195 protein-coding genes, 3 pseudogenes and 2 riboswitches (2 of these 200 only partly in view) are annotated in these 230,686 nt (G+C 71.8%); of the genes and pseudogenes, 85 read left to right on the top strand and 113 right to left on the bottom strand.

What is annotated here, in order from left to right; all coding sequences use genetic code 11:
- On the top strand, positions 1-28 hold the final stretch of the coding sequence (gene ybaK, locus OG299_RS28470; RefSeq protein WP_266630140.1) for a Cys-tRNA(Pro) deacylase. 464 nt of this gene lie to the left of the window's left edge; the window shows 28 of its 492 coding nt (coding positions 465-492); the start codon falls outside the window, past its left edge; it ends in the stop codon at positions 26-28.
- Between the two features lie 37 nt (positions 29-65).
- Here ybaK and OG299_RS28465 read toward each other — a convergent pair whose 3' ends face one another.
- The 4 genes from OG299_RS28465 to OG299_RS28450 are packed head-to-tail and all read right to left on the bottom strand — an operon-like array spanning position 66 to position 3,932.
- Entirely contained in the window at positions 66-728 is a 663-nt protein-coding gene (locus tag OG299_RS28465; protein WP_266630138.1) for a hypothetical protein, read from the bottom strand.
- A 48-nt stretch (positions 729-776) separates the two neighbouring features.
- On the bottom strand, positions 777-1,568 hold the full coding sequence (locus OG299_RS28460) for an ABC transporter permease (RefSeq protein WP_266630136.1): 792 nt from the start codon (positions 1,566-1,568) through the stop codon (positions 777-779).
- On the bottom strand, positions 1,565-2,605 hold the full coding sequence (locus OG299_RS28455) for an ABC transporter ATP-binding protein (RefSeq protein WP_389871187.1): 1,041 nt from the start codon (positions 2,603-2,605) through the stop codon (positions 1,565-1,567). Before OG299_RS28455 ends, OG299_RS28460 begins: the two co-directional genes overlap by 4 nt.
- Positions 2,606-2,633: 28 nt before the next feature.
- On the bottom strand, positions 2,634-3,932 hold the full coding sequence (locus OG299_RS28450; RefSeq protein WP_399848020.1) for an NYN domain-containing protein: 1,299 nt from the start codon (positions 3,930-3,932) through the stop codon (positions 2,634-2,636).
- Positions 3,933-4,164: 232 nt separating this feature from the next.
- Here OG299_RS28450 and OG299_RS28445 point away from each other — a divergent pair, with 232 nt between their 5' ends.
- Positions 4,165-4,332: a hypothetical protein gene (locus tag OG299_RS28445; protein WP_266630132.1), complete on the top strand. Its 168-nt coding sequence runs from the start codon at positions 4,165-4,167 to the stop codon at positions 4,330-4,332.
- A gap of 93 nt (positions 4,333-4,425) precedes the next feature.
- On the opposite strand, the gene dnaE is transcribed toward OG299_RS28445, so the two are convergent.
- On the bottom strand, positions 4,426-7,968 hold the full coding sequence (gene dnaE, locus OG299_RS28440; protein ID WP_266630130.1) for a DNA polymerase III subunit alpha: 3,543 nt from the start codon (positions 7,966-7,968) through the stop codon (positions 4,426-4,428).
- 170 nt (positions 7,969-8,138) lie between these two features.
- Between dnaE and OG299_RS28435 the strand changes: the two genes are divergently transcribed.
- From OG299_RS28435 to OG299_RS28415, 5 genes are all read left to right on the top strand, one after another.
- The gene (locus OG299_RS28435; RefSeq protein WP_266630128.1) at positions 8,139-9,464 is read left to right on the top strand and encodes a DUF2252 domain-containing protein; all 1,326 of its coding nucleotides are present in this window, start codon (positions 8,139-8,141) and stop codon (positions 9,462-9,464) included.
- Positions 9,465-9,609: 145 nt separating this feature from the next.
- On the top strand, positions 9,610-10,299 hold the full coding sequence (locus OG299_RS28430) for a hypothetical protein (RefSeq protein WP_327363017.1): 690 nt from the start codon (positions 9,610-9,612) through the stop codon (positions 10,297-10,299).
- 51 nt (positions 10,300-10,350) lie between these two features.
- Complete coding sequence (locus OG299_RS28425; RefSeq protein WP_266630124.1) at positions 10,351-11,145, top strand: thioredoxin domain-containing protein; 795 nt, start codon at positions 10,351-10,353, stop codon at positions 11,143-11,145.
- A 105-nt stretch (positions 11,146-11,250) separates the two neighbouring features.
- Positions 11,251-12,915, top strand: a complete 1,665-nt coding sequence (locus tag OG299_RS28420; RefSeq protein ID WP_327363016.1) for an alkaline phosphatase D family protein — start codon at positions 11,251-11,253, stop codon at positions 12,913-12,915.
- A gap of 233 nt (positions 12,916-13,148) precedes the next feature.
- The gene (locus OG299_RS28415; protein ID WP_327364606.1) at positions 13,149-14,090 is read left to right on the top strand and encodes a zinc metalloprotease; all 942 of its coding nucleotides are present in this window, start codon (positions 13,149-13,151) and stop codon (positions 14,088-14,090) included.
- 85 nt (positions 14,091-14,175) lie between these two features.
- Here OG299_RS28415 and OG299_RS28410 read toward each other — a convergent pair whose 3' ends face one another.
- Entirely contained in the window at positions 14,176-14,754 is a 579-nt protein-coding gene (locus OG299_RS28410; RefSeq protein WP_266630118.1) for a dienelactone hydrolase family protein, read from the bottom strand.
- A 57-nt stretch (positions 14,755-14,811) separates the two neighbouring features.
- Between OG299_RS28410 and OG299_RS28405 the strand changes: the two genes are divergently transcribed.
- Positions 14,812-15,861 carry a mechanosensitive ion channel family protein gene (locus tag OG299_RS28405; protein ID WP_266630116.1) on the top strand — a complete coding sequence of 350 codons (1,050 nt, stop codon included), beginning with the start codon at positions 14,812-14,814 and terminating at the stop codon, positions 15,859-15,861.
- A 37-nt stretch (positions 15,862-15,898) separates the two neighbouring features.
- On the opposite strand, the gene OG299_RS28400 is transcribed toward OG299_RS28405, so the two are convergent.
- On the bottom strand, positions 15,899-17,311 hold the full coding sequence (locus OG299_RS28400; RefSeq protein ID WP_327363015.1) for a sensor histidine kinase: 1,413 nt from the start codon (positions 17,309-17,311) through the stop codon (positions 15,899-15,901).
- Positions 17,308-18,015 (bottom strand): response regulator transcription factor, encoded by a 708-nt coding sequence (locus OG299_RS28395; RefSeq protein WP_266630112.1) that lies wholly within the window; start codon positions 18,013-18,015, stop codon positions 17,308-17,310. Before OG299_RS28395 ends, OG299_RS28400 begins: the two co-directional genes overlap by 4 nt.
- 73 nt (positions 18,016-18,088) lie before the next feature.
- Here OG299_RS28395 and OG299_RS28390 point away from each other — a divergent pair, with 73 nt between their 5' ends.
- Entirely contained in the window at positions 18,089-19,273 is a 1,185-nt protein-coding gene (locus OG299_RS28390) for a UDP-N-acetylglucosamine--N-acetylmuramyl-(pentapeptide) pyrophosphoryl-undecaprenol N-acetylglucosamine transferase (RefSeq protein WP_327363014.1), read from the top strand.
- Complete coding sequence (locus OG299_RS28385) at positions 19,270-20,286, top strand: SDR family NAD(P)-dependent oxidoreductase (RefSeq protein ID WP_266630108.1); 1,017 nt, start codon at positions 19,270-19,272, stop codon at positions 20,284-20,286. The genes OG299_RS28390 and OG299_RS28385 overlap by 4 nt, the downstream gene beginning before the upstream one ends.
- Before the next feature lie 125 nt (positions 20,287-20,411).
- On the opposite strand, the gene OG299_RS28380 is transcribed toward OG299_RS28385, so the two are convergent.
- From OG299_RS28380 to OG299_RS28360, 5 genes are all read right to left on the bottom strand, one after another.
- Positions 20,412-22,004 carry a Na+/H+ antiporter gene (locus tag OG299_RS28380; RefSeq protein ID WP_327363013.1) on the bottom strand — a complete coding sequence of 531 codons (1,593 nt, stop codon included), beginning with the start codon at positions 22,002-22,004 and terminating at the stop codon, positions 20,412-20,414.
- A 198-nt stretch (positions 22,005-22,202) separates the two neighbouring features.
- Complete coding sequence (locus tag OG299_RS28375; protein WP_327363012.1) at positions 22,203-22,679, bottom strand: GNAT family N-acetyltransferase; 477 nt, start codon at positions 22,677-22,679, stop codon at positions 22,203-22,205.
- Entirely contained in the window at positions 22,676-23,617 is a 942-nt protein-coding gene (locus OG299_RS28370) for an RluA family pseudouridine synthase (RefSeq protein ID WP_266630102.1), read from the bottom strand. The genes OG299_RS28375 and OG299_RS28370 overlap by 4 nt, the downstream gene beginning before the upstream one ends.
- A 63-nt stretch (positions 23,618-23,680) precedes the next feature.
- Complete coding sequence (gene lspA / locus OG299_RS28365) at positions 23,681-24,241, bottom strand: signal peptidase II (RefSeq protein WP_266630100.1); 561 nt, start codon at positions 24,239-24,241, stop codon at positions 23,681-23,683.
- A 142-nt stretch (positions 24,242-24,383) separates the two neighbouring features.
- Positions 24,384-25,298, bottom strand: coding sequence for a TraR/DksA family transcriptional regulator (locus tag OG299_RS28360; RefSeq protein ID WP_327363011.1), 915 nt, complete (start codon positions 25,296-25,298; stop codon positions 24,384-24,386).
- Positions 25,299-25,904: 606 nt separating this feature from the next.
- Between OG299_RS28360 and ileS the strand changes: the two genes are divergently transcribed.
- Entirely contained in the window at positions 25,905-29,051 is a 3,147-nt protein-coding gene (ileS, locus tag OG299_RS28355; RefSeq protein WP_327363010.1) for an isoleucine--tRNA ligase, read from the top strand.
- Positions 29,052-29,247: 196 nt separating this feature from the next.
- On the opposite strand, the gene OG299_RS28350 is transcribed toward ileS, so the two are convergent.
- From OG299_RS28350 to rsmH, 16 genes are all read right to left on the bottom strand, one after another.
- Complete coding sequence (locus OG299_RS28350; protein WP_327363009.1) at positions 29,248-30,525, bottom strand: DivIVA domain-containing protein; 1,278 nt, start codon at positions 30,523-30,525, stop codon at positions 29,248-29,250.
- 82 nt (positions 30,526-30,607) lie between these two features.
- Complete coding sequence (locus OG299_RS28345; protein WP_030155988.1) at positions 30,608-30,904, bottom strand: YggT family protein; 297 nt, start codon at positions 30,902-30,904, stop codon at positions 30,608-30,610.
- A gap of 60 nt (positions 30,905-30,964) precedes the next feature.
- A complete protein-coding gene (locus tag OG299_RS28340) occupies positions 30,965-31,573 on the bottom strand; it encodes a cell division protein SepF (protein ID WP_266630095.1) in 609 nt (202 codons plus the stop codon).
- 151 nt (positions 31,574-31,724) lie between these two features.
- A complete protein-coding gene (locus tag OG299_RS28335; RefSeq protein ID WP_266630094.1) occupies positions 31,725-32,444 on the bottom strand; it encodes a YggS family pyridoxal phosphate-dependent enzyme in 720 nt (239 codons plus the stop codon).
- Entirely contained in the window at positions 32,431-33,219 is a 789-nt protein-coding gene (pgeF, locus tag OG299_RS28330; protein ID WP_327363008.1) for a peptidoglycan editing factor PgeF, read from the bottom strand. Before pgeF ends, OG299_RS28335 begins: the two co-directional genes overlap by 14 nt.
- Positions 33,216-34,421, bottom strand: coding sequence for a cell division protein FtsZ (gene ftsZ, locus OG299_RS28325; RefSeq protein ID WP_266630090.1), 1,206 nt, complete (start codon positions 34,419-34,421; stop codon positions 33,216-33,218). The genes pgeF and ftsZ overlap by 4 nt, the downstream gene beginning before the upstream one ends.
- Positions 34,422-34,701: 280 nt before the next feature.
- On the bottom strand, positions 34,702-35,562 hold the full coding sequence (locus OG299_RS28320) for a cell division protein FtsQ/DivIB (protein WP_442817539.1): 861 nt from the start codon (positions 35,560-35,562) through the stop codon (positions 34,702-34,704).
- 16 nt (positions 35,563-35,578) lie between these two features.
- Entirely contained in the window at positions 35,579-36,673 is a 1,095-nt protein-coding gene (gene murG / locus OG299_RS28315; protein ID WP_030863673.1) for an undecaprenyldiphospho-muramoylpentapeptide beta-N-acetylglucosaminyltransferase, read from the bottom strand.
- Positions 36,674-36,679: 6 nt separating this feature from the next.
- Positions 36,680-38,095, bottom strand: coding sequence for a putative lipid II flippase FtsW (gene ftsW / locus OG299_RS28310; protein ID WP_327363006.1), 1,416 nt, complete (start codon positions 38,093-38,095; stop codon positions 36,680-36,682).
- 78 nt (positions 38,096-38,173) lie between these two features.
- A complete protein-coding gene (gene murD / locus OG299_RS28305; protein WP_327363005.1) occupies positions 38,174-39,622 on the bottom strand; it encodes a UDP-N-acetylmuramoyl-L-alanine--D-glutamate ligase in 1,449 nt (482 codons plus the stop codon).
- Positions 39,604-40,674, bottom strand: a complete 1,071-nt coding sequence (mraY, locus tag OG299_RS28300; protein ID WP_266630082.1) for a phospho-N-acetylmuramoyl-pentapeptide-transferase — start codon at positions 40,672-40,674, stop codon at positions 39,604-39,606. Before mraY ends, murD begins: the two co-directional genes overlap by 19 nt.
- Positions 40,671-42,095 carry a UDP-N-acetylmuramoyl-tripeptide--D-alanyl-D-alanine ligase gene (locus tag OG299_RS28295; protein WP_266630080.1) on the bottom strand — a complete coding sequence of 475 codons (1,425 nt, stop codon included), beginning with the start codon at positions 42,093-42,095 and terminating at the stop codon, positions 40,671-40,673. The genes mraY and OG299_RS28295 overlap by 4 nt, the downstream gene beginning before the upstream one ends.
- On the bottom strand, positions 42,092-43,798 hold the full coding sequence (locus OG299_RS28290; RefSeq protein ID WP_266630078.1) for a UDP-N-acetylmuramoyl-L-alanyl-D-glutamate--2,6-diaminopimelate ligase: 1,707 nt from the start codon (positions 43,796-43,798) through the stop codon (positions 42,092-42,094). The genes OG299_RS28295 and OG299_RS28290 overlap by 4 nt, the downstream gene beginning before the upstream one ends.
- A 46-nt stretch (positions 43,799-43,844) precedes the next feature.
- A complete protein-coding gene (locus OG299_RS28285; RefSeq protein ID WP_327363004.1) occupies positions 43,845-45,827 on the bottom strand; it encodes a peptidoglycan D,D-transpeptidase FtsI family protein in 1,983 nt (660 codons plus the stop codon).
- 231 nt (positions 45,828-46,058) lie between these two features.
- Positions 46,059-46,685, bottom strand: a complete 627-nt coding sequence (locus OG299_RS28280) for a cell division protein FtsL (RefSeq protein WP_327363003.1) — start codon at positions 46,683-46,685, stop codon at positions 46,059-46,061.
- Positions 46,682-47,611: a 16S rRNA (cytosine(1402)-N(4))-methyltransferase RsmH gene (gene rsmH / locus OG299_RS28275; protein ID WP_389871141.1), complete on the bottom strand. Its 930-nt coding sequence runs from the start codon at positions 47,609-47,611 to the stop codon at positions 46,682-46,684. Before rsmH ends, OG299_RS28280 begins: the two co-directional genes overlap by 4 nt.
- 305 nt (positions 47,612-47,916) lie before the next feature.
- Between rsmH and OG299_RS28270 the strand changes: the two genes are divergently transcribed.
- The 4 genes from OG299_RS28270 to OG299_RS28255 all read left to right on the top strand — a co-directional run bounded on the left by OG299_RS28270 (position 47,917) and on the right by OG299_RS28255 (position 53,446).
- The gene (locus OG299_RS28270) at positions 47,917-48,504 is read left to right on the top strand and encodes a beta-class carbonic anhydrase (protein ID WP_406511966.1); all 588 of its coding nucleotides are present in this window, start codon (positions 47,917-47,919) and stop codon (positions 48,502-48,504) included.
- Between the two features lie 135 nt (positions 48,505-48,639).
- On the top strand, positions 48,640-49,650 hold the full coding sequence (locus tag OG299_RS28265) for an AAA family ATPase (protein ID WP_266630069.1): 1,011 nt from the start codon (positions 48,640-48,642) through the stop codon (positions 49,648-49,650).
- Positions 49,650-51,014 (top strand): DUF58 domain-containing protein, encoded by a 1,365-nt coding sequence (locus tag OG299_RS28260; protein ID WP_327363002.1) that lies wholly within the window; start codon positions 49,650-49,652, stop codon positions 51,012-51,014. Before OG299_RS28265 ends, OG299_RS28260 begins: the two co-directional genes overlap by 1 nt.
- Positions 51,011-53,446 carry a transglutaminase TgpA family protein gene (locus tag OG299_RS28255; RefSeq protein WP_327363001.1) on the top strand — a complete coding sequence of 812 codons (2,436 nt, stop codon included), beginning with the start codon at positions 51,011-51,013 and terminating at the stop codon, positions 53,444-53,446. Before OG299_RS28260 ends, OG299_RS28255 begins: the two co-directional genes overlap by 4 nt.
- 384 nt (positions 53,447-53,830) lie before the next feature.
- Here the strand turns inward: OG299_RS28255 and OG299_RS28250 are convergent, their stop codons facing one another.
- Genes OG299_RS28250 through OG299_RS28240 form a run of 3 tightly spaced genes read right to left on the bottom strand, consistent with a single transcriptional unit; the run spans position 53,831 to position 57,328 of the window.
- Entirely contained in the window at positions 53,831-54,457 is a 627-nt protein-coding gene (locus OG299_RS28250; RefSeq protein WP_266630063.1) for a TetR/AcrR family transcriptional regulator, read from the bottom strand.
- A gap of 29 nt (positions 54,458-54,486) precedes the next feature.
- Complete coding sequence (locus OG299_RS28245; RefSeq protein WP_327363000.1) at positions 54,487-56,574, bottom strand: YhgE/Pip family protein; 2,088 nt, start codon at positions 56,572-56,574, stop codon at positions 54,487-54,489.
- Positions 56,546-57,328 carry an ATP-binding cassette domain-containing protein gene (locus OG299_RS28240; protein WP_327362999.1) on the bottom strand — a complete coding sequence of 261 codons (783 nt, stop codon included), beginning with the start codon at positions 57,326-57,328 and terminating at the stop codon, positions 56,546-56,548. The genes OG299_RS28245 and OG299_RS28240 overlap by 29 nt, the downstream gene beginning before the upstream one ends.
- Positions 57,329-57,521: 193 nt before the next feature.
- On the opposite strand from OG299_RS28240, the gene OG299_RS28235 reads away from it, so the two are divergent.
- The 5 genes from OG299_RS28235 to OG299_RS28215 all read left to right on the top strand — a co-directional run bounded on the left by OG299_RS28235 (position 57,522) and on the right by OG299_RS28215 (position 61,778).
- Positions 57,522-58,004, top strand: a complete 483-nt coding sequence (locus tag OG299_RS28235; protein ID WP_266630057.1) for an SAV_6107 family HEPN domain-containing protein — start codon at positions 57,522-57,524, stop codon at positions 58,002-58,004.
- A gap of 87 nt (positions 58,005-58,091) precedes the next feature.
- A complete protein-coding gene (locus OG299_RS28230; protein ID WP_266630055.1) occupies positions 58,092-58,850 on the top strand; it encodes a class I SAM-dependent methyltransferase in 759 nt (252 codons plus the stop codon).
- A 308-nt stretch (positions 58,851-59,158) separates the two neighbouring features.
- Positions 59,159-59,560 carry an SCO2097 family morphological protein gene (locus OG299_RS28225; RefSeq protein ID WP_030156028.1) on the top strand — a complete coding sequence of 134 codons (402 nt, stop codon included), beginning with the start codon at positions 59,159-59,161 and terminating at the stop codon, positions 59,558-59,560.
- 136 nt (positions 59,561-59,696) lie between these two features.
- Positions 59,697-60,332, top strand: coding sequence for a DUF4126 domain-containing protein (locus OG299_RS28220; RefSeq protein WP_327362998.1), 636 nt, complete (start codon positions 59,697-59,699; stop codon positions 60,330-60,332).
- Positions 60,333-60,365: 33 nt separating this feature from the next.
- Positions 60,366-61,778 (top strand): phytoene desaturase family protein, encoded by a 1,413-nt coding sequence (locus OG299_RS28215; protein ID WP_327362997.1) that lies wholly within the window; start codon positions 60,366-60,368, stop codon positions 61,776-61,778.
- 87 nt (positions 61,779-61,865) lie between these two features.
- On the opposite strand, the gene OG299_RS28210 is transcribed toward OG299_RS28215, so the two are convergent.
- The 5 genes from OG299_RS28210 to OG299_RS28190 all read right to left on the bottom strand — a co-directional run bounded on the left by OG299_RS28210 (position 61,866) and on the right by OG299_RS28190 (position 66,335).
- The gene (locus OG299_RS28210) at positions 61,866-62,825 is read right to left on the bottom strand and encodes a hypothetical protein (RefSeq protein WP_266630047.1); all 960 of its coding nucleotides are present in this window, start codon (positions 62,823-62,825) and stop codon (positions 61,866-61,868) included.
- 53 nt (positions 62,826-62,878) lie between these two features.
- The gene (gene metF, locus OG299_RS28205; protein ID WP_266630045.1) at positions 62,879-63,796 is read right to left on the bottom strand and encodes a methylenetetrahydrofolate reductase [NAD(P)H]; all 918 of its coding nucleotides are present in this window, start codon (positions 63,794-63,796) and stop codon (positions 62,879-62,881) included.
- 92 nt (positions 63,797-63,888) lie between these two features.
- A complete protein-coding gene (thiE, locus tag OG299_RS28200; protein WP_327362996.1) occupies positions 63,889-64,551 on the bottom strand; it encodes a thiamine phosphate synthase in 663 nt (220 codons plus the stop codon).
- Between the two features lie 128 nt (positions 64,552-64,679).
- Positions 64,680-65,045 carry an Rv2175c family DNA-binding protein gene (locus OG299_RS28195; protein ID WP_266630041.1) on the bottom strand — a complete coding sequence of 122 codons (366 nt, stop codon included), beginning with the start codon at positions 65,043-65,045 and terminating at the stop codon, positions 64,680-64,682.
- 69 nt (positions 65,046-65,114) lie between these two features.
- Positions 65,115-66,335: an NAD(P)/FAD-dependent oxidoreductase gene (locus tag OG299_RS28190; protein WP_327362995.1), complete on the bottom strand. Its 1,221-nt coding sequence runs from the start codon at positions 66,333-66,335 to the stop codon at positions 65,115-65,117.
- A gap of 103 nt (positions 66,336-66,438) precedes the next feature.
- Positions 66,439-66,551, top strand: a riboswitch (TPP riboswitch).
- On the opposite strand from OG299_RS28190, the gene thiO reads away from it, so the two are divergent.
- From thiO to OG299_RS28160, 6 genes are all read left to right on the top strand, one after another.
- Entirely contained in the window at positions 66,549-67,730 is a 1,182-nt protein-coding gene (gene thiO, locus OG299_RS28185) for a glycine oxidase ThiO (RefSeq protein ID WP_266630037.1), read from the top strand. It overlaps the preceding riboswitch by 3 nt.
- The gene (thiS, locus tag OG299_RS28180) at positions 67,727-67,927 is read left to right on the top strand and encodes a sulfur carrier protein ThiS (protein WP_053785183.1); all 201 of its coding nucleotides are present in this window, start codon (positions 67,727-67,729) and stop codon (positions 67,925-67,927) included. The genes thiO and thiS overlap by 4 nt, the downstream gene beginning before the upstream one ends.
- Positions 67,928-67,932: 5 nt before the next feature.
- Complete coding sequence (locus OG299_RS28175) at positions 67,933-68,727, top strand: thiazole synthase (RefSeq protein ID WP_327362994.1); 795 nt, start codon at positions 67,933-67,935, stop codon at positions 68,725-68,727.
- 233 nt (positions 68,728-68,960) lie between these two features.
- Positions 68,961-70,877, top strand: coding sequence for a Stk1 family PASTA domain-containing Ser/Thr kinase (pknB, locus tag OG299_RS28170; RefSeq protein ID WP_266630031.1), 1,917 nt, complete (start codon positions 68,961-68,963; stop codon positions 70,875-70,877).
- 18 nt (positions 70,878-70,895) lie between these two features.
- Positions 70,896-71,753: a deoxyribonuclease IV gene (locus tag OG299_RS28165; protein ID WP_405706500.1), complete on the top strand. Its 858-nt coding sequence runs from the start codon at positions 70,896-70,898 to the stop codon at positions 71,751-71,753.
- A gap of 78 nt (positions 71,754-71,831) precedes the next feature.
- Positions 71,832-72,374, top strand: coding sequence for a DUF4396 domain-containing protein (locus tag OG299_RS28160; protein WP_327362992.1), 543 nt, complete (start codon positions 71,832-71,834; stop codon positions 72,372-72,374).
- A gap of 64 nt (positions 72,375-72,438) precedes the next feature.
- Here OG299_RS28160 and OG299_RS28155 read toward each other — a convergent pair whose 3' ends face one another.
- Positions 72,439-73,071, bottom strand: coding sequence for a sulfite oxidase-like oxidoreductase (locus OG299_RS28155; RefSeq protein ID WP_327362991.1), 633 nt, complete (start codon positions 73,069-73,071; stop codon positions 72,439-72,441).
- 201 nt (positions 73,072-73,272) lie between these two features.
- Here OG299_RS28155 and bfr point away from each other — a divergent pair, with 201 nt between their 5' ends.
- Positions 73,273-73,752, top strand: coding sequence for a bacterioferritin (bfr, locus tag OG299_RS28150; protein WP_030291847.1), 480 nt, complete (start codon positions 73,273-73,275; stop codon positions 73,750-73,752).
- 30 nt (positions 73,753-73,782) lie between these two features.
- Here the strand turns inward: bfr and OG299_RS28145 are convergent, their stop codons facing one another.
- Positions 73,783-74,022: a (2Fe-2S)-binding protein gene (locus OG299_RS28145; RefSeq protein ID WP_266630022.1), complete on the bottom strand. Its 240-nt coding sequence runs from the start codon at positions 74,020-74,022 to the stop codon at positions 73,783-73,785.
- A 155-nt stretch (positions 74,023-74,177) separates the two neighbouring features.
- A complete protein-coding gene (locus OG299_RS28140) occupies positions 74,178-75,542 on the bottom strand; it encodes a class II 3-deoxy-7-phosphoheptulonate synthase (protein ID WP_405703465.1) in 1,365 nt (454 codons plus the stop codon).
- Between the two features lie 256 nt (positions 75,543-75,798).
- Here OG299_RS28140 and OG299_RS28135 point away from each other — a divergent pair, with 256 nt between their 5' ends.
- On the top strand, positions 75,799-77,694 hold the full coding sequence (locus tag OG299_RS28135; RefSeq protein WP_327362990.1) for an anthranilate synthase family protein: 1,896 nt from the start codon (positions 75,799-75,801) through the stop codon (positions 77,692-77,694).
- Positions 77,695-77,736: 42 nt separating this feature from the next.
- On the opposite strand, the gene OG299_RS28130 is transcribed toward OG299_RS28135, so the two are convergent.
- The 6 genes and pseudogenes from OG299_RS28130 to OG299_RS28105 all read right to left on the bottom strand — a co-directional run bounded on the left by OG299_RS28130 (position 77,737) and on the right by OG299_RS28105 (position 82,979).
- Positions 77,737-78,021, bottom strand: a complete 285-nt coding sequence (locus tag OG299_RS28130) for a hypothetical protein (protein WP_327362989.1) — start codon at positions 78,019-78,021, stop codon at positions 77,737-77,739.
- A gap of 69 nt (positions 78,022-78,090) precedes the next feature.
- Positions 78,091-78,987 (bottom strand): annotated as a pseudogene (locus OG299_RS28125) (2-hydroxyacid dehydrogenase); the annotation flags it as partial.
- Positions 78,988-79,076: 89 nt separating this feature from the next.
- Complete coding sequence (locus tag OG299_RS28120; protein ID WP_327362988.1) at positions 79,077-80,105, bottom strand: 6-phosphofructokinase; 1,029 nt, start codon at positions 80,103-80,105, stop codon at positions 79,077-79,079.
- A 177-nt stretch (positions 80,106-80,282) separates the two neighbouring features.
- Positions 80,283-80,927, bottom strand: a complete 645-nt coding sequence (locus tag OG299_RS28115; RefSeq protein ID WP_048480546.1) for a response regulator — start codon at positions 80,925-80,927, stop codon at positions 80,283-80,285.
- A gap of 50 nt (positions 80,928-80,977) precedes the next feature.
- Positions 80,978-82,189, bottom strand: a complete 1,212-nt coding sequence (gene macS / locus OG299_RS28110) for a MacS family sensor histidine kinase (RefSeq protein ID WP_327362987.1) — start codon at positions 82,187-82,189, stop codon at positions 80,978-80,980.
- 58 nt (positions 82,190-82,247) lie between these two features.
- Positions 82,248-82,979 (bottom strand): lysophospholipid acyltransferase family protein, encoded by a 732-nt coding sequence (locus OG299_RS28105; protein WP_266633600.1) that lies wholly within the window; start codon positions 82,977-82,979, stop codon positions 82,248-82,250.
- A gap of 160 nt (positions 82,980-83,139) precedes the next feature.
- Between OG299_RS28105 and OG299_RS28100 the strand changes: the two genes are divergently transcribed.
- Together OG299_RS28100 and OG299_RS28095 are read left to right on the top strand one after the other, a co-directional pair.
- Positions 83,140-83,919: an alpha/beta hydrolase gene (locus OG299_RS28100; RefSeq protein WP_327362986.1), complete on the top strand. Its 780-nt coding sequence runs from the start codon at positions 83,140-83,142 to the stop codon at positions 83,917-83,919.
- Positions 83,912-84,478, top strand: coding sequence for a hypothetical protein (locus OG299_RS28095; protein WP_266630012.1), 567 nt, complete (start codon positions 83,912-83,914; stop codon positions 84,476-84,478). Before OG299_RS28100 ends, OG299_RS28095 begins: the two co-directional genes overlap by 8 nt.
- A gap of 23 nt (positions 84,479-84,501) precedes the next feature.
- On the opposite strand, the gene OG299_RS28090 is transcribed toward OG299_RS28095, so the two are convergent.
- The 6 genes from OG299_RS28090 to OG299_RS28065 all read right to left on the bottom strand — a co-directional run bounded on the left by OG299_RS28090 (position 84,502) and on the right by OG299_RS28065 (position 89,477).
- The gene (locus OG299_RS28090) at positions 84,502-85,275 is read right to left on the bottom strand and encodes an endonuclease/exonuclease/phosphatase family protein (RefSeq protein ID WP_389873504.1); all 774 of its coding nucleotides are present in this window, start codon (positions 85,273-85,275) and stop codon (positions 84,502-84,504) included.
- Positions 85,276-85,334: 59 nt separating this feature from the next.
- Entirely contained in the window at positions 85,335-86,276 is a 942-nt protein-coding gene (locus OG299_RS28085; RefSeq protein ID WP_266630009.1) for an ROK family glucokinase, read from the bottom strand.
- A gap of 61 nt (positions 86,277-86,337) precedes the next feature.
- Positions 86,338-86,847: a DUF5304 domain-containing protein gene (locus OG299_RS28080; protein ID WP_327362985.1), complete on the bottom strand. Its 510-nt coding sequence runs from the start codon at positions 86,845-86,847 to the stop codon at positions 86,338-86,340.
- Positions 86,848-86,923: 76 nt separating this feature from the next.
- Positions 86,924-88,171, bottom strand: a complete 1,248-nt coding sequence (locus OG299_RS28075; RefSeq protein ID WP_327362984.1) for an ArsA family ATPase — start codon at positions 88,169-88,171, stop codon at positions 86,924-86,926.
- A 3-nt stretch (positions 88,172-88,174) separates the two neighbouring features.
- Entirely contained in the window at positions 88,175-88,615 is a 441-nt protein-coding gene (locus OG299_RS28070; protein WP_266630003.1) for an SRPBCC family protein, read from the bottom strand.
- 79 nt (positions 88,616-88,694) lie between these two features.
- Entirely contained in the window at positions 88,695-89,477 is a 783-nt protein-coding gene (locus OG299_RS28065; RefSeq protein ID WP_266630001.1) for a metallophosphoesterase family protein, read from the bottom strand.
- Between the two features lie 229 nt (positions 89,478-89,706).
- On the opposite strand from OG299_RS28065, the gene OG299_RS28060 reads away from it, so the two are divergent.
- On the top strand, positions 89,707-91,503 hold the full coding sequence (locus OG299_RS28060) for an AMP-dependent synthetase/ligase (RefSeq protein WP_266629999.1): 1,797 nt from the start codon (positions 89,707-89,709) through the stop codon (positions 91,501-91,503).
- A 3-nt stretch (positions 91,504-91,506) separates the two neighbouring features.
- On the opposite strand, the gene OG299_RS28055 is transcribed toward OG299_RS28060, so the two are convergent.
- The 8 genes from OG299_RS28055 to OG299_RS28020 form a co-directional block, all read right to left on the bottom strand.
- Positions 91,507-93,120, bottom strand: coding sequence for a GMC oxidoreductase (locus OG299_RS28055; protein WP_266629997.1), 1,614 nt, complete (start codon positions 93,118-93,120; stop codon positions 91,507-91,509).
- 118 nt (positions 93,121-93,238) lie between these two features.
- On the bottom strand, positions 93,239-94,000 hold the full coding sequence (locus OG299_RS28050) for an SDR family NAD(P)-dependent oxidoreductase (RefSeq protein WP_327362983.1): 762 nt from the start codon (positions 93,998-94,000) through the stop codon (positions 93,239-93,241).
- A 154-nt stretch (positions 94,001-94,154) separates the two neighbouring features.
- Positions 94,155-95,297: a glycosyltransferase family 4 protein gene (locus tag OG299_RS28045; protein ID WP_266629995.1), complete on the bottom strand. Its 1,143-nt coding sequence runs from the start codon at positions 95,295-95,297 to the stop codon at positions 94,155-94,157.
- Positions 95,298-95,382: 85 nt separating this feature from the next.
- Positions 95,383-96,513, bottom strand: coding sequence for a hypothetical protein (locus OG299_RS28040; RefSeq protein ID WP_266629993.1), 1,131 nt, complete (start codon positions 96,511-96,513; stop codon positions 95,383-95,385).
- Positions 96,514-96,549: 36 nt separating this feature from the next.
- The gene (locus OG299_RS28035; RefSeq protein WP_327362982.1) at positions 96,550-97,593 is read right to left on the bottom strand and encodes a C40 family peptidase; all 1,044 of its coding nucleotides are present in this window, start codon (positions 97,591-97,593) and stop codon (positions 96,550-96,552) included.
- A 257-nt stretch (positions 97,594-97,850) separates the two neighbouring features.
- Entirely contained in the window at positions 97,851-98,879 is a 1,029-nt protein-coding gene (locus OG299_RS28030; protein ID WP_266629989.1) for a C40 family peptidase, read from the bottom strand.
- Positions 98,880-99,132: 253 nt separating this feature from the next.
- Positions 99,133-100,497 carry an NYN domain-containing protein gene (locus OG299_RS28025; protein WP_266633596.1) on the bottom strand — a complete coding sequence of 455 codons (1,365 nt, stop codon included), beginning with the start codon at positions 100,495-100,497 and terminating at the stop codon, positions 99,133-99,135.
- 40 nt (positions 100,498-100,537) lie between these two features.
- Positions 100,538-100,777, bottom strand: coding sequence for a hypothetical protein (locus tag OG299_RS28020; protein WP_008738811.1), 240 nt, complete (start codon positions 100,775-100,777; stop codon positions 100,538-100,540).
- Between the two features lie 115 nt (positions 100,778-100,892).
- On the opposite strand from OG299_RS28020, the gene OG299_RS28015 reads away from it, so the two are divergent.
- Both OG299_RS28015 and OG299_RS28010 read left to right on the top strand, forming a co-directional pair.
- Positions 100,893-101,627, top strand: coding sequence for a rhomboid family intramembrane serine protease (locus OG299_RS28015; RefSeq protein ID WP_266629987.1), 735 nt, complete (start codon positions 100,893-100,895; stop codon positions 101,625-101,627).
- The gene (locus tag OG299_RS28010; RefSeq protein WP_030013053.1) at positions 101,624-101,905 is read left to right on the top strand and encodes an Lrp/AsnC family transcriptional regulator; all 282 of its coding nucleotides are present in this window, start codon (positions 101,624-101,626) and stop codon (positions 101,903-101,905) included. The genes OG299_RS28015 and OG299_RS28010 overlap by 4 nt, the downstream gene beginning before the upstream one ends.
- Positions 101,906-101,920: 15 nt before the next feature.
- On the opposite strand, the gene OG299_RS28005 is transcribed toward OG299_RS28010, so the two are convergent.
- The 6 genes from OG299_RS28005 to ctaE all read right to left on the bottom strand — a co-directional run bounded on the left by OG299_RS28005 (position 101,921) and on the right by ctaE (position 109,135).
- Positions 101,921-103,309, bottom strand: a complete 1,389-nt coding sequence (locus OG299_RS28005) for an aminotransferase class V-fold PLP-dependent enzyme (RefSeq protein WP_327362981.1) — start codon at positions 103,307-103,309, stop codon at positions 101,921-101,923.
- A 220-nt stretch (positions 103,310-103,529) separates the two neighbouring features.
- A riboswitch (SAM riboswitch) is annotated at positions 103,530-103,646 on the bottom strand.
- An 86-nt stretch (positions 103,647-103,732) separates the two neighbouring features.
- Complete coding sequence (gene trpD, locus OG299_RS28000) at positions 103,733-104,797, bottom strand: anthranilate phosphoribosyltransferase (RefSeq protein WP_266629983.1); 1,065 nt, start codon at positions 104,795-104,797, stop codon at positions 103,733-103,735.
- Positions 104,798-104,951: 154 nt separating this feature from the next.
- A complete protein-coding gene (gene qcrB / locus OG299_RS27995) occupies positions 104,952-106,577 on the bottom strand; it encodes a cytochrome bc1 complex cytochrome b subunit (protein WP_266629981.1) in 1,626 nt (541 codons plus the stop codon).
- Positions 106,574-107,632 carry a cytochrome bc1 complex Rieske iron-sulfur subunit gene (gene qcrA, locus OG299_RS27990; RefSeq protein ID WP_266629979.1) on the bottom strand — a complete coding sequence of 353 codons (1,059 nt, stop codon included), beginning with the start codon at positions 107,630-107,632 and terminating at the stop codon, positions 106,574-106,576. The genes qcrB and qcrA overlap by 4 nt, the downstream gene beginning before the upstream one ends.
- Positions 107,629-108,438 (bottom strand): cytochrome bc1 complex diheme cytochrome c subunit, encoded by an 810-nt coding sequence (qcrC, locus tag OG299_RS27985; protein ID WP_266629977.1) that lies wholly within the window; start codon positions 108,436-108,438, stop codon positions 107,629-107,631. Before qcrC ends, qcrA begins: the two co-directional genes overlap by 4 nt.
- 76 nt (positions 108,439-108,514) lie before the next feature.
- Complete coding sequence (gene ctaE / locus OG299_RS27980) at positions 108,515-109,135, bottom strand: aa3-type cytochrome oxidase subunit III (protein ID WP_266629975.1); 621 nt, start codon at positions 109,133-109,135, stop codon at positions 108,515-108,517.
- Positions 109,136-109,333: 198 nt separating this feature from the next.
- On the opposite strand from ctaE, the gene OG299_RS27975 reads away from it, so the two are divergent.
- A complete protein-coding gene (locus tag OG299_RS27975) occupies positions 109,334-109,738 on the top strand; it encodes a DNA-binding transcriptional response regulator (protein WP_266629973.1) in 405 nt (134 codons plus the stop codon).
- 240 nt (positions 109,739-109,978) lie between these two features.
- On the opposite strand, the gene OG299_RS27970 is transcribed toward OG299_RS27975, so the two are convergent.
- The 4 genes from OG299_RS27970 to ctaC all read right to left on the bottom strand — a co-directional run bounded on the left by OG299_RS27970 (position 109,979) and on the right by ctaC (position 114,438).
- Positions 109,979-111,226 (bottom strand): L,D-transpeptidase, encoded by a 1,248-nt coding sequence (locus OG299_RS27970; protein WP_327362980.1) that lies wholly within the window; start codon positions 111,224-111,226, stop codon positions 109,979-109,981.
- A gap of 115 nt (positions 111,227-111,341) precedes the next feature.
- Positions 111,342-111,740, bottom strand: coding sequence for a cytochrome c oxidase subunit 4 (locus OG299_RS27965; protein WP_266629969.1), 399 nt, complete (start codon positions 111,738-111,740; stop codon positions 111,342-111,344).
- The gene (gene ctaD, locus OG299_RS27960) at positions 111,737-113,467 is read right to left on the bottom strand and encodes an aa3-type cytochrome oxidase subunit I (protein WP_327362979.1); all 1,731 of its coding nucleotides are present in this window, start codon (positions 113,465-113,467) and stop codon (positions 111,737-111,739) included. Before ctaD ends, OG299_RS27965 begins: the two co-directional genes overlap by 4 nt.
- A complete protein-coding gene (gene ctaC, locus OG299_RS27955) occupies positions 113,464-114,438 on the bottom strand; it encodes an aa3-type cytochrome oxidase subunit II (protein WP_266629965.1) in 975 nt (324 codons plus the stop codon). Before ctaC ends, ctaD begins: the two co-directional genes overlap by 4 nt.
- A 283-nt stretch (positions 114,439-114,721) precedes the next feature.
- Here ctaC and OG299_RS27950 point away from each other — a divergent pair, with 283 nt between their 5' ends.
- On the top strand, positions 114,722-116,101 hold the full coding sequence (locus OG299_RS27950) for a cysteine desulfurase/sulfurtransferase TusA family protein (protein WP_327362978.1): 1,380 nt from the start codon (positions 114,722-114,724) through the stop codon (positions 116,099-116,101).
- 48 nt (positions 116,102-116,149) lie between these two features.
- Here OG299_RS27950 and OG299_RS27945 read toward each other — a convergent pair whose 3' ends face one another.
- Positions 116,150-117,127: a carbohydrate kinase family protein gene (locus OG299_RS27945; RefSeq protein ID WP_266629961.1), complete on the bottom strand. Its 978-nt coding sequence runs from the start codon at positions 117,125-117,127 to the stop codon at positions 116,150-116,152.
- 132 nt (positions 117,128-117,259) lie between these two features.
- Between OG299_RS27945 and OG299_RS27940 the strand changes: the two genes are divergently transcribed.
- Both OG299_RS27940 and OG299_RS27935 read left to right on the top strand, forming a co-directional pair.
- The gene (locus OG299_RS27940; protein WP_327362977.1) at positions 117,260-117,493 is read left to right on the top strand and encodes a hypothetical protein; all 234 of its coding nucleotides are present in this window, start codon (positions 117,260-117,262) and stop codon (positions 117,491-117,493) included.
- Positions 117,494-117,620: 127 nt separating this feature from the next.
- Positions 117,621-119,069, top strand: coding sequence for a hypothetical protein (locus tag OG299_RS27935; RefSeq protein WP_327362976.1), 1,449 nt, complete (start codon positions 117,621-117,623; stop codon positions 119,067-119,069).
- A gap of 90 nt (positions 119,070-119,159) precedes the next feature.
- Here OG299_RS27935 and erpA read toward each other — a convergent pair whose 3' ends face one another.
- Positions 119,160-119,516 carry an iron-sulfur cluster insertion protein ErpA gene (erpA, locus tag OG299_RS27930; protein WP_008738845.1) on the bottom strand — a complete coding sequence of 119 codons (357 nt, stop codon included), beginning with the start codon at positions 119,514-119,516 and terminating at the stop codon, positions 119,160-119,162.
- A 306-nt stretch (positions 119,517-119,822) separates the two neighbouring features.
- On the opposite strand from erpA, the gene nadA reads away from it, so the two are divergent.
- From nadA to OG299_RS27915, 3 genes are all read left to right on the top strand, one after another.
- Positions 119,823-121,010 (top strand): quinolinate synthase NadA, encoded by a 1,188-nt coding sequence (gene nadA / locus OG299_RS27925; RefSeq protein ID WP_266629954.1) that lies wholly within the window; start codon positions 119,823-119,825, stop codon positions 121,008-121,010.
- 37 nt (positions 121,011-121,047) lie between these two features.
- The gene (locus OG299_RS27920; RefSeq protein ID WP_266629953.1) at positions 121,048-121,272 is read left to right on the top strand and encodes a hypothetical protein; all 225 of its coding nucleotides are present in this window, start codon (positions 121,048-121,050) and stop codon (positions 121,270-121,272) included.
- A gap of 68 nt (positions 121,273-121,340) precedes the next feature.
- Positions 121,341-121,715, top strand: a complete 375-nt coding sequence (locus tag OG299_RS27915; RefSeq protein ID WP_327362974.1) for a hypothetical protein — start codon at positions 121,341-121,343, stop codon at positions 121,713-121,715.
- A 54-nt stretch (positions 121,716-121,769) separates the two neighbouring features.
- Here the strand turns inward: OG299_RS27915 and OG299_RS27910 are convergent, their stop codons facing one another.
- From OG299_RS27910 to OG299_RS27900, 3 genes are all read right to left on the bottom strand, one after another.
- Entirely contained in the window at positions 121,770-124,913 is a 3,144-nt protein-coding gene (locus OG299_RS27910; protein ID WP_327362973.1) for an efflux RND transporter permease subunit, read from the bottom strand.
- A 199-nt stretch (positions 124,914-125,112) separates the two neighbouring features.
- Positions 125,113-125,811, bottom strand: a complete 699-nt coding sequence (locus OG299_RS27905) for a response regulator (protein WP_266629950.1) — start codon at positions 125,809-125,811, stop codon at positions 125,113-125,115.
- 39 nt (positions 125,812-125,850) lie between these two features.
- The gene (locus OG299_RS27900; RefSeq protein ID WP_327362972.1) at positions 125,851-126,684 is read right to left on the bottom strand and encodes an adenosylcobinamide-GDP ribazoletransferase; all 834 of its coding nucleotides are present in this window, start codon (positions 126,682-126,684) and stop codon (positions 125,851-125,853) included.
- An 87-nt stretch (positions 126,685-126,771) separates the two neighbouring features.
- On the opposite strand from OG299_RS27900, the gene OG299_RS27895 reads away from it, so the two are divergent.
- Positions 126,772-127,542, top strand: a complete 771-nt coding sequence (locus tag OG299_RS27895) for a hypothetical protein (RefSeq protein WP_266629947.1) — start codon at positions 126,772-126,774, stop codon at positions 127,540-127,542.
- A gap of 88 nt (positions 127,543-127,630) precedes the next feature.
- On the opposite strand, the gene pspAA is transcribed toward OG299_RS27895, so the two are convergent.
- Positions 127,631-127,909, bottom strand: coding sequence for a PspA-associated protein PspAA (gene pspAA, locus OG299_RS27890; RefSeq protein ID WP_266629945.1), 279 nt, complete (start codon positions 127,907-127,909; stop codon positions 127,631-127,633).
- Positions 127,910-127,922: 13 nt separating this feature from the next.
- Complete coding sequence (locus OG299_RS27885; protein WP_266629943.1) at positions 127,923-128,717, bottom strand: PspA/IM30 family protein; 795 nt, start codon at positions 128,715-128,717, stop codon at positions 127,923-127,925.
- Positions 128,718-129,040: 323 nt separating this feature from the next.
- Between OG299_RS27885 and OG299_RS27880 the strand changes: the two genes are divergently transcribed.
- Together OG299_RS27880 and OG299_RS27875 are read left to right on the top strand one after the other, a co-directional pair.
- Complete coding sequence (locus tag OG299_RS27880) at positions 129,041-129,649, top strand: DUF3043 domain-containing protein (protein ID WP_266629941.1); 609 nt, start codon at positions 129,041-129,043, stop codon at positions 129,647-129,649.
- 65 nt (positions 129,650-129,714) lie between these two features.
- A complete protein-coding gene (locus OG299_RS27875; protein WP_266629939.1) occupies positions 129,715-130,458 on the top strand; it encodes a class I SAM-dependent methyltransferase in 744 nt (247 codons plus the stop codon).
- Between the two features lie 76 nt (positions 130,459-130,534).
- Here the strand turns inward: OG299_RS27875 and OG299_RS27870 are convergent, their stop codons facing one another.
- A complete protein-coding gene (locus OG299_RS27870; protein ID WP_266629937.1) occupies positions 130,535-130,747 on the bottom strand; it encodes a hypothetical protein in 213 nt (70 codons plus the stop codon).
- A 115-nt stretch (positions 130,748-130,862) separates the two neighbouring features.
- On the opposite strand from OG299_RS27870, the gene OG299_RS27865 reads away from it, so the two are divergent.
- From OG299_RS27865 to OG299_RS27840, 6 genes are all read left to right on the top strand, one after another.
- Entirely contained in the window at positions 130,863-132,068 is a 1,206-nt protein-coding gene (locus OG299_RS27865; protein WP_266629935.1) for a bifunctional adenosylcobinamide kinase/adenosylcobinamide-phosphate guanylyltransferase, read from the top strand.
- Between the two features lie 71 nt (positions 132,069-132,139).
- The gene (gene cobT / locus OG299_RS27860; RefSeq protein ID WP_327362971.1) at positions 132,140-133,213 is read left to right on the top strand and encodes a nicotinate-nucleotide--dimethylbenzimidazole phosphoribosyltransferase; all 1,074 of its coding nucleotides are present in this window, start codon (positions 132,140-132,142) and stop codon (positions 133,211-133,213) included.
- Positions 133,214-133,249: 36 nt separating this feature from the next.
- On the top strand, positions 133,250-135,136 hold the full coding sequence (locus OG299_RS27855) for a phosphatidylglycerol lysyltransferase domain-containing protein (protein WP_327362970.1): 1,887 nt from the start codon (positions 133,250-133,252) through the stop codon (positions 135,134-135,136).
- Positions 135,133-135,867 carry a hypothetical protein gene (locus OG299_RS27850; protein WP_266629929.1) on the top strand — a complete coding sequence of 245 codons (735 nt, stop codon included), beginning with the start codon at positions 135,133-135,135 and terminating at the stop codon, positions 135,865-135,867. Before OG299_RS27855 ends, OG299_RS27850 begins: the two co-directional genes overlap by 4 nt.
- A gap of 82 nt (positions 135,868-135,949) precedes the next feature.
- A complete protein-coding gene (locus OG299_RS27845) occupies positions 135,950-137,122 on the top strand; it encodes a sensor histidine kinase (RefSeq protein ID WP_327364605.1) in 1,173 nt (390 codons plus the stop codon).
- 139 nt (positions 137,123-137,261) lie between these two features.
- Positions 137,262-137,897 carry a VOC family protein gene (locus OG299_RS27840; RefSeq protein WP_327362969.1) on the top strand — a complete coding sequence of 212 codons (636 nt, stop codon included), beginning with the start codon at positions 137,262-137,264 and terminating at the stop codon, positions 137,895-137,897.
- 111 nt (positions 137,898-138,008) lie between these two features.
- Here the strand turns inward: OG299_RS27840 and OG299_RS27835 are convergent, their stop codons facing one another.
- The 5 genes from OG299_RS27835 to OG299_RS27815 form a co-directional block, all read right to left on the bottom strand.
- Complete coding sequence (locus OG299_RS27835) at positions 138,009-138,872, bottom strand: endo alpha-1,4 polygalactosaminidase (protein ID WP_327362968.1); 864 nt, start codon at positions 138,870-138,872, stop codon at positions 138,009-138,011.
- The gene (locus OG299_RS27830; protein WP_266629923.1) at positions 138,869-139,516 is read right to left on the bottom strand and encodes a spherulation-specific family 4 protein; all 648 of its coding nucleotides are present in this window, start codon (positions 139,514-139,516) and stop codon (positions 138,869-138,871) included. The genes OG299_RS27835 and OG299_RS27830 overlap by 4 nt, the downstream gene beginning before the upstream one ends.
- A 115-nt stretch (positions 139,517-139,631) precedes the next feature.
- Entirely contained in the window at positions 139,632-141,170 is a 1,539-nt protein-coding gene (locus OG299_RS27825) for a hypothetical protein (RefSeq protein ID WP_327362967.1), read from the bottom strand.
- On the bottom strand, positions 141,167-142,687 hold the full coding sequence (gene pelF, locus OG299_RS27820) for a GT4 family glycosyltransferase PelF (protein WP_266629919.1): 1,521 nt from the start codon (positions 142,685-142,687) through the stop codon (positions 141,167-141,169). Before pelF ends, OG299_RS27825 begins: the two co-directional genes overlap by 4 nt.
- Positions 142,688-142,873: 186 nt before the next feature.
- A complete protein-coding gene (locus tag OG299_RS27815) occupies positions 142,874-144,901 on the bottom strand; it encodes a hypothetical protein (protein ID WP_266629917.1) in 2,028 nt (675 codons plus the stop codon).
- Positions 144,902-145,247: 346 nt separating this feature from the next.
- On the opposite strand from OG299_RS27815, the gene OG299_RS27810 reads away from it, so the two are divergent.
- The 7 genes from OG299_RS27810 (at position 145,248) to OG299_RS27780 (ending at position 156,054) form a co-directional block, all read left to right on the top strand.
- Positions 145,248-146,780, top strand: coding sequence for a leucyl aminopeptidase (locus tag OG299_RS27810; protein WP_266629915.1), 1,533 nt, complete (start codon positions 145,248-145,250; stop codon positions 146,778-146,780).
- Positions 146,781-147,077: 297 nt separating this feature from the next.
- A complete protein-coding gene (gene lpdA / locus OG299_RS27805) occupies positions 147,078-148,466 on the top strand; it encodes a dihydrolipoyl dehydrogenase (protein WP_030291706.1) in 1,389 nt (462 codons plus the stop codon).
- A gap of 53 nt (positions 148,467-148,519) precedes the next feature.
- Positions 148,520-150,319 carry a 2-oxoglutarate dehydrogenase, E2 component, dihydrolipoamide succinyltransferase gene (gene sucB, locus OG299_RS27800; protein WP_327362966.1) on the top strand — a complete coding sequence of 600 codons (1,800 nt, stop codon included), beginning with the start codon at positions 148,520-148,522 and terminating at the stop codon, positions 150,317-150,319.
- A 116-nt stretch (positions 150,320-150,435) separates the two neighbouring features.
- Positions 150,436-151,806: a lipase/acyltransferase domain-containing protein gene (locus OG299_RS27795; protein ID WP_327362965.1), complete on the top strand. Its 1,371-nt coding sequence runs from the start codon at positions 150,436-150,438 to the stop codon at positions 151,804-151,806.
- Between the two features lie 84 nt (positions 151,807-151,890).
- Entirely contained in the window at positions 151,891-152,514 is a 624-nt protein-coding gene (locus OG299_RS27790) for a GntR family transcriptional regulator (RefSeq protein WP_266633592.1), read from the top strand.
- A gap of 222 nt (positions 152,515-152,736) precedes the next feature.
- Entirely contained in the window at positions 152,737-155,418 is a 2,682-nt protein-coding gene (gene aceE / locus OG299_RS27785; protein WP_327362964.1) for a pyruvate dehydrogenase (acetyl-transferring), homodimeric type, read from the top strand.
- A gap of 117 nt (positions 155,419-155,535) precedes the next feature.
- Positions 155,536-156,054: a DUF4240 domain-containing protein gene (locus OG299_RS27780; RefSeq protein ID WP_266629905.1), complete on the top strand. Its 519-nt coding sequence runs from the start codon at positions 155,536-155,538 to the stop codon at positions 156,052-156,054.
- Here the strand turns inward: OG299_RS27780 and OG299_RS27775 are convergent.
- The gene (locus OG299_RS27775) at positions 156,051-156,821 is read right to left on the bottom strand and encodes an SDR family NAD(P)-dependent oxidoreductase (RefSeq protein WP_266629903.1); all 771 of its coding nucleotides are present in this window, start codon (positions 156,819-156,821) and stop codon (positions 156,051-156,053) included. The genes OG299_RS27780 and OG299_RS27775 overlap by 4 nt on opposite strands.
- 87 nt (positions 156,822-156,908) lie before the next feature.
- On the opposite strand from OG299_RS27775, the gene OG299_RS27770 reads away from it, so the two are divergent.
- Positions 156,909-157,592: a TetR/AcrR family transcriptional regulator gene (locus tag OG299_RS27770; RefSeq protein ID WP_266629902.1), complete on the top strand. Its 684-nt coding sequence runs from the start codon at positions 156,909-156,911 to the stop codon at positions 157,590-157,592.
- 89 nt (positions 157,593-157,681) lie between these two features.
- Here OG299_RS27770 and glnA read toward each other — a convergent pair whose 3' ends face one another.
- Positions 157,682-159,091 (bottom strand): type I glutamate--ammonia ligase, encoded by a 1,410-nt coding sequence (gene glnA, locus OG299_RS27765; RefSeq protein ID WP_266629900.1) that lies wholly within the window; start codon positions 159,089-159,091, stop codon positions 157,682-157,684.
- Positions 159,092-159,275: 184 nt separating this feature from the next.
- On the opposite strand from glnA, the gene OG299_RS27760 reads away from it, so the two are divergent.
- A complete protein-coding gene (locus tag OG299_RS27760) occupies positions 159,276-159,743 on the top strand; it encodes an RDD family protein (protein WP_327362963.1) in 468 nt (155 codons plus the stop codon).
- A gap of 95 nt (positions 159,744-159,838) precedes the next feature.
- On the opposite strand, the gene OG299_RS27755 is transcribed toward OG299_RS27760, so the two are convergent.
- The 5 genes from OG299_RS27755 to OG299_RS27735 all read right to left on the bottom strand — a co-directional run bounded on the left by OG299_RS27755 (position 159,839) and on the right by OG299_RS27735 (position 163,266).
- Complete coding sequence (locus tag OG299_RS27755; protein WP_266629896.1) at positions 159,839-160,537, bottom strand: DUF4191 domain-containing protein; 699 nt, start codon at positions 160,535-160,537, stop codon at positions 159,839-159,841.
- A gap of 10 nt (positions 160,538-160,547) precedes the next feature.
- Positions 160,548-160,745, bottom strand: a complete 198-nt coding sequence (locus tag OG299_RS27750; RefSeq protein WP_030291684.1) for an SCO2195 family GlnR-regulated protein — start codon at positions 160,743-160,745, stop codon at positions 160,548-160,550.
- Between the two features lie 281 nt (positions 160,746-161,026).
- A complete protein-coding gene (gene lipA / locus OG299_RS27745; RefSeq protein WP_266629894.1) occupies positions 161,027-161,974 on the bottom strand; it encodes a lipoyl synthase in 948 nt (315 codons plus the stop codon).
- Between the two features lie 111 nt (positions 161,975-162,085).
- On the bottom strand, positions 162,086-162,883 hold the full coding sequence (lipB, locus tag OG299_RS27740) for a lipoyl(octanoyl) transferase LipB (RefSeq protein WP_266629892.1): 798 nt from the start codon (positions 162,881-162,883) through the stop codon (positions 162,086-162,088).
- Positions 162,884-162,960: 77 nt separating this feature from the next.
- A complete protein-coding gene (locus tag OG299_RS27735; RefSeq protein ID WP_266629890.1) occupies positions 162,961-163,266 on the bottom strand; it encodes a hypothetical protein in 306 nt (101 codons plus the stop codon).
- A gap of 173 nt (positions 163,267-163,439) precedes the next feature.
- Between OG299_RS27735 and OG299_RS27730 the strand changes: the two genes are divergently transcribed.
- Positions 163,440-164,903: an NsdA family TPR-like regulatory protein gene (locus tag OG299_RS27730; protein ID WP_266629888.1), complete on the top strand. Its 1,464-nt coding sequence runs from the start codon at positions 163,440-163,442 to the stop codon at positions 164,901-164,903.
- A 77-nt stretch (positions 164,904-164,980) separates the two neighbouring features.
- On the opposite strand, the pseudogene OG299_RS27725 reads toward OG299_RS27730, so the two are convergent.
- The 3 genes and pseudogenes from OG299_RS27725 to OG299_RS27715 form a co-directional block, all read right to left on the bottom strand.
- Positions 164,981-166,354 (bottom strand): annotated as a pseudogene (locus OG299_RS27725) (FAD-dependent oxidoreductase); the annotation flags it as partial.
- 64 nt (positions 166,355-166,418) lie between these two features.
- Positions 166,419-167,312 (bottom strand): TIGR01777 family oxidoreductase, encoded by an 894-nt coding sequence (locus tag OG299_RS27720; RefSeq protein ID WP_327362962.1) that lies wholly within the window; start codon positions 167,310-167,312, stop codon positions 166,419-166,421.
- A 201-nt stretch (positions 167,313-167,513) separates the two neighbouring features.
- Entirely contained in the window at positions 167,514-168,215 is a 702-nt protein-coding gene (locus OG299_RS27715; RefSeq protein WP_327362961.1) for a VIT1/CCC1 transporter family protein, read from the bottom strand.
- Between the two features lie 89 nt (positions 168,216-168,304).
- Between OG299_RS27715 and OG299_RS27710 the strand changes: the two genes are divergently transcribed.
- The gene (locus OG299_RS27710; protein ID WP_327362960.1) at positions 168,305-169,510 is read left to right on the top strand and encodes a PP2C family protein-serine/threonine phosphatase; all 1,206 of its coding nucleotides are present in this window, start codon (positions 168,305-168,307) and stop codon (positions 169,508-169,510) included.
- 299 nt (positions 169,511-169,809) lie between these two features.
- On the opposite strand, the gene OG299_RS27705 is transcribed toward OG299_RS27710, so the two are convergent.
- A complete protein-coding gene (locus tag OG299_RS27705; protein ID WP_266629880.1) occupies positions 169,810-170,067 on the bottom strand; it encodes a hypothetical protein in 258 nt (85 codons plus the stop codon).
- Positions 170,068-170,174: 107 nt separating this feature from the next.
- Here OG299_RS27705 and OG299_RS27700 point away from each other — a divergent pair, with 107 nt between their 5' ends.
- The 3 genes from OG299_RS27700 (at position 170,175) to OG299_RS27690 (ending at position 173,093) form a co-directional block, all read left to right on the top strand.
- Positions 170,175-170,540 (top strand): ArsC/Spx/MgsR family protein, encoded by a 366-nt coding sequence (locus tag OG299_RS27700; RefSeq protein ID WP_266629878.1) that lies wholly within the window; start codon positions 170,175-170,177, stop codon positions 170,538-170,540.
- Positions 170,541-170,765: 225 nt separating this feature from the next.
- The gene (pdxR, locus tag OG299_RS27695) at positions 170,766-172,304 is read left to right on the top strand and encodes a MocR-like pyridoxine biosynthesis transcription factor PdxR (RefSeq protein ID WP_327362959.1); all 1,539 of its coding nucleotides are present in this window, start codon (positions 170,766-170,768) and stop codon (positions 172,302-172,304) included.
- Positions 172,305-172,475: 171 nt separating this feature from the next.
- Positions 172,476-173,093 carry a hypothetical protein gene (locus tag OG299_RS27690; RefSeq protein ID WP_327362958.1) on the top strand — a complete coding sequence of 206 codons (618 nt, stop codon included), beginning with the start codon at positions 172,476-172,478 and terminating at the stop codon, positions 173,091-173,093.
- Between the two features lie 71 nt (positions 173,094-173,164).
- Here the strand turns inward: OG299_RS27690 and OG299_RS27685 are convergent, their stop codons facing one another.
- Positions 173,165-174,109: a Gfo/Idh/MocA family protein gene (locus OG299_RS27685; RefSeq protein ID WP_389867108.1), complete on the bottom strand. Its 945-nt coding sequence runs from the start codon at positions 174,107-174,109 to the stop codon at positions 173,165-173,167.
- Positions 174,110-174,345: 236 nt separating this feature from the next.
- On the opposite strand from OG299_RS27685, the gene glnII reads away from it, so the two are divergent.
- The gene (glnII, locus tag OG299_RS27680) at positions 174,346-175,365 is read left to right on the top strand and encodes a glutamine synthetase (protein ID WP_327362957.1); all 1,020 of its coding nucleotides are present in this window, start codon (positions 174,346-174,348) and stop codon (positions 175,363-175,365) included.
- Between the two features lie 528 nt (positions 175,366-175,893).
- Positions 175,894-176,490, top strand: coding sequence for a winged helix-turn-helix domain-containing protein (locus OG299_RS27675; RefSeq protein WP_327362956.1), 597 nt, complete (start codon positions 175,894-175,896; stop codon positions 176,488-176,490).
- Positions 176,491-176,779: 289 nt separating this feature from the next.
- Here the strand turns inward: OG299_RS27675 and OG299_RS27670 are convergent, their stop codons facing one another.
- Positions 176,780-178,309, bottom strand: a complete 1,530-nt coding sequence (locus OG299_RS27670; protein ID WP_327362955.1) for a PepSY-associated TM helix domain-containing protein — start codon at positions 178,307-178,309, stop codon at positions 176,780-176,782.
- 88 nt (positions 178,310-178,397) lie between these two features.
- Positions 178,398-179,087 carry a hypothetical protein gene (locus tag OG299_RS27665; protein ID WP_327362954.1) on the bottom strand — a complete coding sequence of 230 codons (690 nt, stop codon included), beginning with the start codon at positions 179,085-179,087 and terminating at the stop codon, positions 178,398-178,400.
- A 155-nt stretch (positions 179,088-179,242) separates the two neighbouring features.
- Between OG299_RS27665 and OG299_RS27660 the strand changes: the two genes are divergently transcribed.
- From OG299_RS27660 to OG299_RS27625, 8 genes are all read left to right on the top strand, one after another.
- Positions 179,243-179,845, top strand: a complete 603-nt coding sequence (locus OG299_RS27660) for a rhomboid-like protein (RefSeq protein ID WP_327362953.1) — start codon at positions 179,243-179,245, stop codon at positions 179,843-179,845.
- Positions 179,846-179,978: 133 nt separating this feature from the next.
- A complete protein-coding gene (locus OG299_RS27655) occupies positions 179,979-180,776 on the top strand; it encodes a tyrosine-protein phosphatase (RefSeq protein ID WP_327362952.1) in 798 nt (265 codons plus the stop codon).
- Between the two features lie 152 nt (positions 180,777-180,928).
- The gene (locus tag OG299_RS27650) at positions 180,929-182,869 is read left to right on the top strand and encodes a hypothetical protein (RefSeq protein ID WP_405703394.1); all 1,941 of its coding nucleotides are present in this window, start codon (positions 180,929-180,931) and stop codon (positions 182,867-182,869) included.
- Between the two features lie 161 nt (positions 182,870-183,030).
- Positions 183,031-184,479 carry a hypothetical protein gene (locus OG299_RS27645; protein WP_327362951.1) on the top strand — a complete coding sequence of 483 codons (1,449 nt, stop codon included), beginning with the start codon at positions 183,031-183,033 and terminating at the stop codon, positions 184,477-184,479.
- A gap of 121 nt (positions 184,480-184,600) precedes the next feature.
- Positions 184,601-185,497: a metal-dependent hydrolase gene (locus tag OG299_RS27640; RefSeq protein WP_327362950.1), complete on the top strand. Its 897-nt coding sequence runs from the start codon at positions 184,601-184,603 to the stop codon at positions 185,495-185,497.
- Positions 185,494-186,543, top strand: coding sequence for a PDR/VanB family oxidoreductase (locus tag OG299_RS27635; protein ID WP_327362949.1), 1,050 nt, complete (start codon positions 185,494-185,496; stop codon positions 186,541-186,543). Before OG299_RS27640 ends, OG299_RS27635 begins: the two co-directional genes overlap by 4 nt.
- Positions 186,544-186,573: 30 nt before the next feature.
- Positions 186,574-187,311, top strand: a complete 738-nt coding sequence (locus OG299_RS27630; RefSeq protein WP_266629854.1) for a TetR/AcrR family transcriptional regulator — start codon at positions 186,574-186,576, stop codon at positions 187,309-187,311.
- A gap of 41 nt (positions 187,312-187,352) precedes the next feature.
- Positions 187,353-187,889, top strand: coding sequence for a GNAT family N-acetyltransferase (locus OG299_RS27625; protein WP_266629852.1), 537 nt, complete (start codon positions 187,353-187,355; stop codon positions 187,887-187,889).
- Here OG299_RS27625 and pulA read toward each other — a convergent pair.
- Both pulA and OG299_RS27615 read right to left on the bottom strand, forming a co-directional pair.
- The gene (pulA, locus tag OG299_RS27620) at positions 187,876-193,278 is read right to left on the bottom strand and encodes a pullulanase-type alpha-1,6-glucosidase (RefSeq protein WP_442817538.1); all 5,403 of its coding nucleotides are present in this window, start codon (positions 193,276-193,278) and stop codon (positions 187,876-187,878) included. The genes OG299_RS27625 and pulA overlap by 14 nt on opposite strands.
- 34 nt (positions 193,279-193,312) lie before the next feature.
- Positions 193,313-195,022: a carbohydrate-binding module family 20 domain-containing protein gene (locus OG299_RS27615; protein WP_327362947.1), complete on the bottom strand. Its 1,710-nt coding sequence runs from the start codon at positions 195,020-195,022 to the stop codon at positions 193,313-193,315.
- 461 nt (positions 195,023-195,483) lie between these two features.
- Between OG299_RS27615 and OG299_RS27610 the strand changes: the two genes are divergently transcribed.
- Both OG299_RS27610 and OG299_RS27605 read left to right on the top strand, forming a co-directional pair.
- Positions 195,484-196,560 (top strand): gluconolaconase, encoded by a 1,077-nt coding sequence (locus OG299_RS27610; RefSeq protein WP_327362946.1) that lies wholly within the window; start codon positions 195,484-195,486, stop codon positions 196,558-196,560.
- 24 nt (positions 196,561-196,584) lie between these two features.
- A complete protein-coding gene (locus OG299_RS27605) occupies positions 196,585-197,742 on the top strand; it encodes a Vgb family protein (RefSeq protein ID WP_327362945.1) in 1,158 nt (385 codons plus the stop codon).
- 120 nt (positions 197,743-197,862) lie between these two features.
- Here OG299_RS27605 and OG299_RS27600 read toward each other — a convergent pair whose 3' ends face one another.
- From OG299_RS27600 to OG299_RS27580, 5 genes are all read right to left on the bottom strand, one after another.
- Positions 197,863-198,879 (bottom strand): LacI family DNA-binding transcriptional regulator, encoded by a 1,017-nt coding sequence (locus tag OG299_RS27600; protein WP_266629840.1) that lies wholly within the window; start codon positions 198,877-198,879, stop codon positions 197,863-197,865.
- Positions 198,867-200,477, bottom strand: coding sequence for a glycoside hydrolase family 13 protein (locus OG299_RS27595; RefSeq protein ID WP_266629839.1), 1,611 nt, complete (start codon positions 200,475-200,477; stop codon positions 198,867-198,869). The genes OG299_RS27600 and OG299_RS27595 overlap by 13 nt, the downstream gene beginning before the upstream one ends.
- Before the next feature lie 75 nt (positions 200,478-200,552).
- The gene (locus OG299_RS27590; protein WP_389866906.1) at positions 200,553-201,425 is read right to left on the bottom strand and encodes a sugar ABC transporter permease; all 873 of its coding nucleotides are present in this window, start codon (positions 201,423-201,425) and stop codon (positions 200,553-200,555) included.
- Positions 201,422-202,450, bottom strand: a complete 1,029-nt coding sequence (locus OG299_RS27585) for a carbohydrate ABC transporter permease (protein ID WP_266629835.1) — start codon at positions 202,448-202,450, stop codon at positions 201,422-201,424. The genes OG299_RS27590 and OG299_RS27585 overlap by 4 nt, the downstream gene beginning before the upstream one ends.
- 8 nt (positions 202,451-202,458) lie before the next feature.
- Positions 202,459-203,730, bottom strand: a complete 1,272-nt coding sequence (locus OG299_RS27580; RefSeq protein WP_266629833.1) for an extracellular solute-binding protein — start codon at positions 203,728-203,730, stop codon at positions 202,459-202,461.
- A 222-nt stretch (positions 203,731-203,952) separates the two neighbouring features.
- Between OG299_RS27580 and OG299_RS27575 the strand changes: the two genes are divergently transcribed.
- From OG299_RS27575 to OG299_RS27560, 4 genes are all read left to right on the top strand, one after another.
- On the top strand, positions 203,953-205,581 hold the full coding sequence (locus OG299_RS27575) for a glycoside hydrolase family 13 protein (RefSeq protein ID WP_266629831.1): 1,629 nt from the start codon (positions 203,953-203,955) through the stop codon (positions 205,579-205,581).
- Between the two features lie 26 nt (positions 205,582-205,607).
- The gene (locus OG299_RS27570) at positions 205,608-206,654 is read left to right on the top strand and encodes a LacI family DNA-binding transcriptional regulator (protein WP_327362944.1); all 1,047 of its coding nucleotides are present in this window, start codon (positions 205,608-205,610) and stop codon (positions 206,652-206,654) included.
- Positions 206,655-206,722: 68 nt separating this feature from the next.
- A complete protein-coding gene (locus tag OG299_RS27565) occupies positions 206,723-207,616 on the top strand; it encodes a phosphatase PAP2 family protein (protein WP_266629827.1) in 894 nt (297 codons plus the stop codon).
- Between the two features lie 145 nt (positions 207,617-207,761).
- On the top strand, positions 207,762-207,977 hold the full coding sequence (locus OG299_RS27560; RefSeq protein WP_327362943.1) for a hypothetical protein: 216 nt from the start codon (positions 207,762-207,764) through the stop codon (positions 207,975-207,977).
- Between the two features lie 39 nt (positions 207,978-208,016).
- Here OG299_RS27560 and OG299_RS27555 read toward each other — a convergent pair whose 3' ends face one another.
- Both OG299_RS27555 and OG299_RS27550 read right to left on the bottom strand, forming a co-directional pair.
- On the bottom strand, positions 208,017-209,597 hold the full coding sequence (locus OG299_RS27555; protein WP_327362942.1) for an amidohydrolase: 1,581 nt from the start codon (positions 209,595-209,597) through the stop codon (positions 208,017-208,019).
- On the bottom strand, positions 209,519-211,066 hold the full coding sequence (locus OG299_RS27550; RefSeq protein WP_327362941.1) for an APC family permease: 1,548 nt from the start codon (positions 211,064-211,066) through the stop codon (positions 209,519-209,521). Before OG299_RS27550 ends, OG299_RS27555 begins: the two co-directional genes overlap by 79 nt.
- Positions 211,067-211,171: 105 nt before the next feature.
- Between OG299_RS27550 and OG299_RS27545 the strand changes: the two genes are divergently transcribed.
- The gene (locus tag OG299_RS27545; protein ID WP_327362940.1) at positions 211,172-211,777 is read left to right on the top strand and encodes a TetR/AcrR family transcriptional regulator; all 606 of its coding nucleotides are present in this window, start codon (positions 211,172-211,174) and stop codon (positions 211,775-211,777) included.
- Positions 211,778-211,789: 12 nt separating this feature from the next.
- Here the strand turns inward: OG299_RS27545 and OG299_RS27540 are convergent, their stop codons facing one another.
- Genes OG299_RS27540 through OG299_RS27530 form a run of 3 tightly spaced genes read right to left on the bottom strand, consistent with a single transcriptional unit; the run spans position 211,790 to position 214,043 of the window.
- On the bottom strand, positions 211,790-212,944 hold the full coding sequence (locus tag OG299_RS27540) for a hypothetical protein (RefSeq protein WP_327362939.1): 1,155 nt from the start codon (positions 212,942-212,944) through the stop codon (positions 211,790-211,792).
- A complete protein-coding gene (locus OG299_RS27535; protein ID WP_266629815.1) occupies positions 212,941-213,198 on the bottom strand; it encodes a DUF397 domain-containing protein in 258 nt (85 codons plus the stop codon). The genes OG299_RS27540 and OG299_RS27535 overlap by 4 nt, the downstream gene beginning before the upstream one ends.
- Positions 213,195-214,043: a helix-turn-helix domain-containing protein gene (locus tag OG299_RS27530; protein WP_327362938.1), complete on the bottom strand. Its 849-nt coding sequence runs from the start codon at positions 214,041-214,043 to the stop codon at positions 213,195-213,197. Before OG299_RS27530 ends, OG299_RS27535 begins: the two co-directional genes overlap by 4 nt.
- Positions 214,044-214,450: 407 nt before the next feature.
- Here OG299_RS27530 and OG299_RS27525 point away from each other — a divergent pair, with 407 nt between their 5' ends.
- Positions 214,451-215,251 (top strand): helix-turn-helix domain-containing protein, encoded by an 801-nt coding sequence (locus OG299_RS27525; RefSeq protein ID WP_327362937.1) that lies wholly within the window; start codon positions 214,451-214,453, stop codon positions 215,249-215,251.
- 174 nt (positions 215,252-215,425) lie between these two features.
- On the top strand, positions 215,426-216,655 hold the full coding sequence (locus OG299_RS27520; protein WP_327362936.1) for an esterase/lipase family protein: 1,230 nt from the start codon (positions 215,426-215,428) through the stop codon (positions 216,653-216,655).
- A 122-nt stretch (positions 216,656-216,777) separates the two neighbouring features.
- On the opposite strand, the gene OG299_RS27515 is transcribed toward OG299_RS27520, so the two are convergent.
- Positions 216,778-219,774, bottom strand: coding sequence for a bifunctional [glutamine synthetase] adenylyltransferase/[glutamine synthetase]-adenylyl-L-tyrosine phosphorylase (locus tag OG299_RS27515; protein WP_327362935.1), 2,997 nt, complete (start codon positions 219,772-219,774; stop codon positions 216,778-216,780).
- A gap of 706 nt (positions 219,775-220,480) precedes the next feature.
- On the opposite strand from OG299_RS27515, the gene OG299_RS27510 reads away from it, so the two are divergent.
- Positions 220,481-222,520, top strand: a complete 2,040-nt coding sequence (locus OG299_RS27510; protein WP_327362934.1) for a PIG-L family deacetylase — start codon at positions 220,481-220,483, stop codon at positions 222,518-222,520.
- Between the two features lie 225 nt (positions 222,521-222,745).
- The gene (locus OG299_RS27505; protein ID WP_327362933.1) at positions 222,746-224,845 is read left to right on the top strand and encodes a PIG-L family deacetylase; all 2,100 of its coding nucleotides are present in this window, start codon (positions 222,746-222,748) and stop codon (positions 224,843-224,845) included.
- 49 nt (positions 224,846-224,894) lie between these two features.
- Here OG299_RS27505 and OG299_RS27500 read toward each other — a convergent pair whose 3' ends face one another.
- Positions 224,895-225,578, bottom strand: a complete 684-nt coding sequence (locus OG299_RS27500) for a histone deacetylase (RefSeq protein ID WP_327362932.1) — start codon at positions 225,576-225,578, stop codon at positions 224,895-224,897.
- Between the two features lie 86 nt (positions 225,579-225,664).
- A pseudogene (locus OG299_RS27495) lies at positions 225,665-225,751 on the bottom strand (glutamine synthetase); the annotation flags it as partial.
- Between the two features lie 176 nt (positions 225,752-225,927).
- Between OG299_RS27495 and OG299_RS27490 the strand changes: the two are divergent.
- Positions 225,928-228,978: an ATP-dependent helicase gene (locus OG299_RS27490; protein ID WP_327362931.1), complete on the top strand. Its 3,051-nt coding sequence runs from the start codon at positions 225,928-225,930 to the stop codon at positions 228,976-228,978.
- Between the two features lie 312 nt (positions 228,979-229,290).
- On the opposite strand, the gene OG299_RS27485 is transcribed toward OG299_RS27490, so the two are convergent.
- Positions 229,291-230,686, bottom strand: partial view of an ATP-binding protein gene (locus OG299_RS27485; protein WP_327362930.1) — the 3' portion only. Its footprint extends 755 nt past the window's final position; the window shows 1,396 of its 2,151 coding nt (coding positions 756-2,151); its start codon lies off the right edge, out of view — the gene reads right to left on this strand; its stop codon occupies positions 229,291-229,293.

The following is a 230,686-nucleotide window of genomic DNA, read 5'->3' as shown; positions in this document are numbered from 1 at the left end:
CACCCTGGCCCCCATCGCCCGCCCGTAGCCCGCGCAGCGGCCCGGCCCCCCGACCGGTCCGAGGGTCAGCCTCGCGGGGGCTCGGGGGTGGAGGGGTCCGACGGGGTCGGCCCGTGGACGTGGGGCGGGGGGTAGGCCTCCCAGGCCTCGTCCGCGGCCGGGTCCGGGTCCTGGGGGGACCACAGGGCCGTCAGGCCGAGGTGGACGGCCACGGCGACCATCGGCCAGACCAGCAGCACCCCGCGCGCCAGCAACTGCAGGGGCGCATCGAACGGCACTGCCTTCCCCGCCTTCAGCGCAGCCGCGGCCACGTCCGCCGACGGCCCCAGCCACAGCCCCAGCCGCCACCCCACCAGCGCGGCGAAGCCGGACCCGATCGCCAGGCCCACGACCAGCGGGACACCGCCCCGGCGCCGCCACAGGAACACGAGCACCGCGCTCAGCACGCCGAACCCCAGCGACAGCAGGAAGAACGTCCCGTCGGCCCCTATCCGGGCCTCGCTCTCGCTGCTCCGCAGGAAGACGGCCTCGCCGTTCGACACGTACTGCGCCCTCGGCGCCAGCCACATCCACAGCAGTCCGAGCAGCACCCCCGCCACCCCGGTCACCAGGGCCACGGCGGCCCCGTCGCGGATGTCCCCCGGGGTGATGCCCGCGGCGGAGCCGCCCGGCTTCCCGGGCGGCAGCGGCGGTTCGAACGGGGACGGCGTGGTCACGGCTTCGGTCACCCCCACATCGTGCCAGGTGCCCGGCGCGTCGGCGTCAGCGGCTTCGGCTCAGCGGACCGACGCCCGCCGGTACGCCCACGTCGCCGCGGCCAGCGAGAGGACCCCCACCGCCCCGCACACCCCGAGGTCCAGCCCGACCGCCGCCCAGTCCGGATGCGGCGCGAAGGTCCGCGCGAAGGCCTCCACCCCGTACGTCGACGGCAGCAGGTCCCGCGCCCACACGATCACGTCCGGCATCCGCTCCGGCGGCAGCACTCCCAGCAGCAGCGCGGCCGACATGCCGAGCTGCCCGGCCAGCGTGGCCAGCTCCTGCCGCGGTGCCAGCAGCCCGAGCGCCGCGCCCAGCCCGGCCAGCGCGGCCCCGGCCAGCGGCACCACCGCGGCCAGGATCCACAGCCCGCCCATCGGCAGCCCGAACAGCAGGCATCCGAACACCGCCGTCACCAGCGTGCCCGGCAGTGTGAAGGAGGCGTACGCGGCGGCCGCGCCCAGCACCACCGAGGCGGGCGGCACGGGCAGCGTGGCGTAGTGGTCCAGCCCGCCGCTGGCCCGCAGCTGCCCGAAGTACTGCGCGAGCAGGTTCAGCGCGACGAAGGCGACGACCAGCACGGACGAGCCCGCGACCACGGCCCGGGCCTCCGAGCCCCCGTCCACCACGCCCCGCATCAGGATCATGATCCCGACGGACTGGAAGGTGGCGACGAACAGCAGCGGGATCCGGGACACGCGGGCCCGGGAGAGCTGCGCCCGGTACACGGCGGCCAGCGACGGGAAGAGCCGCGCCCGCGGTGCGAGCACCCCGACAGCGGTCCCGACAGCCCCGACAGCAGTGGTGCTCACGACTTCACCAGACCCTTCGTCGTACGCCCGCCCAGCGCGAGGTAGACGTCCTCCAGGCTCGGGGTCGCCAGCGTGAAGTCGTCGAGGGCGGCGAAGGCCGGCCCGCCCGTCACCGCGGCCACCGCGGCGCGCGCCTCGTCGGGCTCCAGCCGCAGCACCCACCGGCGCCCGGCCTCGGCGGCCGCCGGCGCGAGCGCCGCGACCTCCGGTACGTCCAGCGGCGGCGCGGTGCGCCACACCAGCTCGAGCCGGACCTCGCCGGAGACGCGGGCCTTCAGCCCGGCCGGGGTGTCGCAGGCGATGACCCGGCCCTGGTCGATGACGGCGACCCGGTCCAGGACGGTCTCGGCCTCGATGACGTTGTGCGTGACGAGCAGGACGGTGGCCCCGTACTGCGCGCGGCGCCGGTCCACGGCCGCCCACACGGCCCGCCGGGCCACGGGGTCCATGCCGGTGGTGGGCTCGTCGAGGACCAGTACGGGCCGCTCCCCCACCAGTGCGGCGGCGAAGCAGGCGAGACGCCGCTGCCCGCCGGAAAGCTTCTTCAGGGGCCGCCCGGCGATCGGGGTCAGCCCGAGTTCCTCGAGTACGGCGTCCCGCTCGGCCCGCGCCGTCCGTACGTCGAGCCCGCGCAGCCGTCCCGTGGTCTCGGCGGCCAGCGCCACCGTGAGCTCGTCGAGGGCGGTGGACTCCTGCCCCAGGTAGGCGAGCAGCCGGGCCGCCCGCTCGGGGTGGCGTACGAGGTCGTGGCCGAGCAGGGTCACGGCGCCGGAGTCGGGCCGCAGCAGGCCGGTGAGCTGGCGGACCAGGGTGGACTTGCCGGCGCCGTTGGGGCCGAGCAGGCCGAAGATCTCGCCGCGCCGGACGTCCAGGCAGATCCCGTCGGTGGCCCGGGTCTCGGGCAGGGCGGGCGCCCCACGCCGGCCCCGTACCGCGGGATACGTCTTGACCAGGTCACGCACCACGCAGACCACGTCGGAGGCCGCGTCCGCGGCCGCTGCCGTACTCGGTCGTGCTGATGCTGTGCCCGTACTCACGAGGGAGCAGCCTACGCGGCTTCGGCCCCTACTCCGCTGCCGGGGTCGGCGGCCCCGCGGGCACGATGGAGGGTGTGACGGCCACGTGCTCGGCGGCCGCGCGGACGTCGATCTCCCGCCAGAACCCGGCGCGGATGGCGTAGCGGTCGTGCTCGTCGATCTGGTCGTCCTTGTGGGCGAGCAGCCCGAACCGGGCGGCGTAGCGCAGCAGCTCCCCGTCGATGCGGTGCGGGATCCGCGGGTACATCGTCGCGAGTTTCTGCAGGTGGACGGTTTCCGGGAGGCGTTCCATCCAGCGCCGGGCGAAGACCTGGCCGACCTCGAAGGGGTCGCCGCCGACGGTGGTGATGTCCTCCTCGCGGTCGGCCCAGCGCTGCTCGGCGCTGGTGAGCTGGGCGAGGGTGGGCAGCGAGGCGGTCTCGGCGGGTTCGCCGAGCGGCCCGGCCCGGTCGATCCAGCCCTTGTCGGAGGACCAGCGCAGGGCGCTGCCGGCCGGGGGCTGCTGGGCGGCGGCGCCGTGGGCTCCGGCGGGGCCGGGCTGCTGGCCGGGGGCACGCAGCGAGCCGGCGAGGTCCTTGGGCGTGGGGACGGCCTTGCCCCCGGCGGCGGGGGCGGGCACGGGGGCGCCGTTGCCCTCGGGTGCGGCGGCGGGGGCTCCGGCGCCGTTGCCGCCGGCGCTGCGGGCGGCCTCGGCGAGGGCCGCCTCGGGCAGCGGGGCGGAGAGGATCGCGGCGATCTCGGGGCGCGGCGCGGGAGGCGGTGCGCACAGTCCGGCGAGGTCCTTGGCGCGGACGGCCCGGGTGATCCAGGCCCGGTCCAGGACGCGGCGCTCGTCGGCCTCGGCGACGAGGTCCTCGGACTGGTTGTAGTCGCCGTCGGCGGCCTGGACGGCCCACAGGTGGACGGCGACCCCGTGCTCCTTGGCGGACATCAGGCCGGGCAGCAGGTCCCCGTCGCCGGTGACGAGTACGACGTCGGAGCAGGCCCGGTTGCGGGCCAGCTCGGTGAGCTCGGCGTGCATGGCGGCGTCCACGCCCTTCTGCGCCCAGCGGCCGTCGCTGCGGGTCAGGGCACCGAGGCGGACGGTGACGCGGGGCATGACGCGCAGCCGCCGGTGCTCGGGCTGGGGGACCCGGTCGGGTGCCCCGTCGAACCAGTAGATGCGCAGGAGGGGCTGCTCGGTGTCGGCCTCGGCCCGCTCGCGCAGGCCCTGGATGAGGGCGGCATGGTCGACCGTGATGCGGGAGCGGGAGGGCTCTCCGGCGAGAAGACTGGCGGCGGCGCCCAGCAGATAGCCGGCGTCCACCAGGACGACGCAGCGGTCCACGCGTACCACCCTCTTCCCTGGGGATCCTCTGTGTTTGTCGCGGGTTCCCCGAGTCTGCCCGACCGCAAGGGTGTTGACGGCCGGAACTCGATCATCGGCGTGGCGGATCCTCCGGGCGTGCGCGGAACCGGGGTTCCCGGCTACGCGCAGTAAAGATCCAAAATGCGCGGTTTGTGGTGGCGTGTGAGGGTGAAGGCGGTCCTGGCCCCTAGACCCTCACGGAGGCTCCACCATGGCCAAGAACAAGAACCGCCAGCACGAACAGAAGCAGCAGCCCCGCTCGTCGTCGCAGGATCCGTCGAAGAGCTCGACGGAATCCGTGTCGGAGCCGTCCGGCAGCAGCCCTAGTCCGATGGACATGGCCCGCAAGGGCAAGCAGAAGAAGTTCGGCCACAACTGACGCCTCCGCGAGCACCGCGCACGAGGGCGCGCCCAGAGCTCTGGGCGCGCCCTTCTTCCGTGCGGCTGCGTACGCAGGCTCCTGCGGGCGGCGTCAGCCGGCCAGGCAGGACGGCCCGAGGAGCACCTTGAGGTCGCCGAAGAGCGCCGGGTCGGGCTGGACCCGGTGCTTGTCGAGGCGCAGCACGGTGGTGGACCGCGGTCCCTGGAGCTTGATCCGGACCTCGGTGTTGCCCTTGTGGTGGCGAAGGATCTCGCCCAACCGGGTGACCATCGGAGGAGTGACCTTGACCGTCGGGATGGTGAGGACGACGGGCGCGTTCGTCCCGGCCGAGGAGAGGTCGGGGACCATCATCTCCATGGCGACGAGCCGGGGGATGTCCTCGCGCTTGTCGAGGCGGCCCTTGACGAAGACGACGGTGTCCTCGACCAGCTGGGTGGAGACGAGCTGGTAGGTCGCGGGGAAGAACATGCACTCGATGGATCCGGCGAGGTCCTCGACGGTGGCGATGGCCCAGGCGTTGCCCTGCTTGGTCATCTTGCGCTGGAGGCCCGAGATGATGCCGCCGATGGTGACGACGGCGCCGTCGGAGTGCTCGCCGCCGGTCAGCTGGGAGATGCCGGCGTCCGTCTTGTCGGAGAGCACGTGCTCCAGGCCGAAGAGCGGGTGGTCGGAGACGTACAGGCCGAGCATTTCGCGCTCCTGGGCGAGCAGGTAGGACTTCTCCCACTCCACGTCCGAGAACTCGACGTCGAGCCCGAAGCCGGGCTCGTCGCTCGCGCTCTCGTCACCCATTCCGCCGAAGAGGTCGAACTGCCCCTCGGCCTCCTTGCGCTTGACCGCGACGACGTTGTCGATCATCGGTTCGTGGTGGGCGACCAGGCCCTTGCGGGTGTGGCCCATCTCGTCGAAGGCGCCGGCCTTGATCAGCGACTCGACGGTCCGCTTGTTGCAGACGACGGCCTCGACCTTGTCCAGGAAGTCGGGGAAGGAGGAGTACTTCCCCTTGGCCTTCCTGGTCTTGATGATCGACTCGACGACGTTGCTGCCGACGTTGCGCACCGCGGTGAGGCCGAAGAGGATCACGTCGTCGCCCTGGGCCGCGAAGTTCGGCTCGGACTCGTTCACGTTCGGCGGGAGCACCTTGATGCCCATGCGCCGGCACTCGTTCAGGTAGATCGCGGACTTGTCCTTGTCGTCCTTGACCGAGGTGAGCAGGCCCGCCATGTACTCGGCCGGGAAGTTCGCCTTGAGGTAGGCGGTCCAGTAGGAGACCAGGCCGTACGCGGCCGAGTGGGCCTTGTTGAAGGCGTAGCCGGCGAAGGGGACCAGGACGTCCCACAGGGCCTTGATCGCCTGGTCGCTGAAGCCCTTCTTCTTGGCGCCCTCCTCGAAGATGACGAAGTTCTTCGCCAGCTCCTCGGGCTTCTTCTTGCCCATCACGCGGCGCAGGATGTCGGCCTCGCCGAGCGAGTACCCGGCGATGATCTGGGCGGCCTTCTGGACCTGCTCCTGGTAGACGATCAGGCCGTAGGTGACCGCGAGCACCTCTTCGAGCGGCCCCTCCAGCTCCGGGTGGATCGGGGTGATCTCCTGCTGCTTGTTCTTGCGCAGGGCGTAGTTCGTGTGCGAGTTCATGCCCATCGGGCCCGGCCGGTACAGGGCCGAGACGGCGGAGATGTCCTCGAAGTTGTCGGGCTTCATCAGGCGCAGCAGGGAGCGCATGGGCCCGCCGTCGAACTGGAAGACACCGAGAGTGTCGCCGCGGCCGAGCAGTTCGAAGGTCTTGGGGTCGTCGAGCGGGAGGCCCAGGAGATCGATGTCGATCCCCTTGTTGGCCTTCACCATCTTGACGGCGTCGTCCATGATCGTGAGGTTGCGCAGGCCGAGGAAGTCCATCTTCAGCAGGCCGAGCGACTCGCAGCTCGGGTAGTCCCACTGGGTGATGGTGACGCCGTCGGAGTGCCGCACCCAGACGGGCACGTGGTCGGTGATCGTCTCGCTGGACATGATCACGCCGGCGGCGTGCACGCCCATCTGGCGGACCAGGCCCTCGACGCCGCGGGCGGTGTCGATGACCTTCTTCACGTCCGGCTCGTTCTCGTACATCGCGCGGATCTCGCCGGCCTCGCTGTAGCGGGGGTGGCTGGAGTCGAGGATGCCGGAGAGCGGGATGCCCTTGCCGAGGACGTCGGCGGGCATGGCCTTGGTGAGCCGGTCGCCCATGGCGTACGGGTAGCCCAGGACGCGCGCGGAGTCCTTGATCGCGTTCTTGGCCTTGATGGTGCCGTACGTGCCGATCATGGCGACCTTGTCGGCGCCGTACTTCTCGGTCACGTACCTGATCACCTCGACGCGCCGACGCTCGTCGAAGTCGATGTCGACATCGGGCATGGAGACGCGCTCGGGGTTCAGGAAGCGCTCGAAGATCAGGCCGTGCGTGATCGGGTCGAGGTCGGTGATGCCCATGGCGTACGCGACGATCGAGCCGGCCGCGGAGCCTCGGCCCGGGCCCACCGCGATGCCCTGGTTCTTGGCCCACATGATGAAGTCGGCGACCACGAGGAAGTAGCCCGGGAAGCCCATCGAGATGATCGTGTCCATCTCGTACTCGGCCTGCTTCATCCGGTCCTCCGGAATGCCCCCGGGGTAACGGCGGTGCATGCCGCGCATGGTCTCCTCGCGGAACCAGCTGACCTCGGTGTGGCCGTCCGGGATGTCGAACTTCGGCATCAGGTTCCGGAACTTGAACATGCCCTCGGTGTCGACCTGGTCCGCGACCAGCTTGGTGTTGGCGCAGCCCTCCTGCCAGGCGTCCGAGGAGTCGATCGCGTACATCTCGTCGGTCGACTTCAGGTAGTAGCCGGTGCCGTCGAAGCGGAAGCGGTCCGGGTCCGAGAGGTTCTTGCCGGTCTGGATGCAGAGCAGGGCGTCGTGCGCGCCGGCCTCGCTCGCGTACGTGTAGTGCGAGTCGTTCGTCACCAGCGGCGGGATGCCGAGCTTCTTGCCGATCTCCAGCAGCCCGTCGCGGACCCGGCGCTCGATCTCGATGCCGTGGTCCATCAGCTCCAGGAAGTACCGCTCCTTGCCGAAGATGTCCTGGTACTCGGCGGCCGACTTCAGGGCCTCGTCGAACTGGCCGAGGCGAAGGCGCGTCTGCAGCTCGCCGGAGGGGCAGCCGGTGGAGGCGATGAGCCCCTCGGACCACTTGGAGATGGTCTCCTTGTCCATGCGCGGCCACTTCGTGAGCCAGCCCTCGGCGTAGGCGTCGGAGGACAGCCTGAAGAGGTTGTTCAGCCCGGTGGCGTTCGCCGCCCAGATCGTCTTGTGGGTGTAGCCGCCGGAACCGGACACGTCGTCGCGCTTCTGGTGGGGCTGGCCCCACTGGATGCGCCGCTTGTTGCGCCGCGACTCGGGGGCCACGTACGCCTCGATGCCGATGATCGGCGTGACCCCCGCCTTCTGGGCGGTGTGGAAGAAGTCGTACGCCCCGTGCAGGTTGCCGTGGTCGGACATGGCGATGTGCGTCATGCCCATCTCGTTGCACGCGTTGAACATGTCCTTCAGCCGCGCGGCACCGTCCAGCAGCGAGTACTGGGTGTGGACGTGCAGGTGCGTGAACGGCGGCTTGGTCACGGCGGGAGGCTCCTGACGGTGGGGGCGGCGGCAGCTATGAATCCTACGTCCCGGGAGTGACAGATCACCGGCACCGGAGGGTACGGTCGGGCGTTGCAGAACCAGGAAGACCCACCCGACGTCCAGTCGGTCAGAACCTGTACCAGCCCGTGCACCAGGAGGCACCCGCCATGGCGGTCCCCGAGACGACGAACGAGCAGCGCGCCGAGCAGATACTCGATGTGTTCGACACCGCATTCGGTGAGCTGCTCGCCGCCGACCCCGCGGCTTTCCAGGTCAAATTCCGCAAGATGGCCGCCTCGGCGTTCGCCTTCTACCGGGGCACGGCCTGCCTCTTCTACGCCGACCTGGAGCGGGACCGGCACGGCGGGCCCTACCTGGACGAGCGCACCGGCCGGGTCTGGATCCACGGCGATCTGCATGCCGAGAACTTCGGCACGTACATGGACTCCAACGGCCGGCTGATCTTCAACGTCAACGACTTCGACGAGGCGTACGTCGGACCCTTCACCTGGGACCTCAAGCGCTTCGCGGCCTCCGTCGCCCTGATCGGCTACACCAAGGCGCTCAGCGACGAGCAGATCGGCGAGCTGGTGCGGACCTACGCGGGCGCCTACCGGGAGCGGATCCACCGCCTCGCGGCGGGTGCCAAGCACGAGGAGGTGCCCTCCTTCACCCTGGACACCGCCGAGGGCCCGCTGCTGACGGCCCTGCGCTCGGCCCGCTCCCGCACCCGCTTCTCCCTGCTGGACTCGATGACCGAGATCCGCGACTACGAGCGCCGCTTCACCTCCGGCGGCGGCTCGATCGAGCTGGACGCGGCCACCCGCTACAAGGTGCTCGCCGCCTTCGACGGCTACCTGGAGACCCTGCCCGACGAGTCCCTCGTCCGGCCGGACTCCTACCGGGTCAAGGACGTGGTGGGCCGCCGCGGCGTCGGGATCGGCTCGGCCGGCCTGCCCTCGTACAACATCCTGCTGGAGGGGCACAGCGACGCCCTGGAGAACGACGTCGTGATCTACCTCAAGCAGGCGCAGACCCCCGCGGTGTCCCGGCACATCACCGACCGGGCGGTACGGGACTACTTCCAGCACGAGGGGCACCGCACGGTGATCTCCCAGCGCGCCCTCCAGGCGCACGCCGACCCGTGGCTGGGCTGGACCGAGCTGGACGGCTCCGGGCAGCTGGTGGCCGAGGTCTCCCCGTACGCGGTGGACCTGGACTGGTCGGACCTGGACGACCCGGAGGAGATCGCGGCCGTGGTCGCGGACCTGGGCCGGGCGACGGCGACCATGCACGCGGCGGCCGACGAGGCCGAGAGCGGGCACTCGCTGGTCCCGTTCTCCACCGAGCGGGCCATCGACGCGGCGATCGCCGCGGACGAGAAGGGCTTCGCGGAGCTGCTGGTCGACTTCGCGCACGCGTACGGCGCCCGGGCGCGCGCCGACCACCAGATCTTCGTGGACCTGTTCCGCAACGGCCGCATCATGCATTGAGCACTGCCGTTCATTGAGCACTGTCGTTCATTGAGCGCTGTCGTTCATTGAGCGCTGTCGTTCATTGAGCACTTTCGGCCGCGGGCCCCGGGCCGGACGGGACCGGGGACCCGTTTTCACAGGGACACGTGGCAGACTCGCGGCGATGGACATATCGAGGGCAGGACTCCGGGGGCTGCGGGCCGCGCTGTTCAGCGCACTCGTCGTGCTGCTCTCGGCCGGCTCGCACGTCCTGATGTCCCGGGTCCCTATGCCGCCCGCGCTGGTGGCCGGGGCCTTCACGGGCGTGTTCCTGCTCGCGTACGCGCTGGCGGGCCGCGAGCGGGGCTTCGGTCCCATCGCCGGGCTGCTGGTTCCGCTGGAGCTGGCCGCCGACACGGTCTTCACCGCAGGCCAGCACGTCTGCTACGGCCCGGCCGGCGGGCCCGTCGCCGGGCCGCTGCGGGCACTGGGCCTGGACGAACTGTGCGGCGGCCCGCCGCTGGGCGGGCCGCTGGCCGAGGTGCCCGGAGCCGTCCCCGACGCGGTGGCCCTGCTGGCCTCGCCCGGGCCCTGGACCCCGTGGCTGCTGCTCGGCGCGCACGTCTCGGTCGGGCTGTTCGCCGCGGCCTGGCTGCGGTACGGGGAGCGCGCCCTGGGCCAGCTGCTGCGCGCCGTGGCCGCCTTCGCGTTCCGGCCGCTGCTGCTGGTGGCGGCCTCGGCGGCGGCCGCCGTCGGCCCGGTGCGGCGGGCGCCGCGCCCGGCCCTTCCGGGCGCGGGGGCCCGTACCCGCTTCCCCGCCCACTCCGTGGGACGCCGGGGACCTCCCGTACGCGGCGCGCTCGGCTGCGCCTGACCCCGTACGGACGTCCCCCCTTTCCTTGTGTCACATCCCACGGAGATCACCATGAGTTCACGCAACAGCCAGGCGAACAAGGCAGCGGCCCGCGACCGGCTGCGTGCCGAGCGCGAGAAGCAGGCCAAGAAGGACAAGGTGCGCCGCCAGGTGCTGGTGGCCGGCGCCGTCGTCGCCGTCCTCGCGCTGGCCGGCGGCATCGGCTACGCGGTCGTGCAGGCCAACCAGCCGGGTGAGTGGGACAAGGCCGCCGACGCCACGCTGGTCGCCCCGAAGAACACCACGGGCGACAACGGCACCACCGTGGTCATAGGCAAGGCCGACGCCAAGAAGACCCTCGAGCTCTACGAGGACGCGCGCTGCCCGATCTGCTCCCAGTTCGAACAGAGCGTGGGCCCGCAGATCAAGAAGGACCTGGACGCCGGCAAGTACAAGATCCAGTACGTCGGCGCCACCTTCCTCGACAAGGGCTTCGGCGGCAGCGGTTCGAAGAACGCGCTGAGCGCGCTGGGCGCGGCGCTGAACGTCAGCCCCGAGGCGTTCCTCGAGTACAAGAGCGCCCTGTACTCCAAGGAGAACCACCCGGAGGAGCGCGACGACAAGTTCGGCAAGGACGACTACCTGCTGAAGGTCGCGGACCAGGTGCCGGCGCTCAAGGGCAACGCCGACTTCAAGAAGGCCGTCGAGGACGGTACGTACAACCGCTGGGCGCTCGAGATGTCGAAGCTGTTCGAGAAGAGCGGCCTCGAGGGCACCCCGTCGCTGAAGATGGACGGCAAGAAGATCGAGATCAAGATGGCGCCGGAGGAGTTCACGGCCGCGGTCGACAAGGCCATCGCGGGCTGATCGGACATATCGAGCCGGACAGGCAGGCGAACTCCCAGAGTTCGCCTGCCTGTTGCTTTGTAAGGGGTGTACCGGCGGTTATACCCATCAGTAATATGACCGCCCGTGACCAGTCATCTCCCCTCCCCCACCGCGGCAACTCCGCGCCGCCGTACGGTCGTCAAGGCCGCTGCGGCCACCGCCGCCCTCGCGCCCTTCGCGACGGCCGCACTGGGCATCTCCCCCGCTTCGGCGGCCTCGAACGGGCCTGCCTTCCTGCACGGCGTCGCCTCCGGTGACCCGCTGCCCGACGGGATCCTGCTGTGGACCCGCGTGACCCCCACCCCCGAGGCCGTGCCCGGCTCCGGCGCCGGCCCGGCCACCGAGGTGGCCTGGGAGGTCGCCGAGGACAAGGTCTTCTCCCGGATCGTCGTGAGCGGCTCGGTCACGGCGACCGCCGCCACCGACCACACCGTCAAGGCGGACGTCCGCGGACTGCGGCCGCAGACCCCGTACTTCTACCGGTTCTCCGCCGGCGGCGCCGTCTCCCCGGTCGGGCGCACCCTGACCGCCCCGGGCCACGACGCGAGCACCCCCGGGGTCCGCTTCGGCGTGGTCTCCTGCGCCAACTGGGAGTCCGGCTACTTCTCGGCGTACCGCCACCTGGCCGCCCGCACCGACCTGCACGCGATCCTGCACCTCGGCGACTACATCTACGAGTACGCGAACGGGGCCTACCCCGAGGCGAAGTACGTCGTACGCGCGCACGAGCCGAAGCACGAGATCCTCACCCTCGCCGACTACCGGACCCGGCACGGCAAGTACAAGACCGACGCCGACCTCCAGGCCCTGCACGCCGCGCACGCGATCGTCGCGATCTGGGACGACCACGAGTTCGCCAACGACGCCTGGTCGGGCGGCGCGGAGAACCACACCCCGGGCACCGAGGGCGACTGGGCGGCCCGCGCGGCCGCCGCCAAGCAGGCGTACTTCGAGTGGATGCCGGTGCGCACCTCCACCGCCGGCACCGTCTACCGGCGGCTGCGCTTCGGCACCCTCGCCGACCTGCACCTGCTGGACCTGCGCACCTTCCGCTCCCAGCAGGCCAAGATAGGCAGCGGCTCGGTGGACGACCCGGAGCGCACCATCACCGGGCGCGCCCAGCTGGACTGGCTCAAGTCGGGCCTCGCGAGCTCGAACGCGACCTGGAAGCTGGTCGGGACCTCGGTGATGATCTCGCCGGTGGCCTTCGCCTCGCTGCCCGCGCACCTGCTGGCCCCGCTGGCGAAGCTGCTGGGCCTGCCCGAGGGCGGCCTCGCGATCAACGTGGACCAGTGGGACGGCTACACGGACGACCGCAAGGAGCTGCTGAACCACCTCAAGGACCAGAAGATCAAGAACACGGTCTTCCTCACGGGCGACATCCACATGGCGTGGGCGAACGAGGTCCCGATGAACATGGCGACGTACCCGGGCTCGGGTACGGCGGCCACCGAGTTCGTGGTGACGTCGGTGACCTCCGACAACATCGACGACCTCCTGCACGTGCCGGCGGACACCGCGTCGCTCGTAGCGGAAGCGGCGATCAAGGCGGCCAACTGGCACGTGAAGTGGCTGGACATGGACTCCCACGGCTACGGGGTGCTGGACGTGACGGCCGAGCGTTCGCAGATGGACTACTTCGTCGTGTCCGACAAGCGGAATCCGGCCGCGACGGCCGCGTGGGCCCGCTCGTACCGCACGCCGAACGGCACGCAGAAGGTGGAGCGGTCGTACCAGCCGGTCAGCTGACGATCTTCTGACGCTCTGTCAATTCTCCTGTTCAGAGGGGCTCCTGGTGCAGACCAGGAGCCCCTTCGGCATCAGAAGCAACAAATCTTTTACGTAAAGGGCTTGCTCAGTGCATGACATGGACACATAAGATTCGCGCCAGCGTGAGGAAAACCCTCACCCCCCACCACGCTTCGCGAGGAGTCAACGTGCGCGCTTCCGCCCGCATATCCCCCATGCTCCGACGCCGCCTCATGGGCACGGCCGTTCTGGCCGGAACCCTGGCGTTCGCCCCGCTCACGGCCCCCACGACCGTGGCCGCGGCCCCCAAGACCGGCTCCGAGGCCTGTGCCGACGCCGGCATCTCCGCCAACGCCCGGGTCGCCCGCCCGAAGGACAACCACGCGGCCGACCCCAACGAGGTGACGGACGCCCAGGTCAAGGCCATGGACGCCGACCTGGCCAAGAAGAGCGCCGAGCTGGGCCCGCAGCGCCAGATGCGCGCCGCCGAGGTGACCGCCGCGACGACCATCCCGGTCTACGTCCACGTCATCACCTCCGGCACCGCCGGCAAGCTGACCGCCACGGACATCAACAACCAGATCGCGGTCCTCAACTCCGCCTACAGCGGCAAGGGCACCGGCAACGTCGACTCGGGCTACCAGTTCTCGCTGGTCTCCACCGACTACACCGACAACGCCTCCTGGTACAACGTCTCGGACGGCACCCAGGCCGAGAAGGACATGAAGAACGCCCTGCGCAAGGGCGGCGCGAACGCGCTGAACCTCTACACCGCCAACCTCGGCGGCGGCCTGCTCGGCTGGGCGACCTTCCCGAGCTCCTACGCCTCGCAGCCGAAGATGGACGGCGTGGTCATCCTCAACACCTCGCTGCCGGGCGGCTCCGCCGCCAACTACAACGAGGGCGACACCGGCACCCACGAGGTCGGCCACTGGATGGGTCTGTACCACACCTTCCAGGGCGGCTGCTCGGGCAGCGGTGACTCCGTCTCCGACACCCCGGCCGAGAAGACCGCGGCGTTCGAGTGCCCGACCGGCCGCGACAGCTGCACCAACAAGACGGGCGTCGACCCGATCCACAACTTCATGGACTACACGTACGACTCCTGCATGTACCAGTTCACGGCGGGTCAGGTGTCCCGCATGAAGAGCATGTGGAGCGCGTACCGCGGCTAGTCACGAATTGAACTGAACTGAACTGAAGCGAATGAGGGGCAGGGCACGCATCGGTGCCCTGCCCCTCGTTTCGTTTCCCCTGCTCCTACAGACCGTCGAGGAAGGCGAGCGCGACCCGCCAGGTCTGCTCCGCGGCCTCCGCGTCGTAGTCGTCGAGCTCCGGGTCCGTGAACAGGTGCCCGGCACCCGGGTAGCGGTGCACCTCCACGTCCGCACCCGCGCGCTGCATCCGCAGGTACCAGGCGGTCAGCCAGTCGTGCGTCTCGAACGGGTCCGGATCCGCGATGTGCAGCTGCACCGGCAGCTCGTCGACCGCGGTGTCCTCCTCCAGGTCCGCCGTCCCGTGCAGGAGCAGCAGCCCGCGCGCCTTCGCGTCGGCCAGCGCGAGGTGCTGGGCGACGGAACCGCCGAAGGAGAAGCCGGCGTAGACCAGGCCCTGGTCGGAGTAGGGGGCGGAGGCCAGCACCGCGCGCTTGAGCAGCTCGTCGCGGCCGATCTCGTCCCGGTGCGCCATGCCCTCTTCGACGGTCTCGAAGGTGCGCCCCTCGAAGAGATCCGGCACCTGGACCTGGTGACCGGCCGCGCGCAGCCGGTCGGCCGCCGCGTGCACCGCGGGCCGCAGCCCGTACGTCGAGTGGAAAAGCATGATGTTCATGCACCCCATCGTGCCATTCGTCGGATGGCCGGGGCCCGAGCCCGCGTTCCGGTTACGTTGAAGTCCATGGACACGGACACCGTTCTGCGCCCGATCGCGGTCCTCGGCGGCTCACTGGTCGTCACCCTGCTCGCCGGGTGGCTGCTGGACCTGCTGCTGCGCCGCGCCGACGCCCGACACAGCGAGACCCCGTTGTGGGGACTGCTGCGCCACTGCCGCCTGCCGTTCCAACTCGTCCTGTGCACGACGCTGCTGTACGGCTCCCACCTCCGGGCCGGGATCCCCGCGGACTACGTGTTCGCCGTGGGCCGCACCCTGACCCTCGTACTGATCGCCTCGGCGGCCTGGCTGCTGGTGCGCATCGCGACGGCGGTCGTGGACTCCTCGTACGCCCGCTACGCGGACCGGAACCCGGACGACGCACGGGTGCGCCGGGTCCGCACCCAGGTGACGCTGATCCACCGGGCGGTCACGGCGGTGGTCGTGGTGGTCGCGGTGGCGGCGATGCTGCTGACGTTCCCGCCGATGCGGGCGCTCGGCGCATCGATGCTGGCCTCGGCGGGCGTCCTCGGCATCGTGGCGGGCATCGCCGCACAGTCCTCGCTGGGCAACCTGTTCGCCGGACTGCAGATCGCCTTCGGCGACACGGTGCGGATCGGGGACACGGTGGTCGTGGACGAGGAGTGGGGCACGGTCGAGGAGATCACCCTGACCTTCCTCGTGGTGCGCACCTGGGACGAGCGCCGGATCACCATGCCTGTGTCGTATTTCACAGGCAAGCCGTACGAAAACTGGTCGCGCGGCGGCGCTCAGATGACCGGGACGGTGTTCTGGCACCTGGACCACAGCGCACCGCTGGACCTGCTGCGGGAGCAGCTGAAGCGGATCCTGCAGGAGATCCCGGAATGGGACGGCCGCACCGGCAGCCTGGCGGTCACGGACACGACCCCGCACACGATCCAGGTCCGGGCGGTGGTCACGGCGAAGGACGCCACCGACATCTGGACGGTCCGCTGCCAGGTCCGCGAACGCCTGATCACCTGGCTCCTGACCCACCACCCGTACGCCCTCCCCCGCATCGCCACGTCCCCGGCGGACCCGCGGCCGGGGCCGTAATCCCGGGCCCGGCCGGGGGAAGGGCGCCGTTGCCGGGTCAGAAGGTCAGGCGGAACAGGGCCCCGCCGCCCGGAGCCGGCTCCGCGACCAACTCGGCCGCGTGCGCCCGGGCGATCTGGCGAGCCATCGCGAGCCCCAGCCCCGACCCCGGCAGGGCGCGCGCCGCCCCCGCCCGGTAGAACCGGTCGAAAACGTACGGCAGATCCTCGGCCGCAATGCCCGGCCCGTGGTCCCGTACCGTCAGCTCGGCCCCGCCACCACCGCCCCGCGACACCAGCTCCACCTCCACCGGCGCCCCCGCGGGGCTGAACTTCGCCGCGTTGTCCAGCAGGTTCGACACCAGTCGCGTCAGCCGCGCCGGCACCCCCGGCACCACCACCGCCTCCTCCCCGCCCACGCGGACGAGGACCGGTACCGACGGCCAGTGCGCCCGCGCAGCCTCCGCGCAGTGCTCCACCAGCGGAGCCAGCCGGACCTGTTCCACCAGCGGCTGCGGCTCCTCGTCCCGGGCCAGCTCGATCAGGTCGTTCACCAACCCCGTCACCTCCCGCAGCTGCCGCCCCAGCGCGAGCGAGGCCCGCTCGCGCTGCTCCGCCGTCAGCCGCTCCCCCCGCGCCAGCAGCTCCGCGTTCGTCCGCAGCGCCGTCAGCGGGGTCCGCAGTTCGTGCGAGGCGTCCGCGACCAGCCGCCGCTGCGCCGTCACCGACTGCTCCAGCTCGCCCAGCATGGTGTTGAAGCTCCCGGCGAGCCGGGTGATCTCGTCCTCCCGCCCCGGCGGGCCCGGCGGCGGCAGTTCGATCCGGTGGCGCGGATCCCGCGTCGCCGCGATCCGCTCGGCGGTGGCCGTGAGCCGGGTCACCGGGGCCAGCCCGGTCCGCGACACCCAGTACCCGAGCCCGGCAGCCAGCAGCACCCCGGCCGCGCCGATCAGCGCCAGCCACCAGGCCGCCTCCTCGATCCCGTCCTCGACGGTGTCGGCCCGCAGCGCCACCTGCAGCGCCCGCCCCTTCGCGTAGTCGGTGGTGAGCATCCGCGTCGGGTGCCCCGCGTGCACGATGTCCGTGTAGTAGGGCGCGCGGCGCCCGGCGGCCACCGCCCGCGCCGCCGCGTCCACCGGCAGCAGGTACGGCGCGGCCGGGTCGTCCGCCGGGTCGGCCGGCACCACCTCCGCGCAGGCGGGCGCCGCCAGGAACCGGCACTCCCCGGCCAGGGTCCCCGGCCCGGAGTCCGGGTTGCGCTGCGCCGCGAGCCGGGCGGACTGGGTGAGGCTCAGGTTCAGCTGCTCGTACAGGGCGCCGCGTACGACGAAGAACGCCGCCGTGCACACCCCGACCGCGACCAGCGCCACCGCCGCGGTGACCGCCAGCGCCAGCCGGGTCCGCAGCGGTCGCCGTCTGCGCCAGCGCGCCCCGAGCCTGCGCCGTCCCCTCCCGGGCCCGCCGCCGCTCACGCCGTACCCAGCCGGTACCCGACCCCGTGGACGGTGTGCACCAGCCGCGGCTCGCCGCCGGCCTCCAGCTTCCGCCGCAGGTAGCCGACGTAGACGGCCAGCGAGTTGGAGTCCGGCCCGAAGTCCCGCCCCCACACCAGCTCCAGGATCAGTTCCCGCGGCAGCACCTGCCCGGGGTGGTGCAGCAGCAGCTCCAGCAGGGCCGCCTCGGTACGGCTGAACTCCAGCGGCCGCCCGCCGCGCCTTCCGGTGCGCGTCTCGGGATCGAGCACCAGGTCCGCGAACCCGAGCACGGCCGCACCGGCCGGATCGGGCGCGGCCCGCCGCAGCAGGGCCCGGACCCGGGCCACCAGCTCGTCCAGCGCGAACGGCTTGACCAGGTAGTCGTCGGCGCCCGCCTCCAGGCCGTCGACCCGCTCGCTCACCGAGTCCAACGCGGTCAGGACGAGTACGGGCGTACGGTCGCCCAGCGCGCGCAGCTGCCGGCAGACCCCGAGCCCGTCCAGTACCGGCATCATGACGTCGAGCACCACCGCGTCGGGCTGCCAGCCGGCCACCTCCGACAGCGCGGCGAGCCCGTCGGCGGCTCCCCGTACCTCGTACCCCTCGACGGCCAGCCCGTCCTGGACGGCGGCCCGTACCTCGGGCTCGTCGTCCACGACCAGGATCCGCTGCCCACTCGTGTGCGTACTCGTGCTGCTCATGGGCCAAAGCCTGCCAAACAGTTCTGAGAGAACCTCTTAGAACGTTCTTAGGGCGCACCGGAAGTCTGCGCCCATGACCACACGACGCACCTCTCTCCGGCCCCTGTCCGTGGTGATCGGCGCGGGCGGCACCGGCGGCCACATCTACCCCGGGCTCGCCCTCGCCGAGGCGCTGCGCACGGCCGTCCCGGATGCCGTGGTCTCGTTCGTCGGGACCGAGCGGGGCCTGGAGACCGAGCTGATTCCGGGCGCCGGTTACCGCCTGCACACCGTCGACATGATCCCCTTCGACCCCTCGCTCGGCGCGAAGCGCTATCTGCTCCCGGCCGCGCTCCTGCGCTCGGCCGGGCAGGCGCGCTCGGTGATCCGGGCCCAGGGCGCGCACGCCGTCGTCGGCATGGGCGGCTACCCGAGCGCGCCGGCCGTGCTGGGGGCCAAGATGGCGGGGCTGCCGGCCGTGATCCACGAGTCCAACGCGGTGCCGGGCCGCGCCAACCGGTTCGCGGCCCGGCTCACCCCGCACATCGCGGTGGCCTTCGACCGCAGCCGGGCCCATCTGGCGGGCGGGGCGCATGCCCTGACCACCGGAATGCCGATCTCGGCGGCCCTCGCGCGGCTGGCCGGGCTGACCCGGCCCGAGCGGGCGGCCCTGCGCGCCGAGGCCCGGCGGGCCCTGCACGTCCCCGACGGCCGCCGCCTGGTCGTCTTCAACGGCGGCAGCCTGGGCGCGGTCCGGCTCACCGCGGCCGCGGTCGGGCTGGCCGGGCTCTGGCAGGGGCGGGACGACGTACAGCTGCTGATCAAGACGGGTCCGCAGGCGCTGCCGGACACCGCCGCCGATCTCGCGGCCTGCGGCGGGCAGCGGATCGCCCGGGCCGTGCCCTACCTGGACCGGATGGACCTCGTGTACGCGGCCGCCGACCTGGTGGTGTGCCGGGCCGGTTCCGCGACGGTGGCGGAGCTGGCGGCGACCGGGGTCCCGGCCCTGCTCGTCCCGTACCCGCACGCCCCCGGCGACCACCAGACCCACAACGCCCGGGTCCTCGGCGACGCGGGCGCGGGCCTGCTGCTGCCGGATGCCGAGACCACCGCCGACCGGCTGGCGGCGCTGCTCGGCCCGCTGCTGGCCGACCCGGCCCGGCTGGCCGCGATGGCCGGCGCCGCCGACCCCGGCCCGCACGCCCGGGCCGCCGAACTGCTGGCGGCGGAGGTCCTCCGCGTGGCCGGCGTCCCCCTTCCCACCCTGGAGCGGATATGAACACCCACACGAACACCGTGAACCCCTGGACCGGCCGTACGGTCCTCGTCACCGGAGCCGAGGGGTTCATCGGGTCCACCCTGGTCGACCTGCTGGTGGAGCGGGGCGCCCGGGTCCGCGCCTTCGTCCACTACAAGCCGTACGCGGAGAAGGGCCACCTGGCGCGGTACCTCGCCGACCCCGACGGCCCGGTCGAGATGTGGGCGGGCGACATCCGCGACGCGGGCCGGGTCAGCGACGCGGTGGAGGGCTGCGACACGGTGTTCCACCTGGCGGCGCTGATCGGGATCCCGTACAGCTACGCCTCGCCGGGCGCGTACGTCCAGACCAACGTGACCGGTACGCAGAACATGGCGGAGGCCTGCCGGCGGCACGGGGTGCGGCGCCTCGTGCACACCTCCACGAGCGAGGTCTACGGGACGGCGCTGACGGCCCCGATAGCGGAATCGCACCCGCTCCAGCCGCAGTCCCCGTACTCGGCGTCGAAGATCGGCGCGGACATGATGGCGCTGTCGTTCCACCATGCGTTCGAGCTGCCGGTGACGGTGGTCCGGCCGTTCAACACCTACGGCCCCCGCCAGTCGGCGCGGGCCGTGATCCCGACGATCCTGGCGCAGCTGCACGCGGGGGCGCGGGAAATCCGCCTGGGCTCCCTGTCCCCCACCCGGGACTTCACGTACGTGACGGACACGGCGGAGGGCTTCCTCTCCGTGGCGGAGTGCGACCGGGCCCTGGGCGAGGTGGTCAACCTCGGCACGGGCCAGGAGATCTCCATCGGGGCCTTGGCGCAGGCCCTGATCCGGGCATCGGGCCGCGAAGCCCGGATCGTGGTGGACGAGACCCGCCTGCGCCCTGCGGGCAGCGAGGTCCAGCGCCTCCTGTCGGACAACTCCCGGGCCCGCGACTGGGCCGGCTGGACCCCGAAGACCTCCCTCCAGGAGGGCCTGACCCGCACCTCCGCCTGGGTCGCCTCGAACCCGGCCCTCTTCGCCCCGTCCCGCTACCAGGTCTGACTCCCCCGGCGCCGCCCGGCCGAATCCGGCCCCGCCGACATGTGAGGCGCGGGGCCGGGGCGGCGCCCCGGGCGGCCGGGCGGAGCCGGGGCTCCCGTGCGGTGGCGGCGGGGGCGCAGGCCCCGTCAGGTGCTGCGGAGGCTGCGGACGTCCAGGTGGCGCAGGACCCGGTCCACGATCTCCGGGTCCGCGCCCGGCTCGCTGCGTGCGGCCAGCACCTCGTGCCGCGCCGCCGACATCATCTCCCGCTGGATCCGCTGGACGTCCCGGATCCGCTCCACCCGCTTCGCGTACGCCTCGCGCCGCTCCTCGTCCACCATGTCGGGGCTGATCCTCGCCCCCACGTCGTACGCCCGCCGGTACAGCACCTCCACCAGGTCCTCCGGAAGGTCCTCCACCTCCTCGATCTCCTTGAGCCGCCGCTTAGCGGCCTTCGCCGCGCGGATCGCCAGCTTTCGCTCCGTCTCCCGCTCGGCGTCCTCATCGGCCTCCACGCCCAGCATCCGCACCAGCCACGGCAGCGTCAGCCCCTGGCACACCAGCGTCACCATGATCACGGCGAAGGCGATGAAGATGATCTGGTCCCGCCCCGGGAACGGCGCCCCGCCCTCGACCCTCAGCGGAATGGCCAGCGCCAGTGCCACCGAGGCCACCCCGCGCATCCCGGCCCACCACATCACCACGCTCTCCCGCCAGCTCAGCGGGATCTCCTCGTCGTAGTCGCGCAGCGTGTGCAGCCGCTTGGCCAGCCATCCGGCGGGCAGCAGCCACATCAGCCGTACGGCGACCACCACCGCGGTCACGGTGGCCGCCCACCCCGCCATCTCCCACTCGCGGCCGGCCGCGACACCGAACACGTTGTGCAGCTCCAGCCCGATCAGCCCGAAGGCCACGCCCGTGACCAGCATGTCCACGACCTCCCAGAACGTGTGCCCGGCGAGCCGCCCCAGCACGTCGTCCGCGTCGCTCGCGTACTCGGCGAGGAACAGGGCCGTGGTCAGCACGGCCAGCACCCCCGACCCCTTGAGCTCCTCGGCCAGTACGTACGACACGAACGGCACGAGCAGCGTCAGCCCGATCTGGAGCGTGGCGTCGCCGAGCCGCCCCATGAGCGCAGTGGTGGCCCAGCCCAGCAGGAGCCCGACGCCGATCGCGACCACGGCGGAGAGCACGAACTCCCCCAGCGCGTCCGGCCAGGAGAAGCTGCCGCTGACGGCCGCGGCGATGGCCACGTGGTACAGCACGATCGCGGTGACGTCGTTGAACAGGCCCTCGCCCTCGAGGATCGACACCATGCGGCGCGGCAGCCCGAGCGATCCGGCGACGGCGGTCGCGGCGACGGGGTCGGGCGGGGCGACGAGCGCGCCGAGCGCAAGGGCCGCGGCCAGCGGCAGCCCGGGGACGACGGCGTACGCGACGGCGCCGACGGCGGCGGTCGTGACGAAGACGAGGGCCACGGCGAGCAGGAGGATCGGCCGGACGTTGGCGGCGAACTGCCGCCACGAGGTGCGCTGCGCCGAGGCGTAGAGCAGCGGGGGCAGCACGAGCGGGAGGATGAACTCGGGCGGGATGTCGACATTCGGCACGACCGGCACCAGCGCGAGCGCGACCCCGCCGATGGTCATCAGGACGGGCGCGGGCAGCCCGAGCCGATCCCCGAGCGGCACGGAGACCACGGCCCCGAGCAACAGCACGAACAGCAGAGCAAGCTGATCCACTCCCCCACCCTGCCGTACCGCCGCCCGCGGAAACCCACGCCCCGTCGAAGCCTCGCCCGCCTGGCGGGTGCCACGCCCCTGCCGCGGGGGCGGCCCGCGAAGCCCCGGACCCCGCGCCTCAAACGCCGGCGGGGCTGGAGTCGTCCTCCGGGCACGGGCGGGGCGGGAAGCCCCGCGCAGCGGGATCTCACAGCCCGGCTACGGCAGGTGGCGCCTCATCGCCCGGTGCGCAATGCCCGCGTCCTCGAACTCCGGCCCGTAGGCCACGTACCCCAGCCCGGCGTAGAAGCCCAGCGCATGCGTCTGCGCGCCCAAGTCCACGGCCGACAGCCCCAGCCGCCGGGCCTCCGCCTCGATGGCCCGCACCAGCGCGACCCCCACGCCCAGCCCGCGCGCGGCCTTGCGTACGGCCAGCCGCCCCAGCGAGCCGACCGTCAGGTCGCCGCCCGTCTTGCCCAGCGCCGCGGGCCCGTACAGCAGCCGCCCGGTGCCCAACGGCTCCCCGTCCGGCGCCACGGCCAGCACGTGCACCGCGACCGCGTCGTACGCGTCGTACTCGATCGACTCCGGCACGGACTGCTCGACCACGAACACCTCGGTCCGTACCGCGAAGCACGCCGCCGTGTCCGCCTCGGAGGCGGCCACCCGGACGGCGAAGGCCTCGCCGGACGTCACTCGCTCTCGGCCCGGATCACGTCCAGCGCGTGCTGCAGGTCCGCCGGGTAGGTGCTCTCGAACTCCACCCACTGGCCGTCCGACGGGTGCTCGAAGCCGAGCCGCACCGCGTGCAGCCACTGCCGGGTCAGGCCCAGCCGCTTCGCGACGGTCGGGTCGGCGCCGTACGTGAGGTCGCCGACGCAGGGGTGCCGGTGCGCGGACATGTGCACGCGGATCTGGTGCGTACGCCCGGTCTCGAGCTTGATGTCGAGCAGCGAGGCCGCACGGAAGGCCTCGATCAGGTCGTAGTGGGTGACGGAGGGCTTGCCCTCCTGGGTCACGGCCCACTTGTAGTCGGCGCTGGGGTGCCGCCCGATCGGCGCGTCGATCGTGCCGCTCATCGGGTCCGGGTGCCCCTGCACCAGCGCGTGGTAGCGCTTGTCCACGACGCGCTCGCGGAACTGGTTCTTCAGCGAGGTGTACGCGCGCTCGGACTTGGCGACGGCCATCAGGCCGGACGTGCCGACGTCGAGGCGGTGCACGACGCCCTGGCGCTCGGACGCGCCGGAGGTGGAGATCCGGTAGCCGGCGGCGGCGAGGCCGCCGATGACGGTGGTGCCGGTCCAGCCGGGGCTCGGGTGGGCGGCGACGCCCACCGGCTTCATGATGACGACGATGTCGTCGTCGTCATGGACGATCTCCATGCCCGGGACGGGTTCGGCGACGACCTCGACCTTCCGCGGCGGCGCGGGCATCTCGACTTCGAGCCAGGCGCCGCCGTGCACGCGCTCGGACTTCCCGACGACGCTGCCGTCGACCGACACCTTCCCCGCGGCGGCGAGCTCGGCCGCCTTCGTCCGGGAAAAACCGAACATACGGGCGATGGCGGCGTCGACGCGCTCGCCCTCGAGGCCATCGGGAACGGGCAGGGTGCGGATCTCGGGAATCGTACTCACCTGTCGAGTATGCAGGACTCGGCAGCGCAGCTTTCCCGCGTTCGGTGCCCGGCCGGTGCGCGATCAGTCCTTGTGGACCGTGCCGTCCGGGTCCAGCCCCTTGAACGACAGCAGCACGATCAGGATGCCGCCGCACACGATCGCCGAGTCCGCGAGGTTGAAGACCGCGAAGTGGGCGGGCGCGATGAAGTCGACGACGGCCCCCCGGAACATCCCCGGCGAACGGAAGATGCGGTCGGTGAGATTGCCCAGCGCACCGCCCAGCAGCAGGCCCAGCGCGATCGCCCACGGCAGGCTGTAGAGCTTCCGGGCCAGCCGCACGATCACGATGATCACGGTGGCCGCGATGCAGGTGAAGATGATGGTGAAGGCCTCGCCGAAGCCGAAGGCGGCACCCGGGTTGCGGATCGCCTCGAACTTCAGCAGGTCTCCGATGATCCGGATCGGCGGCTGGTGCTCCAGCTTCGCGACGACCAGCATCTTGCTGCCGAAGTCGAGCAGGTAGGCGAGCAGGGCGACGACGAGCAGCGCCACGATCCGCCGACGCCCCTTGGGCCCGACGGACTCCGGCTGGGCGTCGTCCCCGACCTCCGGCGTACCGATGATGCTCTCCGCCTCTGCCACGTGAGTCCCTCGACTAGCTCGAACCAGGTTGCCGACGACACAGCCCTACAGCCCTGCCAGGTCCCTGGACCCTGACGAGACACGAGAGTACGTCAGGGTCCGCCCGCGGCGGCAGCCCGGCCCGTGCCGTCTCAGCGCCCGCTCAGTGCCGCCGCTCCTGCTTCTGCTTGCAGTCCACGCACAGCGTCGCCCGCGGGAAGGCCTGCATCCTGGCCTTGCCGATGGGCTGGCCGCAGTTCTCGCAGAGCCCGTACGTACCCGCGTCGAGCCGCTCCAGGGCCCGCTCGGTCTGTTCGAGCATCTCGCGGGCGTTCGCGGCGAGGGCCAGCTCGGATTCCCGGGTGATGTTCTTGGTGCCCGTGTCGGCCTGGTCGTCGCCCGCGCCGTCGCCGGAGTCCCGCATCAGCCCCGAGATGGCCTCGTCGGAGGCCTGCAGCTCGTGCCGCAGCCGCAGGACCTCGCTCTGCAGCTCGCTGCGCGCCTCGGCGACCTCCGCCGGGGTCCAGGGGTCCTCGCCGGGCCGTACGGCCAGCTCGCCCGGCGCCAGGCCCGCCGTGGCCCTGGCCTTCGGCAGGCCGCTGGTGGCGGCCGCAGCCGTCTTCCTGGCCGTGCCGGTGCTCTTCTTGGCAACCACTTTCCGGGCTCCCGTCTGTTGCGCGGCGTGCGCCGCCCCCTCGGCCCCGGCCGCCTTGGCCGTGGCATTCCTCGCGGTCGTCTTCCCGACGCCGGTCGCCTTCTTCGCGGCCACCTTGTCGACGGCCGCCGTGTTCACGGCCGAGGTCTTCTTGGCCGGGCTCTTCCCGGCAGCCGCCTTCTTGGCCACCGTCTTCTTCGCCGCCGCCTTCTTGGCCGCCGCCGTGGTCGCTCCGGTCACCGGCGTCACCGGCTTCACCGACTTCACCGAATTCACGGCCGTCCCGGCCACGGGCTTCGCGGCCTTCTTCCCGACAGCGGTCGCCTTCCGGGCCGGAGCCGCATTCTCGGCCGCCGTCGCCTTCCCGGCGGCCTTCCCGACAGCCTTCTCGGCAGTTCTGTCGGCGGTCTTCTTCGCCACCATGGCCGCGGCCCCTTCACATACTGTGATCTTGCGCGCGAATCGTGCCGGAACGATAAATCGACTCCGGCCTCGCGGCAACGGGGCACGCGTCCATCGATGCCAACCTGCATCCGTTGTGCCCATCAGGGAGCCCGGTAATCCGCCCCACCCGTCACACCGGAGCCCGGACCGGCCCATCAGCCCGTTCGGGTCATGCCGCGCACCCGCCCGGCCGCCGCCCCGCACCCCGCTGCGAGGCCCGACGCAACCCCCGCGCCGACCCCCCGTAAACCGGTCTGCCGAGCGGGCCCCCGCCCCGTACACTGGGCCCAGCGAAAGGCATGGACGGGGACGAGTAGCTTCGTACGCAGCCAGGAGCGACCCGGGGACGGTGAGAGCCCGGGGGCGAGCGCGATGTGAAGGATCACCCCTGAGCCGCCGGAAGAAAGCCCGCACGGATTCCCGTGGGGCCAGTAGAACCGGCTTCGCACCCCAATGAGGGGGCCACCGGATCCGTCCGGCGGCCAAGGAGGGTGGTACCGCGGGAGCAGGCGTCCTGGATTCTCAGGAGTGGCTCTCGTCCCTCCGGACGGAAGTGACATCCCGCCGGAGGAAGAGTTCAGCCTCATGACCACACCGCCGCAGTACCGCCCGGTACCCGCCCAGGTCGACCTGCCCGCCCTCGAGCACGCCGTTCTCGACTTCTGGCGCGAGAGCAAGACCTTCGCCAAGACCCTGGAGCAGTCCGAGGGACGCCCAGAGTGGGTCTTCTACGAGGGCCCGCCCACCGCGAACGGCATGCCCGGCGCGCACCACATCGAGGCTCGCGTCTTCAAGGACGTCTTCCCCCGGTTCCGCACCATGCGCGGCTACCACGTGGCCCGCAAGGCCGGCTGGGACTGCCACGGCCTGCCCGTCGAGCTCGCCGTCGAGAAGGAGCTCGGCTTCAACGGCAAGCAGGACATCGAGGCGTACGGCATCGCCGAGTTCAACGCCAAGTGCCGCGAGTCCGTGACCCGCCACACCGACGCGTTCACCGAGCTCACGACCCGGATGGGCTACTGGGTCGACCTGGACGACGCCTACCGGACCATGGACCCCGAGTACGTCGAGTCCGTGTGGTGGTCGCTGAAGGAGATCTTCAACAAGGGCCTGCTCACCCAGGACCACCGCGTCGCCCCCTGGTGCCCCCGCTGCGGCACCGGCCTCTCGGACCACGAGCTGGCGCAGGGCTACGAGACGGTCGTGGACCCCTCCGTCTACGTCCGCTTCCCGCTGACCTCCGGCCCGCTCGCGGGCGAGGCGGCCCTCCTGGTCTGGACGACGACCCCGTGGACCCTGGTGTCCAACACGGCCGTGGCCGCGCACCCCGAGGTCACCTACGTCGTCGCGACCAACGGTGAAGAGAAGCTGGTCGTCGCCCAGCCGCTGCTGGAGAAGTCCCTGGGCGAGGGCTGGGAGGCCACCGGCCAGACGTTCACGGGCAAGGAGATGGAGCGCTGGACGTACCAGCGCCCCTTCGACCTCGTCGAGTTCCCGGAGCCCGCGCACTACGTCGTGAACGCCGAGTACGTCACGACCGAGGACGGCACCGGTCTGGTCCACCAGTCCCCCGCCTTCGGCGCCGACGACCTCGCGGTCTGCCGTGCGTACGGTCTGCCCGTCGTGAACCCGGTCCGTCCCGACGGCACCTTCGAGGAGGAGGTCCCGCTGGTCGGCGGCGTCTTCTTCAAGAAGGCCGACGAGAAGCTGACCGCCGACCTCGACGCGCGCGGCCTGCTCTTCAAGCACATCGCGTACGAGCACAGCTACCCGCACTGCTGGCGCTGCCACACCGCGCTGCTGTACTACGCGCAGCCGTCCTGGTACATCCGCACCACCGCGGTCAAGGACGCGATGCTGCGGGAGAACGAGAAGACGAACTGGTTCCCGGACTCGGTCAAGCAGGGCCGCTTCGGCGACTGGCTGAACAACAACATCGACTGGGCGCTCTCCCGCAACCGGTACTGGGGCACCCCGCTGCCGATCTGGCGCTGTGAGGAGAACCACCTCACCTGTGTCGGCTCCCGCGCCGAGCTGAGCGAGCTGTCCGGCCGGGACCACTCGAACCTGGACCCGCACCGCCCGTACATCGACGACGTCACCTTCACCTGCACGGCGGAGGGCTGCTCGCTCGAGGCCGTCCGCGTGCCGGAGGTCATCGACGCCTGGTACGACTCGGGCTCGATGCCGTTCGCGCAGTGGGGCTACCCGTACAAGAACAAGGAGATCTTCGAGAAGCGCTACCCGGCGCAGTTCATCTCGGAGGCCATCGACCAGACGCGCGGCTGGTTCTACACGCTGATGGCGGTCGGCACCCTCGTCTTCGACAAGTCCTCCTACGAGAACGTGGTCTGCCTGGGCCACATCCTCGCCGAGGACGGCCGCAAGATGTCCAAGCACCTGGGCAACATCCTGCAGCCGATCCCGCTCATGGACCAGCACGGCGCGGACGCGGTGCGCTGGTTCATGGCGGCCGGCGGCTCCCCGTGGGCGGCGCGGCGCGTGGGCCACGGCACGATCCAGGAGGTCGTCCGCAAGACGCTCCTCACGTACTGGAACACCGTCGCCTTCCAGGCCCTGTACGCCCGCACCTCCGGCTGGGCCCCCTCGGCGGCCGACCCGGCCCCGGCGGACCGCACGGTCCTGGACCGCTGGCTGCTCTCCGAGCTGAACACCCTCGTGGCCGAGGTCACGGAGGCGATGGAGTCGTACGACACCCAGCGCTCCGGCAAGCTGCTGTCCGCGTTCGTGGACGACCTCTCCAACTGGTACGTGCGCCGCTCGCGCCGCCGCTTCTGGCAGGGCGACAAGGCCGCGCTGCGCACCCTCCACGAGGTCGTGGAGACGGTCACCCGCCTGACGGCCCCCCTGACCCCCTTCATCACGGAGCGGGTCTGGCAGGACATGATCGTCCCGGTCTCCCCGGACGCGCCGGAGTCGGTCCACCTGTCGACGTGGCCGACGGCGGACACCTCGGCCATCGACCCGACCCTCTCCCAGCAGATGCTGCTGGTCCGCCGCCTCGTGGAGCTGGGCCGCGCGACGCGTGCCGAGTCCGGGGTCAAGACCCGCCAGCCCCTCTCCAGGGCGCTGGTCGGCGCGGTGGGCTTCGACGCCCTGTCCCCCGACCTCCAGGCCCAGATCACGGAGGAGCTGAACGTCTCCTCCCTGGCCTCCCTGTCGGAGGTCGGCGGCTCGCTGGTGGACACGACGGCGAAGGCGAACTTCCGCGCGCTGGGCAAGCGCTTCGGCAAGGGCGTCCAGGACGTGGCGAAGGCGGTGGCGGCGGCGGATGCGGCGGCGCTGTCCCTGGCGCTGCGGTCCGGCTCTGCGGTCGTCTCGCTGAACGGCGAGGAGATCTCCCTCTCCCCGGAGGAGGTCATCATCACCGAGACCCCCCGCGAGGGCTGGTCGGTGGCCTCCGACTCCGGCGCCACGGTGGCCCTGGACCTGGAGATCACCCCCGAGCTGCGGCTGGCGGGCCTGGCCCGTGACGCGATCCGCCTGATCCAGGAGGCCCGCAAGAACTCCGGCCTGGACGTCGCGGACCGGATCGCGCTGCGGTGGTCCTCGTCGGACCCGGAGGTCGTCACGGCCCTGACGGACCACGCGGCGCTGATCGCGGACGAGGTCCTGGCCACGGACTTCGCGTCGGGCGACGCGGACGCCGCGTACGGCGAGCCGTTCACGGACGAGCCCCTCGGCCTGACCTTCCGCCTCCGCAAGGCGTAAGCACGAGCTGCTGCTGTGGCCCGGTCCCCGCACGGGGGCCGGGCCACAGCCGTTTCCTCTCCCCGCAGCGGCAGCCGGCGCCCCGGGCACCGGCGGCCCCGCCACCGCCCGGATACGGGAACGGGCCGGGCCCGGCACCCCGAAGGGGAACCGGGCCCGGCCCGTGACTGCTGACGCCGCCCGTAGGGCGAACCGCCTAGTTGTCGTCCTCGTCGATCAGGAAGCCCCGCATCGGCGACGGCGCCTGCTGCATCGGCTGCGGACCGGCCGGCCGCACCGGAGCCATCGGCTGCGTCATCGCGGGCGACATCTGCTGCTGACCACCGTACGAGGGGCCGCCCATCGGGGACGGGCCACCCATCGGCGAGGGACCGCCCATGGGCGACGGAGCGCCCATCGACGGGTTGCTCATCGAGTGGCCCATCGCTCCGGCCGGAGCCATCGACGGAGTCGGCGACGGCGGCAGCGCCGGGCCGGCCGGGTTGCGCGGCGGGGCCAGGGAGTCGTCCGCCTGGGTCTCGAGCTGGCGCAGCTGCGACTCCAGGTAGGACTTCAGACGCGTACGGTACTCACGCTCGAAGCCCCGCAGGTCCTCGACCTTGCGCTCCAGCGTGGCACGGGCGGACTCCAGGGAGCCCATCGCGACGCGGTGCTTCTCCTGCGCGTCCCGCTCCAGCGCGTCGGCCTTGGCACGGGCGTCCCGCTCCAGGCCCTCGGCACGGCTGCGAGCCTCGCCGACGATCTTGTTGGCCTCGGAGCGGGCCTCCGCGATCGCCTGGTCGGCGGTCTGCTGCGCCAGCGACAGGACACGGGCGGCGCTGTCGCCGCCGGGGCCCTGCTGCGGGAGCTGCGGCTGCTGCATCTGCTGCTGCATCTGCTGCCCCATCGGCTGCATCTGCTGGCCCATCGGCTGCATCTGCTGGCCCATGGGCTGCATCTGCTGGCCGAGCTGGTTCTGGCCGCCCATGGACTGCTGGCCCATGCCCTGCTGGCCCATGCCCTGCTGGCCCATGCCCTGCTGGCCCATGCCCTGCTGGCCCATCTGCTGCTGGCCGCCCATGGTGTGCATGGGGCCGCCCATCGGGCCCGGGCCGCCCGGACCCTGCGGTCCGTGTCCACCGGGGCCGGCCGGAAGCTGCGGCTGGCCGCCCGGCAGCTGCGGCGGGCCCATCTGCGGCGGGCCCTGCTGCGCCGGCGGGCCGGATATGGCCGCGGGCACAGGGGAACCCGGGCCGCCGGGGCCGCGCTGGTCCTGGGGTTCCGGCTTGCGCATGCCCTGCTGCTGCTGGTTCTGCGCGGCGGCACGCGTGGCGGCGGCCAGCTTGGCGCGCAGGTCCTCGTTCTCGCGCAGCAGGCGCGTCAGTTCGGACTCGACCTCGTCGAGGAAGGCATCGACCTCGTCCTCGTCATAGCCTTCTCGGAGGCGGACGGTCGTGAACTGCTTGTTCCGCACGTCCTCGGGAGTCAGCGGCATGTCTTCTTCACCTCTACGTAGTCGTCGGCAGTCGGCAGGACCGTATCGGGACTGTCCCCGCGCCTGCGGGGAAGCTCATCGTTCACACGCTTCTCGCAGCGGTGCTCACGAAACTGATGAGGATGTAAACGATGATCATCAGAACGAAGAAGGACAGGTCGAGTGCCACGCCCCCGAGACGCAACGGCGGAATGAATCGCCGGAGAAGCTTGAGCGGTGGATCGGTGACAGTGTAGGTGGCCTCAAGGACGACCACCATCGCCTTGCCGGGTGTCCATGAACGTGCGAACTGGAAGACGTAGTCCATCACCAGTCGGAAGATCAGCACGATAAGGAAGCACATCAGCGCGATGTAGACCACCTGCAGTGCGACGCCCATCCCGCGCTTCCCTCTCCCCTGCTCTCGCTCTGTCCCCGGCCCCGTGTCTGACGGATCGGTCTAGCTTTGGTTGAAGAACCCGCCCTCCGCGATGCGGGCCTTGTCCTCCGCCGTGACATCGACGTTAGCAGGCGACAGCAGGAACACCTTCTGTGTCACGCGTTCAATGCTGCCGTGCAGGCCGAAGACGAGGCCGGCCGCGAAGTCGACAAGTCGCTTCGCGTCCGTGTCGTCCATCTCCGTGAGGTTCATGATCACCGGAGTGCCCTCACGGAAGTGTTCCCCGATGGTACGGGCCTCGTTGTAGGTCCGGGGGTGCAGCGTCGTGATGCGGTACGGCTCCCGCTCGGAGACGACCTTGGGCATGATCACGGGGGCGTTCTTCTCCAGGTTCGAGCGTTCAGGTGTGATGGATGCCACGGGGGCAATTCGCGCAGGACGTCCGTTTTCCAGCGGCAATGGGATGGGTTCCCGTTGCGCCGGAGGCTGGGTAACTCGTACCGGTTCGTCCGTTACGGGCGGTTGGTGCACGGGCTGCTGGCGCCGGCGATCCCGCTCCGGTTCCGGCTCGGGCTCGAACTCGTCGTCGGGGTCGTACCCCGGGTTGTCGTACCGGTCGTCCTCCACGAGGCCGAGGTAGACCGCCATCTTGCGCATCGCGCCGGCCATTCTCTGAGTCCTCCGCTCTGTGGTGGATCGCCCTGTCGCAGGTGTGTCGCTGTGTCACCAAAGTCACCAACTGCCCGCGATCCACGTGGTCCGTCCGCCCATCAGCGGTAATGACCATATTTTCTGCTGTGGTCCGACTTTCTTCGCGACGTTACCCGAGCCGGGGTCTCGCGCCGAGTACCGCAGTGCCGACGCGTACATGTGTCGCACCGGCCGCAACGGCCTGTTCCAGGTCTGCACTCATCCCGGCCGACACCATCGTGGCAGTCGGATGGTCCGCGCGCAGGCGGGATGACAATTCCACCAGCCGCTCGAAAGCGGCCTGTTCGCGTCCCGCGTAGGGCCCGGCCAGCGGAGCCACGGTCATCAGACCGTCGATCCGCAGTCCGGGCGCCCCGGCCACGAGGTCCGCGAGTTCGGCGAGCTGCTCCGCAGCGGCGCCGCCCCGGGTGCCGCGCTCCCCCGACTCGGCGTCGAGGGCGATCTGTACGAGGCAGCCGAGTTCGCGGCCGGCCGCCTCCGCCGCCGCCGAGAGCGCGGTGACGAGCTTCGGCCGGTCGACCGACTGCACCACATGCGCGTATCCCGCCACGGAACGGACTTTGTTCGTCTGCAACTGACCCACGAAATGCCAGCTGAGCGGCAGATCCGCGCAGGCCGCAGCCTTGGGGGCGGCATCCTGGTCGCGATTCTCCGCCACATGACGGACCCCCAGGTCCGCCAGCAGTCGTACGTCGCTCGCGGGGTAGGTCTTGGTGACGACGATGAGCGTCACCTCGTCCCGTCCGCGTCCCGCGGCCGCGCAGGCGGACGAGATACGTTCCTCCACCCGCGCGAGGTTCTCCGCGAGCTCCGACTTACGATCCGTCATTCTTCTTTTCCCCCGGCGGTCCGGGGGTTTGCCCCCGGGAAAGCTCTGTCAACCAGACATATCCGGCAAGCCGCCCGGTCACCCGGTCGCGGCGGTACGAGAAGTGGTCCCGCGACTCCAGTGTGCAGACCGGCGAACGGTGCAGGTTCACCACCCCCGCCTCCGCGAGCTGGGCGTGCACCCCGGCGACCACGTCGACGGACGGCGTCCCCCAACTCGTCTCGCCGTAGGCGGCCGGTACTGCCTCGGCGACCGCGTCCCGCATCTCGGCCGGCACCTCGTAGCAGCGGCCGCAGATCGCGGGGCCGGTACGGGCGATGATCCGCCCCGGCTCGGCCCCGAGGGAGAGCATCGCCTCCACCGCGGCGGGCACGACTCCCGCGACCAGTCCGGGCCGCCCCGCGTGGGCCGCTCCCGCGACCCCGGCGACGGGGTCGGCCAGCAGGACCGGGGTGCAGTCCGCGGTGAGCACCGCGAGGGCGAGCCCCCGGCGGGCGGTCACCACCGCATCCACCGCCGGGACGTCGGCGGCGGGGCCCCAGGGTCCGGGGACCACCGCCACGTCCTTGCCGTGCACCTGGTTCATCCAGACCACGTGGTCCGGCTCGATGCCCAGGGCCCCGGCCGCGACGGCCCGGTTCGCGAGAACGGCGGTGGGGTCGTCTCCGACCGCGCCGCCGAGATTGAGCTCCTCGTACGGAACGGCGCTCACCCCGCCCCACCGGTCGGTGAAGGCGAAGTGGGCGCCGTTCTCGATGTGCTGGTCCAGCGTCACTTCAAGAAGTCCGGAACGTCCAGTTCTTCGGCCGGGCTGTCCTGGTACGGCCGGGCCGTCGGGACCTGCGGCGAGGGAGCCGCGGCCTCGGCCGGAACCGCCTCGACCGGGGCCGGGGGCTCCTCGCGCGGGGTGACCGTGCCCAGTCCGCCGAAGGCCGGACGCACCGGCTCGGCAGCGCGGACCGGCGCCGGGGCCGGCTCCTCGCGCTTGGTGGACGCGGCGCCGATGACGTTGTCCCGGCGGGCCGGGGGCTGTCCGCCGTCGAACCCGGCGGCGATGACGGTGACCCGTACCTCGTCGCCCAGCGCGTCGTCGATGACGGCGCCGAAGATGATGTTCGCCTCGGGGTGGGCGGCCTCGCTGACCAGCTGCGCGGCCTCGTTGATCTCGAAGAGGCCGAGGTCCGAGCCACCGGAGATGGAGAGCAGCACACCGCGGGCGCCGTCGATGGACGCCTCCAGCAGCGGCGAGGAGATCGCCATCTCGGCGGCGGCCACCGCGCGGTCGTCGCCGCGGGCCGAGCCGATGCCCATGAGGGCCGAGCCGGCCTCGGACATGACGGACTTGACGTCCGCGAAGTCGAGGTTGATCAGACCCGGGGTGGTGATGAGGTCGGTGATGCCCTGGACGCCGGACAGCAGGACCTGGTCCGCCGACTTGAAGGCGTCGAGCACGCTGACCTGGCGGTCCGAGATGGACAGCAGGCGGTCGTTGGGGATGACGATGAGGGTGTCGACCTGCTCGCGGAGCTGGGCGATGCCGTCCTCGGCCTGGTTCGCGCGGCGCCGGCCCTCGAAGGTGAACGGCCGGGTGACCACACCGATCGTCAGGGCGCCCAGCGAGCGCGCGATGTTGGCGACGACGGGTGCGCCGCCCGTTCCGGTGCCGCCGCCCTCGCCGGCGGTGACGAAGACCATGTCGGCCCCCTTGAGGACCTCCTCGATCTCCTCGCGGTGGTCCTCTGCCGCCTTGCGACCGACATCCGGGTTGGCGCCGGCGCCGAGACCCCGGGTGAGTTCCCGGCCGACGTCGAGCTTGACGTCGGCGTCGCTCATCAACAGCGCCTGGGCGTCCGTGTTGATGGCGATGAACTCGACGCCCTTGAGACCGACCTCGATCATTCGGTTGATGGCATTGACACCACCGCCGCCGACACCGATGACCTTGATGACTGCGAGGTAGTTCTGCGGTGCTGCCACGTCGAAGGCCTCTCGCCTCGAGTTACGTGTCGTTCGCCTCGCAGGCCTGCGGTGCGACGACTGATGCCGAAATTGGGACGGTCCGTACACGCCGACCCGAACCCTAACCCTGAAGTTTAGGGTTGGGGGTGTGTCTGTTCCCTGGACTCTTCCGAACAGGACACTAAGTCGACAAGTAGCGCGTGTTCAACGAACACGCCGAACCTCCCGTTTTTCTTTTCACCCTATGTGATCACCCGTATCGGTGGCCAACCAGGGTGCGTCGCTGTTCGACCCGACGTCAACTCCCGGACACGGCAGGGGCGGTGGGGACGCTCACGTCAAAGTGGTCAGCCTTGGGCGCCGCTTTCCACAGGGCGGTCAGCGCACGGCCCTTTGCCTCGCCCTGTTCGCCGCTCCCCCACACCACGGTGCGGCCCCGGGTCAACTCCAGTACGACCGAGTCGTACGACCCCATCTTGACCTGCACGGTCTCCTTGGCGACCGCCTCGGGGAGGTCTCCGGCGACGCCCACCGCCTCGTGCAGCAGCCGCTCCTCGTCGAAGCGGCGGCCGCTCGGCGACTGCCCGGCGGACAATTCGAGGACCGGAACGCCCGCGGGTGCTTTCGGAACCGTGTCGAATCGCACACCCGATGCGTCCACTTCCACGAACTTGGCGTCCTTTTTGATGAGCAGGACGGGTTTGCGCTCCGTCACTTTCAGCCCGATCCCGTGCGGCCAGGCGCGCACCACGTCGACCGAATCGACACGGGGCAGCCGGCTGCGGACCCTTGCCGCGATCTCGTCGGTGTCCACGGTCACCAGCGGCGCCCCGACCGGTACGGCCGCGGCGGCCAGCACCTGCTCGGGGGTCAGCACCTGGGTTCCGCCCGCCGTCACCTGCTCGACCCGGAGCCAGGAGGAGCCGTAGAGCACCCAGCTGCCGCCCCCGACGAGGAACACCGCGGCGAGGAAGCAGAGCAGCACGGGGCCCCGGTTCCGCAGGCGCCGGACGAGGCGCTGCAGACCGGGGCCTCGCGGGCCGGACCCCCCTGACGGCCCCGACGACCTGGGCGGCTTGGGCGGCTTGGGAGAGCCGGAGCCCTTGCCCTTCCGGGCGGACCCGGGATTGCCGCGCTGTGCGGTCGTCGCTCCGGCCACTCCTGTGCCTCCTGCGCTAGCGGTTCCTGTGTGCGGCGATCGCCTCGTACACCATCGCGACGAGCAGGTCGTCGGCGTCGCGGCGGCCGAACTCGGCGGCGGCGCGGGACATCTCGTACAGGCGGTGCGGGTCGGCGAGCACCGGCAGGACCTGGCTGAGCACCCACTCGGGCGTCAGCTCCGCGTCGTCGACGAGCAGGCCGCCGCCTGCCTTGACCACCGGCTGGGCGTTGAGCCGCTGTTCGCCGTTGCCGATCGGCAGCGGGACGTACGCGGCGGGCAGCCCGACGGCGGAGAGTTCGGCGACGGTCATCGCGCCCGCGCGGCACAGCATCATGTCGGCGGCGGCGTACGCGAGATCCATCCGGTCCACGTACGGTACCGGCACATACGGCGGCATCCCGGGCATGTTGTCGACACGCGGCAGTTCGTTCTTCGGGCCGACCGCGTGCAGGATCTGGATCCCGGAGCGCTGGAGGGTCGGAGCGACCTGCTGGATGGTCTCGTTGAGGCGGCGGGCGCCCTGCGAGCCGCCGGAGACCAGCAGGGTCGGCAGGTTGGGGTCCAGGCCGAAGGCGGCGCGCGCCTCCGGTCGGACCGCGGCCCGGTCCAGGGTCGAGATGCTGCGGCGCAGCGGGATGCCCACGTAGCGGGCGCCGCGCAGCTTGCTGTCGGGGGTGGAGACCGCGACGGCGTGCGCGTAGCGGGAGCCGATCTTGTTGGCCAGTCCGGGCCGGGCGTTGGCCTCGTGGACGATGATCGGCACCCCGAGCCGCTTGGCGGCGAGGTAGCCGGGCAGGGCCACGTAGCCGCCGAAGCCGACGACGCAGTCGGCCTTGGTGCGCTCCAGGATCTCCTCGGCGGCCTTGATCGTGCCGCGCAGCCGTCCGGGGACGGTGATCAGCTCGGGGGTGGGCTTGCGGGGCAGCGGGACGGCGGGGATCAGCCCCAGCTCATAGCCGCGCTCCGGCACGAGGCGGGTTTCGAGCCCGCGCTCCGTGCCGAGGGCGGTGATGCCCACGGAAGGGTCCTGCCTACGCAGGGCGTCCGCGAGGGCCAGCGCCGGCTCGATGTGGCCGGCGGTCCCCCCACCGGCGAGTACGACATGCACCGAAATTCACCGCTCTCCGGACGGACGCCTCTTGACGCTCCGTCTCATCGACTTCCATCTCTGCCCGGTCCGCTTCCAGCCGGTTTTCGGCTGGCGCATCGCGAGCGCCGCGCGCGCCGCCGGCTCCTCCCGCGCGAAGGCGATGAGCAGTCCGACCGCGAACATCGTCGGCAGCAGCGCGGACCCTCCGTACGAGAACAGCGGGAGCGGGACTCCGGCGATCGGCAGCAGACCGAGCACCGCACCGATGTTGATCACGGCCTGCGCCGTGATCCAGGTGGTCACGCCTCCCGCGGCATACCGTACGAAGGAGTCCTCCGTGCGTCCGGCCACGCGGATACCCGCATAGCCTAGAGCCGCGAACAGGGCGAGTACCGACAGCGTCCCTGCCAGACCCAGTTCCTCCCCGGTGATGGCGAAGATGAAGTCGGTATGGGCTTCGGGCAGTTGCCCCCATTTTTCCACACTGGCACCCAAACCGGAACCGAACCATCCGCCGGATGCGAGGGCGTAGATCCCGTGCACGGCCTGCCAGCACAGGTCGTTCCGGCCGGGATCCGTCGCGCCGATGCAGGCGATCCGGTCCATCCGGTGCGGGCTGGTCTTGATCAGCAGTGCGACGATCACACCCGCGAACGCCAGCACCGCGACGAACATCCGCGTTGGGGCTCCCGCCAGCCACAGCAGGCCGAACAGGATGGCTCCGAGGATCATCGCGGTGCCCATGTCCCCGCCCAGCATGATCAGCCCGAGCAGCAGGAAGGCCACCGGGACCAGCGGCACCAGCAGGTGCTTCCACTGGCTCAGCAGCTCCTTGTCGCCCTTGCGGGCCAGCAGGTCGGCGCCCCAGAGGATCAGGGCCAGCTTGCCGAACTCACTGGGCTGGAGCATGAACGGACCACCAAGGGAGATCCAATTCTGGTTGCCGTTGATCGCCACCCCTATCCCGGGGACCTGGACCAGGACCATCAGGAACAAGGTTCCTGCGAGCACGGGATAGGACAGCGCCCGGTGCAGTTTGACCGGCATCCGGGAGGCGACCAGGAGCAGCCCGGTGCCGATCAGGGCGGCCAGGAACTGCTTCTTGAAGAAGTACGCGTCTCCCAGGCCCAGCTGGAGCGCTTTGATCATCGAGGCCGAGTAGACCATCACCAGGCCGAGCACGGTGATGAGCAGCGAGCTGCCGAAAATCAGGTAATACGCGGTGAGGGGCCGGTCCCAGGCCTTGCGCAACTGCCGTTGCGTACGCCGGATGCGCTCCAGCGGCCCGCGCCCGGCGGGCCGCCGCACACCCGCCGTCGGACGCCTGCGGCCCTGCGCCTTGACCGTCCTGGCGGACTTGGCGGGATTCGCGTTCTTGACGGACTTGACGGCCTTCACGGCGGACGGCCGCCGCCCCGGCAGCACTTGCTTGGCCGGCATGTGTGACCTTCCCCTCCACTCGTACGACGAGCAGCCGGTCGGGGAGGACTCGCCGGCCTGAGAACGGACCGGCCGGACCTACGCGCTCTCGGCGGCCAGTTCGCGCACCGCGTCCGCGAATGCGTCCCCGCGCTTGTTGTAGTTCGCGAACATGTCCATCGAGGCACAGGCCGGGGCCAGCAGAACCGTGTCGCCGGGCTCTGCGAGCCGGGCCGCTTCCCGGACCGCTGCGAGCATCGCCCCAGTGTCGGTCCGCTCGAGGTCGACGACAGGGACCTCGGGGGCGTGTCGCGCCAGCGCCTCGGCGATCAGCGCCCGGTCGGCGCCGATCAGCACCACGGCGCGCAGCTGCTTGACCGACCGCTGGACGAGCTCGTCGAAGGTCGCGCCCTTGGCGAGGCCGCCGGCGATCCACACGACGGGCTCGAAGGCCGCCAGGGAGGCTTCGGCGGCGTGCGTGTTGGTGGCCTTGGAGTCGTCGACGTACGTGACCCCCGCGACCTCGTCCACGTGGGCGACGCGGTGCGCGTCGGGGCGGAAGTCGCGCAGTCCGTCGCGGACCGCGCGCGGCTCGACGCCGAAGGCGCGGGCCAGGGCGGCCGCGGCGAGCGCGTTGGCGATGTTGTGCGGGGCCGGCGGGTTGACGTCCTTGACCTCGGCGAGCTCCTGGGCGTTCTTCTGCCGGTTCTCGACGAAGGCGCGGTCGACGAGGATGCCGTCGACGACGCCGAGCATGGAGGGGCCGGGGGCGCCGAGGGTGAAGCCGATCGCCCGGCAGCCCTCCTCGACGTCCGCCTCGACGACCAGGGCCTCGGTGGCCGGGTCGGCGACGTTGTAGACGCAGGCGACCGTGTTGCCCTCGTAGATCCGGCCCTTGTCGGCGGCGTACGCCTCCATGGAGCCGTGCCAATCGAGGTGGTCGGGGGCCAGGTTGAGCACGGCGGCCGAGTGGGCGCGCAGCGAGGGTGCCCAGTGCAGCTGGTAGCTGGAGAGTTCGACGGCGAGTACGTCGTACTGCTCCTCGCCGAGCACCACGTCGATGATCGGGGTGCCGATGTTGCCGACGGCCGCGGTCTTCAGGCCCGCGGCCTTCAGGATCGACGCGAGCATCTGGGTGGTGGTCGTCTTGCCGTTCGTGCCGGTGATGGCCAGCCAGGGGGCGGCATCCGGGCCGCGCAGCTGCCAGGCGATCTCGACATCGCCGACGACGTCCACACCGGCGGCCGCGGCGGCGGCGAAGAGCGGGCTGTCCGGCTTCCAGCCGGGCGAGGTGACCACCAAGTCGGTGCCCTCGGGCAAGACGTCGCCGGCGCGTGCGCCGTCGGCCAGGTGTCCGAGGCGGACCTCGACGCCCAGCTCCGCGAGCTCAGCGGCCCGCGCGCGGTGCGCGTCGCCGTCCCCGTTGTCGACGACCGTCACAACGGCGCCGAGGCCGGCCAGGGCGCGGGCGGCACTGATGCCGCTCACGCCGAGACCGGCGACGGTGATGTTCTTGCCCGGCCAGGAGGTCACTTGTCCGCTGCCCATCCCGCGTAGAAGAGTCCGAGACCCACGATCACGCACATGCCCTGGATGATCCAGAACCGGACCACCACCAGGACCTCGGACCACCCCTTCAGTTCGAAGTGGTGCTGCAGCGGGGCCATCCGGAAGACGCGCTTCCCGGTGAGCTTGAAGGAGCCGACCTGGATGACGACCGACATGGTGATGAGGACGAAGAGGCCGCCGAGGAGGGCGATCAGGAACTCCGTGCGGGAGCAGATCGCGAGACCGGCGAGGGCGCCGCCGAGGGCCAGCGAGCCGGTGTCACCCATGAAGATCTTGGCGGGCGAGGTGTTCCACCACAGGAAGCCGAAGCAGGCGCCCATCAGCGCGGAGGCGACGATCGCGAGGTCCAGCGGATCTCGTACCTCGAAGCACGCGTTGGGGTTCGTCAGGGTCTGCGCGTTGGCGCACGACTCCTGGAACTGCCAGACGCCGATGAAGGTGTAGGCGCCGAAGACCATCACCGCGGCGCCGGTGGCCAGGCCGTCCAGACCGTCCGTCAGGTTCACGCCGTTGGACATGGCCAGGATCATGAACAGCGCCCAGACGACGAACAGCACCGGGCCGATCGACCAGCCGAAGTCCGTGACGAACGACAGCTTGGTGGAGGCCGGGGCGTTGCCGCGCATGTCCTTGAACTGCAGCGCGAGCACCGCGAAGGCGATGCCGACGATCAGCTGGCCGGCCATCTTGGCCTTGGCCCGCAGACCGAGCGAGCGACGCTTGACGATCTTGATGTAGTCGTCGAGGTAGCCGACGAGGCCCATGCCGGACATCAGGAAGAGCACCAGCACGCCGGAGAACGTGGCCGGGCTGCCCGTGATCACCTTCGTCAGGGCGTACGCGATGATCGTCGCCAGGATGAAGGAGATGCCGCCCATGGTGGGCGTGCCCTTCTTCCCGGCGTGCCCGCGCGGGCCGTCGTCGCGGATGAACTGGCCGTAGCCCTTGCGGGCCAGCAGCTTGATCAGCAGCGGGGTGCCGACCACGGTCAGGAACATGCCGATGACACCGGCGAAGAGGATCTGCCTCATCGGTCGGCGACCTCGCCCCCGCCGGCCAGCAGCGCCAGAGCGACCCGCTCCAGGCCGACCGACCTGGAAGCCTTCACCAGCACGACGTCACCCGGGCGCAGTTCACTGCGCAACAGGTCGATCGCCGCCTGCGCGTCGGACACGACCACCGACTCCTCACCCCACGAACCCTCGTTATATGCGCCCAGTTGCAGCCAGGACGCTTCCCTGCCCCCGACTGCGACGAGCTTGCTCACGTTGAGCCGGACGGCAAGCCGTCCCACCGCATCGTGCTCGGCCAACGATGCGTCCCCGAGCTCGGCCATGGGACCGAGCACCGCCCACGTACGTCCCCCGTCGGCCTTGGCGGCGCCGCCCATCGCGGCAAGCGCGCGCAGAGCGGCCCGCATGGACTCGGGATTCGCGTTGTAGGCGTCGTTGACGATCGTCACGCCGTCCGCCCGCTCGGTGACCTCCATCCGCCACCGGGACAAGGTGCCCGCCTCGGAGAGCGCGGTGGCGATCTCCTCCACGGACATGCCCAGTACATGGGCGACGGCGGCCGCGGCGAGCGCGTTCGACACGTGGTGCTCACCGTACAGGCGCAAGGTCACTTCGCCGCACCCGGTGGGTGTGTGGAGTGTGAAGGAGGGTTGTCCTGCCGGTGTCATCCGGACTTCGGTGGCCCGCACCTCGGCGTCGTCGGCCTCGCCGAAGAGCACCGTACGGGCCTTGGTCCGGGCGGACATCGCGCGCACCAGCGGGTCGTCGGCGTTGAGGACGGCGACTCCGCCCTCGGCCTCGGACGGCAGGGCCTCGACCAGCTCCCCCTTGGCCTGGGCGATCTGCTCGCGGCCGCCGAACTCGCCGATGTGGGCGGTCCCGACGTTGAGGACGAGTCCGATGCGCGGTGGGGTCAGGCCGGTGAGGTAGTCGATGTGCCCGATGCCGCGGGCGCCCATCTCCAGCACCAGGTGCCGGGTTTCCTCCGTGGCGCGCAGCGCGGTGAGCGGCAGGCCGATCTCGTTGTTGAGGGAGCCCGGGGTCCACACGGTGGGTGCGTGGGTCTGGAGCACCTGGGCGATGAGGTCCTTGGTGGAGGTCTTGCCGGCGGAGCCGGTCAGGGCCACCACGTCGGTGCCGAGCCGTTCGACGACCGCTCGGGCGAGGGCGCCGAGGGCCTTCTCGACATCGGCGACGACGATCGCGGGGACGCCGACGGGCCGGGCGGCGAGGACGGCCGCGGCTCCGGAGGCGACCGCGCGCTCGGCGTAGTCGTGGCCGTCGACGTGCTCGCCGGCGAACGCGGCGAACAGGCTGCCGGCCTCCACCTGGCGGGAGTCGATGACGACGGGCCCGGTGATCCGCACGGACGGATCCGGTATGTCGTGGGGCCGCCCGCCGGTGATGTCGGCGATCTCGGCGAGGGAAAGGGCGATCACTGGTTCACCTCGGCCTGTCGGACGTTGCTGCCTTGCTGGCGTTCGATCGCGGCGCGGAGCACCGCACGGTCGTCGAAGGGCCGTACGACGCCCGCGGTTTCCTGGCCCTGCTCGTGGCCCTTGCCGGCCACCAGCACCGTGTCGCCGGGCTCGGCGCGGGCGACTGCTGCTGCGACGGCCGCGGCCCGGTCGGCGTCGACGAGGACCGTGCCGCGCTCTTCGGCGGGTACGGAGACGGCGCCCTCGAACATCGCGGCGAGGATCGCGAGGGGGTCCTCGGAACGCGGGTTGTCGGAGGTCAGCACGGCCGTGTCGGCGAACCGGGCGGCCGCTGCGCCCATCGGGGCGCGCTTGGTGGTGTCGCGGTCGCCGCCGCAGCCGAGCACGATGTGCAGCTTGCCGGTGGTGACCTCGCGCAGTGCGCGCAGCACCGATTCGACGGCGTCCGTCTTGTGCGCGTAGTCGACGACGGCCAGGTACGGCTGGCCCGCGTCCACCCGCTCCAGCCGGCCGGGGACCCCGGGGACCGCGGCGACGCCGTCGGCGGCGGTCTGCGGGTCGAGGCCGGCGGCGGCGAGCGTGACGATCGCGGCGACGGTGTTGGCGACGTTGAACGGGCCGGGCAGCGGGGCCGTGGCCCGTACGCGCTGCCCCTCCGGGCCGACCAGGGTCAGCGTGGAGTCCATGTGCCCGAACACCACGTCCTCGGCGCGCCAGTCGGCGGCCGCATCGCCCGCGGCGGAGAAGGTGACCACCGGGATCGCGGCCTCCTTGGCGAGGCGGCGGCCGTACTCGTCGTCGATGTTGACCACCCCGAGGCGGGCGCGGCGCTCGGTGAAGAGCTGCGCCTTGGCCTGGAAGTAGTCCTCCATGTCGGAGTGGAACTCCATGTGCTCCGGGCTCAGGTTGTTGAAGACGGCGACGTCGAAGACGCATCCGTCGACCCGGCCGAGCACCAGGGCGTGGCTGGAGACCTCCATGGCGACGGCCTCGACCCCGCGTTCGCGCATGACCGCGAACAGGGCCTGGAGGTCGGTGGCCTCGGGGGTGGTGCGCTCCGACTTGATGCGCTCGTCCCCGATGCGCATCTCGACGGTGCCGACCAGTCCGGTGCTGCGTCCGGCCCCGCGCAGACCGCCCTCGACGAGGTACGCCGTGGTGGTCTTGCCGGAGGTGCCGGTGATGCCGATCTGGAGCAGGCCCTCGCCGGGACGGCCGTAGATCGCGGCGGCGAGCTCGCCCATCCGGCCGCGCGGGCCGTCGACGGCGAGGACCGGCAGGCCGGTCGCGGCCGCGCGCTCGCCGCCCGCCGGGTCGGTGAGCACGGCCGCGGCGCCGAGTGCGGCCGCCTGGGCCGCGAAGTCGGCGCCGTGCAGCTTGGCGCCGGGCAGGGCCGCGTACAGGTCTCCGGGGCGCACGGCACGGGAGTCGTGCGTGATCCCGGTGATCTGCGGTCCGGTCGGCTCGTCCGCGGCCTCGAGGCCGACCAGGTGCGCGAGCTCGGGCAGCGGGATCGGTCGCACGGCCTGGGGCCGGGGCGCTCCCGGCGGCGTTGCCGGGGCGGCTTTCTGGGCGGTTCTGGGCTGATCAGCGTGGGGCACGGCGGTGAGCGTACCGGGCTCGGCGGGCCGCTCGCGAAGTGAGGGCCCGGCCGTGCCACCGGCGGCCGTCGGGTTCCCGGGTTTCGGGGTGATCGTTGTCACTGATGGTGCCTCACGGATTTCTGGCGGGCCGGCGGGGCGGCCCGGGTCACTGGCCGGGCTGCGGGGTGGGCTGGGGGGCGGGCTGTGCGGCGGGCTGGGGACCGGCGTCGAAGGTGACCGGGAGCCCGGCGGGGGCGCCTCCGGTCGGGGCGACCTGGAGGGTCTTGAGGGCGAACTCCATGACCTTCTTGTAGATCGGGCCGCAGATCTGACCGCCGAAGTAGCTGCCCTTGGTGGGGTTCTGGATGGCGCAGTAGACGGTGATCCGCGGGCTGTCGGCCGGCGCGAAGCCGGCGAAGGAGGCGGTGTAGCCCTTGTAGCGGCCGGTGGCCGGATCCACCCGGTTGGAGGTACCGGTCTTGCCGCCGACCCGGTAGCCGGGGATGCGGGCCTTGGTGCCGGTTCCCTCCTGGTCGTCGACGACCGACTCGAGCATCTCGGACAGCGCCTTGGCGGTCTCCGGGCTGATCACGCGGGTCTGCTCGGGAGCCGGCGCCGGGGTGAAGCGGCCGTCGGGGCCCTTGGTGCCGCGGACCAGGGTGGGCGCGATCCGGACTCCGCCGTTGGCGATCGTCGAGTACACGGAGGCCGCCTGCATGGCGTTGAGGGAGAGGCCCTGGCCGAAAGGGATCGTGTACTGCTGGGAGGTGGACCAGGCCTCGGGCCGGGCGAGGATGCCGCGGGACTCGCCCGGGTAGTTCAGGCCGGTGGGCTGCCCGATGCCGAACTTGTTCAGGTAGGAGTAGAGGACCCGGTTGGACTCGGGCTGGGTGGCGCCGAGCTGGCCGGTGGCCAGGATGGTGCCGATGTTGGAGGACTTGGCGAGGACCCCGTTGAGGGTCAGGTACCAGGTCGGGTGGTCGATGTCGTCCTTGAACAGCCGGTCGCCGCGGTGCAGCCGGTTGGGCACCTCGACGTGGGTCTCGGGCGTGGCCTTCTTCTCCTCCAGTACGGCGGCCATCGACATCACCTTGGCGGTGGAGCCGGGCTCGTAGACGTCCTGGAGGGCTGCGTTGCCCATGGCGGCGGAGCTGGCCTTCGACAGGTCGTTGGGGTCGAAGCCGGGGGCGTTGGCCATGGCCAGCACCTCTCCGGTGCGGGTGTCCTGGACGATGACGTAGCCGCGGTCGGCCTCGGACTTGGCGACCTGCTCGGTGATGGCGCTCTGCGCCGCCCACTGGATGTCGCGGTCGATGGTCAGCTCGATGTCCTCGCCGGGCACGGCGGGCTTCTCGCTGGATCCGGCCGTGGGCACGCGGCGGCCGCCGGACTGGGCGTACGTGATGGCGCCGTCCTTGCCGGACAGCTTCTTGTCGAGGGAGGACTCGAGGCCGCCGGCGCCCTTGCCCTCGGCATTGACGTAGCCCAGTATCCCGGCGGCCAGGTCCCCGCCCGGGTACACGCGCTTGCTGCTGTCCTCGTTGAACACGCCGGCGAGGACGTTCGCGCCGGGGCCGTTGTTCTTCTTGTCGGCGGCGGCCTTGTCGGCGAAGACCCGCTTGAGGTCCTTGATCTGGTTCCAGACCTGGGGGGTCTGGCGGCGGGCGAGGACGACGTAGCGGGTGTTCTTGGTCTTCAGGCGGGCGGCGATCTCCTTGGCGTCCTTGCCGAGGATCGGCGCGAGGAGGGCGGCGGCCTGCTCGGGGGCGTCCGGGGCCTTGCTGTCCTGCGGGGTGAACATCTTCGGGTCGGCGGTGATGTCGTACGCGTCGACGCTGGTCGCGAGCGCGACGCCCTTGCGGTCGGTGATCTCGCCGCGCTCGGCGGCCAGGGTGTAGCTCGCGAAGCGGTTCTCGGAGGCCTTGGCGGAGTACGCGGAGGCGTCGACGGCCTGCACCTGGAGCAGCCGCACGACGAAGGCGAGCATGACGAGGGTCAGCCCGACGCTGACGAGGCGAAGGCGGGGCTTGGGGCTGCCGAGGCGGATGGCGTGCGCCTGCCGCGCGGGGGCGGGCCGCCGGGTCGCGGGCCGCGAATTGGCCCGCGCCCGCTCACCGCCTCCGGGCCGCGCCCGTCCGGGCCCGGGCACCCGTCGCCGCCCTTCCTGCCCCCTCACGCCACCACCCCGAGGGGCTGTACCGCCACCGGGCCCGAACAGCTCCGGGGGGTCCGGGCCGAGCCCGGGCGGGGGTCCCTGCCGGACGGAGTCAGGGGGAAGGGCGGGCGGGGGACGGCTCCGCGCAGCGGCAGCCCGTCGGGCCGGGCGGGGGCGGGGGCGGGCAATCCGGTGCAGCGTCCCGCAGGGGGAGGCGTCACGACGTCACCTTCCGGGGGTCGGGTTGGACTGAGGGGCTCCGCCCGGCACGGACTGGCCGGTCTGCGGTGCGCCGCCCACCGGGGCGGAACCCGGGGTGCCGGCCGGGCCGCCCGTCTGGGCGGGAGCCTGGGGGCCGCCTGAGGCAGAGCCCTGCGTGCCGGCCTGGGCAGCGCCTGCGCCGCCGGGCGGAGCGCCGCCCGGGGCGGAGCCCGCGGTGCCTCCCGGGGCGGTGCCGGGGGCGGCGGGCTGGGACGGGCCCGGGGCTGCGGACTGGGTCGGGGGCGGGGGCTCCGCCACCGCTGCCGTCCCCGCGACCTTGCCGTCCGGGCCGATGAAGACCGGGCTGCCGCCCGGGACCAGGCCCAGTTCGTGCGCCCGCCGCTGCAACGCGTCAGGCGCCGAGTACCCGTCCACGTCCCGCTGCAGCGCCTGTTCCTCGTCGGTGAGCGCGGTCGTCTCCTTCTTCAGCCTGCTCAGCTGGAAGGAGCCCTGGTTGAGCGCCGAGTTCAGGAGCAGCAGGCTGATCAGCCCGCCCGCGAGCAGCGCCACCACCAGCAGCACGAACGGCGTGCGCGCCGCCTGCCCCGGAGGGCCGCCGCGCAGCCGCCCCAGTCCCCCGGCTTTGCTCACAGCCGCGCCTCCCGGATGCGCTCGACTCCGCGGAAGCGGGCCGGAGCGGCCCGCCGGTTCTCGGCGATCTCCTCCTCCGTGGGCAGCTCCGCGCCACGGGTGAGCAGCTTCAGCTTGGGCTGGTACTTCTCCGGGACCACCGGCAGCCCGGCCGGGGCCGTCGAGGCCGCGCCCGCCGCGAAGACCTGCTTGACGAGCCGGTCCTCCAGCGAGTGGTACGACAGCACCGCGATCCGGCCGCCCACCGCGATCCGGTCCACCGCGGCCGGGATCGCCCGCTCCAGACCCGACAGCTCGCCGTTGACCTCGATGCGCAGCGCCTGGAAGGTCCGCTTCGCCGGGTTGCCGCCCGTCCGCTTCGCCGCCTGCGGCAGCGCGTCCCGGATCAGCTCGACCAGCCGCGCGCTGTTGCTGAAGGGCTCCTTGTCCCGCTCGCGCACGACCGCCGACACGATCCGCTTGGCCTGCTTCTCCTCGCCGTACTGGCGCAGGATCCGCACCAGCTCGCCGGGCGCGTACGTGTTGAGGACCTCCGCCGCGCTGATGCCCGTCGTCTGGTCCATCCGCATGTCCAGCGGCGCGTCCTGCGCGTACGCGAACCCGCGGTCGGCCTCGTCCAGCTGCATGGAGGAGACGCCCAGGTCGAAGAGGATGCCCTGGACGGCCGGGATGCCCAGGCCGTCGAGCACCTCCGCGATGTCGGCGTAGATCGCGTGGACGAGCGTGGCCCGGTCGCCGAAGGGCGCGAGCCGCTCGCCGGAGAGCCGCAGGGCCTCCTTGTCGCGGTCGAGGCCGATCAGGTGCGCCTCGGGGAACCGGGTCAGCAGGGCCTCGCTGTGGCCGCCGAGGCCGAGGGTGCAGTCGACGACGACGGCCCCGGGCCTCTCCAGCGCCGGGGCCAACAGGTCCAGGCACCGCTGGAGCATCACCGGGACATGTCGGGACTCGCTAGTCAAAGCGCCCTCTCAGATAACGGCGCGGCAGGCATACGCCGCGCCGCGCACGCGGAGTGTTACCAGGGGGCCGGGCGGCCGGTCAGGGCCGGGCTCCGGCCGGTTCGCGTCACTTTAGTGCAACGGTCGCCGCGGTCAACGAACCGCCCCGCGCGCCGTGCGCCCCTCTCGCACGGAACCCCCAAAAGCCGCGAATCACCTGAATGGCCTCCCTCGCCTCACCCCTGTGGGTTAGCTCACAACAACGCCGGTTGACCTTCTTTGTCCACCCTCACTCCATGCCTTTACCCGCGGTGACCACTAACGTCGTATGCATGACGACTTCCGCATCCCTGCCCGCAGAGTCCACCCCCCAGGCATCCAGCGGCGACTCCGTCACGGACCGGCTGGTTGCGGCGAACCGGCAGTACGCCGCGGAATTCGCGGACCCCGGCATGGACGCCCGCCCCGTGCTGCACGTGGCCGTCGTGGCCTGCATGGACGCCCGCCTCGACCTGCACAAGGCCCTCGGCCTCGAGCTCGGCGACTGCCACACCATCCGCAACGCGGGCGGCGTGGTCACCGACGACACCATCCGCTCACTCACCATCAGCCAGCGCGCCCTCGGCACCCGCACGGTGATACTCATCCACCACACCGGCTGCGGTCTCGAAAGCCTGACCGAGGACTTCCGGCACGAACTCGAGGACGAGGTCGGCCAGCGCCCCGCCTGGGCCGTCGAGGCCTTCCGGGACGTGGACCAGGACGTCCGCCAGTCCATGCAGCGGGTCCGGACGAACCCCTTCCTGCCGCACCGCGACGATGTGCGAGGCTTCGTCTTCGACGTGCACACCGGACTCCTGAGGGAGATCGATCCCGCCTCGTGAGTGACACAAGGCCACAACGCCGTCAAGAATGCGGGAAGACGCCACCCGGAAAACCGTCCGGGCCGGCGTCCTTGTCGGGGTGGGCCGAAGTGCGCCGAGGGCGTCGGCCCTGCAGAAAGGGCCGAGGAGAACCAGGTGACGACGTATGACGACCGAGCGAGCCTCGCGGATCTGACGAGCACCGCGGAGCGGGTGCGCCGCTCGGTCGAGAGCGTGATCGAGGGCAAGCCCGAGGTCGTACGCATCGCGCTGACCGTGCTGCTCGCCGAGGGGCACCTGCTGATCGAGGACGTCCCGGGCGTGGGCAAGACCATGCTCGCCAAGACGCTCGCGAAGTCCATCGACTGCTCGGTGCAGCGCATCCAGTTCACGCCGGACCTGCTGCCCTCCGACATCACCGGTGTCAGCATCTACGACCAGCAGCGCCGCGAGTTCGAGTTCAAGCCGGGCGCGATCTTCGCGCAGATCGTCATCGGCGACGAGATCAACCGCGCCTCGCCGAAGACGCAGTCCGCGCTGCTGGAGTCGATGGAGGAGCGCCAGGTCACCATCGACGGCACGACGTACACGCTGCCGAGCCCGTTCATGGTGGTCGCCACCCAGAACCCGGTGGAGATGGAGGGCACCTACCCCCTCCCCGAGGCCCAGCGCGACCGCTTCATGGCCCGCGTCTCCGTCGGCTACCCGAGCCCCGAGGCCGAGCTGCAGATGCTCGACGTACACGGCGGGATCTCCCCGCTCGACGACCTCCAGTCCGTCGCGCACGCCCACGACATCGTCAAGCTGATAGAGGCCGTGCGCGAGGTGTACGTCGCCGAGCCCGTCCGCCGCTACGTCGTCGACCTGGTCTCCGCCACCCGCAGCCACCCGGACCTGCGCCTGGGCGCCTCGCCCCGTGCCACGCTCCACCTGCTGCGCGCCGTGAAGGCCTCGGCCGCCCTGTCCGGCCGCGAGTACGTGCTGCCCGACGACGTACAGGCGCTGGCCGCCCCCGTCCTCGCGCACCGGCTGCTGCCCACCGCGCAGGCCCAGCTGAACCGGCGCACCGCCGAGCAGGTCGTCCACGACATCCTCCAGCGCACCCCCGTCCCCGCCGCGCACGCCCGCGGCGAGATGCCGCCCGGCGCGGGCATCCGGAGCTTCTGATGAGCGCCGGTGCCCCGCGCGGCGCCGGCGGCGAGGGCCGGGGCGCCGGCGGGCTGCGCGCCTCGCTGGCGGGGCTGACCACCCGCGGCCGGTCCTTCCTGGCCGCCGGGGTCGCCGCCGCCCTGTGCGCGTACGTACTCGGCCAGGGCGAACTGCTCCGGGTCGGGCTGCTGCTCGCCGTGCTGCCGCTGGTCTGCGTCCTCGCCCTGCACCGCACCCGCCACCGGGTCTCCGGCAGCCGCCGGCTGACCCCGATGCGGGTGCCCGCGGGTTCCGAGGCGCGGGTCCAGCTGCGCATGGAGAACGTCTCCCGGCTGCCCACCGGGCTGCTCATGCTCCAGGACCGGGTGCCGTACGTCCTCGGGCCCCGGCCCCGCTTCGTCCTGGACCGGGTCGAGCCCGGCGGGCGCCGCGAGGTGTCCTACCGGGTCCGCTCCGACCTGCGCGGCCGCTACCCTCTGGGCCCGCTCCAGCTGCGGCTGACCGACCCCTTCGGGCTGGTCGAGCTGACCCGCTCGTTCAGCACGTACGACACCCTCACCGTCATCCCCCGCACCGAGGTGCTGCCCGTGGTGCGGCTGGCCGGCGAGACCTCCGGCTACGGCGACGGCAGCCGCCGCTCCCTGGCCCTGGCCGGCGACGACGACGTGATCCCGCGCGGCTACCGGCGCGGCGACGACCTGCGCCGGGTGCACTGGCGCTCCACCGCCCGCTACGGCGAGCTGATGGTGCGCCGCGAGGAGCAGCCGCAGCGCAGCAGGGCCACGGTCCTGCTGGACACCCGCGGCGTCGCCTTCGAGGGCGCCGGACCGGACTCCGCGTTCGAGTGGGCGGTGTCCGGGGCGGCCTCGTCCCTGGTGCACCTGCTCGAGCAGGGGTTCTCGGTACGGCTGCTGACGGACACCGGGACCTCGGTGCCCGGCGACGGCGGCGGCTTCTCCTCCGGCGGGCAGGAGTCCGTGGAGGCCGCCGGGCTGATGATGGACACCCTCGCGGTCGTCGGGCACTCCGACGGCGCCGGCCTCTCGCGCGCGTACGACGCGGTGCGCAGCGGCGGCGGCTCGGGCGGGGGCTTCGGCGGAGCCGGCGGTGACGGGCTCCTCATCGCCTTCTTCGGGGACCTGGACGACGTACAGACGGAAGTGGCAGCCAAGATGCGCGTGCGCTGCGGCGGCGCGGTGGCCTTCGTACTGGACTCCGCGCTCTGGTCCGGGCAGCCCTCGCGCGTGGAGGCGCGGGTGCGCAGGCTGCGCGACGCGGGCTGGACGGCACTGGCCGCACCGCCCGGGGTGGCGTTCGGGGAGCTGTGGCGGCAGGCCGGGAACGCTCCGCTCGGCACGGGTACTTCCGGAGGTTGGGGATGAGCGGGCGAGCGCGCGTGACGCTCTTCGCGATGCTGGCGAGCCTGCTCACCTCGTGGTCGCTGGCCTCGCTGGTGGACTCGGCGGGCTGGCTGCTGCAGGCCGCGGTGCTGCTGGCCGTGCAGAGCGGGGTGGGGGCCGGGGCCCGGCGGTTGCCGCTGGGGCGCACGCTGACCGTGGCCTCGCAGGTCCTGGTGTCGCTGCTGGTGCTCATGTTCCTGTTCGCGGGCAAGGGCGAATCCACCGGGACCGGGCCGATGGCCTACCTGGTGACGGACTTCGGCGCCCTGTTCCGGCGGGGCGTGCAGGACGTCGGCGAGTTCGCGATCCCGGCGCCGCTGACGGACGGCATCCGGCTGCTCCTGCTGGCCGGGGTGCTGCTGATCGGGCTGCTGGTGGACCTGCTGGCGGTGACCCTGCGGACCGCTGCCGCGGCCGGGCTGCCGCTGCTCGCGCTGTACTCGGTCGCCGCGGGTCTCTCCGGCGGCGCCGGGGCCTCCGCGGTCTCCTTCCTGCTGGCCGGCTGCGGCTACCTGTTGCTGCTGCTGGCCGAGGGCCGCGACCGGCTCGCGCAGTGGGGCCGGGTCTTCGGCGCGGCCCCGAGCGGGCGGGTGTCGGCGGCCTCGGGGTACGGGGGCGGCGGCGCGGGCACGGGCCAGGCGCTGGCGCCCGTACGCACGGGGCGGCGGATCGGCGCGGTGGCGCTCGGGATCGCGCTGGCGGTGCCGGCGGCGCTGCCGGCGCTCGGCGGCGGGCTGCTGGGCGCGCAGGGCGAGGCCGAGGGCGGCGGCACGGGCGTCGGCGGGACGATCTCGGCGGTCAACCCGCTGGTCTCCCTGCAGGGCAGCCTGAACGCGCAGGACAACCGGGTCGTGCTGAAGTACCGCACGGACAGCCCGCAGCTCGGCGAGCAGTACCTGCGGATCCTGGCGCTGGACGAGTTCAACGGCGTCAAGTGGGAGGCCTCCGGGCGCGCCCTGACCGACGTGCCGGAGCGGATGCCGGCCCCGCCGGGGCTGAGCGAGCAGGTCCGGGCGACCGGGACCGAGGTACGGACGAGCATCTCGGCGGCGGACACGTACGCGCAGCGCTACCTGCCGATGCCGTACCCGGCGACGGGCGTGGACATCCCCGGCAAGTGGCGGTTCGAGCCGGCCGGCCGGACCCTGGTCGGCGACCAGCTGGGCAAGGACAAGTTCCAGAACGTCCAGGGCGCCATGTACACGGTGCGCAGCCTGCTGCTGCGGCCGACGGCGGTGGAGCTGCAGGCGGCGCCGGAGGCGAATCCGGCGATCAAGGCCGAGTACACGAAGCTTCCGGACAATCTGCCTGCCGTGGTCGCCGATACCGCCCGCCAGGTCACGAAGGGTGCGAAGGACGACTACACGCGGGCGGTGAAGCTGCAGGACTACTTCGCCGTGAACGGCGGCTTCCGCTACGACACGAAGGTGGCCTCGGGTACGGGGCCGCAGGCCATCGCCCGGTTCCTCGCGGACAAGGAGGGGTTCTGCATCCACTTCGCGTTCTCGATGGCGGCGATGTCGCGCTCGCTCGGGATCCCGGCGCGGGTCGCGGTGGGGTTCACGCCCGGCGAGAAGCAGTCGGACGGCAGCGTGAACGTGTCGATGCGGGACGCGCACGCGTGGCCCGAGCTGTACTTCGAGGGCGTGGGCTGGACCCGGTTCGAGCCGACGCCGCGCCAGGGCATCACGATCCCGGACTACTCCCGGGCCGAGACCCCCGCGGCCCAGCCGTCCGCGCCGACGGCGCTGCCCTCGCAGGGTGCGGCGCAGCCGTCGGCGGCTCCGTCCAAGGCCGAGGACTGCCCGCCGGAGCTGAAGAAGCTCGGCGAGTGCGGGGCTGCGGCGGCGCAGCAGAACGCGGGTTCGGGTGGCGGCGGCCCGTCGCCGGCCACGGTCCTGACGTGGACCCTGTCCCTGCTGGTCGTGCTGGCCCTCCCCCTGCTCCCCCTGCTGTGGCGCAGGCGGGTCCGCGCACGCCGTCTGTCGGGCGGAGCGGTTCTGGCGGCCTGGGAGGAGCTGGGCGACGCCGCGTGGGACGTGGGCATCGCCCCCGACGAGGCCTTGTCGCCGCGGCGGGCGGCGGGCCGCGTGGTGGTACTGGGCCGGCTGGAGCAGGACGCGGCGGATGCGGTGCACCGGGTTGCGGGGGCGGTGGAGCGTGCGCTGTACGCCCCGCCCGGCGAGGAGGTCTCGTACGAGACCCTGGCGGCGGACGTCCTGCTGGCCCGGGCGGCCCTCCTCGGCTCGGTGAGCCGCGGGTCGCGCCTGCGCGCGCTGCTCCTGCCGCGCTCGGCGGTCCGCCTCCGCTGGGCGGCATCGGCCCGGTGGACCGCCCTGAAGGCCCGCGCCACCCCTTCACTGACCCGAGCCTCGGCCCTCCTCTCCCGCCTCCCCCTCCGGGGCCGGAGCTGAGGCGGAGGCCCTGCGGGCGGCTTCTCCCCGCCCGGGGCTGAAGCCGATCGGGGTCAGCGCCCCCGCAACGGCGCCGCGGTACGGCACCGGCAGGAAGCGCGAACGCAACAGCGCGGCGAGGCTCGATCCCCCCGAGCCCCGCCGCGCTGGGTTGCGCCCCCGCTCACGGCGAAGGTACCCGGCCCGCACCGGCCGCCCCGTGTCGGCGGTCCGGACCGGGTCCCCGTCCGTTGTCCCCAGTCTGGCGTCCGCGCAGGTGGGGGCCATCCGCCCGCGTACTCATTTCCACACCTAGGTACACGTACTCAGGCGGCGGTGGCGCCACCAGTTCTACGCCGTCCCGCGGGCCCGCGGCACCGCCGATCGGGGGTCATGGCGGGGCTCTCAGCGGTTCCCGCTGACCCGGCCCCGCAGCAGCAGCGACAGCGCCGAATGCACGTCGTCCAGCGACCGCTCGCTCTGGAACGACTGCCAGTCCAGCGCGGCCACCAGCACCATGCCCACCATCGCGGCAGCCGTCAGCGGCACGTCGATCTCCGCGCTGAGCTCCCCCCGCTCCACGCCCTCCCGCAGGACCGTCTCCACGACGGCCACCGCCTCCTGCCGGACCACCATCAGCGTGGACTGCCACGCCCGGTTCGTCCGCCACAGTTCGGCGACGTACAGCTGGGTGAAGGCCGGGTACCGGTCGATGAAGACGAGGCCGGCCCGGATCATCGCGTCGAGCGCCTCGACCCGGCTGCCGCCCCGCTGCTCCGTCTCCTCGGCCGCGGTGCGCAGCGAGACCGTCAGCAGGCCGACGCCGTGGCGCAGCAGCTCCTCGAAGAGTTCGTTCTTGCTCGCGAAGTTGTAGTAGACGGTGCCCTTCGCGACCCCCGCCCGCTCGGCGATCTCGTCGACCGTGGTCGCGGAGAATCCCTGTTCGGCGATGAGCGTGACGGCCGCCTCGTAGAGCTTCTGGCGCGTTGCCTGGCGGCGGCCGCCGCCGGTACCGGTGTTGCTGGTGTCCATGGGGCTGATTCTCACAGGTCAACCGATCTCTACAGGCTCAGTTCCGGGTGCAGCCGGTCCATCGTCCACACCTGCTTGCCGCGGGCGGCGAGCGAGGTGAGGAGCAGGGAGCCCGCCGTGAAGGCCACCAGGACCGCGCAGCCCACCCAGACCCGGGTGAGGTCGCCGCCGGAGATGAGGCGGCGCAGCCCCTCGACGATGTACGTCATCGGCAGGTACGGGTGGATCCAGTTGAAGAAGGCGGGACTGGTCTCCACGGGGTACGTACCGCCCGCCGAGGTCAGCTGCAGCATCAGCACGACGAGAACCAGGATCCGCCCGGCCGCCCCGAACTTCGCGTTGAGCCACTGGACCATCGCCGCGAAGCAGGCGGTGGCCAGCGCGAGGAAGCCGATGGCGAGCGCGGGGCGGGCCATCTCCAGGCCGAGGGCCCAGTGGAGTACGGACATCAGCGCGAGCACCTGCAGGACCCCTATGCCCACCACGGGCAGCCAGCCGGCGAAGGCGATCCGCCAGGGCGAGGCGCCGGCGGCCAGGGCGCGCCGGTTCAGCGGTGCGATGAGCATGTAGGCGACCATCGCGCCGACCCAGAGGGAGAGCGGGATGAAGTACGGCGCGAAGCCGGTGCCGTAGTTGGGCGCCTTGTGCAGGGACTGGTTGGCGAGCTTCACCGGGTCGGCCATGACCTGGGTGCGGGCGTCGCGCTGCTGCTGGTCGTAGTCCGGGATCTTGTCGACGCCCTCGTGCAGGCCGCCGGCCAGGGCTCCGTTGCCGTCGACGAGCTTGTAGATGCCGCCGTCGAGGCTGTGTGCCCCGTCGCCGATCTTGCCGACTCCCGCACCGATGGCCTCGGAGCCGTCGGTGGCCTTGCCCAGGCCGGTGTGGAGCTGGGCCATGCCGGTGGCGACCTTCTGGGCGCCGGTGTTGAGGGCGTTGGCGTCGGCGACGGCCTGGTCGAGCCTGCCGGCGAGGCCGGGGGCGCCCGCGGCGAGCTTGCGGGCCTGCTTCTCCAGGTCGGTGAGCTGCCCCCGCAACGCGCTCAGGTCGGCGTCGGAGTCCTTGACCAGGGTGTCTACGTCACCGGTGAGCTGGGCGGCCTCGGCGGTGGCGTCCTTCAGCTTCTTCATGTCGGCGCAGACTGCCGGCAGCGGCTTGGCCGCGGCGCCCGTGCAGGTGCGGGTGTACGTGTCGGCGGCCAGGGCCGCGGCCTGCTTGCTGACCTTGGCCGCGGCGGGGGCCTTCTTGGCGAAGGTGTCGAGGTGGTTGTTGACGACCCGGGCGGTGTCCGCGACGAGCAGCGCCGTGTCGGCGAGCTGCTTGGGGTTGTCCAGGTAGGGACGGACCTGGGAGGCGGTGCCGTTGACCTTGTCCGCGATCTGCTGGGTGCCGGCGGCGATGTCCTTCGAACCGGTGGCCAGCTTGCCCGAGGCCGAGTTGAGCTTCTTCAGTCCGCCGGTCAGCTCGCCGTTCTTCTCCTCGACCGTGTCGAGGCCGTCGGCGATCTCCTTCGCGCCCTCCTGGGCCTTGCTCGCGCCGTCCTTGAGCTTGTCGGCGCCGTCGGCGGCCTCGGCGGTCTTGTCGTGGAGGTCGGAGAAGGAGACGAAGATCTTGTCGAGGAAGCCGCGGGAGGCGTTGGTTGAGGCTGCGGAGCGGACCTCGGAGAAGACGGTGCGCGAGATCGACCCGACGATGTAGTTGTTCGCGTCGTTCGTACGGACCTGCAGGGCGCTGGTGGCGGGGTCGTCACCGGCACTGGAGGCGATCTTCGTGCTGAAGTCGGCGGGCATGGTGAGGGAGAGGTAGTACGTCCCCTTCTCCACTCCCTTGGCCGCCTCTTCGGCGCTGACCTCGCGCCAGTCGAAGGTCTTGCTGTCGTGGAGCTTCCTGGCGATCTCGCCGCCGGCGTCGACGTGCTTGCCGTCGACGGTGGCGCCCTTGTCGGCGTTGACGAGGGCGACGGGCACCTTGTCCAGGTTCTTGTACGGGTCCCAGAAGGAGCACAGGTACAGCGCGCCGTACAGCAGCGGCAGCAGGAGCAGCGCGATGAGAGCGGCCACGGGCAGCTTCCCCCGCCCGAACCGCTTCAGCTCAAGCGCGGCCAGCTTCGGCGAGCGCATCGTCGGCCCCCTTCGTGTCTTCGCTGTCTTCGATGTCTTCGGTGTGAGCCGCGGGCTCCGCGGCTCCCGTGTGCAGGACCGTCACGTCGTCCGGTGCGTCGCTGCACACCGCGAGGACGGTGGTCCCGCGGGCGGCGATCGAGCGGAGCAGGGTCCAGGCCGCCGCGCGCTCGGCGTCCGAGAGCTTGAGGTCCAGGTCGTCGAGGGCCAGCAGCCGCGGCGAGCCCAGCAGGGCGATGGCCACGGACAGCCGGACCGCCTCCAGCCGCTCCAGGTCCCGTACGGAGGTGCGCGGGCCCTTGGGCAGCTGGGCGAGGTCCAGCCCGGCGGCGGTCAGGGCGGCGTCGATCCGGGCCTGTGTCCCGGCGCGGCGCTCGCCGCGCGGGCGGAGCAGGGCGCGCACGGGGCCCTCGTAGCGGCGCTGGAGCAGTGCGCCCTCGCGCAGTTGCTCGGCGACGGTGAGGGACTGGTCGAGCTCGTTGACCCCGGTGACCGGGCCGAGGGCGGCGATCCGGCGGACCGCGGTCAGGTGCTTCGGCAGTCGGTGGCCGGCGATCTCGGCGTGGCCCTCGGTGGCCTTCATGCGTCCGGTGAGGGCGAGGAGAAGGCAGGTCCGGCCGCTGCCGGAGGGTCCTTCGACCGCGATGAGCGCGCCGGGCTCCGCGTCGAGGCCCACCCCCCGGAACGCCCAGCCGCGCGGGCCCTTGAGTCCGAAGTTCTCGGCCTTGACGGCCGCACCGTGCGGGCTGTCCACGCCGTCCCCCCTCTTTGAACTGACTGGTCAGTTCAAAAACTAGCACCTTTGGGTGCACCACATGGGCACAGGGGGGCAGTTGACCGGACAGAGGGGGCAAAACAGCAGGTCAGGGCGATTGTCAGTGGTGAGCGTCACGATGGATGCAGGCACAAACACAGACACAGCAGTACGCAACGACAGGAGGTTCGTCATGGCCACACCGTCCCCGTCCCCTGTCCACCCCGTCCCCCGCAGGTCGGCGGCACCGCCGGCCGCGCTCGATCTGCTCGCCAAGGCCCGCGCCGGCCTGGCCGAGGCCGCCCGGCTGACCCGGCCCAACGAGCGGTACGCCACCGCCCACCTCGCCGCGCTGCGCACCGCCGCGGCCGTGCTCGCCGCGCGCGGGCGGCCGGAACCGGTCGGCGCGCGGCGCAGGCCCCGGATCCGCAGCGCGTGGGAGGTACTGCCGGAGATAGCACCGGAGCTGACGGAGTGGAGCGCACTGTTCGCCTCCGGCGCCGACCGCCGGGCGCGGGCCGAGGCGGGGATACGGGATGCGGCGTCGGTCCGGGACGCGGACGATCTGGTGCGTGCCGTGGCGATGTTCCTGCGGCTGGTGGAGCGGATGCTCGCCCTCCAGCCGGTGGCCCCGACACTGCCCCAGCCCCGACCGGAGTCCCAGGACGCGGGCTGAGCTGGCCGGGGTGACCGGTGGGGGATGCTCCAGGCAATAGGGTGGGGTTCGCATCTTCCCCCTTGTCGCGCCGAGGAGCCATCAGCCGTGTCGGACACTTCCCGCCCCCGTGCCTCCCTCCGCACCGCCGTGGTGTGGGAGGTCCTCAAGGAGGCGCTCGACCGCCGGGTGAAGGCGACCGGGCGGGATGTGCTGGACGTGCTCGACACCGGCGGCGGCACCGGCAAGTTCGCCGTGCCGGTGGCCCGGCTGGGCCACCGGGTGACCGTGGTGGACCCCAGCCCGAACGCGCTGTTCGGGCTGGAGCGCCGCGTCGCCGAGGCCGGTGTCGCCGACCTGGTGCGCGGCGTGCAGGGCGATGCCCAGGGCCTGCTGGACGTCGTCGAGCGCGACGCGTACGACGTGGTGCTCTGCCACGGCGTGCTCGAGTACGTGGACGACCCGGCCGAGGGCGTGGCCAACGCGGTCGCCGCCCTGCGCCCCGGCGGCACGCTCAGCCTGCTGGGCGCCGGCCTCGGCGGGGCCGTGCTGGCCCGCGCCCTCGCCGGCCACTTCACCGAGGCCCGTACGGCGCTCACCGACCCGGCCGGCCGCTGGGGCGCGGGCGACCCGGTACCGCGCCGCTTCACCGCCGAGCAGCTCACCGAGCTGGTCGGCGGGGCCGGCCTGGAGGTCGGCCCGGTCCACGGAGTCCGCGTCTTCGCCGACCTCGTCCCCGGCGTCCTGGTGGACACCGAGCCGGGCGCGGTCGAGGCGCTGCTGCGCCTGGAGGAGGCGGCCGCCGAGCTGCCGGCCTTCCACGCGGTCGCGACGCAACTGCACGTTCTTGGCGAGAAGCGCGCCTGATCTGCGGAGCTTCCGCCCACGGAGTACGCCGGACACCCTCCGATCCGGCGATCGGCCCCGTATGATCGTGCTCAGTGACCGGCATGGTGGACGAGCCGTTGGGGAATAAGCGCCTCAGTGACCGCCCACCCGGCGGTACGGTTTCGCGCAGGGTTTGGCTCAGGCAACGCCTTTTCGGGCGGTGTCTTCTCCGGGCAGTGTTTTGTAACCTCGCGTAGAGGGCGGGTATCACGGGGGCGATTCCCCGCCTATCCTGAAGGGGACCCCTGGTCGCTACCCCCCGCGACCGACGGATGAGGAGGACTCCCGTGCCGCTCTCGGAGCACGAGCAGCGAATGCTCGAGCAGATGGAGCGAGCGCTGTACGCCGAAGATCCCAAGTTCGCGACAGCGCTTGAGGGAAGCGGACTGCGTACGTACACCCGGCGACGGGTCTACCAGGCAGTCGCAGGCATTGTGGTGGGTATCGCGCTCCTCATGACCGGTGTGATCATTCCGAACGTACTCTGGGTCAGCGTGGTGGGATTCCTCGTCATGCTCGGCTGTACGGTCCTCGTGGTCACCGGTTGGCGCAAGGCACCCAAGCCTGGCGAGCAGCCCGTCTCCGGCAGTGCAGGCGGTTCGGCCCACGGCCGCAACCGACAGCGTCGGTCGATGATGACCCGGATCGAGGAGCGGTGGCAGCGCCGCCGCGACGAACAGGGGCAGTAGGCCTCCGCAGACACAAGTGAGGGGACGGCCGCCGCACGGCGGCCGTCCCCTCACCGCTCTGCCCCGCCGGTCCGGCCCCTCCGCCTGACTCCCGGATCGCCCCTCCCGCGGCGCGATCCTGCGGCATGATGACCCGGTGAATGTGCTCCCCCTGGTCTTCACCAGCGGCTGGGCCAGCGGGATCAACGCCTACGCCGTGGTCCTCCTGCTCGGCATCTTCGGCAGAACCGGACTGACCGACGACGTCCCCGCGTCCCTCCAGCGCACCGACGTGCTCATCGTCGCCGGCGTGCTGTTCCTCTGCGAGGCCGCCGCCGACAAGATCCCGTACGTGGACTCGGTCTGGGACACGGTGCACACCGTGATCCGCCCGGTGTCCGGCGCCGTGGTCGGCGCCCTGCTGGCCGGCCAGAGCGGCTCGCTCTCCGACATCGCCGCCGGTGCGATCGGCGGCTCCACCGCGCTGGCCAGCCATTTCATCAAGGCCGGCACCCGCATGGCCGTCAACACCTCGCCGGAGCCGTTCAGCAACATCGCGCTGAGCACCGTCGAGGACCTGGGCGTGGCAGGCATCGTCACCTTCGCGATGTTCCACCCCGAGGCCGCTGCGATCATCGTGGCCGTCCTGCTGGCCGCCGGTCTGGCCGTACTCGTCTTCCTCTGGACCCGGATCCGCCGCTTCCTGCGCCGCCGGGCCCAGCGCCGCGAGGACAAGCGGCTCGCCGCCGAGCAACGCGAGGCGGCCGGGCCGGCCACGGTGCCACCCCGCTGACCTCCCGCGATCCCGCTCGATAGGGTCATCCGCATGGCACGAATTGCGGTGATCGGCGCCGGCATGGGCGCGATGGCTACGGCGGCCCGACTGGCCGTGGCAGGGCACCAGGTGACGGTGTACGAGCGCGGGTCCGCGTACGGCGGCTCCGTCGGCCGCTACGAGCGCGACGGATTCGTCTTCGACACCGGGCCCGGGCTGCTGCACCTGCCCGCCGTCTACCGCGACCTGTTCGTCAAGACCGGCAAACGGCCCCTGGAGGACTGCGTCGAACTCGTCCAGGTCGACCCGGCCGTCCGGCATGTCCTGGCCGACGGGACGGCCGTCACCCTCCCCGGCGGCTCGCGCGGCGGCGCCGCCGCCGTCCTCGACCAGGCCTTCGGCGCGGGCGCCGGGGACCGCTGGAACGGGGTGCTGGGCCGGGCCCGGGACGCCTGGAACGCCACCCGCCGCCCCTTGCTGGAAGAGCCGCTGCGCCCCGACTGGCAGGTGCTGGGCGGCGATCCGTACCCCGCGCTCCGCAAGAGCGGCCTGCTGCGCCGCCGCCCGCCGACCCTCGCCGAGGTGGCCGACCGCGAGCTGGGCGGGGAGCTCGGCGAGCTGCTGGCGGCCCGGGTGCGGGCGTACGGGATCGACCCCGCCACCGCACCCGCCGCGGCGGCCGTGCTCCCGTACATGGAGCAGACCTTCGGCAGCTGGTACGTGCGCGGCGGGATGCGGGAGCTGGCCAACGCCGTGTACGAGCGCTGCCGGGAGCGGAAGGTCGCGTTCGTCTTCGATGCGCCGGTACGGGAGGTCCTGGAGCGGGACGGACGGGCGGCCGGGCTGCTGCTGGCCGACGGCTCCGAGGCGGCTGCCGACCTCGTGGTCTGCGGGGTCGACCCGCGGCAGCTGGGGACCCCGCTGCCGGCCGGCGGCGCCCCGGCCCGCGGGCCGGGCATGGCGAGTCGGCTGACCGTGCTGCTCGCGCTGCGCGGAGCGCGCCCCGCGGACGCCGTCCACCGCACCCTGGTCCACTCCCCCGCCGCCCAGCTGACGGTGCTGCGCCCCGACGATCCGGCCGTCCGGCCGGACGCGGACCACGAGGCCGTCACCGTGAGCGCCGCCTGCGGCCCTGAGGGCGCCCCGGCGCCGCGCGTGGAGGAGCTGCTGGACCTGGCAGCCCGGGCCGTGCCCGGGCTGCGCGAGCGGCTGCTGTGGGCGCAGACGCGTACGCCCGCGGACATCGAGGCGGCCACCGGCGCGCCGGGCGGCGCGGTGCCGCCGCCCGCCCTCGCCGGAGCGGGCGGGCGGATGCTCTACCCGGCCAACACCACGGCCCTGCCGGGGCTGTTCCTCGCGGGCGGCTGGGCGCACCCCGGCGGCGGGCTCGCGCACGCCGGGATGACCGGGGCCCTGGTGGCCGGACTCATCGTGGAGGGCGCGGAGTTCCGCGGCTCCCAGTGACGCGGACGCCCCCGGGGAACGGACCCCGGGGGCGCACGCCCTGCTTCACGGCCTGCACGGCCTGCACGGCCTCACGGCCTCACGGCCTCAGTAGCGGTACTGCTCGTACTCGCCGGAGCCCTGGTACGGGTACTCCTGCGGCTGTTGCTGCGGGTACGGCTGCTGCTGCTCGTCCCCCGGGTAGGGAGGGGCGGCCCCGTCGGTGGACCGCTGCTGCGGCACCCACACCCCGCCCGGCGGGGTGTCCATGGAGTACTGCTGCTGCCCGCCCGCGCTCGCGTACGGATCGGCGGAGTAGCCGGCGTACGGGGTGTAGTCGTAGGGCTGTTGCGGGATGACGGCCCCGCCGGTGCCGATGTACGGGTCCGAGTAGGCGGCGTAGACCTGCTGTTCGCCGCCGGCCGGATAGCCCGCGGTGTAGTCGTAGCCGCCCTGGGTCTGCGGCGCGTAGGCCTGCCCGTCGTAGTAGGACGCGTACTGGTGGGCGTCCTGTTCGGCGGTGGAGAACGGCGAGGCGAAGGCCGCCGTCTGCCCCGCGTCGGCGGTGGGCGCGAAGCTCTGTATCCCGTACGACCCGGTGTCCTCGGGCAGCGGCTCCGGGCTGTAGAACTCCTCGGTCGCGGCATGGAACTGCGGCTCCGGCTGCTCGTTGCCGGACGCGTCGGCCGTATCGGCGCCGTCGGCGTCCAGGGCCGTCCCGTCGGAGCCGTATTCCAGCCCGGTCACCTGCAGCGCGGGCTCGGGGCGCGGACCGCCCGCCCGGCGGCGCCGGTTCTGCCGTACGGGCTCACCGCCCCGGCGCAGCGCCCAGCCGGCCTCGAAGCCCTTGCGGAAGGAGAGCGTCACCAGGGTCTGGCCCAGGGCGAACGCGGCCGCGCCGACACCGATGACGGGCACCGAAGGCAGCACTACTCCGGCGACCACCCCGAGGAACCCGGCGAACGCGAGCAGGCGCCAGCGCAGCCGGGCCTTGTACTGCATCAGGACCTCGGCAAGCAGCCACAGCGCGACGAAACCGAACGCGATGTAGAGGACCGTCATTCCCATGCGTGGCACCTCTCGGTACGGCCGCCCCGCCCAGGAAAACGGGAGCCGGCCGATCAGGCCCGCTGGTGCAGGCCCAGGTTCTCGTAGATCTCGAGAGTCGCCGTGGAATTGTTCAGCGTGATGAAGTGCAGCCCCGGTACACCCTCGGACAGCAGCCGCGCGCAGAACTCCGTGGCGAACTCGATCCCAATGGAGCGTACAGCGGCCGGATCGTCCTTGACGGCGAGCATGCGCTCTTTCACGGCTGCGGGGAAGACTGCGTTGCTGAGTTGTGGCAATCGGTCGAGCTGCTTGATGCCCACAACAGGCATGACCTCGGGGATGATCGGGGTCTCGCAGCCCGCCTTCTCGGCGCTTTCGCGCAACCGCAGATAATTCTCCGGATCGAAGAACATCTGGGTGATCGCATAATCGGCGCCGGCACGGCACTTGTCCACGAAGTGACGGATGTCCGTGTCCCAGTCCTGCGAGCGCGGGTGCATCTCGGGGAAGGCCGCGACGCCCACGCAGAAGTCGCCGGACTCCTTGAGCAGCCGGACCAGGTCGGCGGCGTAGTGCACGCCCTCGGGGTGCGCCACCCACGGGCCCATCGGGTCGCCCGGCGGGTCGCCGCGCACGGCGAGCATGTTGCGGATGCCGGCGTCGGCGAACTGGCCGATCACATTGCGCAGCTCGGCGATGGAGTGGTCGACCGCGGTGAGGTGCGCGACGGGGGTCAGGGTGGTGTCGGCGGCGATCTGCTGGGTGGCCTTGACGGTGCCGCCGCGGGTGGAGCCGCCGGCCCCGTAGGTCACGGAGACGAAGCTCGGGCCCACCGCCTCGATCCGGCGCAGCGCGTTCCAGAGGTTGCGCTCGCCCTTCTCCGTCTTGGGGGCCCAGAACTCGAAGGAGTACGACCGGCTCCCGGACGCCAGCAGGTCACGGACCGTGCGTGCACGGTCCGTACGGGTGGAAGCGGTACCAAGGGCCATACGGGCAGGTTAGACGCGCGTTCGTGGTCACCGAAGCCGTGTCCGCCTTTTGGACACGTTTTTGGACACCTGCACGGGTGGCCCGGGGAGGCTTAGGCGGAAACGCGCTCCCGGACCCGCTTGGCCAGGTCGGCGGCGGCCGCACCCGGGTCGGAGGCCTCGGTCAGCGCGCGGACGACCACGACGCGGGTGGCTCCGGCGTCGAGGACCTCGTCGAGGTTGCCGGCGTCGATGCCGCCGATGGCGAACCAGGGGCGGGCCTGCGCCAGCGATGCCGTGTACCGGACCAGCCCGAGGCCGGGGGCGTACCGGCCGGGCTTGGTGGGGGTGGGCCAGCAGGGGCCGGTGCAGAAGTAGTCCACGCCCGGCTCGGCGACGGCGGCGTCGACCTCGGACTCGGCATGGCAGGACCGGCCGATGAGCACCCCGTCGCCGAGGATCGCGCGGGCGGCGGGCACCGGGATGTCGCCCTGGCCCAGGTGCAGGACGTCGGAGCCGATGGCGTGGGCGACGTCGGCCCGGTCGTTCACCGCGAGGAGCCGGCCGTGCCGGCGGGCGGCCTCGGCGAACACCTGGAGGTGCTCGAGCTCCTCGCCGGCCTCCATGCCCTTGTCCCGGAGCTGGACGATGTCCACGCCCCCGGCCAGGACCGCGTCGAGGAACTCGGGGAGGTCTCCCTGCCGCTTGCGGGCGTCCGTGCACAGGTAGAGCCGGGCGTCGGACAGCTGGGCGCTCGCGGACACGATCACGGACATGGGTACCCCCCGGGGTGGATGCGGTGCACGGGCCGTCCAGGGCCCGCGCACCGCGGATGGATCAGGCGGCTCGGATCACCCGGGCCGCCGGGTTGCCCCGGTCGCCCGGGTCTCTCGACTCTCTCGGGTCAGAGGGCGAGCGCCTGAGCGCGGCGCTTCACCTCCGTGCCGCGATTCTCGCTCAGCGCCTGGACGGGAGTGCCGGGCAGGCTGTCGTCCGCGGTGAACAGCCACTCCAGGATCTCCGCGTCGGTGAAGCGGTCGTCGCGGAGTACGGTCAGCAGGCCGACCAGGCCCTTGACGATCTTGTCCCCGTCGATGAAGGCCGCGGGGACCTGGAGGGAACGGTTCTCGCCGCGGCGCACCGCGAGCAGCTGACCTTCCTTGACCAGCTGGCGAACCTTGGTCACTTCGATGTCGAGCATCTCCGCGATGTCGGGGAGGTACAGCCAGGCGGGGACAAGGGCATCGATCTTTGCGTCAATCTCGGTCACGAGCACAAGCCTGCCACCTCGGACCGACACCCGGTACCCGAGCCGACCCGTCCGGGTCTGCGCGCCCCGCTAGACGAGGGCCGATTTCAGCGGGGTCGCGGGGTCGGAGACCTTCGCGGGGTCCACCGGGGCGCCCGTCTCGATCAGCTTGCGGCCCTGTGCCAGATCCCGCGGCCGGCCCACCGCCAGGACCGCGACCAGCGCCCCGGCCCGCAGCCAGCACACCGACCACGCCGCCTCGGCGGGGTCGCCGCGCCACATCAGCTCGTCCGCCCCCGCGTGGTGCCCCGCGTACTGCACGAAGCGCCCGAACTGCTCCGACCAGAAGTACGGCACCGGGTCGTAGACCTGCGCCGGAGCCCCCGCCACGATGTTCGCCGCGACCACGCGCGGCCCCTGCAGGGCGTTGTCCCAGTGGTGCACCAGCAGCCGCGCCCCGTAGCGCCCCGAGGGGAACGACGCGCAGTCGCCGACCGCGTACACCCCGGGCAGGGAGGTCCGCAGGTACTCGTCCGCCGTGACCGCGCCGTCCGGGCCGAGCCCGACCCCCGAGTCCACCAGCCACCGGGTCGCGGGCCGGGCCCCGATGCCCACGACCACCGCGCCGGCCGGCAGCTCCCGGCCGTCCGCGAGCAGCACGCGCCCGGACTCCACCGAGGCCACCTTGGCGCCGGTCAGCAGGGCGGCCCCGGCCTCCTCGTACCAGCGGGCCATCGGGGCCGCGACCTCCGCGGGCAGCGCCCCGGCCAGCACCCGGTCCGCCGCCTCGACCACGGTCACCGCGCAGCCCGCCTCGCGCGCGGCGGTGGCGAACTCGGCGCCGATCCAGCCCGCCCCGACGACCACGGTCGCCGGCGCCTGGGCCAGCACCGGGCGCAGCCGGGCCGCATCGTCCAGGGTGCGCAGCAGGTGCACGCCCTGGACGCCTTCGGATCCGGGCAGGGTCAGCGGTTCGGCGCCGGTCGCCAGTACGAGCACCTCGTACGGGACCGGTCCCGCCTCGGTGTCCAGCTCGCGCTCGGCGGCCCGCAGCCCGGTGACCTCCACCCCGAGCCGGAGCTCGATGCCCAGCCCCTCGAAGTCGACGTCGAAGGCGGAGTCCTCGGCCTTGCCGAGCAGCACCGCCTTGGACAGCGGGGGCCGGTCGTACGGCTGGTGGGGTTCGGCGCCCAGCAGGGTCACGGGGCCGCTCCAGCCCTGCTCCCGCAGCGCGACCGCGGTCTGCACCCCGGCCATTCCGGCGCCGACGATGACGACGCCGCTCTGTGTCTGTTCCGTCTGCTCGCTCACACCGCCCAGCCTAGCGATCTGACGCTCCATCAAGTACAGCAGCCCGGGGAGCGGCCGGGGAGGCAGCCTTACCCGGCCCCGGCGCCGGGGTTAGTCTGGCCGTCGTACCTATCGCGGGAGTCCGGGCGCACCGGGCTGAGAGGGAGGCTGGACGGCCTCCGACCGTACGAACCTGATCCGGGTCATGCCGGCGAAGGGAGGGGCTGGACGCCCATGCACTCATCTCGGAAGGGATCCGCCAGGGGATCCGACGTCCTCGTCATCGGGGGCGGGATCATCGGCCTGGTCACCGCCTGGCGGGCGGCCCGGCGCGGGCTGCGGACCGTGCTCGCCGATCCGGCGCCCGGCGGCGGCGCCGCGCAGGTCGCGGCGGGCATGCTCGCCGCCGTCACCGAGCTGCACTACGGCGAGGAGACCCTGCTGGGCCTCAATCTCGCCTCCGCAGCCCGCTACCCGGAATTCGCCGCCGAGCTGGCCGAGGCCAGCGGCGGGATGGACCTCGGCTACCGCGCCTGCGGCACGCTCGCCGTCGCCCTCGACGCCGACGACCGGCTCCACCTGCGCGAGCTGCACGCCCTGCAGCGGCGCTGCGGCCTGGAGTCCGAGTGGCTCACCGGCCGCGAGTGCCGCCGCCTGGAGCCGATGCTGGCCCCGGGCGTGCGCGGCGGCCTGCGCGTGGACGGCGACCACCAGGTCGACCCGCGCCGGCTGGCGGCCGCGCTGCTGGCCGCCTGCGAGGGCGCCGGCGTGGAGATCCGCCGGGCGAACGCGGAGCGGCTGCTGACCACCGCCGACCGGGCCGTCGGCGCCCTGCTCGACGACGGTACGGAGCTGCGCGCCGACCAGGTGGTGCTGGCCGCGGGCTCGCTCAGCGGCCGGCTGGCCGGCGTACCGCCGGACGTGCTGCCTCCCGTGCGGCCGGTGAAGGGGCAGGTGCTGCGGCTGGCGGTGCCGGCGGCGTACGCGCCGTTCCTTTCGCGGACGGTACGGGCGGTGGTCCGCGGCAGCCACGTGTACCTGGTCCCGCGCGAGAACGGCGAGCTCGTCATCGGAGCCACCAGCGAGGAACTCGGCTGGGACACCACGGTCACCGCGGGCGGCGTGTACGAACTCCTGCGCGATGCCCACGAGTTGGTGCCCGGCATCACGGAACTGCCGCTGACCGAGACCCTCGCGGGGCTGCGGCCCGGCTCCCCGGACAACGCCCCGCTGCTCGGCCCGACCGAACTGCCCGGCCTGCACCTGGCCACCGGGCACTACCGCAACGGGGTGCTGCTGACCCCGCTCACCGGCGACGTGATGGCGGAGCTGCTGACCACCGGCGCGCTCCCGGAGATCGCCCGCCCGTTCACCCCGCGCCGCTTCAACGCCGCACGTCAGGAGTCGTACGCATGACCATCTCCGTCAACGGCGAGCCGCGCGAGGTCGCGGCCGGCACCACCCTCGACGCGGTGGTCGCCATCCTGACCGCGGCCCCGTCCGGCGTCGCGGCCGCACTCAACGAGACGGTGGTCCCGCGCGGACAGTGGCCGCTCACGCCGGTGGGCGAGGGCGACCGGGTCGAGATCCTCACCGCCGTGCAGGGAGGCTGAGCGCGATGGCAGACGACGCTTTCGTGCTGGCCGGCCGGACCTTCTCGTCCCGTCTGATCATGGGGACGGGCGGGGCGCCGAGCCTGGACATCCTGGAACGGGCGCTGATCGCGTCCGGTACGGAGCTCACGACGGTGGCGATGCGCCGGCTGGACCCGACGGTCCAGGGCTCGGTCCTGTCGGTGCTGACCCGGCTGGGCATCTCCGTGCTCCCCAACACGGCGGGGTGCTTCACGGCGGGCGAGGCGGTGCTGACGGCGCGCCTGGCGCGGGAGGCGCTGGGCACGGACTGGATCAAGCTCGAGGTCGTGGCCGACGAGCGGACCCTGCTGCCGGACGGGGTGGAACTGCTGGACGCTGCGGAGACCCTGGTGGACGAGGGTTTCACGGTCCTTCCGTACACGAACGACGACCCGGTGCTCGCGCGCAAGCTGGAGGACGTGGGCTGTGCGGCGATCATGCCGCTGGGGTCTCCGATCGGCTCGGGGATGGGCATCCGCAACCCGCACAACTTCGAGCTGATCGCGGAGCGGGCGGGGGTTCCGGTGATCCTGGACGCCGGAGCCGGCACGGCGTCGGACGTGGCCCTGGCGATGGAGCTGGGCTGCGCGGCGGTGATGCTGGCCTCGGCGGTGACGCGGGCGCAGGCCCCTGTCCTGATGGCGGCGGCGATGCGCGACGCGGTTTCGGCGGGCCGCCTGGCCCATCGCGCGGGCCGGATCCCGCAGCGCCGCTTCGCGGAGGCCTCGTCCCCGACCGAGGGCCGCGCCACCCTCGACCCGGAACGCCCGGCGTTCTGACCGCGTCCGCTGCCGGGTGCGGCGCCGTCGCGGGGGACGGCTCCCGCGCCCCCGGTCCTCGAACGCCGGCGGGCCGGATCTTCCGGCCCGCCGGCGTTCGCGGGGAGAAAAACCCCACACAGCGGGCTACCGCACCCCGCCTGACCAGCGAAGCCGAACCCACACGTCACAGCTGCGCTGCAACAAACCACCACCCGGGACAGGACTCCGACCCACGCTCGTAGAATCGCCGGGTGGATACGACCCTGGATGACCCCCTCGTCGGGCAGACACTCGACGGCCGCTACCGCGTCGACGCCCGCATCGCGGCCGGCGGGATGGCCACGGTCTACCGGGCCGTCGACACCCGCCTCGACCGCGTGCTCGCGCTGAAGGTGATGCACCCGGCGCTCGCCGCCGACGGCGGCTTCGTCGACCGGTTCATCCGCGAGGCCAAGTCCGTGGCCCGCCTCGCGCACCCCAACGTCGTCGCCGTCTTCGACCAGGGCACCGACGGGCCGTACACGTACCTCGCCATGGAGTACGTCTCCGGCTGCACCCTGCGCGACGTGCTCCGCGAGCGCGGCGCGCTCCAGCCCCGCGCCGCCCTCGACATCCTCGAGCCCGTCCTGGCCGCGCTCGGCGCCGCCCACCGGGCCGGATTCGTGCACCGCGACATGAAGCCCGAGAACGTCCTGATCGGCGACGACGGCCGGGTCAAGGTGGCGGACTTCGGGCTGGTCCGGTCCGTCGACTCGGTCACCAGCACCACCGGCTCCGTCCTCGGCACCGTCTCCTACCTCGCCCCCGAGCAGATCGAGAGCGGCAGCGGCGACACCCGCGTGGACGTCTACGCCTGCGGTGTCGTCCTGTACGAGATGCTCACCGGCTCCAAGCCGCACTCCGGCGCCACTCCCGCCCAGGTGCTCTACCAGCACCTGCACGAGGACGTGCCGCAGCCGTCGGCCGCCGTCCCGGGGCTGCCGGGCGTCCTGGACCAGCTCGTCGCGTACGCCGCGGCCCGCGATCCGGAGCTGCGCCCCTCCGACGCCGCCGCCCTGCTCGGGCTGACCCTCGACGCCCGCGCGGTGCTCAGTGACGCCGACCTCGACGCCGTGCCGCCGCAGGCGCGTGCCGGGACGCGGAGCGCCACCGAGGACCGCACCGGCGTGATCCCGCGGCCCGTCGCGGCGCAGCCGCCCGTGAACCTCACCTCCCGGCTGGAGCTCCCGGACCGCCCGGAGCCCGCACCGGCCCAGGCGGCGCCGCCGGCTCCGCGCAGGCCGCGGCGCGGCACGCTGCTCGTGATCGCCGGGGTGCTGCTCGCGCTCGGTCTGGGCACCGGGGTCTGGTACATCAACGCCGGCCAGTTCACGAAGGTCCCCAACCTGCTCGGGAAGACCGAGGCGCAGGCCAAGTCCGAGCTGTCCGCGGCCGGCCTCGGCGTGAAGCGGATCGACCGGAAGTTCAGCGACGCCTTCGACCGCGGGACGGTGATGAACTCCGACCCCGCGAGCGGCAAGCGCATCCGCGGCAACGGCGCGGTCGTGCTCACGGTCTCGCGCGGCCCGGAGGTCGTCGTCGTACCGGATGTGAAGGGCACGACGCTGGAGGACGCGAAGGCCGAGCTGACCAAGAGCGGTCTGGCGCCGGGCCTGGTCACCCAGGCGTTCAGCCAGGACATCGCCCAGGGCTCGGTGATCAGTACCGACCCGACGGGCGGGCAGAAGCGGCCGACCGACACCGCGGTCGCGATCCTGGTCAGCAAGGGCCGGCCGGTGCAGGTGCCGAACGTGGCCGGACGCCCCCTCGACCAGGCACGGGCCACCCTCCAGGACGCCGGCCTCAAGGTCGAGACGGCCGCCGAGCAGGTCAACTCGCCGTTCCCGGCCGGTACGGTCGCCAACCAGTCGATCGGCGCCGGAGCGCAGGCCGCGACGGGTGACACGGTGACGCTCACCGTGTCCAAGGGCCCCCGGCAGATCCCGGTGCCGAACGTGACCGGCCAGGAGGCGGACGTGGCCCGCAGGACGCTGGAGGCAGCCGGTTTCAAGGTGAAGGTGGAGCGCCCGTTCCTGGCCTTCAGCAACACGGTGGACGCCCAGTCGGTGCCGGGCGGCCAGAGCGCCCCCGAGGGCAGCACGATCGTCCTGCGGACCAAGGGGCTGTAGCGGCGGATGGACCAGGCCATGCGCAATCCGGTGGGCGGGCACGTCCCCGTCGCCGGCGGGCTCGCCTCGGTGGGGCTGACGTACGCGCGGGAGATGGGTGCGGAGGCCGTCCAGGTCTTCGTGGCCAATCCCCGCGGCTGGGCCACCCCGGTCGGGAACCCGGCGCAGGACGAGCTGTTCCGGGCCGGGTGCGCGGCCGGGTCGGTCCCGGCGTACGTGCACGCGCCGTACCTGATCAACTTCGGCTCGCACACCGAGGCGACCGTGGAGAAGTCGGTGGAGTCGCTGCGGCACTCGCTGCGCCGCGGCCGGGAGATCGGTGCGCTCGGGGTGGTCGTCCACACCGGCTCGGCGACCGGAGGACGCCCGCGCGAGGCGGCGTACGCGCAGGTCAGGGAGCACATGCTGCCGCTGCTGGACGAGCTGGTGCACGACGACGACCCGTTCCTGCTGCTGGAGTCCACGGCCGGGCAGGGCTCCTCACTGTGCTCGCGGACGTGGGACTTCGGCCCGTACTTCGAGGCCCTGGAGCACCACCCGAAGCTCGGGATCTGCCTGGACACCTGCCACATCTTCGCCGCTGGGCACGATCTGGCGGAGCCGGGCGGCGCCAAGCAGACGCTGGACCTGCTGGTGGACACGGTGGGCCAGGGGCGGCTGAAGCTGATCCACGCGAACGACTCGAAGGAGGGCGTGGGCGCCCACAAGGACCGCCACGCCAACATCGGGCAGGGCCACATCGGCCGGGACGCCTTCGCCGAGCTGTTCACGCACCCCGCGACGGAGGGCGTCCCGCTGATCATCGAGACGCCGGGCGGCAAGGAAGGCCACGCGGCGGACGTGGCGCTGCTGAAGGAGCTGCGCGAGCTCCACTGATCCGTTGAGGAATACCCCTGGGGGGTATACGGTTCTGCTCACTGCAGGACCGTAGTCCGGCGTTCCCAGGGGGTTCCGATGGAACACGCGCACGCACACCACGAGCACGACGCCCACCACCAGCACCACGACAGCGACCACGGCGGCCAAGGCACCGGCCACGGCCACGGCCACGGCCACGGCAAGGCGAGCTGGGCCGTGGCGGCCAAGGCCACCCTCCACTGCCTCACCGGCTGCGCCATCGGCGAGGTGCTCGGCATGGTCATCGGCACGGCGCTGGGTTGGGGAAACGTTGGGACGACGATCCTGGCGATCGTCCTCGCGTTCTTCTTCGGCTACGCCCTCACCCTGCGCGGGATCCTCGCCGCCGGCGTGGACCTGCGTACGGCCGTCCGGGTGGCGTTGGCCGCGGACACTCTTTCGATCGCCGTCATGGAACTGATCGACAACGGCGTGATCGCGCTGTGGCCGGGAGCGATGGACGCGCACCTCGCGGACGCGCTGTTCTGGATCGTGCTGGCGATCTCGCTCGCGCTCGCCTTCGTCGTCACGACGCCGGTCAACAAGTGGCTGATCGGCCGCGGCAAGGGCCACGCGATCGTGCACCGCTACCACCGCTGAAGGTCGGCCGGGCCAGGCCGTCTCTTTCGGATCACGCCTCGCCGACGAGATCCGAAAGAGACGCCTAGATCTCGGGGCCGTCCCCCGGCTCCTCCTGGTACGAGTAGCGCTGCTCGCGCCAGGCGTCGCCGATGTTGTGGTAGCCGCGCTCCTCCCAGAAGCCGCGGCGGTCGGCGGTCATGTACTCGACGCCGCGGACCCACTTCGGGCCCTTCCAGGCGTACAGGTGCGGGACCACGAGCCGCACCGGGAAACCGTGTTCGGCGGTGAGCAGTTCACCACCCTCGTGGGTGGCGAAGACGGTCCGGTCGGAGGCGAAGTCGGCCAGCCGCAGATTGGAGCTGAAGCCGTACTCGGCCCACACCATCACGTGCGTGACCTGCGGCGACGGCGGCGCCAGGGCGAGGATGTCGCGGGCGAGGATCCCGCCCCATTCGGCGCCCTGCATGCTGAACTTCGTCACGCAGTGCAGGTCCGCCACGACCGATTCGAACGGCAGGGCCGTGAATTCCTCGTGGTTCCAGCAGCGCTTGTCACCGTCGGCGGTGGCTCCGAAGACGCGGAACTCCCAACGGTCGGGCTTGAACTTGGGGACCGGGCCGTAGTGGGTGACCGGCCAGCCTCGCTGCAACCGCTGCCCCGGTGGAAGCTCCAGCTGCTCTGCTCCCGGAGATTCCCGGCTTTCCGGCTGACCCATGCCTCCATGGTGACAGACGTGGCGGGGTGGTCACGACCAGGTATGCCCCTATACGGGCAAGTCACGGCAACTCACACTAAGGAGGCACTTACTGGACGCTCCCCTGCGGCGGTGCAAGGATGCGCGCACTCCCCCAGCCACGGCCGGGAAGTACCCCCAGACCCGTCACACAGCTGACATTGCCTGGAAGGAGCCTCTGCGATGCAGGGCGACCCCGAGGTCCTCGAGTTTCTGAACGAGCAGTTGACCGGCGAGCTCACGGCGATCAACCAGTACTGGCTCCACTACCGGATCCAGGACAACAAGGGTTGGACCAAGCTCGCGAACTACACCCGTGCCGAGTCCATCGACGAGATGAAGCACGCGGACAAGATCACCGAGCGCATCCTCATGCTGGACGGGCTGCCGAACTACCAGCGCCTCTTCCACGTACGGGTCGGCCAGACCCTGACGGAGATGTTCCAGGCGGACCGGCAGGTCGAGGTCGAGGCAATCGACCGCCTCAAGCGCGGGATCGAGGTGATGCGCGGCAAGGGCGACGTGACCTCGGCGCGCCTCTTCGAGGAGATCCTGGGGGACGAGGAGCACCACATCGACTACCTCGACACCCAGCTGGAGCTCATCGAGAGCATCGGGGAGCCGCTCTACATCGCGCAGCTGATCGAGCAGCCGGAGAGCTGAGCCGCAGCGATACCCTGCGGGCCCGACGCCTTACGCGGCTTCCGCGAGCTCCGGGTCGACGGCGAGCACGGCTGCCGCGTTGCCCTTCTCCAGCAGCTCCCGGCGCGGGCAGGCCCCGCGGCCCAGGATGCCCTGGATGGTGCGCACGCAGGATCCGCAGTCGGTGCCGGCCTTGGTGACCGAGGCGATCTGGCGGGGGGTGCAGGCCCCGGCGGCCGCGTGATCCTTGACCTGCTTGTCGGTGATCCCGAAGCAAGAGCAGACGTACACGCGGTTCACCTCCCTGGCAGGAATGGTTCTGCAGCCATCCCCTATTCGGTGAGGCTTACCTAACCGTACCCAAAGTGAGGCTCGCCCAAAAGCCCTGAGAACGACGGTGGGGCACGGATCACATCGATCCGTGCCCCACCGTCGTACGAAGCTACTTACTGATCGCGGTACATCTCCGCGACGAGGAAGGCCAGGTCCAGGGACTGGCTGCGGTTGAGCCGCGGGTCGCAGGCCGTCTCGTAGCGCTGGTGCAGGTCGTCGACGAAGATCTCGTCGCCGCCGCCCACGCACTCGGTGACGTCGTCACCGGTGAGCTCGACGTGGATGCCGCCCGGGTGGGTGCCGAGGCCCTTGTGGACCTCGAAGAAGCCCTTGACCTCGTCGAGCACGTCGTCGAAACGGCGCGTCTTGTGGCCGGAGGCCGCCTCGAAGGTGTTGCCGTGCATCGGGTCGGTGACCCAGGCGACGGTCGCGCCCGAGGCCGTGACCTTCTCGACCAGCTCGGGGAGCTTGTCGCGGACCTTGTCGGCGCCCATGCGGACGACGAAGGTCAGCCGGCCCGGCTCGCGCTCGGGGTCCAGGCGGTCGATGTACGTCAGCGCCTCGTCCACCGTGGTGGTCGGGCCGAGCTTGATGCCGATCGGGTTGGAGATCTGCGAGCAGAACTCGATGTGCGCGTGGTCCAGCTGGCGCGTGCGCTCACCGATCCAGACCATGTGGCCGGAGGTGTCGTACAGCTTGCCGGTACGCGAGTCGGTGCGGGTCAGCGCGCCCTCGTAGTCGAGCAGCAGCGCCTCGTGGGAGGCGTAGAACTCGACGGCCTTGAACTCGGCCGGGTCGGTACCGCACGCCTTCATGAAGTTCAGCGCGTTGTCGATCTCCCGCGCGAGCTGCTCGTAGCGCTGCCCGGACGGGGAGGACTTCACGAAGTCCTGGTTCCAGGCGTGCACCTGGCGCAGGTCGGCGTAACCGCCGGTGGTGAAGGCGCGCACCAGGTTCAGCGTCGACGCGGACGCGTGGTACATGCGCTTCAGCCGCTCGGGGTCCGGGATCCGGTCCCCTTCGGTGAAGGCGAAGCCGTTGACGGAGTCGCCGCGGTAGGTCGGCAGGGTGACGCCGTCGCGGGTCTCGGTGTCCTTGGAGCGCGGCTTGGAGTACTGGCCGGCGATGCGGCCGACCTTGACGACCGGCACGGAGGCCGCGTACGTCAGGACGGCGCTCATCTGGAGCAGCGTCTTCAGCTTGGCTCGGATGTGCTCGGCGGACACGGCGTCGAAGGCCTCGGCACAGTCGCCGCCCTGCAGCAGGAACGCCTCGCCCTTGGCGACGGCTCCCAGACGGGCGCGCAGCTGGTCGCACTCGCCCGCGAAAACGAGCGGAGGATACGACTCGAGGTCCGCGACGACAGCGCGCAGTGCCTCGGCATCGGGGTACGAAGGCTGCTGCGCCGCGGGAAGGTCTCGCCAGGTCGCCTTGGCGGCGGGGGCTTGGGTTTCAGCGTTCACGGTCACCTCGTACACATTACGGCGTCTTGCGTCACGTCCAGCCCGGTGCCCACTCCGTGAGACGGGTGTCTCTGCGGGTGCGGGTGGGCTATCGTCGACGGCATGTACGCGCTCTCGAACCAGAACTGGTGGTGGCCCGCTCCCGGCGGCCCACTTCTCGCGCGTACCCACTGACACGCACGACGCGAAGGCCGCCCGAGGGGCGGCCTTCGGTGCTTTCCGGGCCCGGCCGCTCCTCTTCACCCCTCCGATGGAGAAGGACGCCCGCCCCATGGATACCAGCCGCCCGGCGCCCAGCCGCCTGCTCGAGCTGCTCGACGACTCCTGCCCGCCGTTCGCCCTGCTGCGCCGCCGGACCCCCGGCCGCGACCACGACACCGTCGAGGTGCTGACCGGCCCGGTCCACGAGGCCGGGCTCCTCGCCGAGCTGCCCGTACGGGAGCTGCCCACCCTCGCCCTCGTCCCGTTCCGGCAGATCCGCGAGCGCGGGTTCGACGTACGCGACGACGGCACGCCGCTGAGCGTGCTGGCCGCCGAGGAGGCGTACGAGGTCCCCCTCGCGGAGGCACTGGCCGCGCTGCCGGACCACCCGGTGCGGGTCGAGGCCGGCGGCTTCGACGTGCCCGACGAGGAGTACGCGGCGACCGTCGAGCGGGTGATCCGGGACGAGATCGGCCGCGGCGAGGGCGCGAACTTCGTCATCCGGCGCACGTACGAGGGCCGGATCGACGGCTTCGGGCGGGCCGACGCGCTCGCGCTGTTCCGGCGGCTGCTGCTGGGCGAGCGGGGTGCGTACTGGACGTACGTCGTGCACACCGGTGACCGGACGCTGGTCGGGGCCAGCCCCGAGGTGCACGTGCGGATGTCCGGCAGCACGGTCGTGATGAACCCGATCAGCGGGACCTACCGCTATCCGGCCGGGGGCCCGACGGCCGAGTCCCTCCTCGCCTTCCTCGGCGACCGCAAGGAGACCGAGGAGCTGTCCATGGTCGTGGACGAGGAACTGAAGATGATGTGCACGGTCGGCGACCGGGGCGGGGCCGTCGTCGGTCCGCGGCTGAAGGAGATGGCGCACCTCGCGCACACCGAGTACGAGCTGCGCGGCCGGTCCTCGCTGGACGTACGGGAGGTGCTGCGCGAGACGATGTTCGCGGCGACGGTGACCGGTTCGCCGGTGCAGAACGCCTGCCGGGTGATCGAGCGGTACGAGGCCGGCGGGCGCGGCTACTACGCGGGGGCGCTGGCGCTGCTGGGCGTGGACGCCTCGGGGTCCCAGACGCTGGACTCCCCGATCCTGATCCGGACCGCGGACATCGCGGCGGACGGCGCGCTGCGGGTGGCGGTGGGCGCCACGCTGGTCCGGCACTCGGACCCGGCGGGCGAGGTCGCGGAGACGCACGCGAAGGCGGCCGGGGTACTGGCCGCGCTCGGGGTCCGCCCGGCGGCCCCGCGGCCGGCGTTCGGGGCGACCGGCCTCGCGGCCGACCCCCGGGTCCAGGCGGCCCTGGCGGCGCGCCGCCAGGACCTGGCGCCGTTCTGGCTCCGGATGCAGGACCGGCCGCCGGCCCGGGTCGGCCACGCGCTGGTGGTGGACGGGGAGGACACCTTCACGGCGATGCTGGCCCATGTGCTGCGGGTGACGGGGCTGGAGGTGACGGTACGCCGCTACGACGATCCCGGGCTGCGGGAGACGGCCCTGTCCTGGACCGGCCCGGTCGTCCTGGGCCCGGGGCCGGGGAATCCGGCGGACGCGGCCGACCCGAAGATGCGGATGCTGCGCGGGCTGGCCGGCGCACTGCTGGCCGGGCACCGCCGCGGCCTGCTCGGGGTCTGCCTGGGGCACGAACTGCTGGCGGCGGAGCTGGGCCTGCCGCTGATCCGCAAGGCGGAGCCGGCGCAGGGGGCGCAGACGCGGATCGACTTCTTCGGGAGGGAAGAGGTGGTGGGCTTCTACAACACGTACACGGCGCACTGCCCCGACGAGCAGGCCGCGCGCCTGGCGGAGCGGGGCGTGGAGATCTCGCGCGACCCGGCGACGGCCGAGGTCCACGCCCTCCGCGCCTCCGCCTTCGCAGGTGTCCAGTTCCACCCGGAATCGATCCTCACCCTCCGGGGCGCCGACCTGCTCCGCGAGCTCCTGGTCGCGGTGACGACGGCCACGGTCTAGGTGACCGCTGCGCGGGGCCCTGCCCCGCGCAGCGGGGGGGCGTCAGGCCGGGCCCGGCCTCGTGCGGCGGGACAGGATCCTCCGCGCCAGCTGCCAGGTCAGGATCGGGCCCAGCACGGCCAGACCGGCCAGGACCAGCGTCATGTTCCCGAAGGCCAGCGCCAGCGACACCGGCGCGCCCACGGCCGGATCCGCGAACGCCAGCCACGCGTCCGCCTTCTCCCCGGGCCGGGAACGCAGCGCGGGCCGCAGGGCCCGCAGGGCGTACACGAGCTGTACGGCGGCGGCGGCCACCAAGATCCAACGGCCCCAGAAAGGTATGTCCACGCGGCCGAATCTAGGCCATGCACCCGCGCCGCGCACATGGCGCCGGCCTGAACTCCGCACGAACTCCCGTCACTCGGGGGACAGCGTGTTCTCCGACCTCCGCCCCGCCAGGTAGTCCACCACGTTCCGGACCGTCGTCTCGACGATCTGACCCACCGCGTCGTGCGTGTAGTACGCCGGGTGCGAGGTGACCAGCACGTTCGGGAACGTGATCAGGCGTGCCAGGGTGTCGTCCTCGACGGCCTCCAGGGACTTGTCCAGGAAGAACAGCCCGGCCTCCGCCTCGTACACGTCCAGCCCGACCCCCTCGAAGCGCCCGGACCGCAGCTCCGACACCAGCGCTTCCGCGTCGATCAGCCCGCCGCGGCTGGAGTTCACCAGGATCGCGTCGTCCTTCATCATCCGCAGTGCGGCCGCGTCGATGACGTGGTGCGTCGACTCCAGCAGCGGGACGTGCAGGCTGACCAGGTCCGCGGACGTGAGCAGCTCCTCCTTGTCCACGTACTTCATGCCCAGCTCCACGCACGCCGGGTTCTGCACGACGTCCCAGCCCAGCAGGTTCATGCCGAAGCCGTGCGCGATCCGGGTGAACGCCTCGCCGATCTTGCCGGTGCCGAGCACGCCCACGGTGCGGCCCCGCATGTCGCGGCCCATCAGCCCGTTCAGCCGGAAGTCGAAATCCCGCGTCCGGTTCGATGCCCGGACGATCCGCCGGTTCACGGCCATCGCCAGCGTCCACGCGAACTCGGCTACGGAGTAGGGGGAGTAGTACGAGACCCGGCTCACGGTGATGCCGAGCTGCCGGGCGACGTCCAGGTCGATGTTGTTGAAGCCGGTGGACCGCTGGGCGATCATCTTCGTCCCGCCCCCGGCCAGGGTCCGCAGCACGCGCCCGTGCAGCTCCGCGTTCACGCTCGACGAGACGATCTCGTACCCGGCCGCGATCGGGGCGGTGTCCTCGCCGAGAAGACAGAAGAAGACAGAGGAAACGGACCATGGGTCGTTTCGTCACCTTGCGGCCCGATACGACCCACAGCCCGCTCGCCCGCTCCGGCTCAGCCGAAGAACACCCCGACCTCCTCGTACAGCGCCGGGTCCACCGTCTTCAGCCTCGCCGTCGCGTCCGCGATCGGCACCCGCACGATGTCCGTCCCCTTCAGCGCGACCATCTTCCCGAAGTCACCGTCGTGCACGGCGTCGATCGCGTGCAGCCCGAACCGCGTCGCCAGCCACCGGTCGAACGCGCTCGGCGTGCCGCCGCGCTGGATGTGCCCGAGCACCGTGGTCCGGGCCTCCTTGCCGGTCCGCGCCTCGATCTCCTTGGCCAGCCACTCCCCCACGCCCGACAGCCGGACGTGCCCGAACGAGTCGGTGGTGGCGTCCTTCAGCACCATCTCCCCGTCCTTGGGCATGGCCCCCTCGGCGACCACCACGATCGGCGCGTAGCTCGCCTTGAACCGCGAGGTCACCCACGCGCACACCTGGTCCACGTCGAAGCGCTGCTCCGGGATGAGGATGACGTTGGCGCCGCCCGCCAGCCCCGAGTGCAGGGCGATCCAGCCCGCGTGCCGGCCCATCACCTCGACGACCAGCACCCGCATGTGCGACTCGGCCGTGGTGTGCAGCCGGTCGATGGCCTCCGTGGCGATGCCCACCGCCGTGTCGAAGCCGAAGGTGTAGTCCGTGGCCGACAGGTCGTTGTCGATGGTCTTCGGGACGCCGACGCACGGGATGCCGTACTCCCCGTACAGCTTGGCCGCCACGCCCAGCGTGTCCTCGCCGCCGATCGCGACGAGGGCCTCGACATCGTACTTCGCGAGGTTCTCCTTGATCTGCCGGACCCCGTTCTCCTGCTTGAACGGGTTGGTCCGCGAGGAGCCGAGGATGGTGCCGCCGCGCGGCAGGATGCCGCGGACGGCGGAGATGCCGAGCGGGACGACGTCCCCCTCGACCGCGCCGCGCCAGCCGTCCTTGAAGCCGATGAACTCGCACGCGTACTCCTGGACGCCCTTGCGGACGACGGCCCGGATCACCGCGTTGAGCCCCGGGCAGTCGCCGCCGCCCGTCAGCACTCCGACCTTCATGGAATTTCCCTTCGCCACAGGGCCCACCGAGCCCGCATGACGGTCACGCTAGTGGTGACTCAGGTCACAGCAAGGGCCTGCGAAGGGTCAATTCCGGTGGAATTACGGGGCGTTGCGTCCCCCCGTTCACTCGTACGAGGACGTAAGTACGACGTACGACACCGTGCGCGTCCCCTGTTACGCGTCGTCGAGGCCACGCTCTATCGCGTACCGGACGAGCTCCACCCGGTTGTGCAACTGGAGCTTGCCGAGGGTGTTCTGCACATGGTTCTGCACCGTGCGGTGGGAGATGACGAGGCGCTCCGCGATCTGCTTGTACGAGAGCCCCTTGGCCACCAGCCGCAGCACCTCGGTCTCCCGGTCGGTCAGTTGCGGGGCCTTCGGCTCGTCGGGGGCGGCGGGCGCCGGGTCGGTGGCCAGGCGCCGGTACTCGCCGAGCACCAGCCCGGCCAGGCCCGGGGTGAACACCGGGTCGCCGGCCGCGGTGCGGCGGACCGCGTCGATCAGCTCCTGGGCGCCCGCGGACTTGAGCAGGTAGCCGGTCGCGCCGGACTTCACGGCCTCCAGGACGTCGGCGTGCTCACCGCTGGCGGACAGCACCAGGACGCGCAGCGCGGGGTTGGCGCCGACGAGCTCCTTGCAGACCTGCACCCCGGGCATGCCCGGCAGGTTGAGGTCGAGGACCAGGACGTGGGGGGCGGCGGGCACGGCCCGGCGGACCGCCTCGGGGCCGTCGCCGGCCGTGGCGACCACGTCGAAGCCCGCGGCGGCCAGGTCGCGGGCGACCGCGTCCCGCCACATCGGATGGTCGTCGACGACCATCACCTTGATCGCGCCGAGCTCGTTCGGCTCGTTGGGCGCGTCGGTCTGGCTCACTGGGTTCTCCCCCTAGGTACTTTCAGTTCCACTTCGGTGCCCTGCCCGGGGACGGACACCAGCTCGGCGCTGCCGCCGAGGTCCCGCAGCCGGCCGCGGATGGACAGGGCCACGCCCATCCGGCCCTCGCCCTCGGCCTGGTCGAGCCGGCCCGCCGGGATACCGGGGCCGTCGTCGCGGACGGTCACGATCACCTCGTCGCCCCAGTCCTCGACCAGGATCCAGGCCCTGGCCCCGTCCCCGGCGTGCTTGCGCACGTTGTCGAGGGCGGCGCCGACCGCGGCGGCCAGCTCCTTGGCCGCGGGCACCGGCAGCAGCACCGGCGTGCCCGGCTCGGCGAAGCTGACCCGGGATCCTGCGTGCGGGGCGAGGAGGGTCCGCAGATCCAGCTCGCCCTCGTCGGCGCCGGGCTCCTCCACGTCGTACGCGTCCACCAGCGCGCCGAGCGACTCGTCGCGGGAGATCCGGGAGGTGGGCAGCAGCCCGCTGGAGACCAGGGTGCGCAGCGCCACCTCCTGCTCCCCGGCCATCCGGCCGAGCTCGGCGGCCTCGCCGCCCAGCTCGGTGCCGCGCCGCTGGACCATGGCGAGGACCTGGAGGACCCCGTCGTGGATGTCGCGGGCCAGGCGCTCGCGTTCGCGGGTGGCGGCCTCGATCTCCAGGGCTCGGGCGAGGGTGGCCTCACTGGCCCGGGCGACCTCGACGACGTACCCGATGGCGATGGAGGCGACCCAGACCAGCAGCACGTTGTGCAGGGTGTCGCGGGTGGGATTGCCGCCGTGGACGAGGACGTTGGCCGCGGCCACGAAGGTCGAGGCGAATCCCGCCCAGCGCCAGCCGCCCTTGATCGCGAAGGCGAGGACGGAGCCCGCCGTCCAGATGCTGGGGAGGGTGGGGCCGCCCGCGGCGATCCGCTCGTACGTGTCCGCGACAGGGGTGAGCAGGATCCCGACGAGGGCGACGGTGAGGTCGGCCCCGAGGAACCGCTTGGTGCAGCTGACGGCGTTCGCCACCTTGCGGTGGGTGGCCACGGTCCAGACGGCGAGCACGGCGAGGTAGCCGGCCGCAACCCAGGGGCGGTCGAAGTCCTTGTACGCCGAGGCGAACAGCAGGGCCGCGTAGACCATGGTGATCAGCCGGTAGGCCGTCAGGGCCCGCCACAGCGGCTGCTCGACCGACATGCGCACGACGCGTTCGCGTTTCGCCATCTCCCCCACCCCGTGCGGGCGGTGCCGCCCGTTCTGCCCGCCTGCCCGCCCTGCTCCGCTATTCGGCGCTCTTGCCTGCGCTCTTCTCGGCGGCGGCCTTGGCGGCCTTCTCGGCCTTCTCCGCGTCCGCGATCTGGCGCTTGGCGGCCGTCGCGTAGATGTCGACGTACTCCTGGCCGGAGAGCTTCATGATCTCGTACATGACCTCGTCGGTCACCGAGCGCAGGATGAAGCGGTCGTTGTCCATGCCCTGGTAGCGGCTGAAGTCCAGCGGCTTGCCGATCCGGATGCCCGGGCGCATCAGCTTCGGGACGACCTTGCCGGGCGGCTGGATCTTCTCCGTGTCGATCATCGCCACGGGGATCACCGGCGCACCGGTGGCCAGGGCCACCCGGGCCAGACCGCCGGGCTTGCCGCGGTAGAGGCGGCCGTCGGGTGAACGCGTCCCCTCGGGGTAGATACCGAACAGCTCCCCGCGCTCGATGACGTCGATGCCGCTCTGGATCGCGGCCTCGCCCGCACCGCGCGCACCGGAGCGGTCCACCGGGAGCTGACCGACGCCCTTGAAGAAGGCGGCCGTCAGCTTGCCCTTGACGCCCGGGGAGGTGAAGTACTCCGCCTTCGCGATGAAGGTGACCTTCCGGTCCAGCACGGCCGGCAGGAAGAAGGAGTCGGAGAACGACAGGTGGTTGCTCGCGAGGATCGCCGGCCCCTCGGCGGGAATGTTCTCGAGGCCCTCCACCCACGGCCTGAAGGCGAGCTTCAGGGAACCCCCGATGGAGAACTTCATTGCGCCGTAGATCAACTCGAAAGCCTTCCTGTGTCTGTCGAACAGACCATATCCCCTGGCTCGGGCGTGAGCGGTCGACGACCCTGGTCGGTGTCATCCCCGTCGCGTACGGTGAAGTCACACAGCGCTACGCACCCCCCACCCGTCGAAGGAGACCCTGGTGCCCGTCCTCCCTGGAGCCGAGCCGTTCCGCCACGAGGGCGGAGAGGTCGGCGTCCTCCTCTGCCACGGCTTCACCGGTTCCCCGCAGTCGCTGCGCCCGTGGGCCGAGTATCTCGCCGGGCAGGGCCTGACGGTGTCGCTGCCGCTGCTGCCCGGGCACGGGACGCGGTGGCAGGACATGCAGCTCACGGGCTGGCAGGACTGGTACGCGGAGGTCGACCGCGCGCTGCGGGAACTGCTGGACCGGTGCACGCAGGTGTTCGTCTTCGGCCTGTCCATGGGCGGGGCGCTGAGCCTGCGGCTGGCGGCGAAGCACGGGGACGCGATCAGCGGGCTCGTGCTCGTCAACCCGGCCAACAAGGTGCACGACCCGCTGGCCGTCGCCCTCCCGGTGGCCAAGCACTTCATCCGCTCGACCCCGGGCATCGCGAGCGACATCGCGAAGCCGGGCTCGGACGAGGTCGGGTACGACCGGGTCCCGACCCGGGCCGCGCACTCGCTGCGGAAGTTCCTGCAGATGCTGGACACCGAGCTGCCGCAGGTGACGCAGCCGGTGCTGCTGCTGCACAGCCCGCAGGACCATGTCGTGCCGCCGGTCGACTCGGCGCGGATCCTCGCGCGGATCTCGTCGACGGACGTCACCGAGACGCTGCTGGAACAGAGCTACCACGTTGCGACGTTGGACTACGACGCGGAGCAGATCTTCGCGGACAGTTATGCGTTCGTCGGGCGGCTCGCGGAGAGCGTCGGCAGGGAGGGGGCGGCCAGCGGTGGCTGAGCACGAGGAGTCCCCGGGGGGTGTCCCCCCGCTGGACGAGGAGGCGGCCTGGGCGGCGATCGTCGCCGGGTACGGGCAGGAGCCGCCGGACCCGCCGGGGTCGAGGCCGTTCCGGCCGATCGAGAACCTGATGCTGCCGGAGGAGGACGTGGAGCCCGCGCCGGCTCCGGAGCCTCCGGCGGACAAGGAGCCCCCGGCTCCGGCGCTGGGCAGCTCGGTGGTGTTCGCCCCGGGCGTGGGTGTGGGAGTGAGCGGTCCCGGCGGCGGGACCGGGCCCCGGGACCACGCGCCGGCGGAGCCGGACGAGAAGGACGAGGGCCACTTCGTCCCCCCGGAGCCGGAGCTGCCGCCTGCGGACACGACGGCGAAGTTCGCGTGGCTGGCGGTGGTGGGCGGGCCGGTGCTGCTGCTGGTCGCCGTGCTGCTGCAGTGGGACATGACCTGGTGGCTCACGACGCTGGGCATCGGCGGCTTCCTCGGCGGCTTCGCCACGCTGGTGGCGCGGATGTCGCAGGGCGACGACGAGGACGACGACCCGGGCCGCGGCGCAGTGGTGTAGGCCGCGGCCCCGGAGCCCGCGGCTCAGGCGCCGGCGGGGATGGGTTTCCCGGCCGGGAGGCGGAGGGTGGCCAGGACCGGAAGGTGGTCCGTGGCTGCCCGGAGGTCGTCCTTCGTAATGCCCGGTAGAGCCGTGGGGACGCCGCAGGTCAGCACCTCCACACCCGGCGTCGCGAAGATCGCGTCGATCCGCCTCGGCGGGCCGGAGCGGACGAAGGTGTGCTCGCCGCCCCAGGGGGACACCGTCCAGCAGTCCTGGAGGGCGGTGGAGAGGCGGCGGAACGCCGGGCCCGACGGCGTCTCGTTGATGTCGCCCGCCGCGATGGCGTACGGGGCGTCCGTGGACGCGAGGCGGTCCAGGAGGAGGTCGGCCTGCGCCCGGCGTTCGGCCCCGTCCAGCGAAAGGTGCGCGCTGAGCACCGCCACCCGCGCGGCCCCGAACCGGACCACCGCCGTGGCGAAGCCCCGCCGGTGCAGGCCCGGGGTGAGGGGGAGCAGGACGTCCTCTGTCCGCTCCACGAAGGCCCGCAGGGAACAGAGCAGGAGCGGGCCCGCGGCGGTGGCGCCGCCGCTCAGCACCACCAGGTCCGTCTTCGCGGCCAGCCGCGCCGCGTGCTTGCGCCAGCGGAAGAACCTCGGTGCCTCCTGGATGAACACCAGGTCGGGGGCGCACGCGCGGATCACCCTGGCCAGCGCCTCCTCGTCGTCCCGCATCGAGCGGATGTTGTAGCTGAGGGCTCGGATCACCGCGGAACCGTCGGGTTCCGTCACAGAGTTCGGCAGCATGCACGGCAACATAGCCAGACTGCCCGCCGTGCCACAGAGGGCGCGACGGGCAGTTCGGACAACGGACGGCGTCAGCCCTGGCGGGCCAGGTCCGCCGCGCCGACGAGGCCGGCCTTGCCGCCCAGCTGCGCGGCCAGAACCTGCGCGTGCGGGCGCCATGCGCCGCCGACCAGCCAGCGCTTGAAGGACTTGCGGATCGGGTCGAGGACGAGGTCGCCCTCGTCCGAGACCCCGCCGCCGACGATGAACGCCGACGGGTCGAAGAGCGAGGCCAGGTCCGCGAGGCCGGCACCCGCCCAGCGGGCCAGCTCGCGGAAGGCCTCGACGGCCACCAGGTCACCGGCCCGCGCGGCCTCGCTGACGTGCTTGCCCTCGATGCCCTCGGTGGTGCCGTCGCCGAGCGCGAGGAGGACCGCCGCGTTCTCGGGGGTGGCGTTGGCGCGCTGCTTCGCGTACCGGACGAGCGCGCGGCCGGAGGCGTACTGCTCCCAGCAGCCCTGGCTCCCGCACCCGCACAGCAGGCCGTCCGGGACCACCCGGATGTGCCCGAACTCGGCGGCGACGCCGAAGCGTCCGCGGCGCAGCTTGTTGCCGATGATGATGCCGCCGCCCAGGCCCGTGCCGAGCGTGATGCAGATGACGTCCTCGTGGCCCTGGCCTGCGCCGAAGCGGTACTCGCCCCAGGCGGCGCAGTTCGCGTCGTTCTCGACGACGACCGGCAGGCCGATGCGCTGCTCGACCTTGTCCTTGAGCGGCTCGTGCCGCCAGTTGATGTTCGGCGCGAAGAGTACGGTCGCGCGCTTGTCGTCCACGTAGCCGGCGGCGCCGATGCCGACGGCGTCGATGGTGTGGCTGCTGCTGACTTCGGACACTGCGGCGCAGATCGCGTCCGTCACCCCGTCCGCGGTCGGCGGGGTGGGCACCTTGTACGTCTCAAGGATGGTGCCCTCTTCGTCGACCACGCCGGCCGCGATCTTCGTGCCGCCGATGTCGACGCCGATGGTGAGTCCCATTAGTCCCTCGGTTTCCGGTCAAACCCCGCCACGGCCAACGGTACCCGAGGGCGGCAGGGTCTCAGTCGAGATCGATCCGCTGCGTCGGACCGCTCCCGCCCTCGTCCCGGGGGTCGGACCGGTCCCCGGAGGGGCGGTCGCCCGAGGGAGCGTCGCCGCGGGGGCCGTCCGGGCCCGCGCCCGCCGCGGGCTCGTCGCGGGTCCAGCGGCGCTCGTGGCCCTCGACGGCCGAGCGGTACGCGGCGAGCAGCTCGGAGCCGGCCGCCGCGAGGTGGTCGAAGACCTCGGGGTTGCGCTCGACGACGGGCTTGGCGGCGGCCTTCGCCTGGTTGACGAACTGGCGTACCGCACCCTGGGCGGCGGCGCCGAGCAGCGGGTTGTTCAGCCCGGAGACCTTGTCGGCGACGGCCTCGAACAGCTTGAAGAGCTCCTCGGAGGCGGTACCGGTGCCGGCGCCGGTGCCGGTGCCGTCCTGCCGGGCCCTGCGGCGCTCCTGCTCCGCGGCGAGGTCCTCGGCGCAGGCCTTGGCCCAGGCGTCGTCGTCGATGGGACGGTCGGTGGCCTCGCTCATGGCGGACTCTCCTGCGGCAGCTGCTGGGCGTGCGGTACGTACTACCTTCGACGTTACCCGAACGGGGGTAAGCGGTTCAGGGCCTGCGGGGCCAGAGCCCCGGGTCCGGCGTGAAGCGGATGCGGAGCTCCCCGTCGGCGAGGGCGGCGCCCGATACCGTGCAGCGGCGCAGCGCCGAGGGCAGCGGAACGATCCTGCGGTAGGGGCCGGCCGCGAGCAGCAGCTCGTCGCCGCGCCGGACCAGGTCGAGGTCGCGCTTGTGGGCGCCGGGCAGCGGCACCACCCAGACGAGTACCCCGTCCTCGGCGAGGCGGTCCTCCACGACCCAGGCCCGGCGGTCGCCGGCCCTGTCCCGGGCCGCGTCGCCGGTCTCCCCGGAGGCCGCCGGAACGAGCCCCTCCGCCCCGGTGAGCCGTGCCAGGTCCTCCGGCCCCTGGGGGTCCCGCCCGAGGTGCTCCAGCGGCAGCACGGGCGTGCCCGTGGCCGACTCCGCCCCGGCCCACTGGGCGGCGTACTTCTCCTGCTGGGCGGCGAGCCCGGCCAGCCAGGGGTCGGGCGAGCCCTGCGGCACCATCCGGTTGGCGACGATCCCGGCGACCGGCAGCTGCTCGAGGGCGAGGCCGAGCAGCCCGGTGCGCAGCGCGGCGTCAGCGCCCGGGCCCGGCTCGGCGACCACCCGCAGCGAGGTGGTGGGGGCCTCCACGACGGCTTGGACGGCCGCGAGCTCCTCGTCCCAGCGCGCGGCGGCCTCGTACAGCCACTGCGCGGGCATGGGTACGCCGGCCAGCTGGGCCAGTACGGGCCGCAGGGCGCGGGCCGCCTGCCGCTCGGCCGGGAGCAGCCGGGCCAGGTAGCGGCGCAGCTGGGCGGGGAGGGCGAGGGTGGCCACGGCCTGGTGGAGCGGGGGCATGTCGACGACGACGAGGTCGGCGGCGGGTGCGGCGGCGGCCCGGCGCAGGGCGCGCAGCAGGGCGAACTGCTCGGCGCCGGGCAGCTCGGTGAGCTCCTCGGCGCCGAGCGGCCGGGCCCCGACCATGCCGAGCAGGGCGGATCCGCGCTCCTGGAGGGCGACGAGCTCCGCGCGGAACTCCTCGCCGGAGTCCACGCGGGCCGCGAGGACCCCGCCCGCGGGGACGGCCGTCAGCCCGGGCCCGGCTTCGACGGGCCGGCCCGTGGGCTCCCCGAGCAGTGCGGACAGGGGGTCCCCGGGGTCACCGGAGAGCAGCAGCACCCGCTGCCCGGTCCGCGCGGCGGCGACGGCGGTGGCCGCGGCCACGGTGGTGCGACCGGCCCCGCCGGGGCCGGTGATCAGCAGGATGTGCATGGATCAGGCCGATTCGACGCGCTTCTTCAGGCCGGCGAGGGCACGGTCGATGATGACCTTCTCGGCCTTGCGCTTGATCATGCCGAGCATCGGGATCTTGACGTCCACGGTCAGCTGGTAGGTGACCTCGGTGTGCTTGCCGCCTTCCAGTGGGGCGAGCCGGTACGAGCCGTCGAGCTGGCGCAGCATCTGCGACTTGTCCAGGGTCCAGCTGACCTCGTCGGTACCCTTCCAGGTGTACGCGAGGGTGTGGTCGTCCTTGATCGCGCCCGCGTCCAGCAGCAGCCGGACCTTTTCTGCGCGACCTTCGGCGTCGGTGGCCAGTACCTCGGCCTCCTTCACCTCGCCGGTCCACTCGGGGTAGCGGGCGAAGTCGGCGATCACGGCCATGACGTCGGCCGGCGCCGCCTCGATCGTGATGCTCGAGCTGGTGTGTTCGGCCATGGCGGTCGCCCCTCCAGGGATTGTTCGAGGAAGTGTGCGGCCTGCGGCCGCCGCGTGCAGGCTACCGTGCGTGCGGAGGTCACCACTCCAGGGCCCACGGCCTTCCGGTGGCGGCGAAATGCCCGACGTTCACGCATTCCGTGCCGCCGATCCGCATGCGCCGGGCCAGCGGCTGGTGCACGTGCCCGAACAGCGCGTACCGCGGGCGGGTCCGCCGGATCGCCGCGAGCAGGGCCTCGCTGCCGCGTTCGAACCGGCGCGCGACCGTGTCGTAGCAGAGCTCGGGAACCTCCGGCGGGATGTGCGAGCAGAGCACGTCCACCTCGCCGAGCGCCTCGACCTTGGCTGCGTACTCCTCCTCGTCCACCTCGTACGGGGTGCGCATCGGGGAGGGCAGTCCGCCGCCGACGAAGCCGAAGACGCGGCCGCCGATCTCCACCCGCTGCCCGTCGAGGACGGTGGTGCCGGGGGCGGCGTACTCGGACCACAGACCCGGGATGTCGACATTGCCGTAGGTGGCGTACGTGGGGTGCGGGAACGCGGCGAACATCTCGGCGTACTGGCGGCGCACCGCGCCCTCGATCAGCTGTTCCCGGTCGAGCCCGGCCCACAGCCGCCGCCCGAAGTCGCGGGCCTCGTCGAAGCGGCGCGCGGTGCGCAGCTCCACGATCCGGTCGGCGTTCTCGATGCCGAACAGGTCGGGGAAGATGCCGCGCGAGTGGTCGGCGTAGTCGAGGAAGAGCACGAGGTCGCCGAGGCATATCAACGCGTCGGCACCGTCCCCGGCCCGGGCGAGCGCCTCGGCGTTGCCGTGGACGTCGCTGACGACGTGGACGCGCGTACTGCTTTTCCTGCCACCCATGCGCCCCACCCTAGGGGGGCCCGGGTGCCGCGGGTAGAGGAACCTTCACAGCCTCCCTACCTGCGGTTACTTCCGGGTCGCAAACGGGGTCGACTACTGTCGGCATGGCACGGCCGTGACGTGTGACGCACGGAACATCTGGCCGGTTCCCTCTATCCGGAACCCACTACCGGTGGGTAACGTCCGGTCGGTCCACATGGTGGCGATGGCGCCCAGAGGAGCAGCAGTCTTGCGCGAGTTCAGCCTTCCGGCCCTGTACGAGGTCCCGTCGGACGGGAACCTGACGGATCTCATCCGCCGCAACGCCTCGCAGCATCCCGACACCGCCGTCATGGCCCGCAAGGTCGACGGCGCGTGGCAGGACGTGACCGCGACCGAGTTCCTCGCCGAGGTGCGCGCCGCCGCCAAGGGCCTGATCTCGGCCGGCATCCAGCCCGGCGACCGCGTCGCGCTGATCTCCCGCACCCGCTACGAGTGGGTGCTCTTCGACTTCGCGATCTGGAGCGCGGGCGCCGTCACGGTCCCCGTGTACGAGACCAGCTCGCCCGAGCAGATCCAGTGGATCCTCGGCGACTCCGGCGCGGTCGCCGTGGTCACGGAGAGCCCGGGGCACAGCGCGGCCGTGGCCTCGCTGCGCGACCGGCTGCCGGAGCTGCGCGAGGTCTGGGAGATCGAGCAGGGCGCCCTGGCGACGCTGCGGGCCGCCGGCGCGGACGTGACGGACGACGAGGTCGACCGGCGCAGCTCGCTGGCGAACGCCGACGACCCGGCCACCATCGTCTACACCTCGGGCACCACCGGCCGCCCCAAGGGCTGTGTGCTGACCCACCGCAACTTCTTCGCCGAGTGCGGCAACGTGGTGGAGCGCCTGAGCCCGCTGTTCCGCACCGGCGAGTGCTCCGTGCTGCTCTTCCTGCCGGCCGCGCACGTCTTCGGGCGCCTGGTGGAGGTGGCGGCCGTCCTGGCGCCGATCCGCCTGGGCTGCGTACCGGACATCAAGAACCTCACCGACGAGCTGCAGTCCTTCCGGCCCACGCTGATCCTCGGCGTGCCGCGCGTCTTCGAGAAGGTCTACAACTCGGCGCGCGCCAAGGCCCAGGCCGACGGCAAGGGCAAGATCTTCGACGCGGCCGCCGAGACGGCGATCGCGTACAGCCGGGCGCTGGACGCCCCGGGCGGCCCGTCCTTCGGCCTGAAGCTGAAGCACAAGCTGTTCTCGAAGCTGGTCTACAGCAAGCTCCACACGGTCCTCGGCGGGCGCGGCGAGTACGCGATCTCCGGCGGGGCCCCGCTGGGCGAGCGGCTCGGCCACTTCTTCCGCGGCATCGGCTTCACGGTCCTGGAGGGCTACGGCCTGACGGAGTCCTGTGCGGCCACGGCCTTCAACCCGTGGGACCGTACGAAGATCGGTACGGTCGGCCAGCCGCTGCCGGGCTCCGTGGTGCGGATCGCCGACGACGGCGAGGTGCTGCTGCACGGCGAGCACGTGTTCAACGGGTACTGGAAGAACGAGGCGGCGACCGCCGAGGCGCTGACCGACGGGTGGTTCCACACCGGCGACGTCGGCACCCTCGACGAGGACGGCTACCTCGCGATCACCGGGCGCAAGAAGGAGCTCATCGTCACGGCGGGCGGCAAGAACGTCGCGCCCGCGGTGATCGAGGACCGGATCCGGGCGCACGCGCTGGTCGCGGAGTGCATGGTGGTCGGCGACGCGAGGCCGTTCGTGGCCGCGCTGGTCACGATCGACGAGGAGTTCCTCGGCCGCTGGGCCGCGGAGCACGGCAAGCCGGCCGGGGTCACGGCAGCGGAGCTGCGCGAGGACGCGGACCTCATCGCCGCCGTCCAGAAGGCCGTGGACGACGGCAACGCGGCGGTTTCCAAGGCGGAATCGGTGCGGAAATTCCGCATTCTGCCCTCCCAGTTCACGGAGGAGTCGGGCCACATCACGCCTTCGCTGAAGCTGAAGCGGAATGTGGTGGCGAAGGACTTCGCGGACGAGATCGAGGCCCTGTACCGCGGCTGACGGTCAGCGCGGGTCGGTGAGGATCCGTGCCATGTTCCGCTCGGCAAGCGCGGTGATGGTGACGAACGGGTTCACCCCGAGCGAGCCCGGGATCAGGGAGCTGTCGACGACGTACAGCCCCTGGTAGCCCTTGGCGCGGCCGTAGTCGTCGGTCGCGTCGCCGAGGACGCAGCCACCGAGCGGGTGGTACGTGAAGTTGTCGGCGAAGTTCCTGTTGTCACCGAACAGGTCGTACCGGTAGATCGTGAAATTGGCCCGGTTGATGCGGTCGAAGAGGTTCTTGGCGGCCTGGACCGACGGGGTGTTCTGGTCCCGGCGCCAGTTGAGCCGCGCCGAGTCGGTGGCCGCGTCGTACGTGAAGTGGCCCCGCTCGGGGTTCTTGGTGATGGCCAGGTACATCGAGATCCAGTGCTCGAAGCCCATGGGCAGCGGGGCGATCTCCGCGAACACCGGGTTGGCGGCGTTGTCCCAGTCGTCGATCCCCAGGGCGGGCATGGTGGCCTGGTTGCAGCCGACGGTGTCCCACAGGTGGTTGGCACGGGCGGTCATGATGTTGCCGTTGTGGCCCCAGCCGAGCCCCACCTTCTCGCTGAGCGCGGGCAGGGTGCCCCGCTCCCGGGCGCGGAGCAGGATCTCGGTGGTGCCGAGGCTGCCGGCGCCGAGGAAGAGCTGTTTGCAGCCGAGTTCCCTGACCTGGGTGACCCGCCCCGTCAGGTCGCTGGTCTGGACGGTGACCACGTAGCCCCCGGCCGGGTCCTGGCGGACGCCGACGACGCGCTGCATGGTCTCGATGGTGACGTTGCCGGTGCCGATCGCGGCCGCGAGGTAGGTCTTGTCGACGCTCTTCTTGCCGAAGTTGTTGCCGTAGATGACCTCGCCGGCCAGCGCCGAGCGGGTGGCGGTGCCGGCGGCCTCGCGCTGCATGTACCGGAAGTCGTACACGTTGGGCACGAAGGTGGTCCGCAGGCCGGTGTTCTGGGCGTGCTTGCGGGAGATCCGGGCGAACCGGTACCACTCCGTGGACTCGAACCAGCCGGGGTCGATGTCGTTGACGCCGAGCATGGCGCGGGCGCGGGGGTAGTACGTGCCGTACATCTCGTCGGCGTCGACCCGGGGCAGCACCTCGGAGAAGTACGAGCGCCGGGGCGTCGGGGCCATGCCGCCGTTGACGAGGGATCCGCCGCCGACGCCGCGGCCGACGTAGACGGACATGTCGCCGTGGTTCACGCGGTCGAGGACGCCGGGGTACGGGCTGATGTCGCGGTTGACGACGTCGAGCCAGAGGAACTGGGCGAGCGGGGCCTCGGTGCGGGTGCGGAACCACATGGACCGCTGGTCGGGGGCGGAGGTGGAGGGGAAGACCTTGCCGTCCGGGCCGGGGGTGTTCCAGAGCCGGCCCATCTCGAGGACGACGGTCCGTACGCCGGCCTGCCCGAGCCGGAGGGCGGCGACGGCCGAGCCGTAGCCGGAGCCCACGACGATGGCGGGGGCGTACTGCGCGGCGGCGGGCTCGGCGGCCGCGGCCGATTGCAGGCCTATGCGGGTGAAGCCGAGGGCGGCGGCGGTCTGGAGGGCGCCGATACCCAGGAAGTGACGGCGCGTCAACTGAGGTGTCATGGCCGCATCATGGGCGGAATCCGGCCGTCCACCCAGAGGCGGTGTTGACAGACTTCTGAGGAACAGTCAGATGTGGCGGAGGATCACCGCGCCGGTCCGGGGCGGGCCGGAAGCGGCCTCAGACCTGCTCGGTCGGCCGCACGAGCATCTCGGCCACCGCGACCCGCCGCGGGCGCGTGACGATGTACACGATCGCGTCCGCGATGTCCTGCGCTTCCAGCCGTTCGATGCCCCCGAACATCCGCGTCAGCGCTTCCTGCATCTCGGGGGAATTGTGTCCGCGCAACTCGGTGTCCACCGCGCCGGGCTCGACGAGGGAGACCCGTACGTGCTGCCGCGCCAGCTCCTGTCGCAGTGCCTCGCTGAACGCGACCACGCCGAACTTCGTGGCGCAGTACGCGGTGGCCGTGGCCGCGGCCTGGCGACCCGCCACCGAGGACACGTTGACGATGTCGCAGACCTGCCGGGGCCCGTCCGCGGCGGCGTTCACCAGGTGCGGCACGGCCGCGTGGGTGGTGTGCATCAGGCCGGTGAGGTTGATGTCCACCATCCGCTTCCAGTCGGCGGTGGCCGACTTGGCGGCGTACCCGAGGATCATCAGGCCCGCGTTGTTCACGAGCGTGTCCAGCCGCCCGAGCTCCTTGACCGTGCGCTCCACCACGCGCGCGGCCTCGGCCTCGTCGGTGATGTCGGCGGGCAGGACCAGCGCCGCGCCGCCGCCCGCCTCGATCTGGGCCGCCAGTTCCGTGAGCCGCTCCCCGCGCCGCGCGGTGAGCGCGACGGTGGCTCCCCGACCGGCGAGCGCCAGGGCGGCCGCCCGGCCGATCCCGCTCGAAGCGCCGGTCACCAGGGCCACGGTGCCGCGCAGCACGTCGTCCATCGTCCTCACCACTCCTCACCGGCGCGCAACCGTCGTGCACGTCCGCAGACATGCCTTCCGTGTCCGGCGGGACATGCACGGCCGGGGCCCCGACGCGCCCTGGTCGGCGTAATCGCCGAGCGGTACGGGGAGCGGAAGCGCTGCGGGACCGGGCTCAGAGCAGCTCGCGCAGCCGGTCGGCCAGCAGGTCCCAGCGCCACTTCTCCTCGACCCAGGCGCGGCCCCGCTCGCCCATGCGGCGGCGCAGCTCCGGGTCCTGCAGCAGCGCGATCACGCGGTCCGCCGCGTCCTCGGGGACACCGCCCCGGACCACCCAGCCCGTCTCGCCCTCCAGTACGGCGTCCGGCGCCCCGCCCGAGTCGCCCGCGACCACCGGCAGGCCCGTCGCCGAGGCCTCGAGGTAGACGATGCCGAGGCCCTCCACGTCCAGTCCGCCCCGCCGGGTCCGGCACGGCATCGCGAAGACGTCCCCGGCGCCGTAGTGGGCGGGCAGCTCGGCCCACGGGACCGCGCCCGTGAAGACCACCGAGTCCGCGACCCCGGTCGAGACGGCCAGCGCCCGCAGGTCCGCCTCGTACGGGCCCCCGCCGACCACCAGCAGCACGGCGTCCGGCACCGCGGCCAGGATCCGCGGCATCGCCTCGATCAGCGTGTCCTGCCCCTTGCGGGGGACCAGCCGCGAGACGCAGACCACCACGGGCCGGTCCGACAGCCCCAGCCGGGCCCGGATCTCGTCGCCGCCCGACCCGGGGTGGAAGGTCTTCTCGTCCACCCCCGGCGGGAGTTGCACCATCCGGGCCGCCGCCCGGTCCGTCAGCGCCGAGGCGATCCGCGAGCGCGTGTACTCGCCCAGGTACGTCAGCGTGTCCGTGCCCTCGCCGATCCGGCGCAGCAGCTGCCGCGCCGCCGGCAGCTGTGCCCAGCCCGCCTCGTGCCCGTGGGTGGTCGCCACGATCCGCTTCGCCCCGGCGCGGCGCAGCGCCGGGCCCATCAGCCCCAGCGGGGCCGCCGCCCCGAACCACACCGACTCGCAGCCGTGTTCGCGCAGCAGCCCGACCGCCCGCCGGGTCACCCGCGGGGTCGGCAGCAGCATCGTCGTACGGTCGCGCACGACCTGGAACGGCTGCTCGGCGTCGAAGGCCGCAGTGGCCTCGCGGCCCTCCGCGCCGTGCTTCCAGGTGGAGGCGTAGACGACGATCCGGTCGGGATCCAGCCGCAGCGCCATGTTGTGCAGGAAGGCCTGGATGCCGCCGGGCCGCGGCGGGAAGTCATTGGTCACGATCAGCGTCTTGTGCATCGCCTGCCGACAGTACCGGACGGCCCCACAGCCCCTGGGGGGCGTCTTGCCCCTCCCTGATCCGGCCCGACCGACAAGACACCCCCTAGGGCGCGCCCAGCTCCTGGCGGAGGCTCGCCTGCCAGGCCAGGGTCAGGCCGGGCTGATCGCCGCCGATCGTTTCCTCCAGGGCCGTCGCCAGGGGCCCCCGGCCTGCCAGCTCGTAGAGGCGGACCAGCGTGGCGTCGCCCCACTTGGCCGCGATCAGGCGGCAGGCCAGCCATGCGCCCTCGTACGCGCGGGCCAGTGCCTCCGGGTCGCCGCCGAAGGCGAACGCCTCGTCTGCGGGGAGCGCGCCCGGCAGCTCGCCGCGGCGGACCGCCCGGGCCAGTGCCGGCGCGGCCTGCTGCGGGGTGGTGGCGCCGGCGCGGTACGCCGCCCAGTCCGCGAAGCCCTCCGAGAGCCACAGCGGGGTCCGGGCGGAGGTCGCGGCGCGGGTGGCCACGTGGGTGACCTCATGGGTCAGGACGACGCCGCGGCCCGCCGCACTGAGCTCCGCCCAGCCCTCGGGGTTGACGACGACCCGGTCGGCGGGGGCCGCGGCGGCGCCCACCCGGCCCGTCGTGACGGCCCCCATGCCCCGGTACTCGGCGGCCGGCCGCCCCAGCAGCTGCGCCATCCGCTCCAGGGAGCCGGGCACCAGCACGACCGCCCGGCCCGCCCACGGCCCCGGCCAGGCGGCGCTCGCCGCGGGCACCGCCCGGTCGGCCTCCGCCCCGATCGCGGACAGGGTCTGCGGGGACTGGCCGACGCCGAGCACCAGTGCGTGCGTGCCCCGGACCACCTCCACCGGGCCCTGGTCCCACAGCTGCGGCGGGGCGCCCGGCGCGGGACGGTCCCCGGTGACCTGCCACCGTCCGCCGGCCCCGCCGGCCCGGCTCAGCCGCACCTCGCGCGCCGACCCGGCCGGGGCCCTGTCGTAGCCGGTGAGCCGGTAGTGCAGTTCCGCCCGGGCCGTGGCCTCGGCGCCGTCCCGCCGGACCGCGGAGACCTCGTACGCCCATCCCTCCAGCGGGATCCCGGCGAGCTGCGCGGGCGGCGTCCGCGACCAGGCGGCCACGGCCTCCCGGATGTCCCCCTCGGCCGCGTCCCGCGCCGCGGGCGCCCCGCACCCCGCGAGCAGCACGCTCAGCAGGAGCGGCAGTGCGCGTACGAGGAGCCGACGGACCGGGGGCATCCGACGATCGTACGCACGCCCCGCGCCGGGGGCGGCTCAGGGACGGGTCACGGAGGACACCGGCATCATCCCGACCGGGTCGTACCGCACCCGCGCCCCCGGGTACGGCGCGTGCACCACCTGCCCGTTCCCGACGTACATGCCGACGTGGCTGGCGTCCGAGCGGTACGTGACCAGGTCGCCGGGCTGCGCCTGCGAGAGCGGGACCCGGCGGCCCGCGTACCGCTGGGCCTGTGAGGTGCGCGGCAGCGAGACGCCCGCCTGCCGGTACGACCACACCATCAGCCCGGAGCAGTCGAACCCGGAGGGCCCGGTGGAGCCCCAGATGTACGGGCGGCCGACCGCGGCCCGGGCGGCCATCACGGCGGTCGCGGCGCGGCCCGAGGAGGGGCCGAACGAGCTCGGCTCGGGCAGGCCCTCGGGGCGCCCGCCGGAGCGCGAGGCCCGCTCGAAGTCGGCCCGCTCCTGCGGGGGCATGGCGCTCAGGAGCCGGCGGGCCGCGGCGAGCTTGGCGGTGACGGCACGCTTCTGGCGGGCCACGTCGGCGCGTACGGCGTCGAGTTCGGCGAGCTTCTGCGAGGCCTCGTGGCGCTGCTGGCCCAGGCGGCGCTGCTCCTTGCGCAGTTCGTCGAGCCGGCGGGCCTGCCGGTCGGTCAGCCGGTCGAGTTGGGAGGCCTTGTCGAGGTACTCGTCGGGGTCCTCGGAGAGGATCAGCTCGACGGCGGGGTCGATGCCGCCGGAGCGGTACTGGGCTCCGGCGAAGGTGCCGAGGACGCCGCGCATGGTGTTGATGCGGTCCTGGCCGCGGGCCAGCGCGTCCTGGGCCCGGTCGATGTCGGTGCGCAGCCGGTCGGCCCGCTCGCCCGCCTTGTTGTAGCGCTCGGTGGCCTGTTCGGCCTCCTCGAAGAGCCGGTCGACCTGGGCACGGGCGCCGGCCGGGGGCTCCTGCGGGTGGGCCGGGGCCGCGCTCGCCGCCCCGCCCGCCATGGCTGCCGCGGCGGTGGCCGCGGCGGCGGTGAGGACGGTGACCTTGGTGTTCCGTTCGAGACTGCCGAGCCCGGGCCGGCGATGGGACGCCACGAGGAACCGCTCCCTTCCGCTGCGCGGGACCGGGTCCGCCCCCCGTGGACGGCCGTGTGCCGGGGTTCCGCGCTGGCAGACAGTAGCCGCGCGGCCACACACCGGCCAACGACCGCCGAAGGGCACAGACAGCGACGCCCCGCCGGAGACGCAGGTCACCGGCGGGGCGTGTGGTCACAGCGGGGCCGTGGAATTCGCCCGGATGGGCGGTGTACGGCGCGTCCCGCGAGGGCGTCCCCCGGAGGGGACCGGGAGCGTCAGCCGACGCGGACGCCGAACTGGAACGGCATGTTGCCCATGGCCTCGTACTTGACGCCGCCGCGCGGGTTGGAGGCGTGCAGGACCATGCCGTTGCCCGCGTACAGGCCGACGTGGTGCAGGTCGTCGTAGAAGAACACCAGGTCGCCGGGCTGCAGCTGGCTCTGGCCGATGCGCGTGCCGTCGTTGACCTGGGTGAAGGTGACGCGCGAGATGCTGACGCCGGCCTGCTTGTAGGCCCACTGGGTCAGGCCGGAGCAGTCGAAGGCGTTCGGACCGGTGTAGCCGGAGATGTACGCGCTGCCCAGCTTGGTCTTGGCGGCGGCGAGGGCGGCGCCCGCGCGGCCCGAGGCCTTCACGTTGCCGAGGTCGACGCGGTCGCCGGCGCCGCGGCTGGCACGGGAGTCCTCGTCCTTGATGGACGCGCGCTCCTGTGCGGTCAGGGTGTTGAGGAGGGCCTGGGCCTCGGCGAGCTTGTCCGAGGAGGCCTTCTTCTTCTCGGCGAGCTCCTTGCGGGTGGCGTCGAGGTCGGCGAGCTTGCCGGAGGCCTCCTGGCGCTGCTGCGCGAGCGCGCGCTGCTTGGCCTGGATCTTCTGGACCGCTTCGACCTGCTTGCCGCTCAACTGCTCCAGGGTGGAGGCCTTGTCGAGGTAGGTCTCGGGGTCGGCGGAGAGGAAGAGGGCGACGGACTGGTCCATGCCGCCGGTGCGGTACTGGGCGCTGGCCATCGAACCCAGCGTGGTGCGCAGCTGGTTGAGCTCGTCCTGGCCGCGGGCGACCTGGTCCTGGAGCTGGCCGATCTCCTTCTCCAGCGTCTCCTGGCGCTGCTTGGCCCCGTTGAACTTCTCGGTGGCCTGTTCCGCCTCTTCGTAGAGCGCGTCGACCTTGGACTTGACCTCGTCCTTGCTCGGCTGGGCCGGAGCGGCGGAGGCGCCGTGTGCGGAGAGGGCGACGGCCGCGGCGGCCGCGGCGGTGAGCACGGTCACACGAGCGCGGGTCGGCTGCTTGGGTCGACGGTGGGACGCCACGAAGGCGAGCTCCTTCTTCCTAGAGCCGCCGAAGGAACGCAACTCGGCGACACCTTCGCCGCCACCCCGAATGAGTGATCTGCCGCACGAAGGTTTGACCAGACCCTAGTGACCCGGCTGTGATCAGTTCAAATCCTGTCGAGAAAAAAATCGCTTGCCGACCAGGTTCTTTACCTACAGCCCACGCTCTGTGCAGGGCACTTGACGGTACGTTCCCTGTCGGCCATGCCAAATCGGGCATTCCGTCGACGAGTTACGAAACGCGCGAAAGCCGCTTCAGCAACAAAGCGGACGTCACCGGCCGGGCGCCCGCCTTCGCCACGCCGTCGGCCACCTCGCGGTCCGTGGAGACCACGACCACGGGCCGGCCGGGGGGCTCCGCGCGCACCAGCTGGCGGATCAGCTCGTCCGCCGTCACGCCGGCCTTCGAGAACAGCACGCGTACCCCGCGCGGCGGCGCGAGCAGCACCGGCGCCGCCAGTTCCGCGCCGTCGAAGACACAGGTCATCTCCGCCCCGGTCTGCGCGGCCAGCATCGACAGCCCGCCCAGCAGCCGCAGCCGCTGCTTCTCCAGCGGCATCGTCGGATAGCCGGTCTTGGTCACGTTGTAGCCGTCGACCACCAGATGGGCCTGGGGCAGCGCCAACAACTGGTCCAGCAGCGCCGGATCGGTCTCCGACAGGGCCCGCGCCGCGATGTCCTTCGGGGTCATCCGGCCCGGCTCCACCGCGTCCACGGTGTCGGCCGGACGCGTCGACACCGGCGGCAGCGCCAGCTCGCGGCGCAGCCCCTGGGCCGCGTCCAGCACGGTGTCCAGCAGCAGCCGCAGCCGCATGTCCTCGACGCTGCGGCCCTCGCGGGTGGCCCGGCGGGAGGTCTCCAGCGCCGCCTCGACCTCCGCGAGGCGGGACTTGAGCCGCCGGGTCTCGCTCTCGGCGGCGGCCACGTGCGCGGCCGCCTCGCCCCTGATCCCGTCGATCTCGGCGGTGACCTTGCGCAGGGCCGCCTCGCCGCGCTTCACATCGCTCTGGGCGCTGCGCAGCTTGCGCTGAAGCGATTCCGCTTCCCTGCGCGCCGCGTCCAGCTCGGCCCGCACCTGCTCGCCGCCCAGGCGCTGCGCGTCCCGTGCGTGGGCCAGTTCCTCGCGCAGCCGGTCCAGTTCGCGCCGGGTCTCCTCGCCGACCCGCTCGGCGTCGGCGCGCAGCGCCTCCTCGCCGGCGGCGGCCACCAGCTTGACCCAGCCGACCGGCCGCAGCACGTACGCGGCGGCCGCCACGTCCAGCGGGTCCGCGGCGGCGGGCGGCGCACCGGACTCCAGCGCACCGGCCAGCTCGGCCTGCGCCTCGCGCAGCTTCTCGGCGACGCGGCCCCGGAAGACGGCGTCCGTCTCCACGGCCGCGGCCATGGCGTTGCCCGCGAACTTGGCGCGCCGGGTCGGGGTGAACCGGGCGTACTGGCGCAGCTGCGCCGGGAGGTCCGCGACCGTCAGTCCGCCGAAGGCGTCCGAGACGAGCGCGACGACCCGGCGCCGCACGCCTTCCGGCAGCGGGCGGTCGAGCACCTCGGCGGCGTCGCCGGCCGCGTCGGCCGGCTCAGCGCCGCTTGCTGGCTCCACAATCCGTCACCCCTACCGTGATCTACCTGTGGGCCCGGCTCCGTCAGGAGTCCGCGCCCGGCCTGTCCACGAGCTCGATCTGGTCCACCGCGTTGCACCACCGGCAGCGGACCGACTCGATGGTCTCATTGACCACCTCGCGTTCCTCGACCTTGGGCTCCCCGGCAAGATCCAGGTGGACGTACTCCACGACCTTCGACGAACGAGTGACGTCGAAACGCGTGAGGTTGCCGCACAGGGTGCAGCGCCACCGGGTGGTGTCGGTCGGCAGGGGAACCGTCATCAGGCCGCTCTCTCCTTCGTAGCTGTTTCAATTAAAGCCGCCGTCCGCGTCAATCGGCGGACCGCAGCACGTAACCCTACGGCCTGCCGGTGCTCCGGGCAGGTCCTCTTGGGTCATGCTCGATTGCATGATCGTAAAGCGGCAGGCCCTCCGGGAGGCCGCCCGGGGCCCGGTGGTCGTCCACGCACTGATCGCCGGCTGCTGCGTGGTGTTCCTGCTCGGCCCGGCCTCGGGGCTGAACCCCTCGTACGGCACGGGCGAGCGGTTACTGGAGGCGGGGACCTCGTACTTCCGGCGCTGGGGGGTGGTCCCGGACGAGCTGTTCACGGGATCCGCGCGGGCGCTGCTGACCCCGCTCACCGCGTTGTTCGTGCACGGCAGCTGGCTGCACCTGCTCGGCAACATGCTCTTCCTCTACGTCTTCGGCGTGATGACGCAGGAGCGGATGGGCCGACCGGAATTCCTGTCCTTCTACGTCTGTACGGGTTACCTGGCCCTGGCTGCGTACGCGGCGGCCAACGCCTCCTCCGCCCAGACCCTGGTCGGCGCGTCGGGCGCGATCTCGGCGGTGCTCGGGGCCTTCCTGTGCCTGTTCCCCCGGGCGAGGGTCACGAGCCTGTTCCCGTTCCTCCTCTTCCTGCCGCTGCGCTTCCCCGCCTGGATCGTCCTGCTGTTCTGGTTCGGCCTCCAGTGGCTGGCGGCGCACCGCGCGGGCAGCGGCCCGGGGGTGGCGTACCTGGCCCATGTGGTGGGCTTCTCGCTCGGCTTCGTCTACGCGTGGGTGCGGTATCGGCGTACGACTAGAGTGAGGAGATCAGCGACGGCCACCGAGGGAGACAGCCAGCCGTGATCACCGCGATCGTGCTCATCAAGACCAGCGTGGACCGCATCCCCGAGATCGCCGAGTCGATCGCCGCGCTGGAAAACGTCAGCGAGGTCTACTCCGTCACGGGGACGTACGACCTGATCGCGCTGGTCCGCGTGGCCCGCCACGAGAACCTGGCGGACATCATCCCGGGCCGCATCAGCAAGATCCCGGGCGTGGAGGCGACGGACACCCACGTGGCGTTCCGCACCTACTCCCAGCACGACCTGGAAGCGGCCTTCGCGATCGGCCTCGACGCGTAACAAGCCCGCACAGCGTCACACGGCCGGGACACAGCGGCCTTCCTCGGTGCGGTACTGCCACTTGGCGCCGTCGGCGACGAGTTCCTTCACCGCCCGGACGAAGCGGTCGACGTGCTCGTCGGGAGTGCCCGCGCCGAAGCTGACCCGGATCGCGTTCAGCGAGCGCTCCCCCGGCGCCGCCTCGGGGGCTCCGCATTCGCCCTGGGCCTGCGGCTCGCTGCCCAGCAGGGTGCGGACCAGCGGGTGGGCGCAGAACAGGCCGTCGCGGACGCCGATCCCGTACTCCGCCGACAGCGCCGCCGCGAAGTGCGAGCTGTTCCAGCCGTCCACCACGAAGGAGATGACGCCGACCCGCGGGGCGTCGTCCCCGAAGAGGGACAGGATCCGGACCGCCGGGACCTCCGCCAGGCCTTCGCGGACCTTCGCGATGAGGTGCCGCTCGCGGGCGACGAGGTCCTCGAAGCCGGCCTCGGTCAGGGCCTTGCAGGCGGAGGCGATGGAGTACACGCCGATGACGTTCGGGGAGCCGGCCTCGTGTCGGGCGGCCGTGGTGTGCCACTCGACGTCGACGCCGCCGTCCGCGCGGCGGGCGACCTTCCGGGAGGCGCCGCCGCCGGCCAGGTACGGCTCCGCCTGCTGCAGCCAGTCCGCGCGGCCGGCCAGCACGCCCGAGCCGAACGGCGCGTACAGCTTGTGCCCGGAGAAGGCCACCCAGTCCACGTCCAGCTCCTGCACGGAAACGGGGTGGTGCGGGGCCAGCTGGGCGGCGTCCAGGACGATCCGCGCGCCGTGGGCGTGCGCGGCCGCGGCGAGCTCCTTCACCGGCCACAGCTCACCGGTGACGTTGGACGCGCCGGTGACGCAGACGAGGGCCGGGCCGTACGGGTCGCGGTCGGCCAGCGCCCGCTCGAGGGTCTCGACGGCCTGGGCCGGGGTCCTCGGGGCGTTGAGGTACGTGACCTGCGCGTCGACCCACGGCAGCAGCGAGGCGTGGTGCTCGGTCTCGAAGACGAAGACCTGGCAGCCGGCCGGGAGTACGGCGGCGAGCAGGTTCAGGGAGTCGGTGGTGGACCGGGTGAAGACGACCTGGTCGGCGGGGCGGCAGTCGAGGAACTCGGCGACCGTGGCGCGGCTCTGCTCGAAGAGGTCGGTGGAGAGCTGGGAGAGGTAGCCGGCGCCGCGGTGCACGCTGCCGTAGTAGGGGGCGTACGCGGCGACGTCGTCCCAGACCCGCTGCAGGGCCGGGGCGCTGGCCGCGTAGTCGAGGGCCGCGTAGGTGACCTCGCCGCCGGTGACGAGCGGAACGGTGACGTCCCGGCCGAGGACCGCGAGCGGCTCGGCACGGGCGGGGTCGACAGGGGTGGCAACGGGGGCGGTGGCGACGGCGTTCGGGTACGTGGACATGGCGGTATCTCCCGGCAGGACAGGCTGAATGGCTTCGGACGGCCCGTACGCGGGTGCACGGATGCGCGGACGCGCATACGGCGGTGGGGTACGGGAGTTGCCTCGACGCGCGGACGGCTCAGGACCGCACGGAGGGTGAAGAAGGGGCGGAGTCGCCCTATCGCATTCGCTTGCTCACGGAAAAAAGCTCCTCGAGAGACCAGGACCCCTGGTGTCGAGGGATCCGCGCTTGCCGTAGGCCTTTCTGCCTACGACCTGGTCATCACCCGGGGCACCCCGCCACGGAAGGAGGGTTGCCGGACAGCAAGCCGGGGCCTAAACGCTGTCACTCGTGACCTGGTCAGCATCCTGCCACAAGATCCCGCACGCACAAGGCCCCGGTCCACCATGCGGACCGGGGCCTTGGCCGGAAAAGAACGGGCGCTACGCGTTGCTGGCGGCAACCCACCGGTCCAGGGCCGCCCGCGCCGCGCCCGAGTCGACGGACTGCGCCGCGCGGGCGATCGCGGCGCGGATCTGGTCCTCCAGGGAGCCCGTGCCGGGGTCCAGGGCCACCAGGGCAGCCGCCGAGTTCAGCAGCACCGCGTCGCGGACCGGGCCGGTCTCGCCGGCCAGCAGGCGGCGGGCGACGTCCGCGTTGTACGAGGCGTCCGCACCGCGCAGCGCGGAGACGTCGACCAGCGGGAGGCCCACGTCGCGCGGGTCGAAGGACTGCTCGTCCACCCGGCCGTCGCGGACCCACCACACCCGGGAGGTGGCGGTGGTCGTCAGCTCGTCCAGGCCGTCGTCACCGCGGAACACCAGCGCCGAGGAGCCGCGCTCCGCCAGCACGCCCGCCACGATGGGGGCCACCCTGGGGTCCGCGACGCCCGTGGCCTGTGCCCGTACCCGCGCCGGGTTGGTCAGCGGGCCGATGAAGTTGAAGGTGGTCCGGATGCCCAGCTCCCTGCGGGCCGCGGCCACGTGACGCAGCGCCGGGTGGAACTTGACCGCGAAGCAGAAGGTGATGCCGGCCTCTTCCGCGACCTCGACGACCCGCGCCGGGCTGAGGTCCAGGTTGACGCCGAGCTTCTCCAGCACGTCCGAGGAACCGCTGTCGCTCGACGCGGCCCGGTTGCCGTGCTTGACCACCTTGGCGCCCGTACCGGCCACCACGATCGACGACATCGTCGAGATGTTCACGGTCTTGGCCCCGTCGCCGCCCGTGCCGACGATGTCCACCGTCCGGCCCGGCACCTCGATCAGGTTGGCGTGCCCGTACATGGACCGTACGAGGCCGTTGATCTCCGCGACGGTCTCGCCCTTGGCCCGCAGCGCCACCAGGAAGCCGGCGATCTGGGCGTCGGTGGCCTCCCCGCGCATGATCCGGTCCATGGCCCAGGCGGTTTCCTCGGCGCGCAGGTCCTGGCCGGTCAGCAGGGCGTCGAGGACGCCCGGCCAGCCGCGGGCCGCCACGCTGTCGCCGCCTGCCGGGGTCACAACGTTCATGGTCCGCTCCTGCTGTTGGTCGGGATTCCAGGTCGAATGGGCAGGGCTCCAGCCTATCCAGCCCCGGGGACGGCAAAGAGCCCCGTCCGGACACTGGACGGGGCTCTCGCCGTGGCGACACCAGGACTGACCGAAATCAGTCCCTCAAGCGGGATCAGTGGTGGCCGTGGCCGCTCTGGATCTCCTTGTACTCCTCCACCGTGGGCTTCGGAATCTGGCTGTCCTCCGCGTAGTAGCCCTTGCTGAGCTTCGCGCGGAGCTTCTCCATGCGGCCGACCTTGCGCTCGACGCCGTTCTCGTCGACCGTCGGGCCGATCTCGACCGGCTTGTACTGCTCGTGCGCGGTCAGCGTGTGCAGCTTGCCCTGCGTCAGCGGCTCGTGGATCTCGACGAACTCACCGTGCGGCAGGCGCTTGATGATGCCGGTCTCGCGACCGTGCAGCACCTTGTCCCGGTCCCGGCGCTGGAGGCCGAGGCAGATCCGCTTGGTGATGACGAACGCGATGACCGGGCCGACGAAGAAGCCGATTCGGGCGAACCAGGTGATGTTGTTGATCGACAGGTGGAAGTACTGCGCGAACATGTCGTTTCCACCGGCGATCAGCAGGATGACGTACCACGTCAGCCATGCCACACCGAAGCCCGTACGGGTCGGGACGTTGCGCGGGCGGTCCAGGATGTGGTGCTCGCGCTTGTCCCCGGTGACCCAGGACTCGATGAACGGGTACACCGCGATCGCGGCCAGCACCAGCGGGAAGATCACCAGCGGGATGAACACGCCCAGGACGAGCGTGTGGCCCCAGAGGTTGATCTCCCAGCCGGGCATCGCACGGATCAGGCCCTCGGAGAAGCCCATGTACCAGTCGGGCTGCGCGCCGGTGGACACGTGGTCCGGCCGGTACGGGCCGAGCGCCCAGATCGGGTTGATCGAGGCGATCGCCGCGATGGCCGCGATGATGCCGAAGACCAGGAAGAAGAAGCCTCCGGCCTTGGCCATGTAGACCGGCAGCAGCGGCATGCCGACGACGTTGTTGTTCGTCCTGCCGGGACCCGCGAACTGGGTGTGCTTGTGGTAGAAGACCAGGATCAGGTGGGCCACCAGCAGGCCCATCATGATGCCGGGCAGCAGCAGGATGTGGATCGAGTAGAACCGCGCGACGAAGTCGCCGCCGGGGAACTCGCCGCCGAAGAGGAAGAACGACAGGTACGTGCCGACGATCGGCACGGACAGGATCGCGCCCTCCATGAAGCGGACACCGGTGCCCGAGAGCAGGTCGTCCGGCAGGGAGTAACCGGTGAAACCGGTGAACATGCCGAGGACCAGCAGCAGGAAGCCGAAGATCCAGTTGACCTCGCGCGGCTTGCGGAACGCACCGGTGAAGAACACGCGCATCATGTGCACGAGCATCGCCGCGACGAAGATCAGCGCCGCCCAGTGGTGGATCTGCCGGATGAGCAGACCGCCGCGGACGTCGAAGCTGATGTCCAGCGTCGAGGCGAAGGCCTCGGACATCTGGACGCCCTGCATCGGCACGTACGAGCCGTGGTACACGACCTCGTTCATGCTCGGGTGGAAGAACAGCGTCAGGTACACACCCGTGAGGATGATGATGATGAAGCTGTAGAGGCAGATCTCACCCAGCATGAAGGACCAGTGGTCCGGGAAGATCTTGCGCATGTTGGACTTGGCCAGGCTGTAGATGCCCAGGCGGCCGTCCGCCCAGTCGGCTACCCGCTCGCCGGCCGGCGCTTTGCGCTTCGAATCGGTGGCAGTGCTCATCCGCGCTCCCAGAATGCAGGACCGACGGGCTCTTCGAAGTCGCCGAGCGCCTCGAGGAAGCCTTCGCCGTTCACGCCGATCCGCAGCTGCGGAAGCGCGTGGCCGGCCGGGCCGAAGATGACACGGGCGCCGTCGGAGAGGTCGAAAGTGGACTGGTGGCACGGGCAGAGCACGTGGTGCGTCTGCTGCTCGTACAGGCTGATCGGGCAGCCGACGTGGGTGCAGATCTTCGAGTAGGCCACGATGCCCTCGTGGGACCACTCGAGTTCCTGCTTGTCCTTGATGTCCTCCGGCTTGATCCGGACGATCATCAGGGCGGCCTTGGCGATCTGCGTCTGGAAGTCGTGCTGCTCCTCCTCCAGGCCCTCAGGCCTGACGAAGGTCAGCGAACCGACCTGCACGTCCTCGGGACGCAGCGGCTCGTTCGTGTTGTCGTTGATCAGCAGCTTGCCCTTGGCCCACACCGTGTGGCGCAGCTTGTCCTCGGGCAGCGGGCCCAGGTCACGCATGATCATGACGGCGGACAGCGGCAGCATGGCCAGCGCGCCCAGCATCGTGTTGCGGATCAGCGGACGGCGGCCGATCGCGGACTCGTTCGCACCGTCGGCGAAGTCCGACAGGACCTTCGCCTTGACCTCCGGCGGCGCCGCGATCGCGTGGCGCTCGTCGGCGACCTCCACGTCGGACATCAGGGTGCGGGCCCAGTGGACCGCGCCCGCGCCGATGCAGAAGAGGGCGACGCCCAGGGTCATTCCCAGGGCGAAGTTGAGCCCGCTCACCTTCCCGATGGGGAAGATGTAGACGATCTTGTCGACCGGGATGGTCACGTACGAGGCGATGAAGCCGATCGTGGCCAGCATCGACAGCGTGAACAGCATCGCCACGGTGCGCTCGGAGCGCCTCGCGGCCCGCTCGTCGATGTCCTGGATACGGGGCTTGTGGACCGGCAGGCCCGGGTCGGCGAACGGGTCGTCCGCGACTGCTACGCCACCGTGGTGCGCGTCGCCCTGCTCGCTCGGCAGGTGCTTCTCTTCGGGAATCTCTTGGCTACTCATGACTTCTTGGCCTTAGCGGTGTGGGCCGCGACCCAGACGGCGACAGCGATCAGCGCACCCAGACCGAAGATCCAGCCGAACAGACCCTCGGAGACGGGGCCGAGGCCACCGAGCTTCAGGCCGCCAGGGCTGACCGACTGCTCGCCGTTCACGTGCTGGATGTACGCGATGATGTCCTTCTTCTCCTTCGTCGGCATGGTGCTGTCCGGGAAGGAGGGCATGTTCTGCGGGCCGGTGAGCATGGCCTCGTAGATGTGCTTCGGCTCGACGCCCTCAAGGCTGGGGGCGTACTTGCCGTTCGTCAGTGCGCCGCCTTCACCGGTGAAGTTGTGGCACTGCGCGCAGTTGTTGCGGAAGAGCTCACCACCCCTGGCGATGTCGGCGCCCGCCGGGTCGTACTGCTTCTCGGTCGGCACGATCGGGCCGGCGCCGAGCGAGCCGATGTAGGCGGCGAGCTGGTCGATCTGCGCCTGGTCGTAGATGACCGGCTTCTTCGGCACCTGCACGCCGGGCTGCTGGGCGGGCATGCGGCCCGTGCTCACCTGGAAGTCGACGGCCGCGGAGCCGACGCCGACCAGGCTGGGGCCGTCAGTGGAACCCTGACCGCCGGTTCCGTGGCAGCTTGCGCAACCCACGGCGTAGAGCTTCTTGCCCTCCTCGATGGCGAGGGACTGGGCGGTTTCATCGGCCTGCGCCTTGCCCGCGGGGGCGAAGGCGGCGTACAGCCCCCCAGTGGCCGCCAGCGCGAGGAGTAGAACGACGACCGCCGCCAGCGGATGGCGTCGTCGTGCGGAGAGCTTTTTCACGGATTACCCCGGTGTCAGGATCTTCTGCGTCGGTGTTTCTGGATGGAGTGCCGGGTCTGGCCCGGTGACGTGTTCGCTACTTGATCAGGTAGATCGTCGCGAAGAGGCCGATCCAGACGACATCGACGAAGTGCCAGTAGTAGGACACGACGATGGCCGACGTGGCCTGTTCGTGGGTGAACCTCTTGGCCGCGTACGTCCGGCCGAGGACCAGCAGGAAGGCGATGAGACCGCCCGTCACGTGCAGACCGTGGAACCCGGTGGTCAGGTAGAACACGGAGCCGTACGGACCGGACGAGAGGCTCATGCCCTCGTGCTTGACCAGCTCGGTGTACTCGAACACCTGGCCGCCAATGAAGATCGCACCCATGACGAATGTGATCATGAACCACGACCGGAGCTTCTTCACGTCACCGCGCTCGGCGGCGAAAACGCCGAGCTGGCAGGTGAGGGAGGAAAGCACCAGGATCGTCGTGTTCGTCGCCGAGAAGGGCAGATTCAAGGCCGAAGCCTGCTCTGCCCAGTACTCGGCACCTGTCACGGATCGCAGGGTGAAGTACATCGCGAAGAGGGCCGCGAAGAACATCAGCTCGGAACTCAACCAGATGATGGTTCCGACGCTGACGAGGTTCGGCCGGTTGACCGTCGGGTGCGCGTGCCCGGTATCTACTGTCGTTGCTGTCGCCACGACCGACATTATGTCGGTCGCTTATCCCGCCCTCACCCCGGGGGGTGCCGTTCGGAGTGTCAGGGGCGTGTGCAAGGCCCGAACGGCCCATCAGATCGGCCCGGCGCGTTCGTCGGCGAGGGTGTCCGAACCGATGTTGACACCGGGTCGGACGGAGTAGCATCCCGCGCAACATCAACGTTATTCACGGCACCGTGGAGGAACGAAATGCGGTCGACTGCACGGGTTCTGGTCTACAGCGACGATGCGAGCACCCGGGAGCAGGTGCGGCTGGCGGCCGGGCGCAGGCCGGCCGCGGACCTGCCGCCGGTCGAGTTCGTGGAATGCGCCACCCTCCCGGCCGTCCTGAGCGAGTTGGACGCGGGCGGGATCGACGTGTGCGTGCTGGACGGCGAGGCGGTTCCGGCCGGGGGCATGGGCGTGTGCCGGCAGATCAAGGACGAGATCTTCCGGTGCCCGCCGGTACTGCTGCTGATGGGGCGCCCCCAGGACGCCTGGCTGGCCACCTGGAGCCGCGCGGACGCGGCGGTGACCCTGCCGGTCGACCCGGTGGAGTTCGCGGACGCCCTGGCGGGCCTGCTGCGCCCCCGGCTCGCCTCCAACTCCGCCTGACCCACCCCTCTGCCCCGTACGGCCCGCCTCCCGCCGCTGACGGCACGGTCGGCCGAGCCGAAGGGGCCGCGTCGGCGAAGGAGGGCGAGCGCCCGGAGGAATCCGCGAGGAACGAGCGGATTCCGAGGACGCACGCCCTCCTGGAGCCGACACCGGCGGCCCCGGAGGCGAAGCCGACCCGAACAGTGGGACGCACGCCCTCCTGGAGCCGACACCGGCGGCCCCGGAGGCGAAGCCGACCTAAACAGTCGGCCGCAGGCGGGCCTTGTCGATCGGGCTGCGGCCTTCCTGGGTGCCCTTGAGGAGGGCGCTGCCCTCGCGCCAGTCCTTCCAGTCCAGGTTCCAGTCGCCGAAGCCGTTCCCGAACGGCTCCATGTCGTCGCCGATACTGTTGATCACCCGGACGATGTCGCCCTCGGTGATGTTCTCGTAGAACCAGGCGGCGTTGCCCGTGCTCATGCCGGTGCAGCCGTGGCTGACGTTCTCGTAGCCCTGCGAGCCCACGGACCACGGTGCGGCGTGCACGTATTCACCACTCCAGGTGACGCGGGTCGCGTAGTAGACGGGCAGGTTGTAGTACTCGCTGCCGCCGATGCCGACGGTGTCGCCGCGCATCTGGACGAAGTACTGCTTGCCGAGCACCACCTTGACCCCGTTGCGGGTGGAGAAGCCGGGCTTTCCGGTGGTCACCGGAATGGTATTGATCACTTCTCCGTTGCGCTCGAACGTGAGGTAGTGCGAGGACGCGTCGGTGGTGACCTCGACCCGGTCCCCGATCTCCAGCCTCAGCGGCTTGCTGGCGGCCCCGTGGAACTCGTCGGAGATCTTGATGCCCTCCAGATTGCTCCGTACGGAGACGGCGGAGTGGGCGGGCCAGTAGTCCTTCGGGCGGAAGTGCAGGTGCTTGTCGTCCACCCAGTGCCAGGCGCCCTCGACACCCGGCGGCATGTCGACGACCAGGCCCCGCTCCACGATCGCACGGGCGGCCTTGTCCGTGATGGGCTCGTTCAGTTCGGCCGTGATGGGCTGTCCGACGCCGTACTTGCCCTCGTCCGGCCCGAATTCGACCTTCAGGACCTGCTTGGCCGGAGTGGTCTCGAACGTCAGCCTGCGCTGCCCCGGAGCCCCGCGCTCGTCCTCGGTGTTCACCAGGACCGTGTAACGGACGCCTGCGGCCATCGGGGCGGTGCTGTGCCAGCGATCGCCCTTGGCGCTCAGCTCGCCCGCGAGCCGGCGGCCCTGGGCGTCCACGGCGGACACGTCGGTGATCCGGTTGCCGCCGGTCCCCTTGGCGGTGATCTCCAAGGGCTTCTCGGGGTCGAGGGGCCGGCCGCCCGGGGGCTGGTTGAAGACGACCTGGTCGCCCGCGTCGTACGGGCGGGCTGACAGCGGGTTGTCTCCGGGCCCGCAGGCGGTGGCGCCGGCCCCCAGGGACGCGACCAGCACGGAGCAGCTGAGTACCGTCCTAAGACGCGGTGAGTGCTTCATGGAGCCAACGCTATGAAGGTATGACCATTACGGCGCGCGGGGTGACTGCAAACGAGGGGCCCGGACTCCTCCGTTGGAGGTGTCCGGGCCCCTGGCGTTCGTTCTGCTTGCGGTGCTACTGGTTCTGGTTCTCACCGCGGTAGTACTCGTACACCCAGCCCCACAGGCCGATCACGATGATCGGGGCCGAGAAGTACATGAGCCACCAGCCGAAGATGACGCCCATGAACGCGAGCGCACCGCCGATGCCCAGCGAGAGCGGCTGCCAGCTGTGCGGGGCGAAGAACCCCAGCTCGCCCGCCTCGTCGGCGACGTCGGCCTCCAGGTTGTCCTGGGCCATCTCGTCCACGCGCTTGGCCGTGAAGGCCAGGTAGTAGCCGATCATGACGCTCAGGCCGAAGGCCAGGAAGAGCGCGGTGGTTCCGACGGGCTCCTTCGACCACACGCCGTACACGACGGCCATGATCAGGATGAAGAAGGAGAGCCAGAGGAACATCTTGCCCTGGATCTTCACTTGCCGGCCTCCTTGCCACCAGTGACGGCCTTGGCGGCGACGCTGTGGTCCTCGAGGTGGTCGAGGGCCGCGATCTCAGGGTGGTGCAGGTCGAACGCCGGGGATTCGGAACGGATCCGCGGCAGGGTGAGGAAGTTGTGCCGCGGCGGCGGGCAGGACGTCGCCCACTCGAGCGAACGGCCGTAGCCCCACGGGTCGTCGACCTCGACCTTCTTGCCGTACTTCGCCGTCTTCCAGACGTTGTACATGAACGGCAGCATCGACATGCCCAGCAGGAACGAGCTGATCGTCGAGATCGTGTTCAGGGCGGTGAAGCCGTCGGCCGCGAGGTAGTCCGCGTAACGACGCGGCATGCCCTCGGCACCCAGCCAGTGCTGCACCAGGAACGTGCCGTGGAAGCCGATGAACAGCGTCCAGAAGGTGATCTTGCCGAGGCGCTCGTCCAGCATCTTGCCCGTGAACTTCGGCCACCAGAAGTGGAAGCCGGCGAACATCGCGAACACCACGGTGCCGAAGACGACGTAGTGGAAGTGCGCGACGACGAAGTACGAGTCGGAGACGTGGAAGTCCATCGGGGGCGAGGCCAGGATGACGCCGGTCAGACCACCGAAGGTGAAGGTGACCAGGAAGCCGATCGTCCAGAGCATCGGGGTCTCGAAGGACAGCGAGCCCTTCCACATGGTGCCGATCCAGTTGAAGAACTTCACACCGGTCGGTACCGCGATCAGGAAGGTCATGAAGGAGAAGAACGGCAGCAGCACACCGCCGGTGACGTACATGTGGTGGGCCCACACGGTCACCGAGAGGCCGGCGATCGCGATCGTCGCACCGATGAGACCGATGTAACCGAACATCGGCTTGCGGGAGAAGACCGGAATGATCTCGGAGACGATTCCGAAGAACGGTAGCGCGATGATGTACACCTCTGGGTGTCCGAAGAACCAGAAGAGGTGTTGCCAGAGCAATGCTCCGCCGTTTGAGGCGTCGAATACATGCGCACCGAACTTGCGGTCGGCCTCCAGCGCGAACAGCGCGGCGGCCAGCACCGGGAAGGCGAGCAGGACCAGGACACCGGTCAGCAGCACGTTCCAGGTGAAGATCGGCATGCGGAACATCGTCATGCCGGGGGCGCGCATGCAGATGATCGTGGTGATGAAGTTGACCGAGCCGAGGATCGTGCCGAAGCCCGAGAAGGCCAGACCCATGATCCACATGTCGGCGCCGATGCCCGGCGAGCGGACCGCGTCCGACAGCGGGGAGTAGGCGAACCAGCCGAAGTCGGCGGCGCCGTTCGGCGTCACGAAACCGGCCACCGCGATGCTCGAGCCGAAGAGGTACAGCCAGTACGCGAACATGTTCAGCCGCGGGAACGCCACGTCGGGCGCGCCGATCTGCAGCGGCATGATCCAGTTCGCGAAGCCCGCGAAGAGCGGGGTGGCGAACATCAGCAGCATGATCGTGCCATGCATGGTGAACGCCTGGTTGAACTGCTCGTTCGACATGATCTGCGTGCCCGGACGGGCCAGCTCGGCGCGCATGGCGAGCGCCAGCAGACCGCCGATGATGAAGAACACGAACGACGTGACCAGGTACATCGTGCCGATGGTCTTGTGGTCGGTAGTGGTCATCCACTTCACGACGACATTGCCCGGCTGCTTGCGCCGCACCGGCAGCTCGTTTTCATACGAGTCGGCGGCGGCACCCTGAGATTCGTTGAGGATGCTCACAGTTTGTTCGTCTCCGCATTCCGGGCCGGGTCAGTCTGCTTGATGCCGGCCGGGAGGAAGCCGGTCTGCCCCTTCTCGGCCAGTTCCTTGAGGTGCGCCCGGTAGGCCTCGGGCGAGACGACCTTGACGTTGAAGAGCATCCGGGAGTGGTCGACGCCGCAGAGCTCGGCGCACTTGCCCACGAAGGTGCCCTCCTGGGACGGGGTGACCTCGAAGACGTTGGTGTGGCCCGGGATGACGTCCTGCTTGAACAGGAAGGGGACCACCCAGAAGGAGTGGATGACGTCGTTCGACGACAGGATGAAGCGAACCTTCTCGCCCTTGGGGAGCCAGAGGGTCGGCCCCGGGTTGCCCGTCTGCGGGTTCCGGTCGCCGGGAACGCCCTTCTCGTAGACGCCTTCGGCGCCCGCGGGGAATTCCTTGGTGAAGCGGTCCGGGATGTTGGCGAGCTCCTTGGGAACCTCGCCCGCCTTCGGGGTCGCCGCATCGCCGTCGACGTTCTCGACGTAGTTGAAGCCCCAGCTCCACTGGAAGCCGATCACGTTGATCGTGTGCGCCGGCTTCGGGGTGAGCGCGAGCAGCTTCGACTCGTCACGCGCGGTGAAGTAGAAGAGCACCGAGACGATGATGAGCGGTACCACGGTGTACAGCGCCTCGATGGGCATGTTGTACCGGGTCTGCGGGGGGACCTCCACCTTCGTCCGGCTGCGCCGGTGGAAGATGACGCTCCAGATGATCAGGCCCCAGACCAGGATGCCCGTGATGAGAGCAGCTGCCCACGACCCCTGCCACAGGGACAGGATGCGAGGCGCCTCCTCCGTGACCGGATAGGGCATTCCGAGCCGGGGGAAGTCTTGCCAGTTGTACGAGCAACCAGTGGCGGTCGCCAGGACCGCGCCCGCAGTCAGCGCCTGCAGCAGCTTCCGCCGCATCGGGCGCCGCGGCGAGCGGTCGGAGCCGTAGGGACTCACGTAGCGCCTTCCCGAGAGTCTCGGCCCGCGCGGCCGGCCGCGGCCGTATTCGGGTCGGTCGCCGGCCCTGACGCAGGCAGGGGTTTGGATGTTTATGCGGACCAAACCCTACTGGACGCTATTTGGGGTCGCGCGGGGAGGGTGCCCAACGCGCCGCTACTGCCCCCGAAGGGATGGATCCGCCGTACGGGGGACGGCCCAACACCCCCTGAATGGCGGCCTCCGGGGGGCATCTGACGGCCCCTGACCTCGAACGTCCCCGGTCGCCGGTTAGCGTGGCCGGATGCCCTACTTCGACACCGCGTCCGCCGCTCCCCTGCACCCCGTGGCCCGGCAGGCGTTGCAGGCCGCCCTGGACGAGGGGTGGGCGGACCCCGCCCGGCTCTACCGGGAGGGCCGGCGCGCGAGGCTGCTGCTGGACGCGGCGCGCGAGGCGGCGGCGGAGGCGGTGGGCTGCCGCCCCGACGAGCTCGTGTTCACTCCTTCGGGGACGCACGCGGTTCACACCGGGGTCGCGGGGGCCCTCGCCGGGCGCCGGCGCGTCGGCGGTCATCTCGTCGTATCGGCGGTCGAACACAGTTCTGTCCTCCATGCGGCGCAGGCGCACGAGGCCGCCGGCGGGACGGTGACGCAGATTCCGGTGGACCGCGCGGGGGCGGTGTCCCCGGCCGGATACGCCTCCGTACTGGACGGGGCGACGGCCCTGGCCTGCCTCCAGTCGGCCAACCACGAGGTGGGTACGGTCCAGCCGGTGGCGGACGTGGCCGAGGTCTGCGCGGCGGCGGGGGTGCCGCTGCTGGTGGACGCGGCGCAGTCGCTGGGCTGGGGCCCGGTCGAGGGCGGCTGGTCGGTGCTCACCGCGAGCGCGCACAAATGGGGCGGCCCGGCGGGAGTCGGACTGCTGGCGGTCCGCAAGGGCGTCCGCTTCTCGCCCCAATTCCCGGCGGACGAGAGGGAGTCGGGCCGCTCCCCCGGCTTCGTCAACCTCCCGGCGATCGTGGCGGCGGCGGCCTCGTTGCGGGCGGTACGGGCCGAGGCCGACGCGGAGGCGGCCCGGCTGCGGACCCTGGTGGACCGCATCCGGCGGCGCGTGGCCCGGCTGGTGCCGGACGTGGAGGTGGTCGGTGACCCGGAGCGGCGGCTGCCGCACCTGGTCACGTTCTCGTGCCTGTACGTCGACGGCGAGACGCTGCTGCACGAGTTGGACCGGGCGGGCTACTCCGTCTCGTCGGGCTCCTCCTGCACCAGCTCCACGCTGACCCCGAGTCATGTGCTCCGGGCGATGGGCGTGCTGTCGGAGGGGAACGTACGCGTCTCCCTGCCGTCGGGGACGACGGCGCAGGAGGTGAACGGCTTCCTGGAGGTGCTGCCCGGGGTGGTGGCGGGGGTCCGCGCCACGCTCGGTGTCGGCGAACCGGTGGCCGTGGCGCCGGTGTCGGACGCGCTGGAGATCGACGCGTTGGGCCTGCGCTGCCCGCAGCCGGTGATCGAGTTGGCCCGGGTCATCACCGCGGTCCCGGTCGGCGGGACCGTGACCGTCCTGTCGGATGACGAGGTGGCCCGCCTGGACATCCCGGCCTGGTGCACGATGCGCGGCCACGCGTACCTGGGCGAAGCCCCCCGCCCGGTGGGGGTGGCGTACACGGTCCGCCGCCAGGTCTGAGGCCGGCGGGGCTGGTATCAGCCCCGCCGGCCCACCCCGGCCCGGCCGCTACGCGGCCAGGTGGGCGCGGACCTCCGAAGCGGCGGGCTCGCCGTAGGCCTTCGTGAAGCGCTCCATGAAGTGCGCACGCGCCAGCGTGTACTCCTGGGTGCCCAGCGTCTCGATCACGAGCGTGGCCAGCATGCAGCCGACCTGCGCGGCCCGCTCCAGCCCCACGCCCCAGCCCAGACCGGTCAGGAATCCGGCGCGGAACGCGTCGCCGACGCCCGTCGGGTCGATCTTCGCCGTCTCCTCGGGGCAGCCGACCACGATCGGCTCCTCGCCGACCCGCTCGATCCGCACGCCCCGCGAGCCCAGCGTCGTCACCCGGGTGCCGACCTTGGCGAGGATCTCCTCGTCCGACCAGCCGGACTTCGACTCGATGAGGCCCTTCTCGTACTCGTTCGAGAACAGGTACGTCGCGCCCTCCATCAGGGTGCGGATGTTGTCGCCGTCCATGCGGGCGATCTGCTGCGAGAAGTCCGCGGCGAAGGGGATCCCGCGCGTGCGGCACTCCTCCGTGTGGCGCAGCATCGCCTCGGGGTCGTCGGCGCCGATGAGGACCAGGTCGAGCCCGCCCACCCGGTCCGCGACCGCCTTCAGCTCGATCAGGCGGGCCTCGCTCATCGCGCCCGTGTAGAAGGAGCCGATCTGGTTGTGGTCGGCGTCCGTGGTGCACACGAAGCGCGCGGTGTGCAGGACCTCGGAGATCCGCACGGAGTCGGTGTCGACGCCGTGCCGGTCCAGCCACGCGCGGTACTCGTCGAAGTCGTACCCGGCCGCGCCGACCAGGATCGGGCGGGTGCCGAGCTGGCCCATGCCGAAGCAGATGTTCGGGCCGACACCGCCCCGCCGTACGTCGAGGTTGTCGACGAGGAAGGAGAGGGAGACCGTGTGCAGCTGGTCCGCGACGAGCTGGTCGGCGAAGCGGCCGGGGAAGGTCATGAGGTGGTCGGTGGCGATGGAGCCGGTGATGGCGATACGCACGGCGTGGACGCTCCTGCGAGGGACGGCGAGGGGGACATTCAAAACTACCCGGTCGCTGCCCCGCGGCCGACCGCATGAAACTACCCCGTAGTAGGTCTTTCTTCGCCCGCTGCGCCGTGCCTACCGTGCCCCATGACCTACACCGATGGTTTCGGGTACGCCGCGAACGGCGCAAACGCCGAGAAGACGGCCGACACGCAGCCCGGCTTCGCCCGGCTGCTGGGTGACTGCGCCAGGATGGCCCCGCACTGGACGGTCCCGGCGGACCCCCGGCCGGACCGGGTGGCGCCCTCACAGATCCACGGGATCAGCGTTCCGCCGGCCTCGGCCCGCCTGATCGCCGCCACGGCCGAGTACGGCGAGTAGGGCCGGTCCTCCGCAAGCGCCTTGCGGAAGCACCTTCCGCAGGATGCTTCCGGAGCTGCGGAACCGGTTCGCCGTCTGTTCCGTCACAGCCGCATCAGCCACTGCGGTACGGGCGAAGGAGCAAGCGGTGACCAGCGAACAACCCGACACATCACGCGGCACACGGCGGCGGCCGGCCTGGGCCATCGGCTCGATCGCGGCCGCCGTCCTGCTCGCCGGCGGCGGTACGGCGTACTGGGCGTCGACGGCCTACGGCGACGGCAAGCCGGGCGGCCGTACGGGTGACAGCACGGCCTCGGCGCCCCGCGTCGCGCCGAGCCCCTCGGGGCCGGGCATCGCCCCCGGCGAGCCGGATCCGCGCGGCAGCGGGGTGACGTACCGGGCGGACATCGCCCTTCCCGAGGCCCCGGCGACCGCGCCGGCCTTCGCCGCGACCGGCGAGGTCACCTCGGAGGAGGTGGCCCGGCTCGCGACGGCCCTCGGCATCCCGGGCACCCCGCGGCTGAGCGGCGAGGTCTGGCAGGCCGGGGAGACCGCGGACGGCGCCGGACCCCGGCTCACGGTGAACCGCAAGGCGCCCGGTACCTGGAACTTCTCCCGCTTCCAGGGGACGGGCGGCGCCGGTGACGACTGCAAGCGCGGCAAGGACACCTGCGGCCCGGCCACCCTCCCCCAGGGCGCCCAGGAGGCGGACGGTGCGGGCGGCAAGGGCGGTACGCCGGTGAGCGAGGAGGCCGCGAAGGCCGCCGCCGCCCCGGTGCTCGCGGCCGCCGGCCAGAGCGGGGCCAAGCTGGACGCCCGGCTCGTCCAGGGCGCCGTCCGCGTGGTCGCCGCCGACCCGGTGATCGACGGGCTGCCCACGCAGGGCTGGTCCACGAAGGTCAGCGTGAGCGCGGACTCCCAGGTGGTGGCGGGCAGCGGCGAGCTGAAGGCGCCCGTGCGCGCCGCCGATCAGCCGGTGGTCGGGGCGGTCGAGGCGCTGGCCCGGCTGAACCGGTCCTCGGCCGGGTCGGGCGGTACGGACCCGGGGCCCAGCGGCTGCGCGACCTCGGTCCCGCTGACCCCGGACACCCCGGTCGGACCCTCGGACACACTGCCCTGCAACCCGGAGCCGCGCCCGATGAAGCCGCCGCGGACCGAAACCGTGAAGGGGGCCGTGCTCGGGCTGGCCCCGGGGACGGTGGACGGCGCACGCGGTCTGGTGCCGGCCTGGCTGTTCGAGGTGGCGGGCAGCAACGGCGGGCCCGGGCGCACGGTGGTCCAGCCGGCCGGTGAGAACGGCTCGACGGCGCCTTCGGCCCCCAAGGGCGGCAAGACCGTGCCCGGGTTCTCGTACAAGGAGGCCGACAAGAAGCTGACCGTGAACTTCTGGGGCGGGGTGTGCAGCACCTATGCCCTGGAGGCGCGGGAGGAGGCCGGGTCGGTCATGGTGAAGATCACGGACACCCCGAACGAGCCCGGCCGGTCCTGCATCATGATCGCCCAGGACATGACGGTGTCGACGACCCTCCAGCAGCCGCTCGGCGAGCGCAAGGTGGTCGACGTGACCTCGGGCAAGCCGCTCCCCCGGCAGTAGCCCGGTACGACGAAAGGCCCCCGGCACCGAGAGGTGCCGGGGGCCTTTCGTCGTACGGGCTCGCGCTCCGGACTCGGCCGGAGGACGGGCTTAGCTGAACGAGTCGCCGCAGGCGCAGGAGCCGGTGGCGTTGGGGTTGTCGATCGTGAAGCCCTGCTTCTCGATGGTGTCGACGAAGTCGATCGAGGCGCCGTGCAGGTACGGGGAGCTCATCCGGTCCGTGACGACCTTCACACCGTCGAAGTCCTTGACGACGTCACCGTCGAGGGAGCGCTCGTCGAAGAAGAGCTGGTAGCGCAGGCCGGAGCAGCCGCCGGGCTGGACGGCGACGCGAAGCGCCAGGTCCTCGCGGCCTTCCTGCTCCAGCAGGGTCCTGACCTTCTCGGCGGCGGCGTCGGACAGGAGGATGCCGTCGCTCACAGTGGTCTTGTCGTCCTGTACGGACATCTGCATTCACTCCCGAAGTGGGCGGCTCCCCGCCGGAAGCAGGGAAACGTCGGACTCTTGCCGTCGATGGCAACGAGCGGGGCCGCGGATTCATTCCGGACCCGACGTATGTCTTAGATATTCATGCTCGCACACCGTCGCGGGGAGCTGGGCCCGACGGACCGAGGGCTTCGTCTCAGGGGAATGCGTCACATCGACACTATCGGCATCGTCAAAGTGACGTGAAGCAGCTATGATAGATAGCGTCAAATAGACGAGAAGTCGAAGCTCTGCTTCAGAAGTTCCCCTTGTCGCAGAACAGAAAGGGTGCGTGTCGTGACCACCGCCCAGCCTTTGGACGTCCAGCCGACGCCCCTTGCCCTGCTGCTGCTCGGCCGTGAGGCCGACCCCAAGAGCGAGCGCGGGGTGGAGTGCCCGGGCGACCTGCCCTCGCCGTCGGACCCGGACCTGGTCGCGCGCGCCCGCGCGGCCAAGGAGAAGCTCGGGGACAAGGTCTTCATCCTCGGCCACCACTACCAGCGTGACGAGGTGATCGAGTTCGCCGACGTCACCGGCGACTCCTTCAAGCTGGCCAAGGACGCGGCCGCCAAGCCGGAGGCCGAGTACATCGTCTTCTGCGGCGTCCACTTCATGGCGGAGTCCGCGGACATCCTGACCTCGGACGACCAGAAGGTCGTCCTGCCCGACCTCGCGGCCGGCTGCTCGATGGCCGACATGGCCACCGCCGAGCAGGTCGCCGAGTGCTGGGACGTGCTCACCGAGGCGGGCGTGGCCGGCGCGACGGTGCCCGTCTCGTACATGAACTCCTCGGCCGACATCAAGGCGTTCACCGGCAAGCACGGCGGCACGATCTGTACGTCGTCCAATGCGAAGAAGGCCCTCGAGTGGGCCTTCGAGCAGGGCGAGAAGGTGCTCTTCCTGCCGGACCAGCACCTGGGCCGCAACACCGCCGTCCGCGACATGGGCATGTCCCTGGACGACTGCGTGCTCTACAACCCCCACAAGCCGAACGGCGGCCTGACCGCCGAACAGCTGCGGGGCGCCAAGATGATCCTGTGGCGCGGCCACTGCTCGGTGCACGGCCGGTTCTCGGTCGACTCGGTCAACGACGTGCGCGCCCGCATCCCCGGCGTGAACGTCCTCGTCCACCCCGAGTGCAAGCACGAGGTCGTGGCGGCCGCGGACTACGTCGGCTCGACGGAGTACATCATCAAGGCGCTGGAGGCGGCCCCGGCCGGCTCCAAGTGGGCCATCGGCACCGAGCTGAACCTCGTCCAGCGCCTGGCGAATCGATTCGCCGCGGAGGACAAGGAGGTCGTCTTCCTCGACAAGACGGTCTGCTTCTGCTCGACGATGAACCGCATCGACCTCCCGCACCTGGTGTGGACCCTGGAGTCCCTGGCCGAGGGCACCCTCGTGAACCGGATCCAGGTCGACAAGGAGACGGAGAGCTTCGCGAAGCTCGCCCTGGAGCGCATGCTCGCGCTGCCGTAGCCGTCCGGATCCGATCGCCGAAAGGGGCACCCCACGGGTGCCCCTTTCGTTTAACCTCCCCGGCACCAAGGGGGAGTTGATCGCCATGACGCGCTACATCGAGGTACTGGCCGACGCGGGCGGCGAGGCCGACGGGCAGCAGCAGGAGGAGGCCCGCGCCGAGCTCGTGGCGGCGCTGGAGGAGCTGGGCGTCGACGAGGTCCGCGTACGGGAGCGGCCCGCGCCGCCGGGGTCCAAGTCCGGGGGCCTCACGACCTGCTGACCGGCAGGGTCGGCGAGATCTTCGTCGGCGGTTCGGACGAACAGGACCGCCACCGGCACCTGGCGCGGATGCGGCTGGCCGTCCGCAGGGCGCAAGCCGCCCTGGTCCGAGGTGTACTGCCCGGTGAGGCCGCGGCTCTCGCGGCGCTGGCGCAGCGGCTCCACGGGGACGCCGGGCCGTGGGAGGAGAGCACGGTCGAGGCGGCGCTGAAGCGGGCCCTCGCCCAGCCACTGTGGGCGCTGGCCGAGAACCACGGAGAGCCGGACCCGGCCAAGGTGGTCGAGGCCGTCCAGGCAGACTGGCCGGCCGTCACCTACGAGGCGGTGCACCACCGCGGGGTCGTGCCGTCCGAGAGCGAGTACGTGTGGACCCCCGCGACGCACCCGTTGGTGATGCTGCACGCCGTCGAGGCGGCCGTGGCCGCGTACCTGTCGCTGATCTGAGAACGAGAAGGGGCGCCCCGCCGTGCGGGACGCCCCTCCACCCTGCCCAGGTACTCAGACCGTGACCGGGGATTCCTCGTCCGAGGACTCGTCCGGCGTCGGGACCACCGTCAGGCGGGCCGTGCGCTTGGCCTCGTGCTTCGCGCGGCGGCGCTCCTTGCGGAGCTCGATCATCGTGTACAGCGTCGGCACCAGGAGCAGCGTCAGCAGCGTCGAGCTGACCAGGCCGCCGATCACCACCACCGCGAGCGGCTGCGAGATGAACCCGCCCTCGCCGGTGACGCCGAGCGCCATCGGGAGCAGCGCGAAGATCGTCGCGAGGGCCGTCATCAGGATGGGGCGCAGGCGGTGCCGGCCGCCCTCGATGACGGCTTCGACGACTCCGAGGCCCTGGGCGCGGTACTGGTTGACCAGGTCGATCAGGACGATCGCGTTGGTCACGACGATGCCGATGAGCATCAGCATGCCGATCATCGCCGGGACGCCCAGCGGGGTGCCGGTGACGAGCAGCAGGCCGAGCGCGCCGGTCGCCGCGAACGGGATCGACACCAGCAGGATCAGCGGCTGGACCAGCGAGCGGAACGTGGCCACGAGCAGCATGAACACGATCGCGATGGCCGCGAGCATGGCCAGGCCCAGGGAGGCGAAGGCCTCGCCCTGGTCCTCGGAGACGCCGCCGATGGTGGCCGTGGCCCCCTCGGGCAGGTCCAGTGCGCTGATCTTCGTCTGGAGCGCGGCGCCGATCGCGCCGGTGTTGTCGCCCACCGGCTTCGCGGTGACGGTGGCGGCGCGGGCGCCGTCGATCCGGGTCATCGAGACCGGGCCGGGGACCTCCTTGACCTCGGCGACGTCGCCGAGCTTGACCGGGCCGACGGGCAGCGCCTGCAGTTCGGCCAGGGTGGTGGCCGGGTGTGCGGACGTGATGACGATGTCCCGCTCGGTGTTGTCCAGTACGGCCTTGCCCACCGGGTTGCCCCGCACGGCCTGGGCCACGATCGCGCCGAGCGCGGCCTGGTTCAGGCCCGCCTCGGCGGCCTTCGGGGTGGCGGTCACCGAGATCCGGGGCACGGACTGGGACAGGTCGCTCTGTACGTCGGTGACGTCGTCGAGCGTGGCCACCTCGGCCCGGACCTGCTCGGCGGCCTGGGCGAGGACGGCCCCGTCGCCCGCCTTGACGACCACGCTGAGGTTCTGGCTGCCGAAGCCGCCGCCCGCCGAGATGCTGGTGTCGCCGATGCCGTCGAGCTTGCCGAGGGCGTCCTCGATGCGCTTCTTGACGCCATCGGAGTCGCCGGAGTCCTCCAGGGTGACCTGGTACGAGGCCTGGTTGGAGCCCGTACCGCCGCCGAAGGCGGCCAGGAAGCCGGAGGAGCCGACGGTGACCTGGTAGTCCTTGACGCCCTTGACCTCGGTCAGGGCCTTCTCGACCCGCCGGCTCGCCGCGTCGGAGGCGGCCAGCGAGGTGCCCGGGGGCAGCTGCTGCTTGACCGTCAGGACGCTCTGCTCGCCCTGGTCGAAGAAGTTGGTCTTCAGCAGCGGGGCCATCCCGAAGGTGGCGATGAGCACCACGACCGCGACGGCCAGGGTGGCGATCCGGCGGCGGGTGACCAGGCCCAGGGTCCGTACGTAGAACCGCTGGAGGCGGCTCTTCGCCTCCTTCTCCTCGGCTTCGCGCCGCGCCTTCGCCACGCTCTCGGCGTTCGCCGGGTCGATGCCCTTCGGCGCGCGCAGGAACCAGTACGACAGCACCGGCACGACCGTCAGGGAGACGATCAGCGAGGCCAGCAGGGCCGCGGCGACGGTGAGGGAGAACGGGCCGAAGAACTCGCCGACCATGCCGCCGACGAAGGCGATCGGCAGGAAGACGGCGACGGTGGTGAGGGTCGAGGAGGTGACCGCGCCGGCGACCTCCTTGACCGCGGCGATGATGGCGGACTCGCGCTCTTCGCCGTAGCCGAGGTGGCGCTTGATGTTCTCCAGGACCACGATCGAGTCGTCGACGACGCGGCCGATGGCGATGGTGAGCGCGCCCAGGGTCAGCATGTTGAGCGACAGGTCGCGGGTCCACAGCACGATCAGCGCGAGGACCACGGACAGCGGGATGGAGACCGCGGTGACCAGCGTCGAGCGCAGCGAGGCCAGGAAGACCAGGATCACGATCACCGCGAAGAGCAGGCCGAGCAGGCCCTCGGTGGTGAGGCTGGAGATGGACTTGGCGACGGGCGGGCCCTGGTCGCTGACGACGGTCAGCTCGGCGCCGGCGCCGAGCGCGGTGCGCAGCTCGGGCAGCTTGTCCTGGACGGCGTCGGAGATCGCGACGGCGCTGCCGTCCTTGTCCATGGTGAGGACGAGGGCGAGGCTGGGCTTGCCGTTGGTGCGGGTGATCGAGACGGCCTTGGCGGGCTCCTGCTTGACGGTGGCGACGTCGGCCAGGCGCACGGCCGGCTTGCCGGGGCCGGCGTTCAGGCGCAGGTCCTCGAGCTGGGCGAGGGAGGTGTAGCCGCCGCCGACGCGGACGGTGCGGTTCTTGCCCGCCTCGTCGAAGGAGCCGGCGGGGACGGTCGCGCCGCCCGCCTGGAGGCCCTGCGCGAGGGCGGCGCCGTCGAGGCCGGCCGCCGCGAGCTTGGCGTTGTCGGGGGTGACGGCGATCCGGAGGTCCTGGACCCCGTCGACGCTGACCTGGCCGACGCCCTCGATGTCCTCGAGGACGGGGACGACGGAGCGGCTCAGCTGGTCGGCGAGTGCCTGCTGGTCCTTGTCCGAGGTGACGGCGAGGACGACGGTCGGGATGTCGTCGGTCGAGCCGGCCACGACCTGCGGGTCCACCTCGGCGGGCAGCCGTACGCGGGCCCGGTTCACGGCCTGCTGGACGTCGGCGACGAGCTGCTTGGTGCCGCTGTCGCCGTAGTCGAACTTGGCCATGATGAGGGCGTTGCCCTCGCTGGCGGTGGAGGTGATGCCGGTGATGCCGTCGACGCCCTTGAGGGTGGCCTCGATCGGCTCGATGACCTGCTTCTCCACCACGTCGGGCGAGGCGCCCTGGTACGGCGCGAGCACGGACACCATCGGCAGTTCGATGGACGGCAGCAGCTGCTGCTTGAGCTGCGGGATGGCTATGGCGCCGAAGAGCAGTGCGGTGATCGACACGAGGCCGATCAGCGCTCTTTGGGCCAGGCTGAAGCGGGACAGCCAGGACATGGGTGGGATCTCTCTGCTGTGGCGTGCGCGGGGCGGGGCCTGAAGGCCGCGGGCCTTCAGCCTTCCGCACGCCGGGGCGGTACTGCGTCGCCCCCAGGTCCCGCGTCTTTATGTCCCGCATACCGCGTCCGCAGTACGCGGCCGTACTCCACGAACCCGCGCGCGGGCCGTACGCGTCGGCCCGAGCGCGGCAGCGGCCCTACTCCGCCCGGGGCCGGACCAGTCCCGATTCGTAGGCGATGACCACCAATTGGGCCCGGTCGCGGGCGCCGAGCTTGGCCATGGCCCGGTTCACATGGGTCTTGACGGTGAGCGGGCTGACCTCGAGCCGGCCGGCGATCTCGTCGTTGGACAGGCCCGCGGCGACGTGGACGAGGACCTCGCGCTCCCGGACGGTCAGCGCGGCGAGCCGTTCGGCGTGCCCGGCGGGGCCGCCGGGGTCGGCGCCGCCGCCCTGGGCGAGGAAGGTGGCGATGAGCCCTTTGGTGGCGGCCGGGGACAGCAGGGCCTCCCCGGCGGCGGCGACGCGGATGGCGTTGAGCAGTTCCTCGGGCTCGGCGCCCTTGCCGAGGAACCCGGAGGCGCCGGCCCGCAGGGACTGGACGACGTACTCGTCGACCTCGAACGTCGTCAGCATGACCACGCGGACGGCGGACAGTTCGGGGTCCGCGCTGATCATGCGGGTGGCGGCGAGACCGTCGGTGCCGGGCATCCGGATGTCCATGAGCACCACGTCGGGCCGGGTCTGCCGGGCCAGCGCGCAGGCCTGGGCGCCGTCGGAGGCCTCGCCGACGACCTCCATGTCGGGCTCGGAGTCGACCAGCACCTTGAAGGCGCTGCGGAGCAGGGCCTGGTCGTCGGCGAGCAGCACCCTGATGGTCGTCGGCGTCTCTTCCACGCCCCGAACCCTACGTGTTCCCCTCCGGGGACAGGGGGGTCAGCCCAGGGCCAGGATGACGAGTGCCGTGGTCGCCGCGATCTCGGAGAGGGCGCCGAAGACGTCGCCGGTGACCCCGTCGAAGCGGCTCACGCAGCGGCGGAGCAGGTGCTCCGCCGCCGCCAGGGCGATCAGGACCGCGGCCGCGCACTGCACGGCGGCCCCCGGGCCCACCGGCAGGGCGGCGGCCCCGGCCAGGACGGCCACCAGTGCGGCGACCCCGGCGGCCGAGCCCTTGGGGAGCACCCCTGCGACGGCCGCCCCCAACCCCTCGAGGCGGGCCGGCGGTACGCCGTCACGGGAGGCCACCGTCATGGCCAGCCGGGCGGTGACGGCCGCGATGACCGTCGCCAGGGCCCCGTGGACCCAGCTCTCGGCGTAGAGGTCCGCCAGCGCCCCGACCTGGACGAGCAGCACGAGCAGCAGCGCCACCACCCCGAAGGGGCCGATGTCGGACTGCTTCATGATGCGCAGCGCCGCCTCGGCCGGCTTGGCGCTGCCCAGCCCGTCGGCGGTGTCGGCGAGACCGTCGAGGTGCAGCCCCCGGGTCAGGGCGGCCGGTACGGCGACGGTGACGGCCGCGGCGAGCAGCGGGCCGCCGCCCAGGATCAGCAGCAACACCCCCGGCACGGCCGCGAGCAGGCCCACGACGAGCCCGGCGAGCGGTGCGCAGGCCATGCCGGTACGGGCCGCGGGCCGGTCCCAGCGGGTGATGCGGGCGGGCAGCACGGTGAGCGTGCCGAACGCGAAGCGCAGGCCGTCGCGCAGCGAGGCGCGCTCCGCGGGCGGCGTCAGGGGCGAGGCCGGGGGGTGGTCGTCGAACGAATCTTTCATCGGCGCGAACGCTACCCGCTCGCCGAGGGCGGTAAATTGCCCCATACGGGAAAATTGGGGAGCTACCCACAACAGGGAGCCGGCGGTATGGGTCACTGGTGGTACCGGAACATCGTCGAACCGGGGAAGCTCCCCCTGCTCCTCGCCCTGCTTTCGTTCGTCATGTCGTTCCTCGTCACCCGCGTGATCACCCGGCTGATCCGGGCCGGGCGGGGGCCGTTCAAGAACGTCACCCCGGGCGGCGTGCACATCCACCACGTGGTGCCGGGCGTCGTCCTCGTGATCATCGGCGGGTTCGGTGCCGTCGGCAGCGGCCGGTACGGTTTCGGCGCGCTGCTCTCCGCCGTCATCTTCGGGCTGGGCGCCGGCCTGGTGCTCGACGAGTTCGCGCTGATCCTGCACCTCGACGACGTCTACTGGAGCGAGCAGGGCCGCAAGAGCGTCGAGATCGTGGTCCTGACGGCCGCGCTGGTGGCGCTGGTGCTGGGCGGGTTCCTGCCGTTCGGCGTCAACGACCTGACCGCCGAGGAGCGCCAGAGCCGCGGGCTCATCATCATGAACACCGCGACCAACTTCTTCCTGGCCCTGATCGCCCTGTGGAAGGGCAAGGCGCGCACCGCGTTCTTCGGCACGGTCATCCCCTTCGTGGCGCTGATCGGGGCGATCCGGCTGGCCCGGCCCGGCTCCCCGTACGCGAAGAGGTTCTACGCGAAACGCCCGCGGGCCCGCGCCAAGGCCAGGCTGCGCGCGTTCCACCACGACCGGCGCTGGGCGGCCCCGCGCCGCAGGTTCGAGAACTTCATCGGCGGGACCCCGGATCCGGAGCGGAGACCGGTCTCGAAATCGACGAAGCACTAGACACGGGGGCGCCCGGCCCGCCCCTGGAAGGGGGCCGGCCGGGCGCCTGCACCTCTACATCCGTGCCCGTGTCCTGCCGCCGGGCGGCTCAGCCCGGGATCAGGCCGTCGTCGCTGAGCATCTCCCTGACCTCGTCGAGCGAGGCGTCCTGCTCGGGCAGGATCAGCTCGGACGGCTCCAGTGCATCGTCCGGCAGCGGCTCGCCGAGCCGCCGTACGGCCTCGAGCAGCGCGCCCAGCGTGCGCCGGAAGCCCTCCTCGTCGCCGCTCTCCATCTCCCCGAGCAGGTCGTCGTCCAGCTTGTTGAGCTCGGTGAAGTGGCTGTCGGCCACCCGCACCTGACCTTCCCCCATGATGCGGACAATCATGACGGGCCCCGTCCTACTGCTTGTCGAACCGGTGCTGGGTCTGCGGCTGCTGGGCGCTGCCCTGGGCACCGCCCTCGATGGCCTGCTGCTGCGCCGACGGGCCTCCCGCCAGCTCGGCCTTCATCCGCTGGAGCTCCAGCTCCACGTCCGTACCGCCGGAGAGGCGGTCCAGCTCGGCCTGGATGTCGTCCTTGGAGCCGAGGCCGCTCTGGTCGTCGAGGGCGCCGGAGGCCAGCAGCTCGTCGATCGCGCCGGCGCGGGCCTGCAGCTGGGCGGTCTTGTCCTCGGCCCGCTGGATGGCCAGGCCGACGTCGCTCATCTCCTCGGAGATGCCGGAGAAGGACTCCGCGATCCGGGTCTGCGCCTGCGCCGCCGTGTACGTGGCCTTGATGGTCTCCTTCTTCGTACGGAAGGCGTCCACCTTGGCCTGCAGGCGCTGCGCGGCGAGGGTCAGCTTCTCCTCCTCGCCCTGCAGGGTCTGGTGCTGCACCTCCAGGTCGCTGACCTGCTGCTGCAGCGAGGCACGCCGGGACAGCGCCTCGCGGGCCAGGTCCTCGCGGCCCAGGGCGAGGGCCTTGCGACCCTGGTCCTCGAGCTTGGCGGACTGGCCCTGGAGCTGGTTCAGCTGCAGTTCCAGGCGCTTGCGGGAGGTCGCCACGTCGGCGACGCCGCGGCGCACCTTCTGAAGCAGCTCCAGCTGCTTCTGGTACGAGTAGTCGAGGGTCTCGCGCGGGTCCTCGGCCCGGTCCAGGGCCTTGTTCGCCTTCGCGCGGAAGATCATCCCCATACGCTTCATGACACCGCTCATGGGCTTCGCGCGCCCCCTTCTGACGGACTTCGCTCCAGGTCACCAGCCATGGCGATCACCCCGGCCTGCCGGGCCGACCACCATCAGAACCCACAGTACGGGCCCTGTCTCCATTACCGCACTGTTCGTGTACGGATGCGCTCCTCCTCCAGGACGACTCCGCCGCCGCCCTTGTCAGGCGTAGGGAGTAGGTGCTCCCCCGACGGGCGCCGGAGGGTCCGGGAAGGCCCGACCCGCTGTAACGAACCCTGCACAGGGAAGACGCCCGCCGTTGCCGGATCGTTCCCCGCCGGGGTGGGGTACCCGCCCGCAACCACGTAGGCTTGGGTTTTGTGTTTGGTAGCCGTTCCTCCAAGGAAGAGAAGGCCGCAGCCACCGACAAGGTGACCGCCGACCTCTCGCAGCCCCGTGACCCGCAGGCCCCGAAGGGCCGCCCGACGCCGAAGCGTGCTGTGGCCCAGTCGCAGCGCAAGGCCGTCGTGGCATCGACCGGCAATCGCAAGGAGGATGCAAAGCGCGCCCGCGAGCGCCGTCGCGAAGAGATGGCCAAGCAGCGCGAGGCCCTCGCCAACGGCGACCAGCGCTATCTGCCGGCCCGCGACAAGGGTCCCGTGCGCAAGTTCGTCCGCGACTTCGTGGACTCCCGCTTCTCCGTCGCCGAAATGTTCCTGCCGCTGGCAGTGATCATCCTGGTGCTGAGCATGGTGCGGGTGCCGTCGATCCAGAACATCGCGCTGCTGCTGTGGCTGGCCGTGATCGCCCTGATCATCCTCGACTCCATCGGCCTGGGCTTGCGGCTGCGCAAGGCCCTGGCCGAGCGCTTCCCCGACGAGCCGCGCCGCGGCGCGATCGCGTACGGCCTGATGCGCACCCTCCAGATGCGCCGGCTGCGCCTGCCGAAGCCGCAGGTCAAGCGCGGGGAACGGCCCTGAGCGGAGGGAAGCCCGGAGCGTCGGGAGACAGCTTCGCGGGGGGCGCCAGGCTGTGGCTCGAGGGCTTGGGCGGACTGCGCAACGCCGTCCGCCAGGAACTCGTGGGCCGGCAGGTCGACGAACAGATCGCGCACCGTTTCCCGGTCGGGCAGCGGCTGCGCGTCCTGGACGTCGGCATGGGCCAGGGCACCCAGGCGCTGCGTCTCGCCCGCGCCGGGCACAAGGTGACCGGACTGGAGCAGGACCCCGCGATGCTCGCCGTCGCCCAGGAGGCGCTGGCGGCCGAGCCCGCCGGGATCCAGGACCGGGTCCGGCTCATGGAGGGCGACGGCCGCGAGACCGGCGCGCACTTCCTGCCGGGCAGCTTCGACGTGGTGCTGTGCCACGGCGTTCTGATGTACGTGCCCGAGCCGGACGCGATGCTCGCCGGGCTGGCCCGGATGCTGGCGCCCGGCGGACTGCTGTCCCTGCTGGTGCGCAACGGCGACGCCCTCGCGATGCGGCCCGGACTGGACGCCGACTGGCAGGCCGCCCTGGCCGCCTTCGACACCATCGACTACACGAACCGGCTGGGCCTGGACGTACGGGCCGACCGGCTGGCCGGGCTCACGGCCACGCTGTCCGGGATCGGCGCACCGCTGCAGGCCTGGTACGGGGTACGCGTCTTCACCGACGGGACCGAGGCCGGCGAGAAACTTCCCCCGGACGAGGAGTTGGAGCGGCTGCTGGCCGCCGAGGACCGCGCCGGGCGGACCGACCCCTACCGCGGGGTCGCGGCGCTGCTGCACCTGTGCGGCGTACGGGGCTGACCCGCCCCCCTGCACCACATCCGCAGAAGCCCGGACCCCGTGCGGGGTCCGGGCTTCCTGCATCGGCAGCCGCCGGTCAGGCGTTCAGCGCCTCACGCAGGCTCATCGTGTACAGCTCGGTGCCGCTGTCGTCGGACAGCTTCACCTGCTCGGTGCCGCCTTCCAGCAGCTCCTTCCAGACCTCGCCGATCCACGACTCCGCGTCGCCCTGCGTGGTGAACTCCTCCGGCTCGACCGCCGGGCTCGTCTCGGTGCCGTCGGCCTTCTCGAACCGCCACGTCCACGCCATGTCCGCCTCCGTTGCTCGTCCGCTGCTCGCACGCATTCCGCACGCATCTCTGCTTGAGTCTGCCCGCAGAGTAGCCGGGCGCGCACCACTCCCGGGGACGCGGGAGGATCTTCTCGTGGAACTCACTCTGCTCGGCACCGGCACACCCGAAGGACTGCCCCGCCCCGGCTGTCCCTGCGCGGCCTGCGCGGTCTCCGTCGGCCCCCGGTCGCGCGCCGCGACGTCCCTCCTCGTCGACGGGGCGCTGCTGCTCGACCTGACCCCCGGGGCGGTGCTGGCCGGCGCCCGCGCGGGGCATTCGCTGGCCGGCGTACGGCAGGTCCTGCTCACCCATCCGCACGACGGGCCGCCGCTCGAGCTGCCGCCGGGGCTGCCGGCCGCCGGGCGGGTGCCGGACGGGCGGGAGCTCGCGGTGATCAGCGGGCACCGGGTGCGGGCGGTGCCGATGGACGCGCCGGGCACCGGGTACGAGGTGACCGGGCCGGACGGGAGCCGGCTGCTGTACCTCCCGCCGGGCGGGGCGCCGGCCGGAACGAACGGCGCCGTCGGGCAGCGCCCGTACGACATGGTCCTCGCGGACGTGCTGGGCCGGCCGCAGGCGCTGGCGCGGCTGCGGGCGAGCGGCGCCGCCGGGCCGACCACCGACGTGATCGCCGTGCACCTGGACCACGACACCCCGCCGGGCCGGGAGCTGAACCGCCGGTGCGCTGCGGCCGGGGCGCGGGCGGTGCCGGACGGGACGACGGTGACCGTCGGCGAGTACCACGCGGCGGCGGACCTGCCGCGCCGGACGCTGGTGCTCGGCGGCGCCCGCTCGGGGAAGTCCTTCGAGGCGGAGCGGCGGCTGGGGAGCTTCCCGGAGGTGGTCTACGTGGCCACCGGCGGCTCCCGGGACGGCGACGCGGAATGGGCGGCGCGGATCGGCCTGCACCGGGAGCGGCGGCCGGGGAGCTGGCGCACGGTGGAGACCTGCGAGCTGGCGCCGCTGCTGGTGGAGGGAGGGCCGCCGCTGCTGATCGACTGTCTGGCGCTGTGGCTGACCGACGCGATGGACCGGGCGGGCGCCTGGGACGACGCCGTCTGGGCGGCGCAGGGTCAAAAGGAGCTCAGGGAGCGGGTGGCGGAGCTGGTGGCGGCCGTGCGGGCGACCCGTCGCACGGTGGTGGCCGTCAGCAACGAGGTGGGCTCGGGCATCGTTCCCGCGACCGCGTCCGGCCGGCGTTTCCGCGACGAACTGGGGCGCCTGAACAACCTGGTGGCCGCCGAGTGCGAGCACGTCCTGATGGTGGTCGCGGGGCAGGCGGTGGTCCTGAAGGACTGACTCCGCGCCCCGCCCGGCGAGCAGCGCGGACGGGGCTTGGGGAGGGCCTTACCCGCTGTACGCTCTGGCAGATGACCACGCTGAATCTCGACGACTTCTCCGATCTGATCGAGCGCCCCGACGGGGGCGTCCGGCGTGACGCCGAGGAACGCCGTGAGCGGCTGGCCGTACCGGCCGGGGCACTGGGGCGGCTCGACGAGCTCGCCGAGTGGCTCGCCGCCGCGCAGGGGCGGGTTCCCGTCCGGCCGATCGAGCGGCCCCGCGTCGTGCTGTTCGCCGCCGACCACGGGATCGCCGCCGAGGGGGTGTCCGCCCGCGCCGCCGGCACTGCGCACGAGCTGGTGCGCTCCGTGCTCGACGGGCACAGCCCCGTCTCGATCCTCGCCGGGCGCCTCGGCGCCAGCGTACGGATCGTGGACGCCGGCCTGGACTGCGAGCCCGGGCTGCTGCCCGAGGACGTGGTCCGCCACCGCGTACGCCGCGGCAGCGGGCGGATCGACATCGAGGACGCGCTCACCCTCGAGGAGGCCGACGCGGCCCTGCGGCTCGGGATGCGGATCGCCGACGAGGAGGCCGACTCCGGCACCGACCTCGTGATCCTGGGGGACGTGAGCGTCGGGGGGACCACGGTCGCGGCGGTGCTCGTCGCCGCCCTGTGCGGAACCGATGCGTCTGTGGTCACCGGACGCGGCGGGCTGCCCATCGACGACCTGATGTGGATGCGCAAGTGCGCGGCGATCCGCGACGCGCTGCGCCGGGCCCGTCCGGTCCTCGGCGACCAGGTGGCCCTGCTCGCGGCGGTCGGCGGCGCCGACGTGGCCGCGATCACCGGGTTCCTGCTCCAGTGCGCGGTCCGCCGCACGCCGGTCATCCTCGACGGCGTCGTCTCGGCGGCCTGCGGACTGGTGGCCCAGCGCGCCGCGTTCCGGGCCCCCGACTGGTGGCTGGCGGGGCAGGCCAGCGGCGAGCCGGGCCAGACGAAGGCCCTGGACCGGATGGCACTCAACCCTGTGCTCGACCACGGCGTCACAGTGGGAGAGGGAACCGGGGCATTGCTGGCTCTGCCCCTGGTCCAGGCGGCCGCCGCACTCGCGGCGGAACTCCCGGAGCAGGCGGCCCGGGAGCCGGAGGAGCCGAAGGACTGAGCAACCGGTCGGCGGCGCCCCATATGATCGCGTTTCATGGGAGAGGCCCGCGTGACCAGCGCAGACATCGACCGGCCCGCACAGGCTGCCAAGGCAGCACAGGGATCCGGCAAGGACACGAACAGCAGGAGAGACGAAGGGGGCGGCCGGGAGACCGGCCGGGGGTCCGCCCGGTCGCGGCGCAGCGCCGCGTTCGCGGTCTGGTACCTGCGCGCCGTCACCTTCGTCAACTTCCTCAGCGCGGTGTGGCTTTCGCTCGGGCAGGACCTGCGCCGGCACAACACCGCCGATTTCTACACCCCGTACCTGCTCACGGCGGGCTTCGCGTCCGGCCTGTTCTCGCTGCTGCTCGCGGTCACCATGGGCCGCCGCAAGCGGGCCGCGTGGATCCTGAACCTGGTGCTCAGCGGCATGCTGCTGCTGGCCTTCGCCACCGCGGCCTTCGCCCCGTGCACCAGCGGCGACTTCAACCTCTGCTACCCGGAGTTCCGCGACCACACCCAGAACTGGGTCTCCCTCGCGCTGACCGCGGCCTTCGTCGGCGCCCTGCTGCTCGGCCGCCGGGAGTTCTACGCCAAGGGCGACCGCTCCAACCCCAAGCTGGCCACCATCGTCGGCGCCGTCGGCCTGCTGTTCACCTCGCTGCTCGCCGCGCTGATCGTCGGCGCCGCCAACACCGACCCGGACTCCGCCGACGCCACGTTCCTGGCCCGCTGGCGGTACGGCGTGATGCGGCTCATCACCCTGGAGCCCAACGCCCGCGACTACGCGGCGATCACCACGCCCGGCTGGGTGGACATCGTCATCAACGTCATGTCGACGCTGCTGCTGATCGCCGTGCTGCTCGCCGCCTTCCGCTCGCGCCGCGCCGTCGACCCGCTGACCGAGGAGGACGAGGACAAGCTGCGCGCGCTGCTCGCCAAGCAGGGCGACCGCGACTCGCTCGGCTACTTCGCGCTGCGCCGCGAGAAGTCCGTCATCTGGTCCCCCACCGGCAAGGCGGCCGTCACGTACCGCGTGGTCGGCGGGGTCTCGCTGGCGTCCGGCGACCCGATCGGCGACCCCGAGGCCTGGCCCGGCGCCATCGAGCCCTGGCTGGCCGAGGCCCGCGAGCACGGCTGGGTGCCGGCCGTGATGGGCGCGAGCGAGGAAGCCGGGCAGATCTACGCGCGGCACGGCCTGGACGCACTGGAGCTGGGCGACGAGGCCATCGTCGAGACCGACGAGTTCACCCTGGAGGGCCGCGCCATGCGGACCGTCCGGCAGGCCTACAACCGCGTCAAGCGCGCCGGGTACACGGTCCGGATCCGCCGCCACGCCGACATCCCGGCCGAGGAGATGGACGTACTCCTCACCCGCGCCGACGACTGGCGCGACGGCGCGACCGAGCGCGGCTTCTCCATGGCACTGGGCCGACTGGGCGATCCCGGCGACGGCCAGTGCGTGATGCTGGAGTGCACCGACGGCAAGGGCGATCTGCGCGCCGTGCTGTCCTTCGTGCCGTGGGGCCCCAAGGGCCTCTCGCTGGACCTCATGCGCCGTGACCGCGATTCCGAGAACGGTCTGATGGAGTTCATGGTCATCGAACTCCTGGAACGCTCCAAGGAGATCGGCGTCACACAGGTCTCGCTCAACTTCGCGATGTTCCGTTCCGTCTTCGAGCGGGGGTCCAAGCTCGGCGCGGGTCCGGTGCTGCGCATGTGGCGCTCGCTGCTGAGCTTCTTCTCCCGCTGGTGGCAGATCGAGTCCCTCTACCGGGCCAACGCCAAATACCGGCCGATCTGGGAACCGCGGTTCATGCTCTTCGAGAAGAGCTCCGACCTGCTGCGGATCGGTATCGCGGCGGGCCGGGCCGAGGGCTTCCTGGAGGCTCCCGGGCTGCCGAAGTGGCTGAACCGCAGACATCTGGAGACCAATCGTTGACGGCGTGGACGACCACCCCCCTCCGGCGGTTCGCCCGCCGCGAGTGGGGGCCCCTGTTCCGGACCGTCCGGGACGCCCTCGTCCGCGACAAGTGGCGGGCCGCCCCGATGACGCTGGGGGCCGTCTGCCTGACGTCGGTCTTCCAGATCGTCCAGAACACGTCCTGGGGGTTCCAGCCGGTCCAGAACCTCGGGTCGGTCAAGGCCGTCGACCCGCTGTGGCTGGCCGTGCTGCGCACCCCGCTGTCCCTGTTCGTCCCCGCCCTCGACCTGCCCGTGTGGGGGGCGCTCGTCCAGATCCTGCTGGTCTTCGGGATCTCGGAGATCTGCATCGGCTGGTGGCGCACGCTGCTGATCGGCTACGTCGCCACCCTCGCCGGGACCACGTACGCGCGGATCGGGCTCTCGCTGGGCCCCGACCACCCCTTCGGCCTGCCGGTGTCCGACCGCGTCGTCAACGACACCGGCCCGTCGGCGGCGGTGGTCGGCCTCGCGATCTACGTGTGCTGGCGGTACCGGGCGTACCTGACCGGCGCCGCCGTGATCGTGGTGATGATCGGCGAGGTGCTGGTCAAGGACAACCTGGCGGGCAAGGAGCACCTCGCGGCCATCGCCGCCGTCATGGCGGTCTGCGTGGTCCGCGCGAAATGGGGCCCGGAACGCTCCCGCGCCCCCCTCGGCCGGCGCCCGCCCCCGGCCGCCCCGCTGCCCCCGCACCGTCCCGGCCTCTGACGCCGTCCGCCCGGCCGGAGGCAGGCCGTACCGTATCGGGGTGACGACAGACCTCGGGCCGTTCGCCCCCACCCGGCACTGGATGCGGACCCATCCGCTCGCCACCGATGCCGTTCTCGCGCTCGGGGCGCTCGTTTCGATGGTCGTCGGCTCGTTCGCCGATCCGCACGGCCCGCACGGGCCCACCTTCGGGACCCGGACCCCCGAGCCGTTCTCCCTGCTGCTGATCGTGCTGGGCGCGGCCGCGCTGGTGTTCCGGCGGCGGCACACGCGCACCGTGCTCGCCGTGACCATCGGGCTGTGCCTGTTGGAGCTGACCACCGGCGAGCCCCGGGCCCCCGTCGCCATGTCCACGGTGATCGCCCTGTACACGCTGGCCTCCCGCACCGACCGGCCCACCACCTGGCGGATCGCCCTGCTCACGATGGCCGGGCTGACGGGCGTGGCCATGCTGGCCGGCCCACTGCCCTGGTACGCACAGGAGAACATCGGCATCTTCGCCTGGACGGGGATGGCCGCGGCCGCCGGCGACGCGGTGCGCAGCCGGCGGGCGTTCGTCGACGCGATACGGGAGCGGGCCGAACGGGCCGAGCGGACCCGCGATGAGGAGGCCCGGCGGCGGGTCGCCGAGGAGCGGCTGCGGATCGCCCGTGACCTGCACGACGTGGTGGCCCATCACATCGCCTTGGTCAACGTGCAGGCGGGGGTGGCCGCGCACGTCATGGACAAGCGTCCCGACCAGGCCAAGGAGGCCCTGGCTCATGTACGGGACGCGAGCCGCTCGGCGCTGAACGAGCTGCGGGCCACGGTCGGCCTGCTGCGGCAGTCCGGCGACCCGGAGGCGCCGACCGAGCCGGCGCCGGGGCTGACCGTACTGGACGAGCTGGTGGACACCTTCCGGCACGCCGGGCTGCCGGTGAAGGTGATGGTCGAGCTGGGCCGGGAGCGGGATCCGCTGCCGGCCGCCGTGGACCTGGCGGCGTACCGGGTGATCCAGGAGGCCCTGACCAACGTGCGCAAGCACGCGGGCCCGGAGGTCCGGGCCGAGGTCAGCGTGGTGCGGGTCGGCACCTCGGTGGAGGTGACCGTACTGGACGACGGCGGCACCGCCGAGCTCCCCGCGGACGACGGCGCGGGCGGCGGCCACGGGCTGCTCGGCATGCGCGAACGGGCCACGGCGCTGGGCGGCTCCTGCTTCGCCGGGCCCCGGTTCGGCGGCGGCTACCGGGTGCACGCGGTCCTCCCGGTCGCCTAGTCCCAGCCCCGGTCCCAGCCGGGATGACGATGATCGATCCGCTCCACGGCTGAATCCACGGCGGACACGGCCGGGGCGGCGGGCGTGGCGTCGGGCGTGGCGTCGGGATGTGTGCGGGTTGTCGGGTGATGATGGCGCAGTGCGACTTGATCACGTGTCCTATGCAGTGGCCCGCGACAGCTTCGTCTCGACCGTCCAGTGGATCGGATCGGCCCTCGGCGCCGGGTTCGTCGACGGGGGCGTGCACCCGCGATTCGGCACCCGCAATTTCATTCTCCCGCTGAGCGGCGGCACCTACGTCGAGGTCGTCACCACACTCGACCACCCCGCCGCCGACCGCGCACCCTTCGGCCGGGCGGTCGCGCGCCGCGCCGCCGAGGGCGGCGGCTGGCTCGGTTGGGTGGTCTCCGTCGACGACATCGCCCCGGTCGAGGCCCGCCTCGGCCGCACCTCGGCCGAGGGCCACCGTGTCCGCCCCGACGGGTTCGACCTGAGGTGGAAGCAGATCGGCCTGCTGGAACTGCTGGAGGACCCGCAACTGCCCTACTTCCTTCAGTGGTCGGTCCCCGTCGAGGAGCGCCCGAGCGCCGACCCGCGCACCTCCACCACCATCCACGGGGTCTCCATCGCCGGCGACGCCGCCTCCATCGCCGAATTCCTCGGCGAACCGGCCGACCACCCCCTCGACCAGATCGACGTCACCTGGGTCGAGGACGAGGAACCGGGCCTGGTCTCCGTCGAGTTCGCCACCGCCAACGGCCCGGTCACGATCTGACCAGGACCCGACTGCCCCGCGGGAGCAGCCGGCTGGGACTGACCGTCACCGCGGGCCAGGCCGGCGACGCACCCGCCTTCGAAGCGGTCATGGCCCGCAAAGAGACAGAACCTAGTCCTGGCCCTTGTCCTTGTCCTTGTCCTTGGGCGGGCAGAACTGCCGCCAGGCGTCCAGTTCGTACTTCTTCTGCAGCGAGCTCAGCCGCAGTTCCTGCGAGCGCCCGCACCACTGGGCGAGCTTGCCCTCGTACTCCACGTGGAAGACGGCCTTGCCCGCCGTGATGAACGGGGTGAGCCGCTCGCACTCGTCGTACTCGGCGCACTGCTCGTTGACCGCGAAGTCGAAGTCCCCCACCAGCTGCGGGATCTGGTCCAGGTCGTTCTTCAGCCCGACCGCGAGGCCCCGGTCGTGCGCCAGCTTCGCGATCATCCGGTTGTACTTCAGCTGGTCGTCTGCCGTGAGCGGGAAGCCGGTGTCGTTGCGGTAGCCGTCCATGTTGTCGGGCTCCAGCGCGTCGAAGCCTTTGTCATGACACATGTCGAATCGTTTCGCCATCAGCGGCTCCAGCTCGGTCAGCCGCCGGATGTCCAGCCAGCGCTCCCCCTCCCAGCCGTTGCCCTTGCCGAGCATCTCCTTCGGGAAGGCGTCGGCGTCGGGACGGAAGTCCTCCCAGGCGCCGGTGGACAGGTAGCAGACGGTCCGCCGGCCGGCCTTCTTCAGCCCGTCGACCTGCTCCTTGGTGGTGTTGAACCCGTCGACGTCGTACACCGCCGCCTTCACGGAGGTGTCGAGCTTCCCGGTGAGCTGCCACTGCCAGCTGACCCCCGGCTTCGGCTGCCAGCGCGCCCCCGGCGCCGGAGCGGGCGACAGGTCCTCCGGCTCGTCCGGCCGCTCGGTGGTGCAGGCGGCGAGCAGGAGCAGCAGGACCAGCGGCAGGGCCCGGCCGCCGAGGCCGCGGCGGGTGGTGCGCGTCATCCGGCGGCCTCCAGGGCGTAGGGGAGGGTCCCCCACGGGTGCGCACCGGTCCCGGGGACCGCGCAGTGCACCGCGGCCCCCCGCTGCCGGGCGAGCTCGGCGGCCGGTGCGCCCGGCGGGACCGCGTACACGAGGTGGCAGAACCGCTGGGCGGGGTGGTCGGCCGTCCAGGGCGGCACCGACGCGTCCCGGTAGGCGTCCCAGGGGCCCTCGAAGGTGACCAGCAGATCTGCGAGGCCGGCGTAGCCGGGGTGCGGGTGGACCCCGTGGTTGAGGACGAGGGTGCGGGCGCCGGCGGCCCGGGCGGCGATGGCGAGCCGCCCGTAGTGCGACAGCAGCGCCGGATCGGCGGAGGCCTGGTCGAGGAAGGCCCCGTCGGCGCCGTACCAGTCGCGGTGGCGCAGCAGGTCCGCCACGACGGCGGCGTGCGGACGCCGCCCGTAGTCGGTGTCGGTGTAGCCGAGGACGGGCACCCCGGCATCGCGCAGCCGCTCCGCGACGGCGGCGAACCGCTCGTCGGGGGCCTCGCCCGGCCCGCTGGCGGGGTTGAGGACCACCGAGTGCAGCCGGCCGGCGGAGCGGATCAGCAGCTCCCAGTCCTCGGGCCGGTCGGCGGGGTGCTCGTAGAGGGGCACCAGCAGCATGAGGGCCTTCTTCTTGTACGGGTCACGTGGTGCGGAGTCAGGTTGTACGGGGTCAGGTTGTACGGGGTCACGTGGTGCAGGGTCACGTTGTACGGGCATGTTGTACGGGTCCGAATCAGCGGTGGGCCGTCGCGCGGCCGAGGAGCAGGCAGACCAGCGTGCCCAGGGCGGCCGCGGCCGCACCGGCCACCACGAGCTGGACCAGCCGCGGCTGCCCCAGCCCCAGCAGCAGCGCCAGGCTCTGGGCGACGGCCGCCGAAGCGCAGACCACGGCCGCGGGCCGGACCGCCCCGAAGGACTGGAGCAGCAGCCCGGTCCACATGACGGTGCCGAGCAGCAGCAGGGTGGCGACCCGGACCCCGGTCAGCCCCGGGGCTCCCGGCCACAGCAGGGTGCCGGCCAGCCCGAGGAGCAGCAGCACCGCGAGGTACGCGGCGAGGCAGCGGCCCAGCGTGCCGAGCATCCGCAGCCAGAACTGCCGGGGCGAACGGGCCGCCCGCAGCCCGGCGAGGCTCCCGCTGCGGAACCGGTGGAGCAGCCATTCGGCGGGACCCATGCTGAGGGTGAGCGCCACCGCCGAGGGGGCGGCGACGGCCTCGGCGGGACCCCCGGCGAGCACCTCCCCCAGCGCGGCGTACAGCACGAGCAGGCCGGTCCCGAGACCGAACACCCCGTACGGCACGGAGTCCCCGATGCGGGGTCCGCGCGGGCCGTACTCCTCCTCGGCGCCCCGCAGCATCCGCCAGCGCACCGGGCCCTCGCCGGGCCGGTGTCCGGCCCAGCCACGGATCCGGCGCACGCCGGCCCGTACGCCCTCGGCCAGCGGCAGCTCCCGTACGGCGAGGGTGCAGGCGGCCAGCAGGGACACCAGCAGCAGGCCCACCCTTACCGGCACGGGCGGGTCGGTGAACAGCGCGAGCAGCGACCCCCCGGCCATCGGGGCGAGCGCGGCGAGCAGCACCCGCTCCCGGCCGAGGACCAGCAGGACGGTGGCGGCCCCGACGTACAGGGCCTGGCCGGTGGCGAACGCGTACGAGAACGGCGGCCCGCCGGGCACGGTCAGCGCGGCGGCCATGCCGAGCAGGGCGCCGACGGGGGCCCCGACGAGCAGGGTCCGCCCGGCGGCGGCCCGGTCGCCCAGGCCCATCCAGGAGTAGGCGCGGTGGGACAGGGTCTGGTCCCACACCCAGCCGATGAGCGCCCCGGCGAGCAGGGTCAGCGTCCCGGCGGGCAGCCCGAGCCGGTCCTGCGGGCCCTCCAGCAGCGGGGCGCCCAGGACGTACGCCAGACCGGGCAGCGCGAAGATCACCCCGCGGAGCAGGCAGGCGGTGAGGGAGACCTTCCAGGGGTCGGGGACGTGCTCCGGCTCCGGGAAGGCGCGGGGCACCCGGTCGTAGAGCTCCTCGGCGAGGCCGAAGGAGTCGTGGCGCCCGTAGGTGAGCCGGATGTGCTCGTCGGTCATCCCGTCGGATTCGAGGATGGCGGCGATCTCGTCGGGGTGGACGGCGGCCGCGATGAAGGGGCCGAGGCGTTCGGCGAGTTCGTCCATCGGGTCGCCTGCGGGGCTGCCCTCCCCCGGCCCGGTGTGCCCGGGCCGGGGGAGGGCGGGCAGGGTGTCGCCGCCGGGGACGCGCAGCCAGAGGGATCCGCTCACCACAGGCTCCCGTCGGCGGCGAGTTCGCGGTACCAGGGGTCGGCGACCCGCTGCGTCCAGTCGTCGCCCGCGCGCACGGGCAGGACGGGCTGCCCGGCCTGGGCGAGGCCGCGGTAGATGTGCCGGAAGCCGTCCACGGACTGGTGGAGCGTGAACTTCTCGATCACCCGCCGGCGGGAGCGCCGGCCCAGTTCGGCGCGGCGCTCGTCGTCGCGGAGCAGGGCGAGGGTGGCGCGGGCCATGGTCTCCGGTTCGCGCGGCGGTACCACGAGCCCGGTGTCGCCGACGGCCTCCCGCACCCCTCCGACATCGGTGGAGACGGTGGTGCGGCCGCAGGACATGGCCTCGATGATGCTGAAGGGGAAGCCCTCGCTGATGCTGGAGAGCATCACGACGCTGCCCGCCGCATAGGCCTGGGCCACTTCCGCGATGCGGCCCTCGTACGAGATGCCGTCGCCCACCCCGAGTTCGGCGGCGAGCTTCTCCAGCCGGAGCTTGTACTCCTCGCAGCCGGCCGGGACCGGGCCGAACAGGCGCAGCCGCAGGGCGGGCAGTTCCTCGCGCATGAACGCGTAGGCCCGGATGAGGGTTTCGAGGTCCTTGATCGGGTCGATGCGCCCGCACCAGCTCAGGGTGGGCACCTCGGGTTCGGGTCCGGCCTCGGGGAAGGCGTACGGGTCGACGCCGTTGTAGACCGTGCGGATGCGGTCGGGGGCGGCGCCGCCGCGCTCCTCCCAGCGGCGGTTGTACTGGTTGCACGGGGTGATGAGGTCGGCCTGCCGGTAGCCCTCGGTGTTGAGCTCCCGGTAGAAGCCGAGCATCAACGCCTTGACCGGCCAGCGCTGTTCGGCGGTGCGGTAGCCGAGGTAGCGCTCGCGCAGGTAGATGCCGTGCTCGGTGAGCAGGAAGGGCACCCGGTCGAGGTACTTGGCGGCGAGGGCCGGGAGGGTGGCGAGGCCGCTGCTGACGGCGTGCGCGACGCTGTCGGGCGGGATCCGTACGCACAGCGGCCGCAGCGCGTGTTCGAGCAGGTCGGTGGCGGTGAGCGCGTCGTGGACGGTGGGCTCGGCGGCGGCGGTGACGAGGCCGGGGCGGGTCCACACGGTCATCAGCAGCCGCAGGACCGTTTCGGAGCGCAGGGCCGGGGCGAGGCGGCCGGCCCGGGCCAGGACGGCCAGTTCGTGCAGGGCCTCGGAGAATCCTCCGCGGGTGGGGTCGAGGAGCGAGAGCAGGAAGGTTTCGTAGGTCTCGGTGAAGCGGCGGTGCGCCTTGCCCCGCAGGGCGGAGCGACGGCTGCGTCCCGGCGGCGGTCCCCAGAGCGGGACGGCAGTGTGCCGGTAGATGTTGCGCGGCAGCTCCCAGGTGACCGGCTCGCGCCCGGAGCCGGTCAGGGCTATGACGTTGAAGTCGACCTCCGGCATCCCGCGCACCAGCTGGTCGCACCAGGTGCTGACTCCCCCGTGGATGTGCGGATAGGTGCCTTCGGTGAGCATGGTGACATGACGCCCATGGCTCATGCGCTGTGTCCCCCCAGGACTCTTTTTTTGGGGCTCGTTCGCCTCCGGGGACGCTCTTGTCGGCACCAGGAGGGCGTGCGTCCTCGAAAACCGCTCGTACTTCGCGGTTTTCTCCGGGCGCTCGCCCTCCTTCGCCGACGCGCCCCCTTCGGCTCACTCACCCGTGCAGATTGGTGCGGCGGCAGGTCAGCTGGGCAGCTTGAGCGTGACCGCGCTCTGCAGCAGCTCGGGCGCGGTCCACGCCGAGCGGTTGCCCGCGTAGGCGGTGCCGAAGTCGGCGGTGCCCAGCAGGAGCTGCTTCTTGGTGCCGGTGGGTGCGGTCATCGGGGCGACGATCCCGGAGGGCGCCTTGACGGTGACGGCGGTCCCGATGCGGTAGGCGGTGACCTGGTTGTTGGCGATGGCCTTGTCCCAGGCGGCCCGGCGGCTCAGCTCGACCCCGGTGTCCTTCATGCTCTGGTTCACGATCGGGGCGCTGGGCGCGTAGAGCGCGCGGTAGGTGTCGAGGACCTGGTTGAGCACCGGGTAAAGGGTGCGGTCCTCGGCGAGGTTGGACTGGTGGACGTAGTGCGGACGCGGGTCGTTGGCCAGGACGTGGCGCAGGGCGGTCCGCGCCTCGGCCGGGACGATGTAGTCCAGGTAGCCGGTGGTGGTGTTGAGCGGGGCCGGGAGGCAGGTGGAGGTCGCGGGGTTGTCCTCGCAGACTCCGCTGCCGCCGGCGGCGCGGCTGGCGTAGATCCAGTTGTACTCGTCGGCCATCTCCGCGTTGGTGCCCGTGTTGTAGTACACGTTCATCGGGTAGCGGGGGACGGTCAGGGCGGCGCCGACCGCGCGCTGCACGGGCTCGCGCGAGTTGTCGCTGCCCGCCCACTTGACCCCGTTGTCGGCGAGCGCGCCCGCCAGGTTGGGGTTGTCCTGGCCCTGCTGCGGCAGGGTCTTGAGGCCGGAGTGCTCGCCGGTGACGAGCTCCGTGCGGTCGGTGGTGATGCCCTTGGCGGCGGCCCAGTTGTTGTTGTCCCGGATCTGGGCGGAGATGTCGGCCCGGCTCATCCAGTTGATCGCGCCCGCGGCGTTCTTCGTGCAGGTCCACGGGTTGGTGGTGGTGTCCTGGACGCAGCCGAGGAAGGGGTGCGTGTAGGTGTGGTTCATCCAGCGGTACTTGGCCCGGTCCGCGACCAGCTGCGCGGTGAGGGCGTCGGTGCCGCCGTTCTCGGTCTTCCACTCCTCGCCGGCGCCGGCGTTGAAGAGGAGGTCGAGCTTGAAGTTCTTGCTCGTCTGCCACTGCGCCGCGTACTGGGCGTCGGCGGCGGTCATGCGGATGGTGCTCTCCTTGCCCTCGCCGCCCGCACAGGCGTAGTCGCCGGGCGTGCAGTTGAGGTCCTTGCTCCAGCGCGCGTCCGGGGCGAAGACGTCGTCGACGTGGACCGCGAAGTAGCTGCGGCTCTGACCGAGGTGGACCCCCTGGGTGAGCCAGTCGACGATGCCGCGGGCGAGCAGCCGGAACTGCTGCTGGTACTGGTTGTAGCCGAAGGTGACGACCAGTTCGCTGCGTCCGTCGTGCGTGTACTCGCCGACGAGCGAGGCCCGTCCGCCGCCGACGGGTGCGTCGAGGTAGCTGGTGTAGCCGGCCCGCGGCTTGCCCATGAACCCGTAGCTCTCCGGAATCAGGGTGGAGTTGTCCTCGAAGGTGACTTGACCGGCGAGGTAATTGAAGGGGCCTGCTTTGCCGGCGGCGGTGACGGCGGCCTGGGTGCCGTCGAGCTGTCCGCTGAAGCCGCCGTTGTCCGTGTATTCGAGGCCCACGCCCGGGTGGGCCCAGGTGTACGCGTCGACCTGGCGGATGTTGTACGTCGTCTCGTACGCGGTGAGCGCGGCCATCTCGGCCGAGCCCTCGCCGAACGGGTTCTCGTTCGGCAGTACGACGCCCTGGTACTTGGCGCGCGGCCGGCCGTCGACCGTGTCGCTCAGGAACGCGGCGTTGATCACCGGGCGGCCGGAGCCGCCCAGCAGGACGCGCGTGTAGGGGACTCCGGTGTCCCGGAGCTCCGCGGTGATCGCCTCGACCGAGCTGCCGCCGTCGTCGACGACCAGCACCTTCAGGTCGATGCGCGGTGTCGCGGCCGCCTGTGCGGTCGCAGCGGGCATTGCCACGGACATCAGCGCTGCCACCGCCATTGCGGCGGCAGCCCTGTTCATCCGGTTCTTGTTGACCATTTCGGCCTTTCCCCCCGCAGGCATCACTCGACAACGGCCCTGTGGCGGTCGGCCGGGCCGAGGAGGCTCTGTGGAAATCATGCAAAGGGACCCCGCGTCCCCTTGCGAGAGTGGCTCGAGTCTCTCGGACCTCGTCAGGTCTAAAGGGCAAACCTGGTCCGGAAGCCACGGATGGGTGAACCTGCCGCCGTCTTGATCGAACAACTTGCCAAACCTTCGAGTGGCGTACGGACCAGCCGGTACGCGTAGGCTCATTTCTGGCGGCCGCCGGGCCGGAATACGATCGCTGCGGATGGCCGTCCACCCACTCGGCCCACAACACAAACGGAAGCGAGACTTCACCACCGTGACTGCTCTGACTCTCAGCACTGCCGGCGCGGCGACGCTCCGCGCCGACGCCCTCGTGGTCGGCGTGGCGAAGGGCCCCAAGGGCCCGGTCGTCGCCGCAGGCGCCGAGGCCGTGGACAAGGCGTACGACGGAAAGCTCGCCGCCGTGCTCGACGCGCTCGGCGCCTCCGGCGCCGAAGGCGAGACCACCAAGCTGCCGGCGCCGGACGGCCTGAAGGTCCCGGTCGTGCTGGCGGTCGGACTCGGCCCCGTCCCCGAGAAGGACGAGTCGTACGACGAGGAGGCCCTGCGCCGCGCCGCCGGCGCCGCCGCCCGCGCCCTGCACGGCTCCAAGAAGGCCGCCTTCGCGCTCCCCCTGGACGACGCCTCCGCCGTCACCGCCGTCGCCGAGGGCGCGCTGCTCGGCGCGTACGCCTTCACCGCCTACCAGGGCGGCGAGAAGAAGGGCTCCGCCAAGAACGGCGGCCCGAAGCAGCCGCTCGCCGAGGTGGCCCTGCTCGGTGCCAAGCCGCGCGACAAGGAGCACAAGGCGGCCGCCGAGCGCGCCAGCGTCGTCGCCACCGAGGTCAACGTCGCCCGCGACCTGATCAACACCCCGCCGAACGACCTCACCCCCGAGGCCTTCGCCGCCGTCGCCTCCGCGACGGCCAAGGAGAACGGCGTCAAGGTCCAGATCCTGGACGAGAAGGCGCTCGTCAAGGGCGGCTACGGCGGCATCATGGGCGTCGGCAAGGGCTCCGAGAACCCGCCGCGCCTGGTGAAGCTCTCCTACACCCACCCCAAGGCGGAGAAGACCCTCGCCTTCGTCGGCAAGGGCATCACCTACGACTCGGGCGGCATCTCCCTGAAGCCGGCCGGCCACAACGAGACGATGAAGTGCGACATGTCCGGCGCCGCCGCCGTCTTCGCCGCCGTCATCGCCGCCGCGAAGCTGGGCCTCCAGGTCAACGTCACCGGCTGGCTCGCGCTCGCCGAGAACATGCCCTCCGGCTCCGCCACCAAGCCCGGCGACGTGCTGCGCATGTACAGCGGCAAGACCGTCGAGGTCCTGAACACGGACGCCGAGGGCCGCCTGGTCCTGGGCGACGCCCTGACCAAGGCCTCCGAGGACAACCCCGACGCGATCGTCGACGTCGCCACCCTGACCGGCGCCATGGTGCTCGCCCTGGGCGACCGCACCTTCGCGATCATGGCCAACGACGACGCCTTCCGCACCGCGGTCCACGAGATCGCCGAGGAGGTCGGCGAGGCCTCCTGGCCGATGCCGCTCCCCGCGGAACTGCGCAAGACCATGGACTCCCCCACCGCCGACATCGCCAACATGGGTGTCCGGATGGGCGGCGGCCTGGTGGCCGGCCTCTTCCTGCAGGAGTTCGTGGGCGAGGGCATCACCTGGGCGCACCTCGACATCGCGGGCCCGGCCTTCCACGAGGGCGCCCCGTACGGCTACACCCCCAAGGGCGGCACCGGCTCGGCCGTGCGCACCCTGGTGCGGCTGGCCGAGCGTACGGCCACGGGCGACCTGGGCTGACGCTCCCCGTGTGAGACGTGACTCGCCCCGGGCCCTTGGAGGAGGCCCGGGGCGAGGTCCGTTCACGACGGAATCCGAAGCAATCCGTAGGTTTCTACGCACGGGTAACCCTTACTTCGGACAGAACGACCTGCCACAGTCCGGGCCCGGCGTCCCGCGTTCCCCCGACAAATGCGAAGATGGGTTCTCGGCAGGACAGGGCCCCCACCACAGGGCCGAAGAAACAAGCGGCCGATTACCAGCCGCCGCCCGGTCACAGAGGACCGGTGCCCGGCGCACATGCATGGAGGACGTGACGTGGCGAACGACGCCAGCACCGTTTTCGACCTAGTGATCCTCGGCGGTGGCAGTGGCGGTTACGCCGCGGCTCTGCGCGCATCCCAGCTGGGTCTGGACGTTGCCCTGATCGAGAAGAACAAGCTCGGCGGCACCTGCCTGCACAACGGCTGCATCCCCACGAAGGCCCTGCTCCACGCGGGCGAGATCGCGGACCAGGCGCGCGAAGCCGCCCAGTTCGGCGTGAAGGCCACCTTCGAGGGCATCGACATCGCGGGTGTGCAGAAGTACAAGGACGAGGTCATCTCGGGCCTGTACAAGGGCCTGCAGGGCCTGGTCGCCTCCCGCAAGGTGACGTACATCGAGGGTGAGGGCCGCCTTTCCTCGCCGACCTCCGTCGACGTGAACGGCCAGCGCATCCAGGGCCGCCACATCCTGCTGGCGACCGGCTCCGTGCCGAAGTCGCTGCCGGGCCTGAACATCGACGGCAACCGCATCATCTCCTCGGACCACGCGCTGGTCCTGGACCGCGTCCCCGAGTCGGCCATCGTCCTGGGCGGCGGCGTCATCGGCGTCGAGTTCGCCTCGGCGTGGAAGTCCTTCGGCTCCGACATCACCGTGATCGAGGGCCTCAAGCACCTCGTCCCGGTCGAGGACGAGAACAGCTCGAAGCTGCTGGAGCGCGCGTTCCGCAAGCGCGGCATCAAGTTCAACCTCGGCACCTTCTTCGACAAGGCCGAGTACACCGAGACCGGCGTGCGCGTCACGCTGGCCGACGGCAAGACCTTCGAGGCCGAGGTGCTGCTGGTCGCCGTCGGCCGCGGCCCGGTCTCGCAGGGCCTCGGCTACGAGGAGCAGGGCGTCGCGATGGACCGCGGCTACGTCCTGGTCGACGAGTACATGCAGACGAACGTGCCGACGATCTCGGCCGTCGGCGACCTCGTCCCGACCCTGCAGCTCGCGCACGTCGGCTTCGCCGAGGGCATCCTGGTCGCGGAGCGTCTGGCCGGTCTGAAGACCGTCCCGATCGACTACGACGGCGTTCCGCGCGTCACGTACTGCCACCCCGAGGTCGCTTCCGTCGGCATCACCGAGGCCAAGGCCAAGGAGATCTACGGTGCGGACAAGGTCGTGGCCCTGAAGTACAACCTTGCGGGCAACGGCAAGAGCAAGATCCTCAAGACCGCGGGCGAGATCAAGCTCGTCCAGGTCAAGGACGGTGCCGTGGTCGGCGTCCACATGGTCGGTGACCGGATGGGCGAGCAGGTCGGCGAGGCCCAGCTGATTTACAACTGGGAGGCCCTGCCGGCCGAGGTCGCGCAGCTCATCCACGCGCACCCGACCCAGAACGAGGCGCTCGGCGAGGCCCACCTGGCCCTGGCCGGCAAGCCGCTTCACTCCCACGACTAATCGTCCCGGGCGCGACGACCACTTCCGCACTTTCGTAAGGAGCAACAGAAACCATGTCGGTTTCCGTAACCCTTCCGGCGCTCGGCGAGAGCGTCACTGAGGGCACTGTCACCCGCTGGCTGAAGGCCGAGGGCGAGCGCGTCGAGGCCGACGAGCCGCTGCTCGAGGTCTCGACCGACAAGGTCGACACCGAGATCCCGTCGCCCGTCTCCGGCATCCTGGCGTCCATCAAGGTCGCCGAGGACGAGACCGTCGAGGTCGGCGCCGAGCTGGCCGTCATCGACGACGGCTCCGGCGCCCCGGCTGCCGCCGAGGCCGCGGCCCCGGCACCGGCAGCAGTCGCCGAGGTTCCGGCCGCCGCTCCGGCTCCGGTCGCCGAGGCCCCGGCGGCTCCGGCCCCGGCCGCCGCGGCTCCGGCCGCCGCCGCCCCTGCCGCCTCCGGCACGGACGTCGTTCTCCCCGCCCTGGGCGAGAGCGTCACCGAGGGCACCGTCACCCGCTGGCTGAAGCAGGTCGGCGAGTCCGTCGAGGCCGACGAGCCGCTGCTCGAGGTCTCCACGGACAAGGTCGACACCGAGATCCCCGCGCCGGTCTCCGGCACGCTGCTGGAGATCCGGATCAACGAGGACGAGACCGCCGAGGTCGGCACCGTCCTGGCCGTCATCGGCGCCGCCGGTGCCGCCCCGGCCGCCGCTCCGGCCCCGGTCGCGGCTGCTCCGGTCGCCGCCCCGGCCCCGGCCGCCGCCGCTCCGGTCGCCGCCCCGGCCCCGGCCGCCGCTGCCCCGGTCGCCGCCCCGGCCCCGGTCGTGGCCGCTCCGGCCCCCGTGGCCGCTGCGGCTCCGGTCGCCGCTGCCCCGGTCGCCGCCCCGGCTCCGGTCGCCGCTGCTCCGGTCGCCGCCCCCGCCGCTCCGGTCTCCGCCGGTGACGAGGGCGCGTACGTGACCCCGCTGGTGCGCAAGCTCGCCTCGGAGTCCGGCGTCAACCTGGCTTCGGTCTCGGGCACCGGCGTCGGTGGCCGTATCCGCAAGCAGGACGTCCTGGCTGCCGCCGAGGCCGCCAAGGCCGCCGCTGCCGCCCCGGCTCCGGTTGCCGCCGCTCCGGCCGCGAAGGCCCCGGCCGCCGCGGTCTCCGAGCTGCGTGGCCAGACCGTCAAGATGACCCGCATGCGCAAGGTCATCGGCGACAACATGATGAAGGCGCTGCACTCGCAGGCTCAGCTCAGCTCCGTGGTCGAGGTGGACATCACCAAGATCATGAAGCTGCGCGAGCAGGCCAAGGGCTCCTTCCTGGCCCGCGAGGGCGTCAAGCTCTCGCCGATGCCGTTCTTCGTCAAGGCCGCCGCCCAGGCGCTGAAGGCCCACGCGGTCGTCAACGCCCGGATCAACGACGACGAGGGCACCATCACCTACTTCGACTCGGAGAACATCGGCATCGCCGTCGACTCCGAGAAGGGCCTGATGACCCCGGTCATCAAGGGTGCCGGTGACCTCAACCTGGCGGGCATCTCCAAGGCGACCGCCGACCTGGCCGCCAAGGTCCGCGGCAACAAGATCACGCCGGACGAGCTGTCGGGCGCGACCTTCACCATCAGCAACACCGGCTCGCGCGGTGCGCTGTTCGACACCGTCATCGTGCCCCCGAACCAGGTCGCCATCCTGGGCATCGGTGCCACGGTCAAGCGCCCGATGGTCATCGAGACCCCCGAGGGCACCGTCATCGGCGTCCGCGACATGACGTACCTGACCCTGTCCTACGACCACCGCCTGGTGGACGGCGCGGACGCGGCCCGGTACCTCTCGGCCGTCAAGGCGATCCTCGAGGCCGGCGAGTTCGAGGTCGAGCTCGGCCTCTGAGGCTGACGCCCCATCGGCTCACGCCACGCACGGCGCCCCCGCCCGGAACCACTTCGGGCGGGGGCGCCGTCGTCATACCCTGGTGGGTCCATGTGTGACATCTCGGGGGGCGTCGTATGGCACGGGCACGGGCACAGGTGACGGATCTTGTCGTGGTACTGCCGGGCATCATGGGCAGCCGGCTGGCGGACGCCGACGGCACGGCGGTCTGGGACCTGTCCGGCGCCGCCCTGTTACGCGGCCTGCAGAGCTTCGGCCGCTCCGTGACGGCCCTGCGCCTCCCGAAGGACATCGGCGACGGCGACCCGGGCGACGGCGTCGTCCCCGTGGGCCTGATGCCCGATCTGCACGCCCTCCCCGGCATCTGGCACCCGGTGGACGGCTACACGGACCTGCTGCGCTGGCTGGAGCGGCACTTCACCCTGTCCGTGGCGGACAACCTCCTCACCTTCCCGTACGACTGGCGCCTGTCCTGCCGCTTCAACGCGGAGCGGCTGAAGGGCCGCATCGACCTGGAGCTGGAGCGCTGGCGGGCCTCGGCCCCCGAGCGGCGCGAGGCCCGGGTGGTCTTCCTCTGCCACTCGCTGGGCGGGCTGGTCGCCCGGCACTACGTGGAGCGCCTCGGCGGCCACGAGATCACCCGCCGCCTGATCACCCTGGGCACCCCGCACCAGGGCTCCGTGGAGGCCCTGGCCGGCCTGGTCGACGGCAGTCGCGCGGCGGGCCCGGACCTCGGCGCCTTCGCCCGCAGCCTGCCGTCCCTGCACCAGCTGGCCCCCGACTACCCCTGCGTGACGGGTCCGCAGGGCCTCGCGTACGCCCGCGACCTGCCGGGCCTGCCGGGCGTGGACGCGGCCCTGCTCGCGGACGCGGCCCGCTTCCACGCGGACCTGCGCAGCGCCCCGCCGCGGGCCGGACTGCACGTGATCGCCGGCGTCGGCCAGCCGACGGCGGCGATCGCCTCGTACGCGGACGACCGCCTGACGCTCCTGCCGGAGCCCGACGCAGCCGCCGGGGGCGGCGACGGCACGGTGCCGCTCCTCGCGGCCCTCCCGGCGGACGCGCCCGGCGAGGGCCCGGGCCGCGCGGTGACCGAGTCCTTCACCCCGTACGAGCAGCACGGCTCCCTGCACCACAACCGGGGCGTCCGGGACGCCCTGTGGGGCCTCCTGGGCCACACGCCCCCGCCCCGCCGCCGGCGCGAGCACCCCGCCGCGGCCCGCCTGGGCGTGCAGGCACCCGCCGTGCTGGCGGCCGGAGCCCCGTACGAGGTCACGGTCACCGCCCCCGACGCGGACCTGCGGCTCACGGCGGAACTGCGCCCGGCGGACGGCAGCCGGCCGACGGCCCGCCCCCTGCGCAGTCTGGGCGGCGGCCGCTACGCCGCCGCGTTCCCGCCACCGCAACCGGGCGCGTACCGGCTGTCGGTGGGCCGGGTCACGTCTTTGGGCGTCGTCCTTGTTACCAGCCTCACCCAACGGCCCTGACCAGGAACGCATCCCAGCGGGCCACTCCGCCGTATTGTCTACGCATCAGAGCTCTGCACGCCCACAGGAGATGAAGCCCGGATGATCACCCCACCCGTCGTGCACTCGCTGCGCGAGCAGATCCGCGAGCACATCGTGGAGGGGATCGTCAGCGGGCGCTGGAAGCCCGGCGAGCGGATCGTCGAGCGGCGGATCGCCGTCGAGCTCGAGGTCAGCCAGACGCCCGTGCGCGAGGCCCTGCGGGAGCTGGAGACGCTGCGGCTGATCGAGTCGGCGCCGAACAAGGGCGTACGCGTACGGAACCTGTCGGCGGCCGACCTGGAGGAGATCTACCCGGTCCGGGCCGGCCTGGAGCAGATCGCCGCCGAGCTGGCCGCGCCGCGGCTGGCGACGGACTGCTCGGCGCTGGAGCCGCACGTGGCGGCCCTGTGGGAGGCCGACCGGACCGAGGACGGGACCGCGCAGGTGCGGCACACCGTCGGGTTCCACCGGGAGATGGTGCGGGCGGCCGGGAACAGCGTGCTGCTGCACACCTGGGAGAGCCTGGGCATCGAGGTCTTCACGGCCCTGTCCATCCGCTGGCTCGGAACCGTCCAGAAGTCGTACGCCGAGGAGCACGCGGCCCTCGTGGAGGCGTTCCGCAATCAGGATCCGGACATCGGCGTGCTGGTGAAGCGGCATGTCCTGGGGTGCGCACCCCGCGCCTGACGGGTCGGTCTGTCCTGGTTTGCCCGGCACCGGGTGCCTGATTTCATGGCACCCGGTGCCGACTTTTGGCCGGATGGCCATTTCATCGTCACATTCATTTGATCGATCATCGATCAGCGATTTACAGTCGTCGACGGGCCCCACCCGGGCCCATCGACCCTGTCCTGCCCGTCAGGGATTTTCTTCACCACCTCTCCTTTGTCCGGAAGGCGGCGCACACCGATGTCCGACCCCGTAGGAAAGCTTCCGAGCGAGCTCGACCAGCTCCCGGACCGCGACACCGAGGAGACCGCCGAATGGGCGGCCTCCCTGGACGCCGTCGCCAAGGCCGCCGGTACGCGCCGCGCCGAATACCTGCTCCGCCGCACCCTCCAGCACGCCGAAGCCGCCGGCCTCGCCCTGCCGAAGCTGCTGGAGACGGACTACGTCAACACCATCCCCACCTCCGCGGAGCCCGAGTTCCCGGGTGACGAGGAGATGGAAGCCAAGATCACCGCATGGAACCGCTGGAACGCGGCCGCCATGGTGACCCGCGGCTCCAAGTACGGCGTCGGCGGCCACATCGCCACCTTCGCCTCGGCGGCCTGGCTCTACGAGACCGGCTTCCAGCACTTCTTCCGCGGGAAGGAGGCCGACGGATCGGGCGACCAGCTCTACATCCAGGGCCACGCCTCCCCCGGCATCTACGCCCGCGCCTTCCTCGACGGGCGCATCTGCGAGCAGCAGCTCGACAACTTCCGCCAGGAGTCCGGCGGCAACGGCCTGCCGTCCTACCCGCACCCGCGGCGCCTGCCGTGGCTGTGGGAGTTCCCGACGGTGTCCATGGGCCTCGGCCCGCTGTCCGCGATCTACCAGGCGCGCTTCAACCGCTACCTGCAGAACCGCAGCATCAAGGACACCGCCAACTCGCACGTCTGGGCCTTCCTGGGCGACGGCGAGATGGACGAGCCCGAGTCGACCGCCGCCCTGGCCCTCGCCTCCCGCGAGCAGCTCGACAACCTGACCTTCGTCATCAACTGCAACCTGCAGCGCCTCGACGGTCCGGTCCGCGCCAACTTCCGCGTGGTCCAGGAGCTGGAGGCCCAGTTCCGCGGCGCCGGCTGGAACGTCATCAAGTCGCTGTGGGGCTCCGCCTGGGACGAGCTGTTCCAGCTCGACACCACGGGCGCCCTCGTACGCCGCCTGCGCGAGGTACCGGACGCGCAGTTCCAGACGTACGCGACCCGCGACGTGGCCTACATCCGCCAGCACTTCTTCGGCGCCAACGCCGAGCTCGTGCAGCTGGCCGGCGTCCTGTCGGACGCGAAGATCGCCGAGTGCTTCCACAGCTCCCGCGGCGGCCACGAGCCCCGCAAGGTCTACGCCGCGTACAAGGCCGCCCTGGAGCACAAGGGTGCGCCGACGGTCATCCTCGCGCAGACCGTCAAGGGCTACACGCTGGGTGCCGGGTTCGAGTCGAAGAACGCGAACCACCAGATGAAGAAGCTGACGACCGACGAGTTCAAGAGCATGCGCGACCTGCTCGGACTCCCGATCCCGGACAGCGCCTTCGTCGACGGCCAGGTCCCGTACGGCCACCCGGGCGCGAACAGCCCCGAGGTGCAGTACCTGAACGAGCGCCGCGCGGCCCTCGGCGGCCCGGCCCCCGCCCGCAAGGTCAAGCACGTGGCCCTGCCGGCCCCGGCGGACCGTTCCTTCGCCCCGCTGCTCAAGGGCTCCGGCAAGCAGGAGATGGCCACCACCATGGCCTTCGTCCGGCTCGTCAAGGACCTGATGCGGGACAAGGAGACCGGCAAGCGCTGGGTGCCGATCGTCCCCGACGAGGCCCGCACCTTCGGCATGGAGTCCCTCTTCCCGTCGGCCGGCATCTACTCGCCGCTGGGCCAGACGTACGAGCCGGTCGACCGCGACCAGCTCATGTACTACAAGGAAGCCAAGGACGGCCAGATCCTCAACGAGGGGATCACCGAGGCCGGCGCCATGGCCGACTTCATCGCCGCCTGCACGTCGTACGCGACGCACGGCGAGCCGATGATCCCGTTCTACATCTTCTACTCGATGTTCGGCTGGCAGCGCACCGCCGACCAGATGTGGCAGCTCGCCGACCAGCTCGGCAAGGGCTTCATCGTCGGCGCCACCGCCGGTCGTACGACCCTGACCGGTGAGGGCCTGCAGCACGCGGACGGCCACTCGCACCTGATCGCGTCCACGAACCCGGCGTCGCTCAACTACGACCCGGCGTTCGCGTACGAGATCGCGGTGATCGTCAAGGACGGTCTGCGCCGCATGTACGGCGAGAAGCCCGAGGACGTCTTCTACTACCTCACGGTCTACAACGAGCCGAAGGTCCAGCCGGCGATGCCTGAGGGCGTGGAGGAAGGCATCCTGCGCGGCCTCTACCGCTTCAACGAGGCCTCCTCGCTGGAGTCCGCCCCGGCCGCCGACGCCCCGAAGATCCAGCTGATGGCCTCGGGTACGGCGATCCACTGGGCGCTGGAGGCGCAGAAGCTGCTCGCCGCCGACTGGAACGTGGCCGCCGACGTCTGGTCCGCCACCTCCTGGGGCGAGCTGCGGCGCGACGCGCTGGAGTGCGACGAGGCGCTGCTGCGCGGCGAGATGCGCACCCCGTACGTCACCCGCGCGCTCGAGGGCGTCACCAGCCCGGTCCTCGCGGTGTCCGACTGGATGCGCCAGGTCCCGGACCAGATCAGCCAGTGGGTGGAGCAGGACTGGACCTCGCTCGGTACGGACGGCTTCGGCCTGTCCGACACCCGCGAGGGCGCCCGCCGCCATTTCGGTGTCGACGCGCAGTCGATCGTGGTGGCCGCGCTGGCCCAGCTCGCCCGCCGCGGCGAGGTGCCGGCGTCCGCCATCAAGGAGGCGCGCGAGCGCTACGGCCTGTAAGGCAGCGACACGGTAAGGCCGAAGGCCGGTGTCCACCCCTGTGACGGGGGCGGACACCGGCCTTTGGCCGTATGAGAGGTGGCGGCGAGGGGGCGCACCCGTGATGCTGGAGCGGTGATGGACGAGACGGAGTTCTGGGAGATCGTCGACCGTACCCGCGAGGCCGCCGAGGGCGACCCCGAGGAACACGCCGAGCTGCTCGTGGAGCGGCTGGCGCAGCTCGATCCGGACTCCGTCCTGGACTTCGCCCGGCACTTCGAGTCCCGGTACAACCGGGCGTACACGTGGGACCTGTGGGGCGCGGCCTGGGTGCTGCTCGACGGGGCGAGCGACGACGCGTTCGACTATTTCCGGTGCTGGCTGATCGGCCAGGGCCGGGAGGTCTTCGAGGGCGGGGTGCACGACCCCGACGCGCTCGCGGAGCTCCTGGAGGAGTTCGACGAGGACATCGACGGGGACGGCGAGGAGCTCGGGTACGCGGCCGACGAGGCGTACGAGCAGCTGACCGGGGCGGTGGCGCCGGACTTGGGGATTCCGCTCCAGGCGGCCGAGCCGGAGGGCACCCCGCTGGACTTCGAGAACGAAGCCGTGCTCGCGGAGCGCTTCCCCCGACTGTGGGACCGTTTCCGCTCTTAGTAGTGGGTGCCGCCGTCGATGCGGATCTCGGTACCGGTGATGAAGGCGCCGTCCTCGGAGCCCAGCATGGCCACGACGCCGGCGACGGTCTGCGGGCCGGCGAAGCCCTGGCCGATGGCCGGGGCCAGCTTGGCGAACAGGCTCCAGTCGGTGTCCTCGGGCAGGCCGGGGCCGTTGCCCGTGGTCATGCCGCTCTCGATGGAGCCGGGCGCGACGGCGACGAAGCGCAGGCCCTGCTTGCTGTACTCGGCGGCCAGCGCGTGGGTCATGGACTGGATGCCGCCCTTGCTGGCCGCGTACGCGGACATGTAGGGGTGGGCGAACGACGCCGAGGTGGAGCTGAAGTTCACGACGACCGGCTGCTCGCCCTCCAGCAGCGCCGGGAGCGCCTCGCGGATCACCAGGAAGGTGCCGGTGAGGTTGACCGCGATGACCTTGTTCCAGAACTCGAGCGTGGTCTGGTGGGTGTGCGCGGAGCGCAGGATGCCCGCGGCGTTGACCAGTACGTCGAGCCCGCCGAGCGCCTGGACGGCGGCGGCGACGCCGGCCTGCACGGCGGCCTCGTCGGATATGTCGAGGGCGGCGGTGGTGAGCCGGTCGGCCCGCCCGTCGGCGACGGCCTGCTCCGCAGTGCGCCCCAGCCCCTCCTCGTTGACGTCCACGGTGTGGACGCGGCCGCCCTCGGCGAGGATGCGGTGGACGGTGGCCTGGCCGATGCCGGAGCCGCCGCCGGTGATGAGGACGCGACGTCCTTCGTAACGGTTCATGGGGGCGAGCGTACCGAGTCGGTGACACGTTTTGCCAGAGTGTCAAAGCATGCAATCCATCTCGTTCCCGGGAGGTAGGCTTCACCCGTGAGATCCCCTCGTCCGTACTCTCCCCAGGCCGGCCCCGGAGCCCAGTCGCTGACCGAGCGCCGCAAGGCCGCCACCCAGCTCGACATCGCCCGCGCGGCCTGCGAACTCTTCGCCGAGCACGGCCCCGACGGCACCACCGCCGAGGACATCGCGCACCGCGCCGGCGTGGCCCTGCGCACGTTCTACCGGTACTTCCGCAACAAGCAGGAGGCCGTGGCCCCGCTGCTCGCCGGCGGCGGCGACGCCTGGCGCGCACTGCTCGCCGAGGAAGACCCCGGCACCCCGCTCGACGAGGCCCTGGAACGCGCGGTGACCCGCTCGCTCAGCGACTCCCAGGCGGTCGAGGAGGGCCTCCAGGTGACCCGCGGCCTGCTCCGCGCGGCCTCGACCGACGAAGCGCTGCGCGCGGTCTGGTACCGGGTGAACCAGGACTCCGAGGAGCGCCTGGTCCCGGTGATCGCCCGGCTGGCCGGCGAGAGCGCCGACCCCCTGGCCGTCCGCCTCCTCGCGGCGGCCGCCACGGACGCCATCCGCATCTCCCTGGAACTCTGGTCGACCACGGAAGCCCCGGTGTCAGGCCCCGGCTCCCCCCCGGAACTGGCGATCCGCTGCCTCCGCGAACTGACGGGCTCGATGCCCTTGCTCCGCAGGGTCGGAAGAACCGGTCCGACACCGGTCTGAGCTGCCCGGCCCCGGCCGGAAAACGACGAAGCCCCGCCCCTCTCCGAGGAGAAGGACGGGGCTTCGGTGGATCGACGAGCCGCTGCGGCTTAGATGTCGAAGTACAGCTCGAACTCGTGCGGGTGCGGGCGCAGGGCGATCGGGGCGATCTCGTGCGTGCGCTTGTAGTCGATCCAGGTCTCGATCAGGTCCGGGGTGAAGACACCGCCGGCCAGGAGGTACTCGTGGTCGTCCTCCAGGGCCTTGAGGACGTCCTCGAGGCTGGTCGGGACCTGCGGGACGCTCGCGTGCTCGTCCGGGGAGAGCTCGTAGAGGTCCTTGTCGATCGGCTCCATCGGCTCGATCTTGTTCTTCACACCGTCGAGGCCGGCCAGCAGGAGGGCCGCGAACGCCAGGTACGGGTTCGAGGACGGGTCCGGGGCGCGGAACTCGACGCGCTTGGCCTTCGGGTTCGAGCCCGTGATCGGGATGCGCATCGCGGCGGAGCGGTTGCGCTGCGAGTACACCATGTTGACCGGCGCCTCGAAGCCCGGGACCAGGCGGTGGTACGAGTTCACCGTCGGGTTGGTGAACGCGAGCAGCGACGGGGCGTGCTTGAGGATGCCGCCGATGTAGTAGCGGGCGGTGTCCGACAGGCCCGCGTAGCCGGCCTCGTCGTAGAACAGCGGGTCGCCGTTCGCCCACAGCGACTGGTGGACGTGCATGCCCGAGCCGTTGTCACCGAAGATCGGCTTCGGCATGAAGGTCGCGGTCTTGCCGTTGCGCCAGGCGACGTTCTTCACGATGTACTTGAAGAGCATCAGGTCGTCGGCCGCGGCCAGCAGCGTGTTGAACTTGTAGTTGATCTCGGCCTGGCCGCCGGTGCCGACCTCGTGGTGCTGGCGCTCGACCTGGAGGCCCTGGGCGTCCAGCTCGAGGGAGATCTCGGCGCGCAGGTCGGCGAAGTGGTCGACCGGGGCTACGGGGAAGTAACCACCCTTGTAGCGGACCTTGTAGCCGCGGTTGTTCTCCTCGGAACCGGTGTTCCAGGCGCCGGCCTCGGAGTCGATGTGGTAGAAGCCCTCGTTCGCGGTGGTCGCGAAGCGCACGCTGTCGAACACGTAGAACTCGGCCTCGGGGCCGAAGTACGCGGTGTCGGCGATGCCGGTGGAGGCGAGGTACGCCTCGGCCTTCTTCGCGATGTTGCGCGGGTCACGGCTGTAGGCCTCGCCCGTGATCGGGTCGTGGATGAAGAAGTTGATGTTGAGCGTCTTGTCCTTGCGGAACGGGTCCAGGCGCGCGGTGGTGATGTCGGCACGCAGCGCCATGTCGGACTCGTGGATCGCCTGGAAGCCGCGGATCGAGGATCCGTCGAAGGCGAGCTCCTCCGCCGGGTCGAATGCCCGAGCCGGGATCGTGAAGTGCTGCATCACACCAGGCAGGTCGCAGAAGCGGACGTCGACGAACTTGACGTCGTTCTCCTCGATGTACTGCTTCACTTCGTCGGCGTTCTGGAACATCCAACTCCTCCTACTCCCGACCCCGGGGCAGGGCGGGCTTTATAGCTCGTGGTGCGTCAGTGCGGTGCCGCACGCTGACCCGACCATAAGCAGGCGGGATTTCTCAAGCATGACCCATTTGTTTCGCACAAGTTAACCAGGGTCCCGCCGGAACGCCGTGGAGCCGCACGGGTACCGTGTTCGGGTGGACAACAGGCAAGCACTCGGATCCTGGCTCTCCGGCCCTCGCGCTGCCGCGGAGGACATGGGCGTCGACTTCGGCTACCCGGGCCAGCGGCTCGGCCTTCCCCAGCAGGGGTCCGGCTCGGCGGCCCGGTTCGGCCGCCGCCTGGGCGGGGTCGCCATCGACTGGATCGGCTGCCAGGTGATCGCATACGGGCTGATCACGGGCGGCAACGCGGCCGCCACGGGCAACTGGACGCTGGCGCTCTTCGTGGTGCTGAGCATCCTCACCGTCGGCACCGTGGGATTCACCCCCGGGAAGCGGCTCGTGGGCCTGCGCGTCGTCGCGGAGGGCGGCGGGCGCCTCGGCATCGGCCGGGTCGTGCTGCGCACCCTGCTGCTCGCCCTCGTCATTCCGGCGCTGGTCTGGGACCGGGACGGGCGCGGCCTGCACGACCGCCTCGCCCGCGCCGTCCAGGTCCGCATCTAGCCACGAGACAACGAAGACAACGAAACGAAGGGGCGCCCCCGGACCTGTCGGTCCGGGGGCGCCCCTTCTTCGTATACGAAAATCAGCTGAGCCGGTCAGCGCATCTTTCCGCCGCGCGGCATCCGCATGCCCTTCGGCATCGGACCCTTCGGCAGCGGCATGTTGCTCATGAGGTCGCCCATGGCCCGCAGCTTGTCGTTGACCTGGGTGATCTGCGGGCCGGCCAGTACGCGCGGCAGCTTGAGCAGCGTCGTACGCAGCTTCTTCAGCGGGACCTCGCCCTCGCCGGTGCCCACGATGAAGTCGTGCACCGGGACGTCCGGCATGATCCGGGCCAGCTTCTTCTTCTCGGCCGCGAGCATCGGCTTCAGCCGGTTCGCGTTGCCCTCGGCGATCAGGACGACGCCCGCCTTGCCGACGGCCCGGTGGATGATGTCCTGGCTCCGGTTCATCGCGACGGCCGGGGTGGTCGTCCAGCCCCGTCCCACGTTGTCCAGTACGGCCGCGGCCGCGCCCGGCTGTCCCTCCATCTGCCCGAAGGCAGCCCGCTCGGCCCGCCGTCCGAAGACGATCGCCATCGCGAGGAACGCCACCAGGAAGCCCAGGATGCCCAGGTAGACCGGGTGGTCGATCAGGAAGCCGATCGCAAGAAAGACACCGAAGGTGACGATTCCCACGCCCGCGACGATCAGACCGACCATCGGGTCGGCCTTGCGCGTCATCTTGTACGTCAGGGCGATCTGCTTCAGTCGCCCGGGGTTCGCAGCAGTCTCTGCGTTTGACTTCCTCGCCATACAGCGAAGTTTACGTGGCCTGCGAGGTCCGGGTCGCCGCGGCCTCGAGTACGTGCTCGGTTTCGACCCGGTCCTTGGCTCTGCGGCGGTCCTCGAGGACGGCGGTCCAGGCGTTGCGGCGGGCGCCGCTCATGAGCAGCGACTCGATACCCCGGAAGGCGTCGGTGAACGACGGAATGGCAATGGCGCGTACGGGCGCGGCCTGCATGATGTCGATCCCTTTCACGGTGCTCAAGTCGGTCCGGGTGGGCAGCGGGCGTGCGTCGGCGGTGTGCGACGGTGTGCGCGGTGCGTGGACCCATCGTCACTGACTGGTGTTACCAGGGCATGACCGGTCGGTCAAACGGTGATGAAACATTTACGCGGCCCGCCGGGCTCTTCGTTACAAAAGAGCCTAGGGGCCGCGTCGATGCGGTGTTACCCGTCGGTAAGACTTTGTGCGTGAGTTCACACAGTCCGTGTGGTAGCGCGCGTCACACGGTCGCGCGATCAGACCTGGCTGCGCTTCTCCATCGCCTGCTGGTAGAGGCGGCCCGCACGGTACGAGGACCGGACCAGCGGGCCCGACATCACACCGGAGAAGCCGATCTCCTCGGCCTCCTGCGCCAGCTCCACGAACTCGGCCGGCTTCACCCAGCGCTCGACGGGGTGGTGCCGCGGCGAGGGGCGCAGGTACTGGGTGATGGTGATGAGCTCGCAGCCGGCCTCGTGCAGCTCCTTCAGGGCCTGCGAGACCTCCTCGCGCTCCTCGCCCATGCCCAGGATCAGGTTCGACTTGGTGACCAGGCCGTAGGCGCGGGCCTGCCGGATCACGTCGAGCGAGCGCTCGTAGCGGAAGCCGGGGCGGATCCGCTTGAAGATCCGCGGCACCGTCTCGACGTTGTGCGCGAACACCTCGGGGCGGGAGGCGAAGACCTCCTCCAGCAGCTCCGGGACCGCGTTGAAGTCGGGGGCCAGCAGCTCGACCTTGGTGTGGCCGGTCGCGCGGCCCGCCGTCTGCTCGTGGATCTGGCGCACGGTCTCCGCGTACAGCCAGGCACCGCCGTCGGCCAGGTCGTCGCGCGCGACGCCGGTGATGGTGGCGTAGTTCAGGTCCATCGTGACGACCGACTCGCCGACGCGGCGCGGCTCGTCCCGGTCCAGGGCCTCGGGCTTGCCCGTGTCGATCTGACAGAAGTCACAGCGCCGGGTGCACTGGTCGCCACCGATGAGGAAGGTGGCCTCGCGGTCCTCCCAGCATTCGTAGATGTTGGGGCAACCGGCCTCCTGGCACACGGTGTGCAGTCCTTCGCCCTTCACCAGGGCCTGCATCTTCGTGTACTCCGGACCCATCTTCGCCCGGGTCTTGATCCACTCGGGCTTGCGCTCGATGGGGGTCTGGGCGTTACGGACCTCGAGGCGCAGCATCTTGCGTCCGTCGGGTGCGACTGCGGACACGACCGGCTCCCTGTGACTTCGATTCTTCGGCGCCCACCAGGGTACGCCCGTAATTTCATACGCTCTTACGTCCGCCAACCTGGGGGCGGGCGGACACATTCCCCCCGGCTGTCAGCCGACGGCCGGCTCGATCTCCCGGGGCCGCAGCTCGGCCTGCTCCAGTACGTCCTTCAGGTGGCGTTCGACGACCGGCAGCACCTCGGCGATGGTGATCTCCCGGCCCAGTTCGTACGAGAGCGAGGTCACACCGGCGTCGCGGATCCCGCACGGGATGATCCGGTCGAACCACGTGCTGTCCGGGTTCACGTTGATCGCGAAGCCGTGCATCGTGACGCCCTTGGCGACGCGGATGCCGATCGCGGCGAGCTTGCGGTCCTCGCGGCGCTGGCCGGCGTTGGAGGGGGCGTACTCGGGGCCGTTCAGGCGCGGGTCGAACTCGTCGTCCGTCAGCCGCGGGTCGAAGTCGAGGGAGAGGCCGCCGATCTTCGGACGCTCCTCGATCGGGTCGCCGAGCACCCACACGCCGGAGCGGCCCTCGACCCGGGTGGTCTCCAGGCCGAACTCGGCGGCGGTGCGGATCAGCGCCTCTTCCAGGCGGCGCACGTGCGCGACGACGTCGACCGGGCGGGGCAGCTTCATGATCGGGTAGCCGACCAGCTGGCCCGGGCCGTGCCAGGTGATCTTGCCACCGCGGTCCACGTCCACGACGGGGGTGCCGTCCAGCGGCCGCTCGTTGTCGGCGGTGCGCCGGCCGGCGGTGTAGACGGGCTCGTGCTCCAGCAGGAGGCAGGTGTCGCCGATCTCGTCCGCGAAGCGCGCGGCGTGAACCCGCCGCTGCTCCTCCCAGGCCTGGGTGTACTCGACGTAATCGGGTCCGAAGCCCAGACGGACAAACCCAAGCTCAGCCACCGCAGCGCCTCCTCGTTGAACCTGCCGTGTGCACGTATCGCACCCGGCCAAGAGTACGGCGGCCGGTTCCCGCCCCCTCAGTCGCCCGTCGGCGGCCCGTCCTCGGGGCCCGGCGGCAGCGGCCTGGGCCGCCTGCGGCCCCGGGGCGGCCGGTCCGGGTCCTCGTCCGCCCGCGGCAGCCGCCGGTGGCCCTCGGAGTGGTCGTTGACCCAGCCGCAGACCCCGCACGCGTACCGGCCGTCCAGACCCGCGATGTACGTGCCGCACCGGCGGCACTCGGCCTCGGTCAGCTCGGGCGCGGTCAGGGGCGCGGGCAGCTCGGGCGCGGTCGGTGGCGCGGTGGCGTCGGCGGAGGGCTCCGCCGCGGTGGGCCTGCGGGTCATGTCGCGCAGCGTACGCGGGCGGAAGGGGTCGGTCCGTAAAGAGCCCTACAGATTCTGCACACGATCGGATGAATGTGGGGCAGAGAGGGCGGCATGAGCGGAGTTCGCCGCTACATTCACGCCGTTCACAGGGCCGGGACTCCGGTCCGTCACGTCAGGAAACCGTGGAGCCGATGACGGAACGACCTGCCCAGCGCGTCCCCAACCGGCAGCTCGCGGCGCTGATCGCGGAAGCCGGGTTCTCCAACGCCGGTCTCGCCCGCCGCGTCGACCAGCTCGGCCTGGAGCACGGTCTCGATCTGCGGTACGACAAGACCTCGGTCACCCGGTGGCTGCGCGGGCAGCAGCCGCGCGGGACCACCCCGGCGCTGATCGCCGAGGTCTTCACCCGGCGCCTGGGCCGCCGGCTCTCCGCACAGGACCTGGGCCTGGACGCCTGCGCGCCCGTCTACGCCGGTCTGGAGTTCGCGGCCACCCCGGAGGAGGCCGTGGACATCGCCAGCGGGCTCTGGCGCAAGGACTCCGGCTCCCACGCCGAGCTGCGGAAGATCGCGTTCACCCCGGCCGGGCTGGTCGTGCCCAGCCGGGACTGGCTCATCGGGCGGGCCGACGAGCGCGTGGGCCGCGGCGCGGATCCGGCGGCCGCGGCCGCGGCCGCCGCAGCGGCGGCCCGCGTCCCGGTGCAGGGGCGCAGCTCGGTGCCCCGGCAGCGGCAGATCGACCGGGGCCCCGGCCAGCGGGTGACCAGCGGGGACATCGCGGCGCTGCGGTCGGTGGGCGAGCTGTTCCGGACCCTGGACCAGACCTACGGCGGCGGGCACGCCCGGCAGGCCCTGGTGCGCTACCTCGAGCACGAGGCCGAGCCCATGCTCCGCGGCACCTACGGGGAGACCACCGGGCGGCGGCTGTTCTCGGCCGCCGCCGACCTGACCCGGCTCGCGGGCTGGACCTCGTACGACATCGCCGCGCACGGGCTCGCCCAGCGGTACTTCGTGCAGGCGCTGCGCCTCGCGCAGGCCGCCGGGGACCGGCCGTACGGCTCGTACGTGCTGGTGACCATGAGCCGGCAGGCCGTCTACCTCGGCCACGGCCGGGAGGCCGTGCAGCTGGCCCGCGTCGCGCAGCAGGGCGTCGGCTCCGGGCCGCCGCCGGTGGTGCAGGCGCTCCTGCACTCGGCGGAGGCCCGCGGGCACGCGGTGCTCGGCGAGGTCCGGGCGGCGACGGCCTCGCTGGTGCGGGCCGAGCGGGCGCTGGGCGCGGCCCGGCCGGGGGACGACGTGCCGCACTGGGCGCGGCTGTTCGACGAGGCGCAGCTGGCGGACGAGTTCGGGCACTGCCACCGGGACCTCCAGCAGTACCGGGCCTCGGCCCAGCACGCGGAGCGGTCCCTGCAGTTGCGGGCGCCCGGGTTCGCGCGCTCGAGGCTGTTCTGCCGGGTGGTGCTGGCCACGGCGCGGCTGGGGCTGGGCGAGCTGGACCAGGCGTGCACGCTGGGTGCGGAGGCGGCGCAGCAGGCGATGGAGATGCGGTCGGTGCGCGCGGTGGAGTACGTACGGGACTTCGAGCGCCGGCTGGAGCCGTACCGGGACGCCTCGGCGGTGCGGACGTACCGGGACCGGGTGGCGGCGCTGTCGTGAGCTGCTGATACAGGGTCAGGGCTCAGGCGTGGGCCCGGTTCCTTGGGGGGAACCGGGCCCTGGACCCGTGGTGGTTCTCAGGCCACCGCCGGAAGGGCCGGCTCCGCGCTCGCCGGGAGGCGGATGCCGAAGTCGCGCAGGGCGGCCGTGGCGGCGCGGCGGGCCGAGTGCAACGCCCCCTGGACGGTGTTGGAGTCGCGGTGGTCGCCGCACACGTACAGCCCGGCCAGGACCCGGACCGGACGGCGCAGGTCGTAGGGCGGCGGCATCGCGGGGACGGCCTCCGGGGCGTGGTGGACGGCCAGCAGCTCCCAGTCCCGGGTACCGGTCTCGTACAGCCGGGCGAGGCGCGAGGCGACCGTGCGGGCGGGCGGCGGCGGGCCGAGCACGGTCGTGGTGACCAGGCTCCGGCCGGCCGGAGCCCGCGTCGGGTCGACCGCGCTCATCACGGCGGTGTGGGCGACGGGCCACCTGGGATCGCCGTCGAGCAGGAGCGAGCCGTCCCACGGGAGCGGGGCGGCGGTGGCGTGGTGGATGACGGAGACCTCGTGGAACTGCGGCACCCGCAGCCCCGGCAGCAGTTCGGCGGCGGCCCGCGCCCCGGTGGCCAGGACGGCGGAGCGGCAGCTGAAGTCGCCGTGCTCCTCGGTGGTGACCAGCTTGGTCGCCACCGAGCGGACCCGGACCCCGGTGCGCACCGTGCCGGGCGGCAGGGTGGCGGCGAGCAGCCCGGGCAGGGTGGCGGCGCCGCCCTCGGGCACGGCGAGCCGGCCGCGGGCGAAGGTGCGCAGGGCGAGGTCGGCGACCCGGCTGGAGGTGGTGAGCTCCGGATCGCGCAGCAGGGCGGCGAGCAGGGGCCGCAGGGTCGTGCCGTGGGCCCGGGAGCGCAGGGCGGCGAGTGCCGTGCGCTCGGGGCGGGCCAGTACGCGTTCCACGGGCACGGCGGCGAGCCGGCCGAGGTAGGCGCTGAGCCGGGCCTGGTCGAAGGAGCCGCTGGCCAGCGCGCGGGCCGGGGTCAGCGCCCCGGCGCGGAGCTGCCTGCCGTCCGTGTGGACGAGCACCCCCGGAGCGAAGGGCCGCAGGACCAGGCCGGCCAGGCCCGGGGTCCGGTCGAGCTCCGTGTACGAGGTGTTGAGCAGCTGCCCGATCCGGTCCAGCCGGAATCCGTCGACGTGCTCGGTGGCCATCCGGCCGCCGGGATCGTCGGCCGCCTCCAGAACGGTGACCGTGACCCCTGCCGCGATCAGGTGGTGTGCCGCCGCGAGTCCTGAGACCCCGGCTCCTACGATGACGACGTCCGCATGCTGTGCGGCGCGGTGTGAGCTGCTGAGCACGTGCCCCTCCCCGAGGTCGGCGCGGCTTGTGTGGGGATCCTCCTTCCCCCAACGGGCTCCAGGGGAACCCGAGTTCGGTGGCGTATTCCGCTCAACTCCGGTCGCACACCGGTCGCATCCGGGTCACAACCGGTCGCACACCGCCGAATCGCGCGCTGCGGTGGGGTTTCGGGGGCCGGGGCTATCGGGCGAGCGCGGCGCGGATCGCTTCGTCGATGCCCGGGTGGCGGAACGTGAACCCCGTCTCCAACAGCCGTCCGGGCCGCACCCGCTGACTGCCGAGCACGTCCCCGGCGAACTCCCCCAGCACCAGGCGCAGGGCGGGCGCCGGTACGGGGAACGGCGTCGGCCGGTGCAGTACGCGGCCCATCGCGGTGGTGATCTCACGGTTGGTCAGCGGCTCGGGGGCGGTCAGGTTGACGGGGCCGGACAGCTCGGGGGTGTCGATGGCGTGCCGCAGGGCGGCGATCTCGTCGTACCCGGAGATGAAGGACCAGTACTGGCGCCCGTTGCCGAGCCGGCCGCCGATCCCGGCCCGGAAGATCGGGAACAGCTTGCCCCAGGCGCCGCCCTCGGCGGCGACGACCAGTCCGGTCCGGGCGAAGACCGTCCGTACGCCGGCCTCCTGGGCGGGGGCGGCGGCCGCTTCCCACTCGATGCAGACCTCGGGCAGGAAGCCCCGGCCCGCCGGGGCGTGCTCGTCGACGGCGCGGTCGCCGGTGTCGCCGTAGTAGCCGATGGCGGAGCCGCAGACGAAGACGGCGGGCGGCGCGTCGAGCGCGGCGATGGCCCGGGCCATCGCCGCGGTCCCCGCCACCCGGCTGTCCCGGATCTCCTTCTTGTACGCGGCGGTCCACCGGTGTTCGCCGACCCCGGCCCCGGCGAGGTGCACGACGGCCCCGCAGCCGGCGAGTCCGGCGGGGTCGACGTACCCGCGCCGCGGGTCCCAGGCCGCTTCGTCGGGCGCGGCGGGCGTGCGGCGCACGAAGCGGACGACATCGTGGCCGTCTGTGCGCAGGGACCGTACGAGGGCCTGGCCGATGAGGCCGGTGGAGCCGGTGATGGCGATACGCATGGGCCCATGATGCAGGTCCGCTGCGCGGCGCATCCGCCGACGCTGCGCGGCTCCCTGCCCGCCCCCAAACTTCTCCCGCTCCCCGGGACAGCCCGGAGGTCCCCCGCCGGGCTGCGCCCGACCCCGTACGGCTGCAACGCCGCCGGCGCCATCAGCCCTGCTTCCCTCGGGCTCCGCCCGGATCCGGGCGGGGGGGGCGGGTCAGGTGGTGCCGAGCCAGGTGCCCACCGCGTAGGTGATCGTCATCGCCAGGGCGCCGCCGGCGACGTTGCGCAGGACCGCCCGGACGGGAGGTGCGCCGCCGAGGCGGGCGCTGATCACCCCGCACAGCGTCAGCGTCACGAGAACCGCCGCCACCGTCACCGGCACCCGCTCCGACGGCCCCGGCAGCACGATCGCCAGCAGCGGAAGCAGCGCCCCCACGGTGAACGCGACCAGGCTCGCGAACGCCGCGTGCCAGGGGTTGACCAGCTCGTCGGGATCGATCCCGAGCTCCACCCTGGCGTGCGCCTTCAGCGCGTCCCGCTCCGTCAGCTGCTCCGCCGCCTCCCTCGCCAGTCTCCGGCTCAGTCCCCTGGCCTCCAGCAGCTCCGTCAGTTCCGCCAGCTCGGCCTCCGGCTCCTGCGCCAGCTCCTGCCGCTCCGTCTCCAGCGCGGCCCGCTCCGAGTCCCGCTGGGAGCTCACCGAGACGTACTCCCCCGCCGCCATCGACAGCGACCCCGCCAGCAGTCCGGCCACCCCCGCCGCCAGGATCGACGCCCGTGAGGTGGTGGCCCCGGCCACGCCCACCACCAGGCCGGCCGTGGAGATGATCCCGTCGTTCGCGCCGAGCACCCCCGCCCGCAGCCAGTTCAGCCGCGTGCTGATCGCCGCGCTCTGCCCCACCCCGTCCGTGTCCGTCACGGGACCACTGTCGGCGCCCGGACCCCGCAGGTCCACCCGGCAGGCCGGTCCGGCGTGCGCGGCCCGGGCCCCCGTACCAGGGTGGAGGGGTGAGACGCCGACGCGAGGAGCCTGGCTGGCTGCACGGGAAGCCGCCACCACGCTGGGCGCGGCTCGCGCCTCCCGTGGCGCTGGTGGCGCTGGTGTTCGCCCAGAGCGCCACCCCGGGCGACATCGAGCTGGGCTACTTCCTGGCCGGCCTGCCCCCGGTCGCGGCCTTCGCGTACGGGGCGGCCGGCACCGCCGTCTTCGCCGGGATCGTGCTGCTGCTGCTCGGCGTCTCGTCGCTCGGGGTCGGGCACGCCCAGGGCGCGGACCTGGCCACGGTGGCCGTGGTCGCCCTGCTCAGCGTGGTGATCGCCTGGGTCCGGCGGCGCCGCGACGCGCAGCTGGTCAGCGTGCGGACCGTCGCGGAGGCGGCGCAGCTGGCGGTGCTGCCGCCGGTGCCGGAACGGGTCGGTCCGGTGCGGTGCGCCGGGCTGTACCGGGCCGCGCAGCGCGGCACGCTGGTCGGCGGCGACCTGTACGACGTACGGGTCGGGCCGTACGGGGTGCGGGCGCTGGTCGGGGACGTGCAGGGGCACGGCCTGGCGGCGGTCGGCACGGTGGCGGCGCTGCTCGGCGCCTTCCGGGAGGGGGTACTGGACGATCCGGAGCTCGCGGGCGTGGCCGCCCGGCTGGACCGCAGGCTGCTGGCGGACACGGCGGGTGCGGCGGGCTCGGTCGGATCGGCGGGCTCGGCTGGCTCAGCGGGCTCGGTCGGCTCAGCGGGGTCGGTCGGCTCAGCGGGCTCGGTCGGATCGGTCGGCTCGGCCGATGCCGCCGTCGAGCATCCGGAGCTGTTCGCGACGGCGCTGCTGCTGGAGTTCCCGCCCGGGCTGGACCTCGTACGGATCGTCTCGTGCGGGCATCCGCCGGCGCTGCTGCTGCGGGCGTCCACGGTGTCGGAGGTGGCCGTGGAACCTGGCCCTCCGCTGGGGCTCGGGCTCGCCGGAGCGGACCTCGCGGTGGTGGCCGACGTACCGCTGCTGCCGGGCGACCGGCTGCTCGCCCACACGGACGGGGTGACGGAGGCCCGGGACGCGGCGGGCGACTTCTACCCGCTGGCCACCCGGATCCCGGCCCTGGCCAAGGACCCGGCCGAGCTGGTGGAGGCGGTGTGGCAGGACCTGGTGGCGTTCACCGACGGCGGCCCGCGCGACGACGTGGCCCTGCTGGTGCTGTCCCTCCCGGAGGCGGCGGGCGTCCCCGGATGACCGGGCGGTCCTGATCACGTGGTCGAGAGTGCATCGCGGGGCTCGCGAGAGGGGTGGCCGTGGCGGCGGCCGAGGCCGTGGCGCCGCACGGCTTCGGTCTCGGCTCCCCGGCCCCCGGCTCCCCGACGCCAACGCCGACGCTGACGATTCGAAGGGAACCCGGGCGCGGGTCCCGTGCCCCCCACCCGCCGTCGGCCGTACGCTCCCGCTCGCCCCCTGGCGGCGGCGTTCTGCCTCGTCGGGCAGAGCGTTCGAGAACGTTCTGCCCGACGCGGTCGACCGTCGGCCCTGTCGGTTGCTCAGGCCCCGTTGCTGATGATGAAGGCGCGGACCAGCTTGCACGTCACGTTCGACGGGCGGTGGATGCCCGTGCGGACGGCCATCGTGCGGATCTTCCGGTTGGTGGCGCGACGGGCGTCGTACGTCCCCGAGTCGAGCAGGGATATCGCCAGCCGCATCGCCTTCAGACGGCGGTTGTGGCTCTCGTACCACTCGCGGGGCAGCCCCGCCGGCAGCGGCTTCTTCTTGACGGGCTCAATGGTCGTGGCAGTGGCCATCTACAGCCTCCCAAACGGTAGTTGGCTTCCTGTCGTTCTCCCTCGATTTTACCGGGGACCACTGACAAAAGCCCCTGGCCAGGCAGGCTCTGGCTAGGCTGGGGGCCATGGAGATCTGGATCAATCCCGCCTGTTCGAAGTGCCGCAGCGCGCTGACCCTGCTGGACGCGGAGGGCGCCGAGTACACGGTGCGCCGCTACCTGGAGGACGTGCCGTCCGAGGACGAGATCCGCGAGGTCCTGGGCCGGCTCGGCCTGGAGCCGTGGGACATCACGCGCACCTCGGATCCGCTCGCGAAGGAGACCGGCGTACGGGACCTGCCGCGCGAGGAGACGGACGAGGCCCGGGGCCGCTGGATCGCCCACCTGGCGGCGCACCCGAAGCTCATCCAGCGCCCGATCATCACGGCGGAGGACGGCACGGCCGTCATCGCCCGCTCGGAGGAAGCGGTCCGCGAGGCCATGGCCCGCTAGGGGTGTCCGCGGCCGTACTCGGGCGCCCCGACAACGCGGCGACGTGCGGCGCCGGACGTCGCGGACCTGGGGGCTCCTGCCGGCGGCAGCTGGGAGCATGCTCCGGAACACGGGCCCCGCGGCTGAGCCGACGCGCCGCCTCCGCGCGGTGACTGCGCCGGAACCGGGGCCGGCCTGCGCGGGCGATCCCGTCGGCGGTTCGGCGCGCCCGCCTACGCTCCCGGTATGACGTCCGACCACACGGCCACCGCCACCACCGCATCCGGCACGGACACCGCCGCTGCCGCCACCGGCGACGGCACGGACACCGGCACCACCACCGCCAGACCTGGCGCCAGCACGGCTACGGGCACCGGCTCAGGCCCGGACGTCGGCACCGGCGCCGGCGCCGATCTGCATCTTGAGTTGTCCTCGCGCGGCGCCCGGCGTACCGCCCTCGCCCAGGCACTCCGCGACGCCGTGCGCAGCGGGCGGCTCGTCGGCGGGACCCGGCTGCCGCCCTACCGGGCGCTGGCCGCCGACCTCGGGCTGGCCCGCAACGCCGTTGCCGACGCCTACGCCGAGCTCGTCGCCGAGGGCTGGTTCACCGCCCGGCAGGGCTCCGGCACCCGGGTCGCCGAGGGCGCGGCCACCGCCGCCGCGCCGGCCGCCCCGGCCCCGGCCGCCCCCGAGGGTCCCCGCCACGACCTGCTCCAGGGCAAGCCCGACCCCGCCTCCTTCCCGCGGGGCGCCTGGTCCGCGAGTGCCCGGCGGGCCCTGGCCGAGGCCCCCACCGAGGCCTTCGGGCCCGGCGACCCCCAGGGCCGCCCGGAGCTGCGGCGGGCGCTGGCCGCGTACCTGTCCCGGGCGCGTGGTGTGCGTACAGGCCCGGAGAACATCGTCGTCTGCTCCGGCTTCGCGAACGGCCTGCGGCTCCTCGCGTCGCTGAGGCCCCGCGAGTGGGCCGTGGAGGAGTACGGACTCCCCTTCCACCGCGGCATCCTCGAAGCCGCCGGGGTCCGCCCGCACCCCGTCCCCGTCGACGAGGACGGCGCCCGCCCGGACGAGGTCCCGGCCCGGGCGCGCACCCTGCTGCTGACCCCGGCGCACCAGTTCCCGACCGGCGCCGCGCTGCTTCCGGCGCGGCGGGCGGCCGCCGTGGAGTGGGCCCGTACGACGGGCGGGCTGATCGTGGAGGACGACTACGACGGGGAGTTCCGCTACGACCGCAAGGCGGTCGGCGCCGTACAGGGCCTGGACCCCGAACACGTCGTCTACGCGGGCTCGCTGAGCAAGTCCCTCTCCCCCGCCATCCGCCTGGGCTGGCTGGTGTTGCCGGACCACCTGGTCGACCGCGTCCTGGCGGCGAAGGGCCTGCGGGAGTCCTGGGCGAGCGCCCTGGACCAGCTGGCACTGGCCGATTTCATCGCGTGCGGTGCCTACGACCGCCACATCCGCCGCATGCGACACCGCTACCGCGGCCGTCGCGACCAGCTGGTCTCCGTGCTGGCTTCCCGCGCCCCGGAGTTGCGGGTGACGGGCATCTCGGCGGGGCTGCACGCGGTCCTGGAACTCCCGCCGGGGAGGGAAGCGGCGGCGCTGCGGGCGGCCCGTGCGGCGGGCCTGGCGCTGGACGGCTTGTCGGAATACCGGCACCCGGCCGCGGCCGGGGCGGGCAGGGAGGGACTGGTGGTGGGGTACGCGGCACCACCGGAGGCGGCGTTCGGCCGAGCGGTGGAAGCACTGGCGGAAGCGATGGGGCACGCAGGCGCGGCGGGGGGCTAGGTCGCCGCGAGCCCGGCCTGACCGGCAAGACATCCCCTGGTCCGGGATACCTCGCGGGGATGGCCAGGGCTGCGCGGGGGCCGATCGGCCTCGCACTCATCTCGCCCTCACCTCCTCACCCCATAGGGTGTGAAGCCAAGCAAATGGGATGTATCGGATCGAAGGACCGGGATGAGCGACGGACGGAACGACCTGAACGACCTGAACGAAGAGAACGAGCCGAACCGGCAGCAGGCGCAGCCCTTCCCGGCCGATCCCCGGCCCGACACCCCGTCCCAGCAACCCGCCGCCGCGCCCCGGCTCCCGCCGCCGCGCCGAGGGGCCGACTGGATGTTCGGCGGGGTCTACGGGACCGTGCTCGCGTCCGGGCTGCTGGCCGCGCTCGATCAGGCGGGCGAGGCGTTCACCCCGTTCTACGACGCCAGCTGGGTGCTGGTCACCGCCTGCGCGGCCGGCCTCGCGCACGGCTACTCGCACCACATGACCACCCATCAGGCCGGCTCCGCCGCCCACCGCTGGCGGGTGCTCTCGCGGGCGCTGTGGAACGAGTGGCCGATGATCGTGGCCGCTCTGCCGACCGTCCTGCTGCTGGTCGTCGCCGGGCTCACCGACTGGGCCTCGTACGGGGTGACCGCCGTCGGGCTCGGCCTGAACACCGCACTGCTCTTCGCCTGGGGCTCCTTCGTGGCACTCCGCGTCGGCTACCGGATCGGTTCGGCGCTGCTGATGGGTCTTGCGGACGCCACCATCGGGCTGGCCATCATCGTGGCCAACGCCGTCATCAAGTAGCCCTGGCCGGCCGGGCCGCCCGTCCCCGGGGCCGCCCCCGGGCCGACCCCGGCCCGCCCGCCCCCGCCCCCTCAGCCCGGCAGCTGCGCCTCCGCCTCCGCCAGGATCTCCGTCAGCCGGGCCGCGAACTCCGCGTCGCGCGGGTCCGCGACACCCGTCCGGGCCGCGGTGAGCAGTGCGTCCAGGGCGCGGCCGTACGCGCCGGGTACGTCGGTCCAGTTGGGCAGCGAGAACACGCCCTCGGCCCCGCGCAGCTCCAGCCCCACCCCCGCCGCCGCGGTCGGCGCGCCGAGGCTGAGCACGGCGGTGCTGGCGGCGCCCGAGGCATGGCGCAGGGCGAGCTGGACCACGTCGGAGGGCCCGCGGGTGGCGGTGACGGACGTGACGTCGCCCAGGACCGGGATCAGGACGGACAGGGCGTGCGGGCCGACGTCCCAGAGCCCGCCCTTGGCCTTGCGCCAGGGCGAGGCGGCGTACGCGCTGGGCGTGCCGTCGGGCGGGAAGACCGCGCCGAGCCAGTGCGCGCTCGCCGTGAACCAGCCGGAGCGGCCCTCTTGCTCGGCGACCCAGCCGGCCGCGGGCTCGGCGAAGCGCAGGGTGAGGAAGACGACGGAGGCGACGCCGTGCCGGGCGACGGCGTCGGCCACGGCCCGGGCGTCCTCGACGGTGGTGGCGACGGGCTTGTCGAGCAGCAGCTGGCAGCCCGCCGCGGCGGCGCGCACGGCGAGCGGGGCCTGTACGTCGGGCGGCAGGGCGAAGGCCACGACGTCACAGTCGGCGAACAGCGCGTCGGGGTCTTCGTACACCTTCACGCCGTACGCGTCGGCCAGCTCGGCGGCGGCGTCGGGGCGGCGGCCCCACACTCCGGCGAACTCGGAGCGGGCGGATTCGCAGCCGGCGTGCGCGGCAAGGGCGGGGGCATGGGTGCGGTGGGCCCAGGGGCCGGTACCCAGCAGGCCGACCCGGGGGCGGGCCGGCAGGCGGGGGGAGACCGTGGGGGCGGCGGCCGAGGTCAAATCATACGAAATGCTCACCCGCCCAGTCTGCCCCACTCGGACGGGCGTGCTGCCACCAACCCGCACAACCCACCCGACCTGCAGCGTAAACCTCGGTAACACGGGGTTCACACCCGGGCAACGGAAGAGAAATCGCGAGCGGGCACGCTGCGGTCTACACCGCAGCGACATCGCAACACCACGACCGCAGCACCCGCAGAGTCTGCGCCGGAGCGACGCACCGAAGGATGGGGCCCGTGAGCTACAAGGCTGAGTACATCTGGATCGACGGCACCGAGCCGACGGCGAAGCTGCGCTCCAAGACGAAGATCCTGGCCGACGGCGACGCGCTGCCGATCTGGGGCTTCGACGGATCGAGCACCAACCAGGCCGAGGGCCACGCCTCCGACCGCGTGCTGCAGCCGGTGTTCTCCTGCCCGGACCCGATCCGCGGCGGCGACAACCTCCTCGTGCTCTGCGAGGTCATGAACATCGACATGACCCCGCACGAGTCGAACACCCGCGCGCTGCTGCGTCCGATCGCCGAGCAGTTCGCGGACCAGGCGCCGATCTTCGGCATCGAGCAGGAGTACACCTTCTTCGACGGCATCCGGCCGCTCGGCTTCCCGGTGGGCGGCTTCCCGGCCGCGCAGGGCGGCTACTACTGCGGTGTCGGCTCGGACGAGATCTTCGGCCGCGAGATCGTCGAGAAGCACCTGGACCACTGCCTCGCGGCGGGCCTGAGCATCTCCGGCATCAACGCCGAGGTCATGCCCGGCCAGTGGGAGTTCCAGGTCGGCCCCGTGGGCCCGCTGGAGGTCTCCGACCAGCTGTGGATCGCGCGCTGGCTGCTCTACCGCACCGCCGAGGACTTCAACGTCTCCGCGACGCTGAACCCGAAGCCGGTGAAGGGCGACTGGAACGGCGCGGGCGCGCACACCAACTTCTCCACGAAGGCGATGCGCGAGGACTACCGCGCCATCATCACCGCGTGCGAGTCGCTGGGCGAGGGCTCGAAGCCGCTGGACCACGTCAAGAACTACGGCGCCGGCATCGACGAGCGCCTGACGGGCCTGCACGAGACCGCCCCGTGGAACGAGTTCAGCTACGGCGTCTCCGACCGCGGCGCCTCGGTCCGCATCCCGTGGCAGGTGGAGAAGGACGGCAAGGGCTACATCGAGGACCGCCGCCCGAACGCGAACGTGGACCCGTACGTGGTGACCCGCCTGATCACGGACACCTGCTGCACGAGCCTGCAGAAGGAGGGCCTGGTCTAGGACCCGGCCTCCGGCTTTTTCCCCGCAGCCGACACTGCGGCGCTGTGACACGACGCGCGACGCCCGCCGAACCCCCCGTGGTCCGGCGGGCGTCGCGCGTCGTGCGTCGCGTGTCCACGCAATCGACCAGCATGCGATACGGGGTGCCGGTACGGGCGCCCGGACCGGCGCCACCCGGTGACGTTTCATCCGGGATTGTCCAGGGCAAGTCGAGGAATGATCGCGGAATTTGAGATTCCGATCCACGCCCTGAGACGGGGCCTGCCCCGCACCCGCTGCGTCTGCTTCAATGAGCCCATGGCCAGCCACTCGCACACCTCGAACGGTCGCAGCGACCTCGAGCCGTTCTGGCCCTCCCGTCAGGACCACGATTTCGACCGGGTGTGTCGCCGCGTGAAGAACGCGCCGACCCTCTAAAGCCTTCCGGGATCTCCCACCGGACCTTCCCCGAGGCCTTCGGTCTGCGCGGAACGCGATGACGTACGTACGTCTCCTGCCGACCACTGCGCGTGAAAGAGCTGACCACTCATGTCTCACACCCGTTCCCTGACGTCCGCCGCCTCCACCGCGACCGCTGCGACCGCGCCCTTCGCCTATCCGCCCAGTCCGCGCCACCGGCTGCGCGCCGTGGACCGCGACGAGGTCGCCCGCGTGGTCGACCTCCTGCCGCCCGGCGCCACCTGGCTGCCCGCGCCGCAGCACACCCTGCCGACGCTGCCGGGCCAGCCGCCGATGGTCGGCTACCTGGTCCTCGTACCGGCGGACCAGCAGCCGCCGATCGCCTTCGCCCCCCAGTCCGTTCCCGCCCCGGCCGCGCCCCGGACCGCCCCGGCCACCACCGGGGACGAGCTCGTCCGCATCGACGCGGCGCAGCGCACCGCCGAGGTCGACGGCCGGGTACTCGACCTGACGTACCTGGAGTTCGAGCTGCTGGCCCACCTGGTGGCGCACCCGCACCGGGTGCACAGCCGGGACCAGCTGGTCACCACGGTCTGGGGCTACGGCCACGTCGGCGACGGCCGGACCGTGGACGTCCACGTCGCCCGCCTGCGCCGCAAGCTGGGCGCGGCGCACCGCGGTGCGATCCAGACGGTGCGCCGGGTGGGCTACAAGTACGCGCCCTGACTGTGCCGGTCCGGCACAGTCAGGGCACAGCACAGCACTGCACTGCACCGCACCGCGTACGACGGTGGGCCCGTACTCCGCGAAGGAGTACGGGCCCACCGTGCGCGTCGGGACGGACGTCCGGGCTAGGTCGTCTCTTTCGGATCTTGCCGGTTAAGCCCGCGTCGTCCGGTGCCGTGCCTCGCAAGGCGGAGAGGCTCCCGAGTACTGGACGTACTCGGGTGCCTCGACAACGCGGCGAGGCGCGGTGCCGGGCGGCGCGGGTCAGGCAAGATCCGGAAGAGACGGGCTAGGTCGTGGTGGCCGCCCTGGTGCGGCGCGTCGCGAACAGACCCAGCAGCACGTCGACCGCCAGGAAGGCGACGAGGCTGATGCCGAGCAGCGGTACGAACCAACCGACCAAGGCGATCACGGCGGCCAGCGGGAGCAGCATGGTCAGCGGCACCTTGCGCCAGGCTCCGCGCGGCTGGGCGCGGCCGACCGAGAGGGTGCGGTCCTTGGTGGGCCGGCGCAGCCACCACATCCGGTAGCCCCAGAAGACCAGGAACATCAGCGCGACCGCGAGCGCGGCGAGCGCGATCTGGTTCGCGAGGCCGAAGGTCTTGCCCATGTGCAGGTCGATGCCGAAGCGCGTCAGCTGCGCGAGGACGGGGTAGTCGGCGAAGCGCAGTTCGTCCATGATCCGGCCGTCGGCGGGGTCCACGGCGACGGAGTCCAGGTGGACCGGCAGCTGTTTGTCCTGCTCCTTGATCACGTAGCCGTTGCCCTTGGCGGGCAGGGTGATGCGCAGTTCCTCGGTGACCCCGGCGGCGCGGGCGGCGGCCACGGCCTTGTCGATGCCGATGTCCGCGGCGGGCGGTGTCGGGGGCATCTCCATACCGCCGGTCCCGCCGTGCCCGGCGTGCTCGCCGGAGCCGGAGCCGGAGCCCGAGCCCTCACCCGAACCGGAATCCGAACCGGGCGCGAGGGCCGCGGACACCGACGGGGTGGCGCCGCCGAGGCCGTCCTGGAGCTGCCCGATGTTCTCGCCCGCGTACTTCGACCAGGTCAGGCCGGTGGCGGACAGGGCGACGAGTCCGGCGACGGCCCAGAGGCCGACGGCCCCGTGCCAGGAGAGGGTCTTGCGGCGGCCGGTGGCGGCGCGGTCGGGCAGGACGAGCAGGGCCTTGCGGGAGCGGCGGCGGCCGATCCACAGGGCGAGTCCGCCGAGTGCGACGACCCACAGCCAGCTCGCGGCGAGCTCGCTGTAGTTCCGGCCGAACTCGCCCAGCTGGAGGCTGGAGTGGAACTCGCTGAGCCAGGCGCGCAGCGGCAGCGCGTCGCCCTCAGTGGTCAACTGTCCGTTGACGTGGGCCGTATACGGATCCACGAACACGGTCTCCGTCTGACCCTCCTCCAGCCCGGGGACCTCCATGATCACGCGAGTGGTCGCCTCGGCGTCGGGCGCGGGCCACACGCCCACGACCTTGCCCTTGGGGACGGTGGCCCGGGCGGCCGTGACCTGGGCGCTGAGCGGCGCCGTGCTGTCGCGGACCTGGGTGACGGTCAGTTCGTCGGAGTAGATGATCTTCTCGGCCTGCCAGGAGGCGGCGTACAGCAGGCCGGTGGCGGCGGCGAGGAACAGCAGCGGGGCTATCAGGATCCCGGCGTAGAAGTGCATGCGCAGGAGCAGCGGCCGCAGCGCCGCCCACGTGCCGGGCTTCGAGGGCGCCTCGGCCGAAGCGACCGCGTCGGCCGTTGCGGGAGCGGCGGGTGCGAGGGGTGCAGCGGGTGTGTCGGCGTCCGGGGTGCGGACGTCCTGAACCTCTTCAAGGGACATGTGGGTCCTAGGTGTTGGCCCTGTGGGCGAAGACTCGGGTGAACCGGCCCCGGGTCCCGCCACCTCGCCGATGAAGGAGGTGCGCCGGTCAGGCGCAGGCAGGACGGCCGGGGGCCGTGGCGCGGGTGTCTCGCCACCCGGGCGGGCCGCGGCGCACCAGGGCGTGCGCGGGCACGGCCCCGCGCAGCCTGCGCGGGGGTTCGTACGCGGGGCGGGGCGCGGGCCGCGGCGGTACGGGGGCCACGCGGGCCCGGACCAGGGCGAACGCGCGGGCGAGCGGCCGGGCCGCCAGCAGTGCGGCGGAGCCGAGGACGGCGGCCAGCCGGAACACGGCGGCCTCGCCCCACGCCAGCCAGGCGGCGCAGAACAGCCCGGCGAGCACGTGCGCGGCGATCATGCCGAAGCCGCCGTGCCCGGCCGTGTCGGCCATGCCCGCCATCCCGCCCATGTCCGCCATCCCGGCCATGCCGTCCGTGCCTCCCGCCACCTCAGGCAGCGCCGTGCCCGCCAGGTGGTGGTGCCCGGGCATCGGCTCGGGCAGGAACACGGTCACGGGCAGGGAGTGCGCGGTGTGGCCGGCCAGGCCGGTGTGACCCGTGCGGCCGCCGTGGCCCGTCTGGCTGCCGGAGAAGACCAGGTGCAGTACGCCCTGCACGGCGAGCAGCGCCGCACTGATCCCGACGGGCCCGCGGCGGCGCCCGGCTGCGAGCCGGGCGAGCCCGCCGGTCACCGCGAAAGCACCCAGAAGGCCCATCAGCGGGATATCCGTGCCAGACATATATGAATGCCCCACAGCGCCCAATGCGGTGCACACCGCCGCGAACATCGCGGCCCGTGCGGTGCGCATCGGCGGGGGGATCTCTTGCATGGCAGGAACATGCTCGCACGGGACCCGGTTCCGCCAGTCCGGGGGCCGTATCCGATCATGATCAGATGAATTCACTGCCATGGCCGCCGCCGACCATCGGCATGGTGTATGCGGGCGGGGTCCAGCTCGGCGCGTACGCACTGGACCGGCTGGGGGCGGCGGAGCGGGACCGGGTGCTGCGGGGCTGCTCGACGAATGTCGACAACCTCGCCGCCGGCCGCTGGGAAACCCTGCTGAGCAGCGCCTTCGTCGTCGAGGAGCCCATGCCGCTGCCGTACGCGCTGCTGCTCGTCGCGGTCCTCGGGTACGCGGAGTACGCGTACGGGGCCTGGTGGACGGCCGCGGTGTTCGTGTTCGGGCACGCCACGGCCACGCTCCTCGTCTACGGCGTCCTGCGCCGGACGGCCGATCTGCCGGCCCGGCGGGCCCTGGACGTGGGGACCAGCTACGGGTTCAACGCCGTGCTCGGCGCGCTGACCTCCGCGCTGCCGCGTGGGCCGGTCCGCACGGCCGCCCGGGTGGGGCTGCTTGCGCTCGCCGCAGCGCCGGTGCTGAAGCGGGACCGGACCTTCACGGACGCCGGCCACCTGGCGGCCCTGGGGATAGGGGTCGGGCTCTCGCTCGCCCTCGATTGCCTATCCGGGACGAAACATCCGAAAATCGGGTGAACACGCACCATCCGCATCACCCGCACCCTCTGCTTTGCCTGCACCGCCCACACCACCCACACCGCTCACACCACCCGCACCGCCCGCACCCCTGCACCGCTCGCACCGCCTGCACACCGCTGGAGCCGCCACGATGACCATCACCACCCCCTCCACCACCGTCGCCAACCTGCGCGACCTCGGCGGCACCCCTCTCTCCGGCGGGCGCACCGTCCACCCCGGGCTGGCCCTGCGCTCCGGCCAGCTCGACCGGCTCGATGTCGACGCCGACCCGGTCGTGGCCGCGCTGGGCCTGCGTACGGTCATCGACTTCCGCACCGACGCCGAGCGCGCCGACCACCCGGACCGGATACCGGCGGGCGCCCGCCTCCTGATCGGCGACGTCCTCGCCGACAAGCTGAGCTCCGGCAAGATGCCGGCCGCCACGCAGCTCAAGGACCTGCTGTCCGACCCGGCGATGGCGGAGGAGCACCTGGGCGGCGGCAAGGTGCAGAAGCTGTTCGCCGAGACCTACCGGTCCTTCGTGAACACCGCTTCCGCGCAGGCCGCGTACCGGACCCTGCTCACCGAGCTCGCGGACCCGGACGCGGGCCCGCTGCTGTTCCACTGCACGGCCGGCAAGGACCGTACGGGCTGGGGCGCGACCGTCGTCCTGTCCCTGCTCGGCGCGGACGACGAGACCCTGATGGCCGAGTACCTCTCCGTCAATCCGGCCGTCAAGCAGGCCTTCGCCCCGCTGATCGAGGGCTTCACCATCGCCGGCGGCAACCCGGACATCGCGCTGGGCCTGATCGGCGTCTTTCCTTCGTACCTGGAGGCCGCGCTCGACGAGGTGAACACGCGGTACGGCTCGATGGAGAAGTACGTGCGCGAGGGCCTCGGCGTCCCCGACGTGACGGTGGAGGCGCTCCGCGCCCGCCTCACGGCCTGATCCGGACCTGATCCGGACCTGATCCGGGCCCGATCCGGCGCCGATCCGGGCCCGATCCGGACCTGGCCCGACCCCTCCCGCGGCCGGCATTCGACCCGAACGTGTGACCTGGGGGCGGGTGACCATCCGACGATTCGCTCGTTCTGCTGAACGTGACTGCGCCGGACACCGCCACCCGCCCCCCGTCTCCCGTGCCGCCCGACGTCGAGCTGGCCGAGGCCGCCATCGTCGAGCACTACCCGCGGCTGGTGCGGCTCGCCTATCTGGTGCTGCCGCCCGCCCTCGGCCGCAACCGGCGGGTGCTCACCGCCCATTCGCTGGCCCAGCGGGCCCTCCCCCGCGGGCGGCGCGGCGCCGGCGCGGAGACCGCCGCCGCAGCCGTACAGGGCGGGGTCCCGGGCCAGCGCGGCACCCCGGGCGCCGAGTCGGGGTACGCGTACGTCCGGCTGCGCGTACTGCGTGCCGCCCTGGAGGCCGGGATTCCGCTGACCTTCCGGGCGCTGCCCCGGCGGGCGCAGCTGCCCCCGCTGCTCCCCCAGGTGTGGGGGCTGCGGCTGTTCCCGCGCTCGGGCGGGGCCGAGGAGTTGGCCCTGGACCAGTGGCTGGCCACCCTCGACGGGCCCGGCCGGGCGGCCTGCGTCCTGCGCGCCCTCGAGCGGCTGCCGGAGCCCGAGGTGCTCCGGGTGCTGACCGAGGCCGGGGTCGCGAACCCCTCCGCCGCGGTCGCGGAATCGGGGGATCCGGCCAACGACGCCCTGTTCACCTCCCCCGAGTTCGATCCGTGCGTACTCCAGGCGCGGCCCACCGACCTGCTGCGCCGGCGCCGGTTCGTCCGGGCCGGGCTGGCCGCCGCGGCCGCCCTCGCCGTGTGCGGGGCGCTGCTCGCGCTGCCCGGCGGCGGCTGGGGCGCGGACGGGGCCGCGGCCCCGCCGTACGCGCGGAACGCGGCGGCGGAACAGGCCCTGGATCCGGGCAAGCTGGTCCGGGTCGCGCCCACGCTCTGGCACACGTCCTCCCGTACGGGCTTCTCCACCTGGCCCGCTCGCGGCGACCGCGCCGACGACGCCGAGCTGCTGCGCCGGGCCCTGGCCGTGTGGGCCCGGCCGGGCCCGACGGTCGTCGCCTCGGCCACCCCCGGTACGCCGCCCGGACCGCCGATGGGCCCGCCGCAGCTGCTGTTCGCGGGCACTGTCGACCAGGCCGTCGTGGTTCTGCTGTACGACGGCCTGCGCGTGGTCCGGTACGCCGAACCGCGCACCGGGACCTCGGTCGCCGCCCTCGACTTCGCCCGGACCGACGGAGCCTCGGCGGACAGCTCGGCCGCGCTCGTACTGAGCCGGGTCGACGGCAACGTCCGCTACCTGACCGCGCCGTGGGTCACCGGGGTGGGGCTGCGCGACCTGCTCAAGCCCGGTGACGCCCCGGCGCCGCTGAAGCTGGGCCAGGACGGGATCACCCCGCCGGTGGCGAGCCCCGCGCCGTCGGGCAACTGCACCGGCTGGAACGCCCTGGCGCTGACCGGCAACGGCTCCACCCGGCTGGTCACCGACCTCGGCGAGCTGACCCCGGCCCGGCTGACCTCGGGCGCGCCGGGCGCGGAGCGCGATGTGACGGAGGGTGCGGAGCTCGGCGACTGGTCGCGGATCGCGTGCCTGCTGCCGTCGGTCCGCTCGCACGGCGTCCGCAGCGTGAACGCCTGGACGTACGCGAAGCAGCCGCTGCCCGAGGGCGACGGCACGGCGGCGTGGCTGTGCACCCGGGCGGAGACCTGGGCGGGCACGGAGGACCGGGTGCAGGCGCAGTTCCTGACCCCGGGCGCCCCGCTGGCGGCGCAGGCGGCGAAGGCGGAGGGTTCGCCCGCGTGCGGGCCGCGGGAGCCGCGGGTGCTGGCGGGCGTGCTGTGGAAGTCGAAGGCGGGCCAGTGGTACGTGCTGGCGGCGGGCAGCGCGCAGTTCGCGTCGCTGTCGGTGTCGGGCGGCGGCGTGAACGGGTCGGCGAACGGCAACCGGCTGGCGGTGAAGGCGCCCGCGGGCGCGCAGGTCGAGCTGGCGGGCAAGCTCACGGACGGTACGAAGGCGGGGGTGCTCCGGTAGCCGCGTCGCAGCAGGGTGAGTGAATCTTCAACCGTCAAGAACGGTCGGGGAGTTGGCGGGATCCGGACATGACTGCCGCAGTGTGCGCATGGCATGATCGGATTCCGGTTACCTCTCGGTAACCCGCCAACACCCCCCTCACGTACTGAAGGTTCACCCACGTGCGCATGCTCGCCCGACGGCTCCTCCTCCCTGGCCTGACCACCCTGGCGCTCACCGCCACCGGCTGCTCCTCGACACCGCACACCGGCGCCGCAGACGCGGCCGCCCCCGCCACCCTCGCGCCCGCCGGCGACGGCACGTCGCAGCAGCTCGACGTTGCCGCGGCGCCGCAGGGGACCCCCACACCGGCGGCCGTGGCCCGCGCCGGCGGGAAGGGCAAGACCGAGAAGTCCTCGCTGAAGGTCGCCTCGTACGACCAGGCGAGCGGACGGGCCGTCATAGCCAAGGCCCCGCAGGGGCCCGCCCACTCCCCCGCACCGGGCAAGAAGCCGGAGGCGGGCAAGTCTCCCGCCTCGGGTGCGCCGTCCGCATCGAGCGCGTCCCCCGAGGCCGACAAGCCCGTCGCCGTGGGCGACGTCATCGCCAGCGCGCCGGCGCCCGGCGCCCCCAACGGCCTGCTCGCCAAGGTCACCGAGGTCGTCGGGAAGACCGACCGCGGCACCGAGGTCAAGACCGCCTCCACGACGCTGGCCTCCGTCCTGAACGACGACAAGGCCGACGGCAAGGTCCCCGTCGATCCCTCGTCGGTCACCGTCGAGCCCCTGATGAAGGGCGTCACCTTCTCCTGGGCCAAGACCGGGGGCGTGAAGTTCGGCCCCGAGGGCGCCAAGCTGCCGCTCGGCAACCTGCGGCTCGACGTGAACGCCGCCGTCGACACCGCCCCGGACGCCCCCGCCTCGGCCGGCGCCTCGGTGTCCGGGTTCGTCCAGCTCGCCCCCCAGGTGGAGTTCTCCTACGACGGCAGCGGCGGCTCCGGCCCGCGCGGCGCGTTCCTCGGCATGAGCGGCGACTGGTCCTCGCAGTGGAAGCTCCAGGGCCGCGCCGCCGCGAGCACCGGAGCGCCCAAGCGGATCCCGTTCGCCAAGCTGCACAGCGCTCCGGTCATCCAGGTCGGCCCGGTGCCGGTCGTCGTCAACCTCGACCTGACCTGCTACGTCCAGGTGGAGGCCGACGGCCGCGTGACCCTCGACGTCCAGCAGGACGTCAAGGGCGACTTCAAGGTCGGCGGCACCTACGCCCTGGGCAAGGGCTGGACGCCGGTCAGCCAGTCCAACGTCAAGAGCACTCCGGTCACGGCGACCGTCACCGCCTCCGGCAAGGTCAAGGGCGCGCTCGGCGCCGAGGCCTCCGTCGGTCTGTACGGGGCCGTCGGCGTCAGCGCGGACTTCGCCCCGTACCTGCGCGGCGAGGCCGACGCCAAGGCGAGCGCGTCCAGCGACGGCAAGACCTCCCTCAGCGGCTCCTGGGCGCTGTACGGCGGCTTCGACCTGAGCGGGAACCTGCACCTGCAGCTCTCCCTGTTCGGCACGCCGCTCTTCGAGCGCAAGATCCCGCTGGGCACGCTCAACCGCGAGTGGGCCCTCGCGAGCGGCCACGCCGAGCGCTGACCGGACGGGCCGGACGGCAGAGCTGAGTCCCCCGGGCGCGGTGCGCGCCCGGGGGACTCCTGCGTGAAGTGGTGGGCGCAGAGGGGTTTTCCTCTCCCCTACCCCTCAGTACATTGACGCCATGTCTAATACGCCGCTCGCGCCCGCCCCCGTGGCGTCGGAACACATCGAGCTCAAGGCGCGGAACGTGTCCTTCGGCTGGGAGGACACCCCGCTCCACTGGCTGCCCGGCGATCCGTTCGCCACGCACACCATCAACGTGCTGCACCTGCTGCTGCCCGCGGGCGAGCGCTGGTTCGTACACGTCTACAAGCAGGTGCTCCCGTACATCAAGGACGAGCAACTGCGCGCGGACGTCGTCGGGTTCATCGGCCAGGAGGCCATGCACGCCGCCGCGCACGACGACGTGCTCCCGCACCTGAAGCGGCTGGGCCTGGACCCGACCCCGTACACGGCGCAGGTGGACTGGCTCTTCGAGAAGCTGCTCGGCGACCGGACCCTGCCCCCGGGCAAGGCCCGGCACTGGTGGCTCATGGAGCGCATCGCGATCATCGCGGCGATCGAGCACTACACGGCGTTCCTCGGGAACTGGGTGCTCAACGCGGACGAACTGGACCGCCGGGGCGCGGACCCGACGATGCTGGACCTGCTGCGCTGGCACGGCGCGGAGGAGGTGGAGCACCGCTCGGTGGCCTTCGACCTCTTCATGCACGTGGACGGCGGCTACCGCCGGCGGGCCCGGACCTGGGCCACCGCGTTCACGGCCCTCGTCTTCCTGTGGCAGCGGGGAGCCCGCTTCTTCATGGAGAACGACCCGGAGCTGACCGGCGCCAAGGCCTCCCTCGGCCAGTTCTTCCGCGCGGGCGCACAGGGCACGCTCCCTTCGACGGGCGCCATGCTGAAGTCGATCCCGACGTACCTCTCCCGTACGTACCACCCCTCCCAGGAGGGCTCGACGGCCCAGGCCGTGGCCTACCTGGCCTCCTCCCCCGGCGCGAACGGCGGCGCCACCGCATGAGCCGCGCCCTGAAGCTGGCGGCGCTGGCGGGCGCGGCCCTGGTGACCCGCCGCGCCCTGCGGGGGCGCATCGCCCGCTCCCCCCTGTGGCCCCTCCCGGCGCTGGAGACCCCGATCTCGGGCCACTCCCCGCGGCGTTGGCTGCCGGCCCTGATCGTCTCCCGTACGGAGCCTGCGGACGGGGTCCTGATGCTGGTTCTCGAATCCCCGGAGCTCCCGCCGTGGACCCCGGGCGCGCACGTGGACGTACGGCTCCCCTCGGGCCGGATCCGCCAGTACAGCCTCTGCGGCGATCCGGCGGACACGGGCCGCTACACGATCGCGATCCGCCGGATCGACGACGGCCGCGGCGGCTCCCGCGAGGCGCACGCCCAGTTGCGGGAGGGCGCGGAACTGGCCGTACGCCCACCCCGCAACCGCTTCGAGCTGGAGCCGTCTTCCTCGTACGTCTTCATCGCGGGCGGAATCGGCATCACGCCCATCCTCCCGATGCTCCGCGCGGCCGAGGCGGCGGGCGCGGACTGGACCCTTCTGTACGGCGGCCGCTCGCGCTCCTCCATGCCGTTCATCGCCGAACTGGACGCGTACGGCTCCCGGGTCACCATCACCCCGCAGGACGAGGCGGGCCTCCCCGACCTGACCGCGCTCGCCGCAACGGGCCCGGACACCCTGATCTACTGCTGCGGCCCGGACCCCCTGATGAAGGCGGTCCGAGAAGCAGCCCCACCCACCGCCCCGGTCCACCTGGAACGCTTCGCCGCGACGGCCCCCTCGAGCGGGACCTCCCGCCCCTTCACCGTGGAACTCCACCGCTCGGGCCGCACGATCGAGGTCGCGGCGGACGAATCCACCCTGTCCGCGGTCCGCCGGGAGCTCCCCGCTACCCCGTACTCCTGCGAACAGGGCTTCTGCGGCACCTGCCAACACCGCGTCCTCGCAGGCGAGGTCGACCACCGCGACACCCTCCTCACGGACCGGGAACGCGAGGACTCGATGCTCCTGTGCGTCTCCCGCGCCGAGGACGACCACCTGGTCCTGGATCTCTGAGCCCTGCTGCGGGCCCAGTAGGGTGTCCGCATGACTACCGGGACGCGGCGCAGGATGGGTGTCGAGGAGCGGCGGCAGCAGCTGATCGGGGTGGCCCTGGAGCTGTTCAGCCACAGGTCGCCCGACGACGTCTCGATCGACGAGATCGCGGCGGCCGCCGGGATATCCCGGCCGCTCGTCTACCACTACTTTCCGGGCAAGTTGAGCCTGTACGAGGCCGCGCTGCGGCGGGCCGCCGATGAGCTCGCGCAGCGGTTCGTGGAGCCGCAGGAGGGCCCGCTCGGGGCGCGGCTGCTGCGCGTCATGGGCCGGTTCTTCGCGTTCGTCGACGACCACGGGCCCGGATTCTCGGCGCTGATGCGCGGCGGGCCGGCGGTCGGGAGCAACCGGACCAACGCGATGATCGACGAGGTCCGGCAGGCCGCGTACGAGCAGATCGTCACGCACATCGGGATCGAGAAGCCGCCTGCGCGGCTGGAGCTCGTGGTGCGGTCCTGGGTGTCGCTGGCGGAGTCCACCGCGCTGATCTGGCTGGAGGAGCGGAAGATCCCGCGGGCCGAGCTGGAGCTGCAGCTGGTGCACGACTTCGCCGCGCTGGCCGCCGTAAGCGCCGCGTACGACGGGGAGATGGCCGGGATCCTCGGGCGGATCCTCGCCGACGAGCCGGCCGACGGGCCGTTCGGGGAACTGGTCGGGCGGCTCGGGGGGCTCGTCCCCGCCACCACTGCCACCGCCACCGCCGAGCACGCGGTGCCCGGCCCGCGCTGACCTGACCGGCCGCCGGTGATCATCCGCGTGATAATACCCGCGTGATCATTGATGACGGGATCTTGTTCCGGCGGGCCGTGGAGAAGGACGCCGCCACGCTGGTGGCCCTGTACGACCAGGCCGCCCGGTGGATGCGCAAGCACGGGATCGACCAGTGGAAGCCCGGGGACAAGGACGCCGCGCACTTCCTGGCGAAGATGCGCGAGGGCGAGGTGTGGCTCGCCGGGGACAGCGACGGGCGGATCATCGGCGCGTACGAGCTGTGGTTCTCCGACGAGGAGGCCTGGGGCGTGCAGCCGCCGGTCGCCGGCTACGTGCACCGGCTGATGGTGGAACGCGAAACCGCGCCCGCGGGAGCCGGGCGCCGGCTGCTCGAACATGCCGAGCGCCGGATCGCCGGATCAGGATTGCCGCGGGCGCGGCTGGACTGCGTCTCCACCAACCCCCGGCTGCTCGCGTACTACCGGGGTGCGGGCTACCGGGTGGTCGGGGAGTTCCCCCACAAGGAGGGCAAGGACGGACGGGTGTACGGGGTGATCCTGCTCGAGAAGCGGCTCGATCAGCTCACCGTCGTGTGAAGACCGACACCGTGCGGGGCGGGGTCGTGAACTCTCCTGTCCGTGCGTCGTACGTCGCCTGCTTGACCGCGGGGTCGGATCCGGCCGCCTGGACCGGGTGCAGGGCGTAGCCGGTGCCCGCGAGGGCCGGGATGCGCTGGTGCTGGGCGGCGGGCGTGGCGTTGAAGACCACCACCAGGTCGCCGAGGGTCATGGTGATCACCCCCGGGGTCTCGTCCTTGCCGGAGAGCGGGAAGGCCAGCGCGGCCTGGACCGCCTCGGGTGTGGTGAGGGCGAAGGCCGGTTCCGTCGTACGGATCCGCAGCAGGTCGCGGTAGGCCGCCGAGGCTCCGGTGATGTCGGCGCAGGCGGGTGCCGGGCGGCCGGCCAGCAGGGGCTTCGCGTACAGCCACTTGGAGCCGTTGTCGGCGGCCGGCGGCAGGCCGCGGCCGAAGCCGTTGCCGTCGCGGCAGTCCCAGTGGACGGCGTTGAACCAGTCGCCGCTGTCGTACGAATTGCGGTCCAGGGACTTCGAGCGGAGCAGGTCCGTGCCCGCCTGGGACAGCGACGGGCCCTGGGAGAGGGTGCCGACGGCCATCGCCAGGACCTGCATACGGGCCTGGTCGGCGGTGGAGGTGCCCTCCGGCAGCTTGTACGTCAGGGCGTCGGCCAGGGTTTCGTTGTCGTGGGCGTCCGCGTAGGAGAGGGCGTCGCCCGGGGCCGCCGCGTAGCCGGCCGGGGAGCCGTTGTAGTCCACCTCGGAGCCCTTGGTGCGCCGGCCCGCGGTGTCCGTGAAGGCGTACGAGGCGAGGTTGCCGGACAGCCCGACCTTGATCAGGTCCTGGGCGTGCAGGAGCCGGGCCCGCTGCTGGTCGGGGGTGCCGTTCGCGGGCGAGGCGTTCGGGGCGGTGAACAGGCCCGAGGCGAAGCCCTGGACGCGCGGGTCCTCGTCGAAGGGGCCGCCGCCGCGGACCGCGTCGCGCGAGCGGTCCGAGAAGGTGGCGATGCCGGTGCCCGCCATGTTCTTCTGCGTGGCCTGGACGAAGCGGGCGTCGTCCGCGACCTCGCCGAAGTTCCAGCCCTCCCCGTAGAGGATGATCTTCTTGCCGTCGACGCCGTCCTTGGCGACGGTCAGCGCGTCGAGGGCCTGGCGGACGGCCAGGATGTTCGCCTTCGGGTGGTGGCCCATCAGGTCGAAGCGGAAGCCGTCGACCTTGTACTCCTTGGCCCAGGTGACGATGGAGTCCACGACGAGCCGGCCCATCATGGCGTTCTCGGGAGCCGTGTTGGCGCAGCAGCTGGAGTTGGCGACCGAGCCGTCCGCCAGCAGCCGCTGGTAGTAGCCCGGCACGATGCGGTCCAGCACCGACTTGTCGGACTGGCCGGAGGCGACGGTGTGGTTGTAGACGACGTCCATCACCGTGCGCAGGCCGGCCCCGTTCAGCGACTGGACCATCCTGCGGAACTCGACGGTACGGGCCGTGCCGTTGGGGTCGCTCGCGTACGAGCCCTCCGGCACGGTGTAGTGCAGCGGGTCGTAGCCCCAGTTGTACGCGTCCTTCGCGGCCGCGGCGGCCACGCAGGCCTGCTGCTCCGGCGAGTCCGGCGCGTACACCTTCAGGTCGCAGGCGGGCTCGGTGCGGTCGGAGGCCTTCTCCGGGATGGTCCCGATGTCGAAGGCGGGCAGGAGGTGGACGTAGGAGGTGCCGGACGCGGCCAGCGCGCGCAGGTGCTGCATGCCCGCCGAGCCGGTGTCGGTGAAGGCCAGGTACTGGCCGGGGTGGGTGCTCGTACGGTCCGCGACGGAGAAGTCGCGGATGTGGAGCTCCTGGATCTGCGCCGAGGTGAAGGGGACGGGCGCGGGCTTGCGCAGTGCCCCCCAGCCGGGCGGGGCCAGCTTCGGGTCGGCCAGGTCGACGGCCAGGCTGTAGGTGGAATCGGTGGTCAGGGCGGTGGAGTACGGGTCGGTGACCAGGTTGCGGACCACCTGGCGGGTGCTCGGGGCCCACACGGTCACGGCGTAGCGGTACGGCTTGCCGGTCCAGTTGCGCTCACCGCGCACCGACCAGACGCCGGTGGTGTCGTCGCGGTGCATGGCGACGGTGCGGCCGTCGAGCTCGAGGGCGACCTGCTGGGCGGTGGGGGCCCAGACGGAGAGGGTGGGGCGGCCGTCCTTGAAGACGGGGCCGAGCGCGGCCGTGTTCGCGTACAGGTCGTCGAGCACGCCGGCGAGCTGCACGCCGGTCGCGGCCAGGACGGCGCCGTTCGCGGCGCGGGCGCTCGCGACGAGCTGGCCGCGCAGGGCCTCCCGTACGCGGTCCCGGTCGCGCGGGTCGACGGAGTAGGCGGCGTACGTCGCCAGGTGCGGGAACTTCTGCTTCTGGGCGGCGGTGAGCTCGGTCTTGGACAGGCGCAGCCACTGCGCGCCGTCCGCGTGCAGGATGCCGTTCTCCGCGGTGATCGCGCCTTCGCGGGAGGCGAGGAGCTGGACGGAGGCGGCGGCCGCGGGGGCGTTCCAGGCGAGGGTGTCGCGGTCGATCCACACGGCCTGGGCCTTGGTGAGGTCCAGGGCGGCGGAGGAGCCGGCGGGCTGGGGGAGGAGGTACGGGGCCCGGCCGCCCAGCATCCAGACCTCGTGGCCGGTGGCCTTCAGATCCAGGGACTGGTCGGAGGGGAGGTCCTTCTCGTCGCCCTTGTGGAGGATGTAGCTGAGGCTGGTCGCCCCGGCCGCGAGCGGGACCTCGTAGACCGCGCCGTAGGAGTCGGTGCGGACGGGCAGCAGCGGCTTGGACCAGTCGGTCGGGCTCGCGGCGCCGGTCCAGACGTGCAGGCCCCAGCCGTCGTAGGCACCGTCGGCGCGCTGGTAGTGGAGGACGGCCTTGGTCGCGTCCTGCGGCGGGTAGGCGGGGCGGTCGGTGCGGGCCGCTTCCTTGCCCTGCTCGAGCCAGACTTCGCCGGTCTTCGTCACGTCGAGGGTGCGGTCGGCGGCGACGTCCTTGTTGCCGTCCTTGTCGATGACGAGGTAACCGACGGAGGAGGCGCCGGGCTTGAGCTTGACGTAGGCGAAGGCGCCGTACGCGTCGCGGCCGGTGAAGCCGTGGCCGGCGGGCCAGGGCGTGCCTTCGCCGTCGGCGATGTCGCCCCAGGCGTAGAGCCGCCAGTTGGTGTAGTCGCCGTCGGGGCGGTTGTAGTGGACGACCGCGTAGTCGCGCTGGGTGGCGGTGGGGGCCGGGGCGGGCGGGACCTGGCCGGAGACGGACTCGGCGAGGGCGCTCGCGCGGTGGCCGGCGGAGTCCACGACGACGGCCTTGTAGCGCAGGGCGGTGCCGGCGGGGGCCGTGATGTTCTGGGTGACCTTGTAGGGGGCGTGGTCCGCGGAGCCGAGGACCTGCCACTTCCCGGTGCCGGTCTGGGCGGCGAAGACGACCCGGTTCAGGCCGCCGCCGGTGACGTCGGCGGAGAGCTCGACGGTTCCGGTGGCTCCGGGGGCAGGGGCCTTGAGGGTGAGGGCGGGCTTGGTCGAGGGGGCGGCGAGGGGGGCGATGCCCTGGAGGACCACCGAGCCGAGGGCGGGAACGGTGACGGCGAGCTTGCCGGCCGTGGAGGCGCGGAGCAGTGCGTTGCCGCCGTACAGGGTGCGGTACTGGGCGCCGGCCGGGGCGTCGAGCTCGACGGTCCGGGCTTCGGCGGCGTTGTTGGCGGCGACGAGGTACTCGGTGCGGGAGCGGGCGTCGGTACGGGCGAAGGCGTAGACGGACCCGTCGGCGAAACGTTCACTCTGGACGCCGTCCCGCAGGGCCGGGTGGTCCTTCGTCAGCTTCGAGAGAGCACTGATCTGCTTGTAGAGCGGGTGTCCCGGATCATAGGCATCGCTCGCGTGGGTGCGCACCGTTCCGAGCTGGTCGTCGTCCAGGTAGTCGGCGACCTTCGTGGCGAACAGCGGCTGCCGGGCGTCCTTGTCGCCGCCGGCACCCGTGAAGCCCTGCTCGTCGCCGGAGTAGACCACCGGGTTGCCCCGGGAGAAGAACATCAGCTCGTTGGCGAGCCGGTAGCGGTCCAGCAGCTCCTGCTCCCCCGCCCCCGGCCGGTCCTGCTTCAGGAAGCTCCCGAAGCGGCCCATGTCGTGGTTGCCGAGGAAGGTGACCTGCTCGTACGCGTTCGCCTTGTCCGTGGTGTACCGGTAGTCGTCGGCCAGTACGGAGCCCAGCCGCGAGGCCGCCGCGCCCTGGGAGGCGTACGAGCGGATCGCGTCCTGGAGCGGGAAGTCGAGGGTGGCGTCGAGGCGGCCCTGCGTCACGTACGGCGAGGTGACGGCGGTGTCGGCGGAGTAGACCTCGCCGAACATGAAGAAGTTCTTCCGGCCGCGCTGGGCGGCGTACTTGTCGAGGGCGGTGGCCCACTGCGTCCAGAACCCGGTGTTGACGTGCTTGACCGTGTCGATGCGGAAGCCGTCGATCGCGAAGTCCTTGACCCACTTCTCGTAGATCTTCTCCATCCCGTCGACGACCTCGGGGCGCTCGGTCCACAGATCGTCGAGGCCGAAGAAGTCACCCTGGTCGGAGGACTCCCCGGCGAAGGTGGAATCACCCCGGTTGTGGTACATCGTCGGGTCGTTGAGCCAGGCGGGGGCCTTCAGCCCCTTCTTCGCGTCGGGCACGAACGGCGTCCGCGGGAAGGACCCGGCGTCGACCCGCGGGAACTTCTTCTTCCCGTCCGCGTAGTCGGCATCCTCGAACGGCACCCCGTCCTTCGTCAGATAGGGGAAGGCCCCCTTCGACAGGTAGGAGTACGACTGCTCCCGGTAGTCGACGACGTCGGCGGTGTGGTTGGTGATGACGTCGAAGAAGACCTTCATCCCCTTCGCGTGCGCCTTGTCGATCAGCCGCTCCAGGTCGGCGTTGGTACCGAAGTGCGGGTCGACCTGCGTGAAGTCGGTGATCCAGTACCCGTGGTACCCGGCGGAGACGTCGGCCCCCTTCCCCTGCACCGGCTGGTTCTTGAAGATCGGCGCCATCCAGATGGCGGTGGTCCCGAGCCCCTTGATGTAGTCGAGCCGGTCGGTCAGCCCCTTGAGGTCGCCGCCCTGGTAGAAGCCCTTGTCCGTCGGGTCCAGCCCGGTCTCGAGCCGGGTGCCGGTCAGGCCGCCGGTGTCGTTGCGCGGATCGCCGTTCGCGAACCGGTCCGGGAGGACGAAGTAGAACTGCTCCCGGGTCAGGTCGTGGCGTGCCGGCTCGGCGGCCAGCTTCGCGTCCGAGGGCGGGGCGGGCGGCGCGGCGGCCGCTGCCGGAAGGGCGGGCAGGAGCGTCACGGCCAGGGCGGCGGCGATCGCTCCTGCGGCGGGGCGTATCAAGGCGGGTCTCCTTGTGTACGGGGCACGTGGATGAGGGCCGCCCGGCGGTGGCAGGGACATGGATTGCCGGGCGGCCCTTGTCTGTGGAAGCGGGTCAGTTGCGCCAGGTGTCGTTCAGTGCGACCTTGCCGCTCGCCGGGACGGTGGCGGAGCGGTTGGCCCCGCTCTCCCAGGTGACGTTCCCGGCGGCGTCCTTGCGGAGGTACTTGTACGAGAAGGCGGTCCCGGCCGGGAGCGACACGTCGAGCTTCCAGACGGGGTAGGCCGCCGGGTCGAGCTTGAGGGCGCTGCCGGTGTTCCAGCCGCCGAGCTCGGCGCGGTCCCCGGTGACGTAGACGTTCTGCCCGGGGACGGTGGTGGCGTTGACGGCGAACGAGGCGCCTGCGGCCGCCGGCGGTGGAGTGCTCCCGCCGCCGCTGCAGGTACGGGCGTTGACGTGCAGGGCGAGGGCGGTACCGGCCCCGAGGGTGGCGGTGAACTGCCCGGCGGAGTTCACGTTCACCGTGCGCCCGCTCTGCACGTCGCAGTAGTCGCCGGCCGGGAGCGAGCTCTGGAAGGTCCGGGTGAGGGCCGCGCCCTCGTGGTTGATGGCGACGTACGCCTTGGCGCCGCGCCCGAAGGCGATCTGGTCGGCGCCGTTGTCCCACCAGTTGGTGACGGCCTGGCCGCGGGCCGCGTTGCGGAAGGCGACCATGGAGGAGATCTCCCGCCAGGCGTGCTGGCACTTCCACCCGTCGGCGTAACAGGCGTTCGCCGTGCCGCCGTTCGGCGGGCCGGCGTCCTTGTCGGTCCACTCGTACCCGGAGTGCACGTCGGGGGATCCGTACGGCCACGCCAGCATGAAGACGCCGGCGAGGGTGTAGGCGGAGCCGTCCTTGTAGTTCAGGGTGTCGCCGACCCGCTCGGTGTCGTGGTTGTCGACGAAGACGGCGGACTGCCCGCTCGGCATGTAACCCCAGGCCTCGCCGAAGTTCTTCAGGTAGGCGAGGTTCTCGCTCTGGAAGACCCGCTTGAGGTCCCGCGCGTAACGGAACTCCTGCACGTCGCCGTTGCCGAGGTACTCGGAGGGCGAGACGGCCTCACCGGCGCCGTAGATCGCCTCCTGCTTCCAGTACGCGCCCGGGTTGGTCAGCCGGGACTTTATGTTGGCGAGGTCGGCGGCGGGCATGTGCTTGGCGGCGTCGATCCGGAAGCCGTCGACACCCAGCGACAGCAGGTCGTTCAGGTACCCGGCGATCCGACCCCGCACGTAGTCCTCGCCCGTGTCCAGGTCGGCGAGCTGCACGAGCTCGCAGTTCTGCACATTGGCCCGGTCCTGGTAGTTGGAGATGGTCGCGCGGCAGTCGTCCATGTCGGAGCCTGAATAGACCCCGGGATAGCCGTACTTCGTGTACGACGAACCACCGGTCCCGACACCGTCGCCGGCCGCCATGTGGTTGATCACGGAGTCGGCGACGACCTTCACCCCGGCGGCGTGGCAGGTGTCGACCATGGCCTTGAACGCGGCCCGGTCCCCGAGCCGCCCGGCGATCTTGTAGCTGACGGGCTGGTACGAGGTCCACCACTGCGAGCCCTGGATGTGCTCCTGGGGCGGCGAGACCTGGACGTACCCGTACCCGGCGGGCCCGAGCGCATCGCTGCAGGCCTTGGCGACGGACTCGAAGCGCCACTCGAAGAGGACGGCGGTGACGTCCTTGTCACCGGGCGCCGCGGCGACGGCCTGCGGTGCCGGGCCGGTGAGGGCGGCTGCGGCAAGTGCGGTCGCGGCGAAAAGAGTTGCAGCTCTGACGGCTCTGGCAGGCATGCGGGGGGCCTCCTGGCGGAAGAGGTGGGGATTGCAGCGACCGTAGGGGCCAGGTAGGAGCCCTGCAAGAGTTTGCGCAAGAGATTGCAGAATTGTTTCCAGGGCGTGTCCTGCCGGACAGCCAAGTCGTGTAGGAACCACGGACCGGCCCGCCCGGGCCCGCACCCGCACAGGCGCCGCATCCCCGCCACTTCCTCACACTCCGCAGCCGCGCGAGGCGTCCGAACTGCCGGGATCCGGCCACCTTCCGCGCCCACGACGGTGCAGGTGACGGGGGACGGGCCGGTCGGGCGACCGCCCGGAAATCGATCAAGCGGGTGGTCAACGGGATCCGTCCGGTTTTCGCCAGCATGGCCACTTCGACGTGGCGGTTACCCGGCGTCACCCACGTAGTTTCACCCTGCACCCAGCGGTGCCAAACAACAATCCTTCTGATTTCAACGTAAGGAGCCCCCAAGAGCATGTCGGCAAACAGCATGACGAGCGACGTGGGCAAGGCTTATATCAACGATGTATTCATGCGCCATCCACTCACCACCCGGAACCAAGACGAGCTCGAAATCGGCATCAAGGCCGACGAAATACTGAAGCGGAACATCCTGCGGCATCCTGCACTCAAGAGGACCACCGAAAAAGCCGGAGAGTCGATCAGCCCCATCGGGTTCTGCTTGAACAAGGTGCGATACGGCGCCTTTCCTGAGGATGAGAAAGCGGCGCACGAGCGCGGGTGGCGCGCATACATGAACATGGGCGTACCGGTCGTCGAAGAGCGAAGCGACATCACACAGCCCCCACCCGACATGATCTCCAAGCAGACGTACATCAATGGAACCGACCCCGTCAAAATCACCGTCACGGACACGGTCGAATTCTCGATCTCGAACACGATCAGCTGGTCGCTCCAGGGGGAGGTGAAGCTGACGTTCGGGGCGAAGTCCACCGCATCGCTGCAGGAGCAGCTGCAGAAGAGCATGGCGATGATGCAGTACCAGAAGACCACCCTGAAGAACAGCAAGGACAACCAGGGCGTCGACAACGAGTCCCACACGGAGGCGACGAATACGACAACAGCCTCGACTTCCGTCACGGGTACCGGGGAATTATGGGCAGACCTTCTCCTCGGCATCACGGCCTCTGTCAGCGGTTCTTTGACCACTGAATGGAAACACCAGTCATCGGTCAGTCTGGAAGTGATGAGCCGAGCGGACATCATGGCCACGACACGACGCCAGGTGAGGCAGTTCGATTACGAATTCCCGGTCACCTTCGGCGGCTGGGTCGCCTTGTACTACCCCAAGCCGGTAGCAGTCAAGGAGACTCCCCTGCACCCCAAGGACCAGAAATACTCTCAGGTCATCGCATGGAAACTCGGCGATTCCATCACGGATGGCAGCTATTTCGACCTGGCCGACGAAGGCAAGCGATTCATGCAGAGGGGAGCGGCCGAAACCGTCGCCGTCCGCACCGGGGAACACCGGGTCTTCCAGCCTGAAACCCTTGATTACCAGAGCCAGAAGGCGCCTCTCCACAAGGCGTGACCGACTGCATCAGGAGGAAGACCCATGTCTTTTGAAAACATCTTCGACAGCAGCGGAAGCGAAGCGAACTCCGCCAAACAGTCCGCCGAATCCCTCAACAAGGACACTCCCGGCGCCGGGGACGTCTCGGACGCCGTACGCAAACTGGAGAGTCAGCGCGACCCGTGGCTCGTGCGTCAGACCGCGCACGGGGCGTTCGACGTCATGGGGTTCATCAATCCCCTCTTCCAGAAGATCAATCAGGCATCCGCCGATCAGCGTCAGGTCGTCGCGAACCCCGCCTCGACGTCCAGCATGGCCTCGTCGACCCTGAAGGCGTCCGGACCGCCTCAGCCCCACATCAGCGACGAAGACATGCCGAAGGCCGAAGACCTGTCGAAGCTGATGGGCAACAGGAGGGGCTACGCCCTGATCACGACGGGCCTGGGGACGTCCGAGGGCCTCGCCGTGGACCCGTCGCAGAACACGGCGTACGTCGCCGACCGAGGCGGCGTGAAGCTGTCCGCGGTGAAGATCGCCACCGGCGCCCAGCGCGTGGCCGCGGGCAGCCTGGGCGACATCGGCGATGTGAAGCTGGACGGAAAGGGCAAGGCCTACAGCACCGACTACGCCGGCGGGCGCCTGGTCGCAGTGGACCTGTCCAGCGGCACCTCCAGCGTGGTCGCCGGCGTCCCCGGCGCATACGGCCTCGCGCTGGACGGAGCGGGCAAGGCCTACGTCGTCAGCCACAGCGAAGGGAAGCTGACCGCGGTCGACCTGCAGAGCGGACAGAAGACCACGGTCGCCACCGGCCTGCCGATCGGCACTTCCGCGGTGGCGCTGGACGGGAAGGGCAAGGCGTACGTCGGCCAGAAGGACAACGGCGGCAACCTGTACGAGGTCAACCTGGCCGACGGCGCCAAGCGCGTCCTGACCAACCTCCCCGGGGCGAGCACCATCCGCGTGGAGCTCACCGGCGACGGCAGGGCATACACCCTCGACCATCTGAACGGGCGCCTGTACGAGATCACCCTGGCCGACGGCGCGCAGCGCGTGGTGGCCAGCGGCCTGGCGACGTGCGAAGGCCTCGCGCTGGACACCGCCAACGGCCAGATCTACGTCAGCAACGTCGGGGGCCAGCTCTGGCAGATCTCCCAACGCGCCACGCAGGCCCTGGGAGGCATCGGCAAGGTCATGGCGTAACGCCCGGCACATACGACGGCGGGGGTCCCCACACCTTGGGGACCCCCGCCGTCGCAGCCACGGGCCCGGCGGGTGGACAGCCACCAGCCGGGCCCGACACCGCCCAGGCCGTGAAGGCCCCTACTCCCCCGGCCCCTGCCCCGTCGAGCCGCGGACCACCAGTTCCGGCTGGAACACGTACTCCGTGCGCTGGACCGGGGTGCCGCCGACCGCCTCCAGGAGGGCTCCGACCGCCGCCGTCGCCATCGCGCGGACCGGCTGGCGGATCGTCGTCAGCGGCGGGTCCGTGAAGGCGATCAGCGGCGAGTCGTCGAAGCCGACGACCGACACGTCCTCCGGGACGCGCAGGCCGCGCTCCCTCACCGCGCGGATCACGCCGAGCGCCATCGGGTCGCTGCCGCACACGATGCCGGTGCAGCCGCGGTCCAGCAGGGCGCCGCCCGCCGCGTGGCCGCCCTCCACCGTGAACAGCGTGCGCTGGATGAGCCCCTCCGACTCCGCATCCGGCACCGCGGCGACGAACCCCTGCTCCTTGCGGGCCGAGGGGACGTAGCGCGTCGGCCCTATGGCCAGGCCGATCCGCCGGTGCCCCAGGTCCACCAGGTGACGTACCGCCATGTCCGCCGCCGCCCGGTCGTCCGGGGAGATGAACGGGGCGTTCACGTGCTCGTTGAAGCCGTTGATCAGGACGAAGGGAACATTCCTCGCGGACAGCCGCTGGTAGCGGGACGGGTCCAGCGTCGAGTCCGCGTGCAGGCCGGACAGGAAGACGATCCCCGTGACCCCCCGCTCCTCGAGCTGCTCCACCAGCTCGTCCTCCGTGGCCCCGCCCGGCGTCTGCGTGCACAGCACCGGCGTGTACCCGTGGCCGGCCAGCGCCTGCTCTATGACCTGCGCGAACGCCGGAAAAATCGGGTTGGTGAGCTCCGGGATCAGGAGCCCCACCAGGCCGTTGCTGCGCCGGCGCAGCCGTACGGGCCGCTCGTAGCCGAGCAGGTCCATGGCGGCCAGCACCTTGTGCCGGGTGCCGGCCGCCACGCCCGCCTTGCCGTTGAGCACACGGCTGACCGTCGCCTCGCTGACCTGGGCCTGCGCGGCGATGTCCGTCAGCCGGAGCGGGGAGGTCACCCCTGCCACCACACCGCCGTGTCGGCGCCGAGCACGCCCGGATCCGCCTGGTCCGCCGCGTCGCCGCTCACCAGGAGCACCGTCCCCGGCGGGGACATCCGCACCGGCTCGCCCGTCGTGTTCACGGTGCAGACGAAGTCGCCGCGCCGGAACGCCAGCACGCCTTCCGGCGCCTCCAGCCACTGCACCGCATCGCCCGCGCCCAGGTCGGCCCGCTCCCGGCGGATCCGCAGCGCCGCCCGGTACAGCTCCAGCGTCGAGGCCGGGTCGCCCGTCTGGGCCGCCACGCTCAAGCCCGCCCACTCGGCCGGCTGCGGCAGCCAGCTGCCGCCGTCGCCGAAGCCGTACGGGGCCTGGTCGCCCGACCACGGGATCGGCACGCGGCAGCCGTCGCGCAGCCCCTCCTGGCCGTTCTCCTTGAAGAAGGAGGGATCCTGACGCACCTCGTCCGGCAGGTCGGTCACCTCCGGCAGGCCGAGCTCCTCGCCCTGGTAGACGTACGCCGACCCGGGCAGCGCCAGCATCAGCAGCGCCGCGGCCCGTGCCCGGGCCAGGCCCTGCGCGCCGCCGCCGTACCGCGTCACGTGCCGTACGACGTCGTGGTTGGACAGCACCCACGTCGTCGGGGCGCCCACCGGACGCATCGCGTCGAGCGAGTCGTCGATGGCGCCGCGCAGCGCAGCCGCGTCCCACCCGGTGTTCAGGTAGTGGAAGTTGAACGCCTGGTGCAGTTCGTCGGGCCGCAGGTACAGGGCCGTGCGGTCCGCGCTCGGGGTCCAGGCCTCGGCGACGCCGATGCGGTCGCCGGCGTACTCGTCGAGCACGGTCCGCCAGGAGCGGTAGATCTCGTGGACGCCGTCCTGGTCGAAGAAGGGCAGCACCTGGTTGCCGAGCAGCTTGAGCTGCTCGTCGCGGCCGAGGTCGGGCAGGCCGGGGGCCTTGACCAGGCCGTGGGCGACGTCGATGCGGAAGCCGTCGGCGCCGAGGTCGAGCCAGAAGCGCAGGATCGAGCGGAACTCGTCCTGGACGGCCGGGTGCTCCCAGTTGAAGTCGGGCTGCTCGGGGGCGAAGAGGTGCAGGTACCACTCGCCGTCGGCGACGCGCGTCCAGGCGGGCCCGCCGAAGATGGACTCCCAGTCGTTCGGGGGCTCGCAGCCGTCGGCGCCTTGCCCCGCACGGAAGTGGAAGCGCTCGCGCAGCGGGGAGCCGGGGCCTTCCCGCAGCGCCTGCTTGAACCATTCGTGCTGGTCGGAGCAGTGGTTCGGGACGAGGTCCACGATGATCCGCAGGCCCAGCTCATGCGCTTCGCGGATCACGGCGTCGGCGTCGTGCAGGGTGCCGAACATGGGGTCGATGGCCCGGTAGTCGGCGACGTCGTAGCCGGCGTCGGCCTGCGGGGAGGCGTAGAACGGGCTGAGCCAGACGGCGTCGACGCCCAGCTCCTTGAGGTAGGGCAGTCGGCTGCGGATGCCTTCGAGGTCCCCCATGCCGTCCCCGTTGGAGTCGGCGAAGCTGCGCGGATAGACCTGGTAGATCACCGCTTCTCTCCACCAGCCGGGCCGGGTGCCGGTGGTGGTGGGAAGTGCGTCGGCGAGGTGCTGGGTCATGTCGTCCTTGGAGAGATCGGGCCGGGGGTGAGAGGGGGCAGGCAGGGGGGTCAGCCCTGGGTCGCGAGAGGGGCGTCAGCCCTTGGTCGCGCCTGCCGTCATCCCGGCGACGAGGTGACGCTGGGCGAAGAGGAAGAAGATGGCCGCGGGGATGGCGATGAGGACCGAAGCGGCACTCATCGCACCCCAGTTGGAGGTGTACTGCGTGACGAACGTCTGCAGGCCCCCCGCGAGGGTGAGGTGTTCGTCGCCGACCATGAAGGCGGAGGCGTACGCGACTTCGCCCCAGGCGGTGATGAACGAGTAGAAGCCGGTGACGGCGAGGCCGGGCTTGGCCAGCGGGAGGATGAGGCGCCAGAAGGTGCCGAAGGGGTTGAGCCCGTCGACGCGGCCGGATTCGTCGATCTCGACCGGGATGGTGTCGAAGAAGCCCTTCATCATCCAGGCGCAGAACGGCACCGCGATGGTGAGGTAGGTGATGATCAGGCCGAGCGGCTGGTTGAGCAGCCCCAGCTGTCCCATGAGGTTGTAGAGCGGGACGATGAGGATGGCCATCGGGAACATCTGCGTGATGAGCAGGGTCCACATCAGCGGCTTCATGCCGGGGAACTTGAACCGGCTGACCGCGTAGCCCGTCGTGGCGGCGATGAACACACCGAGGACGGTGGTGATGCCGGCGACGAGCACGGAGTTGGCGAACCAGGTGAAGAAGGAGGTCGACTCCACCAGGTAGCGGTAGTTCTCGAGGGTCGGTTCCTTCACGAAGTCCGTGGAGATGGCGTGCTTCGCGGGCTTGATCGAGGTCAGCAGGACCCACAGCACCGGGAAGACGGCGATCACGGAGGCGACGATCAGGGTGACGTGCAGTGCGGCGGAGGCGAGCGGGGAGCGCTCGCCCCGCTTGCGGACGGAAACCTCGGTGGTCACGGTGTCGGTCGTCATGGTCACCACACCTCTCCCTGCTTGCGCAGCGAGCGCCGGTAGACCAGCGCGAAGATCATGAGCAGGGCGAGGATGAGCACGCCCCAGGTCGCGGAGCCCGCGAAGTCGCGCGGGCTGGCCACGAAGGCCTCGCGGAAGGCCTGGGTCACCAGGATCTCGGTGGAGTCGCCCGGTCCGCCCCGCGTCAGCAGGAAGATCACCGGGAACATGTTGAAGGTCCAGATGGTGGAGAGCAGGATCACGGTCATGCTCACCGTGCGCAGCCCGGGCAGGGTGATGTGCCGGAACCGCTGCCAGGCGGTGGCGCCGTCCATCTCGGCGGCCTCGTACAGCTCACCCGGGATCGACTGCAGCCCGCCGAGCAGGGCGACCATCATGAAGGGGACGCCGAGCCAGACGTTGACGGCGACGACGGAGAACTTGGCCCAGGTCGGGTCGTCGAGCCACGGGACGGCCGAGATGCCGCCGCCGTCGAGGATCTTGTTCAGGATGCCGCTGTCGCGGTTGAACAGGAACCGCCAGGCGAAGACGGAGACGAAGCCGGGGACGGCCCAGGGCAGGATGAGCGCCATCCGGTAGGCGGCGCGGCCCCGGAAGTCCCGGTTGAGCATGTTGGCGAGGGCCAGTCCGAGCGTGAACGTGATCGACACGCACAGGACGGTCCACATCACCGTCCACACCAGCCGCTGCAGGAACACCGGGTCGGCCAGGACGCTCGCGTAGTTGTCGAGGCCGACGAACTTGTACGTGGCCTCGATGTGGTTGGCGCCGATGGTACGGGCGACATTGCGCTCGTTGGCGTCGGTCAGCGACAGGTAGACGCCGCGGACGAGCGGCCAGCCGATGATCACGCCGAGGACGAGCACCACCGGGGCGACCATGGCCCAGGCGTACCAGTGGGTGGCCAGGGCGCGCCCCAGGCCACCGCGCTTCGCGCTGTCAGTCCTGCGGCTCCGGCCGCGGGCGGCGACGGTGTCTTCCCCGTCGCTGCCCGCGGCCTTCGCCACCGACTGGCTGGTGTGAGCAGCCATCGTCTTGTCTACTTCCAGCCCTTGAGGATCTTGCGGAACTCGACGCCGGCCGCCTTGGCCGCGTCCTCCGGGCTCGAGGCCCCGGTGATCGCCTTGGTGTATTCGACCTTCAGCGGCTCGAAGAGGGAGCCGTTCTCCGGGATCCAGGCGCGCTCGACGGCCTTGTCCACCGCCGGCTTGAAGAACTGCACCATCTCGCTGGACTTGACGTCGGGCTGCTCGTAGGCAGCGGTCCGCGTCGGGAGCAGGCTGAGCTCCTTGGTGGACTGCACCTGCACGTCCTGCGAGGTCATGTACTCGACGAAGGCGTGCGCGGCTTCGCGGTTCTTGGAACCGGCGTAGACGGCGAGGTCGTGGCCGCCCTGCGGGGCGCCGGCCTTGGCGGAGCCGGCCGGGACGGCGGCGACGCCGAGGTTGGCCTTGTCCTTGAACTGGTCGCCGGCGTAGGTGTCGGCGACGGCCCACGGGCCGTTGATCATCATCGCGGCTTCGCCCGACTTGAAGGCGGTCTGCATGTTGACCCAGCCGTCGGTGGCGTTGGTGATCGCAGCGCCGGAGGTGACCAGGTCGCGGGCGGTCTTGAACGCCTTGACGCCGGCCGCGTTGTCGACGGTGACCGTCTTGTTCTTCGCGTCGACCAGGTCGCCGCCCTCTCCGTAGATGAGGGGGAGGAACCAGTAGGAGTCGTCGCCGCGCAGGTAGAGGCCGGCCTTGCCGGACTTCGCCTTGATGGCGGCGGCGGCGGTCTTCACCTCTTCCAGCGTCTTGGGGGGCTGGACGCCGGCGTCGGCGAGCATCTTCTTGTTGTAGAAGAGGCCGAGGGTGTCGATGACCTGCGGGACGGCGTAGGTCTTGCCCTCGTACTTGCCGCTGGCCGCGGCCTGGGGCAGGAACTCGGCGTCGACCTTCTTGGCCGTCTCGGCCGGGACCTCGTCGAGGTAGCCGAGGGAGGCGAAGTCGGCGACCCAGCCGACGTCCGCGCGGATCACGTCAGGGGCTTCGGAACCGCTGCTGAAGGCGTTCTTGACCTTGTTCTGCGCGTCGCCGTACGGGACGTTGACGTACTTGACGGTGACCTTCGGGTGCTTCGCGGTGAACGCCTCGGCGATCTTCTGGAAGCTGGCCTTCTCGGCGTCGTTCGAGGTGTCCCACCACGTGACCGTGCCGGAAAGCTCGCCGCCCGCCTTGGTACCGCTGTCGTCCTTGGTGTCACCGCCGCAAGCCGTCGCCGCGAGCGCCAGGGTCGCGACCAGCGCGGTGGCCGCTATGCCACGCCGCATATGAACTCCTTCGATGATCCCGGCCGCGCCCTCGCGGTCCCGAGTTGCAGGGAACGTAACAAGCCTGAAAGCCGACCGAAAGAGCTTGCGGCAATTTTCTGCAAGCGAGGCCGATCGTTACATCCGTGTGTCCTGACGGTTGCCGCGGCTTGCTGGTTGTTCGAACTTCCTTCGGGTCATCAGGCCCGCAACCAGGGGGCATGTACCCGCGTTGACACCGGTATGACCCATGAGCTGACCGCATCCCGGCTTGCAAGCGCTTCCAGCAAGACGACCGAAGGCGTCGGCTGGTGGCGCGATGCAGTCATCTACCAGGTGTACGTGCGCTCCTTCGCGGACAGCGACGGCGACGGCATCGGCGACCTCCGCGGGGTGCGCACGCGCCTGCCCCACCTGGCCCGGCTCGGGGTCGACGCCGTGTGGCTCACCCCCTTCTACGTCTCCCCGCAGGCCGACGGCGGCTACGACGTCGCCGACTACCGCGCCGTCGATCCGCTCTTCGGGGACCTCTCCGACGCCGACGAGCTCGTCCGGGCCGCCCACGCGCTGGGCCTGCGGGTCATCGTGGACGTGGTGCCCAACCACACCTCCGACCGGCACGTCTGGTTCCGGGAGGCCCTCGCCGCGGAACCGGGGAGCCCCGCCCGGGCCCGGTACCACTTCCGCCCCGGACGCGGACCGGGCGGGGAGCGGCCGCCCAACGACTGGGAGTCCGTCTTCGGCGGGCCCGCCTGGACCCGGACCCCGGACGGCGCGTGGTACCTGCACCTCTTCGCCCCCGAGCAGCCCGACCTGAACTGGGAGCGCCCCGAGGTCGCGGAGGAGTTCGCCTCCGTCCTGCGCTTCTGGCTCGACCTCGGTGTCGACGGCTTCCGCATCGACGTCGCCCACGGCATGGTCAAGGCCTCTGGCCTGCCCGACATCGGCCGCGGCGCCCAGGCCACCCTGATCGGGACCGAGCCGCTCCCCTTCTTCGACCAGGACGGCGTCCACGAGATCCACCGCTCCTGGCGGCGGCTGCTCGACTCCTATCCGGGCCCGCGCATCGGCGTCGCCGAGGCCTGGGCGCCCACGTCCGAGCGGCTCGCCCTGTACGTCCGGCCCGACGAGCTGCACCAGGCCTTCAACTTCCGCTTCCTGAACTGCCCCTGGGACACCCGGGCGATGCGGACCGTCATCGACGAGTCCCTGGCCGCCACCGGCTCCGTCGGCGCCCCCACCACCTGGGTGCTGTCCAACCACGACGTCGTACGCCATGTCACCCGCTACGGCGGCGGCGCGCAGGGCCTGGCCCGGGCCCGGGCCGCCGCGCTGCTGATGCTCGCCCTGCCCGGTTCGGCGTACCTCTACCAAGGGGAGGAGCTCGGCCTGCCGGAGGTCGCGGACCTCCCCGCCGCCGTACGCCAGGACCCCGCCTTCCTCCGCACCGCCGGGCAGGACGGACTGCGCGACGGCTGTCGGATCCCGCTGCCCTGGTCCGGCGAGGAGCCCCCGTACGGATTCGGGCCGGCCGGCAGCTGGCTCCCGCAGCCCGCGGACTGGGCCCCGCTGAGCGTCGCCGCCCAGACCGGCGACCCCCACTCCACCCTCGAGCTGTACCGCGCCGCCCTGGAGCTGCGCCGCGCGCTGCCCGGCCTCGGTTCCCCCGATGCGGGCCCGCTGACCTGGCTGCCCGCCCCCGCGGGCGTCCTCCTCTTCACCCGGCCCGGCTTCGCGTGCACCCTCAACAGCCGGTCCGAGCCGCTCGAACTGCCCTCGCCGGGTCGTCCCGTACTTTCCAGCGCGCCGGTCGAGACGGACGGCCGGACCGTGCTGTTGCCCCCGGATTCGTGCACGTGGTGGGCGTTGTGAGCCGGGGACCGGTACAGTCCAATCCCGTGACCGCACGGCTAGCCGACATCGCAGCCCAGGCGGGGGTCAGCGAAGCCACAGTCAGCCGCGTGCTCAACGGCAAGCCCGGTGTGGCCGCAGGCACCCGCGAGTCCGTGCTGGCCGCGCTCGACGTGCTCGGCTACGAGCGCCCCGTCAAACTGCGCCAGCGCAGCGCGGGGCTCGTCGGCCTGATAACCCCCGAGCTGGACAACCCCATCTTCCCGGCGCTCGCCCAGGTCATCGGCCAGGCGCTGACCCGGCAGGGGTACACGCCGGTGCTGGCCACGCAGACGCCCGGCGGGTCCACCGAGGACGAGCTCACCGAGATGCTGGTCGACCGCGGGGTCTCCGGCATCATCTTCGTCTCCGGGCTGCACGCCGACACCACGGCCGACATGGGCCGCTACGACCAACTCCGCGGGCAGGGCGTTCCCTACGTCCTCATCAACGGGTTCTCCGACAAGGTGCAGGCCCCCTTCGTCTCCCCCGACGACCGCGCCGCGATGCAGCTCGCCGTGACCCACCTGACCGCGCTCGGGCACACCCGGATCGGGCTCGCGGTCGGACCCAAGCGGTTCGTGCCCGTCCTGCGCAAGATCGAGGGCTTCCGGCTCGGGATGAAGGAGCGGCTCGGCCTGGACGAGGCCGAGATCGAGGAGCTCATCCAGCACTCCCTGTACACGCTGGAGGGCGGGCAGGCCGCCGCGGCCGCGCTCATCACCCGGGGCTGCACGGCCATCGTGTGCGCCAGCGACATGATGGCGCTCGGGGCGATCCGGGCGGCCCGGCAGCAGGGGCTGCGGGTGCCGCAGGACGTCTCGGTCGTCGGCTTCGACGACTCCCCGCTCATAGCGTTCACCGATCCGCCGCTCACCACCATCCGGCAGCCCGTGCAGGCCATGGGGCAGGCCGCGGTCCGCACGCTCCTGGAGGAGATCGGCGGTACGCCGGCCCCGCACAGCGAGTTCGTCTTCCTGCCCGAACTGGTGGTCCGCGGATCCACCGCCTCCGGTCCGCAGCAACGTAGGGGACCGTCTACTCCCCAGGGCTGAGCGGCTGCGCCGCAGACCCTCCCGAGGGATGATCGGAGGCGAGAGCGCATCTGGCAGACTCTTTCCCCATGGGTGAATCGAGCGTGAAGACACTGGAAACCCGGACGGAAATCTCGTCACCCCACGTGACCGGGAACCAGACTCGTCCGGGGGATCAGCGCGCCCATTTGTCCCGGTTGCGGGTCCCGCGCCGACCCCGGATCTGGTTCGAGATCCTGCTCATCGGGGTCAGTTACTGGACGTACTCGCTCATCCGCAACGCGGTGCCCGAGCAGAAGGCCGACGCCCTCGCGAACGCCGACCGGCTGTGGGGCCTCGAGCGCACCCTCGGGATCGCGGTGGAGCAATCGGTCAACCACGCCGTGAACTCGGTGACGTGGCTGGTCGTCGGCATGAACTACTACTACGCCACGCTCCACTTCATCGTGACCATCGGCGTCCTGGTCTGGATCTACCGCTTCCATCCGGGGCGCTACGCGGCGACGCGCCTGGTCCTCTTCGCCACCACGGGCGTGGCCCTGGTCGGCTACTACTTCTTCCCGCTCGCGCCGCCCCGGCTGATGAACGGGCAGAGCTTCGTCGACACCGTGCTGGTCCACCACACCTGGGGCTCCATGGCCTCCGGCAACCTCAAGCACATGTCGAACCAGTACGCGGCCATGCCCTCCATGCACATAGGGTGGTCGCTCTGGTGCGGGCTGACGATCTTCGCGGTCGCCTCCGCCCCCTGGGCCCGGATCCTCGGACTGCTCTATCCGACGGCCACCCTCGTGGTGATCGTGGCCACCGCCAACCACTTCTGGCTGGACGCCGTGGGCGGCATGCTCTGCCTGGCGTTCGGCTACACGGTCTCGCGCAGCTGGTACGGCTCGCTGCCGCACCGGCTGCCGCGCCACCCCGAGGCCAGGGACCCCCACCCGGCGACGGCGGCCGTCCTGAACCGCTTCCGCGCCGGCCGCTGACCGGCCCGGCACGCCGGCCCGCACCGCAACCGGTCCACCCCGTACGATCCGCAGCCCGCCCGCGCCCGCGCCCTCCGGGGGCGGTGTCAGCGGGCGCTGTCAGCGGGCGCGCCGCAAGGAGCTGAGCGGAGCCGTCGTACGCCGTGTGCTGCGGACGGCCGCCGAATGCGCGCTCGGGGAGCTCACGCTCGGCTGCTTCCCCGACGGCGACTTCGAGGTGCCGCTCCCCCTGCTCCACGAGGAGCTGAGCAGCATGGACATCTCCTTCGGCGACGCCGTGGCCGCGCTCGCCGCCCAGGTCCACGGCTGGCGGCTCGCCGTCACCTCCGCATACCTCCCGCAGAGCCTCCTGCACGCCTGACCGCCCGGCCGCGGACCCGGGCCTTGCCCTGGCCTTGGCCTAGAACCCGCGGTGGGTGATCCGGCCGCCCGACATCGTGAGCCGGATCGGGGCCTTGGCCAGCTCGCCCGGGGCGGCCTCCACCGGGTCGAGCGCGAAGGCCGTCAGATCCGCCCGGAAGCCCGCCGTGATCCGGCCCGCGACCTGCTGCTCCCCCGCCGCGAGCGCAGCGTGCGAGGTCATGCCCTCCAGCGCCATCATCCCGGTGAGTGCGGGCCCGGCGGCGGCCGCGCCGAGCGGGCTACGGGCGATGGCCAGGACCCGGCGGGCGTCGTGGTGGGCGATCGGCCAGTCCGAGCCCAGGGCGAGTACGGCCCCCGCGTCCCGCAGGTCCCGGCAGCGCCAGGCCCGGGCCGCCCGGTCCGCGCCCAGCCGCTTCGACCACTCGTCGCTGTGGTCGGCCCGGGTGTACGCGGTGTGCGGCGGCTGCATCGAGGCGATCACCCCGAGCTCGGCGAACCGCTTCAGCTGGTCGTCCGGGACGGTCTCGATGTGCTCGATCCGGTGCCGCATCCGGGCCTGCCCGCCCAGTGTGGCCACCGTGTCCAGGACGTGCCGGACCGCCGCGTCGCCGATGGCGTGGGTCGCCGTGCGCACCCCGGCCGCGTCGAGGATCCGCACGGCGGCCGCGTAGGCCTCGGGGTCGGGCCAGAAGGCGTCCGTGCCGCGGCCGTGGCAGTCGGCGTGCTCGAGCCAGGCGGTGCCGCCCTCGATGGTGCCGTCCATGAAGAACTTCACGCCGCCGACCTGCCAGTGGCGGCCGCGCACGCCCTGGAGCTCGATCAGCTCGGCCAAATCCTGCGGCGTGGCGCCCGGCATGCACCAGGGGGCCAGGTTCAGCCGCAGCGGCAGGTCTCCCTCGTACTCGACTCCGGCGAGCAGGGCCGGTACGTCACCGTCGCCGAGGTCCATGACATGGGCTCCGGTGAGCCCGGTGGCGGCCATGTCGCCGAGCAGGGCGGTGAGCCGGCTGCGCCGCTCGGCGGAGGAGGGCTTCGGGGCGAGGGCGCCGACCGTGCCCATCGCGGCGTGCTCGATCAGGTGGCCGGTCGGGCGTCCTCCCGCGTCGCAGACGATCTCCGAGCGCTGGTCGAACGTACGCGGGCCGGTGACGCCCGCGGCGTCCAGGGCAGCGCCGGAAGCGAGGGCGGAGTGGCCGTCGTACAAGCGCAGGAAGGCGGGGGCGCCGGCCAGGGCCTCCTCGATCAGGGCCTTGTCGACGGGGCGGCCGCCGAAGGCGTTGTGGTCGAGGCCGTATCCGAGGACCCAGCCCCCGGTGCGGGGCGCGGCGCGCAGGGCGGCGCGCAGCTGGTCGAGGTCCCGGACGGGCGAGAGGTCGGTTCCGGTGGCCATCTCGATACCCCAGACGGGGTGGCTGTGGGCGTCGGTCAGGCCGGGGGTGAGGGTGGCGCCGCCGAGGTCGACCACCTCGGTGGCGGGGCCGCGCCAGTCGCGTACGTCGGCCTCGTCGCCGACGGCGAGGATCTCGCCGCCGCGGACCGCTACCGCGCGGGCCTCGGGGCGGCCGGGGTCGAGGGTGCGGACGCGGGCTCCGGTGAGGACGGTGTCGGCAGCGGGCACGGCTCTTCTCCTTCAGGGGCTTCGGTGGGCTCGGCGGGCTCGGCGGCGAACCGGGCGTAGACCTCGGGGCGGTGGGTCTCCAGGCGCCGGGCGAGGCCGATCCCGGCCAGGAAGACGGCGGGGACGAGGGCGACGAGGACGGTGTTGACGGCGGTGGAGGCCATGGTGAACAGGCTGACCTTGGAGACGACCAGCACGATCGCCACGGCGAGCAGCACGGCGGCGGCGACGGGCGCGACCACGGTCCGCCAGGGGCCCTCGGTGTGCGCGATGCGCCGGAAGTACACGGGTACGGCGATCGCGGCGAGCAGCATCAGCGCCATGAGGCCGATCATGCCGGGCGTGTTCACCCAGAGCAGGAGCTGCTGGTACGGGTCGGCCCCGGCCAGCGCGAAGCCGAGGACGACGACGGCGCCGAGGGCGGTCTGGGCGAGGCCGGCGAGGTACGGGGAGCGGTGGCGTGGGTGGATCCGGCCGAGGGCGGTCGGCAGCACTCCCTCCTCGGCGAGGGCGAGCGCGTACCGGTTGATGGCGTTGTGGAAGGCGAGGAGGGAGGCGATGACGCTGGTGACGATGAAGAGGTGCATCAGGTCGGCCGCCCAGGGGCCGACGTAGGTGGTGATCGCGGCGAAGAAGAGGCCGCCGGGGTCCTCGGCGGCGGCGGCGATGACCTCCTCGCCGCCGAAGGCCTGGATGACGGTCCAGACGATGAAGGCGTAGAAGAGGCCGAGGAAGGCGACGGCGATGTAGGTGGCGCGCGGGATGGTCCGGTCGGGGTCGCGGGCCTCGCGGCGGTAGATGACGGTGGACTCGAAGCCGGTGAACGCGGCGAAGGCGAAGGCCAGGACGGCTGCGGTGCCGGGGACGAGGACCGCGCCGGGGGCGAAGGAGCCGGCGGAGAGCCCGTGGGCGCCGCCCTTGAACAGGACTCCGGCGGCGAGCAGGACGAGTATCCCGGTCTCGGCGACGAGCAGGACGCCGAGCACCTTGGCACCGAAGTCGATGGAGCGGAAGCCGCCGTACCAGATGAGGGCGAGGCCGGCGAGAGAGACGGGCAGCCAGGGGATGTCGAGGCCGCCGAGGGCGTGGGCGGTGTCGGCGGTGGTGGTGCCGAGGAGGCCGTAGACCCCGATCTCCATGCCGTTGTAGCCGACCAGGGCGAGCAGGGCGGCGCCGATGCCGACGCGCTTGCCGAGGCCGCGGGTGATGTACGCGTAGAAGGCGCCCCCGCTGCGGACGTGGCGGCTCATGGTGGTGAACCCGACGGCGAAGACGGCGAGGGTGAGGCCGGCGAGGAGGTACCCGGCGGGGGCGCCGATCCCGCCGAGCAGGATCGCGACGGGGGCGACGCCGGCCATGACGGTGAGCGGGGCGGCGGCGGAGACCACGAAGAAGGAGATGTCGGCGGTGCCGAGGGTGGCGCGGCGGAGGGTGGGTCTGTCGGTCGGCGGTTCCGGCGTTTCGGGCATGCGGCAGTGCACCCTTCGGGGAGACCAAAACCTAAAGCCTTTAGGTTCGCGGCAATGTAGCCTCCGGTTTTGGCGTACGGGAAGACCTCACGGCGGGAGAAACCGATGGCACGGCCGCGCACCCCCCTCCTCGACCGGGAGCGGATCGCCGCGACCGCACTGCAACTGGTCGCGGAGCAGGGTGAGTTCAGCGTCCCCCAGATCGCCCGGGCGCTCGGCGTGCAGACCGGGTCGGTGTACCACCACGTGGACGGCCGGGCGGGGGTGGTGGAGCTCGTGCGGGAGCTCGTATGCGACCGGATCGCCGGCGAAACGCTGGACCTGGAGCCGTGGGACCGCGCCCTGGAGGCCTGGGCGCGCTCGTACCGGGCCGCTTTCGCCGCCTCTCCGCGGGCCATCCCGCTGCTGATGACCACACCGGTGCGGGCCCCGCGGGTGCTGGCGCAGTACGAACGCGCGGTCGGCATGCTGCTGGCGGCGGGTTTCACCCACGCGCAGGTGATGCCGCTGTTGACGGCGCTGGAGAACCTGGTCCTCGGCTCGGCCCTGGACCTGGCCGCCCCCGAGGCCATGTGGGAGCCGTCGGCGGACACCCCGTTGCTCTCGGAGGCCCTGACGGCCGTCGGCCCGGGCCGCGCGGACGCCGCCTTCGACCTGGGCCTGGCGGCGTTCCTGACGTACGCCCGCTCCCTGCTGGGCGAAGCGGGCTGAGGAGTCGGCCGGTCAGCGGGGACGCGCTGCGGCGCTCGGCGCCAGCCACCTCCGCAGCAGTCCCCGCCGGGCGGCGGGTACGGGGCGGGCCATGCCCGCACCCATCTGCGCCAGGGCCTCGGTGAGGGTGCGGACATAGGCCTCGTCGGCCAGGACCCGCACGTGGTCGTAGGGGTGGCTCAGACGCTCCTCCGACGCCAGGATCCGGCGCAGCAGGGGTACCGCCGCGGCGGCCGGGGCGCCGATCCCGCCGAGACGGCGGACGGCTTCCCGGGTCGGCAGGGCGGGCTGGCCCGTCCAGTCCGGATCCACCTCCGCCAGCAGTACCGGTACGACGGGCTCCGGGTCTCCGGTGATCCGCCAGTACGCGTGCGCCGCGGCGACCCGGGTCCACGCGCCGGGCGAGTCCATCAGGCCGCGCACGGTGTCCGCGTGTTCGGCGGCCAGCGGGCCGAGATCGGCGAGGAAGGGCAGGCCGTGGCCGACGGTCCCGGATCCCACGGCCGCGCCGCACACGTCGAGGGCGAGGGTGGGGTCCCCGGTGACCCTCCAGTGCGCCCAGGCGGCCCGCCGCTGGTGGAGGCGGCTCGTCCGCGGGGCGTGGCCAGTGGCGTACGCGGCCAGCCGGTTCGCGGCGACGGCGGCCGGGGGTCCGATCCGGCCGAGGACGCGCAGGGCGTCGTAGGCGTACGGCGATTCCAGGCACCGGACCGCCTCGGGCACGGCGGGCGCGGCGGCCGGACCCCAGGCGGCGAGGAGTTCGAGCACGAAGCCCGCCCGGTACTGGAGCGACTCTCTCCGCAGGCCGGGCAGGATCGCGGGGAGCAGCTCCTGGGCGGGCAGCGCGGCGATGGGCGGGGCCCAGGGCCGGTTGTACGGGAGCCGGTCGTCCTCCGCGATGCGCCTGAGGGCGGGCAGCGCCCGGAGGTCCCCCATCCCTGCAAGGGCGAGCGCGAGCTCCTCGACGTTCCCGAGCCGCGTGGCGAGGGCCTTGGCCAACCGGTCGGCGTGCCCGGAGACGGCGGAGCCGGCCTGGGCCACCGTCTTGGCCGCGTCCCAGCTGCTGCCCAGGGGATTGCATGCGGCCCTGACGACGACCTCCCAGCACTCCGGATCCGGCCGCCGGTAGCGGATGACGGCCTTGACGGCCGAACCCGGTCTCGTCACGCGGTGGCGTGAGTGACGAACCCGACCCAGGCACCCGGAGTGACGGCCAGCCGCCCGTTGTCGGGCCGCTTGGAGTCCCGGACGAGGACGGTCCCCGAGGTCCGGGCGACCTCGACGCAGTCGTTGCTGTCGCTGGCGCTGTAGCTGCTCTTGGTCCAGGCGACTTCGACGCAGTCGGGTCCGTCATTGGTGCTGTAGCTGCTCTTGACCCACGTCAGTGTGGAGAGGCCCTCGGCCGACTGCTTGATGCTCATGTCTCCCCCAGTACCTTCTCGATGAACGTCAGAGATTCGCGAGGCGTCAGAGCCTGCGCTCGGATCATGCCATAGCGCATGTCCAGGATCTGGACCTCTTTGGGTTCAGCGATCAAGCGGCTGACCAGCTGAACTTCGTTGTGCCCGACTGTCGTTCCGTCCTTGAGGCGCATGATCTTCAGTGATCCCGCGAGACCGGCGTGCTCCTCCACCGCAGTGGGCATCACCTGGATCTCCACGTTGCGCAACTGGCCGACCTCCAGCAGGTGCTCCAGTTGGCGGCGCAACACCATCTTGCCCCCGATGGACCGTCGGAGGACAGCCTCCTCCTGCACGACGGTCAGCAACGGGGCCGGATGTCGCCGGAGGATGTCCTGGCGCGCCACCCTCGCCGCGACCAGACGCTCGGTCTGGTCCTCCGAGTAGGCAGGGCGCCTCACCGCGTAGAGGGCACGGATGTACTCCTCGGTCTGAAGCAAGCCCGGGACCACGCCGTTGTCGTAGGACCCGATCTCCACCGCCTCGGATTCCAACTTGGCCAGATCCCGGACCTTCTTGGGGTAGCGGGCCTTTTCGACGTCCACCTTCATCGCGGCGATCTTTCCGCCCGCTCCGAGAACCCCGTCCGCCTTGTCCAGGAACTCCGGACGCGGAATGCGGGTGCCACTCTCGATCTTGCGGGTCAGGTCCGCCCCGTAACCCATCCGTTCAGCGAAAGTGGATCGGTCGAGTCCGGCCGCCTCCCGCCACATTTTCAACTGGCGTCCCACCGCCGCTACGACCGCCCCGGATTCGTCCTCCGGGTCGAGTGCCCAGCTCGACTCGTCGGTACCCTCTGCGCTCACTGCCACCTCCGTTGGCCTTCAACTCCGTTCAGGCTACGCACGGGTGGCCGCGCCGAGTCGCGTGAATCAGGAAATCCGTTTTCGCCGGATCGAGGTTTCCACGACCCGGTGGGCCAATATCCGGAACCGCCCGACACTTAAAGAAAAACAACCGGGGGAAATGACCTCTCCCAACCTCCCCCCTCCCCCTCTCACTCGGACGGGTGAATCACCCCAACCCGGCTGGCGCATATGCCAAATCACCGGGCAGTCTGGCTCTCGACAACCCCATAAACGCGAACGGCCCCCGTACGGGAGTGCAATCCCGCCCGAGGGCCTCGCCGCTGAGGAAGCAGGAACTTCCCGTGGCTGAACAGCAGCTTAGCGCGCCCTCGCGCGCCCCGCACCGCATTCCGAGGCCCGGTGTCATGCACGAGAAAGACCGGCAGCCCGAGCGCTACGTCAAGATCGGCAACCACCTCGCCCAGCACAGCGAGTTGAGCCTGACGGCGATCGGCCTGTCCACGTACATCCAGTCCCTGCCCACCGGCGCCGATGTGTCGATCAAGGCCCTGGCGCAGCGGTTCACCGAGGGCGAGACCCGCATCGCTTCGGCCCTGCGGGAACTGGAAGCCCACGGCTACCTCTCCCGCACCCGGGAGCGGCTCCCTTCGGGACAGATCGTCACCCGTACGGTGTCGTACAACAACCCGCCCGCCAGGCGGCTGAAGGCGGCGGAGCGCCCCGGACAGCCCCCCGCGACGGCACCCGCACCGGCCCGGACGCAGACTCCCGACCCCGACCCCGACCCCGACCCCGACCCGGAACCTGAACCGGACGCGGTCGTCTCCGAAGCCGAGCTGCAAGCCCGCGAGTTGCTGGCCCGGCTGCGGCTGCGCGATCCACGGCTGGTGCTGTCCGAGCGGGACACGGTGCGGCTGGCGCCCGCCGCGGCCGTCTGGCTGGAGCGCGGGCTGACCTCGAGCGCCGTCGCCGCCGTCCTGACCCGCACACTGCCGATGACGCCGATCCACTCCCCTGCGGGGCTCCTCACCCACCGCCTGCGGGAGCTGGTCCCGCCCCGGCTGCCGGACCCCGGCGCGGTGCGCCCCGTACCCCCGGACCGCACCGCGCGCCCCCTCCGCACGTGCGACGACTGCGACCGCGCGTTCCGCTCCCCCACCCCCGGCCGCTGCCAGGGCTGCGCCCCGTCGGCAGGCGCGGCTTAGCGCGATCCAAACGTAGAGGTCGAAAGCACCCTCTAACGAGCGAATGTTGCGCTGCGTAACCGACATATTACATTCCGTGTGCAGATGATGGGTCGTCATCGCCCCTCACCCTGCACCGCCCTGCGTCCGGCCCGGCCGGACTGCGGAGCCGTGCGCGCATCCAAGGAGACACTCATGTCCGGAACCCCGAGCGGCAAGGACGCCCAGGCGGAACAGATCAGCGGAAGCCTGATCGCAGCGGCCCCCCTGAGTTCGCCGCCGCCCATCACGGTCCCCGTGCATCAGCGCGACACGGAATGGGAGCTGCCGAACGGCTTCGCCTGGGTCTACTACGGCGAGGGCACCGACTCCGTCCAGAAGCCGGTGATCATGGCCGACGGCTTCAACCTCGGCCGAAGCAATCTGCAGTGGCTCGCCCAGGGCCTGGACGGCGGGGAGTACAAGTTCCTGTCCGCCCTGCGCAAGCAGGGACGCACCGTGATCCTGGTCGGATTCGACGAGCGCACCGCGCCGATCCAGAAGAACGCCGAGACCGTGATGGCGGCGATCCAGCAGACCCTCGGGGAGCGCGTCGGTGACGACCGGCTGACCGTCGGCGGCTTCAGCATGGGCGGCCTGATCACCCGCTACGCGCTGGCCAAGCTGGAGACGCAGCGGATGGACCACCAGACCGAGCTGTACTTCTCCTACGACACACCGCACCGCGGCGCCGTGATCCCGATCGGCCTGCAGGCGTTCGCGCACTTCATCCCGCAGGACAACGACTTCGCGCGGCAGATGAACAGCCCGGCGGCCCGGCAGATGCTCTGGCGCCACTACGACACCGCGACCGACAAGAGCGGGATCGACCCGCTGCGCACCCAGCTGCTGGAGGAGCTGGACCGGATGGGCGGCTGGCCGATGATCCCGCGCAAGATCGCGGTGGCCAACGGCACCGGCGACGGCATGGGCCTCAGCATCCCGCCCGGCGACATGGCACTGAAGAGCACCGGCCTGATCGCCTTCCCCGGCACGACCTTCTACACCCAGGCCGCCGGCGACAACGTCACGGTCGCCGAGCTGAAGCGGCTGCTCCCGCCCGCCTCGAAGAAGGTCACCACCAGCGGCTTCCCCGAGCTGGACGGCGCACCGGGCGGCACCCTCGCGTCCTACAAGATCGTGGCGGACGAGCTGGTGAAGAAGGGCGGCAAGGTCGACCTGCGGCACGAGGCCATCTGCTTCGTCCCGACCGTCAGCGCGGTGGCGATCCGCAACATCGACAAGCAGGAGGACCTGTACGCGAAGGTCGCCTCGCTCGACCCGAACGAAAGCGAGCTGGACGAATTCTTCTGGTCCTCGGCCACCACCCCGCACACCGCGATCACCCGGGAGCTGTGCGAGTGGATCATCGAGCGGCTCCCGTAGTGACGCAGCGCCATCACCGCTGATCCAACCGGTGATCCAGCCGCCCGCCCCGGATCTCTCTGCGCCGGGCGGGCGGCCTCGCGGCGCGCCGGCGCCGGGTCGCCGCCGGGGACCCGGACCGCTCAGGCCCCGTAGAAGAGGTCGTCCACGACCGCGCGGGCCCTGCGCGTGATGCGGCGGTAGTCGTCGAGCAGTTCGCCGACTGTGCCCTCCGCGTAGCCGAGGTAGCGGCCCACGGCCGCCAGTTCGCGGGCCTCCGAGGGAAAAGTGTCCCCGGCCCGGCCGCGGACCAGCATCACCGCGTTGCGGACCCGGGTGGCGAGCACCCAGGCCTCGTCCAGGATCTGCGCCTCCTCGGCCGGGATCAGCCCGGCCGCGTGGGCGGCGGCCAGGGCCTCGCGGGTACGGGTGGTGCGCAGGCCGGGCTCCGACCAGGCGTGCTGCATCTGGATCAGCTGGACGGTCCACTCGACGTCGCTGAGGCCGCCGCGGCCGAGCTTCGTGTGCAGGGTCGGGTCGGCGCCGCGTGGCAGCCGCTCGGTTTCCATGCGGGCCTTCAGGCGGCGGATCTCCCGTACGGCGTCCTCGCCGAGGCCCTCCGCCGGGTAGCGCAGCGGGTCGATGAGCTCGATGAAGCGGGCGCCTAGTTCGGCGTCGCCCGCGACGGATTGGGCGCGCAGCAGGGCCTGGCTCTCCCAGGTCAGGGACCAGCGCCGGTAGTACGCGGCGTACGAGGACAGGGTGCGTACGAGCGGCCCGGAGCGGCCCTCGGGACGCAGGTCGGCGTCGATGAGCAGCGGCGGGTCGGCGGTGGGGAGTTGGAGCAGCCTGCGCATTTCGGCGATGACGGTCTGGGCGGCCTTCGCGGCCTCCTGTTCGTCGACGCCCTCGCGGGGTTCGTGGACGAACAGGACGTCGGCGTCGGATCCGTAGCCGAGTTCGTGACCGCCGAAGCGGCCGACGCCGATGATCGCGAAGCGGGTGGGCAGGGTCTCGCCCCAGTGGTGGCTGACGGCGGCGCGCAGGGCTCCGGCGATGGTGGCGGCGGTGAGGTCGGAGACGGCGTTGCCGACCCGGTCGACGAGGGCGCCGGGGTCCTCCTCGGCCGGGCTGTCCTCCGTACCGTACGAGCCGATGATGTCGGCGGCGGCGGTGCGGAACAGCTCGCGGCGGCGGACCCCGCGGGCTGCGGCGACGCCGGCCTCGGCGCTGCCGGCGCGGCCGACGGCGGCGAGCACCTCCTGCGCCAGGGCCTCGTGCGTACGGGGCTGCAGCCCTTCGGGGTCGCCGAGCAGGGCGACGGCCTCGGGGGCGCGCATCAGCAGATCGGGGGCGAGCCGGCCGGCGGACAGGACGCGGGCCAGGTTCTCGGCGGCGGCGCCCTCGTCGCGGAGCAGGCGCAGGTACCAGGGGGTCTTGCCGAGGGCGTCGGAGACCTTGCGGAAGTTCAGCAGGCCGGCGTCCGGATCGGCGGAGTCGGCGAACCAGCCGAGCATGACGGGCAGCAGGGTGCGCTGGATGGCGGCCTTGCGGGTGACGCCGGAGGAGAGGGCTTCGAGGTGGCGCAGGGCCGAGGCCGGGTCGGCGTAGCCGAGGGCTTCGAGGCGCTGGCCGGCGGCGCGCGGGGAGAGCCGGGTCTCGCCGGGGGAGAGCTGGGCGACGGCGTCGAGCAGCGGCCGGTAGAAGAGCTTCTCGTGCAGGCGCCGGACCACGGAGGCGTGGCGGCGCCAGGCCTTGTTGAGCTCGGCGACGGGTTCGGTGCGCAGGCCGAGGGAGCGGCCGAGGCGGCGCAGGTCGGCCTCGTCCTCGGGGACGAGGTGGGTGCGGCGCAGCCGGTAGAGCTGGATGCGGTGTTCCATGGCGCGCAGGAACCGGTACGCGTCGTTCAGCTGGGCGGCGTCGGTCCGGCCGACGTAGCCGCCGGCGGCGAGGGCGTGCAGGGCGTCGAGGGTGCTGCCGGAGTGCAGGCCGGCGTCGCTGCGGCCGTGGACGAGCTGGAGCAGCTGGACGGCGAACTCGACGTCGCGCAGGCCGCCGGGGCCGAGCTTGAGCTCGCGGTCGACCTGGGAGGCGGGGATGTTGTCGACGACGCGGCGGCGCATCTTCTGGACGTCGGCGACGAAGTTCTCGCGTTCGGCGGCCTGCCAGACGAGGGGCGTTATGGCGTCGATGTACTGGGCGCCGAGGTCCGGGTCGCCGGCCACGGCGCGGGCCTTGAGCAGGGCCTGGAACTCCCAGGTCTTGGCCCAGCGCTGGTAGTAGGCGAGGTGGGAGGCGAGGGTGCGGACGAGGGGGCCGTTGCGGCCCTCGGGGCGCAGGTTGGCGTCGACGGGCCAGATGGTGCCTTCGATGGTGGTCTCGGAGCAGATGCGCATGAGGTGGGAGGCGAGGCGGGTGGCGGCCTGGACGGCCTTGGCCTCGTCGGCGCCGCCGCCTCCGTTGGGAGCGTCCCCGACGAAGATGACGTCGACGTCGGACACGTAGTTCAGCTCGTTGCCGCCGCACTTGCCCATGGCGATGACGGCGAGCCGGCAGGCGGCGGCGTCGTCGGGGGCGGCGGCGGACGCGATCCGCAGGGCGGCGCGGAGGGTTGCGGTGGCGAGGTCGGCGAGCTCGGCGGCGGTCTGGGCGACGTCGATGGTGCCGCAGACGTCGCGGGCGGCGATGGAGAGCAGGCAGCGTCGGTAGGCGACGCGCAGGGCGATGGGGTCGTGGGCCTGGGCGAGCCCCTGCTCGAACTCGGCGAGCCCGGGGTGCAGATCGGCGGCCTCGTACGTCACCAGCGCGTGCCAGTCGCGGGGGTGGCGGGCGAGGTGGTCGGCGAGCGCCTCGGACGCGCCGAGCACACCGAGGAGGCGGTCGCGCAGCGGCTTGGCGCTGACGAGGGTGTCGAGGAGTACGGGCCGTTCGTCGCCGCTCTGCGCCTCGGCGAGCCGGACGAGCCCGAGGAGGGCGAGATCCGGATCGGCGGTCGCCCCGAGGGCGTCGAGGAGCACCGGATCGGTGCGTACGGAGGCCAGCGCGTCGGAGTCGAGCAGCCGCGCCGCGGCCGAGGGGTCGGTGAAGCCGCTGCGCAGCAGCTGCATGAAGGTACTGCTCCTGCGTCCCGGGACTGTCATCCCGCCGCCTCCCGCGTACGTCGCCGCCACTGCCCAAGCGTGCCTGGAAGGAGCCTATCCGGAGCAGGCGTTCGACTCACCGGCGTGGGTGGACACGTATCATGGGGCGGATTATCGGATTATCTGAATATTTATGCGGAACGTCCTATTCCGCTTACGTGCCCCTCCTTCGGGCCCGCTCCCCGCGCAACCGCGCAACCGCCCGACCGCCCGACCGCCCTCAAGGACCCACATGCCCGACGGACCTCCCGCCCCGGGCCCCTGGCTCCCCAACACCCCGGGAGCCGCGCCGCACCCGGGGCAGGCCGGACCGGCCTGGGACCCGTCGGCGGGACAGGCTTGGGACCCGTCGGCCGGACCGGCCTGGGACCCGTCGGCCGGACCGGCGTGGAGCCCGGCGCAGCCGCACGCGGGCGGGACTGGCCGGGACCCGTCGGGGTTCCCGCCCGGCGCAGCCGGATCTGACGCACCGTCCGCCCCGTCCGGCGGCCGACCCGCCGGACCCGCCTCGCGCCGTTCCGACACCGACCGGCCACCCGCTCCCGGCCACCGCCGAGCCGCCCGGCGCTCCCGTACCGCCGAACCTGCCGAACCCGCCGAAGCAGTCGCCGCCGGCTCGAGCGACGGGCGGGGTTCCCGCCGCGCCGGCAGGGCCGGGTCCCCGGGAGGCCGCGGGCGGCGCGGTGGAGCGCGGTTCGTCAAGGGGGTGGGGCTCTGTGCCGCCATCGCCGCCTGCGGCGTCTTCGTGCTGCGCGCCAGCGAGGCGCGCGACGGCATCGCCGACAGGAAAGCCGCCCCCGCGGCCGCCGCCGACGCGCCCGACCCCGGCCGCGTGCTGCAGATCGTCGCCCACCCCGACGACGACCTGTACTTCATGAACCCGGACCTGCGGTACTCCATAGCCGCCGGCCATCCCGTCACCACGGTCTACCTCACCGCCGGCGAGGCGGACGGCATCAACGCCACCGAAGGCAAGCAGGCCTCCACCCCGCCCAACAAGCCCGCCTACGCCGAGGCCCGCCAGAACGGCATCCGCGCCGCCTACGCCAAGATGGCCACCGGCGACCGCAGCAGCGCCTGGAAGCGCACCGCCGTCCCCACCAAGGGCGGCGGCCACGCCGAGGTCGACGTCCTCGTCGCCAAGCCCGAGGTCAACCTCGTCTGGCTGCAGCTGCGCGAGGCCGGCACCGTCTACGACAGCGCCCCCGACAGCCTCCACGGCCTGTGGGACGGCAAGATATCCGCGCTCGGCGCCCAGCTCGCCTCCGGCACCCCCGTCAAGCAGCGGTTCTCGTACTCGAAGGAGCAGGTCGTCCAGACCATCGCCGGCGTCCTGGAGCAGTACAAGCCGACCACCGTCCGCGCCCAGGACCCCACCCCCGGCCGGTTCCCCGACAAGCGGTACACCGACCACCAGGACCACTTCTACGGGGCCCGCTTCGTCCAGGCCGCCCTGGCCGCGTACGCGAAGGGCGTCGACGTCAAGGACCGCCCGCACTTCGCGGTGCAGAACTACCTCGGCTACTCCAACGGCTCCCTGCCCAGTGCCCTGGACCCGGACGAGGCCAAGGCGAAGCTGGACATCCTGGACACCTACGCCTGGCTGGACCGGCAGAACCACTGCGGCAGCGATGCCGGCTGCGGCGACCTCAAGGTGGCCGACCACCCCGCGGGCAACGGATGGACCTCGACCGTCAACTACGCCCGCGGCACCGGCACTTCCTGGCTGACCTCGGACAAGGAGCACGGCCTGTGGGCCTTCAAGGTGCTCGACGGCCAGGTCGCGCTCTGGCACCGGTCCGGCCCGATCGGCGCCTGGAGCGGGCCGCGCCTGCTGCCCGGCACCGGCATGGACCCGGGCATCTCCACCGTCACCCTGCCGGACGGGCGGATCGCCGCCTTCGGCACCCGTACCTCCTTCGGCGCGCGGCCGGCGGACTACCGGCGCGAGGTCGGGTACGTCGTCCAGAAGGGCCCGGGCGCGGAGGAGTTCGGGGACTGGCAGTCGCTGGGCACGCCCGAGAGCGCCGACGAGAACTGGACCTCCGACATCAGCGCCCCCGCCGTCTCGGTCGACGGCACCGGCCAGTTGGCGGCGTACGTCCGCGACGGCGCGTCCACCCTGCGCGGGCGGGTGCAGCTCGCGAACGGCACCTGGGGCCCGTGGGCGCAGTTCGGCGGCGCCGACCTGCACGGCACACCGGTCACCGCCGCGGACGGCGCCGGGCGGCGCATGGTGTTCGCGGCCACCACGAAGTCGGTGCTGGGCTGGGCGCAGTCGAAGCCGGGCGCGCCGCTGGGACCGGCCACGCCCACGGGGCTGCCGGACACGACGCTGCCGCTCACCGCGGAGGGGCGCGAGGGCGGGGTGCGGCTGTGGTTCCGCAAGCCGGGCTCGGGCAACGTCCGTACCGCCCTGGTGACGGGCGACGGCGGGCTGAAGGTGAACCACCTCACCGACCTCGGCGGACTCCAGGGCTTCGGTTCGGTGGCGGCGAGCGGGCACGTGCTGGCCGGCCGTGCGGCGGGCGGTCAGCTGGGCTCGGACCTCGGGTCGGGGCGGCCGTGGGAGCGGTCGCCGCTGATGTTCGTCGGGGCGCCGTCGTCCACGACGACCGGCCGGAACACGGTCAGCCTGGCGGTGGTGGGGCTCGACGCGCGGCTGTACGTGACCTCCTCGGCGGACGACGCGAACGCGCACCTGGCGCCGTGGCTGCCGGTGGGGCCGCGGAACACGGGCCGCTGAGCATCCCCCTCCGGCGGACCAAGTGCGTCCACATCCCGGGCACATGCGCGCATCAAAAGCCCACACGCCACAATCACATCCGGTCGTTTGCGCAAAGCAGGAGTCATCGAGCAGATCGGTGAACCAAGTCCCCCGATTTGGCCTCTCACTGACTGAGCTGACTGAACTGACTGAACTGACTGAACTGCCGTTCTTCCCGCCCGGAACGACCCCAAGGCGTGACCGATGCCGATTGCCCGTCGCCGTTTCCTCCTCGCTGCCCTCCTTCCCGTACTCACCGTCGGTGCCACCGGCGTGCTCGCCGTCGCCACCGGCCAGCAGACGTCGGCCGAGGCCACCCAGGAACAGGGCACCGGGTCCCGTGCCGTCGCGCTCCCCGCGAGCACCACGGCCGGATCGGTCGTCCAGGTCGTCGCCCACCCCGACGACGACCTGTTCTTCATGAACCCGGACCTCAGCCGGTCGCTGACGGCCGGACTCCAACTCACCACCGTCTACCTGACCTCCGGCGAGGCCGACGGCCGCAACGAGGCCAACGGGGCCGGCGCCAAGGACCCCGAGCAGCCCGCCGACCGCGCCCACTACGCCGAGGCCCGGCAGAACGGCATCCGCTCCGCGTACGCCCAGATGGCCACCGGCGACCGCACCAGCGCCTGGAAGCGGACCGTCATACCCACCGCGGGCGGCGGCCAGGCCGAGCTCGACGTGCTGATCGCCCGGCCGCAGGTCAACCTGGTCTGGCTGCAGCTGCGCGAGGCCCGCAACCCCACCGCGGAGAACCCGGACAGCCTGCGCGGCCTGTGGAACGGCAAGATATCCGCGCTCGGCGCCCAGCTGTCCTCCGGAAGCCCGGTCAAGCAGTCGTACACGTACACCAAGGACCAGGTGATACAGGCGATATCCGGGCTGCTCGGGGTCTACAAGCCGACGACGATACGCATGCAGGACCCGACGCCCGGCCGGTACGCCGACACCGGCAAGTACACCGACCACCAGGACCACATGTACGGCGCCCGCTTCGTGCAGGCCGCCACGTCCGCCTACGCCGCGCAGGTCGGCGACCGCCCGCGGTTCTCGGTGCAGAACTACCTCGGCTACCACAACGGCACCCTCCCGCACGCGCTGGACCCGCAGACGGCCGAGACGAAGGTCGGCTACCTCAAGACGTACGCCTGGCTCGACCACCAGAACTACTGCGGCAGCCCCTCCGGTTGCGGCGACCGCAAGGTCGCGAGCAGCCCCACCGGCCGCAACTGGGCCCAGTCGCTGCGCTACGCCCGCGCCGACACCACTTCCTGGCTGGTGGCGGGCACCCCCGGCCGGCTCTACGCCTTCGCCGCCCTGGACGGCCGGATGGCCCTCTGGACCCGGCAGGACGGCCCGGCCGGGTGGACCGGCCCGGTCCTGCTCCCCGGCACCGGCATCGACCCGGGCGCGAGCACCGCCCGCCTCCCCGACGGCCGCATCGCGGTCCTCGCCACCCGTACGAGCTTCGGCCCGGCGCCCGCGGACTACCGGCGCGAGATCGTGTACGCCGTCCAGTCCGCGCCGGACGGCCCGTTCGGGGCGTGGCAGTCGCTCGGCACCCCCGAGGGGGCCGACGAGGAGGGCACCTCCGCCATCAGCGCGCCCTCGGCGGCCGTGGCCCCGGACGGCCGGCTGACCGTCTACGTCCGCGACTCCCGCCGCACGCTGCGCGCCCGCGAACAGCAGCCGGGCGGCGCCTTCGGCCCCTGGCAGCACCTGGGCGGCGAGGACCTGCAGAGCGACCCGGTGACGGCGGTCGACGCCGCCGGGCGGCGCCAGGTGTACGCGAGCACCACCAAGTCGGTCCTGGCCTGGACCCAGCCCGCCCCGGGGGCCCCGCTCGAGGGACCGTTCCCGACGGGCCTGCCGGCGACCACGGTCCCGCTCTCGGCGGCCCCGGAGGGCGCGGGCATCCGGCTCTACTTCCGCCGCCCCGACTCGGGGGTCGTCCGTACGGCCCTGGTCACGGCGGGCGCCGGCAAGCCGCAGGTCTCCAGCGTCGCGGAGGCCGGCGGCCGGGCGGGCTACGGCGCGGTCGGCGTCGCGGGCCGCCTCCTGTCGGGCCGCGCGGACACGGGCACGGTCAGCACGACGGGCCTCGGCGGCCCGCCCGCGTGGACGGAATCGAAGATGCTCTTCGCCGGCGCCCCGGCCGGCATCCTCGAACCGGCGGGCGCGACGACGACGGCGGTCCTGGGCCTGGACGCCGAACTCCACATCACCACGACCCCGCCCGCCACCCCGGACCCCGCCCACCCCGCCCGCACCACCTGGCACCGGGCGGTCCCCCCGGCGTAACCCCACCCGCGCCGACAGCCCCGCCCACCGTTCATGAACCCGAGGAGCATCAGGGCCTGCAGCGACCAACGTCACCGCTGGTCAGCAGCACGAACACCTGATGAGCCGTCCAGTTCCCGGCAGCACCCGGGCACGCGGCCAAGTAGTTCGCGATGTCCCACTCCTCCCAGGGACCCGCCTCCAGGAGGCCGCCGGCCAGGTAGCGCAGGTACACGGCGGAGGGTGGGAGCACGTCGACGTCCCGCAGGGTCCACGGCGCGGTGAACGTCACGACGGGGATGTCCTCGATCGTGCCGGGGCAGATCAGCGTCTCGTACCGCCCCGGCCCGAGTTCAGCGCGGCCGTGCCGCAGGGCCGCCGTGAGGTCGAGGTCCGTCCCGGGCGCGTCGCCCATCTCCTGCGCGGCGATGTCGGACACCTGGCCGACCGTCACCAGGTGCGCCCGCCCGCGCATCCGCCCCGGAGCCGTCGGGTCGTACAGCCCCCGGCCCCCGCCCCACACGGCGGACTCCGTGGCGAAGTACAGACGGCCTTGCAGCTCGACCGCGAGCGAGCGCTCCGGCGCCCGCCGGTCCCGGCAGCCCGGATAGGTGTGCGCCGCGCCGGCGGGGGTCCCCCCGGCGATGTACGCGGCCAGGCGGTCCAGGTGCATGTTGGAGCCGTAGGAGGCGTACCAGACCCGCTCGGGCACGGGCAGCGCCCCGTCGAGCGGCATCGCGGTGTGCACGGTCATACGCGTGTCCTCGCACCTCGGGGCCGACGGCATCGCGCCGCCGGCCCTGAGCGGTGTCCCGGCCCGGAAAAGGCTCTGACCTGCGGTTACAGCACCGGGAGGTTCTTGCGGAGTTCGAAGGCCGTGACCTCCGAGCGGTACTCCTCCCACTCCTGCTTCTTGTTGCGCAGGAAGTCATGCCCCACTCGGCCCACCAGCCAAACCCCGCTCCACGCGCCCGCCAACCAGCACTAGAGAGGCCGTCATTGGCCGTCATTGGCCGTCGCCGGCCACCCTCCGACGGCCCAGGGACGGCCCAGACCTGACATGAGCCCAGCGGCCCCCAGCAGCGGATGGACCACCCGGCCTCTTGGCGATCCCAAAGACCGGGGCGATTGTCAGTGCCCCCTGGCAGTCTGGTCGTCAGCTGATCGGCACCATCGGGAGGGATCCGGAGTTGGATATCGAGAAGGCGCTCAAGGGCTGGTTGACGCCGGAGCAGTACTCAGCGGCAGTAGCGGCGGAGAGGGAAGTCCTGGCGCTGGCTGGTGCAGGGTCCGGCAAGTCGCGGGCGTTGGCGGGAAGGGTCAGCCACCAAGTTGCTTCCGGGGCCCCGCCCGAGTCGATCGTGGCGTTCACCTTCAGCGAGAAGGCGGGTGAGCAGATCAAGACCCGGGTCGCTTCCGCTCTTGAGGAGTGCGGTCTGGATCCGCTTCTGGTAGGCGGCATGTACATCGGGACCATCCACGCCTGGTGTCGTCGGGTGCTCGGAGACATGGACGCCCGGTACCGGCAGTTCGACGTCCTGGACGAGATGCAGTTCCGGGTCTATCTGATCTCGCGCTACCCCAAGCTCGGAATCAACGCGCTGCGCGACGCGCACCCCACCGCGAAGGGCCATCGGCGCGGCTACTTCGAGGCCCTCAAGCAGCTCGGCCGCGCCTGGCAGATGATGAACGACGAACTGCTCGACCCCACCCAGGTGGCGGCAGAGGACGCTGAGCTGGGGGCCGCCCTGGAGCGTCTTCGGTCCAACATGGAGAAGGACCACTTCATCGACTTCTCGCTCATGCAGCGCCTGGTCGTCGAAGCCCTTGAAGCCAACGACCCCGGTGCCGTGCGGGCTCTCGTACCGCTGCGGCACGTGCTGGTGGACGAGTACCAGGACGTGAACGTCGTGCAGGAGCGACTGATCGGACTCATGCACCAGCACTCCGAGACGCTGTTCGTCGTCGGTGACGACGACCAAGCGATCTACGGATGGCGCGGCGCCGACGTGAACAACATCCTTGAGTTCGACAAGCGCTATCCCAACGCCTCAGTACACAAGCTGCTCACCAACTTCCGCTCCACATCCGCGATCGTGGAGGCAGCAGGCGACTTCGTGGCCCAGGAGGTGGGTGCCATGCGCCTGCCCAAGGCTCTGAAAGCCCATGCCGACCGCAGTCCGCGCGAGTTCGCCGTGCAGCAGTTCCCCGACCGTCAAGCGGAGGCCGCGTTCGTCGCCGAGCGCATCAAGGAACTCCTCGGCTCGGAGTACGAGGAGTCCGACGGAACTCGCCGGGGGCTCACGCCCGCGGACTTCGCCATCCTCATGCGCTCCACCAACACCGATGAGCAGGACGGTACGAAGCGCCACACCGCCTACATCAACGCGCTCGACGCGCGGGGGATCGTCTACGACCTTGACGCCGGCGGCCAGCTCTTCGACCGCGCGCAGCCTGCCGCAGTGCGCAACGCCTTCGAGTTGCTGCGTGAGAGCTCTCCTGACCGCAACGATGTCGATCGGCTCTTCCATGCCGAGCTGTCGGTCGCATTCCCCCTGGCTGACCTGGGCCGCGTGCGACGCGTGTTCGCCGACTGGGGCCGGCGTATCCACACCCCCGTCTCCCCCGGCACTCCCCGGCAGCGGCTGTTTCCGCAACAGCTCCTGCACGACATGCTCGAGGCGCTGAACGTTGCCGAGAGCGGCTTCGACGACGGTGTGATGACCGACCTGGGTACCTTCAGCCGCATCCTGCAGGACGTGGAGATGGTGTACATCTCCATCGACGGCAAGTCCCGATTCGGTGAACTGCTCAACTTCCTGCAGAACGTCGCCGGCGACGGCTACGAAGCGGACAATCAGATGATGACCCGGCCCGACGCCGTGTCCGTCTCGACCGTCCACAAGGCCAAGGGTCTGGAGTTCCCGGTCGTCTTCGTGGTCGACGTCGAGCACCTCCGTTTCCCGGGGCGCCGCCATGGCTACGACGGCTGGATGCCCGCCATCCTGATCCAGCAGGCACTCGACAACGGCTCCTACCACTCAGGCAACCCCGACCAGGCTCGTCTCTTCTACACCGCCCTTACCCGAGCCGAGCGCTACCTGTACGTCACCGGTTCCGCGCAGCTGCCCGGCGGCAAGCGCCCGGCGCGGGTCTCTCCCTTCGCCGCCCGGCTCACCCACCCGGAGATTCGGCGCGACCTTCTGGAGCCTGGTGCTCCCCCGCTCGTGACACCGCCGCCGGCCACGCCTCGCAGGCGCGGTGACGAGTCCGTGCTCCCAACGACCTACTCGCAGATCCACACCTTCATGCGTTGCCCCCACGCCTACAAGCTCAGCGTGGTTCACGGCTTCTCTCCGCCCATCCCGGAGCTGTTCGGCTTCGGTCGCGCAGTACACGCTGCAGTGGGGAAGCTCCACCAGACCTACGACAAGAGCTCCGCTCCCACCCCTGACGAGGCGCGGCTGATCGCCGAGGAGCTCTTTCACCTCAAGCATGTCGCTCCGAGCTCCGACCCGATCAACCGTCCTGGTGCCTACGAGCGGGCTCTGCAGAAGTCCTCTGACATCGTCGCCGACTATGCCGCGGACTACGCGGAGGACTTCGAGACCAAACGGCAGGTCGAGCTTCCCTTCGAGATCCCCGTTACGGGTGCCGTGATCTCGGGTTCCATCGACCTTCTTCTGAGCATCGACGGCTCGGACAAGATCAAGGACGCAAAGGTCGTCGACTTCAAGACCATGAAGGGTGGCCCGGAACCGGTCAACAACCCGGACCTCCATTGGGAAGACCTCTCCCTCCAGGTGCAGCTGTACGGTCGAGGTGCCGACCTGGTCCACGGGGCTAACGCTCGGACGGGCGCGGTTCACCTCCTCAAGGACAGCCAGCGGATCGAGGTGCCGGTCGACTCCGACGCGGTGGACTCGGCAGTCACCAACGTGGAGTGGGCAGTCGGCCGGATCACCGACGGTGACTTCCCGCAGCGCGCTTCCGCGAAGAAGTGCGAGGGCTGCGACTTCTCTCAGATCTGCGGGCAGAAGGTAGAATCCTTCGCTGCCACGATCAAACCGCCGGAACTTCACCTGCCGGATGGCAAGGGCGGGACGCTCTTCCAGCACATCGCCGCTTTCTCTCAGACCGGACCTGGAAACTAAGGTCAGAGGATCCCGCCATCCCCCTGTGGGGCCGCCCTTCCGAACGGCGGCCCCACAGGCATGTTGACAGGCGTTGGAGGCGACACCTCGACGCGCATCCGGCAGGCACCCTCCGGCCCCGCCTCAACAGCCCGCAGCTGCTGACACTGCCTGCCAACGGCTCCGGAGGCCCCGTGCGTCTCACGCGTTCCAGCAGGTTAGAGGCTTCCCCGTACCTGATACCTCACGGGGCGTCCACGAATAGGCCGCGGCTCACCCGGCAGGATCTCTGCCGGCCTTCACTCCATTACCTCAGCGGGGCCGTTGTACCGACTAGTTGGCTGAAACAGCATCGCTCCCAGACCCAGACCCAGGCGCGGGGACTGACGCATCATTCCTAAGGCCCTCCACTCGCGCTAGGAAGTCACGGTGTGCTCGGAGAGTGTCGTCAAGTAGTTCATGCCAACCCCGAATCGCGATGCGATGGTCATTTCGCATTGAAGACATCGAGACGCTGCTCAGCTTGTCAGTGTGGTCGGCGACGAAGGTGAGCTTCCGGATTGGGAACTGCATACCGAGCGTCGGATTCTCGTTTAGGAACGTGTCGAGGTCGTGCAAGTAGTTGACCGCCCGCAGGTACTCTGCGTCGGTCAGGTGGTAGTTCATGCGCTTGATCTCGACAATCCACAGTGTGCCCGAATCGTGGAGTAGCACGAAATCCGGCTCCCTGCGATGCCGATTAATTGCCGATGTTACAAGGGCTACTCCTTCTTTCTTGAAGTACCATGCTTCGAATGACTTGCGAACCCGTTCGAGTGACTCGTTCATTCCGAGTGGAGTCCACTCGGGTGCCATCAACCAAGGAGCCTGCTCAAGAAGTTCTTGGAGAGGTTGTTCGAGAGTCGCCCCATCTTCAATGAGTGAAGTAAGGCGATTGACGACCTCAATCCGTTCGGATGCCACCTGCCCTAGTGAATACATCTCCGCGATTCGGGCTTTCTGGAAGAGGCCCAGGATGATGTCTAGGGGGCTGTCCGCAACTTCAGATACCTCGTGAAGCGCTTCGAGGAGAGCCTTGTGTGGCCCAATGGTTTTAGCGAGTTGAACGATCTTCTCGACGTGTTGGGGGTCTGATACCGATTCACGGTCGCGGTCGGAAACTAGAAGCCGCGCCGCCTGCTTTACCGACTCCTGATATTGCTTGTCCCCCGGAGCCTCTTCCGCCAGGCGTTCTTCCAGCCCCGACGCCTGCTCGAAGTCAGTCCAGGTCTGCTTCTGCAATGCCGTCTTCCCGCGCTTGGCCAGTTCGCGAATCACGGCTTGCCCCCACTTCTTCAGCGCATCGCCTACCTCCGAACTCCAGATAATATCCTGGCGATCTGAACGGATCAGGTCCTCATTTTGGTCCAGCCACTCTGCGTGAATCTCCCCGACCAAATACGACCGGATGCTGTATTCTCCATGGAATCCAGATCCGATCATGAAGTCACGCGTCTGCGCAACGATCTTTCCGCGAGAGAAGATTCGGATGCCAGCCATGGCTTCATCCTTGTAGGGCTTGCGCGTGTATGCGAGCCACCCGGAAATCGGAAGCTTCTCTCCGGATTCTGTCTCCACGCAGCGATCATCGAGGATCATTTTGGTGTCGTCCAAAATATCGATGGCGAGTTCGCCGAGATGGAGATTCTCCGGGATCAGCATCTCCTCGGTGTTGCACAGTTCGACATCC

Origin of the sequence: Streptomyces sp. NBC_01296 (genome assembly GCF_035984415.1) — a bacterium.
Classification (GTDB): domain Bacteria; phylum Actinomycetota; class Actinomycetes; order Streptomycetales; family Streptomycetaceae; genus Streptomyces.
This window is presented reverse-complemented; position numbering and strand designations above follow the sequence as displayed.

Excerpts from the sequence above, each read along its gene's own strand:
- OG299_RS27705 (WP_266629880.1), bottom strand. The coding sequence starts at position 170,067 with ATGGCCACTGCCACGACCATTGAGCCCGTCAAGAAGAAGCCGCTGCCG.
- OG299_RS28115 (WP_048480546.1), bottom strand. The coding sequence starts at position 80,927 with ATGGTCGTCGACGACCATCCGATGTGGCGGGACGCGGTCGCCCGCGAC.
- OG299_RS27700 (WP_266629878.1), top strand. The coding sequence starts at position 170,175 with ATGGAGATCTGGATCAATCCCGCCTGTTCGAAGTGCCGCAGCGCGCTG.
- OG299_RS27635 (WP_327362949.1), top strand. The coding sequence starts at position 185,494 with ATGAGCCGCGCCCTGAAGCTGGCGGCGCTGGCGGGCGCGGCCCTGGTG.
- OG299_RS28040 (WP_266629993.1), bottom strand. The coding sequence starts at position 96,513 with ATGCCCCCGGTCCGTCGGCTCCTCGTACGCGCACTGCCGCTCCTGCTG.
- OG299_RS28045 (WP_266629995.1), bottom strand. The coding sequence starts at position 95,297 with ATGCACAAGACGCTGATCGTGACCAATGACTTCCCGCCGCGGCCCGGC.
- OG299_RS28135 (WP_327362990.1), top strand. The coding sequence starts at position 75,799 with ATGGATACCAGCCGCCCGGCGCCCAGCCGCCTGCTCGAGCTGCTCGAC.
- OG299_RS28350 (WP_327363009.1), bottom strand. The coding sequence starts at position 30,525 with ATGCCGCTGACTCCCGAGGACGTGCGGAACAAGCAGTTCACGACCGTC.
- OG299_RS28250 (WP_266630063.1), bottom strand. The coding sequence starts at position 54,457 with ATGGACACCAGCAACACCGGTACCGGCGGCGGCCGCCGCCAGGCAACG.
- OG299_RS27545 (WP_327362940.1), top strand. The coding sequence starts at position 211,172 with ATGGCACGGCCGCGCACCCCCCTCCTCGACCGGGAGCGGATCGCCGCG.
- pdxR (WP_327362959.1), top strand. The coding sequence starts at position 170,766 with ATGACGTCCGACCACACGGCCACCGCCACCACCGCATCCGGCACGGAC.
- OG299_RS27855 (WP_327362970.1), top strand. The coding sequence starts at position 133,250 with ATGGGAGAGGCCCGCGTGACCAGCGCAGACATCGACCGGCCCGCACAG.
- OG299_RS27780 (WP_266629905.1), top strand. The coding sequence starts at position 155,536 with ATGGACGAGACGGAGTTCTGGGAGATCGTCGACCGTACCCGCGAGGCC.
- OG299_RS27525 (WP_327362937.1), top strand. The coding sequence starts at position 214,451 with ATGCACGAGAAAGACCGGCAGCCCGAGCGCTACGTCAAGATCGGCAAC.
- OG299_RS27500 (WP_327362932.1), bottom strand. The coding sequence starts at position 225,578 with ATGACCGTGCACACCGCGATGCCGCTCGACGGGGCGCTGCCCGTGCCC.
- OG299_RS27655 (WP_327362952.1), top strand. The coding sequence starts at position 179,979 with ATGACCATCACCACCCCCTCCACCACCGTCGCCAACCTGCGCGACCTC.
- rsmH (WP_389871141.1), bottom strand. The coding sequence starts at position 47,611 with ATGCTCCAGCGGTGCCTGGACCTGTTGGCCCCGGCGCTGGAGAGGCCC.
- ctaE (WP_266629975.1), bottom strand. The coding sequence starts at position 109,135 with ATGTCGGTCGTGGCGACAGCAACGACAGTAGATACCGGGCACGCGCAC.
- pspAA (WP_266629945.1), bottom strand. The coding sequence starts at position 127,909 with ATGATTGTCCGCATCATGGGGGAAGGTCAGGTGCGGGTGGCCGACAGC.
- thiS (WP_053785183.1), top strand. The coding sequence starts at position 67,727 with ATGACCATCTCCGTCAACGGCGAGCCGCGCGAGGTCGCGGCCGGCACC.
- OG299_RS28385 (WP_266630108.1), top strand. The coding sequence starts at position 19,270 with ATGAACACCCACACGAACACCGTGAACCCCTGGACCGGCCGTACGGTC.
- OG299_RS27730 (WP_266629888.1), top strand. The coding sequence starts at position 163,440 with ATGACGGAACGACCTGCCCAGCGCGTCCCCAACCGGCAGCTCGCGGCG.
- OG299_RS28015 (WP_266629987.1), top strand. The coding sequence starts at position 100,893 with ATGCTCGATTGCATGATCGTAAAGCGGCAGGCCCTCCGGGAGGCCGCC.
- OG299_RS28165 (WP_405706500.1), top strand. The coding sequence starts at position 70,896 with ATGCGCAATCCGGTGGGCGGGCACGTCCCCGTCGCCGGCGGGCTCGCC.
- bfr (WP_030291847.1), top strand. The coding sequence starts at position 73,273 with ATGCAGGGCGACCCCGAGGTCCTCGAGTTTCTGAACGAGCAGTTGACC.
- OG299_RS27515 (WP_327362935.1), bottom strand. The coding sequence starts at position 219,774 with ATGACAGTCCCGGGACGCAGGAGCAGTACCTTCATGCAGCTGCTGCGC.
- OG299_RS27575 (WP_266629831.1), top strand. The coding sequence starts at position 203,953 with ATGACCCATGAGCTGACCGCATCCCGGCTTGCAAGCGCTTCCAGCAAG.
- OG299_RS28055 (WP_266629997.1), bottom strand. The coding sequence starts at position 93,120 with ATGACACCTCAGTTGACGCGCCGTCACTTCCTGGGTATCGGCGCCCTC.
- thiE (WP_327362996.1), bottom strand. The coding sequence starts at position 64,551 with ATGTCCGTGATCGTGTCCGCGAGCGCCCAGCTGTCCGACGCCCGGCTC.
- OG299_RS27630 (WP_266629854.1), top strand. The coding sequence starts at position 186,574 with ATGACTACCGGGACGCGGCGCAGGATGGGTGTCGAGGAGCGGCGGCAG.
- OG299_RS27665 (WP_327362954.1), bottom strand. The coding sequence starts at position 179,087 with ATGTCTGGCACGGATATCCCGCTGATGGGCCTTCTGGGTGCTTTCGCG.
- OG299_RS27505 (WP_327362933.1), top strand. The coding sequence starts at position 222,746 with ATGCCGATTGCCCGTCGCCGTTTCCTCCTCGCTGCCCTCCTTCCCGTA.
- OG299_RS28215 (WP_327362997.1), top strand. The coding sequence starts at position 60,366 with ATGGCACGAATTGCGGTGATCGGCGCCGGCATGGGCGCGATGGCTACG.
- OG299_RS28065 (WP_266630001.1), bottom strand. The coding sequence starts at position 89,477 with ATGGGTGGCAGGAAAAGCAGTACGCGCGTCCACGTCGTCAGCGACGTC.
- OG299_RS28175 (WP_327362994.1), top strand. The coding sequence starts at position 67,933 with ATGGCAGACGACGCTTTCGTGCTGGCCGGCCGGACCTTCTCGTCCCGT.
- OG299_RS27615 (WP_327362947.1), bottom strand. The coding sequence starts at position 195,022 with ATGCCTGCCAGAGCCGTCAGAGCTGCAACTCTTTTCGCCGCGACCGCA.
- OG299_RS27520 (WP_327362936.1), top strand. The coding sequence starts at position 215,426 with ATGTCCGGAACCCCGAGCGGCAAGGACGCCCAGGCGGAACAGATCAGC.
- OG299_RS28050 (WP_327362983.1), bottom strand. The coding sequence starts at position 94,000 with ATGGACGACGTGCTGCGCGGCACCGTGGCCCTGGTGACCGGCGCTTCG.
- OG299_RS27885 (WP_266629943.1), bottom strand. The coding sequence starts at position 128,717 with ATGAGCGGTGTCATGAAGCGTATGGGGATGATCTTCCGCGCGAAGGCG.
- OG299_RS27975 (WP_266629973.1), top strand. The coding sequence starts at position 109,334 with ATGCGGTCGACTGCACGGGTTCTGGTCTACAGCGACGATGCGAGCACC.
- OG299_RS27585 (WP_266629835.1), bottom strand. The coding sequence starts at position 202,450 with ATGGCTGCTCACACCAGCCAGTCGGTGGCGAAGGCCGCGGGCAGCGAC.
- OG299_RS27580 (WP_266629833.1), bottom strand. The coding sequence starts at position 203,730 with ATGCGGCGTGGCATAGCGGCCACCGCGCTGGTCGCGACCCTGGCGCTC.
- OG299_RS28335 (WP_266630094.1), bottom strand. The coding sequence starts at position 32,444 with ATGACGGATCGTAAGTCGGAGCTCGCGGAGAACCTCGCGCGGGTGGAG.
- macS (WP_327362987.1), bottom strand. The coding sequence starts at position 82,189 with ATGGCGAAACGCGAACGCGTCGTGCGCATGTCGGTCGAGCAGCCGCTG.
- OG299_RS27535 (WP_266629815.1), bottom strand. The coding sequence starts at position 213,198 with ATGAGCATCAAGCAGTCGGCCGAGGGCCTCTCCACACTGACGTGGGTC.
- OG299_RS28070 (WP_266630003.1), bottom strand. The coding sequence starts at position 88,615 with ATGGCCGAACACACCAGCTCGAGCATCACGATCGAGGCGGCGCCGGCC.
- OG299_RS27895 (WP_266629947.1), top strand. The coding sequence starts at position 126,772 with ATGGGTCACTGGTGGTACCGGAACATCGTCGAACCGGGGAAGCTCCCC.
- OG299_RS28160 (WP_327362992.1), top strand. The coding sequence starts at position 71,832 with ATGGAACACGCGCACGCACACCACGAGCACGACGCCCACCACCAGCAC.
- OG299_RS28345 (WP_030155988.1), bottom strand. The coding sequence starts at position 30,904 with ATGGGCGTCGCACTGCAGGTGGTCTACATCGCGCTGATGTGCTTCCTT.
- OG299_RS28090 (WP_389873504.1), bottom strand. The coding sequence starts at position 85,275 with ATGTTGCCGTGCATGCTGCCGAACTCTGTGACGGAACCCGACGGTTCC.
- OG299_RS27610 (WP_327362946.1), top strand. The coding sequence starts at position 195,484 with ATGTCGGCAAACAGCATGACGAGCGACGTGGGCAAGGCTTATATCAAC.
- OG299_RS27900 (WP_327362972.1), bottom strand. The coding sequence starts at position 126,684 with ATGAAAGATTCGTTCGACGACCACCCCCCGGCCTCGCCCCTGACGCCG.
- OG299_RS28270 (WP_406511966.1), top strand. The coding sequence starts at position 47,917 with ATGCCTTTACCCGCGGTGACCACTAACGTCGTATGCATGACGACTTCC.
- OG299_RS27660 (WP_327362953.1), top strand. The coding sequence starts at position 179,243 with ATGAATTCACTGCCATGGCCGCCGCCGACCATCGGCATGGTGTATGCG.
- OG299_RS27565 (WP_266629827.1), top strand. The coding sequence starts at position 206,723 with ATGGGTGAATCGAGCGTGAAGACACTGGAAACCCGGACGGAAATCTCG.
- OG299_RS27735 (WP_266629890.1), bottom strand. The coding sequence starts at position 163,266 with ATGACCCGCAGGCCCACCGCGGCGGAGCCCTCCGCCGACGCCACCGCG.
- OG299_RS28260 (WP_327363002.1), top strand. The coding sequence starts at position 49,650 with ATGAGCGCCGGTGCCCCGCGCGGCGCCGGCGGCGAGGGCCGGGGCGCC.
- erpA (WP_008738845.1), bottom strand. The coding sequence starts at position 119,516 with ATGTCCGTACAGGACGACAAGACCACTGTGAGCGACGGCATCCTCCTG.
- OG299_RS28415 (WP_327364606.1), top strand. The coding sequence starts at position 13,149 with ATGGGCACGGCCGTTCTGGCCGGAACCCTGGCGTTCGCCCCGCTCACG.
- OG299_RS27830 (WP_266629923.1), bottom strand. The coding sequence starts at position 139,516 with ATGCTGCTGGTGCCCCTCTACGAGCACCCCGCCGACCGGCCCGAGGAC.
- OG299_RS27595 (WP_266629839.1), bottom strand. The coding sequence starts at position 200,477 with ATGACCCAGCACCTCGCCGACGCACTTCCCACCACCACCGGCACCCGG.
- OG299_RS28210 (WP_266630047.1), bottom strand. The coding sequence starts at position 62,825 with ATGGGAATGACGGTCCTCTACATCGCGTTCGGTTTCGTCGCGCTGTGG.
- pelF (WP_266629919.1), bottom strand. The coding sequence starts at position 142,687 with ATGAGCCATGGGCGTCATGTCACCATGCTCACCGAAGGCACCTATCCG.
- OG299_RS27845 (WP_327364605.1), top strand. The coding sequence starts at position 135,950 with ATGCGGACCCATCCGCTCGCCACCGATGCCGTTCTCGCGCTCGGGGCG.
- cobT (WP_327362971.1), top strand. The coding sequence starts at position 132,140 with ATGACCACGCTGAATCTCGACGACTTCTCCGATCTGATCGAGCGCCCC.
- OG299_RS28435 (WP_266630128.1), top strand. The coding sequence starts at position 8,139 with ATGGCGGTCCCCGAGACGACGAACGAGCAGCGCGCCGAGCAGATACTC.
- OG299_RS28425 (WP_266630124.1), top strand. The coding sequence starts at position 10,351 with ATGAGTTCACGCAACAGCCAGGCGAACAAGGCAGCGGCCCGCGACCGG.
- thiO (WP_266630037.1), top strand. The coding sequence starts at position 66,549 with ATGCACTCATCTCGGAAGGGATCCGCCAGGGGATCCGACGTCCTCGTC.
- OG299_RS27640 (WP_327362950.1), top strand. The coding sequence starts at position 184,601 with ATGTCTAATACGCCGCTCGCGCCCGCCCCCGTGGCGTCGGAACACATC.
- OG299_RS27970 (WP_327362980.1), bottom strand. The coding sequence starts at position 111,226 with ATGAAGCACTCACCGCGTCTTAGGACGGTACTCAGCTGCTCCGTGCTG.
- OG299_RS27605 (WP_327362945.1), top strand. The coding sequence starts at position 196,585 with ATGTCTTTTGAAAACATCTTCGACAGCAGCGGAAGCGAAGCGAACTCC.
- glnA (WP_266629900.1), bottom strand. The coding sequence starts at position 159,091 with ATGTTCCAGAACGCCGACGAAGTGAAGCAGTACATCGAGGAGAACGAC.
- OG299_RS27720 (WP_327362962.1), bottom strand. The coding sequence starts at position 167,312 with ATGCGTATCGCCATCACCGGCTCCACCGGCCTCATCGGCCAGGCCCTC.
- pulA (WP_442817538.1), bottom strand. The coding sequence starts at position 193,278 with ATGTCCCTGCCACCGCCGGGCGGCCCTCATCCACGTGCCCCGTACACA.
- OG299_RS28255 (WP_327363001.1), top strand. The coding sequence starts at position 51,011 with ATGAGCGGGCGAGCGCGCGTGACGCTCTTCGCGATGCTGGCGAGCCTG.
- OG299_RS27915 (WP_327362974.1), top strand. The coding sequence starts at position 121,341 with ATGCGGCTGGCCGTCCGCAGGGCGCAAGCCGCCCTGGTCCGAGGTGTA.
- OG299_RS28245 (WP_327363000.1), bottom strand. The coding sequence starts at position 56,574 with ATGCGCTCGCCGAAGCTGGCCGCGCTTGAGCTGAAGCGGTTCGGGCGG.
- OG299_RS28235 (WP_266630057.1), top strand. The coding sequence starts at position 57,522 with ATGGCCACACCGTCCCCGTCCCCTGTCCACCCCGTCCCCCGCAGGTCG.
- OG299_RS28395 (WP_266630112.1), bottom strand. The coding sequence starts at position 18,015 with ATGAGCAGCACGAGTACGCACACGAGTGGGCAGCGGATCCTGGTCGTG.
- OG299_RS28340 (WP_266630095.1), bottom strand. The coding sequence starts at position 31,573 with ATGGCCGGCGCGATGCGCAAGATGGCGGTCTACCTCGGCCTCGTGGAG.
- OG299_RS28105 (WP_266633600.1), bottom strand. The coding sequence starts at position 82,979 with ATGAAGTTCTCCATCGGGGGTTCCCTGAAGCTCGCCTTCAGGCCGTGG.
- OG299_RS27910 (WP_327362973.1), bottom strand. The coding sequence starts at position 124,913 with ATGTCCTGGCTGTCCCGCTTCAGCCTGGCCCAAAGAGCGCTGATCGGC.
- ftsW (WP_327363006.1), bottom strand. The coding sequence starts at position 38,095 with ATGCCGGCCAAGCAAGTGCTGCCGGGGCGGCGGCCGTCCGCCGTGAAG.
- OG299_RS27775 (WP_266629903.1), bottom strand. The coding sequence starts at position 156,821 with ATGAACCGTTACGAAGGACGTCGCGTCCTCATCACCGGCGGCGGCTCC.
- OG299_RS28430 (WP_327363017.1), top strand. The coding sequence starts at position 9,610 with ATGGACATATCGAGGGCAGGACTCCGGGGGCTGCGGGCCGCGCTGTTC.
- OG299_RS28120 (WP_327362988.1), bottom strand. The coding sequence starts at position 80,105 with ATGAAGGTCGGAGTGCTGACGGGCGGCGGCGACTGCCCGGGGCTCAAC.
- OG299_RS27675 (WP_327362956.1), top strand. The coding sequence starts at position 175,894 with ATGTCTCACACCCGTTCCCTGACGTCCGCCGCCTCCACCGCGACCGCT.
- aceE (WP_327362964.1), top strand. The coding sequence starts at position 152,737 with ATGTCCGACCCCGTAGGAAAGCTTCCGAGCGAGCTCGACCAGCTCCCG.
- qcrA (WP_266629979.1), bottom strand. The coding sequence starts at position 107,632 with ATGAGTAGCCAAGAGATTCCCGAAGAGAAGCACCTGCCGAGCGAGCAG.
- OG299_RS28020 (WP_008738811.1), bottom strand. The coding sequence starts at position 100,777 with ATGACGGTTCCCCTGCCGACCGACACCACCCGGTGGCGCTGCACCCTG.
- OG299_RS27940 (WP_327362977.1), top strand. The coding sequence starts at position 117,260 with ATGACCTACACCGATGGTTTCGGGTACGCCGCGAACGGCGCAAACGCC.
- OG299_RS27795 (WP_327362965.1), top strand. The coding sequence starts at position 150,436 with ATGGCACGGGCACGGGCACAGGTGACGGATCTTGTCGTGGTACTGCCG.
- OG299_RS27815 (WP_266629917.1), bottom strand. The coding sequence starts at position 144,901 with ATGGTCAACAAGAACCGGATGAACAGGGCTGCCGCCGCAATGGCGGTG.
- OG299_RS28075 (WP_327362984.1), bottom strand. The coding sequence starts at position 88,171 with ATGCACATCCTGCTGATCACCGGCCCCGGCGGGGCCGGTCGCACCACC.
- OG299_RS27870 (WP_266629937.1), bottom strand. The coding sequence starts at position 130,747 with ATGGCGTGGACGTGGCGGTTCGAGAAGGCCGACGGCACCGAGACGAGC.
- OG299_RS27690 (WP_327362958.1), top strand. The coding sequence starts at position 172,476 with ATGAGCGACGGACGGAACGACCTGAACGACCTGAACGAAGAGAACGAG.
- OG299_RS28360 (WP_327363011.1), bottom strand. The coding sequence starts at position 25,298 with ATGGTGGCGAAGAAGACCGCCGACAGAACTGCCGAGAAGGCTGTCGGG.
- OG299_RS28155 (WP_327362991.1), bottom strand. The coding sequence starts at position 73,071 with ATGGGTCAGCCGGAAAGCCGGGAATCTCCGGGAGCAGAGCAGCTGGAG.
- metF (WP_266630045.1), bottom strand. The coding sequence starts at position 63,796 with ATGGCCCTTGGTACCGCTTCCACCCGTACGGACCGTGCACGCACGGTC.
- OG299_RS27670 (WP_327362955.1), bottom strand. The coding sequence starts at position 178,309 with ATGTCCCTTGAAGAGGTTCAGGACGTCCGCACCCCGGACGCCGACACA.
- OG299_RS27835 (WP_327362968.1), bottom strand. The coding sequence starts at position 138,872 with ATGACGCGCACCACCCGCCGCGGCCTCGGCGGCCGGGCCCTGCCGCTG.
- OG299_RS27755 (WP_266629896.1), bottom strand. The coding sequence starts at position 160,537 with ATGGCGAGGAAGTCAAACGCAGAGACTGCTGCGAACCCCGGGCGACTG.
- OG299_RS28410 (WP_266630118.1), bottom strand. The coding sequence starts at position 14,754 with ATGGGGTGCATGAACATCATGCTTTTCCACTCGACGTACGGGCTGCGG.
- OG299_RS27550 (WP_327362941.1), bottom strand. The coding sequence starts at position 211,066 with ATGCCCGAAACGCCGGAACCGCCGACCGACAGACCCACCCTCCGCCGC.
- murD (WP_327363005.1), bottom strand. The coding sequence starts at position 39,622 with ATGGGCAGCGGACAAGTGACCTCCTGGCCGGGCAAGAACATCACCGTC.
- trpD (WP_266629983.1), bottom strand. The coding sequence starts at position 104,797 with ATGAACGTTGTGACCCCGGCAGGCGGCGACAGCGTGGCGGCCCGCGGC.
- OG299_RS28445 (WP_266630132.1), top strand. The coding sequence starts at position 4,165 with ATGGCCAAGAACAAGAACCGCCAGCACGAACAGAAGCAGCAGCCCCGC.
- OG299_RS28390 (WP_327363014.1), top strand. The coding sequence starts at position 18,089 with ATGACCACACGACGCACCTCTCTCCGGCCCCTGTCCGTGGTGATCGGC.
- OG299_RS28080 (WP_327362985.1), bottom strand. The coding sequence starts at position 86,847 with ATGAGCGAGGCCACCGACCGTCCCATCGACGACGACGCCTGGGCCAAG.
- OG299_RS28005 (WP_327362981.1), bottom strand. The coding sequence starts at position 103,309 with ATGTCCACGTACCCGAACGCCGTCGCCACCGCCCCCGTTGCCACCCCT.
- OG299_RS27950 (WP_327362978.1), top strand. The coding sequence starts at position 114,722 with ATGCCCTACTTCGACACCGCGTCCGCCGCTCCCCTGCACCCCGTGGCC.
- OG299_RS28085 (WP_266630009.1), bottom strand. The coding sequence starts at position 86,276 with ATGGGACTCACCATCGGCGTCGACATCGGCGGCACGAAGATCGCGGCC.
- mraY (WP_266630082.1), bottom strand. The coding sequence starts at position 40,674 with ATGAGGCAGATCCTCTTCGCCGGTGTCATCGGCATGTTCCTGACCGTG.
- qcrB (WP_266629981.1), bottom strand. The coding sequence starts at position 106,577 with ATGAGCACTGCCACCGATTCGAAGCGCAAAGCGCCGGCCGGCGAGCGG.
- ileS (WP_327363010.1), top strand. The coding sequence starts at position 25,905 with ATGACCACACCGCCGCAGTACCGCCCGGTACCCGCCCAGGTCGACCTG.
- OG299_RS28405 (WP_266630116.1), top strand. The coding sequence starts at position 14,812 with ATGGACACGGACACCGTTCTGCGCCCGATCGCGGTCCTCGGCGGCTCA.
- sucB (WP_327362966.1), top strand. The coding sequence starts at position 148,520 with ATGTCGGTTTCCGTAACCCTTCCGGCGCTCGGCGAGAGCGTCACTGAG.
- OG299_RS27750 (WP_030291684.1), bottom strand. The coding sequence starts at position 160,745 with ATGCAGGCCGCGCCCGTACGCGCCATTGCCATTCCGTCGTTCACCGAC.